This window comes from Hydrogenophaga sp. IBVHS2 (assembly GCF_002127215.1).
Taxonomy (GTDB): Bacteria; Pseudomonadota; Gammaproteobacteria; order Burkholderiales; family Burkholderiaceae_C; genus Hydrogenophaga.
Map to the genome: position 1 here is coordinate 1 of NZ_NFUT01000005.1, position 220,879 is coordinate 220,879.

General features: G+C 68.7%; 217 protein-coding genes and 2 riboswitches (1 of these 219 cut by a window edge). Of the genes, 105 read left to right on the forward strand and 112 right to left on the reverse strand.

The window, feature by feature from the left end; all coding sequences use genetic code 11:
• From CAP38_RS12380 to CAP38_RS12390, 3 genes are all read right to left on the reverse strand, one after another.
• A partial coding sequence (locus CAP38_RS12380; protein WP_143435826.1) for a methyl-accepting chemotaxis protein occupies positions 1 to 926 on the reverse strand: 926 nt, incomplete at its 3' end.
• Between the two features lie 20 nt (positions 927 to 946).
• Positions 947 to 3,103, reverse strand: a complete 2,157-nt coding sequence (locus CAP38_RS12385; RefSeq protein ID WP_086121734.1) for a methyl-accepting chemotaxis protein — start codon at positions 3,101 to 3,103, stop codon at positions 947 to 949.
• A gap of 43 nt (positions 3,104 to 3,146) precedes the next feature.
• Positions 3,147 to 3,668, reverse strand: a complete 522-nt coding sequence (locus CAP38_RS12390; RefSeq protein ID WP_086121735.1) for a chemotaxis protein CheW — start codon at positions 3,666 to 3,668, stop codon at positions 3,147 to 3,149.
• A gap of 179 nt (positions 3,669 to 3,847) precedes the next feature.
• On the opposite strand from CAP38_RS12390, the gene CAP38_RS12395 reads away from it, so the two are divergent.
• Positions 3,848 to 4,537 (forward strand): transglutaminase family protein, encoded by a 690-nt coding sequence (locus tag CAP38_RS12395; RefSeq protein WP_086121736.1) that lies wholly within the window; start codon positions 3,848 to 3,850, stop codon positions 4,535 to 4,537.
• Here the strand turns inward: CAP38_RS12395 and metW are convergent, their stop codons facing one another.
• Together metW and CAP38_RS12405 are read right to left on the reverse strand one after the other, a co-directional pair.
• Positions 4,538 to 5,119: a methionine biosynthesis protein MetW gene (metW, locus tag CAP38_RS12400; RefSeq protein ID WP_086121737.1), complete on the reverse strand. Its 582-nt coding sequence runs from the start codon at positions 5,117 to 5,119 to the stop codon at positions 4,538 to 4,540.
• Positions 5,116 to 6,282: a homoserine O-acetyltransferase gene (locus tag CAP38_RS12405; RefSeq protein WP_086121738.1), complete on the reverse strand. Its 1,167-nt coding sequence runs from the start codon at positions 6,280 to 6,282 to the stop codon at positions 5,116 to 5,118. The genes metW and CAP38_RS12405 overlap by 4 nt, the downstream gene beginning before the upstream one ends.
• 62 nt (positions 6,283 to 6,344) lie before the next feature.
• Positions 6,345 to 6,418, reverse strand: a riboswitch (SAM riboswitch).
• Positions 6,419 to 6,671: 253 nt separating this feature from the next.
• On the opposite strand from CAP38_RS12405, the gene CAP38_RS12410 reads away from it, so the two are divergent.
• Entirely contained in the window at positions 6,672 to 7,076 is a 405-nt protein-coding gene (locus CAP38_RS12410; protein WP_086121739.1) for an RNA-binding protein, read from the forward strand.
• Positions 7,077 to 7,145: 69 nt separating this feature from the next.
• Here the strand turns inward: CAP38_RS12410 and CAP38_RS12415 are convergent, their stop codons facing one another.
• From CAP38_RS12415 to CAP38_RS12430, 4 genes are read right to left on the reverse strand one after another with little or no spacing between them, the layout of a single operon-like run.
• Positions 7,146 to 7,934, reverse strand: a complete 789-nt coding sequence (locus tag CAP38_RS12415; protein ID WP_086121740.1) for an SDR family oxidoreductase — start codon at positions 7,932 to 7,934, stop codon at positions 7,146 to 7,148.
• Positions 7,931 to 8,620, reverse strand: a complete 690-nt coding sequence (gene lptC / locus CAP38_RS12420) for an LPS export ABC transporter periplasmic protein LptC (RefSeq protein WP_256924447.1) — start codon at positions 8,618 to 8,620, stop codon at positions 7,931 to 7,933. Before lptC ends, CAP38_RS12415 begins: the two co-directional genes overlap by 4 nt.
• Positions 8,617 to 9,162, reverse strand: coding sequence for an HAD family hydrolase (locus CAP38_RS12425; RefSeq protein WP_086121741.1), 546 nt, complete (start codon positions 9,160 to 9,162; stop codon positions 8,617 to 8,619). The genes lptC and CAP38_RS12425 overlap by 4 nt, the downstream gene beginning before the upstream one ends.
• Positions 9,162 to 10,160: an SIS domain-containing protein gene (locus CAP38_RS12430; RefSeq protein ID WP_086121742.1), complete on the reverse strand. Its 999-nt coding sequence runs from the start codon at positions 10,158 to 10,160 to the stop codon at positions 9,162 to 9,164. Before CAP38_RS12430 ends, CAP38_RS12425 begins: the two co-directional genes overlap by 1 nt.
• A 41-nt stretch (positions 10,161 to 10,201) precedes the next feature.
• Between CAP38_RS12430 and CAP38_RS12435 the strand changes: the two genes are divergently transcribed.
• The 3 genes from CAP38_RS12435 to CAP38_RS12445 all read left to right on the forward strand — a co-directional run bounded on the left by CAP38_RS12435 (position 10,202) and on the right by CAP38_RS12445 (position 13,832).
• Positions 10,202 to 12,187 (forward strand): monovalent cation:proton antiporter-2 (CPA2) family protein, encoded by a 1,986-nt coding sequence (locus tag CAP38_RS12435; RefSeq protein ID WP_086121743.1) that lies wholly within the window; start codon positions 10,202 to 10,204, stop codon positions 12,185 to 12,187.
• A gap of 99 nt (positions 12,188 to 12,286) precedes the next feature.
• Positions 12,287 to 13,246: an MBL fold metallo-hydrolase gene (locus tag CAP38_RS12440; RefSeq protein WP_086121744.1), complete on the forward strand. Its 960-nt coding sequence runs from the start codon at positions 12,287 to 12,289 to the stop codon at positions 13,244 to 13,246.
• A 40-nt stretch (positions 13,247 to 13,286) separates the two neighbouring features.
• A complete protein-coding gene (locus CAP38_RS12445) occupies positions 13,287 to 13,832 on the forward strand; it encodes an adenine phosphoribosyltransferase (protein ID WP_086121745.1) in 546 nt (181 codons plus the stop codon).
• Between the two features lie 12 nt (positions 13,833 to 13,844).
• On the opposite strand, the gene CAP38_RS12450 is transcribed toward CAP38_RS12445, so the two are convergent.
• From CAP38_RS12450 to rpmH, 7 genes are all read right to left on the reverse strand, one after another.
• Positions 13,845 to 14,501, reverse strand: coding sequence for a hypothetical protein (locus CAP38_RS12450; protein ID WP_143435827.1), 657 nt, complete (start codon positions 14,499 to 14,501; stop codon positions 13,845 to 13,847).
• Between the two features lie 31 nt (positions 14,502 to 14,532).
• Positions 14,533 to 15,024 (reverse strand): Crp/Fnr family transcriptional regulator, encoded by a 492-nt coding sequence (locus CAP38_RS12455; RefSeq protein ID WP_086121747.1) that lies wholly within the window; start codon positions 15,022 to 15,024, stop codon positions 14,533 to 14,535.
• Positions 15,025 to 15,141: 117 nt separating this feature from the next.
• Positions 15,142 to 16,524 (reverse strand): tRNA uridine-5-carboxymethylaminomethyl(34) synthesis GTPase MnmE, encoded by a 1,383-nt coding sequence (gene mnmE, locus CAP38_RS12460; RefSeq protein ID WP_086121748.1) that lies wholly within the window; start codon positions 16,522 to 16,524, stop codon positions 15,142 to 15,144.
• A gap of 116 nt (positions 16,525 to 16,640) precedes the next feature.
• The gene (gene yidC, locus CAP38_RS12465; RefSeq protein ID WP_086121749.1) at positions 16,641 to 18,332 is read right to left on the reverse strand and encodes a membrane protein insertase YidC; all 1,692 of its coding nucleotides are present in this window, start codon (positions 18,330 to 18,332) and stop codon (positions 16,641 to 16,643) included.
• Complete coding sequence (gene yidD, locus CAP38_RS12470) at positions 18,329 to 18,616, reverse strand: membrane protein insertion efficiency factor YidD (protein WP_086121750.1); 288 nt, start codon at positions 18,614 to 18,616, stop codon at positions 18,329 to 18,331. The genes yidC and yidD overlap by 4 nt, the downstream gene beginning before the upstream one ends.
• Entirely contained in the window at positions 18,606 to 19,034 is a 429-nt protein-coding gene (locus CAP38_RS12475; protein WP_086121751.1) for a ribonuclease P protein component, read from the reverse strand. Before CAP38_RS12475 ends, yidD begins: the two co-directional genes overlap by 11 nt.
• A gap of 79 nt (positions 19,035 to 19,113) precedes the next feature.
• Positions 19,114 to 19,248: a 50S ribosomal protein L34 gene (gene rpmH, locus CAP38_RS12480; protein ID WP_070399696.1), complete on the reverse strand. Its 135-nt coding sequence runs from the start codon at positions 19,246 to 19,248 to the stop codon at positions 19,114 to 19,116.
• 197 nt (positions 19,249 to 19,445) lie between these two features.
• Between rpmH and dnaA the strand changes: the two genes are divergently transcribed.
• The 8 genes from dnaA (at position 19,446) to dndE (ending at position 32,263) form a co-directional block, all read left to right on the forward strand.
• The gene (gene dnaA, locus CAP38_RS12485; RefSeq protein ID WP_086121752.1) at positions 19,446 to 20,852 is read left to right on the forward strand and encodes a chromosomal replication initiator protein DnaA; all 1,407 of its coding nucleotides are present in this window, start codon (positions 19,446 to 19,448) and stop codon (positions 20,850 to 20,852) included.
• A 94-nt stretch (positions 20,853 to 20,946) separates the two neighbouring features.
• Positions 20,947 to 22,053, forward strand: coding sequence for a DNA polymerase III subunit beta (dnaN, locus tag CAP38_RS12490; protein ID WP_086121753.1), 1,107 nt, complete (start codon positions 20,947 to 20,949; stop codon positions 22,051 to 22,053).
• Positions 22,054 to 22,134: 81 nt separating this feature from the next.
• Positions 22,135 to 24,750, forward strand: a complete 2,616-nt coding sequence (gene gyrB / locus CAP38_RS12495; RefSeq protein WP_179188544.1) for a DNA topoisomerase (ATP-hydrolyzing) subunit B — start codon at positions 22,135 to 22,137, stop codon at positions 24,748 to 24,750.
• 453 nt (positions 24,751 to 25,203) lie between these two features.
• Entirely contained in the window at positions 25,204 to 27,006 is a 1,803-nt protein-coding gene (locus CAP38_RS12500) for a DUF262 domain-containing protein (RefSeq protein WP_086121754.1), read from the forward strand.
• A gap of 244 nt (positions 27,007 to 27,250) precedes the next feature.
• Positions 27,251 to 28,387 carry a DNA sulfur modification protein DndB gene (gene dndB, locus CAP38_RS12505; protein WP_086121755.1) on the forward strand — a complete coding sequence of 379 codons (1,137 nt, stop codon included), beginning with the start codon at positions 27,251 to 27,253 and terminating at the stop codon, positions 28,385 to 28,387.
• 2 nt (positions 28,388 to 28,389) lie between these two features.
• Positions 28,390 to 29,931 carry a DNA phosphorothioation system sulfurtransferase DndC gene (gene dndC, locus CAP38_RS12510; RefSeq protein ID WP_086121756.1) on the forward strand — a complete coding sequence of 514 codons (1,542 nt, stop codon included), beginning with the start codon at positions 28,390 to 28,392 and terminating at the stop codon, positions 29,929 to 29,931.
• A 5-nt stretch (positions 29,932 to 29,936) separates the two neighbouring features.
• Positions 29,937 to 31,916, forward strand: coding sequence for a DNA sulfur modification protein DndD (gene dndD / locus CAP38_RS12515; RefSeq protein ID WP_086121757.1), 1,980 nt, complete (start codon positions 29,937 to 29,939; stop codon positions 31,914 to 31,916).
• Between the two features lie 2 nt (positions 31,917 to 31,918).
• Positions 31,919 to 32,263, forward strand: coding sequence for a DNA sulfur modification protein DndE (gene dndE / locus CAP38_RS12520; RefSeq protein WP_086121758.1), 345 nt, complete (start codon positions 31,919 to 31,921; stop codon positions 32,261 to 32,263).
• 79 nt (positions 32,264 to 32,342) lie between these two features.
• Here dndE and CAP38_RS12525 read toward each other — a convergent pair whose 3' ends face one another.
• The gene (locus CAP38_RS12525; protein ID WP_086121759.1) at positions 32,343 to 34,523 is read right to left on the reverse strand and encodes a cation-translocating P-type ATPase; all 2,181 of its coding nucleotides are present in this window, start codon (positions 34,521 to 34,523) and stop codon (positions 32,343 to 32,345) included.
• Between the two features lie 131 nt (positions 34,524 to 34,654).
• On the opposite strand from CAP38_RS12525, the gene CAP38_RS12530 reads away from it, so the two are divergent.
• A complete protein-coding gene (locus CAP38_RS12530) occupies positions 34,655 to 34,849 on the forward strand; it encodes a heavy-metal-associated domain-containing protein (protein WP_086121760.1) in 195 nt (64 codons plus the stop codon).
• A 56-nt stretch (positions 34,850 to 34,905) separates the two neighbouring features.
• Positions 34,906 to 35,445 carry a MerR family DNA-binding transcriptional regulator gene (locus CAP38_RS12535; protein ID WP_306297706.1) on the forward strand — a complete coding sequence of 180 codons (540 nt, stop codon included), beginning with the start codon at positions 34,906 to 34,908 and terminating at the stop codon, positions 35,443 to 35,445.
• 20 nt (positions 35,446 to 35,465) lie between these two features.
• Here the strand turns inward: CAP38_RS12535 and CAP38_RS12540 are convergent, their stop codons facing one another.
• Positions 35,466 to 36,644, reverse strand: coding sequence for a serine hydrolase (locus CAP38_RS12540; RefSeq protein WP_086121762.1), 1,179 nt, complete (start codon positions 36,642 to 36,644; stop codon positions 35,466 to 35,468).
• Positions 36,641 to 37,201, reverse strand: a complete 561-nt coding sequence (locus tag CAP38_RS12545; protein ID WP_179188545.1) for a DUF2939 domain-containing protein — start codon at positions 37,199 to 37,201, stop codon at positions 36,641 to 36,643. Before CAP38_RS12545 ends, CAP38_RS12540 begins: the two co-directional genes overlap by 4 nt.
• 73 nt (positions 37,202 to 37,274) lie before the next feature.
• Here CAP38_RS12545 and CAP38_RS12550 point away from each other — a divergent pair, with 73 nt between their 5' ends.
• Complete coding sequence (locus CAP38_RS12550; protein ID WP_143435828.1) at positions 37,275 to 37,595, forward strand: hypothetical protein; 321 nt, start codon at positions 37,275 to 37,277, stop codon at positions 37,593 to 37,595.
• A 5-nt stretch (positions 37,596 to 37,600) separates the two neighbouring features.
• Here the strand turns inward: CAP38_RS12550 and CAP38_RS12555 are convergent, their stop codons facing one another.
• Positions 37,601 to 39,169 carry a methyl-accepting chemotaxis protein gene (locus CAP38_RS12555; protein ID WP_086121765.1) on the reverse strand — a complete coding sequence of 523 codons (1,569 nt, stop codon included), beginning with the start codon at positions 39,167 to 39,169 and terminating at the stop codon, positions 37,601 to 37,603.
• 149 nt (positions 39,170 to 39,318) lie between these two features.
• A complete protein-coding gene (locus CAP38_RS12560; protein WP_086121933.1) occupies positions 39,319 to 39,987 on the reverse strand; it encodes an SOS response-associated peptidase in 669 nt (222 codons plus the stop codon).
• Positions 39,988 to 40,093: 106 nt separating this feature from the next.
• On the opposite strand from CAP38_RS12560, the gene CAP38_RS12565 reads away from it, so the two are divergent.
• From CAP38_RS12565 to CAP38_RS12575, 3 genes are all read left to right on the forward strand, one after another.
• Entirely contained in the window at positions 40,094 to 40,624 is a 531-nt protein-coding gene (locus tag CAP38_RS12565) for a hypothetical protein (protein WP_143435829.1), read from the forward strand.
• Positions 40,625 to 40,845: 221 nt separating this feature from the next.
• The gene (locus tag CAP38_RS12570) at positions 40,846 to 41,835 is read left to right on the forward strand and encodes a cyclase family protein (protein WP_086121767.1); all 990 of its coding nucleotides are present in this window, start codon (positions 40,846 to 40,848) and stop codon (positions 41,833 to 41,835) included.
• Between the two features lie 26 nt (positions 41,836 to 41,861).
• Positions 41,862 to 42,764, forward strand: a complete 903-nt coding sequence (locus tag CAP38_RS12575; RefSeq protein ID WP_086121768.1) for a LysR family transcriptional regulator — start codon at positions 41,862 to 41,864, stop codon at positions 42,762 to 42,764.
• Here CAP38_RS12575 and CAP38_RS12580 read toward each other — a convergent pair.
• From CAP38_RS12580 to CAP38_RS12590, 3 genes are read right to left on the reverse strand one after another with little or no spacing between them, the layout of a single operon-like run.
• Positions 42,727 to 43,611 (reverse strand): DMT family transporter, encoded by an 885-nt coding sequence (locus CAP38_RS12580; RefSeq protein WP_086121769.1) that lies wholly within the window; start codon positions 43,609 to 43,611, stop codon positions 42,727 to 42,729. The genes CAP38_RS12575 and CAP38_RS12580 overlap by 38 nt on opposite strands.
• A gap of 56 nt (positions 43,612 to 43,667) precedes the next feature.
• A complete protein-coding gene (locus CAP38_RS12585) occupies positions 43,668 to 45,098 on the reverse strand; it encodes a heavy metal sensor histidine kinase (RefSeq protein ID WP_086121770.1) in 1,431 nt (476 codons plus the stop codon).
• On the reverse strand, positions 45,095 to 45,775 hold the full coding sequence (locus CAP38_RS12590) for a heavy metal response regulator transcription factor (RefSeq protein ID WP_086121771.1): 681 nt from the start codon (positions 45,773 to 45,775) through the stop codon (positions 45,095 to 45,097). The genes CAP38_RS12585 and CAP38_RS12590 overlap by 4 nt, the downstream gene beginning before the upstream one ends.
• Before the next feature lie 112 nt (positions 45,776 to 45,887).
• Here CAP38_RS12590 and CAP38_RS12595 point away from each other — a divergent pair, with 112 nt between their 5' ends.
• On the forward strand, positions 45,888 to 46,391 hold the full coding sequence (locus tag CAP38_RS12595; protein WP_086121772.1) for a heme-binding protein: 504 nt from the start codon (positions 45,888 to 45,890) through the stop codon (positions 46,389 to 46,391).
• A gap of 51 nt (positions 46,392 to 46,442) precedes the next feature.
• The gene (uraH, locus tag CAP38_RS12600; RefSeq protein ID WP_086121773.1) at positions 46,443 to 46,871 is read left to right on the forward strand and encodes a hydroxyisourate hydrolase; all 429 of its coding nucleotides are present in this window, start codon (positions 46,443 to 46,445) and stop codon (positions 46,869 to 46,871) included.
• Positions 46,872 to 46,875: 4 nt separating this feature from the next.
• Here uraH and CAP38_RS12605 read toward each other — a convergent pair whose 3' ends face one another.
• On the reverse strand, positions 46,876 to 48,120 hold the full coding sequence (locus tag CAP38_RS12605; RefSeq protein ID WP_086121774.1) for a thiolase family protein: 1,245 nt from the start codon (positions 48,118 to 48,120) through the stop codon (positions 46,876 to 46,878).
• 73 nt (positions 48,121 to 48,193) lie between these two features.
• Positions 48,194 to 49,735 (reverse strand): PAS domain-containing methyl-accepting chemotaxis protein, encoded by a 1,542-nt coding sequence (locus tag CAP38_RS12610; RefSeq protein WP_086121775.1) that lies wholly within the window; start codon positions 49,733 to 49,735, stop codon positions 48,194 to 48,196.
• Positions 49,736 to 49,952: 217 nt separating this feature from the next.
• Between CAP38_RS12610 and katG the strand changes: the two genes are divergently transcribed.
• Positions 49,953 to 52,163 (forward strand): catalase/peroxidase HPI, encoded by a 2,211-nt coding sequence (gene katG, locus CAP38_RS12615; RefSeq protein WP_086121934.1) that lies wholly within the window; start codon positions 49,953 to 49,955, stop codon positions 52,161 to 52,163.
• Here the strand turns inward: katG and CAP38_RS12620 are convergent.
• Positions 52,132 to 52,947, reverse strand: a complete 816-nt coding sequence (locus CAP38_RS12620) for a helix-turn-helix domain-containing protein (protein ID WP_086121776.1) — start codon at positions 52,945 to 52,947, stop codon at positions 52,132 to 52,134. The two genes, katG and CAP38_RS12620, sit on opposite strands and share 32 nt — an antisense overlap.
• A gap of 55 nt (positions 52,948 to 53,002) precedes the next feature.
• Here CAP38_RS12620 and CAP38_RS12625 point away from each other — a divergent pair, with 55 nt between their 5' ends.
• Positions 53,003 to 53,956, forward strand: a complete 954-nt coding sequence (locus CAP38_RS12625) for a DMT family transporter (RefSeq protein WP_086121777.1) — start codon at positions 53,003 to 53,005, stop codon at positions 53,954 to 53,956.
• Here CAP38_RS12625 and CAP38_RS12630 read toward each other — a convergent pair.
• On the reverse strand, positions 53,898 to 55,166 hold the full coding sequence (locus tag CAP38_RS12630; RefSeq protein ID WP_086121778.1) for an MFS transporter: 1,269 nt from the start codon (positions 55,164 to 55,166) through the stop codon (positions 53,898 to 53,900). The genes CAP38_RS12625 and CAP38_RS12630 overlap by 59 nt on opposite strands.
• Before the next feature lie 141 nt (positions 55,167 to 55,307).
• Between CAP38_RS12630 and ybaL the strand changes: the two genes are divergently transcribed.
• Together ybaL and CAP38_RS12640 are read left to right on the forward strand one after the other, a co-directional pair.
• The gene (ybaL, locus tag CAP38_RS12635) at positions 55,308 to 57,014 is read left to right on the forward strand and encodes a YbaL family putative K(+) efflux transporter (RefSeq protein ID WP_086121779.1); all 1,707 of its coding nucleotides are present in this window, start codon (positions 55,308 to 55,310) and stop codon (positions 57,012 to 57,014) included.
• Entirely contained in the window at positions 57,007 to 58,227 is a 1,221-nt protein-coding gene (locus tag CAP38_RS12640; RefSeq protein WP_086121780.1) for an MFS transporter, read from the forward strand. The genes ybaL and CAP38_RS12640 overlap by 8 nt, the downstream gene beginning before the upstream one ends.
• On the opposite strand, the gene CAP38_RS12645 is transcribed toward CAP38_RS12640, so the two are convergent.
• From CAP38_RS12645 to CAP38_RS12660, 4 genes are all read right to left on the reverse strand, one after another.
• Positions 58,220 to 59,548 carry a TRAP transporter large permease gene (locus CAP38_RS12645; RefSeq protein ID WP_086121781.1) on the reverse strand — a complete coding sequence of 443 codons (1,329 nt, stop codon included), beginning with the start codon at positions 59,546 to 59,548 and terminating at the stop codon, positions 58,220 to 58,222. The two genes, CAP38_RS12640 and CAP38_RS12645, sit on opposite strands and share 8 nt — an antisense overlap.
• Entirely contained in the window at positions 59,545 to 60,102 is a 558-nt protein-coding gene (locus CAP38_RS12650; RefSeq protein ID WP_086121782.1) for a TRAP transporter small permease subunit, read from the reverse strand. Before CAP38_RS12650 ends, CAP38_RS12645 begins: the two co-directional genes overlap by 4 nt.
• Before the next feature lie 98 nt (positions 60,103 to 60,200).
• Positions 60,201 to 61,271, reverse strand: a complete 1,071-nt coding sequence (locus tag CAP38_RS12655; RefSeq protein ID WP_086121783.1) for a C4-dicarboxylate TRAP transporter substrate-binding protein — start codon at positions 61,269 to 61,271, stop codon at positions 60,201 to 60,203.
• Positions 61,272 to 61,354: 83 nt separating this feature from the next.
• Positions 61,355 to 62,095 carry a TetR/AcrR family transcriptional regulator gene (locus tag CAP38_RS12660; RefSeq protein ID WP_256924448.1) on the reverse strand — a complete coding sequence of 247 codons (741 nt, stop codon included), beginning with the start codon at positions 62,093 to 62,095 and terminating at the stop codon, positions 61,355 to 61,357.
• Between the two features lie 85 nt (positions 62,096 to 62,180).
• Between CAP38_RS12660 and CAP38_RS12665 the strand changes: the two genes are divergently transcribed.
• The 7 genes from CAP38_RS12665 to CAP38_RS12695 are packed head-to-tail and all read left to right on the forward strand — an operon-like array spanning position 62,181 to position 69,740.
• On the forward strand, positions 62,181 to 62,900 hold the full coding sequence (locus tag CAP38_RS12665; RefSeq protein WP_086121785.1) for a CoxG family protein: 720 nt from the start codon (positions 62,181 to 62,183) through the stop codon (positions 62,898 to 62,900).
• An 18-nt stretch (positions 62,901 to 62,918) separates the two neighbouring features.
• Positions 62,919 to 63,773: a xanthine dehydrogenase family protein subunit M gene (locus CAP38_RS12670; protein ID WP_086121786.1), complete on the forward strand. Its 855-nt coding sequence runs from the start codon at positions 62,919 to 62,921 to the stop codon at positions 63,771 to 63,773.
• 18 nt (positions 63,774 to 63,791) lie between these two features.
• Positions 63,792 to 64,286 carry a (2Fe-2S)-binding protein gene (locus tag CAP38_RS12675; RefSeq protein ID WP_086121787.1) on the forward strand — a complete coding sequence of 165 codons (495 nt, stop codon included), beginning with the start codon at positions 63,792 to 63,794 and terminating at the stop codon, positions 64,284 to 64,286.
• On the forward strand, positions 64,283 to 66,700 hold the full coding sequence (locus CAP38_RS12680) for a xanthine dehydrogenase family protein molybdopterin-binding subunit (protein WP_086121788.1): 2,418 nt from the start codon (positions 64,283 to 64,285) through the stop codon (positions 66,698 to 66,700). The genes CAP38_RS12675 and CAP38_RS12680 overlap by 4 nt, the downstream gene beginning before the upstream one ends.
• Before the next feature lie 30 nt (positions 66,701 to 66,730).
• Positions 66,731 to 67,945 (forward strand): hypothetical protein, encoded by a 1,215-nt coding sequence (locus CAP38_RS12685; RefSeq protein WP_086121789.1) that lies wholly within the window; start codon positions 66,731 to 66,733, stop codon positions 67,943 to 67,945.
• Between the two features lie 43 nt (positions 67,946 to 67,988).
• Entirely contained in the window at positions 67,989 to 68,612 is a 624-nt protein-coding gene (locus CAP38_RS12690; RefSeq protein WP_086121790.1) for a PolC-type DNA polymerase III, read from the forward strand.
• A gap of 42 nt (positions 68,613 to 68,654) precedes the next feature.
• Positions 68,655 to 69,740 (forward strand): 3-deoxy-7-phosphoheptulonate synthase, encoded by a 1,086-nt coding sequence (locus CAP38_RS12695; protein ID WP_086121791.1) that lies wholly within the window; start codon positions 68,655 to 68,657, stop codon positions 69,738 to 69,740.
• A 21-nt stretch (positions 69,741 to 69,761) separates the two neighbouring features.
• On the opposite strand, the gene infA is transcribed toward CAP38_RS12695, so the two are convergent.
• The 7 genes from infA to CAP38_RS12730 all read right to left on the reverse strand — a co-directional run bounded on the left by infA (position 69,762) and on the right by CAP38_RS12730 (position 73,722).
• Complete coding sequence (gene infA / locus CAP38_RS12700) at positions 69,762 to 70,016, reverse strand: translation initiation factor IF-1 (protein ID WP_086121792.1); 255 nt, start codon at positions 70,014 to 70,016, stop codon at positions 69,762 to 69,764.
• A gap of 27 nt (positions 70,017 to 70,043) precedes the next feature.
• Positions 70,044 to 70,310, reverse strand: a complete 267-nt coding sequence (locus CAP38_RS12705; RefSeq protein WP_256924449.1) for a hypothetical protein — start codon at positions 70,308 to 70,310, stop codon at positions 70,044 to 70,046.
• 341 nt (positions 70,311 to 70,651) lie between these two features.
• Positions 70,652 to 70,912 (reverse strand): cell division topological specificity factor MinE, encoded by a 261-nt coding sequence (gene minE / locus CAP38_RS12710; RefSeq protein WP_086121793.1) that lies wholly within the window; start codon positions 70,910 to 70,912, stop codon positions 70,652 to 70,654.
• 3 nt (positions 70,913 to 70,915) lie between these two features.
• A complete protein-coding gene (gene minD, locus CAP38_RS12715) occupies positions 70,916 to 71,731 on the reverse strand; it encodes a septum site-determining protein MinD (protein ID WP_086121794.1) in 816 nt (271 codons plus the stop codon).
• A 47-nt stretch (positions 71,732 to 71,778) separates the two neighbouring features.
• Positions 71,779 to 72,552 carry a septum site-determining protein MinC gene (minC, locus tag CAP38_RS12720; RefSeq protein ID WP_086121795.1) on the reverse strand — a complete coding sequence of 258 codons (774 nt, stop codon included), beginning with the start codon at positions 72,550 to 72,552 and terminating at the stop codon, positions 71,779 to 71,781.
• A 313-nt stretch (positions 72,553 to 72,865) separates the two neighbouring features.
• Positions 72,866 to 73,426 (reverse strand): Spy/CpxP family protein refolding chaperone, encoded by a 561-nt coding sequence (locus CAP38_RS12725; protein WP_179188546.1) that lies wholly within the window; start codon positions 73,424 to 73,426, stop codon positions 72,866 to 72,868.
• Positions 73,427 to 73,527: 101 nt separating this feature from the next.
• Positions 73,528 to 73,722: a heavy-metal-associated domain-containing protein gene (locus tag CAP38_RS12730; protein WP_086121797.1), complete on the reverse strand. Its 195-nt coding sequence runs from the start codon at positions 73,720 to 73,722 to the stop codon at positions 73,528 to 73,530.
• A gap of 61 nt (positions 73,723 to 73,783) precedes the next feature.
• On the opposite strand from CAP38_RS12730, the gene CAP38_RS12735 reads away from it, so the two are divergent.
• On the forward strand, positions 73,784 to 76,099 hold the full coding sequence (locus CAP38_RS12735; protein WP_086121798.1) for a cation-translocating P-type ATPase: 2,316 nt from the start codon (positions 73,784 to 73,786) through the stop codon (positions 76,097 to 76,099).
• Here the strand turns inward: CAP38_RS12735 and CAP38_RS12740 are convergent, their stop codons facing one another.
• Complete coding sequence (locus CAP38_RS12740) at positions 76,100 to 77,488, reverse strand: transaminase (protein ID WP_086121799.1); 1,389 nt, start codon at positions 77,486 to 77,488, stop codon at positions 76,100 to 76,102.
• 110 nt (positions 77,489 to 77,598) lie between these two features.
• Between CAP38_RS12740 and CAP38_RS12745 the strand changes: the two genes are divergently transcribed.
• The 4 genes from CAP38_RS12745 to CAP38_RS12760 all read left to right on the forward strand — a co-directional run bounded on the left by CAP38_RS12745 (position 77,599) and on the right by CAP38_RS12760 (position 82,593).
• Entirely contained in the window at positions 77,599 to 78,825 is a 1,227-nt protein-coding gene (locus CAP38_RS12745; RefSeq protein ID WP_086121800.1) for a YbfB/YjiJ family MFS transporter, read from the forward strand.
• A gap of 14 nt (positions 78,826 to 78,839) precedes the next feature.
• Positions 78,840 to 80,234: a hypothetical protein gene (locus CAP38_RS12750; RefSeq protein WP_086121801.1), complete on the forward strand. Its 1,395-nt coding sequence runs from the start codon at positions 78,840 to 78,842 to the stop codon at positions 80,232 to 80,234.
• Positions 80,235 to 80,342: 108 nt separating this feature from the next.
• Positions 80,343 to 81,272, forward strand: a complete 930-nt coding sequence (gene speB / locus CAP38_RS12755) for an agmatinase (protein ID WP_086121802.1) — start codon at positions 80,343 to 80,345, stop codon at positions 81,270 to 81,272.
• Between the two features lie 10 nt (positions 81,273 to 81,282).
• Positions 81,283 to 82,593 (forward strand): FAD-binding oxidoreductase, encoded by a 1,311-nt coding sequence (locus tag CAP38_RS12760; RefSeq protein ID WP_086121803.1) that lies wholly within the window; start codon positions 81,283 to 81,285, stop codon positions 82,591 to 82,593.
• A 15-nt stretch (positions 82,594 to 82,608) separates the two neighbouring features.
• Here CAP38_RS12760 and CAP38_RS12765 read toward each other — a convergent pair whose 3' ends face one another.
• A complete protein-coding gene (locus CAP38_RS12765) occupies positions 82,609 to 84,114 on the reverse strand; it encodes a PLP-dependent aminotransferase family protein (protein WP_086121804.1) in 1,506 nt (501 codons plus the stop codon).
• Positions 84,115 to 84,193: 79 nt separating this feature from the next.
• Here CAP38_RS12765 and CAP38_RS12770 point away from each other — a divergent pair, with 79 nt between their 5' ends.
• From CAP38_RS12770 to CAP38_RS12820, 11 genes are all read left to right on the forward strand, one after another.
• Positions 84,194 to 84,994, forward strand: coding sequence for a gamma-glutamyl-gamma-aminobutyrate hydrolase family protein (locus CAP38_RS12770; RefSeq protein WP_086121805.1), 801 nt, complete (start codon positions 84,194 to 84,196; stop codon positions 84,992 to 84,994).
• Between the two features lie 69 nt (positions 84,995 to 85,063).
• Positions 85,064 to 86,437, forward strand: coding sequence for a glutamine synthetase family protein (locus CAP38_RS12775; protein ID WP_086121806.1), 1,374 nt, complete (start codon positions 85,064 to 85,066; stop codon positions 86,435 to 86,437).
• Between the two features lie 21 nt (positions 86,438 to 86,458).
• The gene (locus CAP38_RS12780; RefSeq protein ID WP_086121807.1) at positions 86,459 to 87,898 is read left to right on the forward strand and encodes an aspartate aminotransferase family protein; all 1,440 of its coding nucleotides are present in this window, start codon (positions 86,459 to 86,461) and stop codon (positions 87,896 to 87,898) included.
• 150 nt (positions 87,899 to 88,048) lie between these two features.
• On the forward strand, positions 88,049 to 89,224 hold the full coding sequence (locus CAP38_RS12785) for an extracellular solute-binding protein (RefSeq protein WP_086121808.1): 1,176 nt from the start codon (positions 88,049 to 88,051) through the stop codon (positions 89,222 to 89,224).
• 114 nt (positions 89,225 to 89,338) lie between these two features.
• Positions 89,339 to 90,442: an ABC transporter ATP-binding protein gene (locus tag CAP38_RS12790; protein WP_086121809.1), complete on the forward strand. Its 1,104-nt coding sequence runs from the start codon at positions 89,339 to 89,341 to the stop codon at positions 90,440 to 90,442.
• Between the two features lie 20 nt (positions 90,443 to 90,462).
• On the forward strand, positions 90,463 to 91,371 hold the full coding sequence (locus tag CAP38_RS12795) for an ABC transporter permease (RefSeq protein ID WP_086121810.1): 909 nt from the start codon (positions 90,463 to 90,465) through the stop codon (positions 91,369 to 91,371).
• Positions 91,372 to 91,381: 10 nt separating this feature from the next.
• Positions 91,382 to 92,242 carry an ABC transporter permease gene (locus tag CAP38_RS12800; protein WP_086121811.1) on the forward strand — a complete coding sequence of 287 codons (861 nt, stop codon included), beginning with the start codon at positions 91,382 to 91,384 and terminating at the stop codon, positions 92,240 to 92,242.
• Positions 92,243 to 92,449: 207 nt separating this feature from the next.
• The gene (locus CAP38_RS12805; RefSeq protein WP_086121812.1) at positions 92,450 to 93,934 is read left to right on the forward strand and encodes an aldehyde dehydrogenase; all 1,485 of its coding nucleotides are present in this window, start codon (positions 92,450 to 92,452) and stop codon (positions 93,932 to 93,934) included.
• Between the two features lie 11 nt (positions 93,935 to 93,945).
• Positions 93,946 to 95,253 (forward strand): 4-aminobutyrate--2-oxoglutarate transaminase, encoded by a 1,308-nt coding sequence (gene gabT, locus CAP38_RS12810; protein WP_086121813.1) that lies wholly within the window; start codon positions 93,946 to 93,948, stop codon positions 95,251 to 95,253.
• Positions 95,250 to 96,587, forward strand: coding sequence for a type III glutamate--ammonia ligase (locus tag CAP38_RS12815; RefSeq protein WP_256924450.1), 1,338 nt, complete (start codon positions 95,250 to 95,252; stop codon positions 96,585 to 96,587). The genes gabT and CAP38_RS12815 overlap by 4 nt, the downstream gene beginning before the upstream one ends.
• 70 nt (positions 96,588 to 96,657) lie before the next feature.
• Positions 96,658 to 97,428: a hypothetical protein gene (locus CAP38_RS12820; RefSeq protein WP_086121814.1), complete on the forward strand. Its 771-nt coding sequence runs from the start codon at positions 96,658 to 96,660 to the stop codon at positions 97,426 to 97,428.
• A gap of 16 nt (positions 97,429 to 97,444) precedes the next feature.
• Here CAP38_RS12820 and CAP38_RS12825 read toward each other — a convergent pair whose 3' ends face one another.
• Positions 97,445 to 98,215 carry a class II aldolase/adducin family protein gene (locus CAP38_RS12825; RefSeq protein WP_086121815.1) on the reverse strand — a complete coding sequence of 257 codons (771 nt, stop codon included), beginning with the start codon at positions 98,213 to 98,215 and terminating at the stop codon, positions 97,445 to 97,447.
• Positions 98,216 to 98,397: 182 nt separating this feature from the next.
• On the opposite strand from CAP38_RS12825, the gene CAP38_RS12830 reads away from it, so the two are divergent.
• From CAP38_RS12830 to CAP38_RS12840, 3 genes are read left to right on the forward strand one after another with little or no spacing between them, the layout of a single operon-like run.
• Positions 98,398 to 98,940, forward strand: a complete 543-nt coding sequence (locus tag CAP38_RS12830) for a cytochrome b (RefSeq protein WP_086121816.1) — start codon at positions 98,398 to 98,400, stop codon at positions 98,938 to 98,940.
• 19 nt (positions 98,941 to 98,959) lie between these two features.
• The gene (locus CAP38_RS12835; protein WP_086121817.1) at positions 98,960 to 99,532 is read left to right on the forward strand and encodes a YceI family protein; all 573 of its coding nucleotides are present in this window, start codon (positions 98,960 to 98,962) and stop codon (positions 99,530 to 99,532) included.
• A gap of 46 nt (positions 99,533 to 99,578) precedes the next feature.
• Complete coding sequence (locus CAP38_RS12840; protein WP_086121818.1) at positions 99,579 to 100,154, forward strand: YceI family protein; 576 nt, start codon at positions 99,579 to 99,581, stop codon at positions 100,152 to 100,154.
• A gap of 69 nt (positions 100,155 to 100,223) precedes the next feature.
• Here the strand turns inward: CAP38_RS12840 and CAP38_RS12845 are convergent, their stop codons facing one another.
• Complete coding sequence (locus CAP38_RS12845) at positions 100,224 to 100,478, reverse strand: YkgJ family cysteine cluster protein (RefSeq protein WP_086121819.1); 255 nt, start codon at positions 100,476 to 100,478, stop codon at positions 100,224 to 100,226.
• A 5-nt stretch (positions 100,479 to 100,483) separates the two neighbouring features.
• Positions 100,484 to 101,092 (reverse strand): NADPH-dependent FMN reductase, encoded by a 609-nt coding sequence (locus CAP38_RS12850; protein ID WP_179188547.1) that lies wholly within the window; start codon positions 101,090 to 101,092, stop codon positions 100,484 to 100,486.
• Between the two features lie 88 nt (positions 101,093 to 101,180).
• Between CAP38_RS12850 and mnmG the strand changes: the two genes are divergently transcribed.
• From mnmG to CAP38_RS12880, 6 genes are all read left to right on the forward strand, one after another.
• Positions 101,181 to 103,181, forward strand: a complete 2,001-nt coding sequence (mnmG, locus tag CAP38_RS12855; protein WP_086121820.1) for a tRNA uridine-5-carboxymethylaminomethyl(34) synthesis enzyme MnmG — start codon at positions 101,181 to 101,183, stop codon at positions 103,179 to 103,181.
• Positions 103,178 to 103,837, forward strand: a complete 660-nt coding sequence (gene rsmG, locus CAP38_RS12860; RefSeq protein WP_086121821.1) for a 16S rRNA (guanine(527)-N(7))-methyltransferase RsmG — start codon at positions 103,178 to 103,180, stop codon at positions 103,835 to 103,837. Before mnmG ends, rsmG begins: the two co-directional genes overlap by 4 nt.
• A gap of 330 nt (positions 103,838 to 104,167) precedes the next feature.
• Positions 104,168 to 104,782 carry a LysE family translocator gene (locus CAP38_RS12865; protein WP_086121822.1) on the forward strand — a complete coding sequence of 205 codons (615 nt, stop codon included), beginning with the start codon at positions 104,168 to 104,170 and terminating at the stop codon, positions 104,780 to 104,782.
• A gap of 12 nt (positions 104,783 to 104,794) precedes the next feature.
• Positions 104,795 to 105,565, forward strand: coding sequence for a ParA family protein (locus CAP38_RS12870; protein WP_086121823.1), 771 nt, complete (start codon positions 104,795 to 104,797; stop codon positions 105,563 to 105,565).
• A gap of 20 nt (positions 105,566 to 105,585) precedes the next feature.
• Positions 105,586 to 106,125, forward strand: coding sequence for an alpha/beta hydrolase (locus tag CAP38_RS12875; protein WP_086121938.1), 540 nt, complete (start codon positions 105,586 to 105,588; stop codon positions 106,123 to 106,125).
• Positions 106,126 to 106,128: 3 nt separating this feature from the next.
• Positions 106,129 to 107,046 (forward strand): ParB/RepB/Spo0J family partition protein, encoded by a 918-nt coding sequence (locus tag CAP38_RS12880; protein ID WP_086121824.1) that lies wholly within the window; start codon positions 106,129 to 106,131, stop codon positions 107,044 to 107,046.
• Between the two features lie 253 nt (positions 107,047 to 107,299).
• Here the strand turns inward: CAP38_RS12880 and CAP38_RS12885 are convergent, their stop codons facing one another.
• Entirely contained in the window at positions 107,300 to 108,721 is a 1,422-nt protein-coding gene (locus CAP38_RS12885; RefSeq protein WP_086121825.1) for an FAD-binding oxidoreductase, read from the reverse strand.
• Positions 108,722 to 108,863: 142 nt separating this feature from the next.
• On the opposite strand from CAP38_RS12885, the gene CAP38_RS12890 reads away from it, so the two are divergent.
• A complete protein-coding gene (locus CAP38_RS12890) occupies positions 108,864 to 109,430 on the forward strand; it encodes a cob(I)yrinic acid a,c-diamide adenosyltransferase (protein WP_086121826.1) in 567 nt (188 codons plus the stop codon).
• Positions 109,427 to 109,768: a hypothetical protein gene (locus CAP38_RS12895; RefSeq protein ID WP_086121827.1), complete on the forward strand. Its 342-nt coding sequence runs from the start codon at positions 109,427 to 109,429 to the stop codon at positions 109,766 to 109,768. The genes CAP38_RS12890 and CAP38_RS12895 overlap by 4 nt, the downstream gene beginning before the upstream one ends.
• Before the next feature lie 10 nt (positions 109,769 to 109,778).
• On the opposite strand, the gene CAP38_RS12900 is transcribed toward CAP38_RS12895, so the two are convergent.
• Complete coding sequence (locus tag CAP38_RS12900; RefSeq protein WP_086121828.1) at positions 109,779 to 110,903, reverse strand: PilT/PilU family type 4a pilus ATPase; 1,125 nt, start codon at positions 110,901 to 110,903, stop codon at positions 109,779 to 109,781.
• A gap of 13 nt (positions 110,904 to 110,916) precedes the next feature.
• Positions 110,917 to 112,203: a solute carrier family 23 protein gene (locus CAP38_RS12905; RefSeq protein WP_086121829.1), complete on the reverse strand. Its 1,287-nt coding sequence runs from the start codon at positions 112,201 to 112,203 to the stop codon at positions 110,917 to 110,919.
• A gap of 149 nt (positions 112,204 to 112,352) precedes the next feature.
• On the opposite strand from CAP38_RS12905, the gene CAP38_RS12910 reads away from it, so the two are divergent.
• The gene (locus CAP38_RS12910) at positions 112,353 to 114,446 is read left to right on the forward strand and encodes an acetoacetate--CoA ligase (RefSeq protein ID WP_086121830.1); all 2,094 of its coding nucleotides are present in this window, start codon (positions 112,353 to 112,355) and stop codon (positions 114,444 to 114,446) included.
• A 116-nt stretch (positions 114,447 to 114,562) separates the two neighbouring features.
• Positions 114,563 to 115,546, forward strand: coding sequence for a tripartite tricarboxylate transporter substrate binding protein (locus tag CAP38_RS12915; RefSeq protein WP_086121831.1), 984 nt, complete (start codon positions 114,563 to 114,565; stop codon positions 115,544 to 115,546).
• Positions 115,547 to 115,558: 12 nt separating this feature from the next.
• Here the strand turns inward: CAP38_RS12915 and CAP38_RS12920 are convergent, their stop codons facing one another.
• Together CAP38_RS12920 and CAP38_RS12925 are read right to left on the reverse strand one after the other, a co-directional pair.
• Positions 115,559 to 116,461 (reverse strand): DMT family transporter, encoded by a 903-nt coding sequence (locus tag CAP38_RS12920; RefSeq protein WP_256924451.1) that lies wholly within the window; start codon positions 116,459 to 116,461, stop codon positions 115,559 to 115,561.
• A gap of 13 nt (positions 116,462 to 116,474) precedes the next feature.
• On the reverse strand, positions 116,475 to 116,990 hold the full coding sequence (locus CAP38_RS12925) for a flavin reductase family protein (protein ID WP_086121832.1): 516 nt from the start codon (positions 116,988 to 116,990) through the stop codon (positions 116,475 to 116,477).
• A 103-nt stretch (positions 116,991 to 117,093) separates the two neighbouring features.
• On the opposite strand from CAP38_RS12925, the gene CAP38_RS12930 reads away from it, so the two are divergent.
• Positions 117,094 to 117,903: an alpha/beta fold hydrolase gene (locus CAP38_RS12930; RefSeq protein WP_086121940.1), complete on the forward strand. Its 810-nt coding sequence runs from the start codon at positions 117,094 to 117,096 to the stop codon at positions 117,901 to 117,903.
• Here CAP38_RS12930 and CAP38_RS12935 read toward each other — a convergent pair.
• Positions 117,889 to 119,241, reverse strand: coding sequence for a D-amino acid dehydrogenase (locus tag CAP38_RS12935; protein ID WP_086121833.1), 1,353 nt, complete (start codon positions 119,239 to 119,241; stop codon positions 117,889 to 117,891). The genes CAP38_RS12930 and CAP38_RS12935 overlap by 15 nt on opposite strands.
• A gap of 124 nt (positions 119,242 to 119,365) precedes the next feature.
• Here CAP38_RS12935 and CAP38_RS12940 point away from each other — a divergent pair, with 124 nt between their 5' ends.
• Positions 119,366 to 120,298, forward strand: coding sequence for a LysR family transcriptional regulator ArgP (locus CAP38_RS12940; protein ID WP_086121834.1), 933 nt, complete (start codon positions 119,366 to 119,368; stop codon positions 120,296 to 120,298).
• A gap of 10 nt (positions 120,299 to 120,308) precedes the next feature.
• Here CAP38_RS12940 and CAP38_RS12945 read toward each other — a convergent pair whose 3' ends face one another.
• Positions 120,309 to 120,764 (reverse strand): fasciclin domain-containing protein, encoded by a 456-nt coding sequence (locus tag CAP38_RS12945; protein WP_086121835.1) that lies wholly within the window; start codon positions 120,762 to 120,764, stop codon positions 120,309 to 120,311.
• A gap of 180 nt (positions 120,765 to 120,944) precedes the next feature.
• Here CAP38_RS12945 and CAP38_RS12950 point away from each other — a divergent pair, with 180 nt between their 5' ends.
• Positions 120,945 to 121,586 carry a TetR/AcrR family transcriptional regulator gene (locus CAP38_RS12950; RefSeq protein WP_256924452.1) on the forward strand — a complete coding sequence of 214 codons (642 nt, stop codon included), beginning with the start codon at positions 120,945 to 120,947 and terminating at the stop codon, positions 121,584 to 121,586.
• A 27-nt stretch (positions 121,587 to 121,613) separates the two neighbouring features.
• On the opposite strand, the gene CAP38_RS12955 is transcribed toward CAP38_RS12950, so the two are convergent.
• The 3 genes from CAP38_RS12955 to CAP38_RS12965 form a co-directional block, all read right to left on the reverse strand.
• The gene (locus CAP38_RS12955; RefSeq protein WP_086121836.1) at positions 121,614 to 122,036 is read right to left on the reverse strand and encodes a universal stress protein; all 423 of its coding nucleotides are present in this window, start codon (positions 122,034 to 122,036) and stop codon (positions 121,614 to 121,616) included.
• A 74-nt stretch (positions 122,037 to 122,110) separates the two neighbouring features.
• Positions 122,111 to 122,911 (reverse strand): metallophosphoesterase, encoded by an 801-nt coding sequence (locus tag CAP38_RS12960; RefSeq protein WP_086121837.1) that lies wholly within the window; start codon positions 122,909 to 122,911, stop codon positions 122,111 to 122,113.
• The gene (locus tag CAP38_RS12965) at positions 122,908 to 123,885 is read right to left on the reverse strand and encodes a LysR family transcriptional regulator (RefSeq protein ID WP_086121838.1); all 978 of its coding nucleotides are present in this window, start codon (positions 123,883 to 123,885) and stop codon (positions 122,908 to 122,910) included. Before CAP38_RS12965 ends, CAP38_RS12960 begins: the two co-directional genes overlap by 4 nt.
• Positions 123,886 to 123,989: 104 nt before the next feature.
• Between CAP38_RS12965 and CAP38_RS12970 the strand changes: the two genes are divergently transcribed.
• Positions 123,990 to 124,523, forward strand: a complete 534-nt coding sequence (locus CAP38_RS12970; protein WP_086121839.1) for a hypothetical protein — start codon at positions 123,990 to 123,992, stop codon at positions 124,521 to 124,523.
• Positions 124,524 to 124,669: 146 nt separating this feature from the next.
• Here the strand turns inward: CAP38_RS12970 and CAP38_RS12975 are convergent, their stop codons facing one another.
• The 4 genes from CAP38_RS12975 to CAP38_RS12985 form a co-directional block, all read right to left on the reverse strand.
• Positions 124,670 to 126,526, reverse strand: coding sequence for a phosphoenolpyruvate carboxykinase (GTP) (locus CAP38_RS12975; protein WP_086121840.1), 1,857 nt, complete (start codon positions 126,524 to 126,526; stop codon positions 124,670 to 124,672).
• A 356-nt stretch (positions 126,527 to 126,882) separates the two neighbouring features.
• Positions 126,883 to 127,026 carry a hypothetical protein gene (locus CAP38_RS15400; protein WP_179188548.1) on the reverse strand — a complete coding sequence of 48 codons (144 nt, stop codon included), beginning with the start codon at positions 127,024 to 127,026 and terminating at the stop codon, positions 126,883 to 126,885.
• A gap of 65 nt (positions 127,027 to 127,091) precedes the next feature.
• A complete protein-coding gene (locus CAP38_RS12980; RefSeq protein WP_086121841.1) occupies positions 127,092 to 127,499 on the reverse strand; it encodes a PaaI family thioesterase in 408 nt (135 codons plus the stop codon).
• 17 nt (positions 127,500 to 127,516) lie between these two features.
• Positions 127,517 to 128,716 carry a threonine ammonia-lyase gene (locus CAP38_RS12985; RefSeq protein ID WP_086121942.1) on the reverse strand — a complete coding sequence of 400 codons (1,200 nt, stop codon included), beginning with the start codon at positions 128,714 to 128,716 and terminating at the stop codon, positions 127,517 to 127,519.
• 146 nt (positions 128,717 to 128,862) lie between these two features.
• Here CAP38_RS12985 and CAP38_RS12990 point away from each other — a divergent pair, with 146 nt between their 5' ends.
• The gene (locus CAP38_RS12990; RefSeq protein WP_086121842.1) at positions 128,863 to 131,262 is read left to right on the forward strand and encodes an ATP-binding protein; all 2,400 of its coding nucleotides are present in this window, start codon (positions 128,863 to 128,865) and stop codon (positions 131,260 to 131,262) included.
• 25 nt (positions 131,263 to 131,287) lie between these two features.
• On the opposite strand, the gene CAP38_RS12995 is transcribed toward CAP38_RS12990, so the two are convergent.
• From CAP38_RS12995 to CAP38_RS13005, 3 genes are all read right to left on the reverse strand, one after another.
• Positions 131,288 to 131,629 carry a hypothetical protein gene (locus CAP38_RS12995; RefSeq protein WP_086121843.1) on the reverse strand — a complete coding sequence of 114 codons (342 nt, stop codon included), beginning with the start codon at positions 131,627 to 131,629 and terminating at the stop codon, positions 131,288 to 131,290.
• 169 nt (positions 131,630 to 131,798) lie between these two features.
• Positions 131,799 to 133,700: a DNA helicase RecQ gene (gene recQ, locus CAP38_RS13000; protein WP_086121844.1), complete on the reverse strand. Its 1,902-nt coding sequence runs from the start codon at positions 133,698 to 133,700 to the stop codon at positions 131,799 to 131,801.
• A gap of 4 nt (positions 133,701 to 133,704) precedes the next feature.
• Positions 133,705 to 134,124, reverse strand: a complete 420-nt coding sequence (locus CAP38_RS13005; RefSeq protein ID WP_086121845.1) for a rhodanese-like domain-containing protein — start codon at positions 134,122 to 134,124, stop codon at positions 133,705 to 133,707.
• A gap of 50 nt (positions 134,125 to 134,174) precedes the next feature.
• Here CAP38_RS13005 and CAP38_RS13010 point away from each other — a divergent pair, with 50 nt between their 5' ends.
• Both CAP38_RS13010 and CAP38_RS13015 read left to right on the forward strand, forming a co-directional pair.
• Positions 134,175 to 135,233, forward strand: coding sequence for a homocysteine S-methyltransferase family protein (locus CAP38_RS13010; RefSeq protein ID WP_086121846.1), 1,059 nt, complete (start codon positions 134,175 to 134,177; stop codon positions 135,231 to 135,233).
• A gap of 230 nt (positions 135,234 to 135,463) precedes the next feature.
• Complete coding sequence (locus CAP38_RS13015; protein WP_086121847.1) at positions 135,464 to 136,414, forward strand: TerC family protein; 951 nt, start codon at positions 135,464 to 135,466, stop codon at positions 136,412 to 136,414.
• A gap of 20 nt (positions 136,415 to 136,434) precedes the next feature.
• Here the strand turns inward: CAP38_RS13015 and CAP38_RS13020 are convergent, their stop codons facing one another.
• Positions 136,435 to 137,022, reverse strand: a complete 588-nt coding sequence (locus CAP38_RS13020; RefSeq protein WP_086121848.1) for a cyclic nucleotide-binding domain-containing protein — start codon at positions 137,020 to 137,022, stop codon at positions 136,435 to 136,437.
• Between the two features lie 104 nt (positions 137,023 to 137,126).
• On the opposite strand from CAP38_RS13020, the gene CAP38_RS13025 reads away from it, so the two are divergent.
• From CAP38_RS13025 to CAP38_RS13055, 7 genes are all read left to right on the forward strand, one after another.
• Positions 137,127 to 138,344 carry a PAS domain-containing sensor histidine kinase gene (locus CAP38_RS13025; protein ID WP_086121849.1) on the forward strand — a complete coding sequence of 406 codons (1,218 nt, stop codon included), beginning with the start codon at positions 137,127 to 137,129 and terminating at the stop codon, positions 138,342 to 138,344.
• 17 nt (positions 138,345 to 138,361) lie between these two features.
• Positions 138,362 to 139,015 (forward strand): response regulator transcription factor, encoded by a 654-nt coding sequence (locus CAP38_RS13030; RefSeq protein WP_086121943.1) that lies wholly within the window; start codon positions 138,362 to 138,364, stop codon positions 139,013 to 139,015.
• Between the two features lie 137 nt (positions 139,016 to 139,152).
• Positions 139,153 to 140,568 carry a CmpA/NrtA family ABC transporter substrate-binding protein gene (locus tag CAP38_RS13035; RefSeq protein WP_086121850.1) on the forward strand — a complete coding sequence of 472 codons (1,416 nt, stop codon included), beginning with the start codon at positions 139,153 to 139,155 and terminating at the stop codon, positions 140,566 to 140,568.
• A gap of 2 nt (positions 140,569 to 140,570) precedes the next feature.
• Positions 140,571 to 141,434, forward strand: coding sequence for a nitrate ABC transporter permease (ntrB, locus tag CAP38_RS13040; RefSeq protein WP_086121851.1), 864 nt, complete (start codon positions 140,571 to 140,573; stop codon positions 141,432 to 141,434).
• Entirely contained in the window at positions 141,424 to 142,302 is an 879-nt protein-coding gene (locus CAP38_RS13045) for an ABC transporter ATP-binding protein (protein ID WP_086121852.1), read from the forward strand. Before ntrB ends, CAP38_RS13045 begins: the two co-directional genes overlap by 11 nt.
• Before the next feature lie 64 nt (positions 142,303 to 142,366).
• Positions 142,367 to 142,810 (forward strand): cyanase, encoded by a 444-nt coding sequence (cynS, locus tag CAP38_RS13050; RefSeq protein ID WP_086121853.1) that lies wholly within the window; start codon positions 142,367 to 142,369, stop codon positions 142,808 to 142,810.
• A 13-nt stretch (positions 142,811 to 142,823) separates the two neighbouring features.
• Complete coding sequence (locus CAP38_RS13055; RefSeq protein WP_086121854.1) at positions 142,824 to 143,291, forward strand: nuclear transport factor 2 family protein; 468 nt, start codon at positions 142,824 to 142,826, stop codon at positions 143,289 to 143,291.
• Positions 143,292 to 143,297: 6 nt separating this feature from the next.
• Here CAP38_RS13055 and CAP38_RS13060 read toward each other — a convergent pair whose 3' ends face one another.
• Positions 143,298 to 144,164, reverse strand: a complete 867-nt coding sequence (locus CAP38_RS13060) for a pirin family protein (RefSeq protein ID WP_086121855.1) — start codon at positions 144,162 to 144,164, stop codon at positions 143,298 to 143,300.
• Positions 144,165 to 144,254: 90 nt separating this feature from the next.
• On the opposite strand from CAP38_RS13060, the gene CAP38_RS13065 reads away from it, so the two are divergent.
• Positions 144,255 to 145,322, forward strand: a complete 1,068-nt coding sequence (locus tag CAP38_RS13065; protein WP_086121856.1) for an RNA methyltransferase — start codon at positions 144,255 to 144,257, stop codon at positions 145,320 to 145,322.
• On the opposite strand, the gene CAP38_RS13070 is transcribed toward CAP38_RS13065, so the two are convergent.
• The 5 genes from CAP38_RS13070 to CAP38_RS13090 all read right to left on the reverse strand — a co-directional run bounded on the left by CAP38_RS13070 (position 145,288) and on the right by CAP38_RS13090 (position 150,979).
• A complete protein-coding gene (locus CAP38_RS13070; RefSeq protein ID WP_086121857.1) occupies positions 145,288 to 146,517 on the reverse strand; it encodes an FAD-dependent oxidoreductase in 1,230 nt (409 codons plus the stop codon). The genes CAP38_RS13065 and CAP38_RS13070 overlap by 35 nt on opposite strands.
• Positions 146,514 to 147,659: an acyl-CoA dehydrogenase family protein gene (locus tag CAP38_RS13075; RefSeq protein ID WP_086121858.1), complete on the reverse strand. Its 1,146-nt coding sequence runs from the start codon at positions 147,657 to 147,659 to the stop codon at positions 146,514 to 146,516. The genes CAP38_RS13070 and CAP38_RS13075 overlap by 4 nt, the downstream gene beginning before the upstream one ends.
• Before the next feature lie 16 nt (positions 147,660 to 147,675).
• Positions 147,676 to 148,236, reverse strand: a complete 561-nt coding sequence (locus CAP38_RS13080; RefSeq protein ID WP_086121859.1) for an OsmC family protein — start codon at positions 148,234 to 148,236, stop codon at positions 147,676 to 147,678.
• Positions 148,237 to 148,304: 68 nt separating this feature from the next.
• Positions 148,305 to 149,189, reverse strand: coding sequence for a sulfurtransferase (locus CAP38_RS13085; RefSeq protein WP_086121860.1), 885 nt, complete (start codon positions 149,187 to 149,189; stop codon positions 148,305 to 148,307).
• 179 nt (positions 149,190 to 149,368) lie between these two features.
• Complete coding sequence (locus tag CAP38_RS13090; protein ID WP_086121944.1) at positions 149,369 to 150,979, reverse strand: sigma 54-interacting transcriptional regulator; 1,611 nt, start codon at positions 150,977 to 150,979, stop codon at positions 149,369 to 149,371.
• Between the two features lie 97 nt (positions 150,980 to 151,076).
• Here CAP38_RS13090 and CAP38_RS13095 point away from each other — a divergent pair, with 97 nt between their 5' ends.
• From CAP38_RS13095 to CAP38_RS13110, 4 genes are all read left to right on the forward strand, one after another.
• Positions 151,077 to 151,505 (forward strand): putative toxin-antitoxin system toxin component, PIN family, encoded by a 429-nt coding sequence (locus CAP38_RS13095; protein ID WP_086121861.1) that lies wholly within the window; start codon positions 151,077 to 151,079, stop codon positions 151,503 to 151,505.
• A gap of 2 nt (positions 151,506 to 151,507) precedes the next feature.
• Entirely contained in the window at positions 151,508 to 151,759 is a 252-nt protein-coding gene (locus CAP38_RS13100; protein ID WP_086121862.1) for a YlcI/YnfO family protein, read from the forward strand.
• Between the two features lie 39 nt (positions 151,760 to 151,798).
• A riboswitch (S-adenosyl-L-homocysteine riboswitch) is annotated at positions 151,799 to 151,896 on the forward strand.
• Between the two features lie 31 nt (positions 151,897 to 151,927).
• On the forward strand, positions 151,928 to 154,681 hold the full coding sequence (gene metH / locus CAP38_RS13105; protein WP_256924453.1) for a methionine synthase: 2,754 nt from the start codon (positions 151,928 to 151,930) through the stop codon (positions 154,679 to 154,681).
• Between the two features lie 35 nt (positions 154,682 to 154,716).
• Positions 154,717 to 155,142: a glycine zipper 2TM domain-containing protein gene (locus tag CAP38_RS13110; protein ID WP_086121864.1), complete on the forward strand. Its 426-nt coding sequence runs from the start codon at positions 154,717 to 154,719 to the stop codon at positions 155,140 to 155,142.
• Here the strand turns inward: CAP38_RS13110 and CAP38_RS13115 are convergent.
• Positions 155,108 to 156,670: a YifB family Mg chelatase-like AAA ATPase gene (locus tag CAP38_RS13115; protein ID WP_086121865.1), complete on the reverse strand. Its 1,563-nt coding sequence runs from the start codon at positions 156,668 to 156,670 to the stop codon at positions 155,108 to 155,110. The two genes, CAP38_RS13110 and CAP38_RS13115, sit on opposite strands and share 35 nt — an antisense overlap.
• Positions 156,671 to 156,992: 322 nt before the next feature.
• Between CAP38_RS13115 and glnK the strand changes: the two genes are divergently transcribed.
• From glnK to CAP38_RS13150, 7 genes are all read left to right on the forward strand, one after another.
• Positions 156,993 to 157,331, forward strand: coding sequence for a P-II family nitrogen regulator (gene glnK, locus CAP38_RS13120; RefSeq protein WP_086121866.1), 339 nt, complete (start codon positions 156,993 to 156,995; stop codon positions 157,329 to 157,331).
• A 31-nt stretch (positions 157,332 to 157,362) separates the two neighbouring features.
• Complete coding sequence (locus CAP38_RS13125) at positions 157,363 to 158,808, forward strand: ammonium transporter (RefSeq protein ID WP_086121867.1); 1,446 nt, start codon at positions 157,363 to 157,365, stop codon at positions 158,806 to 158,808.
• Positions 158,809 to 158,947: 139 nt separating this feature from the next.
• A complete protein-coding gene (locus CAP38_RS13130) occupies positions 158,948 to 159,172 on the forward strand; it encodes a hypothetical protein (protein WP_086121868.1) in 225 nt (74 codons plus the stop codon).
• A gap of 63 nt (positions 159,173 to 159,235) precedes the next feature.
• Positions 159,236 to 160,357, forward strand: coding sequence for a glycolate oxidase subunit GlcE (gene glcE / locus CAP38_RS13135; protein ID WP_086121869.1), 1,122 nt, complete (start codon positions 159,236 to 159,238; stop codon positions 160,355 to 160,357).
• An 8-nt stretch (positions 160,358 to 160,365) separates the two neighbouring features.
• Positions 160,366 to 161,592, forward strand: a complete 1,227-nt coding sequence (glcF, locus tag CAP38_RS13140) for a glycolate oxidase subunit GlcF (RefSeq protein ID WP_086121870.1) — start codon at positions 160,366 to 160,368, stop codon at positions 161,590 to 161,592.
• A gap of 12 nt (positions 161,593 to 161,604) precedes the next feature.
• Positions 161,605 to 161,955 (forward strand): CidA/LrgA family protein, encoded by a 351-nt coding sequence (locus tag CAP38_RS13145; protein ID WP_086121871.1) that lies wholly within the window; start codon positions 161,605 to 161,607, stop codon positions 161,953 to 161,955.
• The gene (locus CAP38_RS13150) at positions 161,952 to 162,704 is read left to right on the forward strand and encodes an LrgB family protein (RefSeq protein WP_086121872.1); all 753 of its coding nucleotides are present in this window, start codon (positions 161,952 to 161,954) and stop codon (positions 162,702 to 162,704) included. The genes CAP38_RS13145 and CAP38_RS13150 overlap by 4 nt, the downstream gene beginning before the upstream one ends.
• A gap of 21 nt (positions 162,705 to 162,725) precedes the next feature.
• Here the strand turns inward: CAP38_RS13150 and CAP38_RS13155 are convergent, their stop codons facing one another.
• Positions 162,726 to 163,211: a glutathione peroxidase gene (locus CAP38_RS13155; RefSeq protein WP_086121945.1), complete on the reverse strand. Its 486-nt coding sequence runs from the start codon at positions 163,209 to 163,211 to the stop codon at positions 162,726 to 162,728.
• Between the two features lie 143 nt (positions 163,212 to 163,354).
• Between CAP38_RS13155 and CAP38_RS13160 the strand changes: the two genes are divergently transcribed.
• Positions 163,355 to 164,224, forward strand: coding sequence for a response regulator transcription factor (locus CAP38_RS13160; RefSeq protein WP_086121873.1), 870 nt, complete (start codon positions 163,355 to 163,357; stop codon positions 164,222 to 164,224).
• 37 nt (positions 164,225 to 164,261) lie between these two features.
• Here the strand turns inward: CAP38_RS13160 and lplT are convergent, their stop codons facing one another.
• On the reverse strand, positions 164,262 to 165,545 hold the full coding sequence (gene lplT / locus CAP38_RS13165; RefSeq protein WP_086121874.1) for a lysophospholipid transporter LplT: 1,284 nt from the start codon (positions 165,543 to 165,545) through the stop codon (positions 164,262 to 164,264).
• Positions 165,546 to 165,702: 157 nt separating this feature from the next.
• On the opposite strand from lplT, the gene alr reads away from it, so the two are divergent.
• Positions 165,703 to 166,824 carry an alanine racemase gene (gene alr, locus CAP38_RS13170; protein ID WP_086121875.1) on the forward strand — a complete coding sequence of 374 codons (1,122 nt, stop codon included), beginning with the start codon at positions 165,703 to 165,705 and terminating at the stop codon, positions 166,822 to 166,824.
• Positions 166,825 to 166,836: 12 nt separating this feature from the next.
• Here the strand turns inward: alr and CAP38_RS13175 are convergent, their stop codons facing one another.
• From CAP38_RS13175 to CAP38_RS13260, 19 genes are all read right to left on the reverse strand, one after another.
• A complete protein-coding gene (locus CAP38_RS13175) occupies positions 166,837 to 168,399 on the reverse strand; it encodes a glycosyltransferase family 39 protein (RefSeq protein ID WP_179188549.1) in 1,563 nt (520 codons plus the stop codon).
• 13 nt (positions 168,400 to 168,412) lie between these two features.
• Entirely contained in the window at positions 168,413 to 168,772 is a 360-nt protein-coding gene (locus tag CAP38_RS13180; RefSeq protein ID WP_086121877.1) for an SMR family transporter, read from the reverse strand.
• An 18-nt stretch (positions 168,773 to 168,790) separates the two neighbouring features.
• Positions 168,791 to 170,275, reverse strand: coding sequence for a UbiA family prenyltransferase (locus CAP38_RS13185; protein ID WP_218776580.1), 1,485 nt, complete (start codon positions 170,273 to 170,275; stop codon positions 168,791 to 168,793).
• Between the two features lie 55 nt (positions 170,276 to 170,330).
• Positions 170,331 to 170,954 carry an exopolysaccharide biosynthesis protein gene (locus CAP38_RS13190; protein ID WP_086121878.1) on the reverse strand — a complete coding sequence of 208 codons (624 nt, stop codon included), beginning with the start codon at positions 170,952 to 170,954 and terminating at the stop codon, positions 170,331 to 170,333.
• The gene (locus CAP38_RS13195; RefSeq protein WP_086121879.1) at positions 170,951 to 171,334 is read right to left on the reverse strand and encodes a hypothetical protein; all 384 of its coding nucleotides are present in this window, start codon (positions 171,332 to 171,334) and stop codon (positions 170,951 to 170,953) included. Before CAP38_RS13195 ends, CAP38_RS13190 begins: the two co-directional genes overlap by 4 nt.
• A gap of 16 nt (positions 171,335 to 171,350) precedes the next feature.
• Positions 171,351 to 172,358, reverse strand: a complete 1,008-nt coding sequence (locus tag CAP38_RS13200; protein ID WP_086121880.1) for a sulfate/molybdate ABC transporter ATP-binding protein — start codon at positions 172,356 to 172,358, stop codon at positions 171,351 to 171,353.
• Complete coding sequence (gene cysW, locus CAP38_RS13205) at positions 172,355 to 173,242, reverse strand: sulfate ABC transporter permease subunit CysW (RefSeq protein ID WP_086121881.1); 888 nt, start codon at positions 173,240 to 173,242, stop codon at positions 172,355 to 172,357. Before cysW ends, CAP38_RS13200 begins: the two co-directional genes overlap by 4 nt.
• Positions 173,239 to 174,120, reverse strand: coding sequence for a sulfate ABC transporter permease subunit CysT (cysT, locus tag CAP38_RS13210; protein ID WP_086121882.1), 882 nt, complete (start codon positions 174,118 to 174,120; stop codon positions 173,239 to 173,241). The genes cysW and cysT overlap by 4 nt, the downstream gene beginning before the upstream one ends.
• A gap of 7 nt (positions 174,121 to 174,127) precedes the next feature.
• Positions 174,128 to 175,123, reverse strand: a complete 996-nt coding sequence (locus CAP38_RS13215; protein ID WP_086121883.1) for a sulfate ABC transporter substrate-binding protein — start codon at positions 175,121 to 175,123, stop codon at positions 174,128 to 174,130.
• A 99-nt stretch (positions 175,124 to 175,222) separates the two neighbouring features.
• On the reverse strand, positions 175,223 to 175,795 hold the full coding sequence (locus CAP38_RS13220; RefSeq protein ID WP_086121884.1) for an alpha/beta hydrolase: 573 nt from the start codon (positions 175,793 to 175,795) through the stop codon (positions 175,223 to 175,225).
• Positions 175,796 to 175,973: 178 nt separating this feature from the next.
• Positions 175,974 to 176,189, reverse strand: coding sequence for a molybdopterin-binding protein (locus tag CAP38_RS13225; RefSeq protein WP_086121885.1), 216 nt, complete (start codon positions 176,187 to 176,189; stop codon positions 175,974 to 175,976).
• Between the two features lie 32 nt (positions 176,190 to 176,221).
• Positions 176,222 to 177,049: an ATP-binding cassette domain-containing protein gene (locus tag CAP38_RS13230; protein WP_086121886.1), complete on the reverse strand. Its 828-nt coding sequence runs from the start codon at positions 177,047 to 177,049 to the stop codon at positions 176,222 to 176,224.
• Complete coding sequence (gene ssuC / locus CAP38_RS13235) at positions 177,046 to 177,840, reverse strand: aliphatic sulfonate ABC transporter permease SsuC (RefSeq protein WP_086121887.1); 795 nt, start codon at positions 177,838 to 177,840, stop codon at positions 177,046 to 177,048. Before ssuC ends, CAP38_RS13230 begins: the two co-directional genes overlap by 4 nt.
• 9 nt (positions 177,841 to 177,849) lie before the next feature.
• A complete protein-coding gene (ssuD, locus tag CAP38_RS13240; protein WP_086121888.1) occupies positions 177,850 to 179,013 on the reverse strand; it encodes an FMNH2-dependent alkanesulfonate monooxygenase in 1,164 nt (387 codons plus the stop codon).
• Positions 179,010 to 179,984, reverse strand: coding sequence for a sulfonate ABC transporter substrate-binding protein (locus CAP38_RS13245; protein ID WP_086121889.1), 975 nt, complete (start codon positions 179,982 to 179,984; stop codon positions 179,010 to 179,012). The genes ssuD and CAP38_RS13245 overlap by 4 nt, the downstream gene beginning before the upstream one ends.
• Positions 179,985 to 180,028: 44 nt before the next feature.
• Positions 180,029 to 181,045: a sulfonate ABC transporter substrate-binding protein gene (locus CAP38_RS13250; RefSeq protein WP_086121890.1), complete on the reverse strand. Its 1,017-nt coding sequence runs from the start codon at positions 181,043 to 181,045 to the stop codon at positions 180,029 to 180,031.
• A gap of 101 nt (positions 181,046 to 181,146) precedes the next feature.
• Entirely contained in the window at positions 181,147 to 181,731 is a 585-nt protein-coding gene (gene ssuE, locus CAP38_RS13255; protein ID WP_086121891.1) for an NADPH-dependent FMN reductase, read from the reverse strand.
• A 24-nt stretch (positions 181,732 to 181,755) separates the two neighbouring features.
• Positions 181,756 to 181,923 carry a hypothetical protein gene (locus tag CAP38_RS15405; protein WP_179188550.1) on the reverse strand — a complete coding sequence of 56 codons (168 nt, stop codon included), beginning with the start codon at positions 181,921 to 181,923 and terminating at the stop codon, positions 181,756 to 181,758.
• Between the two features lie 105 nt (positions 181,924 to 182,028).
• Entirely contained in the window at positions 182,029 to 183,069 is a 1,041-nt protein-coding gene (locus CAP38_RS13260) for a sulfate ABC transporter substrate-binding protein (protein ID WP_086121892.1), read from the reverse strand.
• A 192-nt stretch (positions 183,070 to 183,261) separates the two neighbouring features.
• Between CAP38_RS13260 and CAP38_RS13265 the strand changes: the two genes are divergently transcribed.
• Positions 183,262 to 184,140 (forward strand): transporter substrate-binding domain-containing protein, encoded by an 879-nt coding sequence (locus CAP38_RS13265; protein ID WP_086121893.1) that lies wholly within the window; start codon positions 183,262 to 183,264, stop codon positions 184,138 to 184,140.
• Between the two features lie 12 nt (positions 184,141 to 184,152).
• On the opposite strand, the gene CAP38_RS13270 is transcribed toward CAP38_RS13265, so the two are convergent.
• Both CAP38_RS13270 and CAP38_RS13275 read right to left on the reverse strand, forming a co-directional pair.
• Positions 184,153 to 184,395 (reverse strand): hypothetical protein, encoded by a 243-nt coding sequence (locus CAP38_RS13270; RefSeq protein WP_086121894.1) that lies wholly within the window; start codon positions 184,393 to 184,395, stop codon positions 184,153 to 184,155.
• Positions 184,396 to 184,506: 111 nt separating this feature from the next.
• The gene (locus CAP38_RS13275; RefSeq protein WP_256924454.1) at positions 184,507 to 185,439 is read right to left on the reverse strand and encodes a LysR family transcriptional regulator; all 933 of its coding nucleotides are present in this window, start codon (positions 185,437 to 185,439) and stop codon (positions 184,507 to 184,509) included.
• Between the two features lie 94 nt (positions 185,440 to 185,533).
• Between CAP38_RS13275 and CAP38_RS13280 the strand changes: the two genes are divergently transcribed.
• The 3 genes from CAP38_RS13280 to CAP38_RS13290 are packed head-to-tail and all read left to right on the forward strand — an operon-like array spanning position 185,534 to position 189,087.
• Positions 185,534 to 187,045 (forward strand): CoA-acylating methylmalonate-semialdehyde dehydrogenase, encoded by a 1,512-nt coding sequence (locus CAP38_RS13280; protein ID WP_086121895.1) that lies wholly within the window; start codon positions 185,534 to 185,536, stop codon positions 187,043 to 187,045.
• A 24-nt stretch (positions 187,046 to 187,069) separates the two neighbouring features.
• On the forward strand, positions 187,070 to 187,375 hold the full coding sequence (locus CAP38_RS13285) for a DUF2007 domain-containing protein (protein ID WP_086121896.1): 306 nt from the start codon (positions 187,070 to 187,072) through the stop codon (positions 187,373 to 187,375).
• Positions 187,372 to 189,087 carry a GMC family oxidoreductase gene (locus CAP38_RS13290; protein ID WP_086121897.1) on the forward strand — a complete coding sequence of 572 codons (1,716 nt, stop codon included), beginning with the start codon at positions 187,372 to 187,374 and terminating at the stop codon, positions 189,085 to 189,087. Before CAP38_RS13285 ends, CAP38_RS13290 begins: the two co-directional genes overlap by 4 nt.
• A 13-nt stretch (positions 189,088 to 189,100) precedes the next feature.
• Here the strand turns inward: CAP38_RS13290 and CAP38_RS13295 are convergent, their stop codons facing one another.
• Complete coding sequence (locus CAP38_RS13295) at positions 189,101 to 189,445, reverse strand: hypothetical protein (protein ID WP_086121898.1); 345 nt, start codon at positions 189,443 to 189,445, stop codon at positions 189,101 to 189,103.
• A 3-nt stretch (positions 189,446 to 189,448) separates the two neighbouring features.
• Positions 189,449 to 190,816 (reverse strand): ammonium transporter, encoded by a 1,368-nt coding sequence (locus CAP38_RS13300; protein ID WP_086121899.1) that lies wholly within the window; start codon positions 190,814 to 190,816, stop codon positions 189,449 to 189,451.
• Between the two features lie 282 nt (positions 190,817 to 191,098).
• Between CAP38_RS13300 and CAP38_RS13305 the strand changes: the two genes are divergently transcribed.
• Positions 191,099 to 191,863 (forward strand): TSUP family transporter, encoded by a 765-nt coding sequence (locus tag CAP38_RS13305; protein WP_086121900.1) that lies wholly within the window; start codon positions 191,099 to 191,101, stop codon positions 191,861 to 191,863.
• 21 nt (positions 191,864 to 191,884) lie between these two features.
• On the opposite strand, the gene mrdA is transcribed toward CAP38_RS13305, so the two are convergent.
• From mrdA to CAP38_RS13325, 4 genes are read right to left on the reverse strand one after another with little or no spacing between them, the layout of a single operon-like run.
• Positions 191,885 to 193,828 carry a penicillin-binding protein 2 gene (gene mrdA, locus CAP38_RS13310; RefSeq protein ID WP_086121901.1) on the reverse strand — a complete coding sequence of 648 codons (1,944 nt, stop codon included), beginning with the start codon at positions 193,826 to 193,828 and terminating at the stop codon, positions 191,885 to 191,887.
• A gap of 1 nt (position 193,829) precedes the next feature.
• On the reverse strand, positions 193,830 to 194,360 hold the full coding sequence (mreD, locus tag CAP38_RS13315) for a rod shape-determining protein MreD (RefSeq protein ID WP_086121902.1): 531 nt from the start codon (positions 194,358 to 194,360) through the stop codon (positions 193,830 to 193,832).
• Positions 194,357 to 195,268: a rod shape-determining protein MreC gene (gene mreC, locus CAP38_RS13320; RefSeq protein WP_086121903.1), complete on the reverse strand. Its 912-nt coding sequence runs from the start codon at positions 195,266 to 195,268 to the stop codon at positions 194,357 to 194,359. Before mreC ends, mreD begins: the two co-directional genes overlap by 4 nt.
• A gap of 26 nt (positions 195,269 to 195,294) precedes the next feature.
• On the reverse strand, positions 195,295 to 196,338 hold the full coding sequence (locus tag CAP38_RS13325) for a rod shape-determining protein (protein ID WP_086121904.1): 1,044 nt from the start codon (positions 196,336 to 196,338) through the stop codon (positions 195,295 to 195,297).
• Between the two features lie 250 nt (positions 196,339 to 196,588).
• On the opposite strand from CAP38_RS13325, the gene gatC reads away from it, so the two are divergent.
• The 3 genes from gatC to gatB are packed head-to-tail and all read left to right on the forward strand — an operon-like array spanning position 196,589 to position 199,829.
• Positions 196,589 to 196,888: an Asp-tRNA(Asn)/Glu-tRNA(Gln) amidotransferase subunit GatC gene (gatC, locus tag CAP38_RS13330; RefSeq protein ID WP_086121905.1), complete on the forward strand. Its 300-nt coding sequence runs from the start codon at positions 196,589 to 196,591 to the stop codon at positions 196,886 to 196,888.
• Positions 196,885 to 198,375, forward strand: coding sequence for an Asp-tRNA(Asn)/Glu-tRNA(Gln) amidotransferase subunit GatA (gene gatA / locus CAP38_RS13335; protein WP_086121906.1), 1,491 nt, complete (start codon positions 196,885 to 196,887; stop codon positions 198,373 to 198,375). The genes gatC and gatA overlap by 4 nt, the downstream gene beginning before the upstream one ends.
• 2 nt (positions 198,376 to 198,377) lie before the next feature.
• On the forward strand, positions 198,378 to 199,829 hold the full coding sequence (gatB, locus tag CAP38_RS13340) for an Asp-tRNA(Asn)/Glu-tRNA(Gln) amidotransferase subunit GatB (RefSeq protein ID WP_086121907.1): 1,452 nt from the start codon (positions 198,378 to 198,380) through the stop codon (positions 199,827 to 199,829).
• On the opposite strand, the gene CAP38_RS13345 is transcribed toward gatB, so the two are convergent.
• Both CAP38_RS13345 and pyrE read right to left on the reverse strand, forming a co-directional pair.
• The gene (locus CAP38_RS13345) at positions 199,798 to 200,478 is read right to left on the reverse strand and encodes a DUF4124 domain-containing protein (protein WP_143435830.1); all 681 of its coding nucleotides are present in this window, start codon (positions 200,476 to 200,478) and stop codon (positions 199,798 to 199,800) included. The two genes, gatB and CAP38_RS13345, sit on opposite strands and share 32 nt — an antisense overlap.
• An 8-nt stretch (positions 200,479 to 200,486) precedes the next feature.
• Complete coding sequence (pyrE, locus tag CAP38_RS13350) at positions 200,487 to 201,185, reverse strand: orotate phosphoribosyltransferase (RefSeq protein WP_086121908.1); 699 nt, start codon at positions 201,183 to 201,185, stop codon at positions 200,487 to 200,489.
• Between the two features lie 10 nt (positions 201,186 to 201,195).
• On the opposite strand from pyrE, the gene CAP38_RS13355 reads away from it, so the two are divergent.
• From CAP38_RS13355 to CAP38_RS13365, 3 genes are read left to right on the forward strand one after another with little or no spacing between them, the layout of a single operon-like run.
• Positions 201,196 to 201,987 (forward strand): exodeoxyribonuclease III, encoded by a 792-nt coding sequence (locus tag CAP38_RS13355; RefSeq protein ID WP_086121909.1) that lies wholly within the window; start codon positions 201,196 to 201,198, stop codon positions 201,985 to 201,987.
• 15 nt (positions 201,988 to 202,002) lie between these two features.
• Positions 202,003 to 203,478, forward strand: a complete 1,476-nt coding sequence (locus CAP38_RS13360) for an MBOAT family protein (RefSeq protein ID WP_086121910.1) — start codon at positions 202,003 to 202,005, stop codon at positions 203,476 to 203,478.
• Between the two features lie 31 nt (positions 203,479 to 203,509).
• On the forward strand, positions 203,510 to 204,565 hold the full coding sequence (locus CAP38_RS13365; protein ID WP_086121911.1) for a hypothetical protein: 1,056 nt from the start codon (positions 203,510 to 203,512) through the stop codon (positions 204,563 to 204,565).
• A 32-nt stretch (positions 204,566 to 204,597) separates the two neighbouring features.
• Here the strand turns inward: CAP38_RS13365 and CAP38_RS13370 are convergent, their stop codons facing one another.
• The 4 genes from CAP38_RS13370 to CAP38_RS13385 form a co-directional block, all read right to left on the reverse strand.
• A complete protein-coding gene (locus CAP38_RS13370) occupies positions 204,598 to 204,918 on the reverse strand; it encodes a c-type cytochrome (protein WP_179188551.1) in 321 nt (106 codons plus the stop codon).
• 78 nt (positions 204,919 to 204,996) lie between these two features.
• Positions 204,997 to 206,271 (reverse strand): sorbosone dehydrogenase family protein, encoded by a 1,275-nt coding sequence (locus CAP38_RS13375; RefSeq protein ID WP_086121912.1) that lies wholly within the window; start codon positions 206,269 to 206,271, stop codon positions 204,997 to 204,999.
• Positions 206,272 to 206,404: 133 nt separating this feature from the next.
• Positions 206,405 to 207,298, reverse strand: coding sequence for a dienelactone hydrolase family protein (locus CAP38_RS13380; protein WP_086121913.1), 894 nt, complete (start codon positions 207,296 to 207,298; stop codon positions 206,405 to 206,407).
• 30 nt (positions 207,299 to 207,328) lie between these two features.
• Complete coding sequence (locus tag CAP38_RS13385) at positions 207,329 to 207,811, reverse strand: MarR family winged helix-turn-helix transcriptional regulator (RefSeq protein WP_256924455.1); 483 nt, start codon at positions 207,809 to 207,811, stop codon at positions 207,329 to 207,331.
• 132 nt (positions 207,812 to 207,943) lie between these two features.
• On the opposite strand from CAP38_RS13385, the gene CAP38_RS13390 reads away from it, so the two are divergent.
• Entirely contained in the window at positions 207,944 to 208,591 is a 648-nt protein-coding gene (locus CAP38_RS13390; protein WP_086121915.1) for an MBL fold metallo-hydrolase, read from the forward strand.
• A gap of 21 nt (positions 208,592 to 208,612) precedes the next feature.
• Here CAP38_RS13390 and CAP38_RS13395 read toward each other — a convergent pair whose 3' ends face one another.
• Positions 208,613 to 209,491, reverse strand: a complete 879-nt coding sequence (locus CAP38_RS13395) for a M48 family metallopeptidase (RefSeq protein WP_086121916.1) — start codon at positions 209,489 to 209,491, stop codon at positions 208,613 to 208,615.
• 16 nt (positions 209,492 to 209,507) lie between these two features.
• Here CAP38_RS13395 and CAP38_RS13400 point away from each other — a divergent pair, with 16 nt between their 5' ends.
• The 4 genes from CAP38_RS13400 to CAP38_RS13415 all read left to right on the forward strand — a co-directional run bounded on the left by CAP38_RS13400 (position 209,508) and on the right by CAP38_RS13415 (position 213,944).
• A complete protein-coding gene (locus tag CAP38_RS13400) occupies positions 209,508 to 210,479 on the forward strand; it encodes a glycosyltransferase family 2 protein (protein WP_179188552.1) in 972 nt (323 codons plus the stop codon).
• 33 nt (positions 210,480 to 210,512) lie between these two features.
• On the forward strand, positions 210,513 to 211,868 hold the full coding sequence (locus CAP38_RS13405; protein ID WP_256924456.1) for an MFS transporter: 1,356 nt from the start codon (positions 210,513 to 210,515) through the stop codon (positions 211,866 to 211,868).
• A gap of 108 nt (positions 211,869 to 211,976) precedes the next feature.
• Positions 211,977 to 212,693: a response regulator gene (locus tag CAP38_RS13410; protein ID WP_086121918.1), complete on the forward strand. Its 717-nt coding sequence runs from the start codon at positions 211,977 to 211,979 to the stop codon at positions 212,691 to 212,693.
• Positions 212,694 to 212,699: 6 nt separating this feature from the next.
• Complete coding sequence (locus tag CAP38_RS13415) at positions 212,700 to 213,944, forward strand: HAMP domain-containing sensor histidine kinase (protein WP_086121919.1); 1,245 nt, start codon at positions 212,700 to 212,702, stop codon at positions 213,942 to 213,944.
• Between the two features lie 211 nt (positions 213,945 to 214,155).
• Here CAP38_RS13415 and CAP38_RS13420 read toward each other — a convergent pair whose 3' ends face one another.
• The 7 genes in view from CAP38_RS13420 to CAP38_RS13450 are tightly spaced (at most 12 nt apart) and all read right to left on the reverse strand, a layout consistent with a single transcriptional unit that may run on beyond the window.
• A complete protein-coding gene (locus CAP38_RS13420) occupies positions 214,156 to 216,099 on the reverse strand; it encodes a nucleoside-diphosphate sugar epimerase/dehydratase (RefSeq protein WP_086121920.1) in 1,944 nt (647 codons plus the stop codon).
• A gap of 12 nt (positions 216,100 to 216,111) precedes the next feature.
• A complete protein-coding gene (locus CAP38_RS13425; protein WP_086121921.1) occupies positions 216,112 to 216,678 on the reverse strand; it encodes a sugar transferase in 567 nt (188 codons plus the stop codon).
• On the reverse strand, positions 216,656 to 217,603 hold the full coding sequence (locus CAP38_RS13430) for an NAD-dependent epimerase/dehydratase family protein (RefSeq protein WP_086121922.1): 948 nt from the start codon (positions 217,601 to 217,603) through the stop codon (positions 216,656 to 216,658). Before CAP38_RS13430 ends, CAP38_RS13425 begins: the two co-directional genes overlap by 23 nt.
• A 3-nt stretch (positions 217,604 to 217,606) precedes the next feature.
• Positions 217,607 to 218,332, reverse strand: a complete 726-nt coding sequence (locus tag CAP38_RS13435) for a glycosyltransferase family 2 protein (RefSeq protein WP_086121923.1) — start codon at positions 218,330 to 218,332, stop codon at positions 217,607 to 217,609.
• 9 nt (positions 218,333 to 218,341) lie between these two features.
• Positions 218,342 to 219,283: a glycosyltransferase family 2 protein gene (locus tag CAP38_RS13440; RefSeq protein ID WP_179188553.1), complete on the reverse strand. Its 942-nt coding sequence runs from the start codon at positions 219,281 to 219,283 to the stop codon at positions 218,342 to 218,344.
• Positions 219,280 to 220,293: a glycosyltransferase gene (locus tag CAP38_RS13445; RefSeq protein WP_086121925.1), complete on the reverse strand. Its 1,014-nt coding sequence runs from the start codon at positions 220,291 to 220,293 to the stop codon at positions 219,280 to 219,282. The genes CAP38_RS13440 and CAP38_RS13445 overlap by 4 nt, the downstream gene beginning before the upstream one ends.
• Positions 220,290 to 220,879 carry the 3' end of a class I SAM-dependent methyltransferase gene (locus tag CAP38_RS13450; protein WP_086121926.1) on the reverse strand. Its footprint extends 649 nt past the window's final position, so only the last 590 of its 1,239 coding nucleotides appear in the window; its start codon lies beyond the right edge, outside the window; its stop codon occupies positions 220,290 to 220,292. The genes CAP38_RS13445 and CAP38_RS13450 overlap by 4 nt, the downstream gene beginning before the upstream one ends.

Genomic DNA, 220,879 nt, shown 5'->3' on the forward strand with positions numbered 1-220,879 from the left:
GTGAGCTCCTCCATCGAGGCCGCCGTCTCTTCCAGGTTGCTCGCCGTCTGCTCGGTGCGGCTGGAGAGGTCCTGGTTGCCCGTGGCAATCTCCACCGACGCGGTGGTGATGCTGTCGGTCGCCTGGCGGACCTGGCTCACGGTCTTCACCAGGGCCAGCTTCATCGACTCCAGGGCCCTGAGCAGTTCGCCCAGCTCGTCCTGGCGGCGCGTGTGCACGGGTCGGGTCAGGTCGCCCTGCGCCACGGCGGTGGCCACTTCCACGGCCTCCTGCACCGGCTGCGTCACCGAGCGGGTGATGCGCCAGGCCAGCACCATGGCCAGCACCACGGCCGCCACCGTCAGCGACAACAGCAACATCACCTGACGCTGGATGGTGGCCTCCGACCGGGCGACTGCTGCCGTCACCAGCTCACGCTCGTAGGCCTGCAGGCTGGCCATCAGTTCGATGTAGCGGTTGGCCACCGGCACCAGCCCCTTGTTGAGCAGGTCGTTGGCCGCTGCCGCGTCGCCGGTGCCCAGCACCTCGAAGTATTTCTTGCGCACCGCGATGTAGTCGGTGCGGGCGGTCGAGATCTGCTTGAGCAGGTCGCGGCCGTGTTCGCTGGTGATCTCCGCGTCCAGCACCTTCTGCAGCTCGTTGATGCGCTTGGTGGTCTCCGCAATCAAGGGCTTGAAGTGCTCGTCCACCGTCGGGTTGTTGCCCGACTTGGCCAGGGCCATCACGCGGTTGATGTTGAGCCGGGTGCTCGAGAGCCACTCGTCCGTCACGCTGGAGCGGTTCTCCATGGTGACCACCATGCGAGTGGCATCCCGCGAGGCCTGCAGGCTGGTCCATGCCAGCGCGGTCAGGGCGACCAGGAGCACCAGCACGCTGGCAAATCCGAGGGTCAGGCGCTGCCCGATCTTGAGGCGGTCAAACATCATGGTGGTCTCCCTTGTGGATATCAGAAGCTTTCCCACTCGCCTTCGGCCTGGGCCGGGGCGGCAGCGGAAGCCGGCGCGGCAGCGGGCGTTGCCCGTGCTGCAGCAGGTGCCTTGGCGGCCGGCCGGGCGGCCGGTGCAGGGCTGGAGGACGCGGCACGGGGTGCCGCGGTGGATGCCCGAACCGGATTCGGGGCGGTGACGGGTGCCGCCGCGCGGGTCGGCGCCATCGACGGTGCGCCACCCGTGGCGTCACCGGTACGGAAATGGCTGATCAGCTCGGCCAAGCGCCTGGCCTGGTCCTTCAGGCTCTCGGCCGCGGCCGCGCTCTCTTCCACCAGCGCCGCGTTCTGCTGCGTCATCTGGTCGAGCTGCGCCACCGCCGTGTTCACCTGCCCGATGCCGTCGCTCTGCTCGCCGGCAGCCGCCGTGATCTCGCCGATGATGTCGCTCACCCGCTGCACCGAGCCCACGATCTCGCTCATGGTATTGCCCGCATCGGCCACCAGCTTGCTGCCAGCCTCCACACGGTCCACGCTCGCCCCGATCAGGCCCTTGATCTCCTTGGCCGCCTGCGCGCTGCGCTGCGCCAGGTTGCGCACCTCGCCGGCCACCACCGCAAAGCCGCGGCCCTGCTCGCCGGCCCGCGCCGCTTCCACCGCCGCATTGAGCGCCAGGATGTTGGTCTGGAAGGCAATGCCGTCGATGACACCGATGATGTCGTTGATCTTCTTGCTGCTGTGGTTGATCTCGTCCATGGTCGTGACCACCTGGGCCACCACCTCGCCACCACGGGCCGCGATCTCGGCCGCGCTGGCCGCCAGCTGGTTGGCCTGGCGGGCCGCATCGGCGCTGTTGCGCACCGTGCTGGTGAGCTCCTCCATCGAGGCCGCCGTCTCTTCCAGGTTGCTCGCCGTCTGCTCGGTGCGGCTGGAGAGGTCCTGGTTGCCCGTGGCAATCTCCACCGACGCGGTGCCGATGCTGTCGCTGGCCTGGCGCAGCTCGCGCATCATGGTCAGGAAGCGTTGGCGCATGGATTCCACCTCGCGCACCAGGCTGCCGATCTCGTCGGTGCGCTGGCTGGAGAACGGGCGGGTCAGGTCGCCCTGGGCCACGGTGGTCACGGCGGATGTGAGTTCGGCCAGCGGCTGGCTCACATTGCGGCGCACCAGCCAGAACAGGCCGGCACCCAGCACCAGGGTGGCGCACGCCAGCATGCCCCAGAAGGCGTACATGGTGTTCCAGTACGAGGCCATGGCTTCGGTATCGGACACCTCCGAAACCACCCACCACGAGCCGGCCTTGGCCTGTTGCTTGGCGGCCCACGGCTCGCTGATGGACGGGTTGTACAGCGCCGCAGCGTCCATGACGAAGACTTCCTCGCCGGCGCGCAGCTGGTCCAGGAACTTCGCGGCGCCCGGGTTGACCTCCAGCACCTTCTTGCCGGCCGCGGTCGGGTGCGACACGAAGACCGCTTCCTCGTTGCTGGCCTTGGGATCGATGACGTAGGTGCCGCCGCTGTCGAAGAAGCGGGCGTCGGCCACCAGGGCGTCAAGCGACTTCTGGAAGTCGGACAGGTCAAAGCCGATGAACAGGATGCCCACCACCGCACCGCCGCCATCCTTCACCGCCTCGTAGTGCGTCATGTAGGGCTTGCCGAACAGCATGGCGCGACCGGTGTAGGTCTTGCCTTCCATCATGAGCGGATAGGCCGGGTGGTTGCGGGCCAGGTTGGTGCCCACGGCGCGGTCGCCGTTTTCCTTCTTCAGCGAGGTGCTGATGCGCTCGAAGTCGTCGCCCTTGCGCATGAAGATGGTGGCCACGCCGCCGTTGGTCTTGCTGAAGAGGTCGACTTCGGCGAAGTCGTTGTTGAGCGGGGCGCCGAAGCTCTTGAGCTGGCCACCGGCCTTGTCGAGGTCGAAGGTGGTCGCGAACTTCTGGCGGAACGGACGGTAGGCACGGTCGGTCATCATGCGCGCCGTGGCGTCGAAACCGTCCACCGAATCGGCCACCGAACGGGCCTTCTCGGACGCCATCATCACCCGTTGTTCTCGCGAGCTTTTCTCCACCGCCAGGGACATGGCGCCACTGAGGATGGCCAGGACAACGGCCAGCATGGCCACGGCCAGCAGGGCAACCCGGCGCGCGACCGAGGAGATCGGGGTGTTGGTCGGATTCATGGTGATGTCGGGTGAAGGAGGGCGGGCGGAATGGCGGGAGACGTCACTGGACGGTCTGGCTGTCCATCAGGCCCATGTCGCTGCTCGACATGAGGGCTTCGATGTCCATGAGGATCAGCATGCGTTCACCCACGCTGGCGATGCCGGTGATGAAGCTGGTGTCCACCGAGGTGTTCATCTCGGGCGAGGGCTTGATCACGTCGCCGGCGAGCTCCAGCACGTCGGACACCGAATCCACCACCGCGCCGACCACCCGGCCGTGCACATTGAGCACGATGACCACGGTGAAGCCGTTGTATTCCACCTTGTCGCAACCGAGCTTGATGCGCAGGTCCACCACCGGGACGATGACGCCGCGCAGGTTCACCACGCCCTTGATGAAGGAAGGCGCATTGGCGATGCGGGTGGGCTCTTCGTACGACCGGATTTCCTGCACGCGCAGGATGTCGATGCCGTATTCCTCGCCGCCCAGGCGGAAGGTCAGGAATTCGGCGCTGGCCGGCTGGGCCGCAGAGCGGGCGCCGTCCTGGCGGGCGAGGTGGGTGGCTTCGTTGCGCATGTCCATGGTGGTGTCCTCGTTGAAGGCTCGGTGAAAGGGATGACAGGTCACTGCAATATCGGACGACATGACCGGTCCTGAAGGGCGGAATAACGGCCGGTGGAGGCACCATTACCTGCCTGAACGCCGTTCAGCCTGTCGCGCTGATTACCAAAGTACTCAAAGCCCTCGGGGATCATTCCGCCATGAGCACACAGCCCCGCACCCCCGAGCCCGCGCCGGTTCATCTGGCCGCCACCCCCAGCATCGATGCCGAGCACCCGCTGGTGCGTGATTTCGTGGACCGCCACCGCCGAGGCAGCACGGTGCGGGAACAGGCGGTGGCCCTGGTGCACGCGGTGCGCGACGAAGTCCGCTACGACCCCTACCGCATCGACCTGTCACCCCAGGGCATGCGGGCCAGCACCTGCCTCGAACAGGGCTTCGGCTGGTGCGTGCCCAAGGCGGTGCTGATGGCCGCCGTGGCACGCTGCGCCGGCATTCCGGCACGGCTGGGCTTTGCCGACGTGCGCAACCACATGTCCACCGAGAAGCTGCGCCGCACCATGGGCACCGACGTGTTCGTGTGGCACGGCTACACCGAGCTGTGGATCGACGGGGCCTGGCGAAAGGCCACGCCGGCCTTCAACCTGTCGCTGTGCGAGAAGTTCGGCCTGCTGCCGCTGGACTTCGACGGGGTGAACGACTCGCTCTACCACCCGTTCGACAAGGCCGGCCAGAAGCACATGGAATATGTGAGCGAACGCGGCAGCTACGACGACCTGCCGCTGCAGGCCATTGCCGAGACCTTCCGCCACACCTACCCGCAGCTGGTGTCGGGCGTCGGGCTGGAGGGCGACTTCGGACAGGACGGGGCCGCCGAGCGCCGCCCCTGATCAGGCCGAGAAGCGGAACACCGCCGTGCTGGCCAGCAGATTGGGCAGCAGGCGCACCTCTTCGCCCTCGTGCAGGCCGAAGCTGTCGTCGATGCGCAGGCCGCAGCTGCGGGCCAGCACCTCGAAGTCGGCGTGGGTGCCCACGCGGATGTTGGGCGTGTCGTACCACTGGTAGGGCAGGCGCTTGGTCACCGGCATGCGCCCCTGCAGCACCGCCAGCCGGTTGGGCCAGTGGGCAAAGTTGGGAAAGGCCACCACGCCGGCGCGGCCCACGCGGGCGGTCTCGCGCAGCATGACCTCGGCATTGCGCAGGTGCTGCAGCGTGTCGATCTGCAGCACCACATCGAAGGCCTTGTCGCCGAACATGGACAGGCCTTCCTCCAGGTTGAACTGCAGCACGTTCACGCCGCGGCGCATGCAGGCCTGCACCTTGGCATCGTCGAGCTCCACGCCGTAACCGGTGCAGCCCCGGACGGACTGCAGATGATCGAGCAGGGCACCGTCGCCGCAGCCCAGGTCCAGCACCCTGGAACCTGGCGGCACCAGGCGCGCAATGCTTTCCATGACACGGCGCTCGCTCATGGCCGACCTCCCGTGACCTGGGCCACCGTCTGTTCGAAATAGGTCCGCACCGCGGCGTGGTAGCGCGGGTCGTCCAGCAGGAAGGCGTCATGCCCGTGGGGTGCATCGATCTCGGCGTAGCTCACATCGCGCCGGTTCTCCAGCAGGGCCTTGACGATCTCGCGGCTGCGGGCCGGCGAGAAGCGCCAGTCGGTGGTGAAGCTGACCAGCAGGAACCTGGCGGTCGCCCGGGCCAGGGCACGGCTGAGGTTGCCGTCGTGTGCCCGGGCCGGATCGAAGTAATCCAGCGCCCGGGTGATCAGCAGGTAGGTGTTGGCGTCGAAGTACTCGCTGAACTTGTCGCCCTGGTGCCGCAGGTAGCTCTCGATCTGGAATTCGACATCGGTGGTGGAGTAGCGGTACCCCCACGCCCCGCCCTCCAGATCGGCGGGTTTGAGCGTGCGACCGAACTTGGCGTTCATCACGTCGTCGCTCAGGTAGGTGATGTGCCCGATCATGCGGGCGATGCGAAGACCGCGCCGGGGCAGGGTGCCGTGGGCCAGGTAATGGCCGCCATGGAAGTCCGGGTCGGTCACGATGGCCCGGCGGGCCACTTCGTTGAAGGCAATGTTCTCGGCGGTCAGGTTGGGCGCGCTGGCCACCACCACCGCATGGCGCACCCGCTCGGGGTATTGCAGGGTCCAGCTCAGGGTCTGCATGCCGCCCAGGCTGCCGCCCATGACCGCCGCCAGGGTATCGATGCCCATGGCATCGAGCAGCCGCGCCTGCGCATTCACCCAGTCCTCCACCGTGACGACCGGAAAGTCGGCGCCCCAGGGATGCCCGGTGGCCGGGTTGATGTGGGTCGGGCCGGTCGAGCCGAAACACGAGCCCAGGTTGTTCACGCCGATGACGAACCAGCGGTCGGTGTCGACCGGCTTGCCCGGTCCGATCATGTTGTGCCACCAGCCTTCGCTGCGCGGCAGCGGCTGGCCGGCGGCATCGGCGTGCAGGCCGGCCACATGGTGCGAGGCATTGAGGGCGTGGCACACCAGCACCGCGTTGGAGCGGTCGGCGTTGAGGGTGCCGTAGGTTTCCACCACCAGCTCGTAGGCCGGCAGCACCGCACCGCTCTGCAGCGGCAGCGGGGTGTCGAATCGGAAGGTCTGAGGCGTGACGATCAAGCGATCCACCCTGACAGGCAGGGCCCTGATAGAAGCATCCCGGCACCGCCATGGTTCAAAGGCGAGACCGGGAATCCCCCCTTTAGCGGCATTTTTAGAGCGCCCGCAATCCGGACAAATCGGCGCTGGGCGGAGTATACGCACCGGGGCCGGCGGCGTTGGATCCGGGCCGGACGGTCAGGGTGTTGTAAGCACGCATCGAGCCCCGACGGGGCTTGCACATCCTGAAAAATAAAGCCTTGATTTCAGCGGTTGCGCGCATAATGGCCGAGCAAGCCCCTGCCGGGCTTGTGGTTCAAGTGATCGGTCGGTTTCGCGCGCTACAGCTACAGGTTTGTGTGCATCGGGGCTCCATCGCTACTTTTCTCATGTTTCTAGGAGTCCCAAAGATGGGCAACAAACTGTACGTCGGCAATCTGCCTTATTCCGTCCGTGACGAAGACCTGAACCAGGCCTTCGGCCAGTTCGGTTCGGTCAACAGCGCCAAAGTCATGATGGAGCGCGACACCGGTCGCTCCAAGGGCTTCGGCTTTGTCGAAATGGGCAGCGATGCAGAAGCACAGGCCGCCATCGAAGGCATGAACGGCCAGTCGCTCGGCGGCCGCAGCCTGGTGGTCAACGAAGCCCGTCCGATGGAAGCACGCCCCCCGCGCACCGGTGGTGGTGGCTTCGGCGGTGGCCGCAGCGGTGGCGGCGGCTACGGCGGTGGTGGCAACGACGGTGGTTTCCGCAGCCCCTACGGTGGCGGTGGCCGTCGTGACGGCGGCGGCGGCGGTGGCCGCGGCGGCTACTGATCCGTCAGCCCTGAATGCTGAAGACCCCGGCGCGAAAGCCCCGGGGTTTTTTGTTGCCTGTCTCGCCCCTCAGGCCTCGCTCTGCCGGTGCTTGCGCGGGCGGCCGGCGAGCAAGCGGTCGAACAGGGCAATGGGCATGATGCGCAGCAGCCGGGCGACCCAGCCCATCTGCCAGGGGATGACCCGCCACGCTGCGCCGGCCTCGATGGCGGCGTGGGCGCGATCCGCAAAGTCATCGACCTTCATGAGGAAGGGCATGGCATAGCGGTTGCGGCGCGTCAGCGGCGTGTCGATGTAGCCGGGCACCAGGGTCACCACCTTCACGCCGCTGCCGCGCAACTCACCCCGCAGGCTTTCGGCATAGGCCACCACCGCGGCCTTGCTGGCGCAGTAGGCGCCATGGCCGGGCAACCCCCGGATGGCGGCCACGCTGGCCACAGCCACCAGCCGACCGCTGCCGCGCTGGCGCATGGCGTCGACGAAGGGGTGGAATGTGGCGGCCAGGCCGGTGTTGTTGACCGCCAGGGTGCGCGCCAAGACGTCGATGTCCTCGCGCACACCGGTGTCCATGCCGATGCTGATGCCGGCGTTGGCCACCACGACGTCGGGCAGACCCATCTGGGCCATGCAGGCCTGGCCGGCCGCCACGATGCTGTCCACGTCGGCCACGTCCGCACCAAAGACGCCGCAGCGCCGCTCGTCGAGTCCCTGGGCATCGGCCCAGGCCCGGATCTCGGCCGTGCGCCGGGCGACCAGGGCCAGCCGGTAACCGGCGCGGGCATAGCGGGCTGCCAGGGCCTGACCGATGCCGCTGGAGGCACCGGTGATGAAGATCAGGGGGCTGTGGGCAGATGTCATGGGGCGGTTCGGGCCGGTGGTTGAAGCTGGACGCGGACCCGACCGGTGAAATCGGCCACGCGCTCGTCGTCCCGGTAATCCAGGGTGGCCGCCTCCAGGCGGTCGTTGCCCCGGCGCAGCACCACCGGACGGTCCGACACGACCCGATCGGGCTCGAGGAAGATCTGCAGCCGCTCGCCATTGAACTGCAGGCGGGGCCGGGCCACGCCGTCCTGGCCGGTGCCGGCTTCACGCACCACCTGGGCGTTGCCCTCCAGCAGGAATTCGGTGTTGTCGCTGTTGGTGGTGACGCGCCGGGCCGTGGCCACGGTGATCAATCCCTGTTCATCGATGCGGCGGATGCGGGCGTTGTCGATCTCGACGCGATCGTCCGAAGGATGGTGGCGGGCCTCGGTGCCCGCCACCTCGGAGCGCAGGGTGCCGTCGGGGTCGAACGACTTGACCGAGAAGCGGCGCATGAAATAGTCGGGCTCGCTGCTCACCGGCTGGGCCGCGGGCGCGTCCACCGGCGCCGGCGTGGCCCGCAGCAACCAGTAGGAAGCCAGGGCCAGCATGCCCATCAGCAACACCGGCAGGTAGATCGACACCGTGTCCCACCATGGCGCCTTGCGCCGGCGCGGCGCCGGGCCCGCGGTCACCGGATCCAGGCCCGGCAGGATGTCGTCGAGAGGTTCGTCGGGCGTCACCGCAGGGCCGCCTCCAGCTCGCGCGGGTAGTGGCCACTGGCCAGCAGCAGCAGGTCGCACAGCTCGCGCACTGCGCCGGCGCCGGCCGCACGCTGGCTGACCCAGTGGGCGCGTGCCCGCACCTCGGGATGGGCGTCGGGCGGTGCGGCGGCGAATGCCGCCCGGGTCAGCAGGGGCAGGTCGGGCCAGTCGTCGCCCATGGCGGCGGCGGCATCCCAGTCCAGTCCGAGCGACTGCAGGATGGCCTGGGCGGCCGGCGCCTTGTCCTCGGTGCCCAGCCGCAGCTGGGTGATGCCGAGAGCCTGCAGGCGCATGCGCAGGGCAGGCGAATCGCGACCGCTGACCACCGCCGGGGTGATGCCGGCGCGCTGCAGCAGCTTCAGACCATGGCCGTCGAGGGTATGGAAGCGCTTGAGGGTCTCGCCGGCTTCGCTGAAGTACAGGCCCCCGTCGGTGAGCACCCCGTCCACGTCGAGCAGCAGCACCTTGACGGGCTGGGCCCGCAGCAGGAGCTCGGTTGAAAAGCGGGGCACGGGGTTCATCAGATCACCTTGGCGCGCATCAGGTCGTTGCTGCTGAGCGCGCCCACCAGCAGACCGGCCGCGTCCAGCACCAGCAGGCTGTTGATGCGCCGCTCTTCCATCGTGCGGGCGGCCTCCACCGCCAGCGACTGCGCCGGCACGGTGGCCGGTTGCGTGTGCATGACCTCGCCAGCGGTGAGCTGGCGCAGGTCCTGGGCGCTGCCGGTGCGCTCGATGAGGCGGCGCAGGTCGCCGTCGGTGAAGACACCCAGGGCCCGACCGTCGGGTCCGACCACGGCACACAGGCCCAGGCCCTTGGCGCTGATCTCGCGCATCAGGTCCATCAACGGGGTGTCGGGGGTCACGCGCGGCACGGCATCGCCCTGGCGCATGACGTCGGCCACATGGGTCAGCAGGCGCCGGCCCAGGGCGCCACCCGGGTGCGAGCGGGCGAAGTCGTCGGCCCGGAAACCCCGGGCATCAAGCAGGGCCACGGCCAGGGCATCGCCCAGCGCGAGCTGCGCCGTGGTGCTGGCGGTGGGTGCCAGGTTGTGCGGGCAGGCTTCGCGGGCCACGGCAGTGTCGAGCACCCAGTCGGCATGGCGGGCCAGTGACGATTCGGCACGGCCGGTGAAGGCCACCAGGGGCACGCCCATGCGCTTGATCAGGGGCAGCAGCACGGTGAGCTCGTCGCTCTCGCCGCTGTTGCTGATGGCCAGCACCACGTCCTGCGGGGTGATCATGCCGAGGTCGCCGTGGCTGGCCTCGGCCGGATGCACGAACTGGGCCGGCGTGCCGGTGGAGGCCAGGGTGGCCGCGAGCTTGCGGCCGATGTGGCCGCTCTTGCCCATGCCCATGACCACCACGCGCCCCTGGCAGGCCAGCAGGCACTGCAGGGCGCCGGCAAAGGCGGCATCGACGCGGGCCGCCAGTGCCTGCACCGCCTCGGCCTCGATCTGCAGGGTGTCGCGGGCCAGCGCGAGGGCGCGTCCGGCGTCGAATGCCACGGGAAAAGTCATGAAGTGATTATCGCTGCGGGGTCGCCCGCTAACATCGCCCGATGACATCGCTGGACATCACCCTGCTCTACCTGCTGGCCGCCGTGCTGGGGGTGGTGGCCTGCCGCAGCCTCAAGCTGCCGCCCATGCTGGGCTACCTGGTGGTGGGCGTGCTCATCGGACCCAATGCGCTGGCCATTGCGCAGGACTCCAAGGGCATCCGCTACCTGGCCGAGTTCGGCGTGGTCTTCCTGATGTTCGTCATCGGCCTGGAGTTCAGCCTGCCCAAGCTGCGGGCCATGCGGCGCCATGTCTTCGGACTGGGCCTGTCGCAGGTGGTGCTGACGGTGCTGATCACCACCGGCGCCTCGCTGGCCCTGGCGCTGCTGCTGCCGCAGTGGTGGACCATTTCGTGGCAGAGCGCGCTGGCCCTGGGCGGCGTCATGGCCATGAGCAGCACCGCCATCGTCATCAAGCTGGTGGCCGAGCGGCTGGAGCTGGAGTCGGAGCATGGCAAGCGGGTGCTGGGCATCCTGCTGTTCCAGGATCTGGCGGTGGTGCCGCTGCTGGTGCTGATCCCGGCGCTGGCGTCCGAGCCGGAACAGCTGCTGCCCGCACTGGGCCTGGCGGTGTTCAAGGCGACGGTGCTGCTGGGCCTGCTGCTCACCGGCGGGCAGCGGCTGATGCGCTGGTGGCTCACGCTGGTGGCGCGGCGCAAGAGCGAAGAGCTGTTCATGCTCAACCTGCTGCTCATCACGCTGGGCCTGGCCTGGCTGACCGAACACGCCGGCCTGTCGCTGGCCCTGGGCGCCTTCGTGGCCGGCATGCTGATCTCCGAGACCGAATACAAGCACCAGGTGGAGACCGACATCCGGCCGTTCCACGACGTGCTGCTGGGCCTGTTCTTCATCACCATCGGCATGATGCTGGACTGGCGCCTCGTGCTGGAGCGCTGGCCGCTGGTGCTGCTGCTCCTGATGGCGTCCATGGCCTTCAAGCTGGCGCTGATCACCGGCCTGACACGGGCCTTCGGCGCCCCCACCGGGGTGGCCCTGCGCACCGGCCTGTACCTGGCACAGGCGGGCGAGTTCGGTCTGGTGCTGCTGAGCCTGGCGGGCCAGAACGGGCTGATCCCGCCGCAGCTGTTCAACCCCATCCTGGCCAGCATGGTGATCTCCATGATCGCCACGCCCTTCCTGATCATGTATGCCAACACGGTGGTCACCCGGCTGGTGGGCAGCGACTGGCTGATGCAGTCGGTGCAGATGACCAGCATCGCGCGCAAGGCCATCAATGCCGACAAGCACGTGATCATCTGCGGCTATGGCCGCTGCGGCCAGAACCTGGCCCGGCTGCTGGAGGCCGAGGGCATTCCCTACATGGCCCTCGACCTCGACCCCGACCGGGTGCGGCAGGCGGCCGCCGCCGGACATTCGGTGGTGTTCGGCGACGCCGCCCGGCTGCAGGCCCTCATGGCCGCCGGCCTGCACCGTGCCAGCGCGCTGGTGATCACCTACAACGACAGCCCGAGCGCCCTGAAGGTGCTGCACCACACGCGCGAGCAGGCACCGCAGGTGCCGGTGGTGGTGCGCACCGTGGACGATGCCGACCTCGACCGCCTGCGCCAGGCGGGCGCGACCGAGGTGGTGCCCGAGGCGATCGAGGCCAGCCTCATGCTCACCAGCCACGCGCTGGCCCTGGTGGGCGTTCCCATGCGCCGGGTGATCCGGGTGGTGCAGGAACAGCGCGAGGCACGGTACAACCTGCTGCGCGGCTATTTCCACGGTGCCGACGACAACGCCGAGGACGACGGCGAGCAGGTGCGGCTCAACACCGTCACGCTGCCCGGCGCCAGCCGGCATGTCGGCCGGTCGCTGGATGCGCTGGCGCTCGATGCCATCGGCGTGCGGGTGGTGAGCCTGCGCCGGGCCAGCGGGCGGTCCGCCACGGTCGAGGGACACGCCGTGGTGGAGAGCGGCGACACGCTGGTGCTGCAGGGCAAGGCGGCTGCGCTGGCCCTGGCCGAGGACAAGCTGCTGGGCGGCTGAAACCTCCTGGCCGATCGGGCCCGGGGATTGTCCGAGTCGCCCTGCGGGACTTTGCCCGACGCTTACCCTGCCGGGTTTTCACCCTCCGGAGACAGACCCATGGATCGACGCCTCTTCCTGGGTGCCGGCATTGCCGGCGCCACCTCGCTGACCTTCACCTCGGTGCTCTCGCAGAACTCGCCCGACCTCGGTGTGCCGACGCTGCCGGCCCCGGGCTTCCGCAAGACCATGGTGGGCGACATCGAGGTGATCGCCCTCAACGACGGCGCGCTGCGCCGCCCGCTGGGCGACGAGTTCGTGCGCAACGCCCCGCTGGAACAGGTCAAGGCCCTGCTGTCCTCCCAGAACCTGCCCACCGCCTACGTGGACATTCCGTTCACGCCTTACCTGATCGTGGCGGGCGGTCAACGCTTCCTGATCGACACCGGCTTTGCCGACAACGGCCCGGCCACCACCGGCCGCCTGCGCGCCAACATGGCCGCGGCCGGCCACAAGCCGGAAGACATCGACCACGTCATCCTCAGCCACTTCCATGGCGACCACATCAACGGCCTGTTCGCCAAGGACGGCTCGGCCGTGTTCCCCAAGGCCAAGGTGCATGTGCCGGCGCCCGAGTTCGCCTACTGGACGGACGACGCCAAGATGAACGCCGCTCCCCCGGCCCTGAAGGGGAATTTCGAGAATGCGCGCCGCGTCATGGGCAAGATCGCCGCCGACAAGCTGGTCAGGTTCGAGCCGGGTGCCGAACTGGCGCCGGGCATCCGCTCGCTGGCCGCCTTCGGTCACACCCCCGGCATGAGCGTGTTCAGCGTGAACTCCAAGGGCCAGTCGTTCATGTATGTGGCCGATGTGACCAACGTGCCGTCCCTGTTCGCCCGCAGCCCCGACTGGGCCGTGACCTTCGACATGGACGCCGACATGGCCCGCGCCACCCGCCGCCGCCTGTTCGACCAGCTGGTCAAGGACAAGACGCTCATGGGCGGCTTCCACTTCCCGTTCCCGGCGCTGGGCACCCTGGAAATCGCCGGCAACGGCTACCAGTTCAAGCCGCTGGCCTGACCGGGGACGGATACCCCCGGGGGCGGCGGATAATCCCGTGATGGATACCGCCGCCTACCTCCGCGCCCACATCCGCACCGTGCCCGACTGGCCGGCGCCGGGTGTGCAGTTCCGCGACATCACGCCCCTGCTGCAGGACCCCAAGGTCTTCCGGGTCCTCATCGACGCCTTCGTGCACCGCTACATGGATCCGGCCCTGCGGCCCAGCGTGGTGGCCGGGCTGGACGCGCGCGGCTTCATCATCGGGTCGGTGCTGGCCTACGAGCTGGGCGTGGGCTTCGTGCCCATCCGCAAGAAAGGCAAGCTGCCGTTCACCACGGTGGAAGAGACCTACGAACTCGAATACGGCAGCGCCACGGTGGAACTGCACACCGATGCGGTGAAGGCGGGCGACCGGGTGGTGCTGATCGACGACCTGATTGCCACCGGCGGCACCATGATGGCCGGACGACGGCTGCTGGAAAAGCTGGGCGCCACGGTCACCGAAGGCGCCGCCATCGTCGACCTGCCCGAACTCGGCGGCTCGGGCAAGCTGCGGGCCAGCGGCCTGCAGCTGTTCACCCTGCTCGATTTCGCCGGCCACTGACCGGCGCCTGCCTCAGAGCTTGCCGTACTGCGTTTCGCTCAGGGCGGCAAAGTCGCTCACCACATCGGTGGGCTGCACCGGGGTGTCCTTGGCCTGACGGTAGGCCTGCGCCGGGGGCGCCTGCAGGGCCTGGCGGAAGGCCTCCACCTCGGCCTCGGTCACCGGCTGGCCGGTGGGCATGCGCTCGGGGGCGGGGGGCCGCGGAATGGCGGTGTCCCGGGCCGGTTCGGACTCGCGCCGGGTCTGGGCCGCCACCGAAGCCCGCAGGGCGGTGCCCACGCGCTCGGGCGGGGCACGGCGCCGCCAGTAGACGGAGCGCACCTCCATCGCGTGGCGGGTCTGGGCGCTGCGCTGGATCCAGCGTTCGATCTCCAGCAGGTACTCGTCGGGCAGGTCCTTGGCCCCGAGCGCCAGATCGATCAGCACCAGGAAGCTGTCGCCGTTGGCGTCGGTCGACAGCACCTTGAAGCTGTAGCTGGTGGACAGCACACCGCCCCGGATGAGCGACTCGCGGATCACGGTGAACAGCTGTTCGCGTCGCAGGATGCGCCGGCCACGGCGCGGCGAGATCAGGGGCAGGGTGGTGTTGCGGATGGCCTGACGGGCCTTGGCCAGCGTGCTGTCGCCGTCCGAGGGCTTGCGGCCGAACCACCAGTTCTTGAGTGACATGGGCAGGGCGATCATGTGAAGGGGCAGGCGGTCAGGTCACGGCCACCCGTTTGGGCTTGTTGTACATGCGGCGCGCCAGCACGGCCGACATGGCCACCGTCAGTTCGAGCGCGATCTCCGGGGCCCGGGTGCACAGCTCGCGAAAGCGCAGCGGGGTCAGGCACCACAGGCGGCAGTCGCTGCCGGCGCTCACGGTGGCGCTGCGGGGCAGATGGGAAAAGAAGGCACCTTCACCGAGCAGCGAGCCTTCGCCCACCACCGCGATGCGGATGCGATCGTGGCTGTCTTCGTAATGGACCGTCAGCGTGCCGCTCTCCACCAGATAGACGGTGCGGTCCTTCACGCCCTGCTCGATCAGGGCCTGGCCCTGGCGCAGCATGACCGGCTGCAGGTAGCCCGCCAGGGTGTTCCACTGAATTTCGGACAGGTTGAGCGGCAGGGCGTCCAGCGCATTGCTCTGCCGCATGGCAGTGGCCAGCGCCTTGATGTCGGCGCGTGCTGAAGGGACGGTGATCACGCTCATGCCCCCGAGTTGACCGCGAGGCGACCGACGGCGCAAGTGTGCGGTCGGTCACGCTTACGGTTGATTACAGATTCGCTCCGGACGGCTGACGAACGGTGCCGGACGGCATTGCAGGTACTACTTGCCGATGCAGAAGCGCGAAAAGATGACGCCCAGCAGATCGTCGGCGCTGAATTCACCCGTGATTTCGCCCAGCGCGTGCTGGGCCAGCCGCAGTTCCTCGGCCAGCAGGTCCAGCGCGTCGGCCGAGCCGTCCAGCCAGGTGCCGGCCGCCGCCAGGTGGGCCTGGACCCGGTGCAGCGCCTGCAGGTGCCGCTCGCGTGCCATGAACAGGCCGTCGCCTGCCCGCTCCCAGCCAGCCAGCTGCAGCAGTCGCTGACGCAGGGCCTGCAGACCGTCACCCTGGCGGGCCGACAGGGCCAGCGCATCGGCGGGAACGGCGGCTTGGGGCCGCTGGTCCAGCTTGTTCCACACGTGCAGCAGCGGCACGCCCTCGGGCAGACCGTCGGCGATGGCCTGATCAGCGGCGATGTAGGCCGGGTCGTCGGCGCGGGTGAGGTCGTGCAGGAACAGCACCACGTCGGCCTGGCGGATGCGGCCCCAGGCCCGCTCGATGCCGATGCGCTCCACCTCGTCCACCTCCGGGCTGTCGCGCAGGCCGGCGGTGTCCACCACATGCAGGGGAACGCCTTCGATCTGGATGGTCTGCTGGACCACGTCGCGGGTGGTGCCGGCCACCGGCGTGACGATGGCCAGCTCGGCCCCGGCCAGGGCATTGAGCAGCGAGCTCTTGCCGGCATTGGGCTGGCCGGCGATCACCACCTGCAGGCCATCGCGCAGCAGCGCGCCCTGCCGGGCCTCGCCCAGCACGCCGGTCAGGGCCGTCTGCAGGCGCTGCAGCTGGCCCGACGCATCGGCCTTCTGCAGGAAGTCGATCTCTTCCTCGGGGAAGTCCAGCGTGGCTTCCACCAGCATGCGCAGGTTCACCAACGCGTCGCGCAGTCCGTGGATGCGCTCGGAGAAGGCCCCCGCCAGCGAGCGCGAGGCGCTGCGGGCCGCCGCCTCGGTGCTGGCATCGATCAGGTCGGCCACCGCTTCGGCCTGGGCCAGATCGAGCTTGTCGTTGAGGAAGGCGCGCTCGGTGAACTCGCCGGCCCGGGCCAGCCGCAGACCCGGCAGGCTGCCCTGCGCCGCCACCTCCAGGCAGCGCGCCAGCAGCAGCTGCAGCACCACCGGCCCGCCGTGGCCCTGCAACTCCAGCACGTCTTCGCCGGTGTAGGAATGCGGCCCGGGAAACCAGAGCGACAGTCCGTGGTCGATCGGCTCTCCCGCCGCATCCCGCCAGGGCCCGTAGGTGGCCTCGCGCGGCTTCAAGGCCCGGCCCACCAGCGCCGTCACGAAAGGCAGCAGCCCCCGGCCCGACACCCGCACCATGCCCACCGCACCCCGGCCAGGCGCAGTGGCGATCGCAATGATGGGTTCGGAAGCAGAGGACAGCATGAACAGTCGGTGAAACGCCAACCAACGTCCCCAGGGGTGCCGAGGGTCCGGCTTCGCCGGCCCAAGGGCACCGTCCCCCCTCCGAGGGGGGAAGCCGCGTCAGCGGCGCAGGGGGGTCACTTGAACTTGGGCATGTTGAACTTCAACGGCACCCCCATGCGGCTGTTGATGTGCGCCTGCTGGGCGATCGTCAGCACGTTGTTGGTGATCCAGTACAGCACCAGGCCGGACGGGAAGAAGAAGAACATGACCGAGAAGATGAGGGGCATGAACCACATCAGCTTGGCCTGCAGCGGATCCGGCGGCAGCGGGTTGAGCGCGGTCTGAATCAGGGTGGTCACGGCCATGACCAGCGGCAGGATGTAGAACGGATCGGGCGACGACAGGTCGCTGATCCAGCCCAGCCAAGGCGCGTTGCGCATCTCCACGCTGGACAGCAGCACCCAGTACAGGGCGATGAACACCGGGATCTGGATGAGGATGGGGAAGCAGCCACCCAGCGGGTTGACCTTCTCTTCCTTGTACATCTTCATCATTTCCAGCTGCATCTGCTGGGGGTTGTTCTTGAGGCGCTCCCGCATCTCCATGATGCGCGGATTGATGGCCTTCATCTTGGCCATGCTGCGGTAGGCACTGGCATTGAGCCAGTAGAAGGCCGCCTTGATCAGCACCACCAGCAGGACGATGGCCCAGCCCCAGTTGCCCACGAAGCTGTGGATCTTCTCCATCAGCCAGTACAGCGGCTTGGCCAGGATGGTCAGCCAGCCATAGTCCTTGACCAGCACCAGACCCGGGGCGATGGTTTCCAGCACCTTCTCTTCCTGCGGGCCCACGAACAGGCGGGCCTGGCTGGTCTCGCGCTGACCCGGGGCGATCTCGGGCAGGCGCACGATGCTGCCCACCGAGAACAGGTTGCTGTCGACCGCACGCACGAAGTTCTCGCGGGCCACGCCGTCGGCCAGCAGCCAGGCGGTGGCGAAGTAGTGCTGCACCATGGCGATGTAGCCGTCGCTGGTGCTCTTGACGAAGCTGGCCTTGTTGGCCGAAATGTCCTTGAACTCGACCTTCTGGTACTTCTGCTCGGCGGTGAAGACGGCCGGGCCGGTGAAGGTGGAATAGAACGGGGTCTCGCTGTCGAGCTTGCTGCCATCGCGGACCAGCTGCACATACAGCTGCGGGCTGACCGGGGCGGTGCCGGTGTTGACCACATCGTGGCGCACGTCGATGACGTACGAACCGCGCTTGAGCGTGTAGGTCTTGACCAGCTTGACGCCGCCGACATCGGCCGACTCGAACACCACATCCAGGGTGTCCTGGCCGTCGGCCAGCGCGGTGGGCGAGCCCACCAGGGTCATGGGCGTCTTGTGGGTGGGGAAGCTGCCGCCGATCAGGCCGGTCTGGGCCACGTAGACGTGCTGGCCGTCCTGGGTCAGCAGGGTGAACGGGCCGTCGTCGCGGGTCTTGCTCTGGCGGGTGGACTGGCGGTGGGCCAGCAGGTCGGCGCCGATGAGGGCGCCGCCCTCGCTGCTGAAGGTCAGGACCATGCGGTCGGTGCGCACCTCGTGGCGGGTGGCGGCGGCATCCGGTGCGGCCGCAGGCGCCGACCCGGCCGGAGCAGCGGGAGCGGCCGGCACGGCGGCCTGCCCGCTGGCCGGGGCTGCGCCAGCGGCGGGCGCCGTGGCGGCCGGCGGCGTGGCACCGGGGAAGAACGTGGCGGGCTTGCCGTTGTGGATCTGCCACTTGTCCCAGATCAGGACCATGGACAGACCAAACACCACCCACAGGATGGACCGACGGATGTCATTCATGACGGGTTCTTCTTTGCACGAGAGGAGGATAGGAGGCCGGTGAACAGGCCACGGGACTGATCGGGCACCGGATCAAGACCGCCCTGGCACCACGGATGGCAGCGCACCAGGCGACGGGCCGCCAGCCAGCTGCCGCCCGCCGCACCATGGCGCTGCAAGGCTTCCAGGGCGTAGGCCGAGCAGGTGGGCGCAAACCGGCATTGGCTGCCCAGCCACGGACTCAGCAGCAGCCGGTAGCCGCGCACCAGGCCGATCAGGATCTGGCGAGGCAGATCAGCCCACATGGGAAGGGTTCCCGGCGGGGGCGCCCAGACCGGCGCGGGACCAGAGCTGCGCCAGCTCGGCACGCACGGCGCGCTTGAGCACGTCGGAGCTGGCGCTGATGAACTGCTCGCGGCTGAATCCGGCACGCAGGCGCACCACATGCACCGCCACCGGCAGCTGACCGGACAGCGGGCGGACCGATTCGTAGATCTGGCGCCGGATGGCATTGCGGGTCACGGCCCGCTTGGCCCAGCGTTTGGGCAGGACAACGCCCAGCCACGGTGCGGTGACTGGAAACAGGGGGCGGCCGGCGGCTGCAGGGGCCGCGCCGGCTGGACCGTCGACCGGGCTGCGGTGCAGCGCGAAGTGGGCGGTCTTGGCCACAGGTGATCCCGCCATGGCGACCTGAAACTGCTGTCGGGACCGCAGACGCTGCACCGGCAAGGCCGGAGCCGGGTCCCGAGGGTCGGCCGTGTGCTCGGGCACCGGCGTTCCAGGAGCGTTCAGGGGGTCGGACTCAGACCGACAGGCGCTTGCGGCCCTTGGCGCGGCGTGCGTTGATCACGGCGCGGCCACCGCGGGTCTTCATGCGCACGAGGAAGCCGTGGGTGCGGGCGCGGCGGATCTTGGAGGGCTGGTAGGTGCGTTTCATGATGGGTGGGTAAGAATCGGGGAAACCCGCAATTATCGCCAGAAAGGCCGCCCGCCGGCAAGTTCCGGTGTACGGCCCCTGCCCGGACCGGGTCTGCCACGGGTGTAACCCGGCTTGTGGATAACTGATCGGCATCGGTAGAATCCGCCCCCTGGCCCGAGCCCTTTGTCCACAACAACAACTCCCGATTTTTCCGCATGACCGAGGGCTTCGCCTCCGATTCCGACCTGCCCGACGCCGACGGCCTCTGGGCGGCCTGCCTTGACCAGCTGGCCCAGGACATCCCCGAACAGCAGTTCAACACCTGGATCCGCCCGCTGGTGGCCCAGGTGAGTGGCGACCGCCGCAAGGTGGTGGTGTCGGTGGCCAACCGGTTCAAGATGGACTGGATCCGCGCCCAGTACGCCACCCGCATCAGCGCCGCCCTGGAAACCCTGGCCGGCGAGAAAGTGCTGCTGGAGTTGGCGCTTGCTCCGCGTGAGGGCCCCAGCCGCACGATGCCCGCGCCCCGCAGCATGCAGGACCAGCTGCTGGCCGAGCTGCCCGACGTGGCTCCGCCGGAACCCGCCGCCCCCAGCGGCACGCGCAACCGGCTGAACCCGGCCCTGACCTTTTCCACCCTGGTCGAAGGCTCCGCCAACCGCATGGCGCGCGCGGCGGCCATGCATGTGGCCGGCAGCCTGGGCCAGCTCTACAACCCGCTGTTCATCTACGGCGGCGTGGGCCTGGGCAAGACCCACCTGGTGCACGCCATCGGCAACCACCTGCTGAGCGAGCGGCCGCAGGCCAAAGTTCTCTACATCCACGCCGAGCAGTTCGTCTCGGATGTGGTCAAGTCCTACCAGCGCAAGACCTTCGACGAGTTCAAGGAGCGCTACCACTCGCTCGACCTGCTGCTGATCGACGATGTGCAGTTCTTCGCCAACAAGGAACGCACGCAGGAGGAATTCTTCAATGCCTTCGAGGCGCTGCTGGCCAAGAAGAGCCACATCGTGCTGACCAGCGACACCTACCCCAAGGGTCTGGCCGACATCCACGAGCGCCTGGTCTCGCGCTTCGACTCCGGACTGACCGTGGCCATCGAGCCGCCGGAGCTGGAGATGCGGGTGGCCATCCTGATCAACAAGGCGGCGGTGGAGCATGCCGTCATGCCCGAGGAAGTGGCCTTCTTCGTGGCCAAGAACGTGCGCTCCAACGTGCGCGAGCTCGAAGGCGCGCTGCGCAAGATCCTGGCCTATTCGCGCTTCAACCAGCGCGAGATCTCGATCCAGCTGGCCCGCGACGCCCTGAAGGACCTGCTGTCGATCCAGAACCGGCAGATCAGCGTGGAGAACATCCAGAAGACGGTGGCCGACTTCTACAAGATCAAGGTCGCCGACATGTATTCCAAGAAGCGCCCGGCCAGCATCGCCCGGCCGCGCCAGATTGCGATGTTCCTGGCCAAGGAGCTGACCCAGAAGAGCCTGCCCGAGATCGGCGAGCTGTTCGGCGGCCGGGACCACACCACGGTGCTGCATGCGGTGCGCAAGATCGCCGCCGAGCGGCAGCAGAACAGCGAACTCAACCAGCAGCTGCACGTCCTCGAACAAACCCTCAAAGGGTGAGGCGGGAAAGCCCCCCTCAAACCAGCGAAAATAAACACGGTTTAAACCCGCCGAACCCGTTCCCCGTCGAGCAACTCCGTCGAAAGAGCCGTTCATGATCGTTTTCAAATCGACCCAGGACAAAGTCCTGGCCGCCCTGCAGTCGGTGGCCGGCATCGTCGAGCGCCGCCACACGCTGCCCATCCTGGCCAACGTGCTGCTGCGCAAGACCGGCTCGGCGGTGCAGCTGACCACCAGCGACCTGGAGATCCAGATCCGCACCACCGCGGCCCTGGACGGCGACGACGGCAGCTTTGCCACCACGCTGGGTGCGCGCAAGCTGATCGACATCCTGCGCACCATGCCGGGCGACCAGACGGTGAGCCTGGAGTCGAATGCCGGCAAGCTGGTGCTCAAGGGCGGCAAGAGCCGCTTCACGCTGCAGAGCCTGCCGGCCGAAGACTTTCCGCTGGTGCAGGAATCGGCCAGCTTCGGCCCGGTGTTCAGCGTGCCCCAGAAGACGCTCAAGGGCCTGCTGGGCCAGGTGTCGTTCGCCATGGCGGTGCACGACATCCGCTACTACCTCAACGGCATCCTGTTCGTGGCCGAAGGCAGGCAGCTGAGCCTGGTGGCCACCGACGGCCACCGCCTGGCCTTTGCCAGCGCCACGCTGGACGTGGACGTGCCCAAGCAGGAAGTCATCCTGCCGCGCAAGACCGTGCTGGAACTCCAGCGCCTGCTCTCCGACAAGGAGGGCGCCATCGAGATGCAGTTCGCGGCCAACCAGGCCAAGTTCAGCTTCGACGGCATGGAGTTCGTCACCAAGCTGGTCGAGGGCAAGTTCCCCGACTACAACCGTGTGATCCCGAAGAACCACAAGAACATCGTGACGCTGGGCCGCGTGCCGCTGCTGGCTTCGCTGCAGCGCACCGCCATCATGACGAGCGAGAAGTTCAAGGGCGTGCGCCTGAATGTGGAGCCGGGCTCACTGCGGGTGGCTTCCAGCAACGCAGAGCAGGAAGAGGCGGTGGACGAGCTCGACATCGACTACAGCGGCGACACCATCGAGATCGGCTTCAACGTCACCTACCTGATCGACGCGCTGCAGAACATGTCGCAAGAGATGGTGCGCGTTGAACTCTCCGACGGCAACAGCTCCGCGCTGGTGACCAACCCCGACGACAACGCTTTCAAATACGTCGTCATGCCGATGCGCATCTGACGCCAGAACCCTGGTTGCCCCCGCATTCCAAACCCGCGCACACCGCGGGTTTGGCGCTTACTGAGATCGAGAAACTTCACCATGTCCGAAGCCAACAAGCCCGCCGATTCCGTCAACACCGGTTCGGCCAGCGCCGCCAGCTCCAATTTCCAGCCTGTCATTGACGCCCACCAGGCGGGTGCCAGCGAAGGCTATGGCGAGGGCTCGATCCAGATCCTGGAAGGCCTGGAGGCCGTGCGCAAGCGCCCGGGCATGTACATCGGCGACACCTCCGACGGCACCGGCCTGCACCACCTGGTGTTCGAGGTGGTCGACAACTCCATCGACGAGGCACTGGCCGGCCACTGCGACGACATCGTGGTGACCATCCACACCGACAACTCCATCAGCGTGGTGGACAACGGCCGCGGCATTCCCACCGGCGTGAAGATGGACGACAAGCACGAGCCCAAGCGCTCGGCGTCCGAGATCGCGCTGACCGAACTGCACGCCGGCGGCAAGTTCAACCAGAACAGCTACAAGGTTTCGGGCGGCCTGCACGGCGTGGGCGTGAGCTGCGTGAACGCGCTCTCTCAATGGCTGCGCCTCACGGTGCGCCGTGAAGGCCATGTGCATCAGCTCGAATTCGCGCGCGGCTTCGTGCAGAACCGCATCATCGAAGCCACCCCCACCGGCGTCGAAATCTCGCCCATGCGCATCACCGGCGCGACCGAAAAACGCGGCACCGAAGTGCACTTCCTGCCCGATTACGAAATCTTCCGCGAGAACGCCGACTTCCACTACGAGATTCTGTCCAAGCGCCTGCGCGAGCTGAGTTTCCTGAACAACGGCGTGCGCATCCGCCTGAAGGACGAACGCAGCGGCAAGGAAGACGACTTCTCCGGTGCCGGTGGCGTCAAGGGCTTCGTGGACTTCATCAACAAGGGCAAGACGGTGCTGCACCCCAACGTGTTCCACGCGCTGGGCGACCGCGCGAGCGACCAGGGCACCAACATCGGCGTGGAAGTGGCCATGCAGTGGAACAGCGGCTACAACGAGCAGGTGCTGTGCTTCACCAACAACATCCCGCAGCGCGACGGTGGCACCCACCTCACCGGCCTGCGCGCGGCCATGACGCGGGTGATCAACAAGTACATCGACGACAACGACTTCGCCAAGAAGGCGAAGGTCGAGGTCACCGGTGACGACATGCGCGAAGGCCTGTGCTGCGTGCTCTCGGTCAAGGTGCCCGAGCCCAAGTTCAGCAGCCAGACCAAGGACAAGCTGGTGTCCAGCGAGGTGCGCGGTCCGGTGGAGGACGTGGTGGCCCGCCTGCTGACCGACTACCTGCAGGAGCGCCCGAACGACGCCAAGATCATCTGCGGCAAGATCGTCGAGGCCGCCCGCGCCCGCGAAGCCGCCCGCAAGGCACGCGAGATGACCCGCCGCAAGGGCGTGCTCGACGGCATGGGCCTGCCCGGCAAGCTGGCCGACTGCCAGGAGAAGGACCCCGCCCTGTGCGAGATCTACATCGTGGAGGGCGACTCCGCCGGCGGCTCGGCCAAGCAGGGCCGTGACCGGAAGTTCCAGGCCATCCTGCCGCTGCGCGGCAAGATCCTGAACGTGGAGAAGGCCCGCTACGAGAAGCTGCTGACCTCCAACGAGATCCTGACCCTCATCACCGCCCTGGGCACCGGCATCGGCAAGGCCGGCAGCACCGACGGCAAGAGCGGGGCCGACGACTTCGACGTGGCCAAGCTGCGCTACCACCGCATCATCATCATGACCGACGCCGACGTCGACGGCGCCCACATCCGCACCCTGCTGCTGACCTTCTTCTACCGCCAGATGCCCGAGCTGGTGGAGCGCGGCCACATCTACATCGCGCAGCCGCCGCTCTACAAGGTCAAGGCCGGCAAGGAAGAGCTCTACCTCAAGGACGCTGCCGCACTCGATGGCTTCCTGCTGCGCATCGCTTTGAAAGACGCGAAGGTGAGCACCGGCGGCGCCAGCCCGACCACGCTGGAAGGCGACACCCTGGCCGAACTGGCCCGCAAGCACCAGGTGGCCGAGGGCGTGATCGCGCGCCTGTCCGCCTTCATGGACGCCGAGGCGCTGCGCGCCATGGCCGACGGCGTGTCCATCCAGCTCGACGACATGGAAGGTGCCGCCGCGAGCGCCCAGGCGCTGCAGGCCAAGCTGCGCGAACTCTCCACCACCGGCGTGCCCGCCGAAGTGGCGGCCGAGTTCGACAACCGCACCGACAAGCCGGTGCTGCGCATCAGCCGCCGCCACCACGGCAACATCAAGAGCAGCGTGATCACCCAGGACTTTGTGCACGGTGCCGACTACGCCGCCCTGGCCCACGCCGCCACCACCTTCCGCGACCTGCTGGGCGAGGGCGCCCGCGTCATGCGCGGCGAAGGCGACAAGCAGCGCGAAGAGAAGGTGGGCGACTTCCGCCAGGCCATGCAGTGGCTCATCAGCGAAGCCGAACGCGCCACCAGCCGCCAGCGCTACAAGGGCCTGGGCGAGATGAACCCCGAGCAGCTCTGGGAAACCACCATGGACCCCAACGTGCGCCGCCTGCTGCGCGTGCAGATCGAGGACGCCATCGAGGCCGACAAGGTCTTCACCATGCTCATGGGCGACGAGGTGGAGCCGCGGCGGGACTTCATCGAGACGAATGCGCTGCGGGCGGGGAACATCGACGTCTGATTACGTCTTCGCTACAAACGCGAACTGCGGGGAGATGCTCGTAACCCAGAGTGCCTTTCTTGTCCAATAAACGAAAAGCCACTGGCTGCATAGAAGCCTGTGGCTTTTTATTTTTCAAAAGGCTGCATTCCCGCCTGAGACGCAAAAGCAAGATCAACTCGCTCACACCGATCCACAGTCGCACCAGCAGAGAACGCACTGCATCCATCCCAATCAATGGTTGCTATTAATGCGTCAAAACAAGTACAGTCAACTGCGCTTTTGCGAAATTGCGGCGCCCCTCGAGCCTTGAAAAAGGTCAGCCCTTCAGTAGACAATCCAGGTCTCACAAACCGTGTGTAGAAGTCGTTGTGACAGGCAGGCCGGTCTCCGCAGTTCTCAGACATTAAATTTGATTATCAACGGCTGGGTCACAGCCCCACTCGCTCTATTGTCTTGCCACAAAGGAAAAAGATGCCACTTGTACAGCCAACATCAGTCGTCAAAGGAACTCCTGTCAATGTCAACGACCTGTTTAAGAATTTCAATTACATCCCTGTGTATCAGAGGGATTTTGTGTGGCAGGGCAAACAGGTAAAGGCCCTATGGAATGATCTAATCGATCACTATAAGCAATACGCTGACGCGAATGAAGATCTTATTCGTCCTGAAGGTTATTTTCTCGGCGCAATGGTAGTTATTGACTCTGACGACGACAAGCCTTTCGAAGTTGTAGATGGGCAGCAGCGTTTAACCTCTCTAACTACAATAGCAGCAATTTGTTACGATGCGCTCGCGTCTCAAAAGAATCCTGATGGAAGGATTCAGTCCTGGAAGACTCAGCTCGGGGGGCTACTCGCCCAGCCGGAGGCCGGAGACTTTGTCCCAAAGCTGACATTTTCAGATGAAGAGATCAGCAAGTTTTTCTTTGAAAGCACATTTAAGCGCAGATCGAGAGAAGAAAAAGAACTATATTGGAACGAACAATGGTGCAAAGACCGACTCTCACGGAGAAGATCCCCATTTTCAAAGATGAAGGAAGCCATCACCGTAGGTTACAAGGAGTTAGACATCTTCCTCGCCAAGACCGAGTCAGACGAAAAGCGAGTTAAGCGCCTGATTTCATTTGTGCAACTGCTTGTAGAAGGGGTAATCATCCTCCGAATACGGGCCATGTCATATACCAACGCATATGCCATTTTCGAATCCCTAAACAACCGTGGCATCCCCCTGTCTCAATCAGATCTGATTAAAAATGAAATTTTAAAAACTTGCAGCCAAGCCGACCTTGACGACGTTGCAGAGAGTTGGCAATCGGCCAGGCAAACAATTGAAAGCATTGAAATGATTTCAATGCCAGATTTTGTTCATTTCTCGTTTATCTCAAGGTATGGAGCAGTCAAGGCAAATAAGCTGTATGACAGAGTGAAGTCCATCACATCAACCTCCGCGCTGGCCAAGCAGTACGCTGTAGGTCTTGCAACGGATGCCCAGGCCTTGGAGGGAGTCACAGACTCATTTGATGCCGCATGGAAACAAGAAACAATGTACATGCTTAAGGACATAAAGAATGTTCTGAACGTCCGGCATTGCTACCCTTACCTAATTACAGCATTTAGAGCACACAGCGAAAACCCTAAGACTTTCCATGATCATGTTGAAGCGGTACTCAATTTCGCGTTCAGATACATGAAGGTACTGGAAGATCCGCTTGAGAATTTTACGGCTGCAATCGGCAAAGCTTGTGAGCTGATAGAGGCAGGTAAGCCTGTGGATGAAATAAGAGGGCTTTTCCAAACTTACGCTCCCGACGATATTTTTATAAAGCGCTTTGAAGAAGCCTCCTTCACCAATACCAAGCTTGCATACTTTACTGTCTACTATTTGGAGAAAGTCCGATTAGGTGGCACTAATCCATGTGACCACGGAGTCGACCAAAACCTTGAGCACATAATGCCCAAGACTCCTACATCGGCGCATTGGCCAAAAGCAGCCCTCCTTAAAGAAGAAAGCAGCGCCACCTATAGAGATTACCTCTGGCGCGTGGGCAACTTAATCCCACTCACAGCCAATATAAATAAGTCATTAAAAAACAAATCAATTGCTCTAAAAATTAAAGATCCTTCAGGCCTCGATTACACCTCCGGAAACCACAGCCTATTGTCGCCACTGACAATCGAGAGCTATCTTGATAACGGAGAGTGGAATTACAGCAGCATTGAGGCCAGACAAAGAGATCTTGCCAGGAACTGGGCGGCAAAAGCTTGGCCACTGTAAGACCACTGAACCCGTCAAATGAATCCAAATATCCTGATTCGACGCGGTGAATCATGACAAATGCATTAGTTCGCCATAACGATCGCAACTTAAAAGCTCAAAAAATCCCGTGACCGCAATACGGGCAGGAGGAGGGTATGTAGAAATCACGAAGACTTATCTATCTATTCCCACTGGTCGCCATAGCTAGCCTGCGAATTGTTTGCAGGCGTTCAGCGCCTTGTTTGTATGATATTATGCAAACATGCTTGACTCGTCTACATCACCGGCTCAGTTCTCTTATTCGTTCCCTGCGATACGTGGCGTCCAAGCAAGCAGGGAGTTCTTTGTTTCGATGTGCCCGCTTCGGCTACTGCCGAAGCTGTTTCAGTTCGACGACGAGGAGCTACAGCCTGAGCTGCGCGCGCAGCGCACCTTGAACAAGGCGCGCGTCCCGGAGATTGCGCGCTACATCGTTGAGAACGCTAGCAGTTACACGTTCTCAGCGATCACCGCGTCCATCGACGGGGATGTCCAGTTCACACCCACCAGCAAGGACTCTGACACTGCCTCGCGCATTGGAACGCTGACTGTCTCTATGGACAGCAGGTTCATCATCAATGATGGTCAACACCGCAGAGCTGCAATCGAAGCGGCACTGCAGCAAGCACCTGAACTCGGTGATGAAACCATAGCAGTAGTGTTCTTCGTTGACCGAGGACTGCAGCGATGTCAGCAGATGTTTGCTGACCTTAACAGGCACGCAGTCAAACCATCAGCATCTCTTGGTGTTCTCTATGACCACCGAAACGCAACCGGGAAAGTGGCCAAGCACCTCAGCTTGACTTCACCTGTGTTCAAGAACCTGGTTGAGTCTGAGCGCTCTACGCTGTCCGCAAGATCGCGCAAGCTGTTCACGCTCAGCGCACTTCACTTCGCCACCCAAGAACTGCTCCCTGAAAAGCAGGCAGAAGACTTTCCCATGGCCACGCAACGTAGCCAAGAGTTTTGGGAAGCGGTGTGCGAACAGATCCCAGAGTGGCTGTACGTGCGCGAATCCAAGATGACGGCCGGCGAAGTCAGAAAAGACTTCATCCATTGCCATGCCATCGTGTTGCAGGCTTTGGGGCGTGCCGGACGCAGCCTCTATGAGCAATACCCCGGCGAGGTAAAGAAGCGACTTCAGCGCCTGCGCAAGGTGGACTGGTCCCGCACCAACGCACAAGCCTGGGAAGGACGCGCCATGGTGGGCGGGGCGATGGCCAAGTCGGGGCAGAACGTGACGCTGACCGCCAACGAGATCAAACGGGTCCTGGGGCTCAAGCTTTCACCGGAAGAGCAACACGCGGAGACTGCACTCATGGCAGCGCGCATCCCCAAAACAAAGACCGCCAGGAGCTGAGCATGGCCACTACGCCTACCCACATCATCAAAGAGATCCAGGATCTGTATTTGTCGGATTCACTGCCGTGGATCATCGGCTACAGCGGGGGGAAGGACTCAACAGCCTCGCTGCAACTGATCTGGAACGCAGTCGCGCAGCTGCCTGAGGACCGGCGACGGTTCAAACCCATCCACGTCATCAGCACAGATACCCTGGTCGAAAACCCAGTGATCGCATTGTGGGTAGAGGTTTCGCTCAAGCAAATGGAGCTTGCCGCCAAGCAACAAGGCTTGAACATCCAGCCCCATCGCTTGACTCCAACGCTGGAGAACCGTTTTTGGGTGAACCTGATTGGCAAGGGCTACCCTGCGCCCCGGGCAAAGTTTCGCTGGTGTACCGACCGCCTCAAGATCAGCGCATCCACCAAGTTCATCCAGGAACTGTCCGAAGCGAATGGCGAAGCCATCCTGGTGCTCGGCCAGCGCAAGGGCGAGAGCGCGGCTCGAGACAAAGTCATCGAGAACTACAAGGGAAGCACCCGAGACCGCCTGAGTCGCAACAAAGACCCGAAGCTGTCACGGGTGTGGGTGTACTTGCCGATCGAGTCCTGGAGCAGCGACGACGTTTGGGAATACGTCATCGAGAACCCCAATCCTTGGGGCATTCACAACCAGGATCTGTTTGACATTTACCGAGGTGCCACCCCCGATGCGGAGTGCCCCATCGTGGTGGACAAGTCCACACCCAGCTGCGGAGACAGTCGCTTCGGCTGCTACGTGTGCACGATGGTTTCGCAAGACAAATCCATGGCGGCCATGATCCAGAACGATGAGGCAAAGGCCTGGATGCAGCCCATCATGGACTTCCGGGACAAGTTCTTGGCTGTTGAAGACCGACATCTGCGCGACTTCAGGCGAATGAATGGCCGACTGATCTTGATGAACGACCGTTTGGTTCACGGCCCATACACCCAAGAAAGAAGGTCCGAACTCCTGCGTGAGCTGCTTAAAACACAGGTCGCTGTTCAGCAAGCCATGCCAACAACCGTCGGACCTGACCTGGAGCTCATCGGGTTAGATGAGCTTGAGGAAATCCGACGAATTTGGGTGTCGGAGAAAGGCGAGATCGAAGACCTCGTACCACTGCTGTACCAAGAAGCAACGGGCCACACCTACCCCGGCAAAGACCTGGACATCACACCTCTGGACGAAGGAGACCTTACGTTGCTGCGCGAAGTGGCGGCGGAATGGGTGGACGACAACCTGCCAGTGGATGATGGCGTTACTACACGCCAACGGTCTGATGAGCTTTACAAGCTGACGAGAACACTGCTGGCAACGAGCTTTAGAGGGCTACAAAGCCGGTCCCGTTCAGGCCAGCTCGATGAGCTTCAAAGCGTGCTGACGGATTTCGCCTTTCTAGACGAAAACGATGCCCTCGAATTTGCGAAAGAGCACCTCAAAGACCAGACCGCAGAGGAGCCTCTTGCTACTTATGAGGCCGAACCAATCTCCGGTGACCGCCGGGTCATACCCATCGTTAACGATCCCATGCTGAGCTGAACCCCATGGCCAAAGTTACGTTTAAGCGGATCGGGATTCAGAACCTGGGCCCCTACCTGGAGCGCCAGTATCTTGATCTCAGGGTTCTGTCGAACAAGCCCATCATATTGGTACGCGCACTCAACGGTAGCGGCAAGACCACCCTGCTCAACTGTCTGCAGATCGCTCTGTACGGGGCGAAAGCCATCGGGACTGGGCGCGCCGCCGAATACGAGCAGCTTATTCGGAGCCTTCACCGAGACGATGCTGAGGGGCCTGCACAGATCGTCTTGGACCTTCAAGTGGAGGCCAATGGCGAGCGGGAGAACATCACGATCAGCCGACAGTGGCAACTCGGCACCAAGCTGCAAGAACGAACCATCGTTACCCGGGACGAGAACGAAGACCCTCAGCTCGCACAAGACTGGACGGAATACCTCGACGGCATTCTTCCGGCGGAGCTACTGCAGCTCTTCTTGTTTGACGGCGAAAAAATCGAAGCGTTGGCCAACCCCAAGACACTCCCAGAAATGCTGCGGCGTGCGACAGAGGCATTCCTAGGTATTGGCGGGATCGACGCGCTCCAGAAGGACTTGGTCGCAGTTGAGCGGCGCGCCCTGCTCCAAGCGAAAGAGGCGAGCGGGGACTATGAACAAGCCCGTACAGAACTCAAGGTGCTTGAGGGTCAGCAAAACGCAGCCCAAGCGGCTGTTGACGTTCTGCGCGGTAGCCTGCCCACGGCAGAACAAGAAGCAGAAAAGGCTCGCACCACCTATGAGCGTGCCTCCCAACAGGCTCAGCGATCCGGCCTAGGCGCCTACGAGAGAGCAGCCGAAATCCGAGCCGCAGAACAAGCTGCACGAGAAGAGGTGAACGTAGCAGCACAGTCTGTCAGGGAAGCCCTGGCAGACCCCCTTGCACCCTTGGCACTCGCTGGGAGCCTCTGGAATAGCTACAAGACGGAATGGGCAAAACAGCAAGACACGCATGCCAACAAGCAGCTGTTGAGCGAAATCCAAAGGAGGGATCAGCGTGTACTAAAGAAGCTGCGCGATGAACTGCCCTCTTCTTCCTTAGACGCACTTCGAGCGGCGCTATCCTCAGACACCAAACGCTACACAGCAGCGGCACAGCGCCAAGTCTTCCTCGTCCCTGCCCCCGAGCCAGAAAGCCTAGAGGCGGCGATTCGTATCTCCAGTGATCGGCATGAAAAGGCAAGAGCTGCCCTTGCAGATGCAAAGCGAAAGCTGGGGGAAATGGAGCGTTCGCTGGCCTCTATTCCAGCCAAGGATCAGCTTGCAGAGGTACTGGCCGATCTCAAGAAAAAAGCGGAAGAGCAGGCGCGTGCCGACGAGCGTCTGGCCTTCGTCAAAAAGCAGCTTGAAGAGCAGCTTTCGCTACTCGAACACACGTCGGTTCGCGCCAATGCTGCACGTGCTCGAATGAGCAAAGACTTTCAAGGTAATGCACATAGCACCAAAGCCATCGGTGCAGCTATGCGATCACGCGCCGTACTGGCCGCATTCAAAGAACGGCTACTCGCTTCCAAAGCAAAGTGGCTCTCCGAGAAGATTACCGAAGAGTTCCAGGCACTGATGCGCAAGCAGCGCCTGGTAACTGCTGTACGGGTTGATCCTGACTCGTACGAGGTCACCATCGTAGGCGGTCATGGCAAAGAACTTCCGATGGAACGTCTTTCGGCTGGTGAGCGCCAGCTACTGGCGATTGCTGTGTTGAGCGCTCTAATCAGGGAGCGAAAAGGTCAATTTCCAGTGGTGGTTGATACGCCATTAGCACGACTGGACAGAACCCATCGAGAGGCACTCATCCGTCGCTTCTTCGCAAAGGTGTCCCATCAAGTACTCGTGCTTTCGACGGACGAGGAAGTCGAAGGGACCGTCTTTGATGCCATGGCCAGGTACACCTCCAAGGCCTATCAGATCGAATTCTCGGATCAGACTCGTTCCTCGCATGTCGGGCCGTTTCAAGAACTCAGCAAGGTGTGACCATGATTGAGCGCGTCAAACTCACCGCTACGGCCAAACAGCAGCTGATCACCCTCAAGCGCCGCACAGGCATCGACCACTACAACGTGATCTGCCGACATGCACTCATGACCTCACTCGGGAGCGATAACGCTCTGCCAGCAGAGGCGTTTAACTTTTCTGGCGGCTTGGAAATCGACTGGAAGGTATTCGCAGGTGATGCAGCAGATACCTACCTGAACCTACTGGCAATGCGTGCGCTAGAGGACAAAGGTGAGGTAACCCAGGACACCGTACGTGCGACTCTCACATCGCACGTCCACCGAGGTCTTTCGCTCCTGGTCTCGTCAAACAAGTTCAGCATCTAGGCCGGTTTGCCAGCTTTGGCTTGTATCTCGAACGGGGGCGAGAACTCGCCCATCTGGCCGGATCTACTGTTGGCACCCATCAGCGCCGCCACCCCCGCAGCATCAGCGCATTGCTCACCACGCTGACGCTGCTCAGCGCCATGGCCGCACCCGCCACCATGGGGTTGAGCAGACCGGCCGCCGCCAGGGGGATGCCGACCACGTTGTAGGCGAAGGCCCAGAACAGGTTCTGGCGGATCTTGCGCCAGGTGCGGCGCGAGATGTCGATGGCATCGGCCACCAGGGCCGGGTCGCCGCGCATGAGGGTGATGCCGGCGGCCTGCATGGCCACCTCGGTGCCGGTGGACATGGCAATGCCCACATCGGCGAGCGCCAGCGCCGGGGCGTCGTTGATGCCGTCACCCACCATGGCCACGGTGCGACCGCCGGCCTTGAGGCGGTTCACGATGTCGGCCTTGTCGGCCGGCAGCACCTCGGCCTCCACCTGCCCGATGCCCAGCCGCTCGGCCACCACCCGGGCGCTGCCCCGGTTGTCGCCGGTGATCATCACGGTGCGCACGTTCAGGGCCTGCAGCCGCGCCACGGCAGCCGCCGCGCTGGCCTTGGGCGTGTCGCCGAAGGCCAGCAGGCCGACCAGCACCGGTGCCGAGGTGACATCGGCCAGCCAGGACACGGTGCGACCCTCGTCCTGCAGACCATCGGCCATGGCCCGAAGGGCCGACAGGTCCACGCCGAGCTCCTGCATGTAGCGGGTACTGCCCAGGCGCAGGGCCCGGCCCTGCACTTCGGCCGACATGCCACGGCCGGCCACGGCGGCCACCTTGGCTGCCGACAGCCGCTCGGTGCCGGCACGCCGGGCCGCTTCCACCACCGCTTGCGCCAGCGGGTGCTCGCTGCCCGCCTGGATGGCCGCGCTCCAGGGCATCAGTTCCCGCTCATGGCCCGGTGCGGCCTCGGCCGCCACCAGGGTGGGCTTTCCTTCGGTGAGGGTGCCGGTCTTGTCGAAGGCCACCGTGTCGATGCGGTGGGCCATTTCAAGCGCCTCGGCGTCCTTGATGAGGATGCCGTGGCGGGCGGCCACGCCGGTGCCGGCCATGATGGCCGTGGGGGTGGCCAGGCCCAGCGCGCAGGGGCAGGCAATGACCAGCACCGCCACCGCGTTCAGGATGGCCTGTTCCCAGTCGCCCGTGGCCAGACCCCAGCCCAGCAGGGTGAGCGTGGCCAGCACCAGCACCACCGGCACGAAAACGGCGCTCACCCGGTCGACCGCCCGCTGGATGGGCGCCTTGCGGGCCTGTGCCGACTCCACCAGCCGAACGATCCGCGAGAGCGTGCTCTCGGCGCCCACCGCCGTGGTGCGCACCAGCAGCAGCCCCTCGGCATTGACCGATCCGCCGGTGACCGCATCGCCCTCGTGTTTGGCCACCGGCAGGCTCTCGCCGGTGATGAGCGATTCGTCCACCTGGCTGGCGCCTTCCAGCACCGTGCCATCCACCGGCACACGCTCACCCGGGCGCACCACCACTACATCGCCCACCTTCACGCGGGCCAGGGGCAGGTCGAGGTCACCGCTGGTGGTCCGTACCCGTGCCACCTCCGGCTTGAGGGCCTGCAGCGCTGCAATGGCGGCGGTGGTCTGCCGCTTGGCGCGGGCTTCGAGCCACTTGCCCAGCAGCACCAGCGTGACGATGACCGCCGAGGCCTCGAAGTACAGGTGCGGCGTGCCGTGGTCTGCGTGCCGGGCCATCAGGTACAGGCTCAGGCCGTAGCCGGCGCTGGTGCCCAGGGCCACCAGCAGGTCCATGTTGCCGGCGCCAGCCCGCAGGGCCCGCCAGCCGGCCCGGTAGAAGCGGGCACCCAGCCAGAACTGCACCGGCGTGGCCAGGGCCAGCTGCCACCAGGCCGGGAGCGTCCCGTCGGCTCCGAACAGCATGCCGACCATGGGAGCCACCAGCGGCAGCGACAAGGCCGCTGCCAGCAGCACCGGCCACAGGGGTTCTCCGGCCCGCTCGGCCGCCGTGGGCGGCGCTCCTTGATCCACCAGCGTGGCTGGGTAGCCCGCCTTCTCGGCGGCTGCCACGATGGCCGCCGGTGTGAGGCCTGCGCCGGTGACCGTGGCCCGCTCGGTGGCGAGATTGACCACCGCCTCGCGCACGCCCGGCACCGAGCCCAGCGCTTTTTCGACGCGGGACACGCAGGACGCGCAGGTCATGCCTTCGATCGAGAACTCGAATTCTTCCTTTGGGACAACTGCATTCATCAGAAACCTCCTTGGTGATGGCCTGATGCTCGGGCCTGCCACGATGGCAAGGACAAGCCCACCCGACGCTTGCACCTGCCATCGTGGGAAGCCCCAGGCTGAAGGTCTCTTCAACCCCCAGGAGAAATTCCATGCATGAATTCAACGTACCCCACATGACCTGCGGCGGCTGCGCCTCGAGGATCCAGGCCGCCCTGAAACGGGTGGACCCCGACAGCACGGTCGTGGTGAACATCCCGGGCCGGCAGGTCCAGGTCACCAGCCGGGTCGACCGGCAGACCCTGAGTCAGGCCATGGCCGATGCCGGTTATGCACCGGCCGCCTGAAGGCGGCAGGTCGATAATCGCCACGGCGTGCGGCCCCAGCGTCCCAGGAGGAAGCCATGACGGAACGGATGAACATCGGCGAGGCGGCTGCGGCAGCCGGCGTGTCCCAGAAAATGATCCGGCACTACGAGCGCATCGGGCTGCTGCCCGAGCCGGTGCGCGACCCTTCCGGCTACCGGCGCTACAGCCCTTACGAGGTCTCGGTGCTGCGCTTCATCGGCCGGTCCCGGCATCTGGGTTTCTCGATTCCCCAGATCGCCGAGCTCATCGGCCTGTGGAGCGACACCGGGCGGTCCAGCCGGGAAGTCAAGGCGGTGGCCGAGGGGCACTTGGTCAGCCTGGAAGAAAAGCGCCGCGAGATCGAACAGATGATGGCCGGGCTGCAGGAACTGCTGCAGCAGTGCCCGGGCGACGACACCCCCCACTGTGCGATTCTGGAATCGCTCTCGCAGAGCCGGCTGGACCAGTTCCATCCCTCCCACCGCCCCCGGCTGAAGAAGGGCGGGAACGAGGACACGGCAGGTACCGGTGGCACAGGCACGATCGACCTGATGGCCTGGATGCGGGCGGTCAGGTTCCACCAGCCCGCCGGCTGACCGGAACTCCCCCAGGGTCGTCAGCCGACAACGCCCAGGGCCTGCAGCGCCCGGTGCGCGGCGGCCACGCGTTCGGCCGCCGGCCAGTTGCGGTTGGCCAGCATGACCCAGGCCACCTGGCGGTCGGGGACGATGGCCAGGTAGGCCCCGAAACCGAAGGTCGAGCCGGTCTTGTTGAGCAGCGGCGGACGGTCGGGCGCGGGCGCCCCTGGCACGGCCTGGGCCGGCTGCGGCTCCAGCACCAGGGTGGGGCCGTTGCCCTGCTGAAGGGCCTGCAGCGACGCGGGCTGCGGGTACATCTCCCAGCCCATGCCTTGCAGCAGGGGTCCGACCCGGTAGCGCGGCGTGGTGGTGAGCGCCAGGGCCTGGCGCCAGCCGGCGGGCAGGCGGTCGGGGTCCAGCACGGCCTGCAGGAAGCGGAGCATGTCGCTGGCGCTGGACTTGAGGCCGTAGGCCTGGGCGTCGAACACACCGGGGTTGACGCGCACCAGCCGCTGGTCCGGGTCGTGTCCCCAGGCGTAGCGCGGCAGCTCGGCCTGGGGCACCCGGATGTGGGAGCCCTGCATGCCCAGCACGGGCAGCAGCGTGCGCTCGCACAGTGTGGTGAAGTCCTGGCCCAGGGCGGTGGCCGTGGCATGCCCCAGCAGCCCGACGCTGGGGTTGGAGTAGCGCCGCACCGCACCGGGCGCCGCGTCGGGCGGGAAGGCCGCCAGCCAGGCAATCGCCTGGTCCGTCGTCTGCACGGCCTGCGGAAACTGCAGCGGCAAGCCGCCCGCGGTGTAGGTGGCCAGGTGCAGGGGCGTGGCCTGACCGATGGGCGTGCCGCGCAGCGCCTGCACCACCTCGTCCACCGGCCGGGCCAGATCCATCCGCCCTTGCACATGGGCCTGGGCGGCCAGCAGGGACGTGAAGCACTTGCTGATGGAGCCCAGCTCGAACAGCGTGTGGGGCGTGACGGCCCGGCCGCCCTGGCGCGCGGTGGTGCCCAGGGCCAGGACATGCGGTCTGCCTTCGAACAGCAGGCCCACCGCCAGCCCGGGCAGGTCGTGGTCCCGGGCCAGTGGCGCGCAGATGTCTGCCAGCACGGCCTGCACATCGGCGGCCCGGCCGGGGCTGCGGGCCAAAGCAGGTGCCATGCAGGCGGCGGCGCCGGCGAACAACAGTCGCCGACGCGCGATGGGGGTGTGCAGAGCGTTCATCGCGGCAACCGGATCTCGCTCAGGCGCCACTGCGCAAAGCCGGAGCGCACGAACACCAGGCCGGCGGGGCCACCGGTGACCGCCGTCTGTTCTTCCTGGAACACCACCACCCGATCGGTGTCCAGCCGCACCAGCTGCCAGTCCCGCTGTTCGGGGGCGGGGTCGGCAGCGGGTGCCGGCGTCTGCGGGGCCGGCGCTGCGCGCGGCTCGGCCAGGGTGGGTCTGGCCTGGCGTTCGGCCAGCATGCGCATGACCACCTCGGGGCGCACCAGCGCGTCCACCAGCTGGTTGACCACGGCCATGCCGAGCGAGGCGCCCAGGGCGCTGAAGGGGTTGTCCTGGAGCTTGTCCAGGTCCGGGGCGATGGCGGCGGTCATCTGGCCCTTGAGGCTCTCCCGCAGGGCCGGGTAGTCCACCTGCTGGTTGAAGCGGTCGGCATCGCCGGCATCGGCGGCCTGCTGCAGGGACCGGATGGCCACATAAGGCGAGTAGTACCAGTAAGCGCCCACGGCCAGCAGGATGAGGGCCAGGGCGGCGGCGAACAGTCGATGTTTCATGGGGCAGCGAGAGGGTGATGGCAGCGCCGATGCTATCGGCGAACCGACGCGCCGCTGCCGGATCAGACGGTGCATGAAACCTTTGTCACACCCCGTCACCCTCCCGGCCCTGATCCTGGCCCTGACGATGGCACTGGCGGGTCTGCCGGCGCAGGCCCAGACCACCAGCCCGCCCGCCGTGCCCCCGCCACCGCCCGCTGCGGTGCAGACCGCACCCGCCCCGGGCGTGGCGGCCCGGCAGGAAGCCCAGTGCAAGGCGCAGTGGGCGGCTTATGCGCAGAGCCAGCGCTGCTTCAACGCCTGCGGCGCCACCGGCCGCGAGGGTGCGCGCAACAACGCGGCCTGCGGACACTGCACCGACACGCCCATGCCCGCCTGCCCGGAACCCCGGTAAGCCGCTCAGGCGCCTGCCGGGTCCAGCTTGAAGCTGCGCATCAGCTCGGCCATGCGGTGGGCCTGCTCGTGGAGCTGCCGGGCCGAGGCGGCCCCCTCCTCGACCATGGTCACGTTGCGGTGGGTGACCTCGTCGAGCTGGTGGACCGCCTGACCCATCAGGCCGACCCCCGCCGACTGTTCCTCGCTGGCATGGCTGATGCCCTGCACCAGGCCCGCCACCTGCTCGATGGACCGGACCACATCGTTCATGGTCGATCCGGCCTGGTCCACCAGCGCCACGCCGGCATCGACCTGATCGCCGCTCTGGGTGATGAGGCCCTTGATCTCGCGCGCGGCCTCGGCACTGCGCTGGGCCAGGTTGCGCACCTCGCCGGCCACCACCGCAAAACCCCGGCCCTGCTCGCCGGCCCGCGCGGCCTCCACCGCCGCATTGAGCGCCAGGATGTTGGTCTGGAAGGCGATGCCGTCGATCACGCCGATGATGTCGCTGATGCGCTGGCTGCTCTGGCTGATGGCCCCCATGGTGGCCACGACATTGCCCACCACCTGACCGCCTGCCGCGGCCACGCGGGCCGCCTCCTGGGCCAGCTGGCTGGCCTGGCGCGCATGGTCGGTGTTGTTCTTGACGGTGGCGCCCACCTGCTCCATGGACGAAGCGGTCTGCTGCAGGGCCGTGGACTGCTGCGCCGTGCGCTCGGCCAGTTCGTGGTGGTCGCGCGAGATCTGCTCGCTGGCGGCAGCCACGGCATCGGCGTTGGACCGCACCGCCTGCACCGTGCGGCGCAGGTGGTCGCTCATGCTGGCCATGGCCGCCATGATGCTGTCGTCGTCGTCCGGCCGCACCGGCACCCGCACGGTGAGGTCGCCGCTGGCGATCGCGTTGGCCACCTGCCGGACCTCGCGCGGCTCGCCGCCCAGGGAGCGGTCGAGGCGGGCGATGATGATGTGGGCAATCCACAGACCGATCACCAGCGCAAACACCGAGGCCGCCGCCATGGCCAGCAGGCCGTCACGGGCCACGCGCTGCCCGAACTGGTAGGTGTCGCGGGCCTCGCGGGCCTGCAGGTTGATGAGGTCGCCCACGACCGCCTGCATCGGATCGAACACCGGGTACATGCGGCGTGCGGTGTAGTCCTGCAGGGCGGTCCGGTCGTTGGCGCGCAGGGCCTGTTCGGCCTCGGCAATGGACGCATCGGCGGCCGCCATGAGGGGCTTGAGCTTGTCGATCAGCGCCTTCTCTTCGGCGTCAGTGGGCCGATCGAGGTAGGCCGCCCAGTCGCTGGCGATCTGGCGACGGGCCGAGGCGATGGCTTCGAGCGCCTGCGCCGGGGTGAACGACCCGTCGGCCGCCTTGTGCGCGGCATCCACCATCTGCACCGCGTACTGGTCGGCCACCGACCGCATCTGGGTCAGTGGCAGCACCCGCACCTCGTACACATCCCGCAAGGCACCGGTTTCCGCCCGGGCCAGCAGCATGCCCATCGCAAACACCAGACCGATCACGGCGATGAACACGCCGCACAGCAACCGCAGCCTGTTGCGCACCGACAGGCGCGCGATCAAAGCATCCATGTCACTTCCCTCCCGATGGATGAAGCCAGCACAAAGGCTGCACCCGACGATCCGGTTCAGCCGATCCTGGGAGCCTTATCGGTGACAGGCCACCGGAATGAACCCCACGAACCCTAAGGGATTAACCCCTTTGGGGTTCATGCGGGCCGTCAGTCGCCCATCTGCACGGCCGGTCCGTGATGCAGCAGGGACTCGGCCGGCGGCTGCAGCAGGCCCCTGGCCTGTTCCACCGGGCCGCGCAGCCAGCGCTCCACATCGTCGGCCTCGATGGCGATCACCGAGCGCTTGTCCTGCGCATCGGCCGGCAGGGCCGGGTCGGGCTTGTGCATGCGGCGCATCACCGGGTGGTGGTCGGCGTTGAGGGTGAGCAGGGTGTAGCTCTCGATCACCTCGCCGGTGCGGCGGTCGGTCCAGGCGTTCCAGAGCCCGGCCAGGCCCCAGGGGGCGCCGTCGGCGCGGCGGAACCGCCACCAGACGTTGCGGCCGGTCTCCCAGTTGGGTTCGTCGAACCAGTCGGCCGGGATGATGCAGCGCTGGCCGCGCTGCCAGGCCAGCTTGTAGCTGGGCTTGTGCGCCACCTCTTCGGCGCGGGCGTTGTTGGTGCTGTAGCGGATGTCGGCGGTGTCGGCGAACCACGGGATCAGGCCCCAGCGGCCGACCACCATCGCCAGCCCGTCGCCGCCGCGCGCAGGGCGGAGGAACAGGCCGTTCTTGCGCGGCCCCACGATGCCGCCCGGCCAGTCGATGGCCAGCGGGTTGCCGGCCTTCCAGACCGCCTGGGCATCGCTGCCGGAGGTGCTGCGGTAGAGATTGCACATGGGCACAAGCATAGGCTGCCGCAGCACCGCCCACACGGATCGGTGCACCCGGCCCACAATCGTGGCTGCCCCGAACCGAGGCCACACGCAGACCCAGGCCCAACCGATGGTCCCATCACACCGAACCCCGCCTTCGCTGCCGGTCACGCTCGCCGTCTTCCTGGTCTGCGGCCCGCTGTTGAGCTTCTGGGCGGCGCTCATCGTGAACGCGCCACTGATGGATGTTCGTGTGGACGCCGACCGGCCCATCGACGCGGTGGAGCTGGCCGGCAAGGCGGCGCTGGGGCTGCTGATGGGCGGGCTGGCCTGGCTGATCGGGCTGCTGAGGGTGGCCGACGGCTGGATGGTGACCCTGCTGCCCACCACGGCGGCGGCCATCGTCTACCGGCTGACGGCCCTGTGGCTGGTGCGGAGCGGGGCGATGCAGCCCGCCACCCGCCTTCGCGCAGCGGTGCTGTCGGCGCTGGTGGCGTGCGGTGTGTCGGTGCCGCTCTTTGCGCTGGCGTGGGCCGCACGCGCCTGGCTGGCCGGTGCACCGCAGGCGGCTTTCCGGGGCGATCTGGTGCTGGTGGTGGCCGTCGATGCGGTGCTGGTGGGCCTGGTGCTGGGCCTGCTCTGGCGCCGGGCACCCGCCTGAGGGACTCCGCTCCTGCCGGGCGCCGTCCTGGGCGTCGCTGGCCGTGGCATCGCACCTGCCGTTGTTCACGCCGCGCCAACAGAGCCGTCACGCCGGGCTGCTATCCGGGAACGATGGCCCGGCCGACGATCGCGATCCCCTCATTTCTTCAGGAGCCTTGCGTGAAACACCCTCAAACCCACTCCCTGCGCCCGCGGCCTGCGGAGAAGGCCCGGCCCGTGATGGCAGGCCGTCGCCGCCCCGTGGTCTGGCCCGTGCTGCTGGCGGCCCTGGTGGCCGCCGGCAGCGCCCGCGCCACCGAGACCGAGCGCGTCGGCATGAGTCCCTTCGGGCCGAACGACGAGATCGGCATGCTCAACAAGGTCACGCCCGAATCGGTGTTCAAGGTGCTGCGGCGCATCAGCAGCGGGCGCACCTACGACCTGAGCGTCGAGTTCTATGTGGGCATGCCCAGCTACTACTTCCTGGGCCAGCCGCGTTTCCAGACCTGGAACGTGCACACGCCGCAAGGGACCATCGTGGACGACCCCAACGGCCTGGGCAAGGAAAAGAACAGCCACGTCACCTACTCGGGCACGGCCTTCTCGATGTACGCGCACACCGGCACCCACATCGACGCGCTGTCGCATTTTGGTCTGCAGGGCGAGATCTACAACGGCTTCAAGGCGGACGAGCAACTCGGCGACCGGGGCTGGCGCAAGGGCGGGGTGGAGAAGTTCCCGCCCATCATCGCGCGCGGCGTGCTGATCGACGTGGCCCGCTACAAGGGCGTGGATGTCCTGCCTGAGTCGTACGGCATCACGGTGGCCGACCTGCAGGGCGCGCTGCGGCAGCAGAATGTGGCGCTGGAAGACGGTGACGTGGTCATGGTCCGCACCGGCCGCATGCAGTGGTTCAAGGACAACGAGAAGTACATGCACAACACCCCGGGACTCACCCGCGAATCGGCCAGCTTCCTGGCCGACGCCGGCGCCATCGTGATCGGCGTGGACAACATCAGCACCGATGTGTGGCCGGCCCAGGAAAGCCGCAACTGGATTCCGGTGCACAGCGCCATGCTGTCGCAGCGCGGGGTGCCCATCATGCAGAACGTGAACCTGGAACAGCTCGCTGCCGACCGGGTGCACCAGTTCGCCTGGTTCGGCGCGCCGCTGCGCCTGCGCGGGGCCGACGGTTCGCCGATGCGCCCGGTGGCCATCCCGATCCGCTGATCCGGCATCGCACACCCGGAGATCCCATGGACCGACACCTCGCCATGCACTGTTTCTGCCGGGTGGTGGAGACCGGCAGCTTTGCCGCCGCGGCGCGCGACCTCGACTGCTCGCGCTCGGTGGTGACCAAGTACGTGCAGTACCTCGAAGACTGGACCGGCACCCGGCTGCTGGCCCGCACCACCCGCACCATGCAGCTCACCGAGGCCGGGCAGCGTTTCCATGCCTACTGCCGCCGGGTGATGGACGACACCGAGGCCACGCTGGGCGCACTGCGCGACCACAGGCAGGGCCTGCAGGGGCGGCTGGTGGTGTCGTGCCCGGTATCGCTGGGGCTGTCGTTCCTGGCGCCGTTCTTCCACACGTTTCAGGCGGCGCATCCACAGGTCGAGCTGGAACTGCGGCTGGACGACCACACGGTCGACCTGGTGCGCGAAGGGGTCGACCTGGCCCTGCGCGGCCAGGCCCGGCTGGACGACTCCAGCCTGGTGGCACTGCCCCTGCTGGACCTGCCACGGGTGGTCTGCGCGGCACCGGCCTTCTGGGCCGAGCACGGCCGCCCGAGCCACCCGCGCGAACTCGACGGCGCGCACTGCCTGCCCTACCTGCTGGGGTCGGACGCCCTGCGCTGGACTTTCGAGGGCCGGGACGGCCGCCACACGGTCGACGTCTTCGGCCGCTTCCGGGCCAACAACAGCCTGCTGCTGATCGACGCCCTGGAGCGCGGCCTGGGCGTGGGACTGGTGCCCCGGGTGATGGTGCAAGCCGCCCTGCAGGCCGGGCGGCTGCAGACCGCGCTGGACGACTTTCCGGCCGAACCCCGGCGACTGTTCGCGCTCTACCCCAGCCGCGACCACCTGCCCACACGGGTGCGGGCGCTGGTGGATTTCCTCAAGGATGCGCTGCCGGCTGCGGCACACGGTGCATGAGCCGCAGGGCCAGCGCAATGAGCGCCAGCGCGGGCCACAGGGTCCAGCTGACCGATTCGGCCATGAACAGGTGGCCCAGCCCCAGGCTCACCACCAGCATCACGTAACCGATCAGGCTGAAGGCCACCGGCTCGGCCCGCCGCTGCAGGCCGAAGTAGCACAGGTAGCCCGCGACCAGCGCAGCGGTCTGTGCGCCCAGCCAGGTCAGGCCCGGCAGTTCCGGGGTAGAGAGCACCTGCGGATCGGCCAGCGGCACCAGGGCCAGCAGCACGGCGGTGGAGCCCCCCAGGGTGGCGGCGGACAACCAGGCGTCCGGCACGCCGCGCGGCATGGCCAGGCCCCGGTAGACATTGGTGGCGGCGATCAGCGTGGGCACCAGCAGGGCCACGAGCATCAGGTGCGGCTCGCGCTGCTGCGACCACACCTGGCCACCCACCAGCAGCAGCCCGCCGGCCAGACCCACCACCACCGCGAGCAGGCGGCGCGCCTGCAGCCGCTCCCGGCCCAGCAAGGCCATGATGGCCAGGGTGAACACCGGGGTGAGGGTGAACGACAGCGAGGCAAACCCGGCGCCGGCCTGCACCGCCAGCCAGTAGGCCGCCAGCATGGGCAGGGCATGACCGAAGGCCCCGGCCACCAGCCCGAAACCCAGCAGACCGGGCGAGACGGTGCGCCGCCCATGCCACCACCAGCCCAGCAGGCCCAGCAGCAAGGCCGCCAGCGCCGTGGGCCAGAGGGTGAAGGCCAGGGCCGAGACGCCGCTGGCACCGGCCTGACGGGCCAGCGGGTTGCCCAGGCCCAGCAGCACGCCGGTGCCCAGCACCCAGGGAAAGGTCGACGCCTGCATGGCGGTCTCCGGTGATGGAACAGAGGGGGGAGGTTAGGGAACCCCGGCCCCGGCATCTAGCCGCTGGCCGTGAACGGTGTGTTCACGCGCCGGGCAGGCCAGTGCAGCCGGAAGGTGATGCGCCGATCCTGCTGCGTGACCTCGGCCCGGCCGCCGTGCCGCTCCACGATGGCCCGCACGATCGCCAGGCCCAGCCCGCTGCCCTCGCCCGAGCGCGACGGATCGGCGCGGTAGAACCGTTCGAAGAGGCGCGGCAGTGCCTCGGGCGGCACCGGCACACCGTCATTGCTCACCGACAGCACGCTGCCGTCGACGCCATCGGGTTCGGCGTGCAGCCCGATCTCGGTTCCCGCCCCGGCATGGCGCAGCGCATTGGCCAGCAGGTTGGCCAGCGCCCGGCGCAGCAGGGCGGGTTCGGCCCACAGCGGGGCATCGCCGGTGCAGCGGATGCGCAGGCCCCGTTCCTCGGCCATGTCGGCAAAGTAGTCGGCCTGGCGGGCCAGTTCGTCGGCCGCCGACAGCACCTGGCCCTGCAGCGGATCACCGGCGGCCTGCGGGTCGCTGCGCGCGAGGAAGAGCAGGCTCTCGACCATGCGGTTGAGGCGATCGAGTTCCAGCAGCTGCGACTCCAGCAGCCGGGCGTGCTCGGCTTCGCTGCGGGGTCGGCTCAGCATCACCTGGCTCTGGCCGGTGAGCGTGGCCAGCGGCGTGCGCAGCTCGTGGGCCAGGTCGGCCGCAAAACCGTTGAGACGCTCGTAGCCCTGTTCCAGCCGCGCCAGCATGGCATTGACGCCGTTCACCAGACCCTGCAGCTCGGCCGGCGTGCCCCGCGCCTCCAGTCGCTGCGACAGGCTCTGCGGACCGATGCCGGCGGCCTGCGCCTGCAGCCGGCGCAACGGCGCCAGGCCCTGCCAGATGAGCACCAGCACCAGCAAGGCCGCCACCCCGCCCGCGCCCAGGCTGGCCGCCACGATGTGCCGCCGGTACCCGGCCAGCAGGGCCTCGCGCTCGGGATAGATGCGGGCCAGCCGGAGCTCCACCGCACCTTCGCCCAGCCGGGCATGGGCGGTCAGGGCCGCCATGGGCACGCCATCGGCCAGGCGGGCGTGCCGGATGGAGGCCGGCGTGGCCTCGCGGTCGAGCGCCACCGGTGGCAGGCCCGGCAGTTCGACCCCGGCCGGATTGATGGCCAGCAGCAGGGCGCCTCCGTCGGCAGGCAGGGCGCGGATCTCGATGAGCGCATTGCTCTCGCCGCTCATGGTGTCGCGCAGGTAGTCGGTCTGGCTGGCCAGCATCGACGGCGTGCCGCTGTGGCCCAGCAGCTGGCGCAGTTGCCGCAGCTTGCCCAGCAGCTGCACGTCGTCCCGCTGGACCAGCTGCCGCTCGAAGGACCGGTGCAGGTACACCCCGAGCAGGGCGCTGGCCACAGCGGCGATCAGCGCGCACCACAGGCCCAGCCGCAGACCCAGCGAGAGCCGACGCGTCATGGCCGCAGCTCGCAGACATAGCCCATGCCGCGCACCGCATGGATGAGCCGGCCGGGCACCGGATCGTCGATGCGCAGGCGCAGGCGGCGCACCGCCACATCGACCACATTGGTGTCGCTGTCGAAGTTCATGTCCCAGACCTGCGAGGCGATCTCGGTGCGCGACAGCACCTCGCCCTGGCGCCGCATGAACAGGTGCAGCAGGAGGAACTCGCGCGCGCTCAGGTGGATGCGCTGGCCCGCCCGCGTGACGGTGCGGGCCGGCACGTTCAGGCGCAGGTCGTCGATGACCAGCACATCGTCCTCGCGCAGCGGGCCCCGCCGCAGCAAGGTGCGGATGCGCGCCAGCAGCTCGGCGAAGGCAAAGGGTTTGACCAGGTAGTCGTCCGCGCCGAGCTCCAGGCCCTTGACGCGGTCGGCCAGGGCGTCGCGCGCCGTGAGGAACAGCACCGGCACCTGCCGGCCCGAGGCGGTCTCGCGCAGGTGGCGCAGCAGGTTCCAGCCATCCATGCCGGGCAGCATGACGTCCAGCACGATGAGTTCATAGGCCTGCCCGGTGGCCAGGTGCAGGCCGGTATGGCCGTCGCGGGCCACGTCGACCACGTAGCCGGCCTCACCCAGGCCTTGCTGCAGGTAGTCCCCCGCCCGGGGCTCGTCTTCCACCACCAGTATGCGCATGACGCTCTCCTTTGCAGCTGCGCAGCATGCCCGAACTGCGCCACCGCCCGAATGACGAAACTGTCATCGAGCGGTCAGTGTCCGGCCAGCGCCCGGTTTCTACAGTGGCGCCATGAACACCCAGCACCCCCTCCTCTCCCTGCGCGCCGGCCTGCTGGCCGTGCTGCTGGCGGGCGTCGGCGCAGCCGCCCCGGCGGCCACGCCAGCGCCTGCTGAACCCATCGACCTGGCCGCCGCCGAACAGCTGGCACGCGCAGCCCGCGCGCATTGCCGGGCCCTCGGCAAGGACATCGCCGTGGCGGTGGTCGATGCCGGCGGCCAGACCCTGCTGCAAGGCCGTCCGGCCAGCGTCGGTCCGCACAACCTCGAAGCGGCCCGGCGCAAGGCCTTCACCTCGCTCTCGACCCGCCAGCCCACCCTGGCGCTGGGGCGGGCTGCCCGCAGCCAGCCCGACACCGCCGGCCTGCAGTACCTGCCCGAACTGCTGCTGCTCGGCGGCGGCCAGCCCCTGCGGGCCGGCGCGGGCGTGATCGGCGCCATCGGCGTGGCCGGCGGCGGCGGTCCGGAGAACGACGATGCCTGCGCCCTGGCCGCAGCGCAGTCCCTGCAACCCTGAGCCAGCCGGCTCGCACCCTTTCCCTCCGAAACCCCAACCTGGAGTCCCACCATGAACCCCAAGCACATCACCACCACCCTGATCTCGAGCCTGCTGATCGCCGGCGCATCGTCGGCCCTGGCCGCCGGCAGCCCCAACCCGTTGAGCGTCCATGTGCTGGACCTGCAGACCGGCCAGCCCAGCCCCGGCGTGACGGTGGACCTAGAGCAGCGCAGCGGATCGGGCTGGCAGCCCCTGGGCAGCGGAGTGACCGACGCGCAGGGCCGCATCCGTGCCCTGGTGCCGGAGCAACGGCTGGCCGGCTGGGGCGCAGGCGAGTACCGCGTGGTGTTCCGCACCGGCGCCTTCTACGCACGGCAGAAGCAGAGCACCTTCTTCCCGGAGATCCCGGTGGTGTTCACGGTGGACAGCGCCAGCCAGCACTACCACGTGCCGCTGCTGCTGAGCCCCTACGGCTTCTCGACCTACCGGGGCAACTGACCGCTCAGGCCGCCGGGTTCTCCACCAGCAGCGCGATGCCCTGGCCGCCGCCCACACAGGCCGAGGCCACGCCCCAGCGGGCACCGATGGCCTGGATCTGCCGGGCCACGGTGAGGGTGCAGCGCACGCCGGTGGCGGCCAGCGGATGGCCCAGGGCAATCGCCCCGCCGTGCACGTTCAGGCGCTCCAGGTCCAGGCCCAGCTCGCGGCCCACGGCCAGGGTCTGCGCGCCCTGGGCTTCGTTGATCTCGAAGCGGGCCACGTCGTCGAGCTTGAGGCCGGCGCGCTCCAGCAGCAGGCGGATGGCCGGGGCCGGGCCGATGCCCATGTGCGCCGGGTCCACGCCCACCACGGCGGCGGCCGCCAGCCGCGCCAGCGGGGCCTTGCCCCAGGCCCGCACCACATCACCGTGGGCCACCAGGGCGGCGGCGGCGGCGTCGGTCAGGGCCGAGCTGTTGCCACCGGTCTGCACGCCGTCCTTGAAGACGGTGCGCAGCTTGGCCAGCACCTCGGGCGGGGTGGGGCGGGGATGGGTGTCGCGGTCGGCCACGGTGGCCTTGCCGGCCAGGCGCAGCTGGCGCGGGCGGTGGCCTTCGAGCTCGAAGGTCTCGCCCGTCACCGGCACGATCTCGCCGGCCAGCCAGCCGCTGTCCTGCGCGGCGCAGGCGCGCGCGAACGACTGCGCGGCAAAGGCGTCCACGTCTTCCCGCGTGATGCCGTAGCGCTGCGCCAGGTTCTCGGCGGTGCGGATCATGTTGATGTCCACCGACGGGTCGGTCAGTGCCTCCCACATGTAGTCCTTGAAGCCGATGGGCGCGCCCAGCCGGAAGCCGCCCCGGTGGTCGAAGGCGGCGATCGGGTTGCGGGTCATGGATTCGGTGCCCACGAGCAGCGCGGTGGTGGCCACCCCGGCACCGATCTGCTCGCCGGCCTGGCGGAACAGCTCGAAGCCGGTGCCGCAGATGCGCTGCACCATGAGCGCCGGCACCACCTGCGGCACGCCGGCGTACAGGCCGATGTGGCGCGGCACATAGAACTGGTCGAAGCCGCCGGGGGCCATGTTGCCGGCCAGCACCGAGTCCACCTGCGCCGCCTCGATGCCGGTGCGTGCGAGCACCTCGCGGGCCACCTTGATGCCCAGGTCGATCGGGTTGGCGTCGGCGAAGGCCCCCATGTAATCGACCATCGGGGTGCGCACCCCGTCCAGCAGGAAGACGTCGGAGAAGGTCTGGAACTGGCCACGGCTCATGAATGGGTCCTCGGGGAGTTGCGGTACTCCCCGAGTGTATGCAGCCCGGTCGCCGGCCCCGGGCACGCGGGTGTCAGCGGAACACGCCGACGGCGTCCGCCAGCCGCTCGGCGCGCTGGGTCAGCGACGAGGCGGCGGCGGTGGACTGCTCCACCAGCGTGGCGTTCTGCTGGGTCACCTGATCGAGCTGCGTCACCGCGGCATTCACCTGGCCGATGCCGGTGACCTGCTCCTGGGTGGCGCGGCTGATGTCCCGGATCATGGTGGCCACCGACTGCGCGTCGTGCAGGATGGTCTGCATGGCCTCGCCGGCCTGCTGCGCCAGGTGGTGGCCCGACGCCACCCGGTCGTTGCTGTCGTGGATGAGCTGGCCGATCTCCTTGGCCGCCTGCGCGCTGCGCTGCGCCAGGTTGCGCACCTCGCCGGCCACCACCGCAAAGCCGCGGCCCTGCTCGCCGGCCCGCGCGGCTTCCACCGCCGCATTGAGCGCCAGGATGTTGGTCTGGAAGGCGATGCCGTCGATCAGGCTGGTGATCTCGGCGATGCGGCGCGAGCTGGCGCTGATCTCGCCCATGGTGCCCACCACCTGGGTCACGATCTGGCTGCCCTGCTCGGCCGCCTCGCTGGCCTTGGCGGCCATGCGGGTGGCTTCTTCGGCGGTGCGGCCGGTGCTGGCCACGGTGGCGTTCATCTCTTCCATGGAGGCGGCGGTTTCCTGCAGGCTCGATGCCGCCTGCTCGGTGCGCTCGCTCAGGTCGGCGTTGCCGGCCGCCATTTCCTGGCAGGACGCGCGCACGCCACCGGTCTGGGCGGCCACGTCGTCCAGCAGGGCCCGCAGGTTCAGGCCGGACTGGTTGACGGTGCGCAGCAGCATGCCGATCTCGTCCACCCGGTCGAGCTGCTCGTTGCTGCCGGGCTGGCCGGCGGCCACCGCCTGGGCCTGGCGCAGCACCTGCTGCACCGGGCCCACGATCTGGCGGTCCAGCCACCAGACCACCAGGCCGAAGGCCGCGCCGATCTGCGCGGTCAGGCCCAGGGCCTCGTCCATCGGATGGATGACGAAGCCCGCGCCCGACACCACGCCGAAAGCCGCCGTCATGGGCCACACGATGCGGCTGCGCAGCGAGGCGGTCTGCACCCACGACAGGCAGCGGCCCAGGCCGGTGCGGACGATGAGGCCCTTGTGGAATGCGCGCGATCCCTGCTCGCCGCGCACGAACTTCGCATACAGCTGCTCGGCCTGGCGCACCTCCTCGCGCGAGGGCCTGGTGCGCACCGACATGTAGCCGGTGAGCTGGCCGTCGCGCACCACCGGCGTGGCGTTGGCGCGCACCCAGTAGTGGTCGCCGTTCTTGCAGCGGTTCTTCACCAGGGCCGTCCACGACTGGCCGGACTTGAGCGTGGCCCACATGTCGGCAAAGGCCTCCTTGGGCATGTCCGGGTGGCGCACCAGGTTGTGCGGCTGACCGATGAGTTCGTCGGCGGTGAATCCGCTGACCGCCAGGAAGGACTCGTTGGCATACCGGACGTAACTCTGGGTGTCGGTGGTCGACAGCAGGGTTGCGTCGGCGGGGAACTCGAATTCACGCTGGGTGACAGGCAGGTTGGTGCGCATCGGGAACCTCCGGAAGAAGAACACCAGAACAACGGACGTGTCCCTTTTTCGACGGACGTGCATTTGTCTTGAACAAACTCGACAAGCGGCGTGAGGCATTCATCACGCCCCGGGCCTATGACCGTCATAGGCAATTTGTCATTGCCCCGCCAAAACCACCCCCCTAGACTGCCCCTTCGCCTCACCGGGCGATTCCCACCAACGACAAGGAGCCATGATGACAACCGAAACCAGATGCCCCTTCTCCGGCGCCGCCATCCCGGCCGCCGCCACCGGCCAGGCCCGCACCAACACCGACTGGTGGCCCAACCAGCTGCGCCTGGGCATCCTGCACCAGCACAGCCCCGCCTCGAACCCGATGGGCGAGGACTTCGATTACGCCAAGGCCTTCAAGGAACTCGACCTCGACGCCGTGGTCGCCGACCTCAAGGCCCTCATGACCGACTCCCAGGACTGGTGGCCGGCCGACTGGGGCCACTACGGCGGCCTGATGATCCGCATGGCCTGGCACGCTGCCGGCACCTACCGCATCTCCGACGGCCGCGGCGGCGCCGGCACCGGCAACCAGCGCTTCGCACCGCTCAACAGCTGGCCCGACAACGGCAACCTCGACAAGGCCCGCCGCCTGCTGTGGCCGATCAAGCAGAAGTACGGCAACCACCTCTCGTGGGCCGACCTGTTCATCCTGGCCGGCAACGTGGCCCTGGAATCCATGGGCTTCAAGACCTTCGGCTTTGCCGGCGGTCGTGAAGACATCTGGGCGCCCGAGGAAGACATCTACTGGGGTCCCGAATCCAAGTGGCTGGCCAGCAGCAAGGAGCCCGACAGCCGCTACTCCGGCGAGCGCATGCTCGACGACCCGCTGGGCGCGGTGCAGATGGGCCTGATCTATGTGAACCCGGAAGGCCCGGACGGCGTGCCCGACCCGGTGGCCTCCGGCCGCGACGTGCGCGAGACCTTCGCCCGCATGGCCATGAACGACGAGGAAACCGTGGCCCTGGTGGCCGGCGGCCACACCTTCGGCAAGGCCCACGGCGCGGGTGACCCGTCGCTGGTCGGCCCCGAGCCGGAAGGCGCCCCGATCGAGGAACAGGGCTTCGGCTGGATCAACCGCTTCGGCAGCGGCAAGGGTGTGCACACCACCACCAGCGGCATCGAAGGCGCCTGGAAGCCCAACCCCACGAAATGGGACAACGGCTACTTCGACATGCTGTTCGGCTACGAGTGGGAACTCACCAAGAGCCCGGCCGGCGCCCACCAGTGGACGCCCAAGAACTGCAAGCCCGAGCACCTGATCCCGGACGCGCACGACCCGAGCAAGAAGCACCCGCCCATGATGACCACCGCCGACCTGTCGCTGCGCATGGACCCGGCCTACGAGAAGATCTCGCGCCGCTTCCACCAGAACCCGGCCGAGTTCGCCGACGCCTTTGCCCGCGCCTGGTTCAAGCTGACCCACCGCGACATGGGTCCGCGCGCCCGGTACCTGGGCAAGCTGGTGCCCAAGGAAGTGCTGATCTGGCAGGACCCCGTGCCGCCGGTGGACCACCCCCTGGTCGACGAGAAGGACGTGGCCGCGCTCAAGGCGCAGGTGCTGGCCTCGGGCCTGACGGTGCAGCAGCTGGTGTCGGTGGCCTGGGCCTCGGCCTCGACCTTCCGCGGCAGCGACAAGCGCGGCGGCGCCAACGGTGCCCGCATCCGCCTGGCCCCGCAGAAGGACTGGGAAGCCAACCAGCCGGCCGAACTGGCCAAGGTGCTGGCCACGCTGGAGACCGTCCGCAGCGCCTTCAACGGCGCCCAGCCGGGCAGCAAGAAGATCTCGCTGGCCGACCTGATCGTGCTGGCCGGCAGCGCAGCGGTGGAAGCCGCCGCCAAGGCCGCCGGCGTGAACGTGACCGTGCCCTTCGCACCGGGCCGCACCGACGCCTTGCAGGAGCAGACCGACGTCGATTCCTTCGCGGTGCTCGAGCCGGTGGCCGATGGCTTCCGCAACTACGTCAAGCGCGGTCTGGAGGACTCGGTGGCCGAGCGCCTGATCGACAAGGCCCAGCTGCTGCAGCTCAGCGCCCCGGAAATGACGGCCCTGGTGGGCGGCATGCGCGCCCTGGGCATCACCGCCGCCGGCACCCGCCACGGCGTGTTCACCGACCGCCCGGGCGTGCTGTCGAACGACTTCTTCGTCAACCTGCTCGACATGCGCACCCAGTGGAAGAAGACCGCATCGGCGGGCGTGCTCGAAGGCCGTGACCGCAAGACCGGCGAAGTGCGCTACACCGGCACCGTGGTCGACCTGGTGTTCGGCTCCAACTCGCAGCTGCGCGCCCTGGCCGAGGTCTATGCCCAGAGCGACAACCGCGAGAAGTTCGTGCGCGACTTCGTGGCCGCCTGGGTCAAGGTCATGAACAACGACCGCTTCGATCTCGCCTGAAGGCGTCCGGCGTGCTCCCGGTGAGCCGCCGGAACATGGCGATGAAGGCCGAGGTGGAGGCATAGCCCAGGTCCTGGGCGATGGCCTCCACCGTCTGGCCCCCTTCCAGCAACGGCAGCGCCCGCGAGACCCGCAGGCGCTGCCGCCATTCGTTCAGGCCCATGCCCAGCCGGGCCTGGAACCGCCGGGCCAGCGTGCGTTCGGTGGTGTGCACCGTGCGCGCCCAGTCGGCCGCACTCCGGTTGTCCGCCGGGTCGGCCTGCAGGGCCAGCAGCACCGGGCTCAGCAGGGCGTCGTCGGTGGCCGGCAGCCAGGTCGGCAGCACCCGTGACTGCGCCAGTTCGTCCACCACCACCCGCAGCAGACGCTCCTGCGCCGCCGTGTAGGGCAGCACCGGCGAGGTGGCCTGCAGGCGCTCCAGCAGGCTGCGCAGCAGCGGGCTCACGCTGACCGCGCAGGCCTCGGCCGGCAGGGGCGGCAGGAGTTCGGGCGCGATGTAGACCGAGGCGTGGTGCGAGGCCTGCCGGTTCATGCCCCGGTGGCCCACCCCCGGGGGCAGCCACAGCCCGGCCTGCGGCGGCACCATGCACACGGTGCCGGTGAGCTCCACCTCCATCACGCCGCTGAAGGAATACACCAGCTCGCCCCAGCGGTGGCTGTGGCGCGGGTAGGTGGCGTCCGGCGGCAGGTCGGCCACCCGGAAGTGCACCGGGCAGGGCAGGGCTTCGGTGAAGTCGGGGCTGCTGACCTGCAGCGGGGCGGAACGTTGACGGGCGGGCGGCATGGCGTTGTCGGATTCTCGTTAGGTACCGCGCACCCGTCAAAGCCAGAATCGGCCGATGGACCACCGACAACCCCTGGACGGCCGCGCCACCGGCTTCATGCTGCTGCTGTGCCTGCTGTGGAGCGCGCAGCAGATCGTGCTCAAGGCGACGGCCGAGGACTTTTCCCCGGTGCTGCAGATCGCGGTGCGCTCCGGCATCGCCGCCGCCCTGGTGGGCCTGCTCATGGCCTGGCGCGGCGAGCGCCTGGACGTGTCCGGCGGCGTCTGGCAGCCGGGGGCGGCGGCCGGCGCGCTGTTCGCCCTGGAATACCTGCTGGTGGGCGAAGGGCTGCGCCACACCTCGGCCGCGCACATGATCGTCTTCCTCTACACCGCACCGGTGTTCGCGGCCCTGGGCCTCCACATGAAGCTGCCGTCGGAGCGGCTGGCGCCGCTGCAGTGGGCGGGCATTGCGCTGGCGTTTGCCGGCATCGCGCTGGCCTTCCTGGGGCGCGATGCCTCGATGCCCGGCGACTGGCGCCGCATGCTCTGGGGCGACGCGCTGGGCCTGCTGGCCGGCATGGCCTGGGGCGCCACCACGGTGGTCATCCGCACCACGAAGGTGGCGGCCCTGCCGGCCACCCAGACCCTGCTCTACCAGCTGCTGGGCGCCTTCGTGCTGCTGCTGCCGGCCGCCCTGCTGACGGGCCACACCACCTTCCGGCCCACGCCGGCGGTGCTGACCGGCCTGGCGTTCCAGGCGGTGGTGGTGAGCTTTGCCAGCTTCCTGCTGTGGTTCTGGCTGCTGCGGCACTACCTGGCGTCGCGCCTGGGTGTGTTTTCGTTTCTCACACCTGTGTTTGGCGTGCTGCTGGGGGCCTGGCTGCTGGCCGAGCCGATCGAGCCGGGTTTCCTGCTGGGGGCGCTGCTGGTGCTGGCCGGCGTGGTGCTGGTCAGCGGGCACGGCTGGATCAGCTCGCTGCGGGCGGGGCGCGCCGGACCCGACGGAACAGCCAGATCACGATCGTGAGATTGAGCAGGTTCCAGCCGATGCCGTTGATGAAGGCGGCCCGGTAACTGCCGGTGAGGTCGAACACCCAGCCCGAGAGCCAGCCGCCCAGCGCCATGCCCACCAGCGTGGCCATGATGACGGCGCCCACGCGGGCACCGGCCTCCTGCGGGTCGAAGTGCTCGCGCACGATGATGGCGTAGGCCGGCACGATGCCGCCCTGGAACAGGCCGAACAGCGCCGAGATGAGGTAGAGCGGCACCAGGCCGTCGAAGGGCAGGAACAGCAGCAGCGCCACGCCCTGCAGGGCCGAGCCCAGCAGCAGGGTGCGGATGCCGCCGATGCGGTCGCAGATGAGGCCCGAGACCAGCCGGCTCACGATGCCGCAGGCCAGCATGAGCGAGAGCATCTCGGCCCCGCGCGCGGCACCGAAACCCAGGTCGGTGCAGTAGGCCACGATGTGCACCTGCGGCATCGACATGGCCACGCAGCAGCCCACACCGGCCACGCACAGCAGCTGCTGGGCGCGCGCCGGTGACAGGCCGAAGGGCCGCTGGCGCTGCCCGGCGGACAGCACGCCGGCCGCACCGCTGACCGGCGCGGCCGGGGCCAGGGGCGGGCGCTGCCGCATCAGGAAGGACAGCAGGAACATGCCCAGCCCGCACACCACGCCCATCAGGATGTAGGTCTGGCGCCAGCCGATGGTGTCGATGCCGTGCTGCACGATGGGGGGCCACAGCGCGCCGGCGATGTAGTTGCCGCTGGCGCAGATGGCCACCGCGATGCCGCGCCGCCGGTTCCACCACAGTGCCGTGTCGGCCAGCAGCGGCGCAAAGGTGGACGAGCTGCCCAGCAGGCCCAGCAGCAGGCCGTGGGCCAGGCCGAAGCTCCAGATGCTGCCCGACAGGCCGGCCCACACGAAGCCGCCGGCCACCGCCACCGAACCCACCCACAGCACCGGCATGAGGCCGTGGCGGTCGGCCAGCCGGCCGGTGAAGATGCCCCCGATGCCCAGGCAGACCATCATCAGCGTGTAGGGCAGCGAGGCATCGGCCCGGCCCACGCCGAACTCGGCCTGCACCGCCGGCAGCACCACCGAGACCACGTACATGGCGCTGTTGCCCAGGGTCACCAGGCCCAGGGTGACCAGCAGGCGCCAGGCCGCGATGCGGGTGTCGATGACGGAGGGGTCGGCGCGCCGCACGGGCGCAGGGGGGGCGGCGGGGTTCATGGCCGCACGCTAGCGCAGCGCCTTGTCCGGCGCTGTCGCGCGGGTTCCGGCCATCCGGCTGCGGCACCCCCGCCGACCGTGCCAAACTCGACGGGTCGCCGACGCGGCCTCCCACCACCGCCCACCGCCCTGACCGCCGCCATGGAACACAACATCTCGCTCATCACCACCATCGCCGCCGGCTTCGGGCTGGCCCTGGTGCTGGGCGTGATCGCCACCCGCCTGAAGCTGCCGGCCCTGGTGGGCTACCTGCTGGCCGGCGTGGTGATCGGCCCCTTCACCCCGGGCTTCGTGGCCGATGCCGGTCTGGCCGCCCAGCTGGCCGAGATCGGCGTGATGCTGCTCATGTTCGGCGTGGGCCTGCACTTCTCGCTGGACGACCTGCTGGCGGTGCGCAAGATCGCCGTGCCCGGCGCGGTGGTGCAGATGCTGGTGGCCACCCTCATGGGTGTGGGCCTGGCCACCTGGTGGGGCTGGGGCATCGGTCAGGCGGTGGTGTTCGGTGTCTCGCTGTCGGTGGCCAGCACGGTGGTGCTGCTGCGCGCGCTGGAGAGCCTGGGCATCCTGGATTCGTACACCGGCCGCATTGCCGTGGGCTGGCTGGTGGTCGAAGACCTGGCCATGGTGCTGGTGCTGGTGCTGCTGCCGCCGCTGGCCGGTTACCTGGGCGGCACGCAGCCGGCGGCCGATGGCGTGCCGGTGTGGCAGACGCTGGGCAAGACGCTGCTGCAGGTGGCGGCCTTCGTGGCGCTGATGCTGGTGGTGGGGCGGAGGGTGTTCCCCTGGCTGCTGTGGCAGGTGGCGCGCACCGGTTCGCGCGAGCTGTTCACCCTGTGCGTGGTGGCCGCTGCGGTGGGCATTGCCTTCGGCTCGGCCGCGCTGTTCGGCGTGTCCTTTGCACTGGGCGCCTTCTTTGCCGGCATGGTGCTGCGCGAGTCCGAGTTCAGCCACCGGGCGGCCGAGGAGTCGCTGCCGCTGCGCGATGCGTTTGCGGTGCTGTTCTTCGTTTCGGTGGGCATGCTGTTCAACCCGGCCGTGCTGGTGGAGCAGCCGCTGCGGGTGGTGGGCGTGGTGCTGATCATCCTGGTGGGCAAGTCGGTGGCGGCCGCACTCCTGGTGCTGGCGCTGCGCTACCCGCTCAACACCGCACTCACCGTGTCGGCCAGCCTGGCGCAGATCGGCGAGTTCTCGTTCATCCTGGTCGGGCTGGGCGCCTCGCTGGGGCTGATGGACCCGGCCGGGCAGAGCCTGGTGCTGGCCGGTGCGCTCATTTCCATCGCACTCAATCCGCTGCTGTTCCGCGCCATCGCGCCGCTGCAGGCCTTCCTGCGGGAGAAGTCGGCCTATGTGCGCCGGCTCGAGGCCCGCGACGATCCGCTGGCCGAGCTGCCCATGACCACCGAGCAGCGCTTTCTGGCCCAGCAGGTGGTGCTGGTCGGTTACGGCCGGGTGGGCCGGCGCATCGCCCAGGCGCTGCAGGAAGCCGGCCAGCCCTTCGTGGTGGCCGAGCAGAACCGGGAACTGGTGGAGCGCCTGCGCGCGCAGGGCATGGCCGCCGTGTATGGCGACGCCGCCGAGCCGGCGGTGCTGATCCAGGCCCACATCGCGCATGCCCGCATGCTGGTGGTGGCCACACCCGATGCGCTGTCTGCCCAGCCCATGATCGAGACCGCCCGCACGCTCAACCCCGGCATCGAGGTGATCGTGCGTTCCCACAACGAAGAAGAGGCCGCGCAGCTGCGGGCCGCCGGGGCCGGCACCGTGTTCCTGGGCGAGGCCGAACTGGCCCGCGCCATGACGCAGCATGTGCTGACCCCGCCGGGCAGCCGCGGCGCCCAGCATGCCTGACACCGCCCCGACCCCGTCCGCACCCTCCGCAGCACCCTCCCCCGACACGGCCCGCACCCTGCCCCTGCTGCTGCTGGCCGCCCTGGCCAGCATGGCGGCCCAGCGCATCTGCGATGCGATGCTGCCCGAGCTCTCGCGCGAGTTCGGCGTGGGGCTGGCCGAAGCGGCCCGCACGGTGTCGGTGTTTGCCCTGGCCTACGGCCTGGCGCAGCTGTTCTATGGCCCGCTGGGCGACCGTTTCGGCAAGCTGCGGGTGCTGGTGGGTGCGGCGCTGCTGTGCGCCGCCGGCAGCCTGGCGGCGGTGTGGGCGGGCGGGCTGGATGCCCTGCTGGTCACGCGCCTGGTGGTGGGCCTGGGCGCCGCCGGCCTGATTCCGCTCGGGCTGGCCTGGGTGGGCGACCATGTGCCGTATGCCCGGCGGGCGGTGGCGCTGGCCCGCATCGGCCTGGGCATCACGCTGGGCATCCTGCTGGGTCAGGTGGCCGGCGGTCTGTTCGCCGACGGGCCCGGCTGGCGCTGGGGCTTTGCGGCCATGGCGCTGCTGTTCGCGGGCGTGGGCCTGTGGCTGGGTGCCGAGGTGCGGCGCCAGACGCGGACAGGCGTGCCGACCGGGGTGGTGGTGGCGCCCGCCGGCGGCCTGTGGCGGCTGTGGGGCGAGATCGTCACCGGGCGCTGGTCGCGCGTGGTGCTGGCGGTGGCGCTGGTCAACGGCTTCATCGGCTTCGGCGTGCCCGCCATCTGGGCGGCCCACCTGCACCAGGTGCAGGGGCTGAGCCTGTCGGTGGCCGGCGCGGTGGCGGCCTGCTACGGCCTGGGCGGCACGGCCTACATGCTGCTGGCCGGCCCGCTGTCGGCCCGGCTGGGCGAAACCGGCCTGGCCTGGACCGGGGGCACGCTGGTGACCGTCGGCTATGCGCTGATCGGCCTGCTGCCCGGCACCGTGGTGTCGCCGGTGGCCGCCACGCTGGCCGGGTTCGGCTTCTTCATGTTCCACAACACGCTGCAGCTCAATGCCACGCAGATGACGCCGCATGCGCGCGGCACGGCGGTGTCGCTGTTTGCGTGTGCCCTGTTCGTGGGCAATGCGGCCGGTGCGGCCAGCGCCGCCGCCCTGACCCCGGTGCTGGGCTCGGGCGCGGTGCTGGCCGGTGCCGGCGCGGTGTTCGGCGCGCTGGGCGCCTTCTTCGGCTGGGCGGTGCGCGCCGTCAGATGAGGGCCAGCGACATCCAGGGGAACACGGCCACCAGCAGCAGCACCAGCAGCATCACGCCCACGAAGGGCATGGCGCCGGCAAAGATGCTCTCCACCGAGACCTTGGGGTCGTTGAGTGTGGACTTGACGGTGAACACCGAGATGCCGAAGGGCGGGGTGAGCAGACCGATCTCCACCGCCAGCACGGTGAGCACGCCGAACTGGATCAGGTTGAAGCCGAGGTCGGCGGCGATCGGCACCGCCACCGGCGTCATGATCAGCAGGATGGAGCTGCTGTCCAGGATCATGCCCAGCAGCAGCAGGATCAGCACGTACACCAGCAGGAAGCCCCAGGGGCCGAAGCCGCTGTCCTGCACCAGGTCGCTGATGGCCACCGGCACGCCGGCCACCGACAGCATGCGGCTGTAGAAGCCTGCTGCCACCAGCAGGATCAGGATGCCCACCGACACCGCGCCGGTCTCGGTCAGCACGCGCCACAGATTGCCGCCGCCCAGCTTGCGCCGCAGGATGGCGATCACGAAGGCGCCGAAGGCCCCCACGCCGCCGGCCTCGGTGGGCGTGAAGAAGCCGCTGTACAGGCCACCCAGCACCAGCGCCACCAGCGCCGCAATCGGCACCAGCTTGCCCAGCATCTCGCCGGTGGTGAGCAGGCGGGCGGTGCTGCGTTCGGCCGCGATCTCGGCCTGCTTCTTCAGGTCGAACACCGCACCCGGCGCAAAGCGGGCCATGAGCATGATCATCACGGCGAACGCGATGGCCAGGAAGAAGCCCGGGATCACGCCGGCAATGAACAGGGTTCCGATGGACTGCTCGGCCAGCACGCCGTAGATGATCATCAGCAGGCTGGGCGGGATCATCATGCCCAGCACCGAGCTGCCGGCCACCGTGCCGGCGGCAAAGCTGGTGCGGTAGCCGTGGCGCACCATCTCGGGCACGGCCACGCGGGTGAACACCGCCGCCGAGGCGATGGACACGCCGGTCACGGCCGCGAACACGGTGTTGGCCGCCACCGTGGCCACGCCCAGGCCGCCGCGCACGCGCCGCAGCAGGGTTTCGGCCACGTCGAAGGTGTCCTTGCCCACGTTCGCTATGGAGACCAGCAGGCCCATGAGCACGAACAGCGGGATGGTGGCGAAGATGTAGTCGGCCACGCCGTTGTAGGCCGACAGGTAGAGCAGCCGCATGGCCATCTCCACGTCTTCGCGCATGAGCCAGATGCCGGCAAAGCCGACCGCCGTGAGGGCCACGGCGATGTGCAGGCCGATCAGCACCAGGAAGACCAGGGCCCCGATCAGGAGCCCGCCCAGGGCGAGTTCGCTCATGCCTGTGCTCCTTGCACCGAGGGCTGACGCAGCAGCGAGGGGATGCAGCCCAGGTAGGCCACGGCCGCCACGGCCGAGCCCATCACGATCAGGGCGCGGAACGGCCAGGTGACCACGGTGAGCACGCCTTGCACCCCCATGTATTCCTTGCTCTGGTAGGCCTCGACCAGCTCGGGCCAGGCGATGACGGCCAGCGCGGCGAACAGCAGCGCACCCACCACCACATTCAGCACGTCCAGCGCCTTGACGGCGGCGGTGGAACGGCGGGCGATGAACTGCAGCAGGAAGTCGCTGCGGGTCATGCGGCCGGAACACACGGCGGCGGCGAGCTGCAGGAACACGATGGATGCCACCGAGCGGGCGGCGAATTCGGCCACGCCGGTGATGGGCGCGTCGAAGAAGTTGCGGCCCAGCACGTCGGCCACCACCAGCAGCATCATGGCGAAGATCCAGACGGTGCCGATGGCCGCCAGCACGTTGGCCAGGCCCTGCAGGGGATTGGTGAGGCCGGCGACCGCAGGGGTTTCGCTGGCGAAGTCAGGTTCGTTGTGCACGGGTCACCCGGAAAGATGGGGTCAAAAAATCCGCCGCCGGCGCGCGGGCCGGACGGCGGAAGGGGGTCCCTGATGAATCGTTGTGCGGAAACAGGCGATCAGCGGTTCTGGGCTTCCCAGTCGCGCAGCGGCTTCACGCCACGGGCGCGCAGCTCGTCGAAGTAGGCCTTGAGCACCTGCTTGCCGGCGTCACCGGTGGTCTGCAGCCAGGGCGCCACCAGGTTGGGCAGGCCGTTGACCCACTTGGTCTTCTCGGCGGCGGGCAGGTCGGTGATCTGCAGGCCGGCGGCCTTCATGGTCTCCAGGGCGGCGGCGGCGGTCTTGGTGACGTGCTGGCCGTGGGCCTTGGAGGTGGCCTTGCCGGCCTGGATCATGGCGTCCTGCACTTCCTTGGGCAGCTTGTCGAAGAACTTCTTGTTCACCGCCACGCTGCCGAAGTACATGGCACCGATGTCGATGCGGGTCAGGTGCTTGGCCACCTCGTACACGCGGGCCGGGCCGATGCCGCTGGCGAACGACAGCGCGCCCTGGGTCACGCCGGTCTGGATGTTGGTGTAGTAGGTGGTGAGCGCGCCGTCGACCGGGGTGGCGCCGGTGTCGCGCAGCCAGTTGGCCGAGGTGCCCGGGGCGTTGATGCGCTTGTTCTTGAGCGCATCCATGTTGGTCACGGGGAAGTTGGCATAGATGTCGTAGCTGTCGGTGATCAGCGAGGACAGGGGCACCATGTTCTGGGCCGCCCAGCTGTCCTTGAGGGCCGGCACGGTGGCGTTGAGCTTGTCGAAGATCTCGATCAGCTGCTCGTGGTTGGTGGTGGCGAACGGGGTGAAGTAGGTCACGTTCTGCAGCGGCATGGCGGAGTTCTCCCACACCGTGCCGACCATGCCCACGTCCACGATGCCGTCGCGCACGGCGGCGCGGGTGTCGGTGAACTTGTAGAGCGTGCCGCCGTAGTTCTCGCGCCAGCGCACCTCGAACTTGCCGCCGCCTTCCTTGAGGATGCGGTCGACCTCCGGCTGGAAGGTCTCCTTCATGGCGTAGGCCCAGATGTTGGTCGTGGGGTGGCTGGAGCCGATGTTGACCGTGACGCGCTGCTGCGCGAAGGCCGAACCGGCTGCGACCGTGGCCCCGAGCGCGACCAGGCTGGCCATGGCGAATTTCGTGAACTTCATGTTGTCTCCTCGGTGGATGTCGTTGGCTGTGGGTTCAGCCGGGTTGGCATGACGCCGGTGTCCCCGCACCGGCCTTTTCGGACTCATCGTCGCCGGGCAGCGGCCTTGCGGGCGGGTGCCGGCCGGGCGGCATCGGCGGCAAACAGTTCGCGGCTGGCGATCAGGTAGGCACGGACCCGGTCGCGCACCAGGTCTTCGTCGTAGCCCTCGTGGCGGGCCTCGCTGTAGACGTCCTGCGCATAGATCCAGCGCCGCATGGTGATGTAGAAGAAGCCGCCGTGCAGGCCCATGAGCAGCTCCATCTCGCGCTCGCTGGGCCGGGCCCGGCTGACCACGCCCCGGAAGCGGCGCGTCTCGCGGATCAGGCGCGGGAACAGGCGCACCCGGAGCATGGCGAAGAAGCGGTCGGTGATGGTGTGGTCGGTCAGGCCCGAGAACACCAGGATGCGCACGAATTCCTTGGTCAGGGTGATGTTCACGTACTCGGCGTAGAACGCGGTGAACTTGTCCTCGACGCCGATGTCGGGGTCGTCCAGCAGGCTGTCCCATTCGGTGCGCCAGCGGCCCTCGAACACCTCCAGATAGACCCGATCCACCAGCGCCTGCTTGGTGGGGAAGTAGTGGTAGAGCAGGGCGTGGGTCACACCGATGCTGCGCGCCAGGTCGCGCAGCTGGCCGTCGAATCCGTGTTCGGCAAAGAAGGCGATGGCGCCGTCCAGGATCTGGCGCTCGCGCTCCGCCACGCCCATGCGCCGGCGGGCCGGAGCTTCCGGGGGTGAGGAATCGGCTTCCGCGACCGGGTCAGGGTTTGTCTGGATGCGCACGCTATTTACCGACAGGTCAATGATTCGTACCATTGTTAACCGCCTGGTAAACAAAAACACCGGTGAAAACCCGAGGATCGAGAACATGGAATTGACCGGAGACATCCTGATCGCCGCACCGCGCAACCGGGTGTGGGCAGGACTCAACGACCCCGAGGTGCTGGTGCGCTGCATCCCGGGCTGCGAGGCCATGGAGGCCACCAGCCCGACCGAGCGCACCGCCCGCGTCGCGGTGAAGGTGGGCCCGGTGCGGGCGCGCTTCGTGGGCCACATCCGCATGGTCGACGTGCGCGAGAACGAGGGCTGCACCCTGAACTTCGAAGGCTCGGGCGGTGCGGCCGGCATGGCCAAGGGCCACAGCCATGTGGTGCTGACCGACGAAGCCGAGGGCACCCGCCTGAGCTACACCACCCAGGCCTCGGTGGGCGGCAAGCTCGGCCAGGTGGGGGGCCGCATGATCGATGCGGCCGCCAAGCAGATGGCCGACCAGTTCTTTGCCGCCTTCAATGCCATCGTGGCCGCACCGGCGGCCCCCGAAGCGCCCGAGGCCGCCCAGGCCCGACCGCCTGCCGCCGCCGTGACGGGCGCTGCCGCCGGGCCGGCCTCCGAAGCCACCTCCGCTGCCGCCGCCGCGCCGGCACCGGCGGCACCGGCCCCGCAGGCCGCACCCGCCTTCACCCCGACCGTGGCCACCCGCCCCGCCGCCCCGGCACCGGCCGCCGTACCCGAGAGCCTGCGCGTGCTGTGGTTTGCCCTGGGCGCCCTGTCCACCGGCTTCGGCGTGTGGATCGCTTCCCTGTTCTGACTTCCTGAGGACCGCCCGATGAAAGCCGCTGCCTTCGATTACGTCAAACCCCGTTCGCTCGACGAGGTGCTGGCCCTGCTGCAGGAGCACGGCGACGACGCCCGCCTGCTCGCCGGTGGCCAGACCCTCATGGCCACGCTCAACATGCGGCTGTCGGAGCCGCGCCTGGTGATCGACATCACCGGCCTCGAGGCCCTGCGCGGCATCCGGGTGCAGGGCCACGTGCTGCGCATCGGCGCGCTGGCCACCCACACCGAGATCGAGCACAGCGATCTCGTGGCGCAGCACGCACCGCTGCTGAAGGCGGCGGCCCCGCACATTGCGCACCGCGCCATCCGCAACAGCGGCACCTGGGGCGGCTCGATCGCCTATGCCGACCCGGCCGCCGAGTGGCCGACCTGCCTGCTGGCCCTGGGCGGCACGGTGATCGCGCAGGGCCCGGACGGTGAACGCCGCATCGCGGCCGACGACTTCTTCCAGGGCCTGTACGCCACCGCGCTGGAGCCCGACGAGGTGCTGGTGGCCAGCGAGATCCCGCTGGCCGGTGCCGACCACTGGTTCGGCTTCCAGGAGCTGGCCCGCCGCCACGGCGACTACGCCATCGTCGGCATGGCCGCCACCGCCCGCCGGGACGGCGGCGTGCTGCGCCAGGTGCGCGTGGTGCTGCTGGGCGTGGACGCCACGCCGCTGCGCGCCTCCGCCGCCGAGGCGGTGCTGGAGGGCCAGACGCCCGATGCGGCCCGCATCGCGCAGGCGGTGCAGGCCCTGCGGGACTCCATCGACCCGCTGCCCGACCTGACCAACAGCCCCGAGACCAAACGGCACCTGGCCGGCGTGCTGCTGCAGCGCCTGTTCACCGGCGCCAGCGCCTGAGACCCCAAGGACATCACCATGGCAGACCTCCACACCATCCACCTCACCGTCAACGGTGAACGCCGCCAGTGCAGCGTGCAGCCCCGCACCCACCTGGTGGACTTCCTGCGCGAAGACCTCGGCCTCAAGGGCAGCCACCTGGGCTGCGAACACGGCGTCTGCGGTGCCTGCACCGTGGAGCTCAACGGCCACATCGTGCGCGGCTGCCTGACCCTGGCGGTGCAGGCCGACGGCGGCGAGGTGCAGACCATCGAAGGGGTGAGCCGCAGCGGCGTGATCCGCGACCTGCAGCAGGCCTTCGTGCGCCGCAACGCGCTGCAGTGCGGCTTCTGCACCTCGGGCATGCTGATGGCCGCCAAGGAGCTGGTCGAGACGCAGCCCCGCGCCACCCGCGCCGAGGTGCGCGAGTTCATTTCCGGCAACTACTGCCGCTGCACCGGCTACCACGCGATCGTGGACGCCATCTGCGAAGTGCTCGAACAACGGCTGCAACAACAGGAGGCCCAGGCATGAAACGCGACATCCTGAATCTGGAGCCCGGGGTGGAACAGCCCCGCCCGCTGAGCCCGGTCACCGAAGACCCGCGCTACATCGGCGCGACCGTGCCGCGCGGCGGCATCGAACGCCTGACCCAGGGCCTGGGCCAGTACATCGACGACATCGAGCTGCCGCGCATGGCCCATGTGGCCTTCTGGCGCAGCCCGGTGGCGCACATGCGCATCCGGAAGATCCACGCCGACCAGGCGCGTGCCATGACCGGCGTGCTGCTGGTGGCCGACGGCCACGACCTGGCCAAGGTGTGCAAGCCCTGGGTTGCGGTGCTGGGCCACCTGGCCGGCATGAAGTCGGCGCCGCAGTACCCGCTGGCTGTGGACCGCGCCTGCTGGCAGGGCGAGCCGGTGGTGGCGGTGGTGGCCGAGACCCGCGCCCAGGCCGAAGACGCGCTGGCGCTGATCACGGTCGACTGGGACGAGCTGCCCGCGGCCACCGAGATGTCGACCGCACTCGATCCGTCCACGCCCCTGATCCACCCCGAGCTGGGCGACAACCTGTGCTTCACCCGCAGCCTGGACTTGGGCGAGGTGGACCGGGTGTTCGCCGAGGCCGACGCGGTGGCCGAGATCGACTTCGAGTTCGGCCGCCACACCGGCGTGACGCTGGAGCCGCGCGCCCAGATCGCGCACTGGAACCCGGCCGAGCAGCGCCTGACGGTCTACCACTCGTTCCAGGCGCCGCACATGATGCAGGACCTCTATGGCCGCCAGTTCGACCTGCCGGCCAGCGCCATCCGCGTGATCTGCAAGGACGTGGGCGGCTCCTTCGGCATCAAGGTGCACGCCTACCCGGACGACTTCGCCACCGTGGCCCTGTCCATCCTGCTGGGCCGCCCGGTCAAGTTCGTGGCCGACCGGCTGGAGAGCTTCACCAGCGACATCCATGCCCGCCACCACGAGGTCAAGGCCCGCATTGCGGTCAACAAGACCGGCGAGATCCTGGGCTTCGACATGGTCGACCTCACCGGCATCGGCCCGTATTCGATGTTCCCGCGCACCAGCGCGATCGAGGGCAACCAGGTGGTCAACCTGGTGGGCGGCCCGTACAAGCACAAGCACTACCGGGCCAAGCTCAACGTGGTGTTCCAGAACAAGACACCGACCTGCCAGTACCGCGGCGTGGGCCACCCGATCGCCTGCGCGGTGACCGAGGCCCTGGTGGACCTGGCCGCGCAGAAGATCGGCATGGACCCGCTGCAGATCCGCGAGCTCAACGTCATCCCGGACGACGCCTACCCCACGGCCGGCGCCTCGGGCATCAAGCTGGAGATCCTGTCGCACCAGGCCAGCCTGAAGAAGCTGCGCGAGCTGATGAACTACGACGCGCTGCGTGCCGAGCAGGCCGCGCTGCGCAAGCAGGGCATCCACCGCGGCATCGGCTTTGCGACCGTGATCGAACTCACCAACCCCAGCGCCGCTTTCTATGGCGTGGGCGGTGCGCGCATCGCCTCGCAGGACGGCGCCACCGCGCGCCTGGACCCCGAAGGCGACGTCACCGTGCTGGTGGGCGTGGGCGAACAGGGCCAGGGCACCGAGGGCATCTACCGCCAGATCGCGGCCGACGCGGTGGGCGTGGACATCCAGAAGGTCAAGATCGTCACCGGCGACACCGACACCACCCCCTACGGCGGCGGCACCTGGGCGTCGCGCGGCGCCGGTGTGGGCGGCGAGGCGGTGCTGCTGGCCGGCCAGGCGCTGCGCGAGAACATCATCAAGGTGGCGGCCGTGATCCTCAAGCGGGACGGCAGCACCCTGGCGGTGCGGCGCGGCCGCATCGTGGACGCATCCACCGGCGAGGAGCTGCTGCCGCTGGCCGAGCTGGGGCGCATCGCCTACTTCCGCTCCGACACCCTGCCGGCCGACTTCACGCCCGAGCTGATGGTCACGCGCCACTATGCCCAGCGCGACTACCCCTTCATCTTCACCAACGGGGTGCAGGCCTCGTATGTGGAGGTCGACACCGACACCGGCTTCGTGAAGCTGCTCAAGCACTGGGCGGTGGAAGACTGCGGCCGGGTGCTCAACCCCATGCTGGTGGACGAGCAGATGCGCGGCGCCATCGTGCAGGGCATCGGCGGCGCGCTGTTCGAGGAATGCCTCTATGACCAGCAGGGCCTGATGGTCAACGCCAGCATGGCCGACTACCTGGTGCCCATGTCCGGCGAGATGCCCGACATCGAGGTCGCCCACGTGCAGACCCCCACCGCCAGCTCGAAACTGGGCGCCAAGGGCGCGGGCGAGGCCGGCACGGCCGGCGCGCCGGCGGCGGTGATGAACGCCATCAACGACGCCATCGCGCCGTTCGACGCGCATGTGTTCTCGCAGCCCATCACCCCCCAGAAGCTGCTGCGCGCGCTGGGCAAGGTGAGCTGAAGCGGCGCGGGGCTGGCACACTGCAGCCCCATGCCGCGACCGCCCCGCATCGACGTGGTGCGGCTGTGGACCCAGCGCCACGCCCACCACGACCTGCACCTGGCCGAGGACGGCCAGGGCCGCATCTGGCTGCGCCTGCGCGACCTGCGCCACTGGATGACCGGCCTGCCGCCGGATGCCGAGATGCTGCGCCGCCTGCCGGCGCAGCTGGCCCTGGCCGACGCCAGCCGTGAACCCTACATCGACACCGACGCGCTGGCGCTGCTGACCCGCAAGGTGCAGAACCCGGCCACCCTCAAGCTGCTGGCCTGGCTGGAGGCCAACGTGCTGCATCCTTCGCGGCGCCGCTCGGCAGCGGCGCCGCCAGCGCCGCGTGCGGTGCTGCCGCCGTGGTGGGCCGCCGGCATCGATCCGCGCTGGTGGTTCATCGCCCAGGGACGCTGGTCGCCGTGGCGTACCGCCTTCACCGGGCTGCTGATCGGCCTGGCGGGGCTGCTGGTGTCCCGGATGCTGGCCCTGCAGACCTGGGTGGTGGAAGGCAGCTATGGGCTGTGGCTGTGGCTGGCGGCCCTGACCGGGCTGTGGTGCACCGTCTGGTGCGGGGCCTGGGTGATCGGCAGCGTGCGCAGCGCCAGCCGCCATGCCGAGGCCGGCGATGGCCGCACCGCCTGGACGCCGCTGCTGCTGGGCCTGGGCGGTGCGCCGGTGCTGGCACTGGCGGCGGTGCTGGGTCTGGGCGGGCTGCTGCAGGCCGGGTGGTCCGCCGTGCGGGGCGAGGGCGCGGCATCGATCACGCCACTGACCGACGCCGACGGGCAGGTGCGGGCCCTGCGCATCAGCGGCACCCTGGGCATGGGCAGCACCCAGGCGCTGCGCGCTGCGCTGGCGGCCCACCCGCAGGTGCAGCGGCTGGAGATCCACAGCCCCGGCGGCCTGGTGACCGAGGGCCACGGCATGGCGCAGCTGGCGCTGCAGCGTGCACTCAACACCGAGGCGCGGGTGGCCTGCGAGGCGGCCTGCACCCTGGTGTTCGTGGCCGGCGACAAACGCCTGCTCGCGCGCGAGGCCAGCCTGGGCTTCGGCGGCCTGATGCCCTCGCTGGCCCCGGTGGTGGCCGACTTCTACCGCCAGCGCGGCGTGCCGGAAGACTTTGTGCAGCAGGCGCTGGGCCGGCGCAGCTGGCAGCCGGTGGCCACCCCGGCCAGCACGGCGGTGGCGGCCGGCCTGGCGCAGGCCGCGCCCTGAGCCCCTCGACGGCCGGGGCCTCCGCATCGGTTACAACCGCCGGATGTCTGCTTCCCTGATCGGCGTCATCGACTTCGAGACCACCGGCATTTCCAGCGCCGGTGGCGACCGGGCCACCGAGGTGGCCATCGTGCTGACCGAGCGCGGGCGGGTGGTCGACCGCTTCCAGAGCCTCATGAACGGCGGGGTGCCGGTCAACAGCTTCGTCACGCAGCTCACCGGCATCACCAACGCCATGGTGCGTGCCGCGCCGCCGGCGGCCGAGGTGATGCGCGAGGCCGCCCGCTTCGTGGGCGACGCCCCGCTGGTGGCGCACAACGCCGGGTTCGATCAGCGGTTCTGGCGCAGCGAACTGGCCCATGCCGGCGTGCCGGCGCCGCATCCGTTCGCCTGCACCGTGCTGCTGTCGCGCCGGCTCTACCCCGAGGCCCCGGCCCACAAGCTGGGCGTGCTGGCCGACTGGCTGGGCCTGCCGCGCAGCGGGCGTGCCCACCGGGCCCTGGCCGATGCCGAGGTGACGGCCGAGCTGCTGGCCCGGCTGCGCCACGACCTGATGCAGCGCCACCGCCTGCCCGAACCCGACCATGCCCTGCTGCAGACCCTGCAGCGCTGTCAGAAAGCCCAGCTGCCGCGTGTGCTGCAATCGCTGGCCACGGCCGACACCTGAAGCCGGTCGCACACCCCGAATCCCGAACGCCCCGAGCCCACCATGTCCCCGACACCCAACCCCGGCACCCACGACACCACCCGCATCGACGACCTGCGCATCCGCGCCGTGCGACCCCTGATCACCCCGGCCCTGCTGGAAGAAAGCCTGCCGGTCACCGACGCGGTGCAGGCCACGGTGGAAGCCAGCCGGCAGGCGATTGCCCGGGTGCTGCACGGGCAGGACGACCGGCTGATCGTGGTGGTGGGACCGTGCTCCATCCACGACCACGACCAGGCCATGGAATACGCCCGCCGGCTGCAGGCCGAGGTGCCGCGCCTGCAGGACGCGCTCATCCCGGTGATGCGGGTGTATTTCGAGAAGCCGCGCACCACGGTCGGCTGGAAGGGCTACATCAACGACCCGCACCTCGACGGCAGCTTCGCCATCAACGAGGGCCTGCGCATGGCGCGCCAGCTGCTGCTCGACGTGGTGTCGCTGGGCCTGCCGGTGGGCACCGAGTTCCTGGACCTGCTGAGCCCGCAGTTCACCAGCGACCTGGTGAGCTGGGCCGCCATCGGCGCACGCACCACCGAAAGCCAGAGCCACCGCCAGCTCGCCAGCGGCCTGAGCTGCCCGGTGGGTTTCAAGAACGGGACCGACGGCGGGGTGAAGGTGGCGGCCGACGCGCTGCTGGCCGCGCGGGCCGAGCACGCCTTCATGGGCATGACCAAGATGGGCCAGGCGGCCATCTTCGAGACCCGGGGCAATCAGGACACGCATGTGATCCTGCGCGGCGGATCGAAACCGAACTACGGCGCGTCCGACGTGGAGGCCGCCTGCGCCCTGCTGCGCAGCAACGGCCTGCGCGAGCAGGTGATGATCGATGTGTCGCATGCCAACAGCAGCAAGCAGCATGCGCGGCAGGTGCTGGTGGCCGGCGAGGTGGCCGACCAGATCGCCGGCGGTGATCGGCGAATCACGGGTGTGATGATCGAGAGCCACCTGCACGAGGGCCGGCAGGACATCGTGGCCGGCCAGCCGCTGCGCCACGGCGTGAGCGTGACCGACGCCTGCATCGCGTGGGAGCAGACGGTGCCGGTGCTCGAGAGGCTGGCGCAGGCGGTGCGCCAGCGCCGGGGGCGCTGAAGGCTCAGCGCCGGCAGGGCATCAGCGCGGCTTGCGCGGCGCCATCGGGGCGCGGCCTTCGATGTGGCGGAAGTTGATGCGGCCCTTGGTCAGGTCGTAGGGCGAGAGTTCCAGCGAGACCCGGTCACCCGCCAGGATGCGGATGTGGTTCTTCTTCATCTTGCCCGCCGAATAGGCGATCAGCTGGTGACCGTTGTCCAGCGTGACGCGAAAGCGGGTGTCGGGCAGCACCTCGTTGACGATGCCCATCATGTCGATCAGTTCTTCCTTGGCCATGGTGTGGCTCCTTTCGATCGTGGTTCTTCAATACGGCAGGGTCTGGCGCAGGCCGGCGGCCTGCACCCAGTCCCGGCCCTGCTCGATGGCATAGCGCTCGGCGGCGTCCGGCGTCGGGAATGCGGTGTCGAACCGCACCAGGCGCCCGGTGGACGCGCTGCCGCGTCCGCTGGCAATGCTCAGCAGCGCCGCAAAGCGGCCGCCGGGCAGGGGGCGGGACGTGCCGGCAATCCGGTAGCGTCCCAGGGTCAGGGGCAGTGCGGTCATCGGCACTGCCAGGGAAAAGTCGTTCATCAGCAAAGGTCTTCCCGGGCGTCGGGGCCGGTCGATGCCGGCCTTCGGAACAGGCCCGTCGGGTTCAGGTGGCAGCCCCAGAGCCGGGGTCCGTCGGACCGGTGCATGACGGAAACGTCGACCGGCCCGGCAGGTGGTGCCACGTGGCCGTGAGAAGACCGTATGGCTCGCCTTGACGGGGCACGACTGCGGGGCAGGGACCGGCGTGGCGCCGGTGCGGCCTGCGGCGCCGATGCACGGGGGCACGGGCGCGGTGGCCGAGAGTCGTTCAAGGCAAGCGGCTAATGTAACACGCCGGGCATCACCGGCGGTGATGCGGGCGCGACGCCCCACCCACCCGTTCAGGAGCGCTCCGGCAGTTCGATCTTGACCTCCAGCACGTCCAGGTTGTCCTGGCGCTCCAGCTGGACCTTGATGTCGTCCGGGTTGATCTTGATGTACTTGCCGATCACCGCCACCAGTTCGCGCTGCAGCGCAGGCAGGTAGTCGGGCTCGGCGGCACTGCGGCCGCTGCGCTCGTGCGCCAGGATGATCTGCAGCCGCTCCTTGGCCACACTGGCGGTCTTCTTCTTCTCGCCCAACAGGAAGGACAGGAACGACATGGGTCATTTCCCTCCGAACAGGCGCTTGAAGAACCCGACCTTTTCGGCCTCGACGAAGCGCAGCGGCTTGTCCTGGCCCAGGAAGCGGTCGATCACGTCGCCATAGGCCTCGGCCACGTCGGTGCCCTTGAGGTGGATGGCCGGCGTGCCCTGGTTGGACGCGGTCAGCACGTTCTCGCTCTCGGGAATGACACCGATCAGGCGGATGCGCAGGATGTCCTGGATGTCCTCCAGGCTGAGCATCTGGCCTTCGGCCACCCGGCCAGGGTTGTAGCGGGTGATCAGCAGGTGTTCCTTGATGGGGTCCTTGCCTTCGATGGCGCGCTGGGTCTTGCTGCCCAGCATGCCCAGGATGCGGTCGGAATCGCGCACGCTGGAGACCTCGGGGTTGGTCACCACCAGCGCCTCGTCGGCGTAGTGCATGGCCATCAGCGCACCGGTCTCGATGCCGGCCGGCGAATCGCACACGATGTACTCGAAGCCCATGGCGGCCAGGTCATCGAGCACCTTCTTGACGCCGTCCTGGGTGAGGGCGTCCTTGTCGCGGGTCTGGCTGGCGGCCAGGATGAACAGGTTGTCGCACTGCTTGTCCTTGATCAGGGCCTGGTTCAGGTTGGCCTCGCCATGGATCACGTTGATCAGGTCGTAGACCACGCGGCGTTCACAGCCCATGATCAGGTCGAGGTTGCGCAGGCCGACATCGAAGTCGATGACGGCGGTCTTGTGGCCGCGCAGGGCCAGGCCGGAGGCGAAGCTGGCGCTGGTCGTGGTCTTGCCCACGCCGCCTTTGCCGGAAGTGACGACAACGATCTTGGTCATGCGGAAATGTCCTCAGGGGGTCGGTGGATCAGTGGAAGGGGGGGGGGTCAGGCGGACAGGGGTTCGATCACCAGCCGGTCGCCATCGGGGCCGGCATCGAGCCGGATCTGGGCCGGGCGGTTGTGGATGGTCTCGGGCAACGGCACTTCACTGGTGCGGTAAATGCCTGCGATGGAGATGAGTTCGGGTGCCATGGCCAGCGCAAAGATGCGGGCGTCGCCCATGCCCCGGGCTCCGGCAATCGCCTTGCCACGCAGCGGCGCGTACACATGGATGTGGCCGTCGGCGATGACCTCGGCCCCGGGATTGACCATGGCCATGACCACCAGATCGCGGCCGCGGGCATAGACCTGCTGGCCCGAACGCAGCGGCCGGTCGATCACCAGGGCACCCGGCGGCACGGGCGCCGGCTCCGCGGCCGGCGCTGCAACCGGGGCCTGTGCGGTGGACGCCGCGGCGGCGGGGGCCTGGCTGCGGGCCATCACCGCGTCCGGTGCCGCCACCAGGCCGGCGGCCAGGGCCTGGGCCATCTGGGCCTCGCTGCCGCCGCGCACCGCCAGCGGACGCAGCTGGTGCCGCTCCAGCAGGGGCAGCAGCGTGCCGAAGTCCAGGGCCGCCTCCGGCGCGACCGCCTGCAGGGGCTGCAAATCGATCAGGGTGTTCTCGCCCTCGAAGAAACCGGGCATGTCGCCATAGCGCTGGTCCAGTTCGGCCGCCAGAAGGGTCAGATCGGGGGATTTGAGCAGCAGGGCCACCAGCGAGAGGTGGGCACTCTTGATCTCGAACGTGGCCGGCGCATGGCCGGCAAGGGCCAGTGACATGAAGGAAATTGAACAGTGTTGAAACCGGCGGGGCCGAAGGGGTCGATCTTAAACGCCGCCTGTGGCGGCACCGGCGCCCGATCTGGCACAAAGCTGTGAATAAGTTTTCAACAAGTATCAGGTTATCCACAACATGTGGATGAATGGGCCGGTTATCCCCAATCGGCGGCGCCGGCAACCGGGTGCTCCCCACAGGGTTGTCGGTGCTGCAACTCCTTGCGGCCCAAGGAAAAAGGGCGCTTGTCCACACGGACAGGCGCCCTCTACTACGACTACGAATTCAAGAAATAAGACTACAGAAGGAATACTACCTTCAACCTTTCGGCCCTTTTTCCGGTGCCGGGTGGCCCGGACCGTGGCCATGCCGGTGGTGCGGCTTCGTGCCGGTGCGCATGAAGCCGGGCACGGTGTCCTGGTCGAAGACGCGCTGCTGGCTGGGGTTGAGCGCCTGGTAGAACGACAGCGTCGCTTCCATGCGCTGCTGCTGGGCGGTCTGGCGCTCGGCCTGCCAGGCTTTCATGCGTTCGATGCGCTGGGGCGTGGTCATGGCGGCGAAATCCGGTCGCTCGCCCTGTGGGCCATCGGCCTGGCGCTGCGGCGGCGTCATGCGGGCCTGGAAGGCGCGCCAGGCCGGTTCCTGTTCGGGTGTGAGCTGCAGGCGGGTCCTGAGCTGCTCCATGCGCTGCTGGTGGCGCTCGGCCATGCGCGCACGGTGCTGCTCCATGCGGGCCTGGCGATCGGCCTGCTGATCGGCCCGGGCCGCTGCCGGTGGCGCCGATGGGGGCTGGGGGGTCTGGGCTGCCGCCATCAGGCTGGTGGTCGCCAGCACGGCGGCCAGGGCGGTGGTGCGCAGGAAGGAAGGGTGGCGGGACATGGCGTTCTCCGTTGAAAGGACAGGAACGCCAGTCTGGTGGCCGGCCATGAAGCGCCCATGGCCGGCGGGTTGCCGCGGCGTAAAGCCGGGCAGGAGGTCGGTCAGGCGACCGCGTAGCCTTCTTCGCGGATGGCGGTCTTGAGTGCATCGGCAGCGGCCGTGCTGTTCACCGCCACACGGCCTTGTGGCCGGTCGATCTGCACCTGCGCCTGGGGATCGACCTGACGGATCGCCTGCTGCACCGCTTTCTCGCAATGGCCGCAGGTCATGCCCTGCACTTGAAACACGTGTTCCATGGGTTGCTCCTGTAAGGTTCCGGTGGCGCCATTGTCCGATGCCGCGGCTTATGCTGGCGCCATGAACGCGTCGACCGACACCCTCACCGCTGCCACGGCCGAAGCCGTCGAGACCTCTTCGCTGGACGTCGGCATCGGCGGCATGACCTGCGCCTCCTGTGTGACCCGGGTGGAAAAAGCCCTCAACCGGCTGCCCGGCGTGAGCGGCGCAGCGGTCAACCTGGCCACCGAATCGGCCCGGGTCACCGTCCAGGGGCTGGATCGCGCCGAAGCGCTGGCCCGCATCAGCCGCGCGGTGCGCGATGCCGGCTACGAGCCGCGCCGTCCCCAGGCCATGGACGATGCACCCCCCACCGGCTGGCTGGGCCTGCCCCGGGACGCCTGGCCGGTGCTGCTGGCGGCCCTGTTGTCGCTGCCGCTGGTGCTGCCCATGGCGGGCGATCTGGCCGGACGGCACTGGATGCTGCCGGCCTGGCTGCAGTTCGTGCTGGCCACGCCGGTGCAGTTCGTGCTGGGCGCGCGTTTCTACCGGGCCGGCTGGCACGCCTTGAAGGCCGGCAGCGGCAACATGGAACTGCTGGTGGCCATCGGCACCACGGCGGGCTGGGCCCTGTCCACCTGGTTGTGGTGGCGCGCCGGTCCGGGCGACATGGTGCACCTGTACTTCGAGGGTTCGGCGGTGGTCATCACCCTGGTGCTGCTGGGCAAGTGGCTGGAGGCCCGGGCCCGCCGCCAGACCACCGAGGCGATCCGTGCGCTGCATGCCCTGCGCCCGGAGGTGGCCCACCTGATGCCCGACGGCGTGAAACGCGAGGCCATGACCGATGTGCCGGTGGACGAGCTGCTGCCCGGGGATGTGATCCGCGTGCTGCCGGGCGAACGTTTTGCGGCCGACGGCACCGTGGTGACCGGCCAGACCCAGGCCGACGAGTCCATGCTCACCGGTGAAGCCATGCCGGTGGCCAAGGCACCCGGCGATGGCGTGACCGGCGGGGCGCTCAATGGCGACGGCGTGGTGGAGGTGCGGGTGCGGGCGGTGGGCGCCCAGAGCGTGCTGGCCCGCATCATCGGTCTGGTGCAGGACGCGCAGGCCGGCAAGGCACCGGTGCAGCGCCTGGTGGACCGGGTGGCAGCGGTGTTCGTGCCGGTGGTGGTGCTGCTGGCCCTCATCACCCTGGGCGGCTGGCTGTGGCAGGGTGCAGCGGTGGAGGAGGCCCTGCTGCATGCGGTGGCGGTGCTGGTCATTGCCTGCCCCTGTGCGCTGGGGCTGGCCACGCCGGCGGCCATCATGGCCGGTACCGGTGTGGCGGCCCGCCACGGCATCCTGATCAAGGATGTGCAGGCGCTCGAGGTGGCGCACCGGGTGGACACCGTGGCCTTCGACAAGACCGGCACCCTGACCCAGGGCCGGCCCAAGCTGCAGCTGATCGAGGCACGCGCCGGGGTGGACGAGCTGTCGGTGCTGCGCGTGGCGGCCTGCCTGCAGGAGCAGAGCGCGCACCCGCTGGCCCAGGCCGTGGTGCGGGCCGCGCGCGATCAGGGCCTGACCTGGCAGCCCGGCGATGCCGAGGCGGTGCAGTCGGTCACCGGCCGCGGTTCTCAGGGCCGGGTGCAGGGCACCGAACTGGCCCTGGGCAGCCTGCGCTGGATGGGCGAGCTGGCGGTGGACCTGGGTCCGCTGGCCGCGGTGGCGGCCGCATCGCAGGCGCAGGGCCATTCGGTGTCGGTGCTGGCCAGCCGTTCGGTGGCGGGCTGGAGCGTGCTGGCGGTGCTGGCTTTCGGTGACGAACCCAAGCCGGGTTCGGCACCGGCCCTGGCCGAACTGCGCCGGCGCGGTCTGCGGCTGTTCATGGTGTCGGGCGACAACCGGGGGGCCGCCGAGTCCATGGCGCGCCGCCTGGGCCTGAACCCGGAGGCGGGCGAGGTGCTGGCCGAGGTGCTGCCCGGCGACAAGGCGGCCATCGTGCAGCGGCTGCGGCAGGACGTTGGCGGGGCCACCCGTGTGGTGGCCATGGTGGGCGATGGCGTGAACGATGCGCCGGCCCTGGCGGCCGCCGACGTGGGCATGGCCATGGGCCACGGCGAGGGCGCCAGTTCGGATGTGGCCATGCATGCGGCCGGCATCACGCTGATGCGGGGCGACCCGCTGCTGGTGGCCGCGGCCCTGGACATCTCGCGCCGCACGGTGAGCAAGATCCGCCAGAACCTGTTCTGGGCCTTTGCGTACAACGTGGCCGGCATACCGCTGGCGGCCCTGGGCTATCTGAGCCCGGTGGTGGCGGGGGCGGCCATGGCGCTGAGTTCGGTCAGCGTCCTGTCCAATGCGCTGCTGCTCAAGCGCTGGAAGCCCCCACAGTCCCCCGATCGGTCGGCCTGATCAGGCCAGCGCGGACAGCAGATCGTCGAACACGTCGAGCAGCCGCTGCACATCGGCCGGCGTGGTGGCGGGCGACACCAGCATCATGCTGTGGAAGGGCGTGAGCAGCACGCCCCGGTTGAGCATGAACAGGTGCGTCAGGGCTTCGAGTTCGGACTGCGCATGGTCGCGCACGTCCTGCGCATCACGGGGGGTGTGGTCCATGAACTGCAGCTCCATGCGGGCGCCCAGCCGGGTCACGGTCCAGGGTCGGCCGGCGCTGCGGATGCGCTGCATCAGGCCGTGCTCCAGCTGCGCGGCCACCGCCAGCATGTGGCGGTAGTGGCCCTCGGTGTGCAGGTGGGTCAGGGCCGCATCGAGCGCGGCCAGCGTCAGCGCATTGCCGGCCAGGGTGGTGCCGATGCCGCTGTGGCCGTCGGGGGCGGCTTCCTTGGCCTGGGTCATGCGGCGGGCCAGTTCGTCGGTGAAGCCATACACCGCACACGGCAGGCCGCCGGCCACCGCCTTGCCCACCACCAGCAGGTCCGGATCAAGCCCGTGCTGCCGGGCATAGCCCCCCAGCGCGGTGGAGACGGTGTGGGTCTCGTCCATCACGAACAGCGTGCCGTGACGGCGGCAGAGCTCGCGCGCTGCCGGCCAGTAACCGTCATGCGGCGGCACCAGGCCGAAGTTGGTGAGCGCCGGTTCGGCCAGCAGCACCGCCACGTCGCCGGGGGCCAGCGCGGCCTCCAGTGCGGCCAGGTCGTTGAACGGCACCACCCGGGTGAACTCGGCATGGTTGTGCACCTGGCCCAGCACCGACGCCCGGGGCAGGGTGCGGCCGGTGGCCGGGTCCATGTCCACCAGCGTGTCGTCCACCGCGCCGTGGTAGCAGCCGTCAAACACCAGCAGCACCGGCCGGCGGGTGACGCCGCGTGCCCAGCGCAGCACGAACCGGTTGGCGTCGCTGGCGCTCAATGCCATCTGCCACTGCGGCAGACCGAAGACCCGTTGCAAGGCCTCACCCACGGCCACGCTACGGGTGGAGGGCAGCATGCAGGTCAGGCCCTGCGCGGCCTGAGCGGCGATGGCCCGGGCCAGCGGCGCCGGGCTGTGACCGAACATGGCACCGGTGTCGCCCAGGCAGAAGTCGGTGTAAGTCAGGCTGTCCGCGCAGGTGAGCGTGACGCCCTGCGCCCGTTCCACCGCCAGGGTGGCCGGGCTGGGCCAGTCGCGCATCCAGTGCAGCGGCACGCCGAACAGGTAGTGCCGGCGCGCGGCGGCGGCCTGGGCCATGGAGGCCGGGTGCCGGCGGATGAAGGTGTCGCGTTCCTGCTGTTGCAGGGACTGCAGGCGCCCGGCGTCGACCGGGCCGCCTGCCGGGGTGTGGGGGGCGGTAGTGCAGGCCATGCCGAAAACTGTAAGACGGCTCGGGCATTGCCAGGCCGTCGGGTCCCCAGTGGTTGGCCCTGTTCCGGCCGAATTGGCCCTGCCCCGCCAGCGGGCGACAATGCGGCGCCATGGACACCCGGGTCACCCTTCCTCCGCCACCACCGCCAGCGGCCGACAGCGAGTCCCTGCTGCCGCTGGCCATGGCCTTGTCGTTGGGCGCGGCGGTGTCGCTGGGCATCACCCGCTTTGCCTATGGCCTGCTGCTGCCGCCCATGCGCGACGACCTGGGCTGGAGCTTCACCCTGGCCGGGGGCATGAACACCGCCAATGCGCTGGGCTACCTGCTCGGTGCGCTGGCCACACCGCTGCTGCTGCGCTTTCTCAGCCCGGCGCGCCTGATGCTGGTCGGCTCGGCGCTGGCCACGCTGTTCATGCTGGCCAGCGGCTTCTTCGTGGATGCGCTGCCCCTTCTGCTGCAGCGCCTCTTGGCCGGGGTGGCCAGTGCCTTCGTCTTCATCACCGGTGGCCTGCTGGCCGCCCGGCTGGGCGCGCGCGATGCCCGCCGCAGCGGCCTGTTGCTGGGGCTGTACTACGGCGGCACCGGGCTGGGCATCGTGGCCTCGGCCCTGCTGGTGCCGCCGGTGCTGCAGGCGGCTTCCGGCGTGCCGCACGGCTGGGCCTGGGCCTGGTGGATGCTGGCCGGTCTGTGCCTGCTGGCCACGGTCGGACTGGTCTGGCCCGCCCGTGTGCTGGGGCGCCATGCACCGCCGCCGGCACCGCCGGCCAGCGGTGCGGTGCCCCGGGTGTTCCGCTGGCGCGACTTCCGGCCGGCGCTGCTGGGTTACGGCTGCTTCGGCATCGGCTACATCGGCTACATGACCTTCGTGATCGCGCTGCTGCGTGAACAGGGCCGCACGCCCCTGACCATCACCGTGTTCTATGCCCTGCTGGGCCTGGCGGTCATGGCGTCTTCGCGGCTGTGGGCCGGCCTGCTGGACCGCCACCGCGACGGCCAGCCGCTGGCCCGCCTGAATGCCCTGCTCGGTCTGGCCTGTGTGCTGCCGGCGTTGACGAGTTCGGTCCCGCTGGCCCTGGTTTCGGGCCTGCTGTTCGGCGGGGTGTTCCTGTCGGTGGTGGCCTCCACCACCGCACTGGTGCGGCACAACCTGCCGCCGGCGCAATGGGCGGCGGGCATCAGTGCCTTCACGACCGTGTTTGCGGCCGGTCAGATCGTGGGGCCGACGGTGGTCGGCTTCATTGCGGACGGTCCGGGCGGTCTGGCGCTGGGCCTGGGTGTGTCGGCCGTGGTGCTGTGGGCGGGCGCGGTGCTGGCGCTGCGCCAGCGCGCGTGGTGAGCGGAGCAGCGGGCATGCGGCGCAAGATCTGGCTGATCGCGGGCGTGTCGGGCCTGTTGCTGGCCGCGGCCGGTGCGGCCGGGTTGTCGCACTGGCTGGGCAGCGACGATTTCCGGTTGCGGGTGCAGGCCCTAGCCAGCGATGCGGTGGGTGCACCGGTGGCCATGCAGCGCATCCACCTGGATTTCCGGCCCTGGCCGGCGGTGGGCATCGATGGCCTGGTGATCGGCCCCGCGGTGGTCGAAAACCCGCGCCAGAAACCCCGACCGGCCCCGGCCCCGGTGACGGTGGGCCGCCTGGCGCTGCAGCCGGATTACGCCGCCTTGCTGGGTGGGCGCTTCCGGCTGGCCATCCTGCATGTGGACGACGCCGTGCTGCCACAAGGCGCGTTGCTGGCCCTGTCGGCCGTGACCCGGCAGCGCGAGGCCACCGACACCCCCGCGCCCGACACCCTGCCCGATGCGGCCCTGCTGCCGCGCGAGGTGCGGCTGCAGCGCCTGAGCTGGATCAGCCTGGAAGGGGTGCGCCACACGGTCGATGCCGATCTGGCGCTCTCCCCGGACGGCTGGCCGCAACAGGCGGGCGTGCAGGTGCTCGAGGGCCCCTACCGCCAGACCCGCCTGGAGCTCGAGCGGCAGGCGGCTGCCGAGGGCGCATCGCATGCCTGGCAGCTCTCGGCCCGGATCGGGGGCGGCACCGTCAGTGGCCCCTTGCGCTGGACACCGGTGCCGATCGAGGCCGGGGCCCCCGCCGACCGGCCGCCGGTGTGGCAGGTGCAGGGCGATCTGGTCACCCGGCAGGTGGAGGTGTCGGCGCTCACCGTGCCCAGCCGCACCCTGAGCGGCCGCCTGCAGGCCACCACCGCGCTCTCGGCGCGGGTCGATCCGGCGGCCGGCACCGAGGCGCTGCTGCGCTCGCTGCGCACCCAGACCCGCTTCCAGATCGACGGTGCGGTGCTGCACGGCGTCGACCTGGCCAGGGCGGTGACCACCGTGGGCCTGTCGCGCGGAGGCGAGACCCCGCTCGACACCCTGGCCGGACAGGTGAACACGCGCGGTGCCGCCATCGAGCTGCAGAACCTGGTGGCCACCTCGGGCGTGCTGGCGGCCACCGGCGACGTGGCCATCTCGCCGGCCCGGGCGCTGTCGGGTCGCGTGCGGGTGGACATGACCCGTGGCGCCGGCAGCGGCACCCTGGGCGTGCCGCTGGCGGTGGGCGGCACGCTGGACGATCCCTCGGTCACGCTGACCCGCTCGGCCCTGCTGGGCGCAGCCATCGGCACCGCCCTCATGCCCGGTGTGGGCACCAGCGCCGGGGCCAACCTGGGCGACCGTCTGGGCGAGGGCATCAAGGGCCTCTTCGGGGGCTCGGGCGAGCGCAGCCCGCAGCGCGCCGAACCCCGCCGCTGAACTGGCCTCCCGGCCCCGGGGAAATTGGACCTTCCGCCCCAAGGGTCCGGGGGTATCTTGCGGGTCCACTCCTTCCACCCGTTTTTCCCTGTTTCACGGACGCCCACCATGGCCATCGGACAGTTCGCCTATGCCAGCAGCACCCAGCGTTTCATGGCCTGCGAGCCGCTGGGGGACCAACCCTTTGCGATCTGCGGCGTGCCGTACGACGGGGTGGTGACCAACCGGCCCGGCGCCCGCTTCGGGCCGCAGGCCATCCGCACCGCCAGCCTGATGCTGTGCGACGCCATCCACCCGCTGTTCAATGTGTCGCCCCTGGCCCACCTGGGCGATGCGCTGGACATGCGCCTGCCCAATGCCTCGCCCCTGCCGGAGGTGCGGCGGCACATCGAGCGCCAGGCCGCCGAACTGATGGCGCGGCACCACTGCATCTTTCTGGGCGGCGACCATTCGGTGACCCTGTCGCTGCTGCGTGCTGCCAAGGCCCGCCATGGCGGCGAGCCGCTGGCCCTGCTGCATTTCGATGCCCATTGCGATACCTGGACCGACCACTTCGGTGAACCCTCGGGCCACGGCACCTGGACCTTTGAAGCGCTGCAGGAAGGGCTGGTCAGTCCGGCCCACACGGTGCAGGTGGGCATCCGTTCCAGCGGCGAGCGGGCCGCGCGCGAATACGTCGCCGACCAGGGCGGACAGATCTTCACCGCCCGGTCCCTGCGCGGCATGGACGGCGCCGGCCTCGGTCCGGTGCTGCATGCCATCCGCCACCGCATCGGGAACCGGCCGGCCTACCTGACGCTGGACATCGACGTGCTGGACCCGGCCTTCGCGCCGGGCACCGGAACGCCCGAGCCCGGCGGTCTGAGCAGTTCGCAGGTGCTGACCTTCATCGAGGAACTGGCCGACCTCAACTGGGTCGGCATGGACTGCGTGGAGGTGGCCCCGGCCTACGACCACGCCGAACTCACCAGCAACGCCGCCGCCGCCCTGGTGTGGACCTACCTGGCCGGGCAGGTGGCCCGCCGGACAGCGGCCTGAGGGGCGGGTCATGTGGCGCGCATCCCTGATCGGGTCGGACACCCAGCTCAACCAGGCCAGCTACTACGAGGCCAGCGTGCAGCGCCCGCCGCCGGGGGAGCCCCTGAGCGGTTCGCTGCAGGCCGACGTGCTGGTGGTGGGTGCGGGTTTTTCGGGTCTGAGTGCCGCGCTGGAGCTGGCGCAGCGCGGCCTGAGCGTGGTGGTGCTGGAAGCCGACCGGGTGGGCAGCGGGGCCAGCGGCCGCAACGGCGGGCAGGCCATCGTGGGTTATGCCAGCGGTCAGGGTCCGTTCGAGCAGCAGCTGGGCCAGGTCGATGCGCAGAGGGCCTGGGACATGTCGCTCGAGGCGATCGACCTGATCGACCGCCGCATCGCCGAGCACGGCATCGACTGCGACCGCCGCCACGGCTACCTGTATGTGGCCGATGCGCCGCGCAAGGCGCGCGCGCTGCGCGAGGAGGCCGACGACCTGCAGGCGCGGGGCGTGGCGGTGGACTGGGCCGAGGGGGACGACGTCGGCCGGCTGATCGGCACCCGGCGTTATGTGGCGGCCTTTCGCGAACAGCGCAGCGGCCATCTGCATCCGCTGAAGTACGCCCTGGGTCTGGCCGAGGCGGCGCGGGCGGCCGGGGTGCGGATCTTCGAGCACTCGCCGGTCACATCGCTGCGGCGCGGACCGGTGCTGCAGGCGCTCACGCCGCAGGGTGCGGTGAATGCACGCTTCGGCGTGCTGGCGGGCAACTGCATGCTGCCGGAGTACGGCCCGGCGGTGGCACCCGACATTGCCCCGCGCATCATGCCGGTGGGCACCTACATCATCGGCACCGGGCCGGTGAATCCCGACCTGGCGGCCTCGCTCATTCCCGGCCAGGCCGCGGTGTGCGACAACAACTTCGTGCTCGACTATTTCCGCTTCAGTGCGGACCACCGCATGCTGTTCGGCGGGCGCGTGAGCTACACCACCATGACGCCGCGCAACCTGCAGGGCCTGATGCGCGATCGCATGGTGCGCATCTTCCCGGCCCTGCGCGATGTGCCGGTGGCCTTCTGCTGGGGCGGGTTCGTGGACATCAGCATGAACCGCGCGCCCGACTTCGGCCGGCTGGGCGACAACCTCTACTACCTGCAGGGCTTCAGCGGCCACGGCGTGGCGCTCACCGGGCTGGCCGGCCAGCTGGTGGCCGAGGCGGTGGCCGGCCAGGCCGGGCGCTTCGATGTGTTCGCGCGGCTGCAGCACCGGCGCTTCCCTGGCGGGCCGCTGCTGCGCACACCCAGCCTGGCGCTGGGCATGCTCTGGCACCGCCTCAAGGACGTGATCTGACGCCCCGCCGCCGGCTCAGGCGGGCAGCGGCCGGCTTTCCAGCACGCGGGCCACGGCATGGGCCAGCAGCGGCCCGCAGCGGGCGATCTCGCCCAGCGGTGCATAGCCGTAGCCGATCACCAGGCCCCGCAGGTCGGTGCGCTGCAGGCAGTAGGCCGAGAGCGGCCGCACGGTGAGCCCCTGCTGGGCGATGCGCTGGGTCAGCGCCACGTCGTCCACCGTGCCCGGCAGGCGCAGGCACAGGTGCAGCCCCTGCTCGGCCCCGGTGATGCGCGGGCCTTCGGCATCGTCGCGCAGCACCGGGCGCAGGGCATCGAGCAGCAGCTGGCGGCGTTCGGCATAGCTCTGCCGGGCCCGCCGCAGGGCGCTCGCGAAGTGCCCCATCTCGATGAACTCGGCCAGTGCGGCCTGCACCGGCATCTGGCCCGGCCGGTTGAGGTCGTAGTGGGCGCGGCGGAAGGCCTCGGTCAGGGCCTTGGGCACCACCAGATAGCCCAGCTTGATGCCGGGGTAGAGCACCTTGGAGAAGGTACCCATGTAGAGCACCCGCCCGGTGGTGTCCAGGCCCTCCAGGCTGGAGATGGGCGGTCCGCTGAAGCGGTATTCGCTGTCGTAGTCGTCCTCCAGCACCCAGGCTTCGTGCGCGGCCGCAGTGGCCAGCAGCTGGTGGCGGCGCGGCAGCGACATCACCGCGCCGGTGGGGTACTGGTGCGAGGGCGTCACATAGATCAGCCGGGGCGGGGTGGCATCGTCCTGCGGGCCGGGTGCGATGCCCTGGCGGTCCACCGGCACCGGATGCACCTGCAGGCCGGTGGCCATGAAGGCCTTCATGGCACCCCAGTAGGCCGGGTCTTCCACCCACACCGTGTCGCCGTGGTCGGCCAGCAGGCGGGCGCACAGCTCCAGCGACTGCTGGGTGCCGGTGGTGACGATGACCTGATCGGCGTCCAGGTGCACGCTGCGGAACACCCGCAGGTAGTCGGCAATGGCCCGGCGCAGTGGCGCATAGCCGCCCGAGGTGTTGTAGTCCAGCATGTCCGGGTAGGTCATGCGCCAGTGCTTGTTCTGCAGCCGTTGCCACAGCGGGAGGGGAAAGGCGCTGAAGTCCGCGATGCCCGGGGTGAAGGGCTGCACCTCCAGGTCGGCCGCGCTGAAGCGGTGGGCCAGGCGTTCGCCCCGCTGCGACAGCCGGCCGGCCTGTTGCGGGGCTGCCCGCAGCGGTGCCCCGGTGCTGGCCCGGCCCGGCGTGGCCCGGGGCACGTTGTCGTTGACATAGGTGCCGCTGCCCACCCGGCTGGCCAGATAGCCCTCCACGCTGAGCTGGTTGATGGCGGCCACCACCGTGTTGCGCGAGAGGTTGAGGTCCTGGGCCAGATCGCGGCTCGAGGGCAGGCGTTCGCCGGCACCGAGCTTGCCGTCCAGCATGGCGCGGCGCAGCGCCTCGTAGAGCTGGCGGTGCAGGGGCAGGGCGTCCTGGGTGCCCAGCCGGGTCATTTCACTGAGCAGGAATTCGGAGAGCAAGTGGCACCCTGTGGTTGGCTCAACTGGCCCTCATTGTGATCCAATTTGACGGCCACAATGGTCCGCAACCGGAGATTGCATGAACAAGCCGCCAAGCATGGTCTGGCTCCCCGCCGACCACCGCCTACTGGGCGACCACGGCCATCAGATGCCCTTCCTGCTGCTGGGCGACAAGTACGCCCGCGCCGTCAAGGTCGGTGCCCAGGCCCAGCCCGTGATGTTCCCCCTGGCCAGCGCCGACCAGATCGACGGGCTGCTGTCCCTGGTGGACGGGGTCATGCTCACCGGCTCGCCTTCCAACGTGCACCCCTCGCATTTCGACGAGCCGGTGGCCGATCCGTCCCTGCCCCTGGATGCCGAGCGCGACCAGCTCACCCTGGCCCTGGTGCGGGCCTGCGTGCGCGATGGCGTGCCGCTGCTGGGCATCTGCCGCGGCTTCCAGGAGATCAATGTGGCCCTGGGCGGCACCCTGTACCAGCAGGTCCAGAACGTGCCCGGCCGCATGGACCACCGCGAGCCCAAGGGCCAGCCGCCCGAGGTGCAGTACGCGCCGCGCCACCCCATCCACCTGGAGCCCGGCAGCGTGTTCGCCGACTGGGCCGGCGGCACCGAGGTGCAGGTGAATTCGCTGCACGGGCAGGGCATCAACCGGCTGGCCGCCGGCCTGCGCGCGCTGGCCCGGGCACCCGACGGGCAGATCGAGGCCTTCGAGGTCCTGGGCGCCCGCACCTTCGCCTACGCCGTGCAGTTCCACCCCGAATGGCGCTGCTGGGAGACCCCGTTCTACAGCGCCATCTTCGAAGCCTTCGGCCGCGCCTGCCGCCAGCGCCGCAGCCAGCGGCTGCAGGCCGACGACCTGGCCGGCAGCACCCCGGCCTGAAGACCACCCCCATTCCCCGAGCGACACTGACCGCACAACACCACGAGCCCTGACGACAAGGAAACGGCCATGAACGCCCAGAAAACAGCCCCCAAGACCTTCAACGACCTCGAAAACTGGCTCAACGACCGCCGAGTGACTGAGGTGGAATGCCTGGTGCCCGACCTCACCGGTGTGGCCCGAGGCAAGATCCTGCCGCGCGAGAAGTTCACCGAAGACCGCGGCATGCGCCTGCCGCAGGCCATCGTGGCCATGGGGGTGACGGGCGAGTTTCCGGCCAGCGGCCCGTACTACGACGTGATCGAGCCGACCGACCGCGACATGCAGCTGCGGCCCGACCCGACCACCGCCCGCATCGTGCCCTGGGCCACCGACCCCACGGCGCAGGTGATCCACGACTGCTTCGACCACCAGGGCAAGCTGGTGCCGTTCGCGCCGCGCAGCGTGCTGCGCCATGTGTGCAACCTGTTCGAGGCCGAGGGCTGGGACCCGGTGGTGGCGCCCGAGCTGGAGTTCTACCTGACCGCCCGCAACACCGATCCCAACACCCTGCTCAAGCCGCCGATCGGCCGCAGCGGCCGGGCCGAGACTTCGCGCCAGGCCTACTCCATCGATGCGGTCAACGAGTTCGATCCGCTGTTCGAGGAGATCTACGACTACTGCGAGAAGATGGAGCTCAACGTGGACACGCTGATCCACGAAGTGGGCGCCGGCCAGATGGAGATCAACTTCTTCCATGCCCACCCGCTGGGCCTGGCCGACGAGGTGTTCTTCTTCAAGCGCACGGTGCGCGAAGCCGCGCTGCGGCACGACATGTACGCCACCTTCATGGCCAAGCCCATTGCGGGCGAGCCGGGCTCGGCCATGCACGTGCACCAGAGCATCCTGGACAAGGCCACCGGCAAGAACATCTTCAGCAACGAAGACGGCACGCCGTCCGAATCGTTCTACCACTACATCGGCGGCATGCAGCGCTACATTCCGGCGGCCATGGTGCTGGTGGCGCCGTACGTGAACAGCTACCGCCGCCTTTCGCGCCACACCGCCGCGCCCATCAACATCGAATGGGGCCATGACAACCGCACGGTGGGCATTCGCTCGCCGATCTCCAGCCCTGCTGCGCGTCGGGTGGAGAACCGCGTGATCGGCGCCGACGCCAACCCCTACGTGGCCATGGCCATGACGCTGGCCTGCGGCTACCTGGGCCTGAAGAACAAGATCAAGCCCAAGCCCGAGATGAAGGGCGATGCCTACCTGGCGCCGTACTCGCTGCCGCGCAGCCTGGGCGAGGCGCTCGACTGGCTGCGCCGCGAACCCGACCTGCACGAGGTGCTGGGCAAGGAGTTCGTGACCATCTACACCGAGATCAAGGAGCTGGAGTTCGACGAGTTCATGAAGGTGATCTCGCCCTGGGAACGCGAACACCTGCTGCTGCACGTCTGATCTGCCTGAAAGCGAACCGCCATGAACACCTCGACCCTCATCGCCCCGCCCGCCATCGTCCGCCGTGCCGAGCAGCACGACACCAAGGCCATCCAGGCGCAGGACAGTGCGCACTTCATCCACCCGTTCACCGACCACGGTGATCTGGCCACGCGCGGCGCGCGGGTGATGACCCGGGCCGAGAACATCTATGTGTGGGACTCCGAAGGCCACCGCATCCTGGACGCCATGAGCGGCCTGTGGTGCGTGAACGCCGGCTACGGCCGCAAGGAACTGGCCGACGCGGCCTACCAGCAGCTCATGACGCTGCCCTACTACAACAGCTTCTTCCAGACCACCAACGTGCCGGCGGTGCAGCTGGCAGCCAAGCTGGCCTCGCTGGCGCCGGTGGTGGGCGGCCGCCGCTTCGAGCATGTGTTCTTCTCCAGCAGCGGCTCGGAGAGCAACGACACCAACGTGCGCCTGGTGCGCCGCTACTGGGACCTGCTGGGCCAGCCGCAGCGCAAGGTCATCATCAGCCGCCACAACGCCTACCACGGCTCCACCATGGCCGGCGCCTCGCTGGGCGGCATGAGCGGCATGCACGCCCAGGGCGATCTGCCCATCCCGGACATCGTGCACATCGAGCAGCCGTACCACTTCGAGAACGCGAAGCCGGGCGAGTCGGCCGCCGATTTCGGCCGCCGCGCCGCCGGCTGGCTGGAGGCCAAGATCCTGGAGATCGGCCCCGAGCGGGTGGCCGCCTTCATCGCCGAGCCGGTGCAGGGTGCGGGCGGCGTGATCATTCCGCCCGAGACCTACTGGCCCGAGATCCAGCGCATCGTCGACCAGTACGGCATCCTGCTGATCTCCGACGAAGTGATCTGCGCCTTCGGCCGGCTGGGCCACTGGTTTGCGTACGAGAAGTTCGGCTACCGCCCCGACCTGGTGACCTTCGCCAAGGGCGTGACCAGCGGCTATGTGCCCCTGGGCGGCGTGATGGTGGGCGACCGTGTGGCCAAGGTGCTGATCGACCAGGGCGGCGAGTTCAACCACGGCTACACCTACAGCGGCCATCCGGTGGCCTGCGCGGTGGCCCTGGCCAACCTGGAGCTGATGGAGCGCGAGGACCTGCCGGGCCGGGTGAAGAACGACACCGGCCCCTACCTGGCCCAGCGTTTTGCCGAGCTCAACGACCACCCGCTGGTGGGCGTGGCCGAGACCTGCGGTCTGGTGGCCGGCCTGGTGCTGGTCAAGGACAAGGCCACCGGCGAGACCTACGACCCCGATCTGGCGGTCGGCATGAAGTGCCGCGCCCACTGTTTCCGCAATGGCCTGATCATGCGCGCCGTGGGCGACCGCATGATCATTGCGCCGCCCCTGGTCATGACCCGGGCCCAGATCGACGAGATGATGGGGCTGATTCGCCAGTGTCTGGACGCCACTTTGGTGCAATTGCGGGCCGAAGGGCTGCACTCCTGACTAGAATGGCCGCCGCGCCATGCCCGGTACGCCTGCGGGCATCGGCGTCGCGCGCCACGGGTCTGGAACTTGCTAGCTGTCGACAGGTCCACCCGCCCGGACGCTGAAACCTTTCGGTCTACACACCCTCGTTCAGGAGAAAGCATCACCATGAAGAAGCACGTTCTGGTTCTCGCGATGTCGGCCATGCTGCTGGCCGCCTGCGGCAAAAAAGAGGAGCCGGTCGCTGCTCCTGCCGCGCCCGCCCCGGTGGCCGCCGCCCCGGCCGCTCCGGCCGGTCCGGTCCTGGATGACGAGAAGGTCCTCAACATCTACAACTGGCCCGACTACATCCCGGAGAACATGATTGCCGAGTTCGAGAAGGCCACCGGCATCAAGGTCAACTACGACACCTTCGAGACCAACGAGGCGCTCAACGCCAAGCTGGTCGCCGGCAACACCGGCTACGACATCGTGGTGCCGGGTACCGTGTTCGCCAAGCCCCAGATCGAAGCCGGCTTCTACCAGCCCCTGGACAAGGCCAAGATCCCCAACTACAGCAACCTTGACCCGTCCGTGATGCAGGTCCTGACCAAGGCCGACCCGGACAACAAGCACCTGGTGCCGTGGGCCTGGAGCTTCACCACGGTGGGCGTCAACAAGACCAAGGTCGCCAAGGCCCTGGGCAACACCCCCATGCCCGAGAACGCCTGGGATCTGGTGTTCAAGCCCGAGTACACCAGCAAGCTGAAGTCGTGCGGCATCGCCTACCTGGACTCCCCGACCGAGATCATCCCGGTGGCCCTGCACTACATCGGCAAGGACGCCTACTCCAACGACCCGGCCGACTACAAAGCCGCCACCGAAATGCTGGCCAAGGTGCGCAAGGACATCCGTCTGTTCAGCTCCACCATGATCGACGACATCGCCGGCGGCAAGGCCTGCGTGGCCATCGGCTGGGCGGGTGACATCAACATCGCGGCCGGTCGCGCCAAGGAGAACGGCTCCAAGGACGAGATCGAGGCGCTGCTGCCCTCCACCGGCGCGCTGTCGTTCTTCGACACCATGGCCATCACCAAGGACGCCAAGCACCCCAACAACGCCCACGCGTTCATCAACTTCTTCCTGAGCCCCGAGAGCGGCGCGGCCATGGCCAACGAGATGAACTACAACTCGGGCAACAAGGCAGCGGTGTCCAAGGTGAACCCCGAGATCGCCAGCAACAAGACCATCTTTGTGGAAGATGCCTACATCGCCAAGATGATCCCGCCGAGCAGCTTCACCAACGAAGCCCGCGAAGCCATGGCCACGGCCTACAACGCGTTCAAGACCGGCAAGGCCAAATAACCCTGCCGTCCTGAACGGGCTGTGACCCCCGGGGCTGTTCGTACCAACGTATGAACAGCCCCGTTTCTTTTTCTGTCGACCCATTCCATCACCACCCCACAAGAGGCGCATTCCATGGCAGCGGCTGGACACACTGAAGGCTACCTGGTCACCGACAAACTGATCAAACGCTTCGACGAGGCCGTGGCGGTCGACGAGGTGTCGCTCTCCATCGGCAAGGGCGAGATCTTTGCCCTGCTGGGCAGCTCCGGCTGCGGCAAGTCCACCCTGCTGCGCATGCTGGCCGGCTTCGAGAAGCCCACGTCGGGCCGCATCCTGCTGGGCGGCCAGGACCTGGTGTCGCAGCCGCCCTACGAGCGGCCGGTGAACATGATGTTCCAGAGCTATGCGCTGTTCCCGCACCTCAACATCTGGGAGAACATCGCCTTCGGCCTCAAGCGCGAAGGCCTGCCCAAGGCCGAGATCGAGAAGCGCGTGGGCGACATGCTGGCCCTGGTGCAGCTCACGCCGTACGCCAAGCGCAAGCCGCACCAGCTCTCGGGCGGCCAGCAGCAGCGGGTGGCGCTGGCCCGCAGCCTGGCCAAGAAGCCCAAGCTGCTGCTGCTGGACGAACCTCTGGGGGCACTGGACAAGAAGCTGCGCGAGCAGACCCAGTTCGAGCTGGTCAACATCATCGAGCAGGTGGGGGTGACCTGCGTCATGGTCACCCATGACCAGGAAGAGGCCATGACCATGGCCAGCCGCATCGCCATCATGAGCAAGGGCCGGGTGCTGCAGGTGGGCTCGCCGCAGCAGATCTACGAATACCCGGGCAACCGCTTCGTGGCCGACTTCATCGGCAACGTGAACCTGTTCGAGGGCAAGCTCAGCCTGGACGAACCCGACCGCTGCGCCGTGACCACCGCCATCGGCGAGGTGCACGTGGGTCATGGCATCAGCGGCAGCCTGGGCATGCCGGTGGCCGTGGCGGTGCGCCCCGAGAAGGTGAGCATCGGCAAGGAGCGCCCGGCCGACATGGACCACAACGTGTTCGGTGGCCGGGTCAAGGAGATTGCCTACTTCGGCTCCTACAACACCTACATCGTCATCACGCCGCAGGGCTCGCGGGTGAAGATCACCGAGCCCAACGGCTCGCGGCACGAGCGGCTGGGCATCACCTGGGAAGACGAGGTCTTCTTCTGGTGGGACGACACCGACGCCGTGGTGCTGCGCGACTGACCCCCGCCGGAGGACCTCCCATGAACCTGCCCACCCCCGGCAAACGATTCGTCATCGGCGTGCCCTATGCCTGGCTGATCGTCTTCTTCTTCCTGCCCTTCCTGATCCTGCTCTACATCAGCTTCGTGGACATGGGCGACGACCTCAGCCCGTTCAAGCCGCTGTGGGATCCGGTCACCGGCGTGCTGAGCCTGAAGTACGAGAACTACCTCTCCATCTTCCGCATGGAAGAGGGCGCCCCGCTGTTCAAGACGCTCTATGTGGAGGCCTACCTGCGCTCCATCTGGTACGCGCTGTGCACCGCGGTGCTGTGCCTGGTGATCGGCTACCCGTTTGCCTACTTCATTGCCCGCTCGCCGGCCAGCGTGCGCCCGGCGCTGCTGCTGATGGTGATGCTGCCGTTCTGGACCTCGTTCCTGCTGCGGGTCTATGCCTGGAAGGGCATCCTGGCCGATCAGGGCGTGGTCAACCGCGCCATGATGGCCCTGGGCATCACCAGCGAGCCCATCCCCATGCTCTACACCAACGTGTCGATGCTGGTGGGCATGACCTATGTGTACCTGCCCTTCATGGTGCTGCCGCTGTACGCCAACCTGGTGAAGATGGACTTCCGCCTGCTGGAGGCCGCCTACGACCTGGGCACCACGCCCTTCAAGGCCTTCTGGCTGGTCACCGTGCCCCTCTCGCGCTCGGGCATCGTCGCCGGCTTCATGCTGGTGTTCATTCCCTGCGTGGGCGAGTTCGTGATCCCGTCGCTGCTGGGCGGCCCCGAGAACCTCATGATCGGCCGCGTGGTGTGGGACGAGATGTTCACCGCCAACAACTGGCCCCGGGCCACGGCGCTGGCCGTGGTCATGATCGCCGTCATCGTGGTTCCGCTGGCGCTGTACTACCACTACAGCGGCAACAAGAACGAACAGCGCGTCTGAGGAGCCGGCCATGAAGCAACTGCTCGAAAAACACACCGGCAAGCTCTGGATGGCGCTGGTGTTCGCCTTCCTGTACGCCCCGCTGGTGTTCATGATGGTGTTCTCGTTCAACAGCACCCGGCAGGACGCCCGGTTCACCGGCTTCTCGCTGCGCTGGTACGAGGCCCTGACCCGCGACACCAAGATCGTCGAAGGCTTCTTCCTCTCGCTCAAGGTGGCGGCCATCACCGGCGTGCTGTCGGCCGTGCTGGCCACCTTCGCCGCCTTCGTGCTGGTGCGTTACCGCCGCTTCGTGGGCCGCACCATCTTCAGCGGCATGGTGAATGCGCCGCTGGTCATGCCCGAGGTGATCATCGGCCTGTCCCTGCTGCTGCTGGCCGTGGGCGCGCAGAACGTGTTCGGCTGGCCCGAGCGCGGCATGCTCACCATCATCCTGGGGCACACGCTGCTGGGCATGGCCTACGGCATGGTGGTGATCCAGTCGCGCCTGATGGAGATGGACCGCTCCACCGAAGAAGCCGCCATGGACCTGGGCGCCCGGCCCATCCAGGTGTTCTTCCTGGTCACGCTGCCCAACATCTTCCAGGCCATCCTGGCTGCCTTCCTGCTGGCCTTCACCCTGTCGTTCGACGACGTGGTGATCTCCGAATTCCTCTCCGGCCCCGGCGTGAGCACGCTGCCGCAAGTGATCTTCGGCTACGCCCGCAGAGGCATCAACCCGACCATCTATGCCGCCGCCACGCTGCTCATCGTCACGGTGACCATCGTCATCGTGGGCTATGCGGTGTGGGTGGCCCGGCAGACCCGCCGACGCGAGCGCGAGATCGCGGCCGCAGCGCGGGCCGAGATGGCCGCGCTGACGGTGAAGTGAACGCTTAGCCTCTGCCCGTCCCGGGAACCCCGGGAGGGTGTGTGCCCAGGGTGAAAAAAGCCGTTCTCGGGCGGCTTTTTGCCGGATGTTGGCCACTGGGTTGCGAGTACAGCTGCCCAACGCCGGTGGACACCCGCCCGCCCGCCAAAGTGGACTGGCGTGCTGCGGCTTTCCCGGGCTAGCATGGGGGCCAATCTGAGGACCCTCATGAGCGACAACGCCAGCAACACCCCCCGCTTCGACGGCCGCGCCGTCATCAATGGCCAGCGCGTGGACGCGCGCGACGGTCAGACCTTCGATTGCCTCTCGCCGGTGGACGGGCGCCTGCTCACCCCGGTGGCGCGCTGCGGTGTGGCCGACATCGATGCCGCCGTGGCGGCGGCCCGTGCTGCCTTTGAAGACCGGCGCTGGAGCGGCATGGCGCCGGCCGCGCGCAAGCGGGTGATGCTCAAGTTCGCCGATCAGCTCATCGCCCATGCCGACGAGCTGGCGCTCACCGAAACCCTGGACATGGGCAAGCCGGTGAAGTACGCCCGCGCGGTGGACGTGAACAGCGCAGCCAACTGCATCCGCTGGTACGGCGAGGCGGTGGACAAGGTCTATGACGAGATCGCGCCCACGCCCAGCACCGCGCTGGCGCTCATCACCCGCGAGCCGGTGGGCGTGGTGGGCGTCATCGTGCCCTGGAACTACCCCATGATCATGGCGGCCTGGAAGATCGCGCCGGCGCTCGCCGCGGGCAACTCGGTGGTGCTCAAGCCCAGCGAGAAGAGCCCGCTGACCGCGCTGCGCCTGGCCGAACTGGCACTGGCCGCCGGCATTCCGCCCGGCGTGTTCAACGTGGTGCCCGGCTATGGCCAGGAAGCCGGCAGTCCGCTGGCGCTGCACATGGATGTGGACTGCATTGCGTTCACCGGCAGCACGCGGGTGGGCAAGCAGATCCATGTGATGGCCGGGCAGAGCAACCTCAAGCGCGCCTGGACCGAGCTGGGTGGCAAGTCGCCCAACATCGTGTTCGCCGACTGCCCCGACCTGGACCGCGCGGTGGAGGCAGCCGTGGGCAGCATCTTCTTCAACCAGGGCGAGAGCTGCAACGCGCCCTCGCGCCTGTTCGTGGAGGCCTCCATCAAGGACGCCTTCCTGGAAAAGGCGCTGGCTCTGGTGCCGCGTTACCAGCCTGGCAACCCGCTGGACAAGTCCACGGTGATGGGCGCCATCGTCGACAAGGTGCAGATGGACACGGTGCTGCGCTACATCGAGAGCGGCCGCAGCGAAGGCGCGAAGCTGCTGGCCGGCGGCGAGGCCACCGAGCCGGTCAAGGGCGGCTTCTATGTGCAGCCCACCATCTTCGACGGCGTCAAGAACGACATGACCATTGCCCGCGAGGAGATCTTCGGCCCGGTGCTGTCGGTGCTGAGCTTCACCGATGCGGCCGACGTGGTGCGCCAGGCCAACAGCAACATCTACGGCCTGCAGGCGGCGGTGTGGACGCGCGACATCAACAAGGCCCACGGCGTGGCCCGCGCCCTGCGCGCCGGCACGGTGCATGTGAACCAGTACGACGAGGACGACATCACCGTGCCCTTCGGCGGCTTCAAGCAGAGCGGCGTGGGTCGCGACAAGTCGCTGCACGCATTCGACAAGTACACCGAGGTCAAGACGACCTGGATCCGGATCGATTCCCCTGTCTGAAGGAGACGCCCATGAACGCCCCGCAAACCCCCGACACCCTGCAAGCCCCGCACACCAACGCCGCCTGGCATGCCCGCCGCCTGGCCGCCACGCCGCGCGGTGTGGGCGTGATGGGCGACTTCTTCATCGACCGGGCCAAGAACGCCGAGTTCTGGGACATCGAAGGCCGCCGCTTCATCGACTTTGCCGGCGGCATTGCGGTGCTCAACACCGGGCATGTTCACCCCAAGGTGCAGGCCGCCATTGCCGCGCAGCTGCAGCGCTTCACCCACAGCTGCTACCAGGTGGTGCCCTACGCCGAGTACGTGGCGCTGGCCGAGCGCATCAACGCGCTGGTGCCGATTGCCGGGCCGGCCAAGACGGCGTTCTTCTCCACCGGCGCCGAGGCGATCGAGAACGCCATCAAGATCGCGCGCTCGGCCACCGGCCGCAGCGGCGTCATTGCGTTTGGTGGTGCCTTCCACGGCCGCAGCCTGTTCTCGGTGGCGCTGACCGGCAAGGTGCAGCCGTACAAGGCCGGCTTCGGCCCGTTCCCGCCAGAGATCTACCACGTGCCCTTCCCGTGCCACTGCGCCTCGCTGGACGACACGAAGAAGGCCATCGAGCAGCTGTTCAAGTGCGACATCGAGCCCAGCCGTGTGGCGGCCATCGTGTTCGAGCCGGTGCAGGGCGAGGGCGGCTTCAACCCGATCCAGCCGGCCGCCGTGAAGTGGCTGCGCGAGCTGTGCGACCAGCACGGCATCCTGCTGATCGCCGACGAGGTGCAGACCGGCTTTGCCCGCACCGGCAAGCTCTTCGCCATGGAGCATTACGGCGTGTCGCCCGACCTGATCACCATGGCCAAGAGCCTGGCCGGCGGCACCACGCTGTCCGCCGTGTCGGGCCGTCAGGCGGTGATGGACGCGCCCGCCCCGGGTGGACTGGGCGGCACCTATGCCGGCCACCCGCTGGCCATCGCCGCCTCGCACGCGGTGCTCGACGTCATTGAAGAGGAGCGCCTGTGCGAGCGCGCCCAGCGCCTGGGCGACAAGCTGATTGCCCACCTGATCGCGCAGCGCGCGGTGCGTCCCCGCATCGGCGACATCCGCGGTCTGGGTGCCATGGTGGCCTGCGAGTTCATCGACCCCAAGACGGGCGCGCCGGATGCCGACACCACCAAGAAAGTGCAGGCTGCCGCACTCGCCCGCGGCCTGCTGCTGCTGACCTGCGGCGTGTACGGCAACGTGATCCGCTTCCTGTTCCCGCTGACCATCGAGGACGCGGTGTTCGACGAAGGTCTTTCGGTGCTCGACGCCGCGCTGGCCGAGGTGCTGGCTTGAGCCTGGCGGCCGATCTGGCCGACCGCATGGCCGCCCTGCGGGCGCAGGGCATCCACTCGGTGCTGGCCACCTTCACCGACCTCAACGGCGGCGTGAAGGGCAAGCTGGTGCCGCTGGACCTGCTGCCGCAGGCGGTGGCCGAGGGCGCCGGCTTCTCCGGCCCCAGCATCACCGGCACCGGCCTGCCGCGCATGGGTGCGCGCAGCGAGTACATGGGTCGGGTGCTGCCGCAGAGCCTGCGGCCCTGGCCTTTTCTGCCCGGTGTGGCCCATGCGGTGTGCGACGGCTTTGCCGGTGGCGAGCCGCTGGACACCTGCCCGCGCCAGCTGCTCAAGGCCCAGGTGGAGCGGCTGCGCCAGCGCGGCTGGACGCTGTGGGTGGGCATCGAGCCCGAGTTCTTCCTGCTGCGCCGCACCGGGCAGGGCTGGGCGGTGGCCGATGCGCAGGACACGCTGGCCAAGCCCTCGTACGACCTGCGTGCCATCGGCCGCAACTTCGGGTTTCTGGACCGCTTGCGCCAGGCCCTGCAGGACCTGGGCTTCGAGCTGCAGCAGATCGACCATGAAGACGCCTGCGGCCAGTACGAGGTGAACTACCGGTTCGACGAGGCCCTGGCCGCGGCCGACCGCTACCAGCTGTTCAAGCTCGCGGCCGGCGAGGTGGCGCGCGAACACGGCCTGGTGTTCTCCACCATGCCCAAGCCGCTGGCCCATGCGCCGGGCAGCGGTCTGCACTTCCATCTGAGCCTGACCGACCACCAGGGCCACGCGCTCATGGCCGACCCGGCCGGTGCCCTGGGCCTGAGCGGGCTCGGGCACCGGTTTGCCGCCGGCCTGCTGCACCACGCCGATGCCCTGGCCGCCCTGTGTGCGCCCACGGTCAACAGCTACCGGCGCCTGGCGGCGAGCCGCAGCGCATCCGGCACGACCTGGTCACCGGTGTGGAAGGCCATCGGGGACAACAACCGCACCTGCCTGGTCCGCACCGTGGCCGGGCGGCTGGAGTGGCGCCTGCCCGATCCGGCCTGCAATGTGTATGCGGCCATTGCCGGCACGCTCGCGGCCGGTCTGGACGGCATCGACCAGGCCCTGCCCTTGGTGCCGCCCACGGCCGACGACCTCTACGAGCGCCATGCCGCCGGTGCCGATCTGCCGCCGCGCCTGCCACGCGACCTGCATGCCGCGCTGGATGCGCTGCAGGCCGACGCCGCCCTGCGGCAGGCGGTGGGTGATGCGTTCTGCGGGCAGTTCCTGCAGGTCAAGCGGGACGAATGGGCCGCCCATGCCGGCAGCGTGTCGGACTGGGAGTGGCAGCGATACGCCGAAGCGCCCTGAGGGGCCACCGCGCGCCATGAAGGCGGGGCGGGCCCAGCCGGGATAATCGCCGGTCCTGCCCTGTCTGCCCATGACCCTGCCTGCCCCCTCCGTCCTTCAAGCCCCGGCCGCAGCCCCGCGCCAGTGGACCAAGTCCGCCGACCGGCCGCTGCGCAGTGGCCGCAAGTCGCTGGGCATCTGGTGCATGGCCCGCGCGCTGGGTGTGGCGGTGCCCTGGGGCGCGGTGCGGCAGACCGATGGTGCGGCGCTGCTCGCCTTCGAGCACGACCGCCTGCAGGCCCTGGCCGACGCTGGCGAGCGCGTGCCGGCGGTGCTGTCCTTCGACGGGCAGCACCTGGTCACGAGCGACATCGGCACCACGCTGGACCGCTGGCTGGATGCAGCACCCGCGGGCGAGCGCCTGCCGGTGATGTGCCAGGCCTGCGCCGATCTGGCCAGCTTCCATGCGCGCGGTCAGTGGCATGGCGGTTCCCAGACCCGCAACCTCACCTGGGACGGTCAGCATTTCTCGCGGCTCGACTTCGAGGAGCGGCTGGTGCCGGGGATGCCGCTGGACCTGGTGCAGCGGTACGACGCCTTGCAGCTGCTGCTCTCGATGACGCGCCACCTGGAGCCACTGGGGCCGGATGCGGTGCTGCAGGTGCTGGAGGCGTACACACGCGCCGGCGGTGGACGGGTGCCCGATCTGCGGCCTTTCGTGCAGCGCCTGCTGCCCCGCCTGCGGGCGGTGCTGTGGCTGGTGGGCTGGTCGACCCGCTTGCGCCACTCCCGCGAGGCGCGGCGCCTGCGCACGGTGCTCGATGGCATGAGCGCCTTCGTGGCCGGTCGCCCGGCGGGTTGAACCGGCGCCAGGTCTCTCAGGTGCGGAACGACGGGTCGAGCTTCTCGGCCTTGCGCAGCAGCGCCGGCCAGGCCAGCTGGGCGCCTTGCCCGGCGGTGGCCACCCGCATCACGTCGGCCATGCCGGCCAGGATGGCCGGGTTCACCGGGGTGAGGGCGGTGCCGCCGGCCAGCGCGTCCACCTGGATGCGGCAGGTGTTCTCGAAGGTGTACATCGACAGGAAGGCATCGGCGATGCTGCGGCCCACGGTCAGCAGGCCGTGGTTGCGCAGCACCAGGTAATTGGCCTGGCCCAGGTCGGCCTGCAGGCGCGGCTTCTCGTCCGGGCGGAAGGCCACGCCTTCGTAGTCGTGGTAGGCCAGCGACGACAGCACGAAGGTGCTCTGCTGGCTGATGGGCAGGATGCCGTGCTGCTGCGCGCTCACCGCCACGCCGGCGCGGGTGTGGGTGTGCAGCACGCACACCGCGTCCGGCCGGGCTTCGTGCACCGCGCTGTGGATGACGAAGCCGGCCGGGTTCACCGGGAAGGGCGAGTCGTGCAGCTTGTTGCAGGCCATGTCGACCTTGACCAGGCTCGATGCCGTGATCTCGTCGAACATCAGGCCATAGGGGTTGATCAGGAACTGGTGCTCGCCCCCGGTCACGCTCTCGGGCAGCTTGGCGCTGATGTGGGTGAAGACCAGATCGCTCCAGCCGTAGGCGGCCACCAGGCGGTAGCAGGCGGCGAGATCGCAGCGCAGCGCCCATTCTTCGGCACTGACGACTTCACGCAGGGAGGGGATGTGCATGGGACACCTCGTGGGGCAGGGGCTGGAAGGAATGGCCATTACAACGCCGAAGCCCGGCGTCCGACAGCCCCGGACCATCCCGCAGGCGACACCGCGCCTGGTCTCATCGTTCAATGAATTCGAACATAGGGTTCAAGATCGTTCATCTTTGTTGCGCGGTCCGCTGCCTACACTGCCCACCCATGGACACGACGCCTGCCCGTTACACCGCGCCCGCCCGCTGGCTGCATGCCCTGCTGGGGCTGGCCCTGGTCGGTGTGTTTGCCATGGGGCTGTACATGACCGGGCTGCCGTTCTCGCCGCAGCGCCTCAAGCTCTACAACTGGCACAAGTGGGCCGCCATCCTGGTGCTGGCCTTCTCGGTGCTGCGCCTGGTTTGGCGCCTGACCCACCGCCCGCCCGAACTGCCGCCTGCCATCCGCCACGCCATGCCGGCCTGGCAGCGCCTGGCGCACCACGGCACCCACCTGGGCCTGTACCTGCTGTTCTTTGCCGTGCCCCTGCTGGGCTGGGCCTACAGCTCGGCGGCCGGTTTTCCGGTGGTGCTGTTCGGGGTGCTCCCGCTGCCCGACTGGGTGCCGGTGAGCCCGGACCTGGCCGAAGCGCTCAAGCCGCTGCACCGGCTGGCGGCCTATGCCCTGGCGGCCCTGGTGCTGCTGCATGTGGGTGCTGCGCTCAAGCACGCCCTGATCGACCGCGACGGCCTGTTGCGCCGCATGTTCTGACCTTTCCGGACATCTCGCCATGAACCTCCGCTTTCCTGTGCTGGCCACCGTCCTGGGTGCCGCCGCGTTCCTGCCGCTGTCGGCCTCGGCCCAGCAGGCGCTGGTTCCTGCCAGCAGCGAGATCCGCTTCACCAGCCGCCAGATGGGCGTGCCGGTGGAGGGCCAGTTCCGCCGCTTCGATGCCCAGATCAAGTTCGATCCGGCCCAGCCGGCGCAAAGCCGCATCGCGTTCACCGTGGACACCGGCAGCGCCACGCTGGGCGTGCGCGAGACCGATGCCGAACTGCCCAAACCCACCTGGTTCAATGTGGCGGCCTTCCCGCAGGCCACCTTCCAGTCCACGGCGGTGCGCCGCATCGACGCCACCCGTTTCGAGGTGGCCGGCCGCCTGTCCATCAAGGGCGTGGGCAGCGATGTGGTGGTGCCGGTCACCCTGGCGCGCCAGGGCGCCCAGACCGTGGCCACCGGCGCCTTCCCGATCCGCCGCCTGCAGTTCCGCATCGGCGAGAACGAGTGGGCCGACACCGCCATGGTGGCCGACGAGGTGCAGGTGAAGTTCCGCCTGACCCTCACCGGCGTGGCGCCGCTCTGACCGTCCGTTTTCCTTGTCCGCTTTTCCCAACCCTCAGGAGATTCCCATGCGCAAATCCCTCGCCCTGCTGGCCGCTGCCGCCAGCATCGCCACCGTGGCCACCACGGCCCAGGCCGCCGACTACGCCGTCGACCCGACCCACACCTTCGTGACCTTCGAGATCGGCCACTTCAACACCTCCACCAACCGGGGCCGCTTCGACAAGAAGGAAGGCAGCATCCAGTTCGACCGCGCCGCCCGCACCGGCAAGGTGGACATCACCATCGACGTGGCCTCGGTCAACACCGGCACCGCCGCTTTCGACAAGCACCTCAACAGCGCCGACCTGTTCAACACCGCGGTGCACCCCAAGGCGCGCTTCGTGTCGGACAAGCTGGTGTTCAACGGCGACAAGGTGGTCGAGGTGCCGGGTCAGTTCACCTTCATGGGCAAGACCGCCCCGCTCACGCTCAAGGCCGTGCGCTTCAACTGCTACGACAACCCCATGCTCAAGCGCGAGGTCTGCGGTGGCGACTTTGAAGCCGTGGTCGACCGCACCGTGTACGGCATGGACTACGCGATTGCCTTCGGTGTGCCCAAGGACGTGCGCCTGGTGATCCAGGTGGAAGCGGTTCGCCAGTAAGCGCCTGCTTCGCCCTCAGGCCTCAGAAAAGACCGCTTCGTGCGGGCTTTTTGTTGGGCGGCGTGTGGCTCAGGGCCGGGTGCCGGTCTCCAGGGCTGTGAGGTAGTGCAGCGCGTGTTCGCGCTCGCTGCCGCACATCTCGGCCTGGGGCCGCAGCGAGCGGCACACCGCCGGCCGCTCGGGCCGACCGAACAGGCGGCAGCGCAAGGCCTCGTCCAGGTGCGGACAGGGCACGCCCGCCGGCTTGCCCTGCGGCAGTCCCGGCAGGGGGCTGCTGATGCTGGGGGCGATGCAGCAGGCCGCGCAGCCCGGGCGGCAGTCCATGGCGTTCAGGGCGCGGCGTTGAGCGCGCGGGCGGCGTGGATCACCTGATCGACCACGCCCTGCACCGCCTGGCGGGCGGAGTCCTGGGCCAGCCGGCCGTCGGGGTCGAAGGCGCTGGCAGCCTGACCCAGCGCGAACTGCCTCGGCGCCACCCAGCACTGCAGGTTGCGCAGCAGCGTGGACAGGTGGGCCAGACCGCGCACGCCGCCCAGGGCACCGGGCGAGGCGCTCAGCAGCCCGACCACCTTGCCCTCGAAGGGCTTGGTGCCGCGCTGCCATTCCGGGTCGGACTTGACCGGGCTGGACACCCAGTCGATGGTGTTCTTGAGCAGGCCGGTGTAGCTGCCGTTGTATTCGGGCGAGCACACGATCCACGCCGGGTGGGCATGCAGGATGCGCTTGAGTTCCAGCGAGGCGGCGGGTGTGCCGCGTGCTTCGAGGTCGGCGTTGTAGAGCGGCAGCTCGTGCGCGGCCAGGTCCAGCACGGTGACCTGGGCGCCAGCGGCGCGCGCCATGTCGGCAGCCACGTGGGCCAGCTTGCGGTTGTGGGAGCCGGTGCGGGTGCTGCCGGCAAAGACGAGGAGGGGCAGGGGGGTGTTCGACATGGCCGGCATTGTCGCGCAGCCCCCGTGGTGGCGTGGCCAGGGCTGGGCAGAAGCCGGGGCTTGATGGGACAATCGCGGGTTGCCCCGGAGTCTGACCATGCTGTACCCCCAGGAATTTGATGTCATCGTCGTTGGTGGCGGCCATGCCGGCACCGAAGCCGCCCTGGCCGCTGCCCGCATGGGCTGCGTCACGCTGCTGCTGACCCACAACATCGAGACGCTCGGTCAGATGAGCTGCAACCCCAGCATCGGCGGCATCGGCAAGGGGCATCTGGTGAAAGAGGTCGATGCCCTGGGCGGCGCCATGGCCCTGGCCACCGACGAGGGCGGCATCCAGTTCCGCATCCTCAACAGCTCCAAGGGTCCCGCCGTGCGCGCCACCCGCGCCCAGGCCGACCGCATCCTGTACAAGGCCGCCATCCGCCGCATGCTGGAGAACCAGCCCAACCTGTGGCTGTTCCAGCAGGCGGTGGACGATCTGATGGTCGAGGGCGATGGCGATGGGGCCCGGGTGGTGGGCGCGGTCACCCAGGTGGGCATCCGTTTCCGCAGCCGCACCGTGGTGCTGACGGCGGGCACCTTCCTGGACGGCAAGATCCACGTGGGCCTGAACAACTACAGCGCCGGCCGCGCGGGCGACCCGCCGGCGGTGAGCCTGTCGGCCCGCCTCAAGGAGCTGAAGCTGCCGCAGGGTCGCCTCAAGACCGGCACCCCGCCGCGCCTGGATGGCCGCACCATCGACTGGAGCCAGTGCACCGAACAGCCCGGCGACGGCATGCCGGGGGGTCTGAACCCGGACCAGCCGGTGCCGGTGTTCAGCTTCATGGGCAGCACGGCCATGCACCCGCAGCAGATCCCGTGCTGGATCACCCACACCAACGAGCGCACCCACGAGATCATCCGCAGCGGCTTCGACCGCAGCCCCATGTTCACCGGCAAGATCGAGGGCGTGGGCCCGCGTTACTGCCCGAGCGTGGAAGACAAGATCAACCGCTTTGCCGACAAGGACAGCCACCAGATCTTCCTGGAGCCCGAGGGACTGACCACGCACGAGGTCTATCCCAACGGCATCTCCACCAGCCTGCCGTTCGACATCCAGTACCAGCTGGTGCGTTCCATGAAGGGCCTGGAGAACGCGCACATCCTGCGGCCGGGCTACGCCATCGAATACGACTACTTCGACCCGCGCTCGCTCAAGAGCAGCTTCGAGACGCGGCAGATCGGCGGCCTGTTCTTTGCGGGTCAGATCAACGGCACCACCGGCTACGAAGAGGCGGCGGCCCAGGGCCTGTTCGCCGGCATCAATGCCGCGCTGCAGTGCCGCCAGCTGGCCGGGCAGGGCAACGATTTCGGCGGGGCCTGGCTGCCGGCCCGCGACGAGGCCTACCTCGGCGTGCTGGTGGACGACCTGGTCACCCAGGGCGTGACCGAGCCCTACCGCATGTTCACCAGCCGCGCCGAGTTCCGCCTGCAGCTGCGCGAGGACAACGCCGACATGCGCCTGACCGAGACCGGCCGCAAGCTGGGCCTGGTGGACGACGCCCGCTGGGATGCCTTCTGCCGCAAGCGCGATGCGGTTTCACGTGAAACCGAACGCCTCAAGGCCACCTGGGTGAACCCGCGCAACCTGCCGGCGGCCACCGCCGAGGCGGTGCTGGGCAAGGCGATCGAGCACGAGCACAACCTGTTCGATCTGCTGCGCCGCCCCGGTGTGTCGTACGACGCCCTGGCAGCCATGGAAGAGGGCCGCTTCGCCAGCCCGGATGTTTCACGTGAAACCCTGGGCGACCTGCATGCCCCGGTGGTGGAGCAGGTGGAGATTGCCGCCAAGTACTCGGGCTACATCGACCGCCAGAAGTCCGAGGTGGAGCGGGCCGCCCATTACGAGCATCTGCGCCTGCCGGACGACATCGACTACCTGCAGGTCACGGCCCTGTCGTTCGAGGCGCGGCAGAAGCTGGCCAAGCACCGGCCCGAGACCCTGGGTCAAGCGTCCCGCATTTCCGGCATCACGCCGGCCAGCATCTCCCTGCTGCTGATCCACCTGAAAAAGGGCGGCTTCAAGGGCTTTGCCCGCCGCGAGTCGGAAGCGGCATGAGCGCGGCCGACCTTCGCCCCGTGCTGGTGGCCGGGGTGCATGAACTCGGGCTCCAGCTGTCCGATGCCCAGATCGATCAGCTGCTGGCCTACCAGGACCTGATCGCCAAGTGGAACAAGGTCTACAACCTGACCTCGGTGCGCGATCCGGCCGAGATGCTGACCCACCACCTGCTCGACAGCCTGGCGGCCATCCCGCCGCTGCTGCGCCAGACTCAAGGCCGGGCCGTGCGCCTGCTGGATGTGGGGTCGGGTGGCGGCCTGCCGGGCGTGGTGATCGCCATCACCTGCCCGCACATCGAGGTGCATTGCGTGGACACGGTGCTCAAGAAGGCGACCTTCATCCAGCAGGTGGCCGCCAGCTTGCGTCTGCCCAATCTGCGCGGCATCCACGCGCGGGTGGAGTCGCTGCGGGCGGATCAGGGTGGCGGCTACGACGTGGTTTGCTCCCGGGCCTTTGCCTCGCTGGTGGACTTCACCACCTGGTCGCGTTCGGCGCTCAAGCCGGACGGGGTGTGGATGGCGCTCAAGGGCAAGCATCCGGCCGATGAGCTGGCGGCTTTGCCGGCCTCGGTGGCGGTGTTTCACGTGGAACAGCTGCAGGTGCCGGGGCTGGGGGCGGAGCGGTGCATCGTCTGGCTTCGGGCCTCCTTCTGACTTTTCGCTCTTCTGTTCCTTCCGAGGGGTGAGGGGCCGGTGCGCGGACTTCGGCCAGCTCGCGGGCGGCTGCTACAGACGTGCCTGGGTTTCTTCGTCAACGCTGCCCGGGCAAGCCACCTCTGTGGCAACCGCGAATCGGGCCTGCGTCCGCGCACCGGTCCCTCACCCCTCCAAACCAGGCGGGCACGCCACCCCGCAGCCTTCCCCGCCCACCCCTCTCCACAAGCCGACAACGCCGCAAAACCGCAACGCCTCCCCCGCCACAAACCTGGCAACACGAACCCCCTCACGTAAACTCCACCGTCCCCCACCCGGAGAGCCCACCCCATGTTCGGCATCGCAGATTACGGCGCCTTCGTCGTCGCCATCGTCATCTTTCTGGCCATTCCCGGCCCCGGCAACCTGGCCCTCATCACCTCCACCGGCAAGGGCGGCATCCGGGGCGGGCTGGCTGCCACCCTGGGCGTGATCGCGGGTGACCAGGTGCTCATGTGGCTGGCGGTGGCGGGCGTGGCCGCCTTGCTCGCCGCCACACCGGCGGCTTTCAGCGCGGTGCAGTGGGTGGGTGCGGCCTATCTCGCCTGGCTCGGCTGGAAGATGCTCACCGCCCAGCCCGGCGATGCCCCGGTGCTCAACATCCGCCCGCGCCAGTACTTCCAGCAGGCGGCCGCCATCACCCTGCTCAACCCCAAGGCTATCGTGTTCTACATGGCCTTCTTTCCGCTGTTCGTCGACCCGGCCCGGCACCAGGGCCTGGCCACGTTTGGCGCCATGGCGCTGACCATTGCGGCGCTCACCTTCCTCTATGGTCTGGTGGTGGTGCTGCTCACCCACCACCTGGCCGAGCGGCTCCGGGCCAATCCGCGCATCACCCGCACCCTGGAGAAGCTGGCGGGTGTGTTCCTCATCGGCTTCGGCGTGAAGCTGGCCCTGTCCAAGTAAGCGGAAGACCCCATGGCAAAAATTTTCTGTGTGGCCAACCAGAAGGGCGGCGTCGGCAAGACCACCACCACGGTCAATCTGGCGGCCGGTCTGGCCAAGGTGGGGCAGCGGGTGCTGATGGTCGACCTCGACCCCCAGGGCAATGCCACCATGGGTTCGGGCATCGACAAGCGCACCATGGCGCTGTCGGTGTACGACGTGCTGCTCGAATCGGCATCGGTGGCCGAGGCGGCGGTGTTGTCGGAGAAGTGCGGCTACCACGTGCTGGGCGCCAACCGCGACCTGGCCGGTGCCGAGGTGGAGCTGGTCGAACTGGATCGGCGCGAGAAACGCCTGAAGACCGCGCTGGCCGCGGTGGATGCCGACTACGACTTCGTGCTGATCGACTGTCCGCCCAGCCTGTCCATGCTCACCCTCAACGGCCTGTGCTCGGCCCACGGCGTGATCGTGCCCATGCAGTGCGAGTACTTCGCCCTGGAAGGCCTGACCGATCTGGTCAACACCATCAAGCAGGTGCACGCCAACCTCAACCGCGACCTGCAGATCATCGGCCTGCTGCGGGTGATGTTCGACCCGCGCATCACCCTGCAGCAGCAGGTCAGCGACCAGCTCAAGGCCCACTTCGGCGACAAGGTGTTCGACACGGTGATCCCGCGCAACGTGCGGCTGGCCGAAGCGCCCAGCTATGGTCTGCCGGGCGTGGTGTTCGACCCGTCGGCCCGGGGCAGCCAGGCCTTCGTGACCTTTGCCCAGGAAATGGTCGACCGCATCCGCACGATGTGACGGCCCCGCACCGGTTCCACGTGAAAAACTCGAACGTCCTCATCCTGCCCGGCTGGCAGAACAGCGGCCCGGACCACTGGCAGAGCCGGTGGGAGGCCCTGCATGGTTACCAGCGCGTGGACCAGTCCGACTGGATGAGCCCGCGCCGGGGCGACTGGATGGCCCGACTCGACGAGGTGCTGCTCGGCCTGGACGGCCCAGCGGTGCTGGTGGCCCACAGCCTGGGCTGCATCCTCACTGCCGCCTGGGCGGCCCACTCGCGCCACACCGGCCGGGTCAAGGCGGCCCTGCTGGTGGCGCCCGGAGACCCGGAGCAGGAGGCCCTGCAGGTCCAGCTGCCCAGCTGGTCGCCGGTGCTCCTGCAGCCGCTGCCCTTCCGCTCGGTGCTGGTGGGCAGCCGCAACGACCCCTACTGCACCGAGGCCCGCGCCCGCCGTTTTGCCCAGGCCTGGGGCGCCCGCTATGTCGACCTGGGCCACGCCGGCCACATCAATGCCGAATCCGATCTGGGCGACTGGCCGCAGGGCCACGCCTGGCTGCAAGAACTCATCAAGGACTGACACATGGTCACCAAGAAACCCAAGGGCCTCGGACGCGGCCTCGAAGCCCTGCTCGGCCCCAAGGTGCAGGAGCCGGCGGCCGGCAGCGACGCCGCCGATGCCACGCCCAGCAGCCTGACCCTCGATCAGATGGTGCCCGGCGTCTACCAGCCGCGCACCCGCATGGACGAGGGCGCCCTGTACGAACTGGCCGAGAGCATCAAGGCCCAGGGCATCATGCAGCCCATCCTGGTGCGGCGCCTGACGGCGGGCGACAACGTTGGCAAGTACGAAATCATTGCCGGCGAACGCCGCTTCCGCGCCTCGAAGCTGGCCGGTCTGGACCGGGTGCCGGTGCTGGTGCGCGAGGTGCCGGACGAGTCGGCCGCCGCCATGGCGCTGATCGAGAACATCCAGCGCGAAGACCTCAACCCGCTGGAAGAAGCACAGGGCTTGCAACGCTTGGTCAAAGAGTTTGGGCTCACTCACGAGCAGGCGGCGCAGGCCGTGGGCCGGTCCCGCAGCGCGGCCAGCAACCTGCTGCGCCTGCTGCAGCTGGCCGAGCCGGTGCAGACCATGCTGATGGCCGGTGACCTCGACATGGGCCACGCCCGGGCGCTGCTGGCACTGGAGAAGGCCGCCCAGATCACGGCGGCCAACCAGATTGCGGCGCGCAAGCTGTCGGTGCGCGAGACCGAGGGCCTGGTCAAGAAGCTCAGCGCCGAGTTCGAGCTGTCACCGCAGAAGCCGCGCAAGGAGAAGTCCCGCGACATCCGCCGGGTGGAAGAGGAGCTGGCCGACCTGCTCACCGCCGAGGTGGAGGTGCGCATCAAGAAGCGGGTGAAGCGCCATGGGCGGATGGAAGAGATGGGCGAGCTGGCGATCCAGTTCGGGTCGCTGGAGGAGCTCAATGGGTTGATCGACCGGTTGCGGGGGCAGTGATCGGTCTGTCGGGCTGAAGTTTCGTTCGCGGCTGGGTGGGTGGGGCGGCGGGTGACCCCCGCAGACTCTGGCGCTGCTCGCGGGCGGCGGTGCAGGCAGGTTGAGGTTGCCGCGTCAACACCGGGTGGGTGCGCACGCTCTGTGGCAACCGCGAATTGGCGCCGGCGTCTGCGGGGGTCACCCGCCACCCGCGAGCAGCGCCGAAGACCGCAGGCCGCGCCCTTCGTCCCGCCCACCCCTCCGCGCAAGAAACTCAGGAAAAGATCTTCCCGGGGTTGAGGATGTTGTCCGGGTCGAGCGCCCGCTTGAGGGTGCGCATCATGTCGACCGCACCCGCGCCCGCCTCGTCCAGCAGGAAGCCCATCTTGTGCAGCCCCACCCCGTGCTCGCCGGTGCAGGTGCCCTCCAGCGCCAGGGCGCGGGTCACCAGCTTCACGTTCAGGTCTTCCGCCACCCGGCGCTCCTCGGCATTGTCGGGGTCGATCAGGTAGCCGAAGTGGAAGTTGCCGTCGCCCACATGGCCCACCAGGAAGTAGGGCAGGCCGCTGGCGTCGGCCTCGGCCACGGAGTCGAGCAGGCAGTCGGCCAGCCTGCTGATTGGCACGCAGGTGTCGGTGCTCACCGCACGGCAGCCCGGCTTGCTCTGGATGGCCGCAAAGTAGGCGTTGTGCCGCGCGGTCCACAGGCGGGTGCGTTCCTCGGGCGTGGTGGCCCACTCAAACGCGTTGCCGCCGTGGTCGGCGGCGATCTCCTGCACCGTCTCGGCCTGCTCCTTCACGCTGGCCGGCGAGCCGTGGAATTCCATCAGCAGCATGTGTTCCTCGCGCAGGCCGAGCTTGCTGTGGGCATTGACCATGCGCACCGTGCCGGCGTCGATGAGCTCGCAGCGCGCGATCGGCACACCGAGCTGGATGACCTGGATCACCGTGTGCACCGCTGCGGCGATGCTGGGGAAGGAACACACAGCCGCCGAGATGGCTTCGGGCAGCGGGTAGAGCTTGAGGCTGATCTCGGTGATCACGCCCAGGGTGCCTTCGCTGCCCACCATCAGGCGGGTCAGGTCGTAGCCGGCGCTGCTCTTCTTGGCGCGGGTGCCGGTGCGGATGACCTCGCCGCGCGCGGTCACCACCTCGAGCGCCAGCACGTTCTCGCGCATGGTGCCGTAGCGCACGGCGTTGGTGCCGCTGGCTCGGGTGGCGGTCATGCCGCCGATGGAGGCGTCGGCCCCGGGGTCGATGGGGAAGAACAGGCCCTCGCCCTTCACCGCCTCGTTGACCGCCTTGCGGGTCACGCCGGGCTGCACCGTCACGGTCAGGTCTTCGGCGTTGATGGACAGCACGCGGTTCATGCGGCCCAGGTCGATGCTGATGCCGCCCTGCACCGCCAGCAGATGACCCTCCAGCGATGAGCCCACGCCGAAGGGAATCACCGGCACCCGGTGCTGCGCGCACAGAGCCACGGCATCGGCCACGTCCTGGGTGCTCCCGGCGAACACCACGGCCGCCGGCGGCGGCACGCTGAACACCGACTCGTCGCGCCCGTGCTGCTCACGCACGGCCAGCGCGGTGGAGCACTGCGCGCCGAAGCGCTGCTGCAGCGCGGCCAGAAAGGCCTCGGGGATCGGGCGTTGATCCACCTGGGGCAGCAGGTGCTGGATGTCGGCGGGGGCGTTCATGGGCGGTCTCCGGGGTCGGTTGTCCGGCCAGTTTAGCGGGGGAACCCGGGCCGATGGGCGACGGACGGTTGTCAGATCATCGACAATCCGCCGACCGACTTCCATGCGCCGGCCCCGTCGGCGCCCACCGCAAAGGAACCCCATGGGCAACCGACTCACCCAGATCGCCACCCGCACCGGCGACGCCGGCACCACCGGCCTGGGCGACAACTCCCGCGTCTCCAAGAACAGCCTGCGCGTGCACGCCATGGGCGACGTGGACGAACTCAACAGCCAGATCGGCGTGCTGCTCTGCGAGGACATGCCCGCCGATGTGCGAGCCGTGCTGGTGGAGATCCAGCACCAGCTCTTCAACCTGGGCGGCGAGCTGTCCATCCCCGGTTTCGAACTGCTCAAGCCCGAGGCGGTGGCCGCACTCGACGAAGCCCTGGAGCGCTACAACGCCCAGCTGCCGCGTCTGCAGGAATTCATCCTGCCGGCCGGCTCGCGTGCCGCCAGCCTGGCGCATGTGTGCCGCACCGTGGCCCGCCGCGCCGAGCGTGCCGTGGTGGCGCTGGGCAACGAGGAAGCCATCAAGGATGCGCCGCGCCAGTACCTCAATCGACTCTCCGATCTGATGTTCGTGCTGGCCCGGGTGCTCAACCGCATGAACGGCGGCGACGACGTCTACTGGAAGAGCGAGCGCATGGCGCAGGGCGGGGCGGCATGAAGGCGCTGGCTGCCGCCGCACTGGCACTGGCCTGCACCGCCGGTGCCGTGACGACCGCCCACGCCGCCCTGCGGCAGGTGCAGCTGGTCTGCGATGCGGTCTACATGCCGGCCCGCACCAGCTGGAACCGGGTGGTGGACATCGGTTACGACGACAAGCGCGTACGCAGCGTGAGCATCGATGGTGTGCCGGTCTACACCTTTGCCATCGCGCAGACGGTGATCATGACGGCGCTGGACAACGAGCGCATCCAGATCGACACCGCCAGCCAGACCTGGACCAGCGACTTCCGCGGTCAGGCCACGGGCCAGGGCCGCTGCGAGCGCGCCACGCCCTGAGGACCTCGCCTCAGCGCTGGATGCCCAGGCCCGAGGTGTCGGGCCGGTGCCCGGTGTGCAGCCGGATGCGCAAGGACACGTCGGTGCGCGAGTCGGCGTAGTCGATGGCCTGCTCGGCCGTGATCTCGCCGCGCAGGTACAGGTCGTAGAGCGACTGGTCGAAGGTCATCATGCCCAGCTCGTTGCTCTTGGCAATGGCGTCCTTGATGTCGTCGGTCTGGCCCTTCTGGATCAGCTCCGAGATGTAGGGCGAGAGCAGCATCACCTCCACCGCCGGCACCAGCTGGCCGGCGCTGTTGCGCAGCAGGCGCTGGCCCACCACGCCCTTGAGGTTGAGCGACAGGTCCATCAGCACCTGACGGTGCGCCGCCTCGGGGAAGAAGTTGAGGATGCGCTGGATGGCCTGGTTGGTGTTGTTGGCATGCAGGGTGGACAGGCACAGGTGGCCGGTCTCCGCATAGGCCATGGCGTGCTGCATGGTCTCGCGGTCGCGGATCTCGCCGATCATGATCACGTCGGGTGCCTCGCGCATGGCATGGCGCAGGGCCTCGTCGAACGAGCGGGTGTCCAGACCGACTTCGCGCTGGTCGACGATGGCCACGCCATGGCTGTGCTCGAACTCCATCGGGTCTTCCACCGTCAGGATGTGCCCGCCCACCGTGCGGTTGCGGTGGTCGATCATGGCCGCCAGCGTGGTGCTCTTGCCCGAGCCCGCGGCGCCCACCATCAGCACCAGACCGCGCTTGAGCTGGCACAGCTGCTTGAGCACCGGCGGCAGCTTGAGGCTGTCGATCGAGGGAATGCGGGCATTGATGTGCCGCACCACCACCGCCACCTCGCCGCGCTGCCGGTACACGTTCACCCGGAAGCGGCCCAGGCCGGGCAGGGCGATGGCGAAGTCGCACTCCAGCGTGGCCTCGAACGACTTGATCTGCGACTCGCGCATGATCGAGTAGGCCAGGGCCTGGGTCTGGCTGCCGTCCAGCGCCGGCTCGTCGAGGCGGCGCAGGGTGCCCTGCACCTTGATGCCGGCCGGTGTGCCGCTGGAGAGGAACAGGTCCGAAGCCCCGTGCTGCACCATCACCGCCAGGTAGCGGCTCAGGTCGTCGTTCTGTCCGTGGGTGCGTTCGAGCATGGGGCGGGTGTCCTCAGGAGCGGCGGCCGAGCAGGGCGTACAGCAGGATGGCGCCGAAGGTGGCGGTGCCGATGCCGCCGAGGGCAAAGGCGCCGAACTTCAGGGTGTAGTCACCGGTGCCCAGGATGAGCGTGACGGCGGCCACGATCAGGTTCCGGTTGTCGCTGAAGTCGACCTTGTTGTCCACCCAGATCTTGGCGCCGGCCACCGCGATCAGGCCGAACACCACGATCGACACGCCGCCCATGACCGGCAGCGGTATGGCCTGGATGAGCGCGCCGAACTTCGGGCTGAAGCCCAGCACGATGGCCATGATGCCGGCGATCAGGAAGATGGCGGTCGAGTAGATCTTGGTCGCGGCCATCACGCCGATGTTCTCGGCGTAGGTGGTCACGCCGGTGCCACCGGCGCTGCCGGCCACCATGGTGGCCACGCCATCGCCCATGAAGGCACGGCCCATGTAGCGGTCCAGGTCCTTGCCGGTCATGGCGGTCACGGCCTTGATGTGGCCCAGGTTCTCGGCCACCAGGATGATGGCCACCGGGGCGATCAGCAGCATGGCGTTGGCGCTGAACACCGGGGCGCTGAAGTTGGGCAGGCCGATCCAGGCCGCGTTGGCAATGCCCGAGAGGTCCATGGGCTTGCCCATGCCGAAGCCGTTGGCCAGCACCGCGTAGATCACGCTGGCCACGATCAGGCCCACCAGGATCAGCAGGCGCTGCACCATGCCGCGGGTGAACACCGCCACCATGCCCACCGCCACGAAGGTCACGGCCTGCATCCAGGCATCGAACGCGGTCGGTGCCATGTTCTTGATCGGGATGCCGGCCAGGTTCAGGCCGATCACCGCCACCACCGAGCCGGTCACCACCGGCGGCATGAAGCGTTCGATCCAGCCGGTGCCCACCGCCTGCACGATGGCGCCGATGATGAAGTACAGCAGGCCGCAGGCGATGATGCCGCCCAGTGCCACGCCGATGTTGGCGTTCGGGCCCGGACCGGCGTAGCCGCTGGCCGCGATCACCACGCCGATGAAGGCGAACGACGAGCCCAGGTAGCTCGGCACCTGGCCACCGGTCATGAAGAAGAAGATGAGCGTGCCGATGCCGCTCATGAGGATGGCCACGTTCGGGTCGAAGCCCATCAGGATGGGCGCCAGCACCGTGGCGCCGAACATGGCGATCAGGTGCTGCACCCCCATCACCGTGGTCTGCCCCCAGGGCAGACGTTCGTCCGGCCCGATCACCCCGCCTTGTGCCAGCACCTCGGTGCCTTTTTCACGCCAGTCCAGCATGCCCATGCGTCACTCCTCCGTGGTTGGAAAAAAATACCCCGCGATCGTATTCGCAAACCCTGTGCCAGCCGGGGGCGCACCGGTCTGGCGCCCGCTGTCCCGCAGGGGCCAACCGGCCGTTGCCGGGTGCCCCGGGGGGTTTTCATAATGGACCGATGAGCACCGCCCCCTACATTCCCCAGATCCGCCGCTACCAGCAATGGCTGGGCGAGCACCGCGGTCTGCATTTCGCCGACTACGACGCCCTGTGGCGCTGGTCGGTGAGCGACATCGAGGCCTTCTGGCAGAGCATCCGCGACTACTTCGACCTGCGGTCGCCCACGCCGCATTCGGCGGTGCTGGAGCGCAACGTGATGCCCGGCGCGCGCTGGTTCCCCGGCGCTCAGGCCAACTATGTGCACCAGGTGTTCCGGCATGTGGACGCCGCACACGCCGCCGGCTTCCCGGCGGTGATCAGCCGCAACGAGAAGGGGATCCACCGCGAGCTGTCCTGGCCCGAGCTGCGCCGCCAGGTGGCCGCCCTGGCCCTGCACCTCCAGGCCCAGGGCGTGCGACCCGGGGACCGGGTGGCGGCCTACCTGCCCAACACCCCCGAGACCATGGTGGCCTTCCTGGCGGTGGTGGCCATCGGCGGGGTGTGGAGCATCTGCGCCCCGGACATGGGCACCCATGCCGTGCTCGACCGGTTCCGCCAGATCGACCCGGTGGTGCTGATCGCCTGCGACGGCGTCACCTACGGCGGCCGCGACCACGACCGCCTGGGCGTGGTGGCCGAGCTGCGCGACGCCTTGCCCACGGTGCGCCATGTGGTGCTGCACACCAACCTGGCCGACAGCCTGGGCCAGCCGCAGGCGCGGGAGCGCGCGCTGGAGCAGCTGGCGCCGTGCGCCGATCTCCGGCTGGTCACGGCCCGGGCCGATCCGCCGACCGTGGCCTTCCAGCCGCTCTGGCTGCCCTTCGACCACCCGCTGTGGATCGTGTATTCCAGCGGCACCACCGGCCTGCCCAAGCCCATCGTGCACGGGCACGGCGGCACCGTGCTGGTGAGCATGGCGCTCAAGGTGCTGCACAACGACATCGGCTGCAGCTACGACCCCAACTCCTGGGGCGAGCGCTACCACTGGTACAGCTCCACCGGCTGGGTGATGTGGAACGCCCAGGTGGGTGGCCTGCTGGGCGGCACCACCTGCGTCATCTACGACGGCAACCCCGGTGGCTCCAGGGAGCGCCCCGACTGGACCGTGCTCTGGCGCTTCGCCGCCGAGACCGGCGTCACCTTCTTCGGCGCCGGCGCCGCCTTCTATGCCAACTGCATGAAGGCCGGCGTGGACATCGCCGCCTGCGGCGACCTCCGCCCCGTCCGCGCCCTGGGCAGCACCGGCTCGCCCCTGTCCGAAGACGTGCAGCGCTGGGGCACCGGGCAGTTCCATCGCGTGGCGGCGGAGCGTGGGGGCGACATCTGGTGGTGCAACATCTCGGGCGGTACTGACTTTGCCGGCGCCTTCATCGGCGGTCATCGCGATCTGCCCCAGACCCCTGGCCGCATGCAGTGCCGCCTGATGGGCTGCGCCGTGGAAGCCTGGGACGAGCACGGCCGGCCGGTGACCGATGCCGTGGGCGAACTGGTGTGCACCCAGCCGATTCCGTCCATGCCGCTGTACTTCGTGGGCGATGTGGGGCACAAGCGGCTGCTCGGCAGCTACTTCGACATGTACCCGCCCGGCCATGGCCGGCACCCCGGTGGCGGTGACCTCGGCCCCGAGGCCGGCGCGGTCTGGCGGCACGGCGACTGGCTGCGCATCCACCCGGACGGGTCGTGCGTCATCTACGGCCGCTCGGACGCCACCATCAACCGCCACGGCCTGCGCATGGGCACCAGCGAGCTTTACAGCGCGGTCGAGGCCCTGCCCGAGGTGCTCGACTCGATGGTGGTCGACCTGGAATACCTGGGCCGCGAGAGCTGGATGCCGCTCTTCGTGGTGCTGCGCGAGGGCCAGGCGCTGGACGAGGCGCTGACCGGCCGCATCCAGGCGGCCATCCGCACCGCACTGTCCCCGCGCTTCGTGCCCGACGCCATCTACCAGGTCGCCGAGATCCCGCGCACCTTGTCCGGCAAGAAGCAGGAGCTGCCGATCAAGAAGCTGCTGCTGGGCCAGCCCTTGGAGAAGGTGATCAACCGCGAGGCCATGGCCAACCCGGGCTGCCTGGACTGGTACGTGCAGCTGGCGGCGCAGCGGGCCGGGGCCTGAGGCGCGTCCCGCAAGCGACGCCGGCAGGGGTGAACCCTCGGGCCAACCCGGTGGGCGGCCCGGCCGGCATGCGGTAATTTGCCGGGTCACCACAACCCCACCCCCGGAGACCCGCCATGACCCACCCGAACCCGAACCGCCGCCAGGCCCTGTCCCTGGCCGCCGGCGGTGCCGCCCTGCTGGCCGCGCCCTCGCTGTTCGCGCAGGACAAGTTCCCTTCGCGCCCCATCACGCTCATCGCCCCCTGGCCGGCCGGCGGCAGCAGCGACGCCATCATGCGGGCCTTCGGCCAGAGCGCCAGCAAGATCCTGGGCGTGCCGGTGGTGATCGAGAACAAGCCCGGCGTGGGCGGCACCCTGGGCGCCAGCGCCATGATGCAGGCCAAGCCGGACGGCTACACCATCACGCAGCTGCCGCTGGGCATCTACCGCCTGCCCCACATGCAGAACATGCCGTTCAACCCGGTGACCGACATCACCCACATCGTCTGCCTCACCGGCTACACCTTCGGCATTGCCTGCACCGCCGACGCGCCGTTCAAGAACCTCAAGGAGATGGTGGCCTATGCCAAGGCCAACCCGGGCAAGCTGGAGTACGGCCACACCGGCACCGGCACCACGCCGCACCTGGCCATCGAGGAGTTCTCGGAGAAGGCCGGCATCAAGCTCAACCCGATCCCGTTCAAGGGTTCGGCCGAGATCATGCAGGCCATCCTCGGGGGGCACATCCGCGTCATGAGCGGCACCACCGAATTCGCGCCGCATGTGCAGAGCGGCAAGCTGCGCCTGCTGGCCACGCTGGGCAGCCAGCGCAACAAGGCCTTCCCCGATGTGCCCACGGTCAAGGAAAGCGGCTGGGACACCATCACCGAATCGCCGTTCGGCATTGGCGGCCCGAAGAACATGGACCCGGCCGTGGTCAAGGTGCTGCACGACGCCTTCAAGGCCACGCTGGACGACCCCGAGGTCAAGGCGGCGCTGGACAAGTTCTTCCAGCCCACCATCTACATGAACACCGCCGACTACACGGCCTATGCGCAGCGCACGTTCGCGGCCGAGAAGGCCACCATCGAACGCCTGGGCCTCGCGAAGAAGAGCTGACCCCCGGCGGGGCTAGCGCCTGCTGACCAGCACGATGCCGGTGGCCACGCCCAGCAGGGCGACCACCAGCTGCCAGGTCAGCGGCTCGCCCAGCAGCGCCACACCGAACACCAGGGCGAACACCGGCGTGAGGAAGGTGAAGGTGCTCATCTGGGTGGCCGGGTAGTGGCGCAGCATCCACATCCAGGTGAGGTAGCTGGCAAAGGCCCCCACGGCGGTCTGCAGGCCGATGGAAGTCCAGGCGGCGGCCGAGTAATCGAACCGCCAGGTCTCGTTGAGCGACAGCGAGATCAGCGGCGCCACCAGCGCGGTGACACCCACCTGGAAGAACAGCGTCTTTTCGGCACTCGCCGTGGCCAGTTTCGTGGCCCGCAGGGTCAGCGTGGTCAGGCCCCACAGCATGCCGGCGGCCAGGCCCAGGGCGTCGCCCTGCCAGATGCCGTGGCCCGTCGGTGCGTGGGTGAAGCCCTCGCTGAAGGCCAGCGCCACGGCGGCAAACGCGATTGTCAGCCCCACCCACTGGATGCGGCGCAGGGTCTCGGTGCGCACCACCCGGGGCAGCAGCAGGGCCACCACGAACGGGCTGGTGTAGAGGAACACGGTCAGCCGAGAGGCGCTGGTGTACTTCAGACCCAGGTAGATGGCGGCGAATTCACCGGCGAACAGCAGGCCGGCCAGCAGCCCCGGCCCGAGCGTGCCGTCGCGCTCGAACAGGGCCACGCCGCGCGCGCGGCACCACAGCCACAGCAGCAGCGTGGCGCCCCAGAACCGGATGGTGGCTTGCCACAGCGGCGGCACTTCATCCACCGTGGTCTTGATCAGGATCTGCTGGAAACCCCAGAACGCACAGCACACCACCAGCAGGCCGATGGCGAGCGAATCCAGATGGGTCTTGCGCTGGATGGGGCTGTTCACGGTGTGGCAGGGCTCAGAGCGGGTGCTCGGTGTAGAAGCGCCCGCCGTGGAACAGCAGGGGCGAGACGTCGGGGTTGTGGCTGCAGCGCTCCACCTCGCCCACGAAGATCACATGGTCGCCTTCGGCGTACTGGCTGCGGTTGAAGCACTCGAAGGTGGCGGCCACGCCGGGCAGCAGCGGCACGCCGCTGACGCTGTCGGTGTGGTCGACCCCGGCCCAGCGGTCGGTGTGGCGCGCCGCAAAGCGTTCGGCCAGCGCCTGCTGGTCGGCCGCCAGCACATGGATGGCGTAATGCCGGCCGTTGGCCAGGGCGGCCATCGAGCCGGCCTGCTGGCTCAGGCTCCACAGCACCAGGGGCGGCTCCAGCGACACCGAGTTGAACGAGTTGGCCGTCAGCCCGACCAGGCTGCCGTCGGCGGCCCGTGCCGTGACGATGGTCACCCCGGTGGCGAACATGCCCAGGGCACTGCGGAACGCCCGGGTCGAGAAGTCGGGCGGCCGGGGGCCGGCGGCGGGGGAGGCTGACATGGTGGTGCGGTGAACCGTTCGGTGTGGGGTGGCGATTGTCGGCCATGCCGGTGTTCCGGCGCGTCGCCAGGGCTACCCGGATCGCGCCGATAAGATGCGCCGCATGAGCCTCACACCTGCCTTCACCGCCCTGGGCAGCGGCCCCACCGTCCTGTTGCTGCACGGCATCGGCGGCGGGCACCTGGCCTTTGCGCCCCAGGTCGAGACACTGGCCGCCGCCGGTTACCGGGCGGTGGCCTGGGACATGCCGGGCTATGGCCACAGCGCCCCCATCGAGCCCTACACCTTCAAGGGCCTGGCGCAGCGCTGCATCGACCTGATCGACGCCCTGCAGTGCCCGGACGTGGTGCTGGTGGGCCACAGCATGGGCGGCATGGTGGCGCAGGAAGTGGTGGCGCGCCACCCGCAGCGGGTGAGCCGGCTGGTGCTGGCCGGCACCTCGGCCGCCTTTGCACGCCATGGCAGCGGCCGCAGCGCCGACGACTGGGCGCGCCAGTTCGTGGCCGAGCGCACCGCGCCACTGGACGCCGGGGGCGGCATGGAAGCCATGGCACAGACCCTGGTTCCGCGCATGGTCGGCCCCGGCGCCCTGCCGGAGGGGCTGCGGCTGGCCGAGCACTGCATGGGCGGCGTGCCCGAAGCCACCTACCGCCGCGCACTCGACTGCCTGACCGGCTTCGATCGCCAGGCCGCCCTGGCGGCCATCCGGGTGCCCACCCTGCTGGTGGCCGGCGAGTTCGACCGCGTGGCGCCGCCGGCCCTCATGCGCCGCATGGCCGATCAGATTCCGGACTCGCGCTATGTGGAGCTGCCCGGCATCGGCCATCTCATGAACCTGGAGGCGCCGGAAGCCTTCGACGGCCAGCTGCTGGCCTTCCTGGGCGAGACCGCCGGGCGCTCAACGCTGCACTGAGGCGGTCTGCAGCCGGCCTGCGCCGATGCCTGTACGGCTCGGCGTGCCCGGCTGGCCGGTGAAGCCGAACTCCATGGCCGGCTTCTCGCCGCTGATGAGTTCGGCCAGCGCCTTGCCGGAGCCGGCGCCGTGGGTCCAGCCCAGCGTGCCGTGGCCGGCGTTGATCCACAGCTTGCGGCGCGGCAGCTGGCCGATCAGGGGGATGTTGGTGGGGGTGGCCGGGCGCAGGCCGGTCCAGAACTGCGGGTTGCCGCCCTCTTCGGGCGTGCGGGTGTCGGCCACGCCCGGGAACACCGTCTCGATGCGGCGCACCAGCATCTCGCAGCGGCGGCGCGCCAGCGGCGTGTCCAGCGACAGGTCGAAGCCGCCGAGCTCGATGGTGCCCGCCACCCGCAGCTGATCGCCCAGGCGCGAGATGGCGATCTTGAGCTGGTCGTCGATCATGCTCACCGACGGGGCGTCCTGCGGCCGCAGCAGCGGCAGCGTGGCGCTGTAGCCCTTACCCGGGTAGATCGGTACCCGGATGCCGATGCGCTGCAGCAGCGGCGTGGTGTAGGAGCCGCAGGCCACGACGAAGGCATCGCCCGTGAGCATGCGGATCTGGCCGTCCTGGCGGTTGCGCACCCGGATGCCGCTGACCTCGTCGCCGCGCTGCTCGATCTGCTCGATGTCATGGCCCCAGAGCAGTTCCGCGCCGCGCTCGGCGCAGCGCCGGGCCAGGGCCTGGGTGAACACGCGGGCGTCGCCGGATTCGTCGGTCTCGGTGTAGGTGCCGCCCACGATGCGGTCACCGAAGGCCCGCAGTGCCGGCTCGATGCCCAGCAGCTCCTCGCGCGAGACCACGCGGCGTTTGACGCCGAAGCGCTGCATCACCTCAGCGGCAGCCGCTGCGCCGGCGAAGGATTTTTCGTCGGTGTAGTAGTGCGCGATGCCGCGTTCGAGCCGGTGGTACTCGATGCCGGTCTCGGCCACCACATCCTTCAGGGCGGCGTGGCTGTAGGAGCCCAGGGCCACCAGCTGCGCCACGTTGCGCACGAAGGCTGCGTCGTTGCACTGCCCCAGGAACTGCAGGCCCCAGAGCCACTGGGCCGGGTCGAGCTGCGGGCGGAACAGCAGCGGCGAGGTGGCCGAGAACATCCACTTAAGCGCCTTGAGCGGTGCCTCGCGGTTGGCCCATGGCTCGCAGTAGCTCACCGAGATCTGTGCCGCGTTGGCAAAGCTGGTTTCCAGCGCAGCATCGCTCTGGCGATCGACCAGCGTCACCTCGTGCCCACGCTGCAGCAGATGCCAGGCCGTGCTGACGCCGATGATGCCCCCACCCAGAACCGTGACACGCATGGTGTGCTCCTGATCAGAAACCGTGATCTGCGCAGTATCGAAAAAGCCGCCCTGGAAATGAAGCGGAATCAAACTAAAATCGATCTCATCAGATTGACTAATGTGAGGCCGAGGCCGGTTCACCATGAGCACTTTCGACCCCGACGCCCTGGAATGCCTGGCCGCCATCATCGAAGAAGGCGGTTTCGAGCGGGCGGCCCAGCGCCTGTCCATCACCCAGTCGGCGGTGTCGCAGCGCCTGCGGGCGCTCGAAGCCCAGGTGGGCACGGTGCTCATCGTGCGCAGCCGTCCGCTCAAGCCCACGCCGGCGGGTCAGCTGATGCTCAAGCACGCCAAGATGATGCGGCTGCTGCGCGCCGATCTGGAGAAGGACCTCAAGGAGCTGGCGCCCAGCAGCACCGGCGGGCGCGAGGACGAACGCATCTCGGTGGCCATCAACGCCGACAGCATTGCCACCTGGGCGCTGCCGGCCCTGGACGCACTCGCCCGTGACGGTCTGCCCATCGAGATCATCACCGACGACCAGGAATTCACCCACGAGTGGCTGCGCGAAGGCCAGGTGCTGGGCTGCGTGACCTCGCTGGGCCAGGCGCTTCGGGGCTGCCGCATGGAGCCCCTGGGCACCATGGACTATGTGGCGGTGGCCCATGCCGATTTCGTGGCCCAGCAGCTGCCCAAGGGGCTCACGGCCCACAACTTCCACCAGGTGCCGTTCGTGGCCTTCAACCGCAAGGACACGCTGCAGCACAGCTTCGTGGCCAAGGCGTTCAAGCTGCCACGCGTCATCCTCAAGCAGCTGTTCGTCCCCTCCAGCGAGGGTCAGATCCGGGCGGTGGCGTCGGGCTGGGGGGTGAGCGTGGTGCCCGAGCTCGGGGTGCGCGAACGGCTGGCCAGCGGGGAGCTGGTCAACCTGCTCCCCCGGCACCGGCTGGATGTGCCGCTGCACTGGCACTGCTGGAACCTCCATTCCGACGTGCTGGAGGCCCTGACGGCGGCGCTGCGCACGGCGGCGCGCCGCAGTCTGCGGCCCCCGGCACGCGCTGCGCAGGGGGCCTGAGGCGGTCCGCTCAGCGCGGCAGCACCACGGTGTCGATCACGTGGATCACGCCGTTGTCGGCCGCGATGTCGGTCTTGACCACGTTGGCGTTGTCCACCTTCACGCCGCCGGTGGTGCTCACGGTCAGCTCGCCGCCCTGAACCGTCTTGACCTTGCCGGCCTTCACGTCCTTGGCCATCACCTTGCCCGGCACCACGTGGTAGGTGAGCACCGCGGTGAGCTTGGCCTTGTCCTTGAGCAGGGCGTCCAGATCGGCCTTGGGGATCTTGGCGAAGGCTTCATCGGTGGGGGCGAACACGGTGAACGGTCCCGGGCCCTTGAGCGTGTCGACCAGACCGGCCGCCTGAACGGCGGTCACCAGCGTCTTGAACGAGCCGGCGGCCACGGCGGTGTCGACGATGTCCTTGGCCTGGGCGGAAACCATGGCGCCGAAAGCCAGCAGTCCGGCGACGAGGGTCTTCTTCATGTGCGTCCTTTCAAAGGTGTGGATGGGTGTCCGCAAAGCGTGATCTGCATCACGGACGGCGCCAGTATTGATCTGGAAAGACCAAAACACAACTGATCAGTATTTATCCATACGATTCGGTATGAATTGCGTCGTCGACGTCGAAAGGTGACAATCCGGGCTTCGCCGAAAAGGTTCCCCATGTCCAGCGCCACGCCCTCCACCGCCACTCCGCCCGTCAAACGCAGCTTTCGCGAGCAGATGCACCAGGCCCGCGAGGACGCCATCGTGGCGGCTGTGAACCGCCTGCTGGCCGAGAAGGGCTTCGAGGCGATGACGGTGGACGAGGTCGCGGCCGAGGTCGGCATTGCCAAGGCCAGTCTGTACAAACACTTCCCGAGCAAGGAAGACCTGGCTGCAGCGGCCATGGTCAAGGTGATGCAGCGCGCCCAGACCTTTCTGGACGAGCTTCAGGCCCGCAGCGGCCTGACCCCGCTGCAGCGGCTGCGCGAGGTGGCCCGCTGGACCATGGAAGTGCAGCTGGCCGGCGAGATGCCGTCGCTGCCCAGCGAAAACTCCAGCCTGCGTGCGGCGCTGGCCGCCAGCAAACCCTATGTGGACGGTTTGATGGACGTGAGCGACCGGCTGGGCGGCTGGATCGTGGAAGCCCAGGCCGACGGGAGTTTGAATGCGTCGCTGCCCCCGATCGCCGTCCTCTACACGCTCTACGCCCGCGCCTGCGACCCGGTGCTGGGCTTCCTGAAGGCGTCCGGCCAGTACGACAGCGCCCGGATCATCGAGATGGTGCTCTCGACCTGCTTCGACGGCCTGCGCCAGCGCTGAGGGCTGCCGCAGACCGTCTTTGGTGCGTCAGCGGACCAGCAGCACCGGCACCTTGCATTCGGCCAGCACGCGGGTGGCCACCGAACCCATGACCAGGTTGCCCAGGGCGCTGTGGCCGTGCGAGCCCATCATGACCAGATCGAACTTGCCGGCATGGGCCGTCTTGGCGATCAGCTCGCCGGCCGAGCCCACCTTGCTCACCACCTTGGCGTCGATGCCGTGGCGCTTGAGGAACTTGACCACCGGGCCGGTGATCTTGGCGGCTTCGTCGGCGTGGTACTGGTTGGCGATCTCGGCGCCCACGGCGGCACGGGCCCGCGGCGGCAGCGGGGTCTGCACGGTGATCAGGGTGAAATCGTTGGAGGCGGCGAACAGCTCGTCGTGGGCAGCGACGTAGGCCAGCATCTTCTTGGTGTAGGGGCTGCCGTCGACAGCGAGCAGGATCTTCATGGGGATGCTCCTTGGGTTGTAGGTATGAGAGCCACCGAGTGTAAGAGTCCCGTGCGGCCCTCCCTTGCGACAGATCAAGCAGGGCGCAGGTTCCCGTCCTGCAGGGGCACCGGGATCAGCCCGTCCGGGACGAAGGCCGCCTGCTCGTTCTTGTCCGCATAGCCCAGCGGGTTGGCCATGATGCGGCAGCGGCCCACCTGCACGTCGGTCGGGCAGTGCAGATGCCCGTGCAGCCACAGGTCGGCCTGCGGCAGCAGGTGGTCGAGCCCGTTGCAGAAGCCGGCGGTGCCGGGGGTGGCGCCATAGCGCGGGTCCATGCTGTGCAGCGTCGGTGCGAAGTGGGTGACCACCACGGTGGGACCGTCCCAGGGCTGCGCCAGTGCCTGCGTCAACCAGTGCTGGCATTCCAGCGCCACATGCCGCATGGCCTCGGCATCGAACAGGGCGCCGCCCCGGCGGCCGTCCATCTTGCGCAGGTAGTGGTTGGCGGCCCGGTAGGCCCGGGGCCGGTCGCCGAAGACGTCGTAATCGCTCCACAGCGTGGTGCCCACGAAACGCACCCCCGCCCGCACATGCACCTCGCGTTCCAGCCAGATGAGTCCGAGCCGCTCGCAGGCCTCGCGCAGGCGGGCATGGGTCACGTCCCAGTCGAGCGCGTCGTACTCGTGGTTGCCCGGCACATAGATCACCGGCACCGGCCACCCGGCAAAGCGGCGCAGGCCCCAGTCGGGGTCGGGCAGGGTGCTGCCGTCCCGCCGGCGCTGGTAGGAGCCGATGTCGCCGGCCAACACCAGCAGGTCGGCGCCCGGTGCCGGCACCGGCACGAAGTCGGGGTTGTTCTCGAGGTGCAGATCGCTGAGCAGCTGGATGTTCATGGGTGCAAGGGGTCGGAGGGACTGAAGCCGTCGGCCGACGCGCGCTTCACCGCTTCGCGCAGCCAGCGGTGGGCGGTGTTGTGCGTGGCCTGCCGGTGCCACAGGGTATCCACATGCACCGCCGGCACCGGCAGCGGAAGATCGGACAGGGCCAGACGGTGCTCGATGCCGGTGGCGCTCACGAAGTGGCGCGGCAGCACCGTCAGCAGGTCGGTGGAGGTGACCACCCGCCCGGCGGTGAAGAACTGGTTGACGGTGAGCACCACGCGCCGCTGCCGCGAGACGGCGGTGAGGGCCTCGTCCACGAAGCCGAACGGACGGCCCGAGAAGCTCACCAGCAGGTGGCGTGCCGCGCAGAAGTCGTCCAGGGTGAGTGGCTTGCCTGCCAGCGGGTGGTCGCGCCGCATGACCACCACGTACTCGCCGTCGTAGAGGCGCTGGTAGAGGAAAGCCGGGTTTTCTTCCTTCAGGTGTTGCGCCCCCAGCTCGGCCACCACGCCGGGAAAGTGGCCGATGGCCACGTCGGCCGAGCCCGATTCGAGCAGCGAGCGCGGGTCGCGGGTGGTCAGCGGCAACACCCGCAGGCTCACCCCGGGGGCCTCCTGCTCGCAGATCCGCACCAGACTCGGCACGATCTTGGCGGCGGTGGCGTCCGCCATGGCCAGCACGAAGCTGGACTGGGCATGGCCCGGGTCGAAGGTGTCGGGCGACAGGGTTTCCCTCAGCAGGGCCAGGGCCTCGCGCACCGAGGGCCACAGGGCCAGCGCCACCGGCGTGGGCTCCACGCCGTAGCCGGCGCGGTGCACCAGCTCGTCCCCCACCACATCGCGCAGGCGGCGCAGCGCGTTGCTCACCGCCGGCTGGGTCATGGCCAGGTTGTGGGCGGCGCGGGTCAGGTTGCGCTCGGCCATCACCTCGTCGAAGACGCGCAGCAGGTTCAGGTCGAGCGTGCGGAAGTTGAGGCCTTTGATCATTGCTGTGAATGGTAGGCATCACAAAGATAAATTGGTGCTCGACTAGGGATAACCCTAAGATTCCCCCGTCCACAAGACACAACCCCTTCCTTCAGGAGTTCACCATGAGCACCACCGCCACCGTTTCCTCTGCCCCGCTGGGCCTGCGTCAAGCCGCCCCGGCATCCGTCCGTCCGGCCACCGCACCCCGCAGCATCCAGGCGCGTGGTCTGGCCGCCCTCCTGCTCGCCGGCGTGGTTGCCGCCATGGTCCTGGTGGCCGATCACCTGGTCAGCACCTGGGCCGACGGTCACCTGTTCCTGGCCTGGGTCATGCTGTGGGTGATCGTGTTCGCCGGCTTCGCCCTGTTTGCCGACACCGCCCGCGCCGTGGCCCGCCGCACCCTGGCCGGTCTGGACCAGTGGGCCGCCGCCCGTGCCCAGGCCCGTGCCGAAGAGCGCCTGTGGGACATCGCCCGCGCCGACCCGCGCGTCATGGCCGAGCTGGTGCAGGCCCGCGGCCGTGCCGAGGTGGACGAGCCGCTGTCCCTGATCGCTGCTCCGGCCGCGAGCGCCCCGGCCCCGACCGAGGAAACCCTGTCGGTCTGGGAGAAGATCGGTCGGCAGCGCGCCGCCCGCGCCCTGGCCTACCGCATCTGACCCGCCGTCCCGCGCGTGTCGCGCCGGTCAGCGGCGCCCACAAAAAAGCCACCGGATCGGTGGCTTTTTTTTCGCCCGGCGGGGTGTCACCAGGGGGAGACCCGGTGCCGGCAGGTCGTGCCGGCACCGGTGGTTCGGCTCTGCCCTCAGGCGGCCAGGCGCTGTTCGATGCGCGCCTTCGTCTCCTCGAGCTCACGGGGAAGATGGTGCCGGAGCTGCTGGAACAGCTCGCCGTGCAGGGCGAGTTCCTGGGTCCATGCAGCCTTGTCGATGTGGGTCACGGTCTGGTACTGCTCGGCCGAGAAGTTCAGGCCCTCCCAGTGGATGTCCTGGTAACGCGGGCTGATGCCGAAGGCGTGTTCCACGCCCTGGCCGCGGCCTTCCAGGCGGTCGATCATCCACTTGAGCACGCGCATGTTCTCGCCGAAACCGGGCCAGACGAACTTGCCGGCCTCGTCCTTGCGGAACCAGTTGACGCAGAAGATGGCCGGCAGCTGGGCGCCCTTGGCCTTGAGCTGGGCACCCAGGTTCAGCCAGTGCTGGAAGTAGTCGCTCATGTTGTAGCCGGCGAAGGGCAGCATGGCGAACGGGTCGCGGCGCACCACGCCCTGGGCGCCGAAGGCCGCGGCGGTGGTCTCCGAGCCCATGGTGGCGGCCATGTAGACGCCCTCGGTCCAGTCGCGGGCCTCGGTCACCAGCGGCACGGTGGTGCTGCGGCGGCCGCCGAAGATGAAGGCATCGATCGGCACGCCGGCCGGATCGTCCCAGGCGCTGTCCAGGGCCGGGTTGTTGGTGGCGGCCACGGTGAAGCGCGCGTTGGGGTGGGCGGCCTTGGCGCCGGTTTCCTTGGCGATCTGGGGGGTCCAGTCCTTGCCCTGCCAGTCGATGGCGTGGGCCGGGGCCTCGCCCATGCCTTCCCACCACACGTCACCGTCGTCGGTGAGGGCCACGTTGGTGAAGATCACGTCGCGGTCCAGGCTGGCCATGCAGTTCGGGTTGGTCAGCGTGTTGGTGCCCGGGGCCACGCCGAAGTAGCCGGCTTCCGGGTTGATGGCGTGCAGGCGGCCGTTGGCCTGGGGCTTGATCCAGGCGATGTCGTCGCCGATGGTGGTGACCTTCCAGCCCTCGAAGCCCTTGGGCGGGATCAGCATGGCGAAGTTGGTCTTGCCGCAGGCGCTGGGGAAGGCGGCTGCCACGTGGTACTTCTTGCCCTCGGGGCTGGTCACGCCCAGGATCAGCATGTGCTCGGCCAGCCAGCCCTGCTGGCGGCCCATGGTGGAGGCGATGCGCAGCGCAAAGCACTTCTTGCCCAGCAGCGCGTTGCCGCCGTAACCCGAGCCGTAGCTCCAGATCTCGCGTGTTTCGGGGTAGTGGACGATGTACTTGGTCTCGGGGTTGCAGGGCCAGGCGGTCTTGTCGCCTTCGCCTTCGGCCAGCGGCGCGCCCACGGTGTGCACGCAGGGAACGAAGTCACCGTCGGCGCCCAGCACGTCGAACACGCCCTTGCCCATGCGGGTCATGAGCTTCATGTTCACCGCCACGTAGGCGCTGTCGGAGAGCTCGATGCCGATGTGGGCAATCGGGCTGCCCAGCGGGCCCATGCTGAACGGCACCACGTACATGGTGCGGCCGCGCATGCAGCCGTCGAACAGGGGCTGCAGGGTGGCGCGCATCTCGGCCGGGTCCTTCCAGTTGTTGGTCGGGCCGGCGTCTTCCTGGCGCTGCGAGCAGATGAAGGTTCGGTCTTCCACGCGGGCCACGTCCGACGGGTCGGACCAGGCGAGGTAGCTGTTGGGGCGCAGTTCGGGGTTCAGGCGCTTGAGGGTGCCGGCGTCCACCAGCTGCTGGCAGAAGCGGTCGTATTCCTCGTCGCTGCCGTCGCACCAGACGATCCGGTCGGGCTTGCACAGCGCGGCCATGTCGGCCACCCAGGCGATCAGCCGGGCGTGCTTGACGTACGAGGGGGTGTTGAGGGACAGGCCCTGCATCACGGGTGAGTTCATGGGACGGCTCCAGAGTGAATGTGCGGCGCGCCCCACAGACACTGACAGCCACAGGACCCACGCGGGACGGCTGCGGCTGTCGGTGTCTGCAAGGCAGATTCGTGCGGTCGGCGCTCAGGGCTGCGGCAGCGTTTGGCTGGTGCAGCAATGTGCGGGCGCGCTGACGGGTGATCGCGGCGTCCGGTGGGCGGGTCGGCCAGTGCCCTTATTTTAGGCAAGCCCCCGTCAGGTTACCGACGGGTTACATGCAAAGCCCGCATAACGTGATGCGGTATCCGGACCCGTCGGGACAGGCTGGCGAAAGAAAAGGCCGGCCGCCTTTCGGCGTCCGGCCTGGTCGGCAGGGCGGGTGGCGATCAGGCCATGAAGACGGCGATGAAGGCCAGCAGGAACATCAGCACGGCGCCGGCCACCGGCAGGACGATGGGCATGTGGGGGACGATCGACTCCACCAGGTCCTGGGGCTGATCGGCGGGCGTGTGGTGATCGTGGTGCGACATGGTGGGAATGCTCCGTGAATATGAACGAACTGACGCGATTTTAGAGGAAGCACCGGCCCGAGAGTTCACAGCAGGGCGCAGGTGCTGCTGACGCGGCACACGCTGCGGCCGTCATCGGCCCCGCGCAGGTCGACCTCGCCGAACGCCAGCGCCTTGCCCGCACGCAGCACCCGGGCCTCCACCAGCAGGTCCTGGCCCGAGAGCGGGCGCAGGAAACTGCTGGACTGCTGCACCGTGGTGCAGGGCCGGAAGGCCCCGAAATGGTGGATGAGGGCCAGCACCATCACCGTGTCGGCGGCCGACATCATGGCCTGACCGCAGAGGGTCCCGCCTTCGCGCGTGAGCCGCTCGGACACGGGCAACCGGGCCACCACCACACCCGGTCCGGGCGCGGCCTGCACCTGCAGCCCCAGGTCCTTCACCCAGGGCGCAAACAGGTCGGACAGGGCGGTCTGGAGTTCGGTGGGTGTCATCGGGTTCTCCGGTGGGTTCAGACGCGCCGGGCCTGGAAACCGGCGCCGCGCAGCCGGTCGAGCACGGCGTCCACATGCTCGTGGCCCCGGGTCTGGAGCACCAGCTCGATCTCGACGTTCTGGGCCGCCAGCAGGGTGAAGGCGCGCTGGTGATGGACTTCATCGATGTTGGCGCCTGCTTCGGCCACCAGGGCCGTGATGCGGGCCAGGTTGCCCGGCACGTCGCGGGCATTCACCGCTATCCGGGCTAGCCGGCCGGCCCGCACCATGCCGCGCTCGATGATGGAGGCCAGCAGCAGCGGATCGATGTTGCCGCCGCACAGCACCAGCCCCACCTTCTGGCCATCGAAGCGCCCCCGGTGCCGGATGAGTGCGGCCAGGCCGGCGGCACCGGCGCCCTCGACCAGGGTCTTCTCGATCTCCAGCAGCATGACGATGGCCTGCTCGATGTCGCCCTCGTCCACCAGCAGCCAGTCGTCCACATGCCGGCGGGCCAGGGCCTGGTTGAGTTCGCCCGGCGAGCCGACCGCAATGCCTTCGGCAATGGTGCTGGTGCCCTGGGGATGGTGGGTGCCGCACAGGGCATTGACCATGGCCGGAAAGCGCTCGGTCTGCACGCCCACCACCCGGATGCCCGGCTTGAGCGCCTTGGCGGCCACCGCCATGCCGCCGATGAGGCCGCCGCCGCCCACCGCGATCACCAGCGTGTCCAGGTCGGGCTGGGCACGCAGCATCTCCAGCGCGATGGTGCCCTGGCCGGCGACGATGGCCGGATCGTCGTAAGGGTGGACGAACACCAGCCCCTGGGTGGCGGCCAGCTCGCGCGCATGGGCACGCGACTCGTCCAGCGTGTCGCCGTGCAGGACCACCTCGGCGCCGAAGCCCCGGGTGCGCTCCACCTTCACACCGGGCGTGAAGCGCGGCATGACGATGACCGCCCGGATGCCCAGGCGCTGCGCGTGGTAGGCCACACCCTGGGCATGGTTGCCGGCGCTCATGGCCACCACCCCCCGGGCCCGCTCCTCGGGGCCGAGCTGGCTGAGCTTGTTGCAGGCCCCGCGTTCCTTGAAGGAGGCGGTGTACTGCAGGTTCTCGAACTTGAGGAAGACCTGGCAGCCCACCAGCTGCGACAGGGTGCGCGACTCGACGCAGGGTGTGTCGAGGAGCTGGCCGCTCAGGCGGGTGGCAGCGGCTTCGATGTCATGGAGTGCGAGCATCGGGCCATTGTGCCGTCCGATGCCGGCAAAAGCCCCCGCAATGGCGGCCATCATCCACTTCCATCCGGCATGAAGCTGGGTTATGGTCATCTCGCGGACAGGCCCTGCCTGCCCGCCGCCAGCCAGTCCGCCCAGGAGGTGCAACGATGAGCCGACGCACGTCGCCGCTGCCCGCAACCGGTCGCCCGCTCCCCGATGCCCGGGAGAGCCGGCTGGGTTGCGCCGGTGAGGTCCGCACCGACGGCCGTGTGTTCGTGCCGCCGGGTCTGCGGCAGGCCCCGGTGCTCGACCTGATGTGCTCGCATTTCGTGCTCACCCTGGCGGCGCGGCAGGGCCCGCGCTTCAATGTGCGGCGGGACCTCAACACCCTGCTCTCGCTGGCCGGCCGGCACCTGGTCTGGCCCCACACCGTGCTGGCGCGCCTGCGCGAGTTCCTGCAGCGGCGCTGCAAGGACAACGACCTGTGGGCCGGCCACGATGTCCTGGGCACCGCCGCCTTCATGGAGCGCTACGGCGTGTGGCGCGGGCCGTACGAAGAGGGCACGCTGTTCTTCTACCTCGACGAATACGCCAAGGAGTCGCCCAAGGACCTGCTCTCGGTGCTCTCGGTCACGGGCGACTGGCTCGCCCAGGCCCTGAAGAAGCAGAGCACGCTGGTGGAGAAGAACATCGATGCGCTGGCGGCGCTGCTGCAGCTCAACCGGGCCGAGCGCGCGCTGCTGCTCTACGGCACCCTGGCCCGCTACCAGCGCGACCTGCGCTCGATCCTGGTCGAGTTCAAGGTCAACAACGCGCCCGAGGCCTACGCGGCCATTGCCGAGGTGGCCGGTGTGAAGGCCAGCGAGGTGGGCGAGGCGCTGCGGGCCGGTTCGCGGCTGGAGCGCATCGGCATGGTCGAGAACCTGATCTCCGAGCACAACATCACCGACCTGGCCGACCTGATGAAGGTCAGCGAGAAGCTGCCGCCGGTGCTGATGCGCGAGTACCGCTCCGAGAGCGAGCTGATGGCCGTGTTCACCCGGCCGGCGGCCCGGTCCACGCTGAGCGAGCGCGACTTTGCCTACGTGGGCGAGGACGTGCGTCTGCTGTGCGGCCTGCTGCGCGAGGCGGTGGCGCGCAAGGAGGCCGGCATCAATGTGCTGCTGTACGGCCCGCCGGGCACCGGCAAGACCGAGCTCGCCCGGGTGGTGGCCCAGGCCGCCGGGCTGGAACTGTTCGAGGTGGAATACGCCGACCGGGACGGCAATGCGCTCTCAGGCCGAGACCGTTACCGATCGCTGCAGATCGCCCAGGTGTTCCTCAAGGGCATGGCGCACTCGGCGCTGCTGTTCGACGAGGTGGAAGACGTGTTCCCCCCGATCTCCAGCGAAGCCGCCCAGCTCATGGCGCGGGCCGAGCATGTGAGCGCACCCCACACCGGCAGCGTCAGCGGCAAGGCCTGGGTCAACCAGGTGCTCGAATCCAACGCGGTGCCCACGCTGTGGGTCACCAACCGCATCGAGCAGATCGACCCGGCCTTCCGGCGGCGTTTTGCCTACCACCTGGAGCTCAAGAGCCCGCCGCCTGGCGCCCGCGAGCAGCTGGTGCGCACCGCACTCGACGGCGTGCCGGTGAGCGACGGCCTGGTGGCCCGGCTGACCGAGCGCAAGGGCCTGACGCCGGCCCAGATCCGCACCGCGGTGCGGTTCGCCCAGCTGGCCCAGGGGCCGCGCCCGACCGGTCGGCGTCGCCCGGGTGTGCCTCCGCTGGACGATCTGATCGAGCGCCAGTTGCGCAACGCCGACCATGCGCTGGGCCGCAAGCCCGACCCGGCGCAGCGTCCGGTGGTCACCCAGTACAGCCTGGACATGCTCAACGTGGAATCCCGCCACCCGGTGGCCCGCATCATCGAGGCGCTCAAGGCGCGGGGCCACGGCTGCCTGTGCTTCCACGGTGCGCCCGGCACCGGCAAGACGGCACTGGCCGAGCACATCGCCCAGCAGCTCGACCGTCCGCTCATGATCCGCCGCGCCAGCGATCTGGTGAGCAAGTTCGTGGGCGAGACCGAGCAGCAGATGGCCGCCATGTTCCGCGAGGCCGAGGCCGAACGCGCGGTGCTCCTGCTGGACGAGGCCGACAGCTTCCTGCAGGACCGGCGTGGTGCCCAGCGCACCTACGAGGTGACCGAAGTCAACGAGATGCTGCAGGGCATGGAGCGCTTTGCCGGCATCTTCATCTGCACCACCAACCTGATGGACAGCATCGATCAGGCGGCGCTGCGGCGCTTCACCTTCAAGATCCGGTTCCGGCCGCTGACGGCCGAGCAGCGCGAGGCCATGTTCGTGGTGGAGGCGTTGTCCGGCGACGCCGGGCGGCTCGATGCGGACGCCCGGCAGCGGCTGGCGCGGCTGGAGCAGCTGTGTCCGGGGGACTTTGCGGCCGTGAAGCGTCAGGCCGAGATCCTGGGCGAGGCGCTGGCGCCCGGGGAGTTTCTGGACCAGCTCGAGGCGGAGCACCGCATCAAGCCGGAGGTGCGCGAGTCGCGCCGGCTCGGCTTCATGGCCTGAGCCGGGCGCTGCCGCGCGGTGCTGCTCAGTGCAGCGTCATGGGCCGGGACGGAATCTCTTCCGGCGAGTAGTCCGGGTGGTGTTCCACGAAGAACTGCAGCTTCTCGTCCAGGCGGGCGATGCGGCGGTTGGCTTCGGACTCGCAGTGGTGCTTGGACACCAGGTTGAAGATCTTGCTGCGCAGGAACCACAGGTCCTTGGGATGCTGCGCCAGCATGAGGGCCGCATGGATGCGCCCGCGCAACGGGTCCTCGATGTCGGCCAGCACGGCGTGGAACTCGTCCACCAGAAAGTCCAGCTCCAGCACCTGGGTGTGCTGGTAGTGGGGTGTCGCGGCTTTCTTGAACCAAGGCAGCTTGAAAAACATGCCGCTCTCCTGTCGGGAAATCCAGGGGGAACATCCCCCTGCTATCCACGACATCGGCACGCCAAAGCAGCCGCTTGAGGCCGTGACGGGTTTCACAGGTCACCCCGCCGACGAACGGTTCGGGCTGTCAGACCTAGGTTCTCGACCAGGCTGCCGAAAACTTGAGGGCTTACGCAAAAGCACTCACCACCCGCAGCACCTCCGCGCCGTAGGCTTCGCGCTTTTTCACGCCCAGCCCGGCAATGCCGTCCAGATCGGACGGCTCGCGGGGGCGGCGCACCGCGATCTCGCGCAGGGTGCTGTCGTGGAAGATGACGTAGGCCGGCAGGTTGTGCGAACGGGCCACCTCGGCCCGCCAGGCGCGCAGCGCGTCCAGGCAGTCGCGCTCGGCCAGCGACAGCGGCTGGCCGTTGTGGTCGGCCTCGGTGCGGGCGGCCCGCCGGCTGCGACTGCCCGGCGCCTTGTCGGCCAGCTGGCGCAGCTGCACCGTGGACTCGCCCTTGAGGATGGCGCGCGCCCCGTCGGCCAGGTGCAGGGTGTTGTAGGGCGCGTCCTCCACCCGCAGGGCCTCGCGCGCGATCAGCTGGCGCACCAGCGCGCGCCACTGGGTCTCGGACCAGTCGGCGCCGATGCCGAAGGTGCTGAGCGACTGGTGGCCGTTCTGCAGCACCTTCTCGGTGGTCTTGCCGCGCAGGATGTCCATGATGTGGCCGGCACCGAAGCCGTGCCCGCTGGCCTGCTGCACCCGGTAGATGCAGGAGAGCAGCTTGCGCGCCGGTTCGGTGGCGTCGAACAGGTCGGGCGGGTTCAGGCAGTTGTCGCAGTTGCCGCAGGGGCCGCTGTGTTCGCCGAAGTACGCCAGCAGCTGGACCCGGCGGCAGGTGGCCGATTCGGCCAGGGCCAACAGGGCATCGAGCTTGCCCCGCAGCACCTGCTTGAAGGCGTCGGCCGCCGGGCTCTCGTCGATCATGCGGCGCTGGTTGACCACGTCCTGCAGGCCGTAGGCCATCCAGGCGTTCGACGGCTCACCGTCGCGCCCGGCGCGGCCGGTCTCCTGGTAGTAGCCCTCGATGTTCTTGGGCATGTCCAGGTGGGCCACGAAGCGCACGTCGGGCTTGTCGATGCCCATGCCGAAGGCGATGGTCGCCACCATGATCACGCCGTCCTCGCGCAGGAAGCGGTCCTGGTGGTCCTGGCGCACGGCGGCGTCCAGCCCGGCGTGGTAGGGCAGGGCATTCAGGCCGGCATCGCTCAGCAGCGTGGCCACCTCTTCCACCCGGCGGCGCGACTGGCAGTACACGATGCCGGCATCCGTCCCGCCGGGGCCGGTGTGTTCGTCGCGGATGAAGCGCAGCAGCTGTGCGGTGGCGTCCTTCTTTTCCACCACCAGGTAGCGGATGTTGGGCCGGTCGAAGCTGCTGATGAAGGTGCGGGCCTGCTGCAGCTGCAGCCGCTCCACGATGTCGGCGCGGGTGAGCTCGTCGGCGGTGGCGGTGAGGGCCACGCGCGGCACGCCGGCAAAACGCTCGGGCAGCACCGACAGTTCGCGGTATTCGGGCCGGAAGTCGTGGCCCCACTGGCTCACGCAGTGGGCCTCGTCGATGGCGAACAGGGCCAACGCCCCGCGCTCGTGCAGCGAGTCGAGCAGGGCCAGGAAGCGGGGGGTGGTCAGCCGTTCGGGGGCGGCATACAGCAGGGTGAGCTCGCCGCGCAGCATCTGCTTCTCGACGCGCTGGGCGTCCTCGCCGCTCAGGCTGGAGTTGAGGAAGGCGGCGGCCACGCCGGCCTCCAGCAGGGCGCCCACCTGGTCGTGCATGAGGGCGATCAGGGGCGACACCACCACGGTGAGGCCGCAGCCCGCCTGCTGGCGCACGATGGCCGGCACCTGGTAGCACAGCGACTTGCCGCCGCCGGTGGGCATGAGCACCAGGGCGTCGCCACCGGCCCCCACGTGGCTCACGATGTCGGCCTGCGGCCCGCGGAAGGCATCGAAGCCGAACACCTCCTGCAGCACGGCCAGCGAGGCTTCCAGCACCTCGCTGCCCGGTGCGACGTCGATGGCGTCCAGCATCGGCTTACATCTGTTCCCAGGGCAGGCCTTCGAAGCGCCAGCCGTTCACGCTGGAGCGCTTGAAGTGCTCGTTGAGCTCGCCCTCGAAACCGTTGACCACATGGCTCACGTCGGTGAAGCCGGCGGCCTCCAGGGCCCGGCCGGCGTCCAGCGTGCGCTTGCCGCTGCGGCAGATCAGCAGGATGGGCCGGGCCTTGTCGCCCGCCTCGGCTTCCACCGCGCGGGCAAAGCGGGCGGGATCGGGCGTGAGGTCGGGGTATTCGTACCAGGGGATGTTCTCGACGCCGGGCGGGCGGCCCACATAGAGCGACTCGATCTCCATGCGCACGTCCACGAACAGCGGCGGTGCCTCGCCACGGGCTTCGCGGGCCTGCCGTTCGGCCTGCAGCCAGGTCCAGGCCTGCGTGGGGGAGAGGTGCTTCATGGGCGGTGATTGTCGGGGATTTCAGGCCGGGGTCTTCCTACAATGACGGGATGAACGCCCCTGAACGTCTGCCCGTCTACACCCGTGCCCAGGCCCTGCCCGGCATCCTGCGCCAGCGCATCGCCATCCTGGATGGCGCCATGGGCACCATGATCCAGCGCTTCAAGCTCACCGAGGAGCAGTACCGGGGCGAGCGCTTCAAGGACTTCCACCGCGACGTCAAGGGCAACAACGAGCTGCTCAGCCTGACCCGCCCGGACGTCATCCGGGACATCCACGAGGGGTATCTGGCCGCCGGTGCCGACCTGATCGAGACCAACACCTTCGGCGCCACCACCGTGGCCCAGGAGGACTACGACATGGCCCCGCTGGCGCGCGAGATGAACCTGGCCTCGGCCCGGCTGGCGCGCGCGGCCTGCGACAAGTTCAGCACCCCCGACAAACCTCGCTTCGTGGCCGGCGCCCTGGGCCCCACGCCCAAGACGGCCAGCATCAGCCCGGACGTGAACGACGCCGGGGCACGCAACATCAATTTCGAGCAGCTGCGAGCGGCCTACCTGGAGCAGGTGCAGGCCCTGGTGGAGGGTGGCGCCGACGTGCTGCTGGTGGAGACCATCTTCGACACGCTCAACGCCAAGGCAGCCCTGTTCGCCATCGACGAGTTCTTCGAGCACAGCGGCGAGCGCCTGCCCCTGATCATCAGCGGCACCGTCACCGATGCCTCCGGCCGCATCCTCAGCGGCCAGACGGTCAGCGCCTTCTGGGCCAGCGTGCGCCACATGCAGCCGCTGGCGGTGGGCCTGAACTGCGCCCTGGGCGCCACGCTGATGCGGCCCTACATCCAAGAGCTGGCCAAGGTGGCCGGCGACACCTTCATCAGCTGCTACCCCAACGCCGGCCTGCCCAACCCCATGAGCGACACCGGGTTCGACGAGACGCCCGAGGTCACCAGCCGGCTGCTGCGCGAGTTTGCGGCCGAGGGGCTGGTCAACATCGTGGGCGGCTGCTGCGGCACCACGCCCCAGCACATCGAGGCCATCGGACAGGGCGTGCAGCCGCTGGCACCCCGGGCGCTGCAACGCGGTCCGTTCCGCAGCGACGCGGCCTGATCCCCGGGCCGGCATTCCCGGTCGGCGCCTGGGGTCATTTCGGCCCTTGGCATAATCCGCAATCCCTTCAAGGGGAGTAGTCACCCGCCACCCGGCGTCACGCCGGGCCTTCGGCGGGCGGCGTTCTCGTCAATCCGCAGCCTCACCGCTGCCGGGAACTGCCCAACCGGCGCCACGCCGGTTGCTGACAAGACCTTGGGGTGTTCGTCAACACCAATCCGAGGTATTTCATGGAAAGCATCGCGCCAGTCTGGCTGTGGGTCGTTTTTGTCGCCTTCGTTCTGGCGGCACTGTTCGTCGACTTCGTCGTCCTCAAGAAGCAGGGCGCGCACGAGGTGGGCGTGAAGGAGGCCCTGAACTGGTCCATTGTCTGGGTGGCCCTGAGCTTCGTCTTCAACGGCCTGTTCTGGTGGGCCATCAAGAGCACCACCGGCTCCACCGAGATCGCCAACGAGAAGTCGCTGGAGTTCCTCACCGGCTACCTGATCGAGAAGAGCCTGGCGGTCGACAACATCTTCGTCTTCCTGATGATCTTCACCTACTTCGCGGTGCCGCCGGCATACCAGAAGCGGGTGCTGATGATCGGCATCATCGGCGCCATCGTGCTGCGCACCATCATGATCCTGGTGGGTGGCTGGCTGCTGGCCCAGTTCCACTGGATCCTGTATGTGTTCGGTGCCTTCCTGATCCTCACCGGCGTGAAGATGTGGTGGGCTGCGGGCAAGGAGCCGAGCCTGGACGACAACCCGGCGCTCAAGCTGCTGCGCCGCCTCATGCCGGTGAGCCGGAACTTCGATGGTGAAAAGTTCTTCACCATGGAAAACGGCAAGCGCATCGCCACCCCGCTGCTGATGGTGATCTGCCTGGTGGGCCTGACCGACGTGATCTTCGCGGTGGACTCCATCCCGGCCATCTTCGCCATCACCCAGGACCCGTTCATCGTGCTGACCAGCAACGTGTTCGCCATCCTGGGCCTGCGCGCCATGTTCTTCCTGCTGCAGGCGGTGGCCAGCAAGTTCCACCTGCTGAACTACGGCCTGGCCGTGATCCTGATGTTCATCGGCACCAAGATGGTCCTGATCGACATCTACAAGATCCCGGTGGCGGTCTCGCTGGGCGTGGTGGTGGGCATCCTGACCATCACCATGATCTGGAGCGCCAAGACCGCGCCCAACACCTGACCGGTCTGGCCCTCGACGCGTCAGCGGCGTGCAGGCCGGGCCACCTCGGCCTGCAATGACGCCACCAGGCTGTCGTAGACCTTGTATTTGGCTTCCAGCTCGCGCAGGCGCAGACTGAGCCGGTAACCCACGGCGGCGAGCAGCCGCCCGGCGGTGACCGGCTCTTCTTCCATCAGCATCTGGAGCGACTCGCGCTGGAGCATGGCCAGCACGCCGTCGGTGCTGGCGGTGCAGCTCGCCGAGCGGGCATCGCCATCGAGCAGGGCCATCTCGCCCAGCACCTCGCCCGGGCCCAGCACGTTCACCGTGAGGGGCTGGGCCCGGTGCATCAGCTGGGATTCCACCGTCACCTCGCCTTCCACCACCAGGGCCATGAAGCCCTGGCCGCCGCTGGCGTCATCGCCCTCGCGCACGATGGCCTCGCCGCGCGAGAAGCGCCGCAGCTGCATGTAGGCCACCACCGTGACCGCATCGTCCTCGCTCAGCTGGGCCAGGGCCGAGGGGGAGCGCAGCAGTGCGGCGGCCTGCATGCCGTGCGGCGAGGCCCTCACCCGCAGCCGGCGACGCCGGGTTTCGCGCTGGCGCAGGAGTCGGTCGAGCAGTTGCATGGTGTCGGATTTCTGTACAGGGCAGGGTGTTCAGCGCCATTGTCACCCGACGGCGCGACATCCTGTCGTGCCGCCCCATGGCACGTCGATTGCTTGACCGTGGCATGCCACCAGCGCCTTCCCTGTCCGACCCGGCCACGCGCGCCCCTGAACAACAGGTCTGGCGCGACCCGCTGGCCCTGATGCTCGAATCCACCGGCGAGGGCGTCTTCGGGGTCGACCTGGACGGCCTGTGCGTGTTCATCAACCCGGCCGGTGCCCGCATGATCGGTTTCGAGCCGGCCGAGCTGCTGGGCAGCAACATGCACGACCTGACCCACCACTCGCACGCCGACGGCGCCGAGTACCCGGTGGAAGACTGCCCCATCTTCAACGCCTTCCGCCAGGGCCTGCCCTGCCGCATCGACAGCGAGGTGTTCTGGCGCCGCGACGGCTCGTGTTTTCCGGTGGAGTACAGCAGCCATCCCATCATCGACGCCGGCCAGGTGGTGGGCGCGGTGGTGACGTTCGTGGACATCACCGAGCGCAAGCGGGCGGCCGATGCCCTGCAGCGGGCCAAGAGCGAGCTCGAAGCCCGGGTGCGGGAACGCACCCACGAGCTGGAGACCGCGCTGCACCAGGTGCGCGAGCTGGCGGCCTGGTCGGACAAGGTCCGGGAGGAAGAGCGCACCCGCATCGCCCGCGAGGTGCACGACGAGCTCGGCAGCCTGCTGGTGGCGCTCAAGATGGACGTCAACTGGATGGACAAGCGACTGTCCGAGCAGGGGGGGCGTTCGCCCGAGCAGGCCCAGGACATGCGCCAGCGCATGCGCTGCAAGTGCCAGAACATGAGCCGGCTGATCGAGAACGCGGTGGACAACGTCGGGCGCATCATCACCGACCTGCGTCCCAGCATCCTGGACCACCAGGGCCTGTGGGCAGCGCTGGAGTGGCAGGCGCAGGAGTTCGTGCAGAGCGCCGAGATGGCACTGGACTGGTGCATGCGGGCCGAGCCCGAAGGCGCCTGGCCCGAACCGCCGGAGCCGCTGGCCATGGCGGTGTTCCGCATCTTTCAGGAGATGCTCAGCAACGTGGGCCGTCACTCCCGCGCCGACCGGCTGGCGGTGCAGGCCGTGGTGGAGGGGGGCGTCCTGCGGCTGAGCGTGCACGACAACGGCGTGGGGGCATCGGCCCAGGCCTTCGAGGCGCCGGATGCCTACGGCATCATGGGCATGCGCGAGCGCGCACGCCACTTCGGTGGCGTCATCGACATCGACAGCGCACCAGGACAGGGCACGCGCATGTGCCTGACGGTGTCGCTACAGGCAGGAGCCCCAGCGTGAACACGCAGTTCGATCTGTTGACCGACACCATCCGGGTGCTGATCGGCGACGACCACCGCATCGTGCGCGAAGGCCTCAAGCAGATCCTGGCCGAGGCGCCCGACGTGCAGGTGGTGGCCGAAGCCCAGACCGGGCCCGAGGTGCTGGAGCAGGTGCGCGCGCTGGGGGGCTCCGAGGGGCTGCACCTGGTCATGCTCGACATCGCCATGCCCGGCCTGGACGGCATGGACGTGCTGCAGACGCTCAAGCGCGAATACCCGTCGCTGCCGGTGCTCATGCTCAGCACCTACCCGGAGCGCCAGTACGCGGTGCGCTGCATCAAGCTCGGCGCCTGCGGCTACCTGAACAAGAGTGCCGACCCGGACGACATGCTCATGGCGGTGCGCAAGGCGGCCGGTGGCGGGGTGTTCCTGTCGCAGGCCACGGCCGAGGCGCTGGCCGCCGCCGTGGGCCAGAGCGGCGCACAGGCCGGGCCCGAGGCCCTCTCGCACCGGGAGTACCAGGTCTACCGGCTGCTCACCCAGGGGCGCACCGTGAGCGAAATTGGTGCGCAGCTGGGCCTGGCGGCCAACACGGTGAGCACCTACCGCGCCCGCATCCTGGAGAAGACCGGCACCAAGAACGACGTGGAACTGGCGCTCTATGCCCAGCGCCATGGCGCCGGACGCTGATTTGTAGGGCCAGCCCTACAAGGGGTGGTGCAGATCTCTGCGATCTGCATGCCTGATCGTCGGTTGGCATGCCCCCCACGGGTATCTGGCCCGTTGCTTGCAAGGAGTACCTCGTCCATCAACCCACGAGGTGCGCCATGTCCGAATTCTTTGACCCGTACAACGCCGACCGCCCCCTGATGCTCAAGTGCAGCTGCGGCCGTGACCACACGGTTGCCGAGCACCAGGCCGAGGAAGCCGTGCAACGCGCTTCCGACCAGGCCGCCAGGACCCTGCGCGAGCGCAGCGAGACCGCCGAGTTCGAGGCCTACAGCAACGAGTTCATCGAGGCCACGCTGGTCAAGGCCATCTTCCCGCACGACGAGCAGCGCCGCCGCTTCCTGCGTGCGGTGGGCAAGGGCACCGCCATGGCGGCGATTGCCAGCGTGGTGCCGGTGGCCAGCCTGCAGGCCATGGCCCAGGAGAAGGGCGCCCTGGAGAAGACCAACCTGAAGGTGGGCTTCATCCCCATCACCTGCGCCACCCCGCTGATCATGGCCCACCCGCTGGGCTTCTACAGCAAGCAGGGCCTGAACGTGGAAGTCACCAAGACCGCCGGCTGGGCCCTGGTGCGCGACAAGATGATCAACAAGGAGTACGACGCCTCGCACTTCCTTTCGCCCATGCCACTGGCGATCAGCCTGGGCCTGGGCAGCAATGCCGTGCCGATGAACGTGGCCACGGTGCAGAACATCAACGGCCAGGCGATCACGCTGGCGCTGAAGCACAAGGACAACCGCGATCCAAAGAACTGGAAGGGCTTCAAGTTCGGCATCCCGTTCGATTATTCGATGCACAACTTTTTGCTGCGCTACTACCTGGCCGAGAACGGCCTGAACCCGGACACCGACGTGCAGCTGCGCGTGATCCCGCCGGCCGAGATGGTGGCCAACCTGCGCGCCGGCAACATCGACGGCTTCCTCGGCCCCGATCCGTTCAACCAACGCGCCGTGTTCGATGAAGTGGGCTTCATCCACGTGCTCACCAAAGACCTCTGGAACGGCCACCCCTGCTGCGCCTTCGGCACCAGCACCGAGTTCATCCAGAAGAACCCCAACACCTTCGCGGCGCTGTACCGCTCGGTGCTGACCGCTGCGGCCATGGCCCGCCAGCCGAAGAACCGCGAACTGATCGCCAAGGTCATCGCGCCCAGCCAGTACCTCAACCAGCCCGAGGCGGTGCTCAACCAGGTGCTCACCGGCCGCTTCGCCGACGGCCTGGGCAAGATCCAGAACGTGCCCGAGCGCGCCGACTTCGACCCGATGCCGTGGCAGAGCATGGCGGTGTGGATGCTCACCCAGATGCAGCGCTGGGGCTACATCAAGGGTGACGTGGACTACAAGGGCATTGCCGAGAAGGTGTTCCTGATCACCGATGCCCGCAAGTACATGAAGGAACTCGGGCAGGACTTCAAGGCCGGCCCCGCCTACGAGAAGCACACCATCATGGGCAAGGTGTTCGACCCGGCCAAGCCGGCCGACTACCTCAAGAGCTTTGCCATCAAGAAGGTCTGACCATGAAAACCCTCGGATTGCAATGGCGCGCCGGCCTGGTGTCGCTCCTCCTGCTGGTGCTGTTCCTCGGCGCCTGGCAGCTCGGCACCACCGGCCCCTCCATCGGCGGTTCCTCGGCCGGCATGACGGCCGAAGAAATCGAGTACGCCAAGATGATGGGCAAAGACCCCGGCACGGCCAAGGCCAGCGGCTTTCCGCCGCCGCTGGAAGTGGCCAAGGCCAGCTGGGAGCACCTGTCGGATCCGTTCTACGACAAGGGACCCAACGACAAGGGCATCGGCATCCAGCTGGCGCACTCGCTGGGCCGGGTCGGTCTGGGCTTCCTGCTGGCCATGGCCGTGGCCATCCCGCTGGGTTTCCTGATCGGCATGTCGCCGCTGATGCAGAAGGCCTTCAACCCCTTCGTGCAGGTCTTGAAGCCCATCAGCCCGCTGGCGTGGATGCCCCTGGCGCTCTACACCCTCAAGGACTCGGACGTCAGCGGCATCTTCGTGATCTTCATCTGCTCGATCTGGCCGATGCTGATCAACACCGCCTTCGGCGTGGCCTCGGTCAAGCGCGACTGGCTCAACGTGGCCGCCACGCTGGAGGTCAACCCGATCCGCAAGGCCTTCCAGGTGATCCTGCCCGCTGCGGCGCCCACCATCCTCACCGGCATGCGCATCAGCATGGGCATCGCCTGGCTGGTGATCGTGGCCGCCGAGATGCTGGTCGGCGGCACCGGCATCGGCTACTTCGTGTGGAACGAGTGGAACAACCTGTCGCTGACCAACGTGATCTTCGCGGTGCTGGTCATCGGCGTGGTCGGCATGCTGCTCGACCTCATGTTCGCCCAGGCACAGAAGGTGGTGACCTATGTGGAGTGAATCCAGCGACCGCGAGGTCGTCATCAACACCCTGTCCGCCGAACCCGTCTCGGTCCTTCCGAAAGATCCCAAGATGAGCGGTTTCCTCAAGGTCGAGCAGCTGGCCAAGGCCTACCAGGCCGACAAGCCGGTGTTTGCCGACGTGTCCTTCGGCATCGACCGCGGCGAGTTCGTCTGCATCATCGGCCACAGCGGCTGTGGCAAGACCACCATCCTCAACGTGCTGGCCGGTCTGGACACCGCCAGCAGCGGCCACGCCTTCATGGACGGCCGCGAGATCGCCGGCCCCAGCCTGGAGCGCGGCGTGGTGTTCCAGGGCCATGCGCTCATGCCCTGGCTCACGGTGCGCCAGAACATCGCCTTTGCCGTCAAGTCGCGCTGGCCCGACATGGCCCGCACCGACCTGGACGCGCATGTGGAGAAGTTCGTGGCGCTGGTGGGCCTGAGCCATGCCATCGACAAGAAGCCCAGCCAGCTCTCCGGCGGCATGAAGCAGCGCGTGGGCATTGCCCGGGCGTTCGCCATCCAGCCCAAGATGCTCCTGCTCGACGAGCCCTTCGGCGCCCTGGATGCGCTCACGCGCGGCACCATCCAGGACGAGCTGATGGGCATCGTGCGCGACACCCAGCAGACCGTGTTCATGATCACCCACGACGTGGACGAGGCCATCCTGCTGGCCGACCGCATCCTGCTCATGACCAACGGACAGGAAACCGCTGCCGGCTATGTGCCCGGCGGCCTGGCCGAGGTGGTGGTCAACCCGCTGCCCCGCAGCCGCACCCGCAGCCAGCTCCACCACCTGGAGGGCTACTACCCGCTGCGCAACCACATTGTCGATTTCCTCGTGACGCGGGCCAAGGCGCATTGAAGCCCCACCGTCTGCAGCGCGATCCCGTTTCTTCAACCCTTCTCCATCACAACGAGACAACACCATGAACCGTCTGGACGTCACCGAAAAAATCATCAGCACCAAAGTGGCCAAGGGCCTGACCTGGGCCGGCGTGGCCAAGAAGGTCGGCCAGTCCAAGGAATGGACCACGGCGCTGTGCCTGGGCCAGATGACCGCCACGCCCGAGCAGGCCAAGGTGGTCGGCAAGATCTTCGGCCTGACCGCCGAAGAGCAGAAGTGGCTGCAGGTCGTGCCGTACAAGGGCTCGCTGCCCACCCCGGTGCCGACCGATCCGCTGATCTACCGCTGGTACGAGATCGTCAGCGTGTACGGCACCACCATCAAGGAGCTCATCCACGAAGAGTTCGGCGACGGCATCATGAGCGCCATCGACTTCAGCATGGACATCGAGCGCCAGGCCGACCCCAAGGGCGACCGCGTGAACGTGGTGCTCTCCGGCAAGTTCCTGCCTTACAAGCAGTACTGATTGGCGCCCCGCCATGGACCCGCGCCCGCCGCTGCCGCCCTTCACCGCCGAGACCGCCGCGCAGAAGGTGCGCATGGCCGAGGACGCCTGGAACACGCGCGACCCCGACCGGGTGGTGAAGGTCTACACCGAGGACACGCGCTGGCGCAACCGCGCGGAGTTCCCGGTGGGGCGGGGGCAGGTGCATGAATTTCTGGTGCGCAAGTGGGCGCGCGAGCTGGACTACCGGTTGATCAAGGAGCTGTGGGCCTTCGACGGTGCGCGCATCGCGGTGCGCTTCGTCTACGAATGGCACGACGATTCCGGCCAGTGGTTCCGATCGCACGGCAACGAGAACTGGCAGTTCAATGCGCTGGGCTACATGGAGCAGCGCCACGCCAGCATCAACGATCGGCCCATCACCGAGGCACAGCGCCTGTTCCGCTGGCCGCTGGGCCCCCGGCCGGCCGATCACCCCGGACTGACCGAACTCGGGCTCTGACCCGGCTCAGGGCAGAGGAATCCACTCCCGGTCATCCCCGGGCGGCAGTGCAAAGCGCCCGGCCTTCCAGTCGGCCTTGGCCTGCTCGATGCGCTCGGGTCGCGACGACACGAAGTTCCAGAAGATGTGGCGCGGCCCCAGCGGCTCGCCGCCGAACAGGAACACGGTGGCCGGCTCGGGTGCGGTGAGGTCGATGCCGGTGTCCTGTCCGAACACCAGCAGCTGGCCCGGCAGCACCGCCTGCCCGCCGAAGTTCAGGCTGCCACGCGCCAGATACACCGCCTGCTCGGCGTGCTGTCCGGGCAGGCGCAGCCGGGCGCCGGTGCTGCATTCGGCATGCAGGTAGAACAGCGGCGAGAGCGTGGCCACCGGGCTGCGCTGGCCGAAGGCCTCGCCGGCCACCAGGCGCATCCACACACCGTCCTCGGTCCAGGTGGGCAGATCGGCCTGCGGCGTGTGGGCGAAGGCCGGTGCAGTCTCTTCGTGTTCGGCCGGCAGCGCCACCCAGCTCTGCATCAGCTCCAGCCCGCCGCCCTCGAACGAGTCGGGGTGGGTGAAGCGTTCGCTGTGGCTGATGCCGCGCCCGGCGGTCATCCAGTTCACATCGCCGGGGCGTATCACCTGCTGTGTGCCCAGGCTGTCGCGGTGGGTCATGCTGCCGCGCAGCAGGTAGCTCACGGTGGACAGGCCGATGTGGGGGTGGGGGCGCACGTCGGCCGCACGTGTCTGCTCGGCCGGCAGGGTGACCGGGCCGGCGTGGTCCCAGAAGATGAAGGGGCCGACCATGCGGCGCTTGGCATAAGGCAGCACCCGCCGCACTTTCAGGCCGTGGCCCAGGTCGGCCTCGCGGGCCTGGATCAGCATCTCGAACATCGCGCATCTCCCTGCGGCCACCCGCCGGGCCGGTGGGGGCATTGTGGCGCGCACCCGCCCGCTCGGGGCGTGGGCGACAATCCCGTCCCCATGGACATCGCCGACATCCGCCACCGACTCCAGGCCCTGGGCGCCGGGCCGCTGCATGTGCAGCGCGTGCTGCGCACCTGGGCCAACGCCCTGCCGGTGGATGGCGGGCGGCGCAAGCCGGAGCACCATTTCCCGCGCGGCCTGTTCGAGGCGCTGCCGGCCGTCACGCAAGAGCTGCAGGGCCTGGCCACGCTGGGCTCGGTGCACCCGGGTGAAGACGGTTCCGCCCGGTTGCTGGTGGCCCTGCGCGACGGCCAGACGGTGGAGAGCGTGCTGCTGCCGCGTGGCGGCGTGTGCGTGTCGACCCAGGTGGGTTGTGCGGTGGGCTGCACCTTCTGCATGACCGGCACCGGCGGCCTGATCCGCCAGCTCGGCAGCGCCGAGATCGTGGCCCAGGTGGCGCTGGCGCGGCAGCAGCGGTCGGTCAACAAGGTGGTGTTCATGGGCATGGGCGAGCCGGCCCACAACCTCGATGCGGTGCTGGAGGCCATCGACCTGCTGGGCACGCTGGGCAACATCGGTCACAAGAACCTGGTGTTCTCCACCGTGGGCGACGAACGCGCCTTCGACGCCCTGCCGCGCGGCCGCGTCAAGCCGGCGCTGGCGCTCTCGCTGCACACCACGCGGGCCGACCTGCGCGCGCAGCTGCTGCCGCGCGCACCGCGCATCACGCCGGACGAGCTGGTGGCCCACGGCGAGACCTATGCCCGCGCCACCGGTTACCCGGTGCAGGTGCAATGGACCCTGCTGGACGGCGTGAACGACACCGACGAAGAACTCGACGGCATCGTGCGGCTGCTGCAGGGCAAGTACGCGGTGCTCAACATGATTCCCTACAACGCGGTGCCGGGCCTGCCCTTCGCGCGCCCGTCGTGGGAGAAGGCGGCCGACATCGCGCGGCGCCTGCACCGCCGGGGCATCCTGACGAAGCTGCGGCAGTCGGCCGGTCAGGACGTGGATGCCGGCTGCGGCCAGCTGCGCGCCCGCTCGCTGGCCAGTGGCGAGCAGGTGGTGGCGGTGCGGCGGCGCCGGCTCAGTGCAGTGTCAGCGGACACGACGTCGTCTTGACCCGCACTACCGCCGCGCGCGGCTGGTAGGGCGCCGGCGCCGTGCCGCACACGGCCGCGGCAATCGCCTGCGCCTGACGGGCAATGGGTTCGATGTAGCGGCTGGGCTGGCCGTCGATCGCGATGCAGTCGCCCAGCGCATGGATGTGCGGGTCGCTGGTGCGCAGCGTGGCGGCATCCACCGCAATGCCGTTGTGCCAGGCCAGGCCAGCGCCCTGTGCCAGGCGCGGCGGCGTGGCCAGGCCGGCGGCAGCGATCACCTGGTCGGCCGCAAAGCGCTGACCGCAGGCGGTGGTCAGCCGCAGGGCGCCACCGGCCCGTTCGAGCTGCTGCACCTGCACCCCGCCCACGAAGCGGATGTTGAGGTCCTGCCACGCGGCCAGCAGCGGGTCGGCGGCCTGCTGCTGCGGCCAGCGGCCCAGCGGGTGGCTGGCCTGGTCGAGCAGGGTGATGCGGTGGCCGCCCAGGGCCAGATCGTTGGCCAGCTCGCAGCCGATCAGCCCGGCACCCACGATCAGCACGTCGCGCGGTACGTCGCCCAGCGCGGCCCGCAGCCGGCGGTAGGCGTCCAGGTGGTTGACCCGCCAGCACAGCTCGGCCGGCAGCGCGGGCGGCAGGCAGGCCTGGGCGCCGTGGGCCAGCACCAGCCGGTCGTAGCGCAGCGTGCCGCGCGTGGTGCGCAGGCTGCGGGTGTCGGGGCAGATGCGCACGGCCTCGGTGCGGGCCATCAGCCGTACCCCCAGGCGGGCCGCAGCGGCAGCGCCGCTCTCCCGAACCAGGGCGCCGTCGTCAAGGCGGCGGGCCACGGCCACCGACAGCAGCGGCTTGTCGTACACATCGCCGGCACAGCGGGTGACCAGGGTGATGGGCAGTGCCGCATCGCGTTCGCGCAGGGCCTGGGCCATGGACCAGCCGGCGCGTCCGGCACCGACGATCACCACCCCGGCAGGGCCACCCCGCCGCACCACGGCCGTGGGCGCGGAACCGGAGCGGGCCATCAGTTCTTCGCGGCTGGGCGCCCGGTACAGCCGGAAATCGGCCTTGGTCACGCCGCACAGCGGGCAGGCCCAGTCGTCGGGGATGTCGGCATACCGGGTGCCGGCGGCCAGGCCGCCGTCGGGGTCGCCCTCGGCCTCGTCGTAGATGTAGCCGCAGGCGTCGCAGATGTACTGCTGGTAGGGGGCCTCGGTGTTCATGCCGGCAGCACCTCGGCGGACAGCCGGGCGATCTCCTTGCGCAGGTGCTTGATGGCCGGCGTGACGATGGCCACGAAGTGCGATTCGCGCACCCGCCGCTGCACCTCGGAACTCATGAGGTAGCCGCGTGCGCCCTGGTGCAGCAGGGCCGACTGGGCCGCGCGCAGGCTGAGCTCGGCGCCGTGGGCGCGGGCGTCCAGCACCTCGATGAAGAAGGCCGGCGAGGGATCGAAGGGGGTCTGGGCCAGCTTCATCACGCGGGCCTCCAGCGCATCCAGCTCGGCCTGCAGCTCGGCCGGGCGCTCGTCCAGGAACTGGTTCACATGGCCCAGCTGGTCTTCCACCGCCCACATGGTGTCGATCGCGCCCTGCGTCACCCCCAGCGCCATGCCGCACTGGAGCATGACGAAGGCGCTGCGGATGCGCGCAATGAAGGGCTTGGCCGGGTCGGCCATGATCTCGTCGGCGCCGATGAAGTGGTCCTTCAGGCGCAGCGCCCAGGTACCGGTGCCTTCCATGCCGGCAAAGCTGGGGCAGTCGCGCAGCTCCACGCCGGGGGCGTCGCAGCGCAGCAGGAACATCACCTCGCGCACCACCTCGCCGCGCTCGTCCACCACACCGGCCAGGGCGCCGCAGGCATGGTCGGGCCCCAGGTTGCTGACCCAGGGCAGGCTGCCGCTGACCCGGTAGCCGCCGTCCACCGGCACCGCCTTGAGCAGCAGGCTCTCGATCTGGGCATAGCTCTTCATGGGGTTGGACATGGCGGTGCCGCCCAGGGTGCGTCCGGTGGCATGGGCCATGAGCGCATCGCCACCCAGCGCCGGGTTGCCACTGGCCTGCATGTACAGGCCGCACACCGCATGGCACCAGACCATGAAGCCGGTGGCCCCGCACACCCGCGAGACCTCGGCCATGGCGCGCAGGGCCAGCCCGTAGTCGCCACGGCCGGCCGGGGCGTCCAGGTGCGCGCTCATGGCCCCCAGCGCACCGAGCTGCTGCAGCACCTCGCGCGGGTAATGGCCCTGCCGGTCGATGGCCTCGGCCACCTCGGCCAGGGGCCCTCGGGCCACGGCGCGCACCGCGTCCAGCAGGCCCTCGGCGGTGGTGGCCACGGCGTCGCGGGGAAGGTCGGCGGGGTTCATGCGGTGTCCTCCGGGCTCAGTCGGCCAGTGCGATGGAAAACGGGATCGGGTTGCGCAGGGTGTTGGCCACCGGCGAGTAGAAGTTGGCGTGCTGCACGATCTCGTCGAGCACCTCGCGCGGGGCGTCGCCTTCCACCACCACCTTCACCCGGATGGCCTGGAAGCCCATCTCAGGCGGCGTCTTTTCCAGCGCACCGCCGGCACCCCAGGCGGCGGGGTTGCCGATGTCGCCCTCCAGGAACACCTCCAGCTTGCTCAGCTTCACGCCCTTCCAGGTGGCCACGGCGGTGATGCCCACCGCCAGGCAGCCGCCCAGGCCGGAGAGCACGATCTCGCCCGGGGCCGGCGCGGTGTCCTGGCCGAACAGGTGCAGCGGCTCGTCCACCACCACCGGTGCATGGTTGCCCACGTAGCTGAGCGACCGGTACTGGCCCTCCATGACGGTGTGGACCTTGTTGGTGCCGCGCGAGCCCGGGTTGGCCTTGCCCTTGGCGGCAAAGGTGGCCAGGCCGGCGGCGTCGATCGGGCGCAGGTAGGCCTTGACGGTGGTGGGGGTGGTGGCGAGCGTGTCGGACATGGTGTCTCCAGGGTTGAAAAAGCGGAAAGGGGGCAGCCGCATGCGGTGTCTGCCGGGTTCGGGCCGCCTCAGGCGGCCAGGGCCAGTGCGGGGCGGGAGGTCTTGACCGGCAGACCGGTCTCGATGGGCAGGCTCTCGTTGCGCGACCACTCGTTCCACGAGCCGAAGTACATGCGCACGTCCGAGAAGCCGGCCTGCTTGAGCGCCAGGAAAGTGTTGGAGGCCCGCGCCCCCTTGAAGCAGTAGAGGTAGATGGTGTCGTCGGTGCCGATGCCGGCGGTGGCGCATTCGGCACGCACCTCGTCCGGCGTCTTGAACACGGGGCCCTGCGGCGAGGGCTTCATGAAGCGGTACCACTCCACCCAGCGCGCGCCCGGCAGGCGGCCCTTGCGCGGGGCGAAGTCCTTGCCGTAGGGCGAAGAGCTGTCGCCGATCCACTCGTCCACATCGCGCACGTCCAGCAGTACGGTGTCGGTGCCCAGGGCGGCCTTCACGTCCTCCTGGGTGAGCATCACATCGGTCATGGGCAGCTCGGGGAAGGTGGCGGGCACCGGCGTGATGGCCTCGGTGGACACCGGCAGGCCGCTGGCCTTCCAGGCGCTGAAGCCGCCATTGAGCACCTTGATCTTGGGGTAGCCCAGCCAGGTCAGCAGGTAGTAGCCCCGGCAGGACTGGCCGTAGCCGCTGTTCATGGCGTCCTCGTAGAACACGGCCGTCTCGGCACCCGACAGACCGGCCTTGCCCAGGGCGTCGGCAAAGGTGGCCTTGAGCTCCATCAGGCCTTCGGGCGTGGAGGTGGCGAGAAAGGTGAAGACCTCGCGCAGGTTCACGGCGCCCGGAATATGGCCGGCCGCAAAGGTGTCGGCATCGCGGGTGTCGATGAGCACGACGGGTTCTGACGACATCAGGGCCTGGAGCTGGGCAGGTGCGATCAGGGTGGCTTCAATGGACATGAGGACCTCGCGATGAAAGTGGACAGGCAGGATCGCCTGCACCTCTCATCGCAACGGTCGTGCCATGCGGCCGCGTGATCGCAAGCCTTTGATTTGCTTGGGTTTTGCCCCCGGATGCTTCCGTGTCGGTGGCCACTGTGTCGGCACAATGTCGACATTGGGTCGACTGCCGGGGGTGGTCAGCGCAGCCCCGCCTTCTTCAGCCGGTAGGCGAACTGCCGCAGGGTCAGCCCCAGGCTCTGCGCGGCACGCGACTGGTTGCCGCCGTGCTGTGCCAGGGTGTCCGCGAGTTGTCGTGCGTCGTGCGAATCGGCGGGCCGGTAATCCCGCACCAGGGGCGCGGAGGGGGCCGGGGTCAGCGGGGCCGGCGCGGTGTCCGGTGGCACTGGCGGCGTGCCGCTGCCGGCCACCGGCCCGCCCGGCATGAAGCGCCGCAGCACGGCTTCGTCCACCGCCGTGCGGTCGGCCAGCAGCACCACGCGCTCGATCAGGTTGCCCAGCTCGCGGATGTTGCCGGGCCAGTCGTGGGCGTCCAGCCGCTCCAGCGCGCCTGGCGTGAGGTGCACATTGCGCTGGTGGGCCTGGTTGGCGCGGCTGATGAAGTGCAGGGCCAGTGCCCGGATGTCCTCGCGCCGCTCGCGCAGGCTGGGCAGGCGGATGGGCACCACATGGATGCGGTAGTACAGGTCGGGCCGGAAGCGGCCGGTCTGCACGTCCTGCGCCAGATCGCGGTGGGTGGCGGCCACCAGCCGCACGTTCACCCGGACCTCCTTGCGGCCGCCCAGGCGGACCAGCGTGCCTTCCTGCAGCGTGCGCAGCAGCTTGGACTGCAGCGACAGCGGCAGCTCGCCGATCTCGTCCAGGAACAGGGTGCCGCCGTCGGCCTGCTCGAACCAGCCGGCGCGCGAGCCCACCGCGCCGGTGAAGGCGCCCTTTTCGTGGCCGAACAGTTCGGACTCGAACAAGGTTTCGGGAATGGCGGCGCAGTTCACCTTGATGAAGGGCTGGGCATGCCGGCCGCTGGCCAGGTGCACCGCGCGGGCGAACAGCTCCTTGCCGGTGCCCGATTCGCCCAGCAGCAGCACCGTGGCCTGCGACTGCGACACCCGCTCCAGCTCGGACAGGGCCTGCAGCAGCGGCGGCGAGCGGCCGATCAGCCCGTAGCGCGCGGTGTTCACCTCCAGCGCCCGCGCCAGTTCCTGGTTGCGCTCCTGCAGGGCCCGGGTCTGCTCGTCCACCAGCCGCTGCAGCTGCAGCAGCTGCCCGGTGAGCGTGGCCAGCAGGCCCAGCACCGCCAGGTCGTCGTTGAGGTGCCGCTGGCGGCTACGGATGCGGTGGCAGGCCAGCACCCCTTCGGTGCGGCCTTCCACCACCACCGGCAGCGCCACGAAGGCCACGGTCTGGGGCGGCAGCCTGTCGCGGGCCACCGAGCGGAACAGGAAGCCGGGTTCGGCGTCCACGTCCTGCACGATGGCGGGCATGCCGCTGGCCAGCACCCGGCCGGTGATGCCCTCGCCCGGCCGGTAGACACCGCGCGCCACCTCGGCGGCGGTCAGGCCGTAGGCATGGGCGATGCGGGCGGTGGGTGCACCCTGCCCATCGCGCAGCACGATGCGCCCCCGGTTCAGGCCCAGCAGCTCGCTCATGAGGTGCAGCATCTCCCGCAGCACGAAGCCTGGCGCCAGGCTGCGCCCGACCAGCTTCATGACCTCGCGCAGCAGCAGCAGCTCCTGGGCGCGCCAGTCGATGGGGGGAGCGTCCGGTGAGGGGTGGGGTGGGGGTGGGGGCATGCGCATCGGTACAAGCAAGCAACGCACCAGACGGGCAGGGGTATCGGGCTGCGCCTTGATTGACACTGCGATGACTGAAACTTATATTGCCTGCAATATGAACTATGCCCTCGACACCAACGTGCTGGTGGCTGCCGTGCGCAGCCCGACCGGTGCGTCGGCCGAGCTGCTGCGTCGGGCGCTGCGGCGCCAGCTGCCGGTGTTGTGCAGCGTGCCCCTGTTCCTGGAGTACGAGGACGTGCTGACCCGGCCGGACCACCTCGCCTCGGCCGGCGTGACCGCTGCCGACGTGGGCAACCTGCTCGATGTGCTGGCGGGCGTGGTGCGGCCGGTGACCATCCAGTTCCTGTGGCGGCCCCAGCTGCGCGACCCGAAGGACGATCTGGTGCTGGAGCTGGCGGTCAACGGACAGGGGCTGGGCGAGCCGGTGACGCTGATCACCTTCAACCAGCGCGACTTTCTGCCGCAGGCCCGGGCCTTCGGCATCCCGGTCATGGGACCGGCGCAATTCTTTCAAGGAGTCTGACCATGGGAACCCCGAGCAACTACGCCCTGCGCCTGCCGGCCTCGCTCAAGCAGGGGGCCGAGCAGCTGGCCCGCGAGGACGGCACCACGCTGAACCAGTTCATCGTCAGTGCGGTGGCCGAAAAGGTCTCGGCCATGAAGACCGCGCAGTACTTCGTGGAGCGCTCCGGCCGGGGCGATCTGCAGGCGGCGCTGGCCTTGCTGGGCCGCCCGGGCGGGCAGCCACCGGCCGAAGACGATCGCCTGCCGGGCTGATACCGCCCGTTCTGCGGTCAGCGGCCGTTAAAATCGCTGCTTCTCAAGGAGCGTTGCAGCGCTGCCGCCCCGCCGCCGGGGCCGGTCGGCGTCAGGCTTGGGTGGGCGCGAACAGGCCCGAACGACGCTCACAGGACTGTTTTCCGAACACACCTGATGAGCACCCCGATGTCCCCTGCCCGCTCTGTCTCCGACGCCCCCACTCCCTCGGCCACCGTGCCGCCCATGATGCTGTCCGGCCTGGAGCCGCTGCTCATTGGCCGAGACAACCTGTTCGTCAACATCGGCGAGCGCACCAACGTCACCGGCTCCAAGGCGTTTGCCCGCATGATCCTGGAGGGGCGTTACGAGGACGCCCTGGCCGTGGCCCGCCAGCAGGTGGAGAACGGCGCGCAGATCATCGACGTCAACATGGACGAGGCCATGCTCGACAGCCAGGCCGCCATGGTGCGTTTCCTCAACCTCATGGCCGGCGAGCCCGACATCGCCCGGGTGCCGGTGATGATCGACTCCTCCAAATGGAGCGTGATCGAGGCCGGCCTGCAGTGCATCCAGGGCAAGGGCGTGGTCAACTCGATCAGCATGAAGGAGGGCGTGGACGAGTTCAAGCGCCAGGCCCGGCTGATCAAGCGCTATGGCGCGGCCACGGTGGTCATGGCCTTCGACGAGCAGGGCCAGGCCGATACCTACCAGCGCAAGATCCAGATCTGCGAGCGGGCCTACCGCATCCTGGTGGACGAGGTCGGCTTCCCGCCCGAAGACATCATCTTCGACCCCAACATCTTCGCCATTGCCACCGGCATCGAGGAGCACGACAACTACGCGGTCGACTTCATCGAGGCCACGCGCTGGATCAAGCAGCACCTGCCGGGCGCGAAGGTGAGCGGCGGCGTGTCCAACGTGAGCTTCAGCTTCCGCGGCAACGACCCGGTGCGCGAGGCCATCCACACCGTCTTCCTGTACCACGCCATCCAGGCCGGCATGGACATGGGCATCGTCAATGCCGGCATGATCGGCGTGTACGACGAGCTCGAGCCGGTGCTGCGCGAGCGGGTGGAAGACGTGGTGCTCAACCGCCGGCCCGACGCGGCCGAACGCCTGCTGGAGATCGCCGAGACCGCCAAGGGCGCGGCCAAGGACGACTCGTTGAAGAACGCCTGGCGCGAGCTGCCGGTGCGCGAGCGCCTGTCGCATGCGCTGGTGCGCGGCATCAACGACTTCATCACCGAAGACACCGAGGCCATGTGGCGCGAGATCGAGGCCACCGGCGGCCGCCCGCTCAATGTGATCGAAGGCCCGCTCATGGACGGCATGAACGTGGTGGGCGACCTGTTCGGCCAGGGCAAGATGTTCCTGCCCCAGGTGGTCAAGAGCGCCCGCGTGATGAAGCAGGCGGTGGCCCACCTGCTGCCTTACATCGAGGCCGAGAAGAAGGCCCTGCTCGCCGCCGGCGGCGACGTCAAGCCCAAGGGCAAGATCGTGATCGCCACCGTCAAGGGCGACGTGCACGACATCGGCAAGAACATCGTCACGGTGGTCCTGCAGTGCAACAACTTCGAGGTGGTGAACATGGGGGTCATGGTCCCCTGCCACGAGATCCTGGCCAAGGCGCGGGAAGAGGGCGCCGACATCGTGGGCCTCTCGGGCCTGATCACGCCCAGCCTGGAAGAAATGCAGTTCGTGGCCTCGCAGATGCAGAAGGACGACTGGTTCCGCAGCCGCCAGGTGCCGCTGCTGATCGGTGGCGCCACCTGCAGCCGGGTGCACACGGCGGTGAAGATCGCCCCGAACTACGAAGGCCCGGTGGTCTATGTGCCGGATGCCTCGCGCAGCGTGAGCGTGGCCCAGGGCCTGCTGTCGGAGCAGGCGGCGGCCTACATTGCGGAGATCCGGGCCGACTACGAGAAGGTGCGCCAGCAGCACGCCGCCAAGAAGCAGACGCCGCTGTGGACCCTGGCGCAGGCCCGCGCCAACGCCACGCCCATCGACTGGAGCGGCTACCGACCGCCGGTGCCCAAGTTCATCGGCCGCCGCGTGATCCGCAATGTGGACCTGGCCGAGCTCTCGCGCTTCATCGACTGGGGCCCGTTCTTCCAGACCTGGGACCTGGCCGGCCCCTTCCCCGAGATCCTCAAGGACGAGGTGGTGGGCGAGGAAGCGCGCCGCGTCTTCAGCGACGGCAAGCGCATGCTGCAACGCCTGATCGACGGGCGCTGGCTGAGCGCCAGCGCGGTGGTCGGCCTGTACCCGGCCAACCAGGTGAACCACGACGACATCGCGCTGTATGCCGACGAGTCGCGCGAGCAGCCGGTGCTGATCTGGCACGGTCTGCGCCAGCAGACCGAGAAGCAGGAGATCGACGGCGTCATGCGCCCCAGCCGCTGCCTGGCCGACTTCGTGGCCCCGCACGGCGTGGCCAAGGACTATGTGGGCGTGTTCGCCGTGACCGCCGGCCTGGGCGTGGAGAAGAAGGAAAAGCAGTTCCTCGACGACCACGACGACTACTCCGCCATCCTGTTCAAGGCCCTGGCCGACCGCCTGGCCGAGGCCATGGCCGAGTACCTGCACCACCGGGTGCGCACCGACTTCTGGGGCTATGCGCCCGACGAGGCGCTGTCCACCGAAGACCTGATTGCCGAGAAGTACCGCGGCATCCGCCCGGCCCCTGGCTACCCGGCCTGCCCGGACCACACCGTCAAGCGCGGCCTGTTCGACCTGCTGCAGGCCGAGGAGATCGGCATGGGCCTGACCGACAGCCTGGCCATGACGCCGGCCGCCAGCGTGAGCGGCTTCTACCTGGCCCACCCGGACAGCACCTACTTCAACGTGGGCCGCATCGGTGCCGACCAGCTGGCCGATCTGGCGCAGCGCAGCGCGGTGGCCGAAGACGAATTGCAGCGCTGGCTGGCCCCGAACCTGTAAGCTGGCGGTTCCGGATTTTTCAGGAGGAGACCACCATGAAGCACGTCCGATTCACCGCCATCGCCCTGTCGGGTCTGCTCGCGCTGCCGGCCCTGGCCCAGCAACCCAAGCTCTCGTCCCTGTGCAGCACCTGCGGCATCGTGCAGTCGGTGCAGGCCGAAAAGCGCGAAGGCGAAGGCGGTGCCATGGGCATCGTCGGCGGCGCCGTGATCGGTGGCCTGCTGGGCAACCAGGTGGGGGGCGGCACCGGCAAGACGCTGGCCACCGTGGGCGGTGCCGTGGGTGGCGGCTACCTGGGCAACGAGGCCCAGAAGAAGCTCACCAGCAAGACCGTGTGGGTGACCCAGGTCAAGATGAAGGACGGCAGCATCCGCCCGTTCGAGACCGCTGCCCAGCCGGCCTGGAGCAGCGGCAAGGTGGTCCGGGTCAACGACCAGGGCCAGCTGGTGCCGCTGAAGTAAGCACCCGCCGGTACTGCACCGCCTCGGCCACATCGGCCGGGGCCACGCCATCGGCCCCGCGCAGGTCGGCCACTGTGCGCGCCACCCGCAGGCAGCGGTGCATGCTGCGGGCGCTCCAGCCCAGCCGGCGCGCCACGCCGTGCAGAAAGGTGAGGGCCGCCGGCTCGGCCCCCAGGTGCTCGTCCAGCCGCTGCCCTTCGAGCTGCTGGTTGGGCAGGCCCTGACGGGCCAGGGCCCGATCGCGGGCCATCCGGACCCGTTCCCGTACGGCCGCGCTGGTTTCGCCCGGCGGCCCCTGCAGCAGTTCCTGCCCGTCCAGCGCGGGCACCTCCACCTGCAGGTCGATGCGGTCGAGCAGCGGCCCCGACAGGCGCCCCTGGTAGCGCGCCACCTGCTCGGGGGTGCAGCGGCAGGGCCTGGAGGGGTGACCCAGAAAACCGCAGGGGCAGGGGTTCATGGCGGCCACCAGCTGGAAGCGCGCCGGAAACTCGCACTGCTGTGCTGCCCGCACGATGCGGATCTGGCCGGTTTCCAGCGGCTCGCGCAGCGCCTCCAGCGCCTGTCGGCCGAACTCGGGCAGTTCGTCGAGAAACAGCACACCGTGGTGGGCCAGCGAGATCTCGCCCGGCCGAGGCGGTGAGCCACCGCCCACCAGCGCCACCGAACTGGCGCTGTGGTGCGGCGCCAGGGTCGGGCGCACGCCCCACCGCGACGGGTCGAAGCGGCCGGCCAGCGAGGCCACGGCGGCGGTTTCCAGAGCGGCCTCGGTATCCAGCGGCGGCAGCAGCCCGGCCAGGCGCCGCGCCAGCATCGACTTGCCAGAGCCGGGCGGGCCGACCATGAGCAGGCTGTGGCCGCCGGCCGCGGCCACCTCCAGGGCCCGCCGGGCGGCGATCTGCCCCCGCACGTCCGACAGGTCCGGCCCGCCGGGGTGGTGCCCCAGCGGCTGCGCCACCCGCCGGGACCAACCCGCCGGGGTTGCACCATCTTCGTGCGTCGCTGGCCCGGCGGTGTCGGCGGGCGCGAAGCGTTGCACCACGTCGCGCAGGTGCTGCGCCTGCCAGACCTGGGCGTGGGGCACCAGCGCTGCCTCGTCGGCGCTGCCCGGGGGCAGCACCAGCCGGGCCCCGGCGCCGGCGGCCGCCAGTGCCATAGCCAGGGCGCCGCGCACCGGCCTGAGCTCACCCCCCAGGGACAGTTCGCCAGCGAATTCCCACCCGGTCAGCGCGGCGGCATCTATCTGCCCGCTGGCCGCCAGGATGCCCAGGGCGATCGGCAGATCGAACCGGCCGGAATCCTTGGGCAGGTCGGCCGGCGCCAGATTGACCGTGATGCGCCGGCTGGACGGGAACTCCAGTCCGGCGTTGGCGATGGCCGAGCGCACCCGCTCGCGCGCCTCCTTCACCTCGGTGTCGGCCAGGCCCACCAGCGTGAAGCTGGGCAGCCCGTTGGCCAGGTGCACCTCCACGCACACCTGCCGCGCCTGCAGCCCCAACAGGGCGCGGCTGTGCACCAACGACAAACCCATGGAACGTCCTTTCCCGTTTCTGGTGCGGCATCCAACCGGCAACCCGGTTCAGGGCGGCCCGGCAGGCACGGTCTTGGTGCATCCGGGTGGTTCCACCCTGCACGTCCGGTGGATCACCGGGGTCGGCATGGTAGGCGGCACCCCGGTCGGCACACCCGTCGGGGGTATGGCAGCGGCGTTACGGCTGGTTTCGGTTGGCACGGTCCGTGCTTGGGTGTCCCGGCGATTGATCAGAGCCCGTGGAGTTCCCGCGGTGCACTCAGCAACATGCGGCGCCGCACCCTCGGGACGGCAGCCTCCAGAACCCAAGAGGAAACACAGCATGAAAATGGTTTCAGCCATCATCAAACCGTTCAAGCTGGACGAGGTGCGCGAGGCACTGTCCGGCATGGGCGTGCAGGGCATCACCGTGACCGAGGTCAAGGGCTTCGGTCGCCAGAAGGGCCACACCGAGCTGTACCGCGGTGCCGAGTACGTGGTGGACTTCCTGCCCAAGGTCAAGGTCGAAGCGGCCGTGGCCGACGAGCTGGTCGATCGCGTGATCGAAGCCATCGAAGGTGCAGCCCGCACCGGAAAGATCGGCGACGGAAAGATCTTCGTCACCAACCTCGAACAGGTGATCCGCATCCGCACCGGCGAGACCGGCAAGGAAGCGCTCTGATTCCCGCCATCGAACCCGAAAGAAGACCGACATGAAAAAACTGATCGCTTCCCTCCTGCTGGGCGCGGGCCTGGCATTCGGTGGCCTGGGTGCCATCGCCCAGACCGCCGCTCCGGCTGCCGATGCTCCGGCCGCCGCAGCACCCGCCGCCGCAGCCCCTGCGGCTGAAGCCCCGGCCCCGGCCGCTGCGGCCGCACCCGCTGCCGCCGAAGCCGCTGCCCCGGCCGCCCCCGAAGCCCCGAAAGAGACCGTCGACAAGGGCGACGTGACCTGGATGATGATCTCCACCGTGCTGGTCATCATGATGGTCGTGCCCGGCCTGGCCCTGTTCTACGGCGGCCTGGTCCGCAGCAAGAACATGCTGTCGGTGCTGATGCAGGTCATGGTGGTGTTCTCGCTGATCTCGGTGCTGTGGGCCGTCTATGGCTACAGCCTGGCGTTCGGCGGCGAGGGCCTGATCATCGGCAACCTCAGCAAGGTCTTCCTGCTGGGTGTCACGACGGAATCGCTGGCCGCGACCTTCACGCCCGGCGTGATGATCCCCGAGTACATCTTCATCGCCTTCCAGGCCACCTTCGCCGGCATCACCTGCGCGCTGATCGTGGGCTCGTTCGCCGAGCGCATCAAGTTCTCGGCCGTACTGCTGTTCTCGGCCCTGTGGTTCACCTTCAGCTACCTGCCGATCGCCCACATGGTGTGGGGTGCCGGCGGTTACCTGTTCGGCAAGGGCGCCCTGGACTTCGCCGGCGGCACCGTGGTGCACATCAACGCCGCCATGGCCGGCCTGGTCGGTGCCTACCTGATCGGCAAGCGCATCGGCTACGGCAAGGAAGCCATGGCCCCGCACAGCCTGACCCTGACCATGGTCGGCGCCTCGCTGCTGTGGGTGGGCTGGTTCGGCTTCAACGCCGGCTCCAACCTGGAAGCCAACGGCGGCACGACCCTGGCCTTCATCAACACCCTGTTCGCCACCGCCGCCGCCGTGCTGGCCTGGTGCGTGGGTGAAGCCCTGGGCAAAGGCAAGGCCTCCATGCTGGGCGCTGCCTCCGGCGCCGTGGCCGGCCTGGTGGCCATCACCCCGGCCTGCGGCACCGTGGGCCCCATGGGCGCCATCATCATCGGTCTGGTCTCCGGCTTCCTGTGCCTGTGGGGCGTGACCGGCCTGAAGAAGATGCTGGGTGCCGACGACTCGCTGGACGTGTTCGGCGTGCACGGCGTGGGCGGCATCGTGGGTGCCCTGCTGACCGGCGTGTTCTCGGCCGCTTCCCTGGGTGGCGTCAAGGCCGATGGCTACAGCATCGGCAGCCAGCTGATCGTGCAGGCCGAAGGCGTGGTGATCACCATGGTGTGGTCGGCGGTCGTGGCCTTCATCTGCTACAAGATCGCCGACATGGTGGTGGGCCTGCGCGTCACCGAAGAGGCCGAGCGCGAAGGTCTGGACATCTCCTCCCACGGCGAGACCGCCTACAACCGCTGATCCCCCGCGGTCGGGCCCCGGCCCGACCCTGGTGCGATTCCCGAGACCCGCGTGGCGATACCGCCCGCGGGTTTCGTCTTTGGGGGCTGCCTAGCATGCGGCGGCGGCCAGGTCGGCCGTCCACCTCCGGAGACAACCCATGCCATTTCCCGTTTCCCTGGCCACGGCCCTGATGGCCGCCCTGCTCATGGCCCTCTCCCTGTCGGCCACGGCCGCCGAGAAGGAGGCGCCGAAGAAGAAGCCATCCCGCGTGACGTTCGTGAAATCCGGATCCGGAGAAACCGCTTCCGAGCGCGAGCGCCGCCTGATCCGGGAATGCCGGGGCCGGCCCGACGCCGGGGCCTGCCTGGGTTACGCCCGCTGATTTGCAGCCGGCCGTGCAAAAAATTCAAGGCCGATCGGGTGGGTGCCCGCTACGATCCCGGCCATGTTGTCCTCCCCCCCCGACCATCCGGGCGAGCTGATCGAGCGCATCCGCGCCGCCGCCGCCGACCGCACCCCGCTGCGCCTGCAGGGCGGCGGCACCAAGGCCTTTCTGGCCGAACCCGCCCCCGGCGAGCTGCTGAGCACCACCGGCTATGCCGGCATCATCAGCCACGAGCCGTCCGAACTGGTGGTCACGGTCAAGGCCGGCACGCCGCTGGCCGAGCTGGAATCGGTGCTGGCCTCGGCCGGCCAGTCGCTGGCGTTCGAACCGCCGCACTTCGGCCCGGGCTCCACCGTGGGCGGTGCGGTGGCGGCCGGTCTGGCCGGGCCGGCACGGGCCACCGTGGGCGGCGCGCGCGACTACGTGCTGGGCGTGCGGCTCATCAACGGCAAGGGCGAGCTGCTCACCTTCGGCGGGCAGGTCATGAAGAACGTGGCCGGCTACGACGTCAGCCGTGCCCTGGCCGGCAGCCGGGGTCAGCTGGGCGTGATCGCCGAGCTCAGCCTGAAGGTGCTGCCGGTGGCCCCCGCCGAAGCCACCCTGGTCTTCCCGCTGGCCCAGCACGATGCGCTGGAGCAGCTGCACCGCTGGGGCGGCCAGCCCCTGCCCCTGAATGCGTCCTGCTGGGTGCGCGACGACACGGCGCCCGGCGCGCCCGAGCTGCTGTTCGTGCGCCTGCGCGGTGCGGTGGCGGCGGTGGACGCGGCCATCGCCCGCATGACCCGCGAAGCCGGCGGTCAGCGCATCGACGATGCCCGGGCCCGCGCCGACTGGGCCGCCTGCCGTGAACAGACCCTGCCCTTCTTCAGTGCCCCATCGCCGGCCCACGGCCTGTGGCGCGTTTCGGTGCCGCAGACCGCGCCGGTGCTCGATCTGCCCGGGCCGGTGATGGTGGAGTGGCAGGGCGCGCAGCGCTGGTGCTGGGCGCCGGTGGAGCAGGCCCGGGCCATCCGCGCCACCGCCCGCGCGGCCGGCGGTCATGCCAGCCTGTTCCGTGCACCGGCCACCGGTGCGGCCGGCGTGCCCCGCGAGGACGCGGCCGAGCCTGCCGTGGCCGCCATCCAGGCCCGGCTGCGCGCCGAGTTCGATCCCGCCGGCCTCTTCGCGCCGGTTGCCGGCTGAGTCCCACCATGCAAACCCACCTCTCCCCCGAATTCGCCCAGCGCGCCGACGGCCAGGCCGCCGAGGCCATACTGCGCAAGTGCGTGCACTGCGGCTTCTGCACCGCCACCTGCCCCACCTACCAGCTGCTGGGCGACGAGCTGGATGGCCCGCGCGGCCGCATCTACCTGATCAAGCAGGTGCTCGAAGGCGCCCAGCCCACCCGCAAGACCCAGCAGCACCTGGACCGCTGCCTGACCTGCCGCAACTGCGAGACCACCTGCCCCAGCGGCGTGGACTACGGGCATCTGGTGGACATCGGCCGCGCCATCGTGGACGAGAAGGTCGAGCGCCCCACCGGTGAACGGGCGGTGCGCTGGCTGCTCAAGGAAGGCCTGCCCTCGCCGCTGTTCGGCCCGGCCATGAAGCTGGGCCAGGCGGTACGCGGCCTGCTGCCCGACTCGCTCAAGGCCAAGGTGCCCGCACCCCGGCCGGCCGGCGCCTGGCCCACCGCCACCCATGCCCGCCGCGTGCTCATGCTCGGCGGCTGCGTGCAGCCTGCCATGGCGCCCAGCATCAATGCCGCCACCGCCCGCGTGCTGGACGCTGCCGGCATCCAGACCGTGGTCGCGCCCGAGGCCGGCTGCTGCGGCGCGGTGAAGTTCCACCTCAACGACCAGGACGGCGCGCGCGCCCAGATGCGCGCCAACATCGACGCCTGGTGGCCGCACATCGAACAGGGTGTGGAAGCCATCGTCATGAACGCCTCGGGCTGCGGGGTGACGGTCAAGGACTACGGCCACATCCTGCACGACGACCCGGCCTACGCTGCCAGGGCGGCCCGCATCAGCGAACTCACCCGCGACCTGTCCGAGCTGCTGCCCACCCTGTTGCCGGCGCTGCGCGAGCGCGTCAAGCGTCCCGCCGCCGACCGCGTGATCGGCTTCCACCCGCCCTGCACCCTGCAGCACGGTCAGAAGCTCAAGGGCGGGGTGGAGCAGCACCTGGGCGAACTCGGCTTCACCGTGGCCCTGGCCCGCAACGAGGCCCACCTGTGCTGCGGCTCGGCCGGCACCTATTCGGTGCTCAACCCCGAGATCGCCTACACCCTGCGCGACCGCAAGCTCGGCCACCTCAATGACCTGAAGCCGGCGGTGATCGCCAGCGCCAACATCGGCTGCATCACCCACCTGCAGAGCGGCACCGAAACGCCAGTGCGGCACTGGGTCGAACTGCTCGACGAAGCCCTCACCTGACCGGCCCGCGCCATGATCCCCGCCCTGGCCACCCTGCTCGTGTTCCAGCTCATGGGCGAGGTGGTGGTCATGTCGCTGGGGCTGCCGGTGCCCGGCCCGGTGGTGGGCCTGGCGCTGCTGCTGACCCTGCTGGTGCTGCGCCCGGCCACGCTTGCCGGCATCAAGCCCACGGTGCAGGGGCTGCTGCAGCACCTGTCGCTGCTGTTCGTGCCGGCCGCCGTGGGCGTGATGCAGCACCTGCAGCGCCTGGGTGACGAGGCTCTGGCCATCGGCGTGGCGCTGGTGGTGAGCACCCTGGTGTGCATGGCGGTGTCGGCCTGGACCATGGTCTGGCTGATGAAGCGCATGGACCGTCAGCCATGAATCCGCTGCCCGCGCTGGCCCTCCCCGGCGGCCTGGCCGATGTCTGGGTCTACCTCTCCACCACGCCGCTGCTGGGTCTGGCGCTGACCCTGCTGGTCTACCACGGGGCTTATCTGGTCTACCAGCGTGTCGGCTTCAACCCGCTGGCCAACCCGGTGGCCATCGCGGTGCTGGTGCTGGCCACGCTGCTGTGGGTCACCGGCACGCCGTATGCCACCTATTTCGAGGGTGCGCAGTTCGTGCACTTCCTGCTCGGGCCGGCCACGGTGGCGCTGGCCGTGCCGCTGTTCGAACAGCTGCCGCGCCTGCGCCGGCTGTGGCTCCCGCTGCTGGGCGCGCTGGTGGCCGGCTCGGTGGCCGCAGCGGTGAGCGCGGTGCTGGTGGGCTGGGCGCTGGGCGCCTCACGCGCCACGCTGGCCTCGCTGGCGCCCAAGTCGGTCACCTCGCCAGTGGCCATGGGCATTGCCGAGAAGATCGGCGGCATCCCGTCGCTGACCGCCGTGCTGGTGGCCGCCACCGGCATCATCGGCGCGGCCAGCGCGCGCAGCCTGTTCAATGCCATGCGCATCAGCGACCCCACGGTGCGCGGCTTTGCCCTGGGCACGGCGGCGCACGGCATCGGCACCGCGCGGGCGTTCCAGGTGAGCGACGAGATGGGCGCCTTTGCCGGCCTGGCCATGGGCCTGAGCGCCCTCTTCAGCGCGGTGGCCCTGCCGCTGCTGGGCGGGCTGCTGCTGCGCTGGCTCTGACGCAGCGGCCAGTGCGGGCCGTCAGGCGGCCAGCGCGGCCTCGATGTCGGCCGCCAGTTTGGCCGGTGCGTCCTGAGGGGCGTAGCGGCGGATCACCTGGCCGTCGCGGCCGACCAGGAACTTGGTGAAGTTCCACTTGATGGCCTTGCTGCCCAGCAGGCCGGGCGCCTCGGCGGTGAGCCAGCGGTAGAGCGGGTGGGCGTCGGGGCCGTTGACGTCGATCTTGGCCATCATGGGAAAGCTCACGCCGAAGTTGCGCTGGCAGAAGGTGGCGATCTCCTCGTTGCTGCCGGGGTCCTGGCTGCCGAACTGGTTGCACGGGAAACCCAGCACCACCAGGCCGCGCCCGCCGTAGGTCCGGTGCAGTTCCTCCAGCCCCCCGAACTGCGGCGTGAAGCCGCAGGCACTCGCGGTGTTGACGATCAGCAGCGGCTGGCCCTTGAACTCGCTCAGCGAGACGGTGCGGCCGTCGATGGTGGTGGCTTCAAAGTCGTGGATGGCGGGCATGTCGGTGCTCCTGGGGGTGTGGCGTGCGCGCGCCGGGATGGCACGCAAAAGTCACACGATCGTAGTAGCCGGCGGTCCGGCACGGCATACTCCCCGGAGATTGTTTGGTGACCCGCAGGGTCGCCCACACCAGGAGACATTCCGTGCCGCTTCAGTACACCGTGGCGCTGGTGGGCTTCCCGCCGGCCGAGGTGACCACGCTGTCGACGTTCTTCCGCATGGCCGCCCGCCGTCCGCCTGCCTATGTGGTGCAGGACGAGCCGCGCACCGCCGATCTGCTGCTGGTCAATGCCGATCACCCGCGCGCCATCGGCGCGGTGCGGCGGGCAGCCCTGCCGGCCAAGGTGATGCTGATCGGCCATGCCGATGGCGGCACCGGCTGGCCGATGCAGTCGCGACCGGTCCGCCTGGTGCCGCTGCTGGGCGCGATGGACGCCGTGATGGCGCCGCCGGCACCCCCGCCGCCACCGGAACCCGACACCCAGCCCCCGCGCGAGTTCGCCAGCACCGACGTGATGTCGCCGCGGGAGTTCGTCAATACCGACGTCATGCCGCCCCAGGTGCTGCAGTCGCGGTTCAATGCCCAGAGCCAGGTCATGCCCGAGGTGCCCCGGGGCGAGGCGCTGCTGGTGGCGCAGAGCCTGGTGGAGGGCCGCATCCTGCTCAAGCGCTTCCGGCAGTACGGGCTGGACATGGACTGGTGCCGCGAGCCCCAGCAGGCGCAGGCCATGATGGCGGCCCATCCCTACCGCCTGGTGGTCATCGACCGCGTGCTGGGAGAGCCCGACGGTCTGGCCCTGTGCCGCATGGCCAAGCAGCGCAAGCCGCAGGCGCCGGTGGTGGTCATGTTCGCCACCACCGTGGGCAGCATGGAGCGCATGAAGGCCGGGCTGGCCGGTGCCGATGCCTACCTGTCGCGCTCGGTGTCGGAGGGCGAACTGCAACGCCTGCTGATGCGGCATGACCTGGCCGAGGAGGGCGGCTTCCAGGCCACCAATTTCGGCGAGTTCTGAGTCGCGGTCGCTGTGGGGCCCGGGTGCCTGCGCCGGCTCAACCGTGCAGGTCGTCCCGCCGGGCGATTTCCAGCAGCCGCTCCAGCTCCACCGCGTGGTGCTTCTGGTTGTGCTGGTGCCACCTGGCGATCAGCCACATGGTGGCGGCCACCAGCACGCCGAAGGCGGTGATGGCGGCAAACGCCGACAGGCCCATGCCGGTGGACAGGGCATACAGCCCGCCCAGCCCCAGGATGCAGGCCTGTTCATTGAAGTTCTGCACCGCGATCGAGCGGCCCGCGCCCATCAGGTTGTGGCCCCGGTGCTGCAGCAGCGCATTCATGGGCACCACCAGGAACCCGCCCAGCCCGCCCAGCAGCACCAGGAAAGGCGCTGCCACCCAGACGTTGTCGATGAAGTTCATCAGGATCACCAGCAGCCCCATGCCGATGCCCAGCGGCATGACCAGGGTGGCCTGATCCAGCCGCATCCTGAGCGAGGCGATCACCGCGCCCACGGCGGTGCCGATGGCCACCACGCCCACCAGGCTCGACGCCTGCGTGGTGCCGTAGCCCAGTGCGGCCGCGGCCCAGGCCAGCACGATGTAGCGCAGGTTGCCGCTCACGCCCCAGAACAGGGTGGTGGTGGCCAGCGAGATCTGACCCAGCCGGTCGCGCCACAGCCGCATGTTGCAGCGCCAGAAGTCCGGCAGCAGGGCCATCGGGTTGCGCGGCATGGGCCGGGGGGTGACGCCGGTCAGGGGAATGCGCAGGTTGAAGCCGGCGGCGGCGGCATAGACGAACACCAGGGTGGCGATCGCCGCCTCGGCCGGGAGGTCGATGTGCGTGTCGAAGCCGGGCAGGTCGATCGACAGCAGCAGGGCCGACAGCATGGGGCCGACCAGCTGGCCGCCCAGCAGCACGCCCAGGATGATGGAGGCGATCGTCAGGCCCTCGATCCAGCCGTTGGCCTTGACCAGCTGCGAGGGCGGCAGCAACTCGGTGAGGATGCCGTACTTGGCCGGCGAGTAGGCCGCCGCACCCAGACCCACCACGGTGTAGGCCAGCAGCGGATGGGTGCCGAAGAGCATCAGCAGGCAGCCCACGATCTTGATCGCGTTGCTGATGAACATCACCTGGCCCTTGGGCCGGGCATCGGCGAAAGCGCCCACGAAGGGCGCCAGCACCACATAAAAGAAGGCGAACAAGGGCACCAGGGCGGCGCTCTGCCATTCGGGAGCCTGTCGGGACCGCAGCAGCTCGATGGCGGCGACGAACAGCGCGTTGTCAGCCAGGGAGCTGAAAAACTGCGCCGTCATGATGGTGTAGAAGCCGCGCTTCATGGCGATGATTTGGGTTGTCAGGTCCGCGGCTGGGGACGGCGCCCACCGGTCTGGGCCGGCGTTTTATGCCACAGTGTGGCGAGCAAACCGATTGTCTCCGGATGTATCCGGGGGTTATAGCACGGCCATCCTGCATGGCTTTCTGCGCCGCCGACCCATGCCCCGTCCCATCTCCGCCACCATCCACACCGCCGCCCTGCGGCACAACCTGCAACGCGCCCGCCAGTGCGCCCCCGACGCCCGGCTCTGGGCGGTGGTCAAGGCCAACGCCTACGGCCACGGCATCGACAACGCCTTCGAGGCGCTGCGCGGCGCCGACGGATTCGCCCTGCTCGACCTGCAAGAGGCCGAGCGCATCCGGGCGCTGGGCTGGCGCGGCCCCGTGCTGCTGCTCGAAGGGGTGTTCGAGCCGCGCGACCTCGAGCTCTGCTCGCGCCTGGGCCTGTGGCACGCGGTGCACTGCACCGAGCAGATCGACTGGCTGGCCGCGCACAAGACACAGGCACCCCACCGGGTGTTCCTCAAGCTCAACTCCGGCATGAACCGCCTGGGCTTCACGCCCGAGGCCTTCCGCAGCGCCTGGACGCGGCTGAACGCACTGCCACAGGTGGACGAGATCTCGCTCATGACCCACTTCAGCGATGCCGACGGCCCGCGCGGCATCGACCACCAGGTGGCGCTGTTCGAACAGGTCACGGCCGACCTGCCCGGCGAGCGCACCCTGTGCAACAGCGCGGCCATCCTGCGCCACGCCAGCCGCCCGCTGCGCGGTGAAGGCGTGCAGACCCTGGCGGCCGACTGGGTGCGCGAGGGCATCTCGCTCTATGGCGGCGCGCCCGACCATCCCGAACACACGGCGGCCCACTGGGACCTGCAGCCGGCCATGACCCTGGCCACGCGCGTCATCGGCGTGCAGCGCCTGCAGCCGGGCGACACCGTGGGTTACGGCTCCACCTTCACCGCCGACCGGCCCATGCGCATCGGCGTGGTGGCCTGCGGCTATGCCGACGGCTACCCGCGCCACGCGCCCACCGGCACGCCGGTGCTGATCGACGGGCAGCGCAGCCGCATCGTGGGCCGGGTCAGCATGGACATGATCACGGTGGACCTGACGGGTCTGGAGGCCGCCGGCATCGGCAGCGAGGCGGTGATGTGGGGCCGCAGCAGTGTGCAGCCGCAGGCCGTGCTCACCGCCGACGAGGTGGCGGCGAGCGCCGGCACCATCTCCTACGAACTCACCTGCGGCGTGGCGCGCCGCGTGCCCTTCGTGGTGGACTGACCGGCCCCGGGCTCAGCGCCCGGTGGTCCGCCCCGGCGCGCAGTCGGCAAAGCCGTAGCGTTCGCAGAACGGGTTGCCCCGCACCGGCAGCCAGGCCGGGATGTCGTGGAACTCCCGGGCCACCCGGGCCAGCACCTGGTCGCGGAACGGCTGGAAGCGGAAGCCCTGGCCGTCGACCACCCAGAAGTCCACGCCCCGCACCGTCAGGCGCTGCACACGGATCTGCTCGAAATAGGGTTCGAAGTCGGCCCGCACCGGCTCGTCGTACAGGAACACGCGGATGGGCCGGCCGTCGTAGGTGCGGAAGTCGATGATCTGGTCGTCCTGCCGCGCGTGGTGGCGGCCCGGGCCGAACACCGGCACGTACTGGCGGTGGTGGTAGGCCAGCATGGCCGCCGGGTTGTAGGTGCGGGCCATCAGGGTGGCGCCGGCCGGCAGGTCCGATTGCAGCGCGGCCACGATGGCCGGGGTCTCGCGCAGGAACACCGCGCGGTCGTACAGCCGATCCAGCGGCGCATGGGTCCACCAGGCCAGCGGTGCCCAGGCGATCAGGCCCACGGCCAGCAGGTGCGGCACCGACAGGGCCAGCGTGGCGCGCCACGAAGTCTTGAGCGCCGGGGCTGACAGCCGCAGGCCGGCCCACACCACGAACACCGGCACGAAGCCGAGCACCCAGTGCAGGCCCACGGTGCGGCGCAGGCTGACCAGCAGGAACAGCGCCAGCGGGAACATCCACAGCACCGCCGCCACCTTCAGCACCCGGGGCGACACGCCCTCGGCGCCGCGCGCCCGCGCGCCCTGCCACAGCAGCCAGGGGGTGAGCAGGTAGGCCGCCATGCCCAGGTAGGTGGCCACGGTGCGCCACGACCCGTTCGAGCCTTCGTTGCGGTTGAAGACGTTGAACATCACGTTGCTCCAGCCGTGCGTGGCATTGAAGCCGATGTTCAGCGCGATGCCGGGCAGCGCACCGGCGAACACCACGAAGGGCGCCCAGGCCCGCTCGCGCCGCCAGCCCCAGGCATGGGCCGCGTAGGCAAAGCCCAGCAGCGCGGCGAAGTACTTGGACAGGAAGGCCAGGCCCAGCAGCACGCCGCACAGCAGGTACCAGCGGGTCGAACCGGTGGTCGCGGCGTCGGCCCGGAAGTAGGCCCACACCGACAGCGCCATGAACAGGATCAGGGGGGTGTCGGTGGTGACCAGCACGAACATCCAGCTCCAGGGCAGGGCCAGGTACACCGCGCCGGCCAGCCAGGCACTGCTCTCGCGCGCGGCCGGCAGGTGGCGGCGCAGCACATCGACGATGCCCAGGCCGATCAGGCTGGTCACCAGCAGGGTGACGCTGCGCAGCACCAGGGGCGCATCGCCCGCCAGCCGCAGCAGCGCGATCAGCCAGCCCACCATGGGCGGGTGGTCGGAGTAACCCCAGGCCGGGAACACGCCCCACTGGTAGAAGAAGGCCTCGTCCCCGGTCATGGGGAAGGTGGCGGCCAGCAGCAGCTTGAGCAGCAGCGTGCCGATGAAGGTGAGCGCGAACAGCCGGCGGGCGGCGGGGAGCAAGGTGTCGTTCAGGGGCATCGACCGAAGTCCTTCAGGCATCGAGTGCGAGCAGCCACACGCCGGCCACGATCAGCCCGCAGCCGGCCAGACGGGTCCAGGAAAACGGCTCGCCCAGCCAGGTGATGCCCAGCACCAAGGTCACCACGAAGCCCAGGCTCACCAGCGGGTAGGCCAGGCCCACGTCCAGCCGCGACAGCACCCACAGCCACAGCACCGCACTGGCCCCGTACAGGCCCAGGCCCAGCCAGACCAGCGGGCTGGACAGCGCATGCAGGTAGGTGCCGGCCACATCCGACCCGGCACCGGCGGCCATGCCGCGCTTCATCACCAGCTGTGCAGCAGAAGACAGCAGCACGCAGAACACGGCCAGGGCCAGGGGGAGGGTCTTCATGGACGGCTCGGGTGGATGTCAGGACAAGGGCAGGCCGTGGGTGGCCAGCGCACCGATCAGGCCCATGCCCAGCAGGGTCAGCCAGCTGAAGCGGTCGCGCAGCGCGAACTGCAGCGGGTCTTCGCCGACCAGCTCGCGCCGGCCGGTCTTGAGCCAGATGCGCATGAGCCACAGCAGCAGCAGCGGTGCGGCCGCCCACAGCCAGTCCGGGTGGGCGTAGAGCGCGCGGCTGTTCTGGCTGTCGATGTAGAGTGCCAGCACCAGCACCGCCAGGAAGCCGGCCGACAGCCCCATGGTGCGCAGCGAGGGCAGGTCGCCCGCCTGGTAGCCCCGGCCGGGGGCCAGGGTGGTGTCCTCGTCCACCAGTTCTTCCAGTTCGGCGCAGCGCTTGACCAGCGCCAGGCTCAGGAACAGGAAGATGGAGATGGCCAGCAGCCAGTTCGACAGATCGACCCCGGTGGCCACCGCGCCGGCCCCGATGCGCAGGGTGTAGAGGCCCGAGAGGACCAGCACGTCGATCAGCGCCAGCCGCTTGAGCCGCACCGAATAGGCCAGGGTGGTCACGGTGTAGAGCAGCAGCAGCGCGGCAAAGCCGGCCGACACGCCGATGGCCAGCACGAAGGCCGCCCCCAGCATCAGCAGCCCGAGCGCCACCGCGCTGGCAATGCCCATGCGGCCGGCCGCCAGCGGGCGGTGGCGCTTGATCCGGTGCACCCGGTCGCTGGGCAGATCGAGCAGGTCGTTGACCAGGTAGGTGGCCGAGGCGCACAGGCCGAACGCCACGAAGGCCAGCAGTGCCTGCAGCCAGGCCTGGGGCTCGGCCGAATGGGCGGCCAGCAGCGGCACGAACAGCAGGGCGTTCTTGGCCCACTGCTTGAGGCGGATCGCCTTGAGCAGCGTGCCCAGGGTGAGGGGTTCGCGCGGGAACACGCGGGCCTGGGGATGGTCGGCGCGCAGCGCCTGCAGCACGTTGGCCGGCGCATTCACCGCCCAGGCCTCGGCCGCGCCGTCCCACACCGGCAGGTCGTCGCGGCTGTTGCCCGCATAGGCCCAGCGCTTGAAACCCAAGCTGAGTGCATGGCCTTCGATGGCCTGGCGCTTGGCGGCCCGGCTCAGGTTGGGGCCGCCGGCTTCGGTGCCCAGCACGGCGTCGAAGCAGCCCAGGTGGTCGGCCACGGCCTGCACGGTACGGATGTCGGAGGCGCTGGCCAGCACCACGGTACGGCCGCGTGCCCTTTCCTGCCGCAGGACCGCGATCAGGTCGTCGCGCCAGGGCAGCGTGGCCGGCTCGGGCCGTACCCGGTCAGCGATCCGCTGCTTGAGGGCGGCCTTGCCGCCGGCCAGCCACAGCGGCAGCCGCAGCAGGTCCAGCGGGGCCTGCCGCGCCAGGCGCATGACCGACTCGTGCAGCGTGTCGCTGGGCGTGAGGGTGCCGTCCAGATCCACATAGAGCGGCAGCAGGTCGGCAGGGGGGGCGGCAGAAGGGGGGGCGGATGCGGTCAATCGGGCGGTCCGTCGGAGGGTGCCGCGATTTTAGGCGGCCGCCCCCGGGCGGCGGTCACAGGCCGAGCCAGGGCCGCACGCGGTCCAGGCCGCTGTTCAGCAGGTCCAGCGCCACATGGCCCAGCGAGGCGGTGTAGGCCAGGGCGGCCACACCCACCACGCCCGAGGCCAGCAGGGCCAGGCCGTCGCGCGCCATCCAGCCCAGGCTCAGCAGGATCAGGCTGATGCTGGGCAGCACGTTGCCGAAAGGCAGCGGCAGGAAGATGACACCCGCCATCAGCACGATCCAGCCGCTCCACAGCGCCCGGGTGGCGCCGTGGCTCCACACCGCCCAGCGCGGGCGCAGCCAGCGGTGGGCGCGTTCGTAGGTCCAGGCCAGGCCGTGCAGGCAGCGCCGGGTCCAGGTTTCGTTGAGGGTGAGGTCGCCCACGCGGCGGGGCAGGGGGAATTCGTCGTGCCCGCGCAGCCAGGCCCAGGCCAGGGCCACGATGGCAAAGCTCAGCACGGTGCCGGCGCCGGCAATGGGGATGACGGTGAGCGCCGACATCAGCATCAGCAGCACGGCGGTGGAGGCGTCGCCGTGCAGCTGCACCAGCTCGCGCACATTGAGCTTCAGGTCGGGCGACTGCGCGTGTTGATCGGCGGCTGCGCGCAGCCGGCGCGCCAGGGGCTCGCTCATGCCGGGCGCGGCTGCGACACCCGGCCGGCGAGCCAGTGCAGCCCGCCGCAGACCACCAGCAGCGTCACCAGGCCGATGCCCCAGCCCAGCCACACCAGGGCGCTGATCCAGCCGCCTAGGCCGTCAATGGAGGGCAGCACCTGCGAGAGCCACTGCACCAGGTCCAGCCACATGAGCTGCAGCCCCTGCACCCAGGCCGGGTCGATCCACAGTGCAGCCCAGGCCGGGATCGGCCACTGGCCGATGGTGGTGGCCGCCTGCGTGGCCTCACCCGAGGCCACAGCCCCGATCAGCCATTGCGCCAGCCCGGCCGACAGGGCGGCCAGTCCGGTCCAGATCAGCGCCAGCAGCGCAAAGGCGGCCCAGATCAGGGTCTTCATGCGGTTCCTCCGTGGTTCATGCCTCCACAGACTGCGATTGCAGGGCAGAGTTCCTCGGACTCACCAGCACCGCATCGCCTTCGCGCAGGCCGAGCTGGTGGAAGGCGGCCGTGGCCAGCCGGGCTTCGATGAGTTCGCGCTCGCCGTGCGAGGGCTCCAGCTCCAGGCGCACCACCGGGTCGAGCACCAAGGCGCGGCGCAGCGTGGCGGTGACCGCACCGGCCGGCACCGGCTGGCCGGGCAGCAGGCGCTGCACCTGCAGCTCGTGCGGGCGCAGCGGCCGGGTGCCGTCGCCCACCAGGGGCACGCCGCCCAGGAAGCTGGCCACGAACGGGGTGGCCGGGTGCTCCCACACCTCGCGCGGGCTGCCCACCTGTTCGATGCGGCCGTGGTTCATGAGCACCACGCGGTCGGCCACTTCCAGGGCTTCTTCCTGGTCGTGGGTCACGAAGATGCTGGTCACGTGCAGTTCGTCGTGCAGGCGGCGCAGCCAGCGGCGCAGTTCCTTGCGCACCTGGGCGTCCAGCGCACCGAAGGGCTCGTCGAGCAGCAGCACCTGCGGCTCCACCGCCAGGGCGCGGGCCAGGGCGATGCGCTGGCGCTGGCCACCCGAGAGCTGCGAGGGATAGCGGTCGGCCAGCCAGTCCAGCTGCACCAGACTGAGGAGTTCGTGCACCTTGGCCTGGATCTGCTTCTCGCTCGGGCGCTCGCGGCGCGGCTTGACCCGCAGGCCGAAGGCCACGTTGTCGGCCACGGTCATGTGGCGGAACAGCGCGTAGTGCTGGAACACGAAGCCCACGCCGCGCTCGCGCACATGCTTGTCGGTGGCGTCCTCGCCGCTGAACAGGATGCTGCCGGCGTCGGCCGTCTCCAGGCCGGCGATGATGCGCAGCAGCGTGGTCTTGCCGCAGCCCGAGGGGCCGAGCAGGGCCAGCAGCTCGCCCGAGCCGATGTCCAGGTGGATGTCGTTCAGCGCATGGAAGGTGCCGAAATGCTTGGAGATGTTCTGGATGGCGATGCTCATGACGCTTCCTTCAGGATCAGGGTGGCCGGCGCCGGACGCTCCGGCGGCAGCTCGGCGGCGGCGCGCATCTCGCGCTCATGACGCCATTCGATGACGCTCTTGATGACCAGGGTGACGATGGCCAGCAGGGCCAGCAGCGAGGCCACGGCAAAGGCCGCCACCGACTGGTATTCGTTGTAGAGGACCTCCACGTGCAGCGGCATGGTGTTGGTCTGGCCGCGGATGTGGCCCGAGACCACCGACACCGCGCCGAACTCGCCCATGGCGCGCGCATTGCACAGGATCACGCCGTACAGCAGGCCCCATTTGATGTTGGGCAGGGTGACGAACCAGAAGGTCTGCCAGCCGGTGGCGCCCAGCACCTGGGCCGCCTGCTCTTCCTCGTTGCCCTGGGCCTGCATCAACGGGATGAGTTCGCGCGCGATGAAGGGGAAGGTCACGAAGGTGGTGGCCAGGATGATGCCGGGCACCGCAAAGATGATCTTGATGTCGTGTGCCGCCAGCCACGGGCCGAGCCAGCCCTGGGCGCCGAATACCAGCACATAGATCAGGCCCGCCACCACCGGCGAGACCGAGAACGGCAGGTCGATCAGCGTGGTCAGGAAGGCCTTGCCCCGGAAGTCGAACTTGGCAATCGCCCAGGCCGCGGCCACGCCGAAGACCAGGTTCAGCGGCACCGCCACGGCGGCGGTGATGAGGGTCAGGCGGATGGCGGCCCAGGCGTCGGGTTCCTTGAGCGCTTCCAGGTAGGCGTCCCAGCCCTTGCGCAGCGCCTCGGTGAACACGGCGGCCAGCGGCAGCACCAGGAACAGCGCCATGAAGCCCAGGGCGAGTGCCACCAGGGTGATGCGAACCGCGCGCGATTCGGTGGTCTTGATGCTCATGCCGAGGCTCCCGAGCGGCGGCGCTGCCAGGCCTGCAGGCCGTTGATGATCAGCAGGAGGATGAAGGAGATGCCCAGCATGACGGTGGCCACGGCGGTGGCGCCGGCGTAGTCGTACTGCTCGAGCTTGCCGATGATGATCAGCGGCGTGATCTCGGACACCATGGGCACGTTGCCGGCAATGAAGATCACCGAGCCGTATTCGCCGACGGCGCGCGCAAAGGCCATGGCGAAGCCGGTCAGCAGGGCCGGGCCGATGGTGGGCAGGATGACGCGGGCAAAGGTCTGCCAGCGGGTGGCACCCAGGCACATGGCGGCCTCTTCCAGCTCTTTCTCGGCGTCTTCGAGCACCGGCTGCACCGTGCGCACCACGAAGGGCAGGCCGATGAAGATGAGGGCGATCACCACGCCGGCCGGCTGGAAGGCCAGCTGGATGCCCAGCGGCTCCAGGTACTGGCCGATCCAGCCGTTGCCGGCCAGCAGCGCGGTCAGCGAGATGCCGGCCACGGCGGTGGGCAGGGCGAACGGCAGGTCCACCAGGGCGTCGGCGATCTTCTTGCCCGGGAACTCGTAGCGCACCAGCACCCATGCCACCAGCAGGCCGGCGAACACATTGACCACGGCGGCGATCAGCGAGGCGCCGAAGGTCAGCCGGTACGAGGCCATCACGCGCGGCGAGGTGACAGCTTCCACGAACTGCACCCAGGTCAGCGAGAAGGTCTTGAACAGCAGGGCCGACAGGGGAATCAGCACGATCAGGAACAGGTAGAACAGCGTATACCCGAGCGTGAGGTGGAAGCCCGGCAGCACGCGCCGCGTGGCGCGCGTGGACGGCCTCGGGGCTGCAGCCGGCGTGGCCAGCGTGGTGGAGGCGCTCATGACGGGCTCAGCGGTTCGTGTAGAGGGCGTCGAACTTGCCGCCGTCGTTGAAGTGCACCTTCTGCGCTTCGGCCAGCGAACCGAAGTACTGCTCCACGGTGAACAGCTTGATCGGCTTGAAGGCGCTGGCGTACTTTTTCAGCACCGCCTCGTTGCGCGGGCGGATGTTGTGTTTGGCCGCGATTTCCTGGCCTTCCGGGCTGTAGAGGTAGTCCAGGTAGGCCTTGGCCAGGGCGCCGCTGCCCTTCTTGGCGGCGGTGCGCTCGACCACGGCGACCGGGTTCTCGGCCACGATGCTGGCGCTGGGGTGCACCGCATCCACCTTGCCGGCGCCGAACTCGCGGTCGACCGACACCACCTCGGACTCGAAGGTCACCAGCACGTCGCCGATGTTGCGCTGCAGGAAGACGCCGGTGGCATCACGACCACCCCGGGCCAGCACCGGCACGTTCTTGTAGAGCTTGCTCACGAACTCGGCGGCCTGCTCGTCGGTGCCACCGGTGCTGCGCACATAGCCCCAGGCGGCTAGGTAGGCCATGCGGCCGTTGCCGCCGGTCTTGGGGTTGACCACCACCACCTGCACACCGGGCTTGATCAGGTCGGGCCAGTCCTTGATGTTCTTGGGGTTGCCGTTGCGCACCAGGAACAGCATGGTGCTGGTGGTGGGCGCGGCGTTGTGGGGGAATTTCTGGCGCCAGTCCTTGGCCACCACGCCCTTGTCCGCCAGGAAATCGACGTCGGTGGTGGTGTTGAAGGTCACCACATCGGCTTCCAGGCCGTCGGCCACGGCGCGCGCCTGGGCGCTCGAGCCGGCGTGCGACTGGTTCAGCGTGATGTCCTGGCCGGTGGTCTTCTTGTGGTGGGCGGCGAAGGCGGCGTTGAAGTCCTTGTAGAACTCGCGGGACACGTCGTACGACACATTGAGCACGACGTTCTGGGCCTGTGTGATGCCGGCGATGCCGAAGGCCAGAGCGGCCAGGGTGGAGCGGAGGGCGGTGTTCATGGTGGGCGTGGGTGAAAGGGGGCGGTTTCCGGGAGGCTGTGGATTCTGGGTGTGATGCTTCAGATCACAAACGACAGTTTTCTTGTTTTCTTATGACGATCAGGCATGAGAGGTTTCGGTCCGGGGCGGGGCAGGCAGCGGGGCCAGCAGCGACTGCAGCAGCCCCAGGCCCAGCGGCCAGGGGCCGTGACCCGACGCCACGTTGATGTGGCCGGCGTTGTTGAGCCGCACGAACTCGCTGCCCCAGGCGCGGGCATAGGCGCCGGCCAGCCGCACCGGGCAGTAGGGGTCGTTGCTGCTGGCCACCACCATGCTGCGGAAGGGCAGCGGCTGGTAGGGCACCGGCGCAAAGTCGGCCAGCACGCCCCGGCGCTCCGGGTCGGCGGGTGCCACCAGCAGCGCCCCGACGATGTGGCGCATGACCTCCGGCGGCAGGTGGGCGGTGGCGATGCAGCCCAGGCTGTGGGCCACCACCACCACCGGCCCGCCGTCGTCGGCCGCCTGCGTGACGGTGCGGGCCAGCTCGGCCACCCAGGCGTCGCGCCGGGGCGTGACCCAGTCGTCCTGCTCGACCCGCCGGGCATGGGGCAGCTGGTCGGCCCACAGGCTCTGCCAGTGGCCGGGCCCGGAATTGCGCCAGCCGGGCACGATGACGATGGGGGTGGAACTCATGGTCCGGCGATTGTGGAAAGGCGGGTTCATTTCCGGAACCAATACCTTTTTGTTTGTTAATAGCCCCGAGTTGTTAAGACGGCCCTGAAAAAAGGGGCTGACCCGCTTGCGCGACGGCCAGCCCCTGCAACGCCGCGGGAACGGCGGGAGACAACCCGGACAGGGTTCACATGAAGGGTCAGAGCTTGGCGATGGACACCTCGGTGGACTTCACCAGGGCCACCACCTCGCTGCCCACGGACAGGCCGAGGTCGTCGACCGATCGGGTGGTGATGACGGAAGTGACGATGCCCCAGGGCGTTTCGACGTCGACTTCGGAGACGACATCGCCGCGGATGATTTCGCGCACACGGCCCTTGAACTGGTTGCGCACATTGATGGCTTGAATGGTCATGGTGGTTCCTGATGGGGAGGGGATGAAAAGGGTCAGATGGCCCAGCGCAGGGCATGGGCAGCGGCCGGCGGCCAGGAGGCGTCGGGCGTGGCCGGTTCGGCATCGGGCAGTTGCAGCACCCGGTCGAGGATGGTCTTTTCCAGCGCGGCAAAGGCGGGGTCGCCCTGCCGGCGCGGGCGCGGCAGGGCAATGCGCTGGTCCAGGGCGATGGCCCCGTCCTCGATCAGCAGCACCCGGTCGGCCAGGGCCACCGCTTCCTGCACGTCGTGGGTGACCAGCAGTGCGGTGAAGCCGTGCCGTTGCCACAGGCCTTCGATGAGCGCGTGCATCTCGATGCGGGTGAGCGCATCGAGGGCGCCCAGCGGCTCGTCCAGCAGCAGCAGGCGGGGCCGGTGCACCAGGGCGCGGGCCAGGGCCACGCGCTGGCGTTGCCCGCCGGAGAGGCGGGCCGGCCAGTCGCCGGTGCGGTCGCCCAGACCGACCTGGGCCAGCACGTCGCGGGCGCGCTCGCGCTCGGCGGCCGGCAGGCCCAGGGCCACGTTGTCCAGCACCCGGGCCCAGGGCAGCAACCGCGAGTCCTGGAACATGATGCGGGTGCTCTCGCGCAGGCCCTGCACCGGTGTGCCGTCGATCAGCAGCTCGCCGCTGCTGGGGCTGTCCAGCCCGGCCACCAGCCGCAGCAGCGTGCTCTTGCCGCAGCCGCTGCGGCCGACGATGGCCACGAACTCGCCGGGCGCGATGTCGAGGTGGTTGTCGCGCAGCACCTCGCGCGGGCCGAAGCGCTTGCTCAAGGCCCGCAGCGTCAGGCGCACGCCGCCGGCCGCAGGAACCAGTTCGGTGGGGAGGTCATGGGGCTTCATGCCGCACCTCCGGCCACGCGCTGGTAACCCGGGTGCCAGCGCAGCCACCAGCGCTCCAGCGCACGGGCGAACACATCGGCCAGCTTGCCCAGCAGGGCGTACAGCAGGATGCCCACCAGCACCACGTCGGTCTGAAGGAACTCGCGGGCGTTCATGGTCAGGTAACCGATGCCGGCCTGGGCCGAGATGGTCTCGGCCACGATCAGGATCACCCACATCAGCCCGAGCGAGAACCGCAGCCCCACCAGGATGGACGAGAGCGCCCCCGGCAGGATGATGCGGGTGTAGAGCCCCCAGCGCGAGAGCCCGTAGGTGCGGCCCATCTCGATCAGGCCCGGGTCCACATTGCGGATGCCGTGGAAGGTGTTGAGGTAGATCGGGAAGAACACCGCCACCGAAATGAGGAACAGCTTGGCCGCCTCGTCGATGCCGAACCACAGGATCACCAGCGGGATGAGCGCCAGCGCCGGGATGTTGCGCACCATCTGGATGGTGGAGTCCAGCAGGGTTTCGGCGGTGCGCACCGAGCCGGTGAGCAGGCCCAGCAGCAGGCCCAGCCCGCCGCCGATGGCCAGGCCCAGCAAGGCCCGGCCGGCGCTCACCTGGACATGGGTCCAGAGTTCGCCGGAGGTGGCCAGGGCCGCCGCGGCGCGCAGCACGTCCCAGGGGGCCGGCAGCACACGGGACGAGAGCCAGCCGGTCTGGGCCGAGATCTGCCAGACCGCGATCAGACCCAGCGGCACCAGCCAGGGCAGCAGCCGCTGCAGGACGGCTTGGTAGGTACGGTTCATGCGGCCACCTCAGCTCTGCGATGCGCGCGGCACGAACACATTGGCCACCGCCTCGCCGAACGGGCCCAGCGGCGTGGCCCCGGGCAGCTTCTCGCGCAGCGACAGCGGCAGCAGCGGGAACACCAGTTCGGCGAACCGGTAGGCCTCCTCCAGGTGCGGGTAGCCCGAGAGGATGAAGGTGTCCAGGCCGAGGTCGGCGTATTCCTGCAGCCGTGCGGCCACGGTCTTGGGGTCGCCCACCAGGGCGGTGCCGGCACCGCCGCGCACCAGGCCCACACCGGCCCACAGGTTGGGGCTGATCTCCAGGTCGGCGCGGCTGCGTTTGGCGCCACCCGCGTGCAGCGCGGCCATGCGGCGCTGGCCTTCGGAGTCCATCTTCGCGAACGCCGCCTGGGCGCGGATGACGGTGTCGTCGTCCAGCCGGCTGATCAGGCGGTCGGCGTCGGCCCAGGCTTCTTCCTCGGTCTCGCGCACGATCACATGCAGGCGGATGCCGAACTTCACCGTGCGGCCCCGCCGGGCGGCGCGGGCCTTCACGTCGGCCACCTTCCTGGCCACCTCGGCTGGGGGCTCGCCCCAGGTGAGGTAGGTGTCCACCTGTTCGGCCGCCAGTTCGTGCGCCGGCTCGGACGAGCCACCGAACCACACCGGCGGATGGGGCTGCTGCAGCGGCGGGTAGAGCAGCTTGGCACCCTTGACCTGCAGGTGCTCGCCGTCGAAGTCGAAGCTCTCGCCGTCGTGGCTGCGCGTGAGGATCTCGCGCCAGATGCGGATGAACTCGGCCGACTGCTCGTAGCGTTTGGCATGGTCCAGGAACACGCCGTCGCCTTCGAGCTCGGCCCGGTCGCCCCCGGTCACCAGGTTGATCAGCAGGCGGCCGCCGGAGAGGCGGTCGAAGGTGGCGGCCATGCGCGCCGCCAGCGAGGGCTGGTGCAGGCCCGGGCGCACGGCCACCAGGAACTTCAGCCGCTGGGTCACCGGCAGCAGGCTGGCGGCCACCACCCAGGGGTCTTCGCAGGAGCGGCCGGTGGGGATCAGCACGCCCTCGTAGCCCAGGCTGTCGGCGGCCTGCGCCACCTGCTTGAGGTAGTCGTGGCTGAGCTGGCGCGCACCCTCGCCGGTGCCGAGGTAACGGCTGTCGCCATGGGTGGGAATGAACCAGAAGACCTTCATACCGCGGCCTCCAGCAGGTTGATGCGGCGCGGCAGCAGCTTGAGGTCGAAGAAGGTGTCGGCAATGGCCTGCTGTTCCTGCAGGATGGCGCGGGTGATCGGCGTGGTGCCGTACACCGTGCGTGCCACCGACTTGTCCACCACGGCGCGTGGCAGGCCCCAGAGCTGCGACAGCTCGGCGGCCAGTGCCGAGCGGTTGGCGGCGGCCCACTGGTCCACCTTGTCGAGCTCGTCGATGACGACCTTGATCACATCCGCATTGCGCGCGGCATAGTTCAGTGAAGAGAAGTAGTAGTAGCGGTTGTTGACCACACCCTGGGCGTCGGCCAGCACACGCGCACCGAGCGTGACCTCGGCAGCGGCCAGGAACGGGTCCCAGATGACCCAGGCGTCCACCGATCCCTTCTCGAATGCGGCGCGGGCGTCGGCCGGCGGCAGGTGCACATGCTGCACATCTGTGTACTTCAGGCCGTTCTTCTCCAGCAGCCTGGCCAGGAAGTACTGCACGTTGGAGCCCTTGTTGTAGGCCACCTTGCGGCCCTTGAGGTCGGCCACGCTGCGCACGTCCGAGCTGGCGGGCAGCAGCACCGCCTCCAGGGCCGGGCGGGGCGGGGTGGCGGCCACATAGGCCAGCGGCGCACCGGCGGCCTGGGCAAAGATGGGCGGGGCTTCGCCCACGTCGCCGAAGTCGATCGAGCCCACATTGAGGGCTTCGAGCTGCACCGGTCCGGCGGGGAACTCGGTCCAGGTGACCTTCACGCCCAGCGGCGCCAGGCGCTGCTCCAGCGTGCCGCGGCCCTTGAGCACGCTCAGCAGGCCTTTCTGGTGGCCGATGCGCAGCACGCGCGGGCCGCTGGCGGGCGCGGTCTGGGCCAGGGCGTTGGGGATCGACAGACCGGCAAGGCCGGTCACGGCCGCGCCGGCGGCCAGTTGCAGCACGGTGCGGCGGGGCAGGTGGGAGGGCAGTCTCATGGTGAACTCCTGATGGGTAAAGCGGACGGGTGGGGATGAAGATCTCAGCGGGCGGCCACCTGGGCCTTGGCCGGTTGCCAGACGATGTCGGCCACCACCACCGGGCGCGGAATCAACCCGAGGCGGTGGAAGGCGTCGGCCACGCGCTGCTGGTCGGCCACGGTGGCCGGCGACAGGGGCGCCACCGGCGAGGCCGGGCGGCGCTGCAGGAACAGGCTGACCACGCCGGCGTCCAGGCCGCTGAAGGCCGAGATCAGCTTGATGGCCTGCGGCCGCTGCTGCTGCGCCAGCCGGTCGGCGCGGGTCAGTTCCTCGAACAGCACCTGCAGCGTGGCCGGGTGGTCGGTCACGAACGGGCGCGAGGCCAGGTAGAAGGAGTTGTTGCTGGCCAGCTCGCGGCCGGTGACCAGGGCGCGCGGGCGCAGGGCCAGTTCGGTGGCGGCATAGAACGGGTCCCAGATGGCCCAGGCGTCCACGCTGCCGCGCTCAAAGGCGGCGCGCGCATCGGCCGGCACCAGGTAGACGGGCTGGATGTCGGCCCAGCCCAGGCCGGCCTTCTCCACCGCCCGCACCAGCAGGTAGTGGGCGCTGGAGCCCTTCTGCACCGCGACCTTGCGGCCGCGCAGGTCGGCCAGGGTTTTGAGCGGCGAATTCGCCGGCACCAGCAGGGCCGAGCTGTCGGGCTTGGGCGGCTCGGCGCCCACATACAGCAGGTCCTTGCCGGCGGCCTGGGCAAACACCGGGGGCGAATCGCCGGTCAGCCCGAACTCCAGGCTGCCCACCGACAGGGCTTCGAGCAGCTGCGGGCCGGCGGGGAACTCGATCCAGCTCACCTGGGTGCCAGGCAGGCGCGCTTCCAGCCAGCCCGACTGCTTGGCAATGACCAGGTTGACGGCCGATTTCTGGTAGCCGATGCGCAGCTGGCGCGGCGCGCCCGGCACCTGGGCCTGTGCGCCCGGGGTCATGCCCCAGGAGGCCAGGGTGGTGGCCACCAGGCGCAGCCAGTGGCGGCGGTGCTGGGGCGGGAGGAAAGGCGAAGTGACTTCGAGCGGGTGGTGCATGACGGATCTCCGAAAGAGGGCGGCAACAGCCGGCCTGGCCCGCTGCGGGGCGGGCAGCGGAGCGGGTGAGGGGACGGGGTGAAAACGTGGGGGCGGGGGCGTCAGACGCTACATCGCACCTGGGCAAACGGCACCGGCGCGAAGGCGGCCGACACCGGCATTCGCAGGCCCTCGTGCAGCAGGGCCGACACGCCGTCGTCCAGCCGGCTGGCGATCTCCTCGCCCACCCGATAGCGGCCTTCGTCGTCCTTGGGCACCTGGGCGTCGGTGGCGTACACGCCGGGCAGGATGTGCCGCGCGCCCAGCGACTGCAGCACCGGGCGCAGCGCGTAGTCGAGCGCCAGCATGTGGTGGGGGCTGCCGCCGGTGGCCAGCGGCAGCACCGCCTTGCCTTTCAGGCCCGACTGCGGCAGCAGATCGAGGAACACCTTGAGCACGCCGCTGTAGGCCGCCTTGTAGACCGGGGTGGCCACCACGACGGCGCGGGCGCTCTCCACCTGGGCCAGGGCGCGGGTGATGGTCTTGTGCTGAAAGTCGGCCAGCAGCAGGGCCTGGGGCGAGAGGTCGCGGATGTGCAGCCGGTCCACCGGCAGGTGCTGGGTGTGCAGGCGCTGGGCCACCGCGTCGAGCAGGGCGGCGGAGCGGGAATGTTCGGACGGGCTGCCGGCGATCAGGAGGATGGACACAGGGGGCTTTCAGGGAGGCAGGGGTCAGTTCGTGCCGGGCAGCGGCAGCCACAGCAGGGCCAGGCCGAAGCCGGCGATCAGCGCCACCATGGCGCGCCAGGCCCAGCGCTCCCAGACCGTCTCCTGGTCGGCCCGGAACGATTCCGGGGCGTGCAGGCTGGCGCGGGTGTCGATCTCGGATTCGGGGAACATGGCTTTTCTCCGGCAACAGGAAGCCCGCGCCCCTGCGTCGGCAGGGGCGTTCGGTGCGGGGGGCGGGGGAGGGGCGGGGTCAGCAGGCCCGTCGGGCCGGCTGCATCACTTGCGGGTGTAGATCTGGTCGAAGGTACCGCCGTCGGCGAAGTGCACCTTGGACGCCTGGGTCCAGCCGCCGAAGGCGTCGTCGATCTTGAACAGGTTGATCTTGGGCAGCTGCTTGGCGTACTTGGCCTGGGCCTTGGTGGAGGTCGGGCGGTAGAAGTGCTTGCCGATCAGGTCCTGGGCTTCTTCGGTATAGAGGAACTCCAGATAGGCCTGCGCCACGGCACGGGTGCCTTTCTTGTCGACGTTCTTGTCCACGATCGTCACGGCCGGTTCGGCCAGGATGGACAGGCTGGGGTAGACGAAGTCCACCTTGTTGCCGAATTCCTTCTCCAGCAGGTAGGCCTCGTTCTCCCAGGCGATCAGCACGTCACCCTGGTTGCGCTGCGAGAACGAGATGGTCGAGCCGCGCGCGCCGGTGTCGAGCACCGGCACGTTGTTGTAGAGCTTGCCCACGAACTCCTGGGCCTTGGCGTCGCTGCCGTACTTGCGCTTGGCGAACTCCCAGGCGGCCAGGTAGTTCCAGCGCGCGCCACCCGAGGTCTTGGGGTTGGGGGTGATGACCTTCACGTCGGGGCGGATCAGGTCGTCCCAGTCCTTGATGTTCTTGGGGTTGCCGGCCCGGGTGACCAGCACGATGGTGGACGCGTAGGGCGTGCTGTTGAGCGGCAGACGTTTTTGCCAGTCCTTGGGAATCCAGTTGCCGTTGGTGTGCAGGGCGTCGGTGTCGCCGGCCAGGGCCAGCGTGGCCACGTCGGCGTCCAGGCCGTCGATGATGGAGCGGGCCTGCTTGCCCGAGCCACCGTGGCTCTGCTTGATGGTCACGTCCTGGCCGGTCTTGGCCTTCCACGCCTTGGCGAAGGCAGCGTTGATGTCCACGTACAGCTCGCGGGTCGGGTCGTACGAGACGTTGAGCAGGGTCACCGGGGCGGGCGCGGCCTGGGCCAGGGCGGTGGCGGGCAGGGCCAGGCCGGTGGCGAGGGTGGCGGCAAAAGCAACGGCCGGCAGGGCCTGGATCAGATGGCGGCGGGTGGTCATGGTGGGGGTCCTTTCAGAGGGCCTAAGCCCGGTGGTTGATGGACCGCATGATTCCGCCGAGCCCTCAGAAAGGGAACGAATACGTTTTTGCTTGCTTATGACCAAAACATCTGAGCCTCGGGTACTGGGGTTGCCCAGCTTGGCAGACACGTTGCACTTGCTTACATTTGCCCGACTACCAAGGAGAGCGCCATGTCCTTCCTGCGTCCCGCCCCGCTCGGCCGCCCGGCGGTCCTGCTCATGACCGCCCTGGGGTGTGTGGCGGCATCGGCCCAGACGGTGCTGCAGCAGATCGCGGCCCGCGGCCAGATCAATCTGGGCTACCGGGTGGACGCATCGCCCTTCTCCTTCCGCGACGGCCAGGGCCGGCCGGCGGGTTACATGCTGGATCTGTGCCAGTCCGCGGTGGAGCGGGTGCAGGCCGCCACCGGCAAGGTCCTGCGGGTCAATCCGGTCGAAGTGGCGGCGGACCAGGTGGTGCGCTATCTGCAGGCCGGCACGGTCGACCTGTTGTGTTCGGCCACGTCCGACACCCCGGAGCGGCGCCACGCCATGGCGTTCTCGCACACGGTGTTCGTGGCGCAGATGCGGGTGCTGGTGCGCTCGTCCGACGGCATCGGCCATGTCGATCAGCTGCGCGACCAGTCGGTGGTGGTGGTCGGGCGCACCACGGCAGACACCCTGGCGACCCAGCGTGCGGCCGAGCGGGGCTGGAAGGTGGCACGCGCCCTTGACCCGTTGGCTGCCATGGGTCAGCTCGAACTGGGATGGGCCAAGGGCTATCTGCGCGATGACGTGCTGCTGCTCACCCAGCTGTCCCAGGGGCGCAACCCCGAGGCCTACACCCTGCTGCCGCAGGTGCTCGCCAGCGAACCCATCGCGATTGCCGTGCGCCCGGGCGATCCGCAACTGCTCAAGACGGTCAACGACGCCCTGGTGCAGGCCAACCGCAGCGGCCTGCTGGAGGCGTCCTACCAGCGCTGGTTCATGGGACCCTTGCCTCCGTTCAGCCGGTCCATCAACCTGCCGATGTCGCCGGCGCTCAAGGACGAACTCGCCCGCTGGCGATGAGGCGGTCGGGCGTCAGCCCGCATACCAGGCCCACCCGGCCGCCGAGGCGGTGAGCAGCAGCACCGTGGCGAGCAAGGCCGGCACCAGCCAGCCGGGCCGCGAGGCCGCCGGACCCTGGGGGCGTCGCCGCCAGGCGATGGGGTCGTCCGGATCGGGCTGGAGGGTGCTGGAGCGGAAATCCGGCGCGGCGTCGGCTTCATGGCGCAGCGTGACGGGAAGGCGGTGATCGGTGTGGGTGGGTTCGAAGGGTTGCATGGCCGAGCGAAGGTGGTGCCGGATCGGCGAAGTGCGGCAGTCTGCGGCGTGCTGCGGTGAGCGTCATCACCATCCGATGAGATCGACCGCCGGCAGCGGGGCCGGCATCGTTCAGGCCCAGACGGTGTCCAGCGCCGCCCAGGCGGCAGCGATCACCGGTTCGCCGGAGCGGCTGGCCCGGCAGACGAAGCTCAGTTCGCAGTCCAGCGCCACCCGGTCGGCGATCACCAGGCCCCGCGCCTGTGCCTCGCGGATGGCAATGGCATCGCGCACCAGCGACAGCCCCACCCCGCTGCGCACCAGGTCGAGCATGGACGCCTCCTGGTCGACCAGCGCCACCCGGCGCGGCTCCAGCCCGGTGATCGAACCGGGGCCGAACACCCGCCGCTGCAGCCGGTGGTGGGCACTGGCCGGCGGCGTGGCCAGCCAGGGCAGGCTGGCCAGGGCCTTCCAGTCCCTGTCGCGCACCTGCGGGCCCCAGCCGGCGGGGGCCAGCACCCGGTAGGTGAAACGGGTCAGCGGGCGCACCAGCCACTCGGCGCCCAGCGGGTCGTCCGGCAGGTCGAGGTGGAAGCCCACATCGAGCTCGCCCCGGTCGATGAGGGCCAGCACGTCGCCGCTCATGCCCTGGCGCAGCGCCGTGTCGACCTGCGGGCTGGTTTCCACCAGCTGCTTGAGGAAGGCGCCCAGGCGGGTGAACTCGGGGTCGAGGATGGTGCCGATGCGCAGGGTGCCGCGCACCGTGGTGTGCAGCGCCGCCGCGGCCTGACCGAACTCGGCCAGACCGGCCAGGGCCTTGTCGGCCAGGGGCAGCAGGGCGGCACCGTCGCGCGTGAGCGCCATGCCCTGCGCGGTGCGGGTGAACAGCTGCAGGCCGGTGGCCTCCGCCAGGGTGCGCAGCTGCAGGCTGACCGCCGGCTGGCTCAGGTGCAGCCGGGTGGCGGCCCGCGACACATTGCCCTCGCGGGCGACGGCCACGAAGGCGCGTAGCGTCTGCGGGTCGATGGCAGGCAGCCGGGGCAGCGGGGCGGGGATGGCGGCCACGTTATTTGCGAAACTGATAATTGAGTTTCGCCATTCTCATTGGTTTTTATCGTTGACCATTTGCACAATAGCGGTTTATTCAGGAGACCATGCCATGAGCATCACAAATATCAATCACTACATCAACGGCGCGGTCGTGGCCGGTCAGTCCACCCGTGCACAGGACGTCTTCAACCCCGCCACCGGTGCCGTGACCGGCCGCGTGGCCCTGGCCAGCACCGCCGATGTCGACACCGCCGTGGCCGCTGCCCGCGCCGCCTTCCCGGCCTGGGCCGACACCCCGCCCATCCGCCGCGCCCGCGTGATGTTCAAGTTCCTGGAGCTGCTCAACCAGCACAAGGACGACCTGGCCCGCATGATCACCGCCGAGCACGGCAAGGTGTTCACCGATGCGCAGGGCGAAGTGGCGCGCGGCATCGACATCGTGGAATTCGCCTGCGGCATCCCGCAGCTGCTCAAGGGCGATTTCACCGACCAGGTCTCCACCGGCATGGACAACTGGACCCTGCGCCAGCCGCTGGGCGTGGTGGCCGGCATCACCCCGTTCAACTTTCCGGTCATGGTGCCCATGTGGATGTTCCCGGTGGCCATTGCCGCGGGCAACACCTTCATCCTCAAGCCCAGCCCGATCGATCCCACCCCCAGCCTGTTCATGGGCGAACTGCTCAAGAAGGCCGGCCTGCCCGACGGCGTGTACAACGTGGTGCAGGGCGACAAGGAAGCCGTGGACGCGCTGCTGGTGCACCCGGACGTGAAGGCCATCAGCTTCGTCGGCTCCACCCCCATTGCCAACTACATCTACGAGACCGGCGCGCACCACGGCAAGCGGGTGCAGGCCCTGGGCGGCGCCAAGAACCACATGGTGGTCATGCCCGACGCCGACCTCGACCAGGCGGTGGATGCCCTGATCGGTGCTGCCTACGGCTCGGCCGGCGAGCGCTGCATGGCCATCAGCGTGGCGGTGCTGGTGGGCGACGTGGCCGAGAAGATCATGCCCAAGCTGATCGAGCGCACCCGGGCCCTGAAGGTGCTCAACGGCACCAACCTGGCCGCCGAGATGGGCCCCATCGTCACCGACGTGGCGCGCCAGCGCATCACCGGCTACATCGATGCCGGCGTCAAGGAAGGCGCCAAGCTGCTGGTCGATGGCCGCGTGTTCGACGGCAAGGTGGCCGGCGAGGGCTGCGACAAGGGCTTCTGGCTGGGTGGCACGCTGTTCGACCATGTCACCACCGACATGAAGATCTACAAGGAAGAGATCTTCGGCCCGGTGCTCTCGTGCGTGCGCGTGGCCGACTTCGCCCAGGCGGTGCAGATCATCAACGACCACGAGTTCGGCAACGGCGTGAGCTGCTTCACCCGCGACGGCAACGTGGCCCGCGAGTTCGCGCGCCGCATCCAGGTCGGCATGGTCGGCATCAACGTGCCGATCCCGGTGCCCATGGCCTGGCACGGCTTCGGCGGCTGGAAGAAGAGCCTGTTCGGCGACATGCACGCCTACGGTGAAGAGGGCGTGCGCTTCTACACCAAGCAGAAGTCGATCATGCAGCGCTGGCCGGAGACCACGGCCAAGGGCGCCGAATTCGTCATGCCCACGGCGAAGTGACGCCCCCGTGAGCCCCCGCCTGGCATGGATGAGCTGAACAGTTCTTACACGCCGGAGCTTGGGGACTGGGTCACCCTGACCACGGTCTTCCAGCCGCTGGAGGCGTTCATGTTGCGCGGGGTGCTGCAGGCGGCCGGGGTGCCGGCGGCGGTGGCCGACGCGCACCTGGTGCAGGCCCATGGCCTGCTGGCGCCGGCCATTCCGGTGCGGGTGCTGGTGCCCGAGCAATGCAGGACGCAGGCCGAGGCGGTGCTGGCCGCCTTCCACCGGGGTGATTACCGCCTGGACGAATCCGGCGACGACGACATGAACAAGGGGTCTGACCCATGAGCACCGCAGACAACGACCAGACATTCGACTACATCATCATCGGCGCGGGCACCGCTGGATGTCTGCTGGCCAACCGGCTCACCGCGGACCCCTCGAAGCGGGTGCTGCTGATCGAGGCCGGTGCCAAGGACGACTACCACTGGATCCACATTCCGGTGGGCTACCTCTACTGCATCGGCAACCCGCGCACCGACTGGCTGTATCAGACCGAAGCCGACGCCGGGCTCAACGGCCGCCGGCTGCGCTATCCGCGCGGCAAGACGCTGGGGGGCTGCTCCAGCATCAACGGCATGATCTACATGCGCGGCCAGCAGCGCGACTACCAGCGCTGGTCCGAGATCACCGGCGACGACGACTGGTCCTGGGACCGGGTGCTGCCTTATTTCAAGCTGCACGAAGACCACTACAAGGGCGCCTCCGGCTGGCACGGCGCCCAGGGGGTGCCGGCCGAGCTGCTCACCGAAGGTCCGGCTGACGATCCGTGGCGCAAGGTGATGCGCGAGCGCCAGGCCGGCGGCGAGTGGCGGGTGGAGAAGCAGCGCCTGCGCTGGGACGTGCTGGACGCCTTTGCCCAGGCCGCGCAGCAGGCCGGCATTCCGGCCAGCGAGGATTTCAACCGCGGCAACAACGAGGGCGTGGGCTACTTCGAGGTCAACCAGCGCTCGGGCTGGCGCTGGAACACCGCCAAGGCCTTCCTGCGGCCCACCTGCTATGCCCGGCCCAATTTCGAGCTCTGGACCACGGCCCAGGTCTCGCGCCTGCTGGTGGAGACCCGCGCCGACGGCCTCAAGCGCTGCACCGGCGTGCAGGTGTGGACCGGCACCGAGATGCTCACTGCCCATGCGGCGGGCGAAGTCATCCTGTGCGCGGGCGCGGTCGGTTCGCCGCAGATCCTGCAGCTCTCGGGCATCGGCCCGGCGGCCCTGCTGCAGCAGCACGGCGTGCCGGTGGTGCATGACCTGCCGGGCGTGGGCGAGAACCTGCAGGACCACCTGCAGATCCGCTCGGTCTACAAGGTGCAGGGCGTCAAGACGCTCAACACCCTGGCCAGCTCGGTCTGGGGCAAGGCCATGATCGGTCTGGAGTACCTGCTCAAGCGCTCCGGCCCCATGAGCATGGCGCCCAGCCAGCTGGGCGCCTTCACGCGCAGCTCGCCGGATCAGCCGTATCCCAACATCCAGTACCACGTGCAGCCGCTCAGCCTGGACGCTTTCGGCGAGCCGCTGCACGCCTTTCCGGCCTTCACCGCCAGCGTGTGCAACCTCAACCCCACCAGCCGGGGTCATGTGCGCATCACCAGCCCGCGCTTCGAGGACGCACCGGCCATTGCGCCGAACTACCTGAGCACGCCGGAAGACCGCCAGGTGGCGGCCGACAGCCTGCGGGTGACGCGGCGCATCGTGGCGCAACCGGCCCTGGCGCCATACCGGCCGGAGGAGTTCAAGCCCGGCGTCCAGTACCAGACCGACGAGGAGCTGGCCCGCCTGGCCGGCGACATTGCCAGCACCATCTTCCATCCGGTGGGCACCACCCGCATGGGCCGGGCCGACGATCCGATGGCGGTGGTCGACAGCCATCTGCGGGTGCGCGGCATCGCCGGCCTGCGCGTGGTGGATGCCGGCGTCATGCCGGTCATCACCAGCGGCAACACCAACAGCCCCACCCTCATGATGGCCGAGCGCGCTGCGCGCTGGATCATGGCCGGGCAGTGAGCCGCCCGGCCCGTCAGCGCAGACGGCCCACGTACTTGCTGTCGGGCGAGGCCGGTGTGTCGGGCGGCACCGGCGTGACCGGCACCTGACCGGCCCGCAGCGTGTCGGCCGCAGCCTGCAGCAGCGGCTTGCGCTGCGGCTCCAGCCGGGCCTGCAGCGCGGCTTCGAGCTTCTCGGCCCAGGGCAGCAGTTCGGCGTGGCCGTCCACCTCGGCGGCGCGCCGGGCCACCCGCGCAATCTCGCGCGCGTAGTCGGCATTCACCGCCATCCACTCGGTGTCGGTCACCCGGCCGGTCTTGCGCCGCAGCAGCACGTGCAGGTGGGCCGCGATGCCGAACAGGTCGTTCGATCCGCTCATGCTTCAGTGCCCCAGCTGTTCGTTGTGCAGCGACAGGTCCAGTCCGGTGCGCTCGGCCCCCTCGGTCACCCGCAAGGCCACGAAGCGCGAGGTGATCCACAGCACCACGGTGGTCATGACCACGCTGTAGCCCAGCACCGCCACGCACGCGATCAGCTGGGCCGACAGACTGGCCTGCACGCCCGAGATGGCCGGATCGGCCAGCAGGCCGGTGAGCACCGCACCCACCAGGCCGCCCACGCCGTGCACGCCGAAGACATCGAGCGAATCGTCGGCGCGCAGCATGCGCTTGAGGGCGGTGGCGCCCCAGTAGCAGGCCACGCCGGCCACCAGGCCGATCACCAGCGCCCCACGCAGCGTCACGAAGCCGGCCGCCGGCGTGATGGCCACCAGCCCGGCCACCACGCCCGAGCACAGGCCCAGCAACGTGGCGCGCTTGCGGGCCAGCCACTCGGCCGCCATCCAGGCGATGGCGCCGCTGGCAGCCGCCAGGTGAGTGACGGCCATGGCCAGGCCCGCGCGGCCGTCGGCGGCCAGCGCCGAGCCGGCATTGAAGCCGAACCAGCCCACCCACAGCAGGCCGGTGCCCGCCATGGTCAGGCCCAGGTTGAAGGGCACGAAGGGCTCACGGCCGTAGCCGCTGCGCGGCCCCAGGGCATAGGCCACCACCAGCGCCGCCGCACCGGCATTGATGTGCACCACCGCGCCGCCGGCAAAGTCCAGTGCGCCCAGCTGTGCCAGCCAGCCACCCGGCTCCCACACCCAGTGCGCGATCGGCACGTACACCGCCAGCAGCCACAGCCCGGTGAAGATCAGCAGGGCCGCAAACCGCATGCGTTCCACCAGGGCGCCCACCACCAGGGCGCAGGTGATGATGGCGAACGTGAGCTGGAACATCGCAAAGACCGATTCGGGCACATGTTTGGCCATGTGGCTCACCGCCACCTGTCCGGTGCTGCCCAGAAAGTCCAGCCCGGCAAAGCCGATGCGCTCCAGCCCGCCGATGAAGCCGCCGGCCGCTCCTCCTGGCGTGAAGGCCAGCGAATACGCCAGCGCAAACCACAGCACGCTGACCAGGGCCGCAATGCCCACCACGCTGGCCATGGTGTTGATCACATTGAAGCGGCGCACCATGCCGCCATAGAACAGTGCAATGCCGGGCAGCGTCATCAGCAGCACGAGTGCGGTGCTGACCATCAGCCAGGCGGTGTCGGCGCCTTGCAGGGTGTTCGCGGCCACCAGGGCGGGACCGCTGGGTGCCTGGGCGGCGGCGGTGCCTGCGGCGCCCACAGAAGCCCAGAGGGTCGCCAGGGCCACAGAACGGTGCGACAGAAGGTGAAACGAGCGGGAAAAGCGTCGAATCCGGTGCATCGGGCATACCTTTCGTAACAGGTACGGCCATTCAGCATTTCCTGTGCCAATGCAGGGAAAGCCCGTATGCACTGTGCTGGTGCCATACCCTACAGTGCATGCACTCGCTGCCGCAGCCCCTGCGGCGAACCGCGGGGGACCGAGGAGACAACCCAGTCCAACCAGAACACACCCGGATCAAGGCCCACAGAGGCCGCCGGACGCATCCCAGCCGACCTGTCCAGGTCGGCTTTTTTTTGGCCATCGCAGGCGGCGACAATCGCCGATTGCCCTGACCGCCCCATGGAACTCCTGCTCATCTCCCTGGCCTCGCTGGCCGCCGGCTTCGTCGACTCCATCGTGGGCGGCGGCGGCCTGATCCTGCTGCCCGCCCTGTTTGCCACCTTCCCGTCGGCCCATCCGGCCACCTTGCTGGGGGTCAACAAGAGCGCCTCGGTCTGGGGCACCGTTTCGGCCACGTTCCAGTACGCCCGGCGGGTCGAGATGCCCTGGCAGGCCCTGTTGCCGGCCGCCGGCCTGGCCTTTGCCGGCTCCATGCTGGGCGCCTGGGTGGTCACCCAGGTCTCGCCCGACGCGCTGCGGGCCTTGCTGCCGCTGGTGCTGCTGGCGGTGCTCATCTACACCCTGGCCCGCAAGGACCTCGGCCGCGACCACGCGCCGCGTTTCAGCGGCCGGCGCGAGACCGCCGCCGCCTGCGTGCTGGGCGCGACCATCGGCTTCTACGACGGCTTCTTCGGCCCGGGCACCGGCAGCTTTCTGGTGTTCCTGTTCGTGCGCTGGCTGGGCTACGACTTCCTGCACGCCAGCGCCAGCGCCAAGCTGCTCAATGTGGCGTCCAACGTGGCGGCCCTGTCGCTGTTTGCGTGGAAGGGCCACATCTGGTGGCACTACGTGGTGGCCCTGGGCCTGGCCAATGTGGTGGGCAGCGTGCTGGGCACCCGCATGGCGCTCAAGCACGGCAGCGGCTTCGTGCGGATCGCCTTCATCGTGGTGGTGTCGGCCCTGATCCTCAAGACCGGGTGGGACGCCTGGGTGCGGATGCCCTGAAGCCAGGGCAGCACCGGGCGGTCACTGCGGCGTCATGTCGCTCAGCTTGAGCGGCGTGCCCAGGGGCGCGCCCGCCTGCCCCTGCTGGACGGCGGCGATGTCCTGCGGGTTGGGGTAGAGGCCGGCGATGAGGTAATCGAACACCCGCCGCGCGATGGGGGCTGCGGCGGCCGCACCGAAACCGGCGTTCTCCACCACCACCGCCAGCGCCACCCGCGGCGCATCCACCGGGGCGAAGGCCACGTACAGCGAGTGGTCGCGCTGGTGCTCTTCGAGCTTGCGGGCGTCGTACTTGTCCTTCTGGCCGATGGTCACCGCCTGGGCGGTGCCGGTCTTGCCGCCGCTGGTGTAGGACGCCCCCGCAAACACGCGGGTGGACGTGCCCTCGGTGGTCACGGCCTGCATGGCGCGCAGCACGGTGGCCACATGCTCCGCCTTGTAGCCCAGGTTCACCGGCTCGGGGCGCGGAATGGGCGTGCGCTCGCCGGTGATGACGCTCTGCGTGGCCAGCGTGAGGTGGGGCTTGTGCTGCACGCCGCCGTTGGCCAGGGTGGCCATGGCATGGGCCAGCTGCAGCATGGTGAAGTTGTTGTAGCCCTGGCCGATGCCCAGCGAGATGGTCTCGCCGGCGTACCAGCGCTGCTGCTCGGGCCGTTTGTAGGTGGCGCGTTTCCAGGCCTGGCTGGGCAGCACGCCGCGCACCTCGCCCTTGAGGTCGATGCCGGTGATCTGGCCGAAGCCCAGCGGCTTCATGAAGTCGTGCATGCGGTCCACGCCCATCTCGTTGGCCAGCGAGTAGTAGTAGGTGTTGCTCGACTTGACGATGCTGCGGTGCATGTCCACCGCGCCCAGGCCGGTGTCGCCGTGGCTGCGGAAGCGGTGGTTGCCGAACATCCAGAAGCCGGGGTCGTTGATGACGGTGCTCGCACTGCGGGTGCCGGTCTCCAGCGCGGCCAGCGCCATGAAGGGCTTGTAGGTGGAGCCGGGCGGGTAGGTGCCGCGCAGCGCCCGGTTGAGCAGCGGCTTGTCGATCGACTCGTTGAGGGTCCGCCAGTTCTCGACGTCGATGCCGTCGACGAACAGGTTGGGGTCGAAGGTGGGCTTGGAGACGAAGGCCAGCACCTCGCCGTTGCGCGGGTCGATGGCCACCAGCGCGCCGCGCCGCTCGCCGAAGAGCTCTTCCACCAGCTTCTGCAGCTGCAGATCGATGGAGAGCACCACGGTGTCGCCCGGGGTGGCCGCCGATGAGGCCAGCGAGCGCACCGCGCGGCCGCCGGCCGATGTCTCGACCCGTTCGAAGCCGGTGGCGCCGTGCAGGGTCTGCTCGTACTGCTGTTCGGCGCCGAGCTTGCCGATGTATTCGGTGCCGCGGTAGTTGGCCTGGTCCTCCTCGGGCCAGTCGGCCATCAATTCCTTTTCGCGCTGGTTGATGCGGCCGATGTAGCCCACCACATGGCTGGCGGCCTCGCCGTTGGGGTACTGGCGCAGCAGGCGGGCCTTGACCTCCACACCGGGGAACCGGTAGCGCTGGGCGGCAAAGCGGGCCACCTCCTCGTCGGTCAGCCGGGTGCGGATGGGCAGCGAATCGAAGCTCAGCGATTCCTCGCGCAGCCGCTTGAAGCGGCGCACGTCGCGGGGCTCGATGTTCACGATGCGGGTCAGCTCGGCGATGGTCGCGTCCAGGTCGCGCACCTTGGACGGCGTGATCTCCAGCGTGTAGGCCGAGTAGTTGGTGGCCAGCACCCGCCCGGTGCGGTCGATGATCTGCCCCCGGTTGGGCACCACCGGCAGGATCGCGGTGCGGTTGCTCTCGGCCTGGGCCAGCAGCTCGTCGTGGCGCACCACCTGCAGCCAGACCAGCCGTGCGGCCACCAGACAGAAGGCCACCAGCACGGCCAGGCCGATGACCAGCACCCGGGTCCGGAACAGGGCCAGGTCGGACTCGACGTTGCGCAGCTCGGTCATGTCAGAGCGGTCGGTTGTCGTCCGGGTCGGGCGCGCGCCGCTGGGGTGCCAGCAGCAGCACCGTCACCACCGGCCACAGCAGGGCCTCGATGGCCGGTGAGAGGAAGTTCTCGATCCCCGGAAACGGGTCGCCCGCCGCCATGCGCACCAGCCACTGCAGCACGTTGGCGGCGATGAACAGGGGCAGCACCTGCAGCGCCTGCTGGGGCACCGGGAACCACAGCAGCCGCCGGTGCATGGCAATCGCACCGAAGCCCAGCACCGTGTAGGCCAGGGCATGCTGGCCCAGCAGCGAACCCTGGTGCACATCCATGGCCAGGCCGAAGAAGAAGGCAGCACCCACGCCCACCCGCAACGGCTGGTGCACGCTCCAGAACACCAGCACCACGGCCAGCAGATCGGGCACCCAGGCCGCACGGCCGAACAGGCCCATGTTGAGCACCATGTTGGCCAGCAGGGCCATGATCAGGCTGAGCCAGATGAAGACCGGGTTGGCCGGCAGCAGCAGCTGCTGGCCGGGACGCATGATCATGGCGACGTCCTCCCGGCACTGGTGGCGGCCTCGTCGGGCACCGAGGGTGCGGGCTCGCCGGTGAGGTTGAGCACGATCACGTGCAGCGCCGCCTGCACCCGGGCCACCGGTTCGCAGCGGATGCGGGCGAACGACGAGTCGGCGGCGCGCTCGATGTCGGTCACCCGGGCCACCGCCAGGCCGGGCGGGTAGACGCCGTCCACACCGCTGGTGGTGAGCAGGTCGCCCACCGCGATGTCGGCATTGGCCACGGTGTAGCGCAGCTCCATGCCGTCACCGGCCCGCGAAGGCTGGCCGAACGCGATGCTGCGCACGCCGGTGCGCGCATTGAGCACCGGAATGGCCTGGTCGGGGTCGACCAGCAGGCTGACCTCGGACACCAGCGGGTACACCCGGGTGACCTGTCCCAGCACCCCGGATTCGTCGATGACCGGGGCCCCGGCCTTCACGCCATGGGTCTGTCCGCGGTCGATCACCACACGGCGGGTGTAGGGGTCGGCCGCGTCGTACAGCACCTGGGCGCCGATGCCTTCGACCTGCGCGCGTTCGCGCAGGGCCAGCAGTTCGCGCAGTCGGCGGTTCTCCAGGCTCAGTTGCTCGACCTGCTGGCTGCGTTCGGACTGGCGCGCCAGCCGCTGCAGGGCCTCGGCCTCCAGCGAGCGCGACTGTTCCAGCGACGTGAAATAGCCCCGCACCGCGATGGCGGCCTCGATGGGCTGCATCACCAGCCACTGGCCGGGGTAGATGACGGTGGCCAGCGCGGTGCGCAGCGGCGTGGCCACCTTGAAGCGCAGGTCGGCCACCATCAGGAACAGCGCGATCGCGCTGAACACCATCAGCTTGGACAGGGCCGACGGGCCCTGCTTGAAGAAGGGCGGGGGGGTGCGGTCCAGGGTGCCCAGTGGCATGTCGGCTCGCCCGGAACGGGTGGGACTTATTCGCTGGTGAAGATGGTGCCCAGGCGCTCCATGCGCTCCAGGGCCATGCCGCAACCGCGCACCACGCAGGTCAGCGGCTCTTCGGCCACGAGCACCGGCAGGCCGGTTTCTTCGGCCAGCAGGCGGTCCAGGTCGCGCAGCAGTGCGCCGCCGCCGGTGAGCATCATGCCGCGCTCGGCGATGTCGGCGCCCAGCTCGGGCGGCGTGTGTTCCAGCGCCATCTTCACCGCGGTCACGATGTTGTTGAGCGGGTCGGTCAGGGCTTCGAGGATCTCGTTGCTGGAGATGGTGAAGCTGCGCGGCACGCCCTCGGAGAGGTTGCGGCCCTTGACTTCCATTTCCTTGACTTCAGAGCCGGGGAAGGCAGAGCCAATGTTTTTCTTGATCGCTTCGGCGGTGGGTTCGCCGATCAGCATGCCGTAGTTGCGGCGGATGTAGGCAATGATGGCGTCGTCAAAACGGTCCCCGCCCACGCGCACGCTGCCCTTGTAGACCATGCCGCCCAGCGAGATCACGCCCACCTCGGTGGTGCCGCCGCCGATGTCGACCACCATGGAGCCCGACGCGTCGGACACCGGCAGGCCGGCGCCGATGGCCGCGGCCATGGGTTCTTCGATCAGGTAGACCTCGGAGGCGCCGGCGCCCAGGGCCGATTCGCGGATGGCACGGCGCTCGACCTGGGTGGAGCCGCAGGGCACGCAGATGATGATGCGCGGGCTCGGCTTGAACATCGAGCGCGGGTGCACCATCTTGATGAACTGCTTGAGCATCTGCTCCGTGACCGTGAAGTCGGCGATCACGCCGTCTTTCATGGGGCGGATGGCTTCGATGTTGCCGGGCACCTTGCCCAGCATGGCTTTGGCTTCGTGGCCCACCGCCTGGATGGTCTTCTTGCCCTGGGGGCCGCCTTCGTGGCGGATCGACACCACCGACGGCTCGTCCAGCACGATGCCCTTGTTGCGGACGTAGATCAGGGTGTTGGCAGTGCCGAGGTCGATGGCCAGATCGGTCGAGAACTGCCGACGGAACGCTTCAAACATGGTGAGTGGGTCCTGTGGGGCACATCCGTCGGGGAGGGCGGACAGGCCCTGGTTGGGGTCCGGAAAGTGGTCCGGGAAACGGGTCCAAGTGCTTGATTTTTCGGAGAAAACCGCAAGCGCCGGAGACGGGTCCCTAAACCTTGGATAATACCGCAACCCCTGTGCATAACTGCACGCGAACCGGCGGTTTCGACCCGTTTACGCGCGGTTCACGCGCGCCGGTCGCCCCGATCCCACTCCCCAACCCGCCATGTCCCTCACCCTGAACGACATCGGACGCATCGCCCAGCTGGCCCGGCTGGAACTCGATGCCCCCCAGCGCGAGCGCCTGCTGGGCCAGCTCAACGGATTCTTCGACATCGTCGAACAGATGAAGGCGGTCGACACCACCGGTGTCGAGCCGCTGGCCCATCCCACCGCCGTCATGCAGGCGGTGGCCCTGCGCCTGCGCCCCGACGAGGTGACCGAGCCGAACCGGCGCGAAGCCAACCAGGCCAGCGCCCCGGCCGTGGAACGCGGTCTGTTCCTGGTGCCCAAGGTGATCGAATGAAAGAGCTGCACCACCTCGGCGTGGCCGGCCTGGCCGATGCCATGGCCGCCGGCCAGACCTCCAGCGTGGAGGCCACCCGGCACTTCCTGGACCGTGCCCGCGCACACGCCGGCCTCGGCGCCTACCTCGCCATCGACGAAGACGCCGCCCTGGCCCAGGCGACCGCCGCCGACGCCCGCCGTGCCGCCGGCGAACAGGGACCGCTGCTCGGTGTGCCGCTGGCCCACAAGGACATCTTCGTCACCCGCGGCCTGCCCACCACCGCCGGCTCGAAGATGCTGGCCGGCTACCGCAGTCCGTTCGATGCCACCGTGGTGGCGCGTCTGGCGCAGGCCGGCGCGGTCACGCTGGGCAAGCTCAACTGCGACGAGTTCGCCATGGGCGGCAGCAACGAGAACTCGGCCTTCGGCGTGGCCCGCAACCCGTGGGACCCGAGCCGCGTGCCCGGCGGATCGTCGGGTGGTTCGGCCGTGGCGGTGGCAGCCGGCCTGGCCGCCGCGGTCACCGGTACCGACACCGGCGGGTCCATCCGCCAGCCCGCCAGCTTCTGCGGCGTCACCGGCATCAAGCCGACCTACGGCCGCTGCTCGCGCTACGGCATGGTGGCCTTTGCCTCCAGTCTGGACCAGGCCGGCCCCATGGCCCGCAGTGCGGCCGACTGCGCCGTTCTGCTGTCGGCCATGGCCGGCCCCGACATCGACCGCGACTCCACCAGCCTGGACCTGCCGGCCGAGGACTACACCCGCCTGCTCGGCCAGCCGCGCAATGGTGCCACCGCCGCGCAGCCGCTCAAGGGCCTGCGCATCGGTCTGCCGCGCGAGTTCTTCGGCGAGGGCTGTGCGCCCGACGTGCTGGCCGCCGTGCGCGCCGCGCTGGCCGACTGCGAGAAGCTCGGTGCCACCCTGGTGGAGGTGTCGCTGCCGCGCACCGAGCTGTCCATCCCGGTCTACTACATCATTGCCCCGGCCGAGGCCAGCTCCAACCTCAGCCGTTTCGACGGCGTGAAGTTCGGGCACCGTGCCGCCAAGTACGGCGACCTGGTCGACATGTACCAGAAGACCCGCGCCGAGGGCTTCGGCCCCGAGGTGCAGCGCCGCATCATGATCGGCACCTACGTGCTGAGCCACGGCTACTACGACGCCTACTACATCAAGGCCCAGCAGATCCGCCGCCTGATCGCGCAGGACTTCCAGCAGGCCTTCGCGCAATGCGACCTGATCGCCGGCCCGGTGGCCCCCACCGTGGCCTGGACCCTGGGCGAGAAGGGCGACGACCCGGTGGCCAACTACCTGGCCGACATCTACACCCTGTCCACCTCGCTGGCCGGGCTGCCCGGCATGAGCGTGCCGGCCGGCTTCGGCGCCGGGGGTCTCCCGGTGGGTCTGCAGCTGGTGGGCAACTACCTGAAAGAGGCCGAGCTGCTGCAGGCGGCCCACGCCTTCCAGCAGGCCACCGACTGGCACACCCGCATCCCGCAAGGCTTCTGACCATGAGCAGCAGTACTTCCCTTCTGGTCCGGGGCTACGAGGTCGTCATCGGCTTCGAGACCCATGCCCAGCTGTCCACCCGCAGCAAGATCTTCAGCCGCGCCGCCACCGCCTTCGGTGCCGAGCCCAACACCCAGGCCTGCGCGGTGGACCTGGCCCTGCCCGGCACCCTGCCGGTGATGAACCGCGCCGCGGTGGAGCGGGCCATCCGCTTCGGTCTGGCGGTGGGTTCGCACATCGCCGAGCAGAGCGTGTTCGCGCGCAAGAACTACTTCTACCCCGACCTGCCCAAGGGCTACCAGATCAGCCAGTTCGAGATCCCGGTGGTGCAGGGCGGCGAGGTGAGCTTCTTCCTGGGTGATGAGAAGAAGACGGTGCGCCTGGTGCGCGCCCACCTGGAGGAGGACGCCGGCAAGAGCCTGCACGAAGACTTCGTGGGCCAGAGCGGCATCGACCTGAACCGCGCCGGCACGCCGCTGCTGGAAATCGTCACCGAGCCCGACATCCGCTCCAGTGCCGAGGCCGTGGCCTATGCCCGCGAGCTGCACAAGATCGTGACCTGGATCGGCATCTGCGATGGCAACATGCAGGAAGGCTCCTTCCGCTGCGACGCCAACGTCTCGGTGCGCAAGCCCGGGGCCCCGCTGGGCACCCGGCGCGAGATCAAGAACCTCAACAGCTTCAAGTTCATGCAGCAGGCCATCGATTACGAGGTCCGCTGGCAGATCGAGCAGATCGAGGACGGCCATGCCATCCAGCAGGCCACCGTGCTGTTCGACCCCGACACCGGCGAGACCCGGGCCATGCGCACCAAGGAAGACGCGGCCGACTACCGCTACTTCCCCGACCCCGACCTGCCGCCGCTGGTGATTGCCCGCTCATGGGTGGACGAGGTCAAGGCCGCCATGCCGGAGCTGCCGCGCGCCATGGCCGAGCGCTTCGTGCAGCAGTACGGCCTGCCCGAATACGACGCCACCACGCTCACCCAGAGCCCGGCGATGGCGGCCTACTTCGAGGCGGCCGCCCAGGCCAGCGGACAGGCCAAGATGGCCAGCAACTGGATCATGGGCGAGGTCTCGCGCCGCCTCAATGCCGAGGAGCGCGACATCGCGGACGTGCCGGTGGACGCTGCGGCCCTGGCCGCACTGCTGGGGCGCATTGCCGACAGCACCATCTCCAACAACGCGGCCAGGCAGGTGATGGACGCGCTCTGGAAGGGCGAGGGCCCGGTGGACGCCGTTATCGAGGCCAAGGGCCTCAAGCAGGTGAACGACACCGGCGCGCTGGAGGCGATCATCGACGAGGTGATGGCGGCCAACGCCGAGATGGTGGCGCAGTTCCGCGCCGGCAAGGAGAAGGCCTTCAACGCCCTGGTGGGTCAGGCCATGAAGGCGAGCAAGGGCAAGGCCAACCCCCAGCAGGTCAACGACCTGCTGCGCCAGAAACTGGGCTGACCGGCCCGGCGGCGCCCGGACCCCAGAGCTGGCGCAGGCGGGCCAGCTCCTCGTCGAACCGTGCATTGATGCGCTGCTTCTCGCGCAGCTGGGTGTCCAGGAAACGCTTCTGCACCTCGAACTGGGCGGTGTTGTCGTCCAGCTTGCGCTTGAGCCAGGCCGGGGCCTTGGACGGGTCGGACTGGTAGAACTCCAGCTCGGTCTCGATCTCCTTGCGCTGCGCCTTGAGGTTGTCCTCGCGGCGCTGCACGGCAGCGATCACGTCGTCGATCTGGCTCAGCACCTCGGCCCGCTCGCGGTCATGGGCTGCCTGGTTGGGGTAGCGCAGCAGCAGGGCACGCTCGCGCCGGCGTTCCTCGGCGATCCGGGCCTTTTCCTCTTCCTCGGCGCGCTGGCGGGCCTCGATGGCCGCCCGTTCTTCCCGGGTGTAGCTGGGGGGCAGCACCTTGCGCACGGTGCCGGTGCTGCCGCGCACCTCCTGTTCGCGGTCGATGCAGGCGGCAATCGGCCGGTCGGAGGTGTGGCGTTTGCCGGTGCGGTCGACGCAGGTGTAGATCTCGCCGGTGGCCTGCGCGCCTGCCGGGCCGGTGGCACCGAGCGTGGCAAACAGACACATCACGGCAGCGATCGGGTGGCGGGCGGCAATCATGGGCGGGTTCAGGTCACACCGTAGCGTTGGCGGTAGGCCAGCACGCGGTCGCGGTGCTCGCCCGATGCAGAGGAAGGTTGTACATCGAGATACTGCAGCAGATCGCTCAAGGTGGCAATGGCGCACACCTGCAGGCCCAGCTGGCGTTGTACGTATTGGACGGCGCTGTGGTCCACATCGCGCACCTGGCCGTCCGGGCCGACCTCGGTGGCCTTTTCCTGTCGGTCCAGGGCGATGGCCACCGCATGCGGGGTGGCCCCGGCGGCGCGGATGATGGCGATCGACTCCCGGGCGGCGGTGCCGGCCGACATCACGTCGTCGACGATCAGCACCCGGCCCTTGAGCGGCGCGCCCACCAGCGTACCGCCCTCGCCGTGGTCCTTGGCTTCCTTGCGGTTGTAGGCAAACGGCACGTTGCGACCCAGTCGGGCCAGCTCGATGGCCACCGCCGCACCCAGCGGAATGCCCTTGTAGGCCGGGCCGAAGATCATGTCGAACTCGAGGCCGCTGGCGACCAGGGCCTTCGCGTAATATCCGGCGAGCCGACCCAGTTTGGCGCCGTCGTCGAACAGGCCTGCGTTGAAGAAGTAGGGACTCAGGCGCCCCGCCTTGGTCTTGAACTCGCCAAACTTCAGCGCGCCGGCCTCCACGCAGAACTGCACGAATTCCTGAGCCAGTGCCGGGCCGTTGCCCGCCTTGTCCACCATGGGTGATCCCTTGTTCAAACTCACCAGCCTCAACCTCAACGGCATCCGTTCGGCCTCGACCAAGGGGCTGGAATCCTGGCTGGCGGCACACCGGCCGGATTGTATTTGCGTGCAGGAGGTCAAGGCCCAGGCGCCGGATGTGGCCGGGCGCTTCGAGACGCTGGCGGGGCTGCAGGGGCACTTCCACTTTGCCCAGAAGAAGGGCTATTCGGGCACCGGCATCTACACCCGGCAGGCACCGACCGAGGTCATCACCGGCTTCGGCAACCCGGAGTTCGACGCCGAGGGCCGCTACACCGAACTGCGCTTTGACACGCCATCGCGCCGCTTCTCCATCATCAGCGCCTACTTTCCCAGCGGATCGTCCGGCCCGGAGCGCCAGGAGGCCAAATTCCGTTTCCTGGATGCGTTCTTCCCGCACCTGATGGCGCTGAAGGCGCAGCGTGAATTCATCCTGTGCGGCGACGTCAACATCGCGCACCAGGAGAAGGACCTCAAGAACTGGCGCAGCAACCAGAAGAACAGCGGCTTCCTGCCCGAGGAACGCGCCTGGATGACCCGTTTGCTGACCGAGGGCGGGCTGGTCGATGTGTACCGCCGGCTGCAGCCCGACACCACCGACACCTGCTACACCTGGTGGAGCAACCGCGGGCAGGCCTATGCCAACAACGTGGGCTGGCGCCTGGACTACCACCTGGCCACACCGGCCGTGGCCACCACCGCCCGCACCGAGGCCATCTACAAGGGCGAGAAGTTCTCCGACCACGCGCCCATCACCATCGAGTACGAACTGCCACGCTGATCGTCTGCCGCCGTCGTGCTCTTCAATTCGTACACCTTCCTGTTCCTCTACCTGCCGCTGGTGCTCGGCGGGTTTTTCCTGCTGGGACGTTTCCATCGCCCGTCCGCCGCGGCCTGGCTCTTCGGGGCTTCGCTGGTCTTCTATGGACTCTGGAGCTACGCCTATGTGGGCCTGCTGCTGCTGTCCATTGCCTTCAATTACGTCGTCGGGGTGGGACTGTCCCGGGCCGTGGCGGCTGGCAGGCCCGGCCAGGTGAAGGGGCTGCTGTGGTTCGGGGTGGTGGTCGACCTGGGCTTGCTGGCCTACTTCAAGTACGCCAACTTCTTCGTGTCGTCGGTGGGGGCGCTGGCCGGCGTGTCCTGGGAGCTGGCCGAGATCGTCCTGCCGGTGGGCATCTCGTTCTACACCTTCACCCAGATTGCCTTTCTGGTCGATGCCGCCCGGGGCGAGGTGCGGGAGACGCACCCGGTGCACTACGGGCTCTTCGTCACCTACTTCCCGCACCTGATTGCCGGCCCGGTGCTGCACCACAAGGAAATGATGCCCCAGTTCGCCCGCGCCGAGACCTACCGGCCCCATTGGGAGAACCTGGCGGCGGGCTCGGCCATCTTCGTCATCGGTCTGCTCAAGAAAGTGATCGTGGCGGACAACATGGCGCCCTACGCCACGCCGGTGTTCCAGCTGGCGGCGGGTGGCGGCGATGTGTCGTTTGCCCAGGCCTGGGCGGGTGCGCTGGCCTACACCTTCCAGCTGTATTTCGATTTCTCGGCCTACTCCGACATGGCGGTGGGCCTCTCTCGCATGTTCGGTGTGCGCCTGCCGCTGAACTTCGACTCGCCCTACAAGGCGGTGAACATCATCGATTTCTGGCGCCGTTGGCACATGACGCTCTCGCGCTTCCTGCGCGACTACCTCTACATCGCCCTGGGCGGCAACCGCCACGGCAAGCTGCGCCGCTACATGAACCTGTTCATCACCATGCTGCTGGGCGGCCTGTGGCACGGCGCTGCCTGGACCTTCGTGGTCTGGGGCGCGCTGCATGGCTTGTTCCTGGTGATCAACCATGCCTGGCGGGCACTGCGGCAGCGCCTGGGCCACGACCTGACGCGGTCCACCTGGCTCGGACGTGCTGCCTCCACCGCCCTCACTTTCCTGGTGGTGGTGGTGGCCTGGGTGTTCTTCAGGGCCGACTCGTTCGACGCTGCGCTGCACCTGCTGCGCGCCATGGCGGGCATCGATGGCTGGGACGGGCTGTCCGACCAGGAGCCCAAGGTCTGGGTGACGCTGCTGGTGGGGGCGGTGCTGGTCTGGGCATTCCCCAACTCGCAGCAGATCCTGGCCGACCACCCGCCTGCGCTGGGTGACATCCGCTCCCGCAGCCGCCTTCGCTGGCGCCCGGGCGCGGCCTGGGGCATCGTGATGGCCCTGGCCTTCTTCTACACGTTGACCGAAATGGGGCGGGTGAGTGAGTTCCTCTATTTCCAGTTCTGACCAGCGCACCCGCCAGCTCAGCAGGCGCTTCATGCTCTGGATGCTGCTGCTGGGCTTTCTGCCCGGGGTCGTCTGTTTTGCGCTGGCCGTCCGGATGCAGCCCATCGATGGCGATCTCACGCGCATCGGCGCCTACCCCGAGCGTGACTACGGCTGGAACGCACCGCAGCACGTTTTCCCCCGACCGCTTTACGGCAGCAGCGTCGGCGATGGCGCCGAGGTGCTGGTCATCGGGGATTCCTTTGCCACGGCCATGGGCCAGCACCAGTGGCAGAACCAGGTCGTTGCTGCCTCCGGCATGCGGGTGTCCACCGTCAGTGCGTACGACCAGACTGTCGACCAGGTGATGGCCGAGCCGGCGTACCGTGCGCAGCCGCCCCGCTGGCTGGTGCTCACGCTGGTGGAGCGGCACTTTCCCTCCATGCTGGCCCGGCATGTCAGCTGCCCGGCCGATGCCGCTGCCCGTACGCGGATCGCGCCCACCCGGGCGGAGCCGTTCATCTGGAGCGGCGACGTGCCCGAGGTCCCGATGGCCGTGCCCATCGAGCGCAACACCCGCTGGGATGACTGGCGCCAGGTGCCGCTGGGCGTGGGCTACAAATATGTGCAGCGTTCCCTGTGGCGCGCCGCTACCGGTCGCCAGTCGACCGATGCCTGGGAGTACCCGCTCGATCGCAGCGGCCTGTTCAGCAGCGAACGGTCTGACCGGCTCCTGGTGTTCCGCAAGGACATCCAGAAGTCGGAGCAGTGGGCATCGACCGGAGCGCCCGCGCTGGACTGCATGCTGGATGAGCTGCGTCGCAAGGTAGAGGCCAACGGCCACACCCGGCTGGTGGTGCTGATGGCGCCGGACAAGCTCACCGCCTACACGCCCTGGATCACCGACCCGTCGGTTCGGGGCCTGAGCGAACTCGATGCGCTGGCCAGCCGGCATCCTGACCTCATCCCGCCCGTCCACCGGGCGCTCGAAGCCGCCATTGCAGCCGGCACGCCGGATGTTTACCTGCCCAACAACACCCACTGGGGCATCAAGGGCCATCTGGTGGCCGGCCAGGTGGTCGCCGATTTCCTGCAGCAACGGCGCTGATCGGCAGCGCCATCGTCACGCTGCGGGCCGTCTTACTGCAGCTTGAGGATCCAGCGGGCCAGGGTCACCGATTCGGCCTCGTTCACCTGGGCCTGGGCCGGCATGGGCACCTGGCCCCACACGCCCACACCGCCTTCGCGGATCTTCTTCGAGAGATAGGCCTCGGCGTTGGCGTCGCTGGCGTACTTGGCCGCGATGGCCTTGAACGATGGCCCCAGGGTGTTGCGGTCCACCCGGTGGCAGGCCATGCAGTTCTTGGACTTGTAGAGGTCGTCGTCGCTGGTCTGGGCGGTGGCCGGCAGAGCGCACAGCAGGCCCAGGGCCAGGGCGGGGAGGGTGGTTCGCAGGGTCATGTTCAGCAGGTTCAAAAGATTCGCGGGGGCACCAGGCCCCCGCGAACTGGACTGACGCAGGTCAGGGCGTGGCGGACATCAGTTCGGGGTCAGGCGCGAGATGCTGCCCTCGTCGGCCGCCACATACAGGTTGCCGTCAGGGCCCTGAACCACCGAGCGAAAGCGCACGGCCGGCATGGGCAGGTCGACCTTGCTGCGCACCGACGACTTGCCATCGGCCGAGATGTCCAGGATCTCCAGGCGGTTGCCCACCGGCGTGCCATGGATGCCGATGCCGCCGTAGCCCACCACCATCTTGCCGTCCCAGCCTTTCCACTGCTTGCCGCTGAGGAAGGTGGAGCCGAACATGCCTTGCGACAGCCCCTCGTTGTTCCAGGCCGGGCGCATGGCGTTGGGGTAGGTCTTGGTGTCGGTCATGGGCATGAAGGCGGCACGCTCCTTCGGGTCCATGGCGCCCATCTGGTTGGGGCTGTAGCCGCAGTAGTTGTCCGGGCAGGCGCCACGGCCACCCACATTCGGGCGCGGATCCCAGCCGGCATTGCCGCCCGGCACCAGGGCCGTGACCTCGTCGCTGTGCCACGGACCGTTCTCCGAGGTGAAGGGCTGGTTCGTGCCGGGGCGGAAGGTGATGCCCTGCGGGTTGCGGTGGCCGTAGGTGAATACGCGAGGATCGAAGCCGGCCGGCGCGCCGTTGTTCGGGGCCGCCTTGCCGTTGCGGTCGATGCGCAGCACCTTGCCGCCGATCAGGGTGGGGCTTTGCGGCACCACGCCGTTGTGGGTGTCGCCGGTGGTCACATACAGGAAGCCGTCACCCGGGCTGAAGCGGATGCGGCCGCCGTTGTGGGCACCGGGGCCGCCGAAGGGGTGGTCGCTGGCCTTGGGCTTGTAGGGGATGTCGGCCACGATGTCGGTCCGGTCGGACACGGCGGTCATGGACTCGTTGACCTTCAGGCGGATCACCCGGTTGGTGCCGGGTGCGGTCAGGCTGGAGGTGGAGTAGACGTAGATGAAGCGGTTGCTGGCGAAGTTGGGGTCCACCGCCACACCGGCCATGCCGGCCTGGCCTTCGCAGAACAGGTCGTTGGCATTGGTGGCGTAGCCCTTGGCGTCCTTCATGCCCAGCAGCTTGTTGACCGCGCCGCTGGTCTGGCGAACGGACAGCCCCAGGCACTTCTCGGTGAAGAACATGGTGCCGTTGGGCAGGAAGGCCATGTCCCACGGGCTGTCGAGCTTGTCGACCACCACGGCATGGGTCAGCTTGGGGGCGTTGGCTGCGGTGCTGGGGGTACCGCCGGGGGCGGTGGCACAGGCGACCAGGGTCAGGGGCAGGGCGGCAAGCAATAGCCGTTTCATGGGTTTGTCTCCGATTGTTGGTTTTGCGGATCGCCGCCCCCTGTCGGGGCGGCAGAATTAATAATATTAATTCGCAATCCGCAGTGTCAATCGGGGTGGACAAAACCCCTTCCAGCACGTGGGCGACAGGGTTTCAGACCTTGTGCTTCTTGAACCAGTCGCTGGCCAGCTTCTGGGCGTAGGTGGCAGCCGCCTTGTCGTAGCTGGGCCGGTAGTCGGCGTTGAAGCCGTGGTCCACATTGGGGAACACCACGATCTCCGAGCCGCTGCCGCCCTTGTTGATGAGGCCGCGCATCTTGGCGATGGTTTCCTGCTTCACGAACGCGTCGATGCCCGAGTACAGGCCCAGCACCGGCACCTTGATCTGGTCGGCGAAGTCGATCGGGTCTTCCGGGCGCAGCTCGGGCGCCTTCAGGCCTTCGAGCAGGCCGTAGTACGCCACGGCGGCACCCAGCTGGCTGTTGTGGCGCGCATAGACCCAGGCGGTGCGGCCGCCCCAGCAGTAGCCCACCAGACCGGTGCGCTTGGCATCGGCCTTGCCGCTGGCGCGGGCGAACGCCAGGGTGGCGTCCAGATCGGCGCACACCTGCGCATCCGGCACCTTGGAGACCACCTGCGACAGGATGGTGGGGATGTCGGTCATCTTCGACACGTCACCCTGGCGGGCGAACATCTCGGGGGCGATGGCGTAGTAGCCCATCTTGGCGTAGCGGCGGCACATGTCCTTGATGTGCTCGTGCACACCGAAGATCTCCTGCACCACCAGCATCACCGGGAACTTGCCCGGGCCGGCCGGCATGGCGCGGTAGGCCGGGATCTTGCCGTCGGCCACCGGCACGCTCACCTCGCCGGCCACCAGGCCTTTGCTGTCGGTGACGATGGCCTGCGCCAGCACCGGGTTGGAGGCCACCGCAAAGCCGGTGGCCAGCGAGGTCATGACGAAGCCGCGCCGCGAGGGCATGCCCGATGCGGGGGCTGGCGGGTTCTGGAAGTCGATCGGCTTGAGGCCGTAGTCCATCAGTTTCATGGTGTCTCCTGGGGTTGATTGGAGGAAAGGTCAAGGGGCGGGGTTGCCCTGGGTCAGCGCCAGGCGCAGGGCCTGGAGCTGGAGGGTGAGGGCCCGGCGTTCGGGCGGGGAACACTGCGTGGCGCAGGCCACCTGGGCATGCACTGCATGGGCTTTTTTCTGCAGCGCGCGGCCGGCGGGGGTGAGGGAGATGATCACCGAGCGCTCGTCCTCGGGGCTGCGCTGTCGCAGGAGGTAGCCCTGGGTGACCAGCTTGCGCACCAGCGGCACCAGCGTGCCGGCGTCGAGCGACACCGCCTCGGCCAGCGCCCCGGCGGTCAGCCGGTCGTGCTGCCACAACGCCATCATCACCACGTACTGCGGAAACGTCAGCCCCAGCGGTGCCAGCAGCGGCCGGTAGGTCTTGTTCATGGCCAGCGCGGCCGCATACACCGCAAAGCAGAGCTGATTGCCGAGGAACAGGTCGGCATCGGTCACGGTCTCGAGCGGTGGGCGGGGGCGGGCCTTGGGCATGGCAGTCGATGTGATGTCTGGCGTGCGAGTATATGGTGTACAAAATGTTTGCATGCCAGATGTTGATCAGCCCGCCGGGGCAGGTCGGGTATTGGCCCGATACTTCGCAGCGCTCTTCATCCCTGTCCTGCCATGCTTCGCTACCGCACCCTGCCCGTCACCGCCTTTGCCCAGAACTGCTCCCTCGTCTGGTGCGACCAGACCTTGGAGGCCGCCGTCATCGACCCGGGCGGCGAGATCGAGCGTCTGCTGGCCACGGTGGCCGATCTGGGCCTGCAGCTCAAAGCCATCTGGCTCACCCATGCCCACATCGACCATGCCGGCGCTGTGGGCGAGCTGGCCGAGCGGCTGCAGCTGCCGATCGTGGGGCCCCACCCCGGCGACCAATTCTGGATCGATGCCCTGCCGCAGCAGAGCGCCATGTTCGGCTTCCCGCCGGCGCGGCACTTCGCGCCCACGCGCTGGCTGCAGGACGGCGAGACGGTGCAGATCGGGCAATCGACCCTGACCGTGCGGCACTGCCCTGGCCACACCCCGGGCCATGTGGTGTTTCATTCTGCCGAGGCGCAGCGGGTCTTCGTGGGCGACGTGCTGTTTGCCGGCAGCATTGGCCGCACCGATTTCCCGCAGGGCAACCATGCCCAGCTGCTGGCCAGCATCCGCGAGAAGCTCTGGCCTATGGGCGACGCCACGGTATTCATCCCGGGGCATGGCCCCGAGGGCACGCTCGGTGAGGAGCGCCGGTTCAATCCGTATGTGGGGGAGCGCGCGGGCGGCTGAGCGTCCGGGCCGCGCGCGCGATCAGCCCTTGCGCGCCTGCTCGTACAGCCCCTGCACCTTGGGCACGTTGGCTTCCAGTTCCTTGATGCGGTTCGGGCCGCTGGGATGGGTGGACAGGAAGTCCAGGCCGCCGGCGCCGTTGGCGGCGGTCATCTTCTGCCACAGGGTCACGCTGGCCTGCGGCTGGTAGGCCGATCGGGCGGCCAGTTCCAGGCCCACCAGATCGGCTTCGGATTCGTCGTCGCGGCTGAACTTCAGGCTCAGCAGCTGGGTGCCCAGGTTGGCCGCCACATCGCCCAGCTGACCCAGGCCCAGCAGCTGCGCCGCGATCGACAGACCGATGCCGGTGGCATTGCTCTTGGCCACGCGTTCACGCGCATGCTCGCGCAGGGCATGGGCCATCTCGTGGCCCATGATCATGGCGGCCTCGTCGTCGGTCAGCTTGAGTTTTTCCAGGATGCCGGTGTAGAAGGCGATCTTGCCGCCCGGCATGCAGAACGCATTGATCTGCTCGCTGCGGATCAGGTTGACCTCCCATTTCCAGCGGTTGGCGCGGTCGTTCCACTGAGGCGAATGGGGGATGAGCCGCCGCGCGATGTTGCGCAGCCTCACCACCTGGGGGTCGGTGCCGGCCACCAGCACGCCTTTGCTGCTGGCCTCGGCCATCATCTGGCCGTACTGCTTCTGCGCGGCGCCTTCGAGCTCCTCGGCCGGCACCAGGGTGCGCAGGGCCGATGAACGTCCGACCTCCACCTGGGCTGCGGCCGGCAGGGCTGCGGTCGCCGCACCCGCCGAGGCCGCAAGCAGGAAGCCGCGGCGGGATGACCATCGGTGCGGGGCTGCCGATTCGGGCGCCGGTTCGGTGGCGCGCGGGGCTTTGAGGTCGCAGAAGATGCACATGGGCAAAATGATAGGGATGAAACCCGCTGAGCGAAAGACACATATGCAGGCGAAGAAGAAACTACAAGCTCCCTCCGTCGTCATTCTCATGGGTACATTCAACGGCGAGTCTTACATCCTTGAGCAACTGTCTTCAATCGCTCGACAGACGTTCGATCGATGGTCATTGTGGGCTTCGGATGACGGCTCAACCGACGGCACGCTGGAGATCCTCCACAGGTTTCAGGCTGAGCAATCACCCCGTGAGATCGTCGTGCTCAAAGGTCCTGCACTGGGGTTTGCAGCAAATTTTCTGTCGATGGTCTGCAACCCCCTGGTGGTCGGTGACTACTATGCGTACGCAGATCAAGACGACATCTGGGATGCAGACAAGCTAGAGCGCGCAGTCCGGTGGTTGAATGAGCAAGACCCAGATGTCCCCGCTCTGTACTGCAGCAGCACCACGCTGGTTGATTCCAACAACAAGCTCTTGGGGCAATCGCCCCGTTATCGACGTCCTGCAGCTTTCAAGAACGCCTTGGTGCAGAGCATCGCCAGCGGCAATACCATGGTGTTCAACCAAGCCGCGAGAGCTGCCCTTTTGGCAGCAGGCGCCGATGTGAAGGTGCCTGCTCACGATTGGTGGACTTATCTGGTTGTTTCTGGTGTGGGCGGGAATGTGATGTTCGATCCTCTTCCCACGCTGCGGTATCGCCAGCACGGTTCCAACTTGATCGGTGCTGGTGTGGGATGGGTGGCACGCATTCGACGCCTGCGGGGGATGTTCATGTCTCAAACACGCCATCTTCACGAACAAAACCTTGACGCACTCCAGAGAATCCGGAGCTTGTTTCCACCACACCAAATTGAATGTTGGGATGCGTTCGCACAGGCTCGCCAAGGGAGCATCGTGAATCGATTGTTTGCTCTGCGTCGCAGCGGCGCCTACCGACAGACGAGGCTCAGCAACTTCACTCTGGTCTTGGCGGCGGTGCTGGGCAAACTCTGATTGCCGATATACAAACACCATGAGGAAGGGCCTGTGAGCGAATCATTCGATGACAAGGCGTCCAAGATTACCTGGGCCGAGACCCTGCGCGTCTACCTCGAGCCGGCCAGCCTGCGCATGTTTGCGCTGGGCTTCTCGGCCGGCCTGCCGCTGCTGCTGGTGCTGGGCACGCTCAGTTTCCGGCTGCGCGAGGCCGGGCTGGACCGCACCACCATCGGTTATCTCAGCTGGGTCGGTCTGGCCTACGGATTCAAGTGGTGCTGGGCGCCGTTGGTGGACCGGCTGCCCATACCCGGCCTCACGCGCTGGCTGGGCCGGCGGCGCAGCTGGCTGCTGGTCTCGCAGCTGTGCATCGTGCTGGCCTTGTGCGGCATGGCCTTGGCCGATCCGCGCAGCCAGCTGGATGTGGTGGTGTGGTGCGCGCTCGCCGTGGCCTTTGCCTCGGCCACGCAGGACATCGCGCTGGACGCCTTCCGCATCGAATCGGCCGATGCCCGCCGCCAGGGCGCGCTGGCCGCCACCTACCAGACCGGTTACCGGCTGGCCATGATCTGGGCCGGTGCCGGCGTGCTGTGGCTGGCCGCACGGGCCGAAGTGGCACCGGCCGTGGCCGCCGTGGCAGGCACGCCCGGTGCGCTCTACCAGCAGGCCGCGTGGACCACAGCCTATCTGGTCATGGCCGCCAGCATGGCGGTGGGCGTGGTCACGGTGCTGTTCTCGCGCGAGCCGTCCCGGGTGGAACTGCCGCCGGCGCGCAACCTGGCCGAGTGGCTGCGCGGTGCGCTGATCGAGCCCTTTGCCGATTTCCTGCGGCGCTACCGGGGCCACGCGCTGCTGATCCTGCTGCTGATCGGCACCTACCGCATCAGCGACGTGGTGATGGGCATCATGGCCAACCCGTTTTATGTGGACATGGGCTACACCAAGGACGAGGTGGCCGCCGTGACCAAGGTGTACGGCGTCATCATGACCCTGGTGGGTGCCTTTGTCGGCGGCGCGCTGTCGCTCAGGCTGGGGGTGATGCGGGTGCTGATGCTGGGAGCCATCCTGTCGGCCGCCAGCAACCTGCTGTTCGCGTGGCTGGCGGGCCACGGGCACGACGTGACTGCGCTGGTCATGGTGATCTCGGCCGACAACCTGAGCGCAGGCGTGGCCTCGGCCGCGTTCATCGCCTACCTTTCCAGCCTGACCAACGTGAGCTACTCGGCTACCCAGTACGCGCTGTTCAGTTCGATGATGCTGCTGGCCCCCAAATGGCTGGCGGGCTACTCGGGTGCCTTCGTGGACGCCTTCGATTACCCGACCTTCTTCATGTCCACCGCGGCACTGGGTGTGCCGGTGCTGGTGATCATTGCGCTGGCATCGCGCTGGACCGCCGCGCCCCGCTGAGGGTACAAGCCGCCGCCGGTTTACAAATCTTCACGCCGGGCGCAGCGCAGCTTCATTTGCTGCCGCGAGCATCCGGGCTTCGTCATTCCTTTTGCACCCACGACCCGCATGACACCCCGCCTGCTGATGATCGAAGACGACCGCCGCCTCGCGCAGATGGTGGCCGAGTACCTGGGCCAGTCCGGCTTCGAGGTGGCGCATGCGCCCGACGGCGAGCAGGGGCTTGAGCAGCTGAGGCTGATCCACCCCGAGATGGTGATCCTCGACCTGATGATGCCCGGCATCGACGGCCTGGAGGTCTGCCGCCGCATCCGCGCCCTGCCGGACGAACTGGCCCGCACGCCGGTGCTCATGCTCACCGCCAAGGGCGACCCCATGGACCGCATCATCGGGCTGGAGATCGGCGCCGACGACTACCTGCCCAAACCCTTCGAGCCGCGCGAGCTGCTGGCCCGGGTGCGCGCCGTGCTGCGGCGCCGGGGCGAGCCTGGCGCAGGCGCCGCCAGCCGCATCACGCCCATCATGCGCTTCGGTTCGCTGGAGATCGACCGCGATGCCCGCACCGTGACCGTGGCCGATCGGCCCTGCGAGCTCACCTCCTACCAGTTCGACCTGCTGGTGGCCATGGCAGAGCGGGCGGGCCGGGTGCTCACCCGCGACCAGATCATGGAAGCGGTGCGCGGCCGCGAGCTTGAAGCCTTCGACCGCTCGATCGATGTGCACATCGGCCGCATCCGCAGCGCCATCGAGGACGACAGCAAGGACCCCAAGCGCATCCTCACCGTGCGCGGCGTGGGCTATGTGTTTGCCAAGCAGCAGGACTGAAGCCGCATGAGCTTTGCCGTCTTCGGTCAGCGCCTGTACCTGCGCATCTGGCTGGCCGTGGTGGCGGCCGTCACGGTGCTCACCCTGGTGGTGGGCTGGCTCTGGCAGCAGGCACTCGAACGCGACCGGGCCGAGCGAGAGGCCCGCGTCACCCGGACCGTGATCGTGCGCGACGGCACCGGCGCCGTGCTGGGCGATGCCCCCACCCGCGCAGTCCGCATCCCCGGCGAAGGCTGGCAGTTCGAGGTGCGCATGAACGATGGCCAGGTCTTGTACGTGCTGCTGCCACGACCCAACCGGACCGGCGCTCCTTCACCGGCACGCGCCCCCGACTGGCTGCTCACCCCCGCCGGCTTTGCCTGGCTGCTGGGCCTGGTGGCCTTCGCGGTGGCGCTCGGCGCCTACCCCATCGTGCGACGCCTGACCAAGCGGCTGGAGACCCTGCAGAAGGGCGTGGAGCGCTGGGGTTCGGGCGATCTGTCCACCCGGCTGCCCGAGACCGGGCAGGACGAGGTGGCTTTTCTGGCCGGCCGTTTCAATGCCGCTGCCGAGCGGGTGCAGACGCTGCTGCAGTCGCACAAGACGCTGCTGGCCAATGCCTCGCACGAACTGCGCTCGCCGCTGGCCCGCATCCGCATGGGCCTGGCCTTGCTGGGCAACGACGCAGGGCACGCCATGCAGCGGGCCGAGGTCGCGCGCAGCATCGACGAACTGGACCAGCTGATCGACGAAATCCTGCTCGCCAGCCGGCTGGACCTGCGCGATGGCGCCGATCCGGCGGCCCTGGGACCCAAGGAAGACGTGGACCTGGTCGGTCTGGCCGCTGAAGAGTGCGCCCGGACCGGGGCCGCGCTGGAGATGGACGAAGGCAGCGGTGAACTGGTGGTGCAGGGCCATGCCCGGCTGCTGCGCCGCCTGCTGCGCAACCTGCTGGAGAACGCCCGGCGCTACGGCCGTGCAGAGGGCGCGACCGACGCCGACGTCGAGGTGAGTGTCCGCTCGGTCACCGAGCAGGGCCGCAGCCTGGCTCTGGTCTGCGTCGACGATCACGGCCCCGGCGTGCCGGCCGACCAGCGTGAACGCATCTTCGAGCCGTTCTACCGCCTGCCGGGTGCCAGCGAGCGCGAAGGCGGCGTGGGCCTGGGCCTGTCGCTGGTGCGCACCATCACCGAACGCCATGGCGGCACCGTGCGCGTGACCGACCGGCCAGGGGGTGGCGCCCGGTTCGAGGTCCGGCTGCCCCTGCCCTGAGCCGCCCCCGGGGAAACCCCGCCCCTTTCCCGCACCGCTTCCCCCGTTCTGGGGATATCCAGAACGCAGCCAGCCCATCAAAATCACACTGTTGCTGTCACACAACCTGACAAGTTGGCCCAGACCAGCCGCCCCGGCACCGGGGGATCAACGATTTCCAACGACGTCCTTCAGGGGACTTGATACAAGCCACCGCGAGGTGGCTTTTTTTTCATGCGCCTGCCCGCAGGTGCAGCCAGTCGACGATGTCGGTTTCCGGCTGATAGCCCTGCACCAGCTTCTGCAACAGGGCGCGCACCGTTCTCAGGTCGCCGGATTCCATGGCAGCATTCAGATGCTCCAGCTCCGCCTCAAGGATCGGCGCCGCCAGCTGTTGCTCGTGGGCTTTCATGATGCGCGGATGGGATGTCGGCTGGGGGTTGTCGCCGATCAGCAGTTCCTCGAAGAGTTTCTCGCCAGGCCGCAGGCCGGTGATCTCGATCGCGATGTCGCCATCAGGCCGGTCCGGTGTCTTCACCGTGCGGCCGGAGAGTTCAACCATCCGCTGTGCCAGGTCCATGATGCGCACCGGCTCTCCCATGTCCAGCACGAACACCTCGCCGCCCGTGGCCATGGCGCCGGCCTGCATCACCAGCTGGGCCGCCTCCGGGATGGTCATGAAATAGCGGGTGATGTCGGGGTGGGTCAGGGTGATGGGGCCACCGGCTGCGATCTGCTGGCGGAACAACGGCACCACCGACCCGCTGGAGCCCAGCACGTTGCCAAAGCGGACCATGCAGAAGCGCGTGGTTCCAGCGCCGCTTTCGCTGTCCATGGCCTGCAGCACCATCTCCGCCAGGCGCTTGCTGGCGCCCATGATGTTGGTGGGGCGCACCGCCTTGTCGGTGCTGATCAGCACGAAATGGCGAACCCCTGCACCGCGGGCCGCCTCTGCGCAACACCAGGTGCCCCAGACGTTGTTGCGGATGCCCTGCACCGGGTTGTGCTCCACCAGCGGCACATGCTTGTAGGCAGCGGCGTGGTACAGCGTATGAGGCTGCCAGGATTGCAGGATGGCGTCCATGCGGGGGCGGTCGGTCACCGAGGCGAGCAACGGCACCAGCTGAACCGATCCTGCCATGGCGCTGCGCTGCACCAGCGCCTGCAGTTCGTGGTGGATGGCGTACAGCGCAAACTCGCTCTGCTCGATCAGCAGCAGGGTGGTCGGCCGTTGCTGCACGATCTGGCGGCACAGCTCGCTGCCGATGCTGCCGCCCGCTCCGGTGACGGCCACCACATGGCCTGAAATCAGCTGGCCCATGAGCACAGGATCGGGACTGACCGGGGCACGGCCCAGCAGATCCTCGATGTCGAGCTCCCGCAGGTCACTCAGGCTCACCCGGCCCGAGGCCAGGTCGGATACCCCGGGCAGGGTGCGCACATGCACCGGGTGCGCGCGCAGCCGGTCCACGATCTGGCGGCGCCGCACCGGGTCGATGGAGGGCAGGGCCAGCAGCACATCGTTCACGCCCTCGCGCTCGATCACCTGGTCCAGGTGGTCGGGGCTGTGCACGTCACGCCCGTCCAGGCTGCGGCCCTGCAGGCGCGGATCGTCGTCCACGAAGCCCACCAGCCGGTATTCGGTGCTGCGGGCCAGGGCGGCGGCGAGCTGTCGACCGGCTTCCCCGGCGCCATAGATCAGTACCCCCGGTCGCGCCTTCTCGGCCAGCAGGTGCCGATACAGGCCACCCAACCACAGCCGGATGGCCAGCCGACTCAGGCCCACGAACACGAGCAGCAACAGCGGCTGCACCAGACCTACCGAGCGCGGCACGCCCTGAATGCCCACCAGCGTGAACACGGTGGCATAGAACAGGCCATACAAGGCCATGGCCTGGGCCAGGGCCACGGTGGCGTTCCAGCCCGCGTACCGGAAGATGGCGCGGTACAGGCCGAAGCGAATGAACAGGGGGATGGCCAGCGCAATGGAGATGCCCACTGCCCACAGGTAGGCCCCCTCCAGTCGCAGCCAGACCTCCAGCCGCAGGTACAGCGCCACCCACACCGCCAGGGTGCACAGCGATGCGTCCACCAGCACCGCCAGCAGCCGCTTGACCGGGCGAGGCAATTCCAGCAGCGCGGACGCGGTGGCCGAGGTGTCGGGATGGGGCGTCATGTGGATGGGGTGTCAGTGGCTCACACCGTCGCTGCGCAGCACCTTCACGGCGGTCAGCCACAAGATGCGCAGATCGAAGGCCAGACTCTGGCGGCGCAGGTATTCGGCGTCCAGCGCCACCTTCTGCGGAATCGGAATCTCGTCGCGCCCGTTCACCTGCGCCCAGCCGGTCAGGCCCGGCACCAGCTCGTGCACGCCCGCCTCGGTGCGCAGAGCAATCAGGTCGTCCTGGTTGAACAGGGCAGGCCGAGGTCCCACAAAGCTCATGTCGCCGCGCAGGATGCTCCAGAGCTGGGGCAGCTCGTCCAGGCTGCTCTTTCGCAGGAAAGGCCCGATGGGCGTGAGCCATTGCGCCGGGTTCTCCAGCAAGTGCGTGGCCACGGCCGGCGTATCGATGCGCATGCTGCGGAACTTGGGCATGCGGAAGATGCGGCTGTGGCGGCCGACGCGGTCGCTCCAGTACAGCGCCGGGCCGGGAGAGGTCAGCCGCACCGCCAGCGCCACCAGGGCGATGGGCAGCGCCAGGATGAGGGCGGCCGGCAGGGCGATGGCGAGATCAAACAGGCGCTTGAGGGTCATGAAGCTCTGGCTGGACGGCCCGCCGCAGACCTTCGTCCACGGACAGCGGTGGCGTCCAGTTCAGTGTGTTGCGGGTGTGGCGGATGTCCACCTGCAGATTGTCTAGCAATCGCTGCGCCATGCCCCCTCGTCCCACCAGTGTGGCGCCCAGTTGCAACAGTGACAGTGGCATCGACCACAGCCGGGCAGGCCGGCCCATGGCTAGGCCTATGCGGCGCAACAGTTCGGCCGTGGACATGTCCTCGCCGTCACTGGCCATGAACGTCTGTCCGGCAGCGGCCGGGTGTGTGGCACAGGTCAGCAGCAAGTCCACCAGGTTGTCCACGCCGACCAGACTTCGCCGGTTGCGGGTGGCCAGTGCCAGCGGCAGCGGCAGCCCTCGGCGCACCGCAGACACTAGGCTCTGGAAGTTGGCGCGCACCCCGGGTCCGTAGACCAGCGGCGGGCGGACGATCACCACTTCCATGCCGGTCCTGGCGGCCAATTCACGCAGGGCCCGTTCGGCTTCCCACTTGGACCGACCGTAGGGGTCGTCGGGTGGCTCGCAGGGCTCGGGTCCGAACTGTTGCCCGGGCAGGGTCGATTCGCCATTGACCTTGACCGAGCTCACGAAGACGAAGCGGCCTACGCCTATCTGCGCCGCCGTCCGTGCGAGTGCCAGCGTACCGTCCAGGTTGACCCGTCGGTAGGCGGTCAGGGGGTCGGCCGCAGACTCGTTCATCACATGCACCCGTGCAGCCAGATGCACGAGCGCCTGTGGGGGATCATGCGGGCTGTGGCGCTCCAGCGCTCCGTACGACGGAGATTCCGGCCGGATGGATACGGGCAACACGTCGATCCCCAGTGCGGCGGCCCGGCCGCACAAACGAGTACCGATGAAACCGCTGCTGCCGGTGACTGCCAGGCGGGTGATGGGTGTCGCCATGGATCAGATGCGCAGCAGAAAGCGGGCGGCGCTGGTGGCATGCCAGAGCGCAAACCGGAGCTGGCGGTGACTGCTGCGCTGAGCGTTGTGCACCACCGAAGCAGCCGGCTGCACCACCACCTGCCAGCCCTGGTGGTGCAGGCGCTGGCAGATGTCGACATCTTCATAGTAGAGGAAGAAGCGTTCCGCATCGAAACCCTTCACGCTGGCGAAGGCTTCACGCCGGAACAGCATGAACATGCCGGCAACCCAGTCCACCGGATTCAGGCGCCCCGGCTTCAGTGTCACGGTGTCGTGGTGGCCGGTCACCGCTCGCTTGATCAGGCGCCACAGCGTGGGAAAGCGGCGTACGCTGTCTTCTGTCTGCCCCTGATCATTGACCACCACCGGCGCACAAAGGCCGATTCGGGGGTCTTCATACGCCAACAGCAGCGGCACGAAGGCGCCAGGCTCGACACGGATATCGGGATTCAGGACCAGAAAGTAGTCGCCCCGTGCCCGCTCGAACGCGGCGTTGTGGTTGGCGCCAAAGCCCAGTGGACTGGGGTTGTGCACGGTCTGCAGGGGGAAGCGCCAGCCCGACTCGGGGATCGGCGGCTCCGGTATGTTGACGGTGAGGATCACCTCGAAGTCCAGCTGGGTCACCTGGTTCAGGTCGTTCAGCAGTGCTTCGACATGGCGGTGGTGTCCGTGGCTTACGATGGACACGGTCAGTCGGGGCGTGGTCATGGCGCCGTCTCAGAATCTGCCGAGCAGAAATAGGAGCCGCATGATGACATGGTCGGTGCGGCGTTGCCGTTTGAAATCCGAAAGGAAGCACAGCCTCAAACGTTCGGCGATGGTGCAGTCGGGGCCGCGCAGCAGCTGCAGATCCCGGCGCACGGCATCGCTCAGTCGATGTCCATGCTGCTTCAGGAAGGCCTGTGCCGGCCCGGAGTAGGGCGCTGTCTGGTCGTCCCATGCCAGCACGCGCCGCACGCTGGACATGACAGACTGCCAGCGGCTGTGGCTGGCCCCCACCGTGTTGCTGCCATGCTGCCGGTACAGGACCGAGGGCCATGGGTCTTGAATCACCTGACCCAGGGCACTGGCCACCAGGTACATCCATGCATCGTGCATGCGGTAGCCCACCGGCATGTCGTCCTGCAGCACCAGGTCGCGCAAGGCGCTGTTGATGCCCATGGTGCAGCCGGTCACCACGTTCTCGACGGCGGCGTTGTGAACATCCAGCCAGCGTGGGGTGGCCGACAGACCAAGGGGCTTGAGCTCGGCATCCACCAGCTGCTGGCGGGTGCAGTAGAGCGTAGGCGTATCCCCTGCATCGCTCAGTGCCTTCACGGCACGTTCCACTTTCTCCGGCAGCCAGACATCGTCCTGGTCGGCGAACAGGTAGGCGCTGTGGTCATTGCCCGCATGCTGCAGCAGCTCCATGAAGGAGCGCGCGGCACCGGCACGGTGGGCGGTGGGCACGACCTCGATGTTCAGACGTCCCCGGCGCGCCATCACCGCATCAAGCGTGCCGTCGGTGGAGCCATCGTCGCGGACCAGCAGCTTGAAAGCCTGATGCGTCTGTGCCTCCAGGCTGTCCAGGAATGGGTTGATGTAGCGCGAGCCGTTGTAAGTGGCCAGCAGAATCGTCGGCGCATGTTGGGCATTGCTGCCTGTCAGCGTGTGGCTCACTGCCGCTTCCTCCATCCAGCAAATCGGCTGTTCCTCAGGTCCACCAGAGCCTGCTTCGACGGGTGCTCCGCTCTCATCAATTGAGCGGTCAGAGCCCAGTTGATCAAGACCCCGGGCATCGCCAACACGCTGCAGATACGCAAATGGTCAATCCATTTCATGGGTGTCAGCTGCCGCAAGCGCGCATATTCAGTGCTCGTAAGTGCTCCCCGTGCGCGAAAGGCCAGCAGTTGTCGAGCGGATCGCCATGGATGTTGAAGACAGACCTTTTGTTTGGAGTCGTCCGAGCATGTCGACATTGACCAGACCAGACGAGGCCAGAGCCACATCCAGATTTCGAAGCTGCGGGCGGTCCAGCTCTCGTTTCCATACCGGATGGCTATGCATGGCTCCTTCAGCACCATGGCATGCCTTGGCAGAGGCGCCTGGAAGATGACGCCAAAGTGGACAAAGTAGGATCCGAAATAGGATTCTCGATCCCGCGTCATCCACAAAGCTCTGTCGATGACGACGCCGCCAATGAAGGAAAGATGCAGTCCTGTGAGCGTCATCAAGGTGTCTGAGTCCCCCGGGGCGACACGCCGGTCTTCAGACACTTCCATTCGCCTGGGCGTGAGCACATCTTGCAGGTCGGAGCTCATGACCACTGCATCCACCACCACCAGCGAAGGTTCGTCTGCCAAGGCCAATCGAACTCGGTCGATAGCCCCTGGCAGGATGTCGTCATCGTCCGAGCACAGCCAGACGTATCGACCGGTGGCGTTTTCGACTGCGCGGTTGAAGTCACGGTCCAGGCCACCGTTGGTGGCCAGCGTCTCATGCCGCAGCCTGGCATCGTGCGCGGCTGCAGCACGGAGCACCTGAGCGGTGTCGTCGCTGGAGGCGCCGTCCACCACCACCACCTCGATGTCGTCGCCGTCGATGGCCTTCAGCCGGGCCAGTGCCCTGGCCAGATAAGACCCCCGGTTACGGGTGGCGATGCAGATCGACAGCAGCGGCTGGCCGCTCATTGTCCCGCGATCTCCAGCTCGGGCAGCGGAAACACCAGCTTGCTGGTGAGCTGGCCGAAGCGCTTCTCGAAGAACGGCCGGAAATGCCACGGCAGCACGAGCAGGTAGTCCGGTTGTATGGCCAGCAGCTGTGCCTCGTCGATGATGGGGATGAGGCTGCCCGGGGTGAAGGAGCCGAACTTGTCGGGGTTCACTTCGCCCACCGCCACCACATCGGCCGCCGTGATGTCGCAGTACTGCAGCAGAACATTCCCTTTGGTGGATGCACCCAGGATGCCCACCTTCTTGCCCTGGGCCTTGGCCTTGTCCAGGAAGGCCCGAACATCGGCCCGGCTGCGGGCCACGCGGTCGGCAAATGCCCGGTAGGGCGCCTCGGTGTCGAGGCCGCGCTCGGCTTCCTGCAGCAGGATGCGGGCAACTTCCGGCGACTCCGGCAGTCGCGATGTCTGATGCGCTGCGGTGATGGAGAAGCTTCCGCCGTTCACATCGTTGAACTCCACATCCACGATCTTCAGGCCGCAGCGCTGGGCCATCCACTGGATCTGTTTGAGGGCGTAGTACTCCAGGTGCTCATGGCACGCCGTGT

Excerpts from the sequence above, each read along its gene's own strand:
- metH (WP_256924453.1), top strand. The coding sequence starts at position 151,928 with ATGTCCCCTGCCCGCTCTGTCTCCGACGCCCCCACTCCCTCGGCCACC.
- CAP38_RS15400 (WP_179188548.1), bottom strand. The coding sequence starts at position 127,026 with ATGTCGCACCACGATCACCACACGCCCGCCGATCAGCCCCAGGACCTG.
- CAP38_RS13375 (WP_086121912.1), bottom strand. The coding sequence starts at position 206,271 with ATGAAACGGCTATTGCTTGCCGCCCTGCCCCTGACCCTGGTCGCCTGT.
- cysW (WP_086121881.1), bottom strand. The coding sequence starts at position 173,242 with ATGAGCATCAAGACCACCGAATCGCGCGCGGTTCGCATCACCCTGGTG.
- CAP38_RS12830 (WP_086121816.1), top strand. The coding sequence starts at position 98,398 with ATGGACACGACGCCTGCCCGTTACACCGCGCCCGCCCGCTGGCTGCAT.
- CAP38_RS13225 (WP_086121885.1), bottom strand. The coding sequence starts at position 176,189 with ATGACCATTCAAGCCATCAATGTGCGCAACCAGTTCAAGGGCCGTGTG.
- CAP38_RS12775 (WP_086121806.1), top strand. The coding sequence starts at position 85,064 with ATGAACGCCCAGAAAACAGCCCCCAAGACCTTCAACGACCTCGAAAAC.
- CAP38_RS13410 (WP_086121918.1), top strand. The coding sequence starts at position 211,977 with ATGACACCCCGCCTGCTGATGATCGAAGACGACCGCCGCCTCGCGCAG.
- CAP38_RS12395 (WP_086121736.1), top strand. The coding sequence starts at position 3,848 with ATGAGCACACAGCCCCGCACCCCCGAGCCCGCGCCGGTTCATCTGGCC.
- CAP38_RS13095 (WP_086121861.1), top strand. The coding sequence starts at position 151,077 with ATGAACTATGCCCTCGACACCAACGTGCTGGTGGCTGCCGTGCGCAGC.
- CAP38_RS13195 (WP_086121879.1), bottom strand. The coding sequence starts at position 171,334 with ATGAAGACCCTGATCTGGGCCGCCTTTGCGCTGCTGGCGCTGATCTGG.
- CAP38_RS12665 (WP_086121785.1), top strand. The coding sequence starts at position 62,181 with ATGGAATTGACCGGAGACATCCTGATCGCCGCACCGCGCAACCGGGTG.
- minE (WP_086121793.1), bottom strand. The coding sequence starts at position 70,912 with ATGTCGTTCCTGTCCTTCCTGTTGGGCGAGAAGAAGAAGACCGCCAGT.
- CAP38_RS12560 (WP_086121933.1), bottom strand. The coding sequence starts at position 39,987 with ATGTGCAATCTCTACCGCAGCACCTCCGGCAGCGATGCCCAGGCGGTC.
- CAP38_RS13125 (WP_086121867.1), top strand. The coding sequence starts at position 157,363 with ATGAAAAAACTGATCGCTTCCCTCCTGCTGGGCGCGGGCCTGGCATTC.
- CAP38_RS12900 (WP_086121828.1), bottom strand. The coding sequence starts at position 110,903 with ATGCTCGAACGCACCCACGGACAGAACGACGACCTGAGCCGCTACCTG.
- CAP38_RS13110 (WP_086121864.1), top strand. The coding sequence starts at position 154,717 with ATGAAGCACGTCCGATTCACCGCCATCGCCCTGTCGGGTCTGCTCGCG.
- ntrB (WP_086121851.1), top strand. The coding sequence starts at position 140,571 with ATGAAAACCCTCGGATTGCAATGGCGCGCCGGCCTGGTGTCGCTCCTC.
- glnK (WP_086121866.1), top strand. The coding sequence starts at position 156,993 with ATGAAAATGGTTTCAGCCATCATCAAACCGTTCAAGCTGGACGAGGTG.
- mnmG (WP_086121820.1), top strand. The coding sequence starts at position 101,181 with ATGCTGTACCCCCAGGAATTTGATGTCATCGTCGTTGGTGGCGGCCAT.
- CAP38_RS13055 (WP_086121854.1), top strand. The coding sequence starts at position 142,824 with ATGGACCCGCGCCCGCCGCTGCCGCCCTTCACCGCCGAGACCGCCGCG.
- CAP38_RS12825 (WP_086121815.1), bottom strand. The coding sequence starts at position 98,215 with ATGCACATCCCCTCCCTGCGTGAAGTCGTCAGTGCCGAAGAATGGGCG.
- gatC (WP_086121905.1), top strand. The coding sequence starts at position 196,589 with ATGTCCCTCACCCTGAACGACATCGGACGCATCGCCCAGCTGGCCCGG.
- CAP38_RS12625 (WP_086121777.1), top strand. The coding sequence starts at position 53,003 with ATGGACCACCGACAACCCCTGGACGGCCGCGCCACCGGCTTCATGCTG.
- CAP38_RS12745 (WP_086121800.1), top strand. The coding sequence starts at position 77,599 with ATGGACACCCGGGTCACCCTTCCTCCGCCACCACCGCCAGCGGCCGAC.
- CAP38_RS12590 (WP_086121771.1), bottom strand. The coding sequence starts at position 45,775 with ATGCGCATACTGGTGGTGGAAGACGAGCCCCGGGCGGGGGACTACCTG.
- CAP38_RS12795 (WP_086121810.1), top strand. The coding sequence starts at position 90,463 with ATGAACCTGCCCACCCCCGGCAAACGATTCGTCATCGGCGTGCCCTAT.
- ssuD (WP_086121888.1), bottom strand. The coding sequence starts at position 179,013 with ATGAAGGTCTTCTGGTTCATTCCCACCCATGGCGACAGCCGTTACCTC.
- recQ (WP_086121844.1), bottom strand. The coding sequence starts at position 133,700 with ATGCTGGACGCCATCGACGTCGCACCGGGCAGCGAGGTGCTGGAAGCC.
- CAP38_RS13280 (WP_086121895.1), top strand. The coding sequence starts at position 185,534 with ATGAGCATCACAAATATCAATCACTACATCAACGGCGCGGTCGTGGCC.
- CAP38_RS13020 (WP_086121848.1), bottom strand. The coding sequence starts at position 137,022 with ATGCAACTGCTCGACCGACTCCTGCGCCAGCGCGAAACCCGGCGTCGC.
- CAP38_RS12605 (WP_086121774.1), bottom strand. The coding sequence starts at position 48,120 with ATGAGCCGTGGCCAGTTCCAGACCTTCTCCGACGTCTTCCTGCTGGAC.
- CAP38_RS13025 (WP_086121849.1), top strand. The coding sequence starts at position 137,127 with ATGCCACCAGCGCCTTCCCTGTCCGACCCGGCCACGCGCGCCCCTGAA.
- CAP38_RS12690 (WP_086121790.1), top strand. The coding sequence starts at position 67,989 with ATGTCTGCTTCCCTGATCGGCGTCATCGACTTCGAGACCACCGGCATT.
- CAP38_RS12760 (WP_086121803.1), top strand. The coding sequence starts at position 81,283 with ATGTGGCGCGCATCCCTGATCGGGTCGGACACCCAGCTCAACCAGGCC.
- CAP38_RS13155 (WP_086121945.1), bottom strand. The coding sequence starts at position 163,211 with ATGCCCGCCATCCACGACTTTGAAGCCACCACCATCGACGGCCGCACC.
- uraH (WP_086121773.1), top strand. The coding sequence starts at position 46,443 with ATGAACCCCAAGCACATCACCACCACCCTGATCTCGAGCCTGCTGATC.
- CAP38_RS12835 (WP_086121817.1), top strand. The coding sequence starts at position 98,960 with ATGAACCTCCGCTTTCCTGTGCTGGCCACCGTCCTGGGTGCCGCCGCG.
- cynS (WP_086121853.1), top strand. The coding sequence starts at position 142,367 with ATGAACCGTCTGGACGTCACCGAAAAAATCATCAGCACCAAAGTGGCC.
- CAP38_RS13385 (WP_256924455.1), bottom strand. The coding sequence starts at position 207,811 with ATGCCCAAGGCCCGCCCCCGCCCACCGCTCGAGACCGTGACCGATGCC.
- CAP38_RS12925 (WP_086121832.1), bottom strand. The coding sequence starts at position 116,990 with ATGTCAGCCTCCCCCGCCGCCGGCCCCCGGCCGCCCGACTTCTCGACC.
- dndB (WP_086121755.1), top strand. The coding sequence starts at position 27,251 with ATGCTTGACTCGTCTACATCACCGGCTCAGTTCTCTTATTCGTTCCCT.
- CAP38_RS13265 (WP_086121893.1), top strand. The coding sequence starts at position 183,262 with ATGTCCTTCCTGCGTCCCGCCCCGCTCGGCCGCCCGGCGGTCCTGCTC.
- CAP38_RS13390 (WP_086121915.1), top strand. The coding sequence starts at position 207,944 with ATGCTTCGCTACCGCACCCTGCCCGTCACCGCCTTTGCCCAGAACTGC.
- yidD (WP_086121750.1), bottom strand. The coding sequence starts at position 18,616 with ATGTGGGCTGATCTGCCTCGCCAGATCCTGATCGGCCTGGTGCGCGGC.
- CAP38_RS12770 (WP_086121805.1), top strand. The coding sequence starts at position 84,194 with ATGAACAAGCCGCCAAGCATGGTCTGGCTCCCCGCCGACCACCGCCTA.
- CAP38_RS13445 (WP_086121925.1), bottom strand. The coding sequence starts at position 220,293 with ATGAGCGGCCAGCCGCTGCTGTCGATCTGCATCGCCACCCGTAACCGG.
- CAP38_RS12425 (WP_086121741.1), bottom strand. The coding sequence starts at position 9,162 with ATGAACCCCGTGCCCCGCTTTTCAACCGAGCTCCTGCTGCGGGCCCAG.
- dndC (WP_086121756.1), top strand. The coding sequence starts at position 28,390 with ATGGCCACTACGCCTACCCACATCATCAAAGAGATCCAGGATCTGTAT.
- CAP38_RS12535 (WP_306297706.1), top strand. The coding sequence starts at position 34,906 with ATGACGGAACGGATGAACATCGGCGAGGCGGCTGCGGCAGCCGGCGTG.
- CAP38_RS12545 (WP_179188545.1), bottom strand. The coding sequence starts at position 37,201 with ATGAAACATCGACTGTTCGCCGCCGCCCTGGCCCTCATCCTGCTGGCC.
- CAP38_RS13070 (WP_086121857.1), bottom strand. The coding sequence starts at position 146,517 with ATGAACACCGAGGCCCCCTACCAGCAGTACATCTGCGACGCCTGCGGC.
- CAP38_RS13430 (WP_086121922.1), bottom strand. The coding sequence starts at position 217,603 with ATGGCGACACCCATCACCCGCCTGGCAGTCACCGGCAGCAGCGGTTTC.
- CAP38_RS13010 (WP_086121846.1), top strand. The coding sequence starts at position 134,175 with ATGAACGCCCCTGAACGTCTGCCCGTCTACACCCGTGCCCAGGCCCTG.
- CAP38_RS13060 (WP_086121855.1), bottom strand. The coding sequence starts at position 144,164 with ATGTTCGAGATGCTGATCCAGGCCCGCGAGGCCGACCTGGGCCACGGC.
- alr (WP_086121875.1), top strand. The coding sequence starts at position 165,703 with ATGCCCCGTCCCATCTCCGCCACCATCCACACCGCCGCCCTGCGGCAC.
- CAP38_RS12595 (WP_086121772.1), top strand. The coding sequence starts at position 45,888 with ATGAACACCCAGCACCCCCTCCTCTCCCTGCGCGCCGGCCTGCTGGCC.
- CAP38_RS12865 (WP_086121822.1), top strand. The coding sequence starts at position 104,168 with ATGTTCGGCATCGCAGATTACGGCGCCTTCGTCGTCGCCATCGTCATC.
- CAP38_RS13305 (WP_086121900.1), top strand. The coding sequence starts at position 191,099 with ATGGAACTCCTGCTCATCTCCCTGGCCTCGCTGGCCGCCGGCTTCGTC.
- CAP38_RS12975 (WP_086121840.1), bottom strand. The coding sequence starts at position 126,526 with ATGAACTCACCCGTGATGCAGGGCCTGTCCCTCAACACCCCCTCGTAC.
- CAP38_RS12415 (WP_086121740.1), bottom strand. The coding sequence starts at position 7,934 with ATGACATCTGCCCACAGCCCCCTGATCTTCATCACCGGTGCCTCCAGC.
- CAP38_RS12840 (WP_086121818.1), top strand. The coding sequence starts at position 99,579 with ATGCGCAAATCCCTCGCCCTGCTGGCCGCTGCCGCCAGCATCGCCACC.
- CAP38_RS13270 (WP_086121894.1), bottom strand. The coding sequence starts at position 184,395 with ATGCAACCCTTCGAACCCACCCACACCGATCACCGCCTTCCCGTCACG.
- CAP38_RS12995 (WP_086121843.1), bottom strand. The coding sequence starts at position 131,629 with ATGTTTTTCAAGCTGCCTTGGTTCAAGAAAGCCGCGACACCCCACTAC.
- CAP38_RS12670 (WP_086121786.1), top strand. The coding sequence starts at position 62,919 with ATGAAAGCCGCTGCCTTCGATTACGTCAAACCCCGTTCGCTCGACGAG.
- mreC (WP_086121903.1), bottom strand. The coding sequence starts at position 195,268 with ATGCCACTGGGCACCCTGGACCGCACCCCCCCGCCCTTCTTCAAGCAG.
- dndE (WP_086121758.1), top strand. The coding sequence starts at position 31,919 with ATGATTGAGCGCGTCAAACTCACCGCTACGGCCAAACAGCAGCTGATC.
- CAP38_RS12895 (WP_086121827.1), top strand. The coding sequence starts at position 109,427 with ATGAAGGCGCTGGCTGCCGCCGCACTGGCACTGGCCTGCACCGCCGGT.
- CAP38_RS13150 (WP_086121872.1), top strand. The coding sequence starts at position 161,952 with ATGAATCCGCTGCCCGCGCTGGCCCTCCCCGGCGGCCTGGCCGATGTC.
- cysT (WP_086121882.1), bottom strand. The coding sequence starts at position 174,120 with ATGAGCGCCTCCACCACGCTGGCCACGCCGGCTGCAGCCCCGAGGCCG.
- CAP38_RS12435 (WP_086121743.1), top strand. The coding sequence starts at position 10,202 with ATGACATCGCTGGACATCACCCTGCTCTACCTGCTGGCCGCCGTGCTG.
- CAP38_RS13395 (WP_086121916.1), bottom strand. The coding sequence starts at position 209,491 with ATGTGCATCTTCTGCGACCTCAAAGCCCCGCGCGCCACCGAACCGGCG.
- CAP38_RS13115 (WP_086121865.1), bottom strand. The coding sequence starts at position 156,670 with ATGGGTTTGTCGTTGGTGCACAGCCGCGCCCTGTTGGGGCTGCAGGCG.
- CAP38_RS12725 (WP_179188546.1), bottom strand. The coding sequence starts at position 73,426 with ATGTCCCGCCACCCTTCCTTCCTGCGCACCACCGCCCTGGCCGCCGTG.
- CAP38_RS12915 (WP_086121831.1), top strand. The coding sequence starts at position 114,563 with ATGACCCACCCGAACCCGAACCGCCGCCAGGCCCTGTCCCTGGCCGCC.
- CAP38_RS12580 (WP_086121769.1), bottom strand. The coding sequence starts at position 43,611 with ATGCAGGCGTCGACCTTTCCCTGGGTGCTGGGCACCGGCGTGCTGCTG.
- CAP38_RS12805 (WP_086121812.1), top strand. The coding sequence starts at position 92,450 with ATGAGCGACAACGCCAGCAACACCCCCCGCTTCGACGGCCGCGCCGTC.
- ssuC (WP_086121887.1), bottom strand. The coding sequence starts at position 177,840 with ATGAACCGTACCTACCAAGCCGTCCTGCAGCGGCTGCTGCCCTGGCTG.
- CAP38_RS12680 (WP_086121788.1), top strand. The coding sequence starts at position 64,283 with ATGAAACGCGACATCCTGAATCTGGAGCCCGGGGTGGAACAGCCCCGC.
- CAP38_RS12450 (WP_143435827.1), bottom strand. The coding sequence starts at position 14,501 with ATGTCACTCAAGAACTGGTGGTTCGGCCGCAAGCCCTCGGACGGCGAC.
- CAP38_RS12630 (WP_086121778.1), bottom strand. The coding sequence starts at position 55,166 with ATGAACCCCGCCGCCCCCCCTGCGCCCGTGCGGCGCGCCGACCCCTCC.
- CAP38_RS12655 (WP_086121783.1), bottom strand. The coding sequence starts at position 61,271 with ATGAAGTTCACGAAATTCGCCATGGCCAGCCTGGTCGCGCTCGGGGCC.
- CAP38_RS12570 (WP_086121767.1), top strand. The coding sequence starts at position 40,846 with ATGGCAGGCCGTCGCCGCCCCGTGGTCTGGCCCGTGCTGCTGGCGGCC.
- CAP38_RS12640 (WP_086121780.1), top strand. The coding sequence starts at position 57,007 with ATGCCTGACACCGCCCCGACCCCGTCCGCACCCTCCGCAGCACCCTCC.
- CAP38_RS13290 (WP_086121897.1), top strand. The coding sequence starts at position 187,372 with ATGAGCACCGCAGACAACGACCAGACATTCGACTACATCATCATCGGC.
- CAP38_RS12985 (WP_086121942.1), bottom strand. The coding sequence starts at position 128,716 with ATGCTCGCACTCCATGACATCGAAGCCGCTGCCACCCGCCTGAGCGGC.
- CAP38_RS13245 (WP_086121889.1), bottom strand. The coding sequence starts at position 179,984 with ATGAGACTGCCCTCCCACCTGCCCCGCCGCACCGTGCTGCAACTGGCC.
- gatA (WP_086121906.1), top strand. The coding sequence starts at position 196,885 with ATGAAAGAGCTGCACCACCTCGGCGTGGCCGGCCTGGCCGATGCCATG.
- CAP38_RS12620 (WP_086121776.1), bottom strand. The coding sequence starts at position 52,947 with ATGCCGCCCGCCCGTCAACGTTCCGCCCCGCTGCAGGTCAGCAGCCCC.
- CAP38_RS12575 (WP_086121768.1), top strand. The coding sequence starts at position 41,862 with ATGGACCGACACCTCGCCATGCACTGTTTCTGCCGGGTGGTGGAGACC.
- CAP38_RS12960 (WP_086121837.1), bottom strand. The coding sequence starts at position 122,911 with ATGAACATCCAGCTGCTCAGCGATCTGCACCTCGAGAACAACCCCGAC.
- gatB (WP_086121907.1), top strand. The coding sequence starts at position 198,378 with ATGAGCAGCAGTACTTCCCTTCTGGTCCGGGGCTACGAGGTCGTCATC.
- rpmH (WP_070399696.1), bottom strand. The coding sequence starts at position 19,248 with ATGAAACGCACCTACCAGCCCTCCAAGATCCGCCGCGCCCGCACCCAC.
- CAP38_RS13300 (WP_086121899.1), bottom strand. The coding sequence starts at position 190,816 with ATGCACCGGATTCGACGCTTTTCCCGCTCGTTTCACCTTCTGTCGCAC.
- CAP38_RS12990 (WP_086121842.1), top strand. The coding sequence starts at position 128,863 with ATGAGCCGACGCACGTCGCCGCTGCCCGCAACCGGTCGCCCGCTCCCC.
- CAP38_RS13285 (WP_086121896.1), top strand. The coding sequence starts at position 187,070 with ATGGATGAGCTGAACAGTTCTTACACGCCGGAGCTTGGGGACTGGGTC.
- CAP38_RS13065 (WP_086121856.1), top strand. The coding sequence starts at position 144,255 with ATGGACATCGCCGACATCCGCCACCGACTCCAGGCCCTGGGCGCCGGG.
- CAP38_RS12675 (WP_086121787.1), top strand. The coding sequence starts at position 63,792 with ATGGCAGACCTCCACACCATCCACCTCACCGTCAACGGTGAACGCCGC.
- mreD (WP_086121902.1), bottom strand. The coding sequence starts at position 194,360 with ATGATCATGCGTCCCGGCCAGCAGCTGCTGCTGCCGGCCAACCCGGTC.
- CAP38_RS12785 (WP_086121808.1), top strand. The coding sequence starts at position 88,049 with ATGAAGAAGCACGTTCTGGTTCTCGCGATGTCGGCCATGCTGCTGGCC.
- CAP38_RS13175 (WP_179188549.1), bottom strand. The coding sequence starts at position 168,399 with ATGCCCCTGAACGACACCTTGCTCCCCGCCGCCCGCCGGCTGTTCGCG.
- gyrB (WP_179188544.1), top strand. The coding sequence starts at position 22,135 with ATGTCCGAAGCCAACAAGCCCGCCGATTCCGTCAACACCGGTTCGGCC.
- CAP38_RS12525 (WP_086121759.1), bottom strand. The coding sequence starts at position 34,523 with ATGAATGCAGTTGTCCCAAAGGAAGAATTCGAGTTCTCGATCGAAGGC.
- CAP38_RS13435 (WP_086121923.1), bottom strand. The coding sequence starts at position 218,332 with ATGACCACGCCCCGACTGACCGTGTCCATCGTAAGCCACGGACACCAC.
- lplT (WP_086121874.1), bottom strand. The coding sequence starts at position 165,545 with ATGAAGCGCGGCTTCTACACCATCATGACGGCGCAGTTTTTCAGCTCC.
- CAP38_RS12885 (WP_086121825.1), bottom strand. The coding sequence starts at position 108,721 with ATGAACGCCCCCGCCGACATCCAGCACCTGCTGCCCCAGGTGGATCAA.
- CAP38_RS15405 (WP_179188550.1), bottom strand. The coding sequence starts at position 181,923 with ATGTTCCCCGAATCCGAGATCGACACCCGCGCCAGCCTGCACGCCCCG.
- mrdA (WP_086121901.1), bottom strand. The coding sequence starts at position 193,828 with ATGACCGAGCTGCGCAACGTCGAGTCCGACCTGGCCCTGTTCCGGACC.
- CAP38_RS13415 (WP_086121919.1), top strand. The coding sequence starts at position 212,700 with ATGAGCTTTGCCGTCTTCGGTCAGCGCCTGTACCTGCGCATCTGGCTG.
- CAP38_RS13090 (WP_086121944.1), bottom strand. The coding sequence starts at position 150,979 with ATGCCCCCACCCCCACCCCACCCCTCACCGGACGCTCCCCCCATCGAC.
- CAP38_RS12880 (WP_086121824.1), top strand. The coding sequence starts at position 106,129 with ATGGTCACCAAGAAACCCAAGGGCCTCGGACGCGGCCTCGAAGCCCTG.
- CAP38_RS12445 (WP_086121745.1), top strand. The coding sequence starts at position 13,287 with ATGGATACCGCCGCCTACCTCCGCGCCCACATCCGCACCGTGCCCGAC.
- CAP38_RS13345 (WP_143435830.1), bottom strand. The coding sequence starts at position 200,478 with ATGATTGCCGCCCGCCACCCGATCGCTGCCGTGATGTGTCTGTTTGCC.
- glcE (WP_086121869.1), top strand. The coding sequence starts at position 159,236 with ATGTTGTCCTCCCCCCCCGACCATCCGGGCGAGCTGATCGAGCGCATC.
- CAP38_RS13145 (WP_086121871.1), top strand. The coding sequence starts at position 161,605 with ATGATCCCCGCCCTGGCCACCCTGCTCGTGTTCCAGCTCATGGGCGAG.
- CAP38_RS13080 (WP_086121859.1), bottom strand. The coding sequence starts at position 148,236 with ATGTCCGACACGCTCGCCACCACCCCCACCACCGTCAAGGCCTACCTG.
- CAP38_RS12530 (WP_086121760.1), top strand. The coding sequence starts at position 34,655 with ATGCATGAATTCAACGTACCCCACATGACCTGCGGCGGCTGCGCCTCG.
- CAP38_RS12910 (WP_086121830.1), top strand. The coding sequence starts at position 112,353 with ATGAGCACCGCCCCCTACATTCCCCAGATCCGCCGCTACCAGCAATGG.
- CAP38_RS12645 (WP_086121781.1), bottom strand. The coding sequence starts at position 59,548 with ATGAGCGAACTCGCCCTGGGCGGGCTCCTGATCGGGGCCCTGGTCTTC.
- CAP38_RS12695 (WP_086121791.1), top strand. The coding sequence starts at position 68,655 with ATGTCCCCGACACCCAACCCCGGCACCCACGACACCACCCGCATCGAC.
- CAP38_RS12500 (WP_086121754.1), top strand. The coding sequence starts at position 25,204 with ATGCCACTTGTACAGCCAACATCAGTCGTCAAAGGAACTCCTGTCAAT.
- CAP38_RS13295 (WP_086121898.1), bottom strand. The coding sequence starts at position 189,445 with ATGAGCGGATCGAACGACCTGTTCGGCATCGCGGCCCACCTGCACGTG.
- CAP38_RS12970 (WP_086121839.1), top strand. The coding sequence starts at position 123,990 with ATGAGCACCACCGCCACCGTTTCCTCTGCCCCGCTGGGCCTGCGTCAA.
- CAP38_RS13425 (WP_086121921.1), bottom strand. The coding sequence starts at position 216,678 with ATGACCCTCAAGCGCCTGTTTGATCTCGCCATCGCCCTGCCGGCCGCC.
- CAP38_RS12845 (WP_086121819.1), bottom strand. The coding sequence starts at position 100,478 with ATGGACTGCCGCCCGGGCTGCGCGGCCTGCTGCATCGCCCCCAGCATC.
- CAP38_RS13005 (WP_086121845.1), bottom strand. The coding sequence starts at position 134,124 with ATGAAGCACCTCTCCCCCACGCAGGCCTGGACCTGGCTGCAGGCCGAA.
- CAP38_RS13015 (WP_086121847.1), top strand. The coding sequence starts at position 135,464 with ATGGAAAGCATCGCGCCAGTCTGGCTGTGGGTCGTTTTTGTCGCCTTC.
- CAP38_RS12930 (WP_086121940.1), top strand. The coding sequence starts at position 117,094 with ATGAGCCTCACACCTGCCTTCACCGCCCTGGGCAGCGGCCCCACCGTC.
- CAP38_RS12850 (WP_179188547.1), bottom strand. The coding sequence starts at position 101,092 with ATGCCGGCCATGTCGAACACCCCCCTGCCCCTCCTCGTCTTTGCCGGC.
- CAP38_RS12410 (WP_086121739.1), top strand. The coding sequence starts at position 6,672 with ATGGGCAACAAACTGTACGTCGGCAATCTGCCTTATTCCGTCCGTGAC.
- CAP38_RS12390 (WP_086121735.1), bottom strand. The coding sequence starts at position 3,668 with ATGGACATGCGCAACGAAGCCACCCACCTCGCCCGCCAGGACGGCGCC.
- CAP38_RS12440 (WP_086121744.1), top strand. The coding sequence starts at position 12,287 with ATGGATCGACGCCTCTTCCTGGGTGCCGGCATTGCCGGCGCCACCTCG.
- CAP38_RS12555 (WP_086121765.1), bottom strand. The coding sequence starts at position 39,169 with ATGGATGCTTTGATCGCGCGCCTGTCGGTGCGCAACAGGCTGCGGTTG.
- CAP38_RS13370 (WP_179188551.1), bottom strand. The coding sequence starts at position 204,918 with ATGACCCTGCGAACCACCCTCCCCGCCCTGGCCCTGGGCCTGCTGTGC.
- CAP38_RS12550 (WP_143435828.1), top strand. The coding sequence starts at position 37,275 with ATGAAACCTTTGTCACACCCCGTCACCCTCCCGGCCCTGATCCTGGCC.
- CAP38_RS12540 (WP_086121762.1), bottom strand. The coding sequence starts at position 36,644 with ATGAACGCTCTGCACACCCCCATCGCGCGTCGGCGACTGTTGTTCGCC.
- ybaL (WP_086121779.1), top strand. The coding sequence starts at position 55,308 with ATGGAACACAACATCTCGCTCATCACCACCATCGCCGCCGGCTTCGGG.
- minD (WP_086121794.1), bottom strand. The coding sequence starts at position 71,731 with ATGACCAAGATCGTTGTCGTCACTTCCGGCAAAGGCGGCGTGGGCAAG.
- CAP38_RS12430 (WP_086121742.1), bottom strand. The coding sequence starts at position 10,160 with ATGACTTTTCCCGTGGCATTCGACGCCGGACGCGCCCTCGCGCTGGCC.
- CAP38_RS12565 (WP_143435829.1), top strand. The coding sequence starts at position 40,094 with ATGGTCCCATCACACCGAACCCCGCCTTCGCTGCCGGTCACGCTCGCC.
- CAP38_RS13260 (WP_086121892.1), bottom strand. The coding sequence starts at position 183,069 with ATGACCACCCGCCGCCATCTGATCCAGGCCCTGCCGGCCGTTGCTTTT.
- CAP38_RS13035 (WP_086121850.1), top strand. The coding sequence starts at position 139,153 with ATGTCCGAATTCTTTGACCCGTACAACGCCGACCGCCCCCTGATGCTC.
- gabT (WP_086121813.1), top strand. The coding sequence starts at position 93,946 with ATGAACGCCCCGCAAACCCCCGACACCCTGCAAGCCCCGCACACCAAC.
- CAP38_RS12730 (WP_086121797.1), bottom strand. The coding sequence starts at position 73,722 with ATGGAACACGTGTTTCAAGTGCAGGGCATGACCTGCGGCCATTGCGAG.
- CAP38_RS12385 (WP_086121734.1), bottom strand. The coding sequence starts at position 3,103 with ATGAATCCGACCAACACCCCGATCTCCTCGGTCGCGCGCCGGGTTGCC.
- speB (WP_086121802.1), top strand. The coding sequence starts at position 80,343 with ATGGCCATCGGACAGTTCGCCTATGCCAGCAGCACCCAGCGTTTCATG.
- CAP38_RS13085 (WP_086121860.1), bottom strand. The coding sequence starts at position 149,189 with ATGTCCATTGAAGCCACCCTGATCGCACCTGCCCAGCTCCAGGCCCTG.
- CAP38_RS13215 (WP_086121883.1), bottom strand. The coding sequence starts at position 175,123 with ATGAACACCGCCCTCCGCTCCACCCTGGCCGCTCTGGCCTTCGGCATC.
- dndD (WP_086121757.1), top strand. The coding sequence starts at position 29,937 with ATGGCCAAAGTTACGTTTAAGCGGATCGGGATTCAGAACCTGGGCCCC.
- CAP38_RS13365 (WP_086121911.1), top strand. The coding sequence starts at position 203,510 with ATGCTCTGGATGCTGCTGCTGGGCTTTCTGCCCGGGGTCGTCTGTTTT.
- CAP38_RS12935 (WP_086121833.1), bottom strand. The coding sequence starts at position 119,241 with ATGCGTGTCACGGTTCTGGGTGGGGGCATCATCGGCGTCAGCACGGCC.
- CAP38_RS12965 (WP_086121838.1), bottom strand. The coding sequence starts at position 123,885 with ATGATCAAAGGCCTCAACTTCCGCACGCTCGACCTGAACCTGCTGCGC.
- CAP38_RS12790 (WP_086121809.1), top strand. The coding sequence starts at position 89,339 with ATGGCAGCGGCTGGACACACTGAAGGCTACCTGGTCACCGACAAACTG.
- CAP38_RS13230 (WP_086121886.1), bottom strand. The coding sequence starts at position 177,049 with ATGAAGCCCCATGACCTCCCCACCGAACTGGTTCCTGCGGCCGGCGGC.
- yidC (WP_086121749.1), bottom strand. The coding sequence starts at position 18,332 with ATGAATGACATCCGTCGGTCCATCCTGTGGGTGGTGTTTGGTCTGTCC.
- infA (WP_086121792.1), bottom strand. The coding sequence starts at position 70,016 with ATGGCCAAGGAAGAACTGATCGACATGATGGGCATCGTCAACGAGGTG.
- CAP38_RS12940 (WP_086121834.1), top strand. The coding sequence starts at position 119,366 with ATGAGCACTTTCGACCCCGACGCCCTGGAATGCCTGGCCGCCATCATC.
- rsmG (WP_086121821.1), top strand. The coding sequence starts at position 103,178 with ATGAGCGCGGCCGACCTTCGCCCCGTGCTGGTGGCCGGGGTGCATGAA.
- CAP38_RS12950 (WP_256924452.1), top strand. The coding sequence starts at position 120,945 with ATGTCCAGCGCCACGCCCTCCACCGCCACTCCGCCCGTCAAACGCAGC.
- CAP38_RS12945 (WP_086121835.1), bottom strand. The coding sequence starts at position 120,764 with ATGAAGAAGACCCTCGTCGCCGGACTGCTGGCTTTCGGCGCCATGGTT.
- CAP38_RS13220 (WP_086121884.1), bottom strand. The coding sequence starts at position 175,795 with ATGAGTTCCACCCCCATCGTCATCGTGCCCGGCTGGCGCAATTCCGGG.
- CAP38_RS13420 (WP_086121920.1), bottom strand. The coding sequence starts at position 216,099 with ATGACGCCCCATCCCGACACCTCGGCCACCGCGTCCGCGCTGCTGGAA.
- CAP38_RS13400 (WP_179188552.1), top strand. The coding sequence starts at position 209,508 with ATGAAACCCGCTGAGCGAAAGACACATATGCAGGCGAAGAAGAAACTA.
- CAP38_RS12870 (WP_086121823.1), top strand. The coding sequence starts at position 104,795 with ATGGCAAAAATTTTCTGTGTGGCCAACCAGAAGGGCGGCGTCGGCAAG.
- CAP38_RS13325 (WP_086121904.1), bottom strand. The coding sequence starts at position 196,338 with ATGTTTGAAGCGTTCCGTCGGCAGTTCTCGACCGATCTGGCCATCGAC.
- CAP38_RS12750 (WP_086121801.1), top strand. The coding sequence starts at position 78,840 with ATGCGGCGCAAGATCTGGCTGATCGCGGGCGTGTCGGGCCTGTTGCTG.
- CAP38_RS12455 (WP_086121747.1), bottom strand. The coding sequence starts at position 15,024 with ATGAGCGTGATCACCGTCCCTTCAGCACGCGCCGACATCAAGGCGCTG.
- CAP38_RS13250 (WP_086121890.1), bottom strand. The coding sequence starts at position 181,045 with ATGCACCACCCGCTCGAAGTCACTTCGCCTTTCCTCCCGCCCCAGCAC.
- CAP38_RS12800 (WP_086121811.1), top strand. The coding sequence starts at position 91,382 with ATGAAGCAACTGCTCGAAAAACACACCGGCAAGCTCTGGATGGCGCTG.
- CAP38_RS13200 (WP_086121880.1), bottom strand. The coding sequence starts at position 172,358 with ATGAGCATCGCCATCCAGAACATCTCCAAGCATTTCGGCACCTTCCAT.
- CAP38_RS13180 (WP_086121877.1), bottom strand. The coding sequence starts at position 168,772 with ATGAAGACCCTCCCCCTGGCCCTGGCCGTGTTCTGCGTGCTGCTGTCT.
- CAP38_RS13045 (WP_086121852.1), top strand. The coding sequence starts at position 141,424 with ATGTGGAGTGAATCCAGCGACCGCGAGGTCGTCATCAACACCCTGTCC.
- CAP38_RS12890 (WP_086121826.1), top strand. The coding sequence starts at position 108,864 with ATGGGCAACCGACTCACCCAGATCGCCACCCGCACCGGCGACGCCGGC.
- CAP38_RS12820 (WP_086121814.1), top strand. The coding sequence starts at position 96,658 with ATGACCCTGCCTGCCCCCTCCGTCCTTCAAGCCCCGGCCGCAGCCCCG.
- CAP38_RS12740 (WP_086121799.1), bottom strand. The coding sequence starts at position 77,488 with ATGGCCTGCACTACCGCCCCCCACACCCCGGCAGGCGGCCCGGTCGAC.
- CAP38_RS12980 (WP_086121841.1), bottom strand. The coding sequence starts at position 127,499 with ATGACACCCACCGAACTCCAGACCGCCCTGTCCGACCTGTTTGCGCCC.
- CAP38_RS13190 (WP_086121878.1), bottom strand. The coding sequence starts at position 170,954 with ATGAGCGAGCCCCTGGCGCGCCGGCTGCGCGCAGCCGCCGATCAACAC.
- CAP38_RS13380 (WP_086121913.1), bottom strand. The coding sequence starts at position 207,298 with ATGAAACTGATGGACTACGGCCTCAAGCCGATCGACTTCCAGAACCCG.
- pyrE (WP_086121908.1), bottom strand. The coding sequence starts at position 201,185 with ATGGTGGACAAGGCGGGCAACGGCCCGGCACTGGCTCAGGAATTCGTG.
- CAP38_RS12955 (WP_086121836.1), bottom strand. The coding sequence starts at position 122,036 with ATGAAGATCCTGCTCGCTGTCGACGGCAGCCCCTACACCAAGAAGATG.
- CAP38_RS12905 (WP_086121829.1), bottom strand. The coding sequence starts at position 112,203 with ATGGGCATGCTGGACTGGCGTGAAAAAGGCACCGAGGTGCTGGCACAA.
- CAP38_RS12735 (WP_086121798.1), top strand. The coding sequence starts at position 73,784 with ATGAACGCGTCGACCGACACCCTCACCGCTGCCACGGCCGAAGCCGTC.
- glcF (WP_086121870.1), top strand. The coding sequence starts at position 160,366 with ATGCAAACCCACCTCTCCCCCGAATTCGCCCAGCGCGCCGACGGCCAG.
- katG (WP_086121934.1), top strand. The coding sequence starts at position 49,953 with ATGACAACCGAAACCAGATGCCCCTTCTCCGGCGCCGCCATCCCGGCC.
- dnaA (WP_086121752.1), top strand. The coding sequence starts at position 19,446 with ATGACCGAGGGCTTCGCCTCCGATTCCGACCTGCCCGACGCCGACGGC.
- metW (WP_086121737.1), bottom strand. The coding sequence starts at position 5,119 with ATGAGCGAGCGCCGTGTCATGGAAAGCATTGCGCGCCTGGTGCCGCCA.
- CAP38_RS12705 (WP_256924449.1), bottom strand. The coding sequence starts at position 70,310 with ATGAACGACTTTTCCCTGGCAGTGCCGATGACCGCACTGCCCCTGACC.
- CAP38_RS12585 (WP_086121770.1), bottom strand. The coding sequence starts at position 45,098 with ATGACGCGTCGGCTCTCGCTGGGTCTGCGGCTGGGCCTGTGGTGCGCG.
- CAP38_RS12685 (WP_086121789.1), top strand. The coding sequence starts at position 66,731 with ATGCCGCGACCGCCCCGCATCGACGTGGTGCGGCTGTGGACCCAGCGC.
- CAP38_RS13130 (WP_086121868.1), top strand. The coding sequence starts at position 158,948 with ATGCCATTTCCCGTTTCCCTGGCCACGGCCCTGATGGCCGCCCTGCTC.
- CAP38_RS13075 (WP_086121858.1), bottom strand. The coding sequence starts at position 147,659 with ATGAACCCCGCCGACCTTCCCCGCGACGCCGTGGCCACCACCGCCGAG.
- minC (WP_086121795.1), bottom strand. The coding sequence starts at position 72,552 with ATGTCACTGGCCCTTGCCGGCCATGCGCCGGCCACGTTCGAGATCAAG.
- dnaN (WP_086121753.1), top strand. The coding sequence starts at position 20,947 with ATGATCGTTTTCAAATCGACCCAGGACAAAGTCCTGGCCGCCCTGCAG.
- CAP38_RS13100 (WP_086121862.1), top strand. The coding sequence starts at position 151,508 with ATGGGAACCCCGAGCAACTACGCCCTGCGCCTGCCGGCCTCGCTCAAG.
- mnmE (WP_086121748.1), bottom strand. The coding sequence starts at position 16,524 with ATGCTGTCCTCTGCTTCCGAACCCATCATTGCGATCGCCACTGCGCCT.
- CAP38_RS12610 (WP_086121775.1), bottom strand. The coding sequence starts at position 49,735 with ATGCGCACCAACCTGCCTGTCACCCAGCGTGAATTCGAGTTCCCCGCC.
- CAP38_RS12780 (WP_086121807.1), top strand. The coding sequence starts at position 86,459 with ATGAACACCTCGACCCTCATCGCCCCGCCCGCCATCGTCCGCCGTGCC.